At 39.3% G+C, this 214672-nt stretch carries 224 protein-coding genes, 1 rRNA gene, 1 pseudogene and 3 riboswitches; of the genes and pseudogenes, 165 read left to right on the top strand and 61 right to left on the bottom strand.

Annotated features, from left to right (window positions below; translation table 11 throughout):
- The first annotated feature begins 11 nt into the window (after positions 1 to 11).
- The 25 genes from rrf to M9R32_RS08245 all read left to right on the top strand — a co-directional run bounded on the left by rrf (position 12) and on the right by M9R32_RS08245 (position 20515).
- A 5S ribosomal RNA gene (gene rrf / locus M9R32_RS08365) occupies positions 12 to 127 on the top strand.
- Between the two features lie 634 nt (positions 128 to 761).
- On the top strand, positions 762 to 1304 hold the full coding sequence (locus M9R32_RS08360; protein WP_269926273.1) for a DUF2179 domain-containing protein: 543 nt from the start codon (positions 762 to 764) through the stop codon (positions 1302 to 1304).
- A complete protein-coding gene (locus M9R32_RS08355; protein ID WP_016429433.1) occupies positions 1301 to 1489 on the top strand; it encodes an NETI motif-containing protein in 189 nt (62 codons plus the stop codon). Before M9R32_RS08360 ends, M9R32_RS08355 begins: the two co-directional genes overlap by 4 nt.
- Positions 1490 to 1587: 98 nt before the next feature.
- Positions 1588 to 1688, top strand: a riboswitch (purine riboswitch).
- Between the two features lie 213 nt (positions 1689 to 1901).
- Entirely contained in the window at positions 1902 to 2390 is a 489-nt protein-coding gene (purE, locus tag M9R32_RS08350; protein ID WP_269926272.1) for a 5-(carboxyamino)imidazole ribonucleotide mutase, read from the top strand.
- On the top strand, positions 2387 to 3511 hold the full coding sequence (purK, locus tag M9R32_RS08345; RefSeq protein ID WP_269926271.1) for a 5-(carboxyamino)imidazole ribonucleotide synthase: 1125 nt from the start codon (positions 2387 to 2389) through the stop codon (positions 3509 to 3511). The genes purE and purK overlap by 4 nt, the downstream gene beginning before the upstream one ends.
- Before the next feature lie 12 nt (positions 3512 to 3523).
- Positions 3524 to 4819, top strand: a complete 1296-nt coding sequence (gene purB / locus M9R32_RS08340; RefSeq protein WP_269926270.1) for an adenylosuccinate lyase — start codon at positions 3524 to 3526, stop codon at positions 4817 to 4819.
- Between the two features lie 14 nt (positions 4820 to 4833).
- The gene (gene purC, locus M9R32_RS08335) at positions 4834 to 5550 is read left to right on the top strand and encodes a phosphoribosylaminoimidazolesuccinocarboxamide synthase (RefSeq protein ID WP_269926269.1); all 717 of its coding nucleotides are present in this window, start codon (positions 4834 to 4836) and stop codon (positions 5548 to 5550) included.
- The gene (purS, locus tag M9R32_RS08330; RefSeq protein WP_269926268.1) at positions 5547 to 5801 is read left to right on the top strand and encodes a phosphoribosylformylglycinamidine synthase subunit PurS; all 255 of its coding nucleotides are present in this window, start codon (positions 5547 to 5549) and stop codon (positions 5799 to 5801) included. The genes purC and purS overlap by 4 nt, the downstream gene beginning before the upstream one ends.
- Positions 5798 to 6484, top strand: a complete 687-nt coding sequence (gene purQ / locus M9R32_RS08325; RefSeq protein WP_269926267.1) for a phosphoribosylformylglycinamidine synthase subunit PurQ — start codon at positions 5798 to 5800, stop codon at positions 6482 to 6484. Before purS ends, purQ begins: the two co-directional genes overlap by 4 nt.
- Positions 6468 to 8699, top strand: coding sequence for a phosphoribosylformylglycinamidine synthase subunit PurL (gene purL / locus M9R32_RS08320; protein WP_269926266.1), 2232 nt, complete (start codon positions 6468 to 6470; stop codon positions 8697 to 8699). The genes purQ and purL overlap by 17 nt, the downstream gene beginning before the upstream one ends.
- Positions 8675 to 10096: an amidophosphoribosyltransferase gene (gene purF / locus M9R32_RS08315; RefSeq protein WP_269926265.1), complete on the top strand. Its 1422-nt coding sequence runs from the start codon at positions 8675 to 8677 to the stop codon at positions 10094 to 10096. The genes purL and purF overlap by 25 nt, the downstream gene beginning before the upstream one ends.
- 12 nt (positions 10097 to 10108) lie before the next feature.
- Positions 10109 to 11173 (top strand): phosphoribosylformylglycinamidine cyclo-ligase, encoded by a 1065-nt coding sequence (gene purM / locus M9R32_RS08310; RefSeq protein ID WP_269926264.1) that lies wholly within the window; start codon positions 10109 to 10111, stop codon positions 11171 to 11173.
- Positions 11163 to 11774: a phosphoribosylglycinamide formyltransferase gene (gene purN / locus M9R32_RS08305; RefSeq protein ID WP_269926263.1), complete on the top strand. Its 612-nt coding sequence runs from the start codon at positions 11163 to 11165 to the stop codon at positions 11772 to 11774. The genes purM and purN overlap by 11 nt, the downstream gene beginning before the upstream one ends.
- 31 nt (positions 11775 to 11805) lie before the next feature.
- On the top strand, positions 11806 to 13341 hold the full coding sequence (gene purH / locus M9R32_RS08300; protein ID WP_269926262.1) for a bifunctional phosphoribosylaminoimidazolecarboxamide formyltransferase/IMP cyclohydrolase: 1536 nt from the start codon (positions 11806 to 11808) through the stop codon (positions 13339 to 13341).
- Between the two features lie 15 nt (positions 13342 to 13356).
- Positions 13357 to 14613 (top strand): phosphoribosylamine--glycine ligase, encoded by a 1257-nt coding sequence (gene purD, locus M9R32_RS08295; protein WP_269926261.1) that lies wholly within the window; start codon positions 13357 to 13359, stop codon positions 14611 to 14613.
- 205 nt (positions 14614 to 14818) lie between these two features.
- A complete protein-coding gene (locus M9R32_RS08290) occupies positions 14819 to 15055 on the top strand; it encodes a hypothetical protein (protein ID WP_269926260.1) in 237 nt (78 codons plus the stop codon).
- A gap of 185 nt (positions 15056 to 15240) precedes the next feature.
- Positions 15241 to 16089 carry a hypothetical protein gene (locus M9R32_RS08285; RefSeq protein ID WP_269926259.1) on the top strand — a complete coding sequence of 283 codons (849 nt, stop codon included), beginning with the start codon at positions 15241 to 15243 and terminating at the stop codon, positions 16087 to 16089.
- Positions 16090 to 16169: 80 nt separating this feature from the next.
- Positions 16170 to 16538, top strand: coding sequence for a hypothetical protein (locus tag M9R32_RS08280; RefSeq protein ID WP_269926258.1), 369 nt, complete (start codon positions 16170 to 16172; stop codon positions 16536 to 16538).
- Between the two features lie 113 nt (positions 16539 to 16651).
- Positions 16652 to 16843 (top strand): hypothetical protein, encoded by a 192-nt coding sequence (locus tag M9R32_RS08275; RefSeq protein WP_269926257.1) that lies wholly within the window; start codon positions 16652 to 16654, stop codon positions 16841 to 16843.
- 489 nt (positions 16844 to 17332) lie between these two features.
- Positions 17333 to 17734 (top strand): hypothetical protein, encoded by a 402-nt coding sequence (locus M9R32_RS08270; protein WP_269926256.1) that lies wholly within the window; start codon positions 17333 to 17335, stop codon positions 17732 to 17734.
- A gap of 13 nt (positions 17735 to 17747) precedes the next feature.
- The gene (locus tag M9R32_RS08265; protein ID WP_269926255.1) at positions 17748 to 18335 is read left to right on the top strand and encodes a histidine phosphatase family protein; all 588 of its coding nucleotides are present in this window, start codon (positions 17748 to 17750) and stop codon (positions 18333 to 18335) included.
- A 92-nt stretch (positions 18336 to 18427) separates the two neighbouring features.
- Entirely contained in the window at positions 18428 to 18814 is a 387-nt protein-coding gene (locus M9R32_RS08260) for a hypothetical protein (RefSeq protein ID WP_269926254.1), read from the top strand.
- A 484-nt stretch (positions 18815 to 19298) separates the two neighbouring features.
- A complete protein-coding gene (locus M9R32_RS08255) occupies positions 19299 to 19589 on the top strand; it encodes a hypothetical protein (RefSeq protein WP_269926253.1) in 291 nt (96 codons plus the stop codon).
- A 211-nt stretch (positions 19590 to 19800) separates the two neighbouring features.
- On the top strand, positions 19801 to 20280 hold the full coding sequence (locus tag M9R32_RS08250; protein WP_269926252.1) for a DUF2975 domain-containing protein: 480 nt from the start codon (positions 19801 to 19803) through the stop codon (positions 20278 to 20280).
- Between the two features lie 10 nt (positions 20281 to 20290).
- Positions 20291 to 20515 carry a helix-turn-helix domain-containing protein gene (locus tag M9R32_RS08245; protein WP_269926251.1) on the top strand — a complete coding sequence of 75 codons (225 nt, stop codon included), beginning with the start codon at positions 20291 to 20293 and terminating at the stop codon, positions 20513 to 20515.
- Positions 20516 to 20684: 169 nt separating this feature from the next.
- On the opposite strand, the gene M9R32_RS08240 is transcribed toward M9R32_RS08245, so the two are convergent.
- The 4 genes from M9R32_RS08240 to M9R32_RS08225 all read right to left on the bottom strand — a co-directional run bounded on the left by M9R32_RS08240 (position 20685) and on the right by M9R32_RS08225 (position 23721).
- Positions 20685 to 22196 carry an N-acetylmuramoyl-L-alanine amidase gene (locus M9R32_RS08240; protein WP_269926250.1) on the bottom strand — a complete coding sequence of 504 codons (1512 nt, stop codon included), beginning with the start codon at positions 22194 to 22196 and terminating at the stop codon, positions 20685 to 20687.
- 289 nt (positions 22197 to 22485) lie between these two features.
- Positions 22486 to 22905: a hypothetical protein gene (locus M9R32_RS08235; protein WP_269926249.1), complete on the bottom strand. Its 420-nt coding sequence runs from the start codon at positions 22903 to 22905 to the stop codon at positions 22486 to 22488.
- 37 nt (positions 22906 to 22942) lie between these two features.
- Positions 22943 to 23110 (bottom strand): DUF4083 family protein, encoded by a 168-nt coding sequence (locus M9R32_RS08230; RefSeq protein WP_418936238.1) that lies wholly within the window; start codon positions 23108 to 23110, stop codon positions 22943 to 22945.
- A 251-nt stretch (positions 23111 to 23361) separates the two neighbouring features.
- Positions 23362 to 23721, bottom strand: coding sequence for a YgaP-like transmembrane domain (locus M9R32_RS08225; protein WP_269926247.1), 360 nt, complete (start codon positions 23719 to 23721; stop codon positions 23362 to 23364).
- 116 nt (positions 23722 to 23837) lie between these two features.
- On the opposite strand from M9R32_RS08225, the gene M9R32_RS08220 reads away from it, so the two are divergent.
- From M9R32_RS08220 to M9R32_RS08170, 11 genes are all read left to right on the top strand, one after another.
- Entirely contained in the window at positions 23838 to 25571 is a 1734-nt protein-coding gene (locus M9R32_RS08220) for an adenine deaminase C-terminal domain-containing protein (protein ID WP_269926246.1), read from the top strand.
- A gap of 13 nt (positions 25572 to 25584) precedes the next feature.
- Entirely contained in the window at positions 25585 to 26652 is a 1068-nt protein-coding gene (locus M9R32_RS08215) for a DUF3048 domain-containing protein (RefSeq protein ID WP_269926245.1), read from the top strand.
- 102 nt (positions 26653 to 26754) lie between these two features.
- Complete coding sequence (locus M9R32_RS08210; RefSeq protein ID WP_269926244.1) at positions 26755 to 27090, top strand: YerC/YecD family TrpR-related protein; 336 nt, start codon at positions 26755 to 26757, stop codon at positions 27088 to 27090.
- A gap of 210 nt (positions 27091 to 27300) precedes the next feature.
- Positions 27301 to 27993, top strand: a complete 693-nt coding sequence (pcrB, locus tag M9R32_RS08205; protein WP_269926243.1) for a heptaprenylglyceryl phosphate synthase — start codon at positions 27301 to 27303, stop codon at positions 27991 to 27993.
- 57 nt (positions 27994 to 28050) lie between these two features.
- Positions 28051 to 30282 (top strand): DNA helicase PcrA, encoded by a 2232-nt coding sequence (gene pcrA, locus M9R32_RS08200; RefSeq protein ID WP_269926242.1) that lies wholly within the window; start codon positions 28051 to 28053, stop codon positions 30280 to 30282.
- A 44-nt stretch (positions 30283 to 30326) separates the two neighbouring features.
- Positions 30327 to 32333, top strand: coding sequence for an NAD-dependent DNA ligase LigA (ligA, locus tag M9R32_RS08195; protein ID WP_269926241.1), 2007 nt, complete (start codon positions 30327 to 30329; stop codon positions 32331 to 32333).
- Between the two features lie 16 nt (positions 32334 to 32349).
- Positions 32350 to 33483: a CamS family sex pheromone protein gene (locus M9R32_RS08190; protein ID WP_269926240.1), complete on the top strand. Its 1134-nt coding sequence runs from the start codon at positions 32350 to 32352 to the stop codon at positions 33481 to 33483.
- A gap of 162 nt (positions 33484 to 33645) precedes the next feature.
- Positions 33646 to 33936 (top strand): Asp-tRNA(Asn)/Glu-tRNA(Gln) amidotransferase subunit GatC, encoded by a 291-nt coding sequence (gatC, locus tag M9R32_RS08185; protein WP_016429411.1) that lies wholly within the window; start codon positions 33646 to 33648, stop codon positions 33934 to 33936.
- 24 nt (positions 33937 to 33960) lie between these two features.
- Positions 33961 to 35430: an Asp-tRNA(Asn)/Glu-tRNA(Gln) amidotransferase subunit GatA gene (gene gatA, locus M9R32_RS08180; protein ID WP_269926239.1), complete on the top strand. Its 1470-nt coding sequence runs from the start codon at positions 33961 to 33963 to the stop codon at positions 35428 to 35430.
- Positions 35427 to 36857: an Asp-tRNA(Asn)/Glu-tRNA(Gln) amidotransferase subunit GatB gene (gene gatB / locus M9R32_RS08175; protein WP_269926238.1), complete on the top strand. Its 1431-nt coding sequence runs from the start codon at positions 35427 to 35429 to the stop codon at positions 36855 to 36857. Before gatA ends, gatB begins: the two co-directional genes overlap by 4 nt.
- A 343-nt stretch (positions 36858 to 37200) precedes the next feature.
- Positions 37201 to 38040 (top strand): hypothetical protein, encoded by an 840-nt coding sequence (locus M9R32_RS08170; RefSeq protein WP_269926237.1) that lies wholly within the window; start codon positions 37201 to 37203, stop codon positions 38038 to 38040.
- Between the two features lie 217 nt (positions 38041 to 38257).
- On the opposite strand, the gene M9R32_RS08165 is transcribed toward M9R32_RS08170, so the two are convergent.
- Positions 38258 to 38668 carry a hypothetical protein gene (locus tag M9R32_RS08165; protein ID WP_269926236.1) on the bottom strand — a complete coding sequence of 137 codons (411 nt, stop codon included), beginning with the start codon at positions 38666 to 38668 and terminating at the stop codon, positions 38258 to 38260.
- A 90-nt stretch (positions 38669 to 38758) separates the two neighbouring features.
- The gene (locus tag M9R32_RS08160) at positions 38759 to 40087 is read right to left on the bottom strand and encodes a TrkH family potassium uptake protein (protein ID WP_269926235.1); all 1329 of its coding nucleotides are present in this window, start codon (positions 40085 to 40087) and stop codon (positions 38759 to 38761) included.
- A gap of 129 nt (positions 40088 to 40216) precedes the next feature.
- Between M9R32_RS08160 and M9R32_RS08155 the strand changes: the two genes are divergently transcribed.
- Together M9R32_RS08155 and M9R32_RS08150 are read left to right on the top strand one after the other, a co-directional pair.
- The gene (locus M9R32_RS08155; RefSeq protein ID WP_269926234.1) at positions 40217 to 40786 is read left to right on the top strand and encodes a thioredoxin family protein; all 570 of its coding nucleotides are present in this window, start codon (positions 40217 to 40219) and stop codon (positions 40784 to 40786) included.
- Positions 40787 to 40929: 143 nt separating this feature from the next.
- On the top strand, positions 40930 to 41841 hold the full coding sequence (locus tag M9R32_RS08150) for a diacylglycerol kinase (RefSeq protein WP_269926233.1): 912 nt from the start codon (positions 40930 to 40932) through the stop codon (positions 41839 to 41841).
- 168 nt (positions 41842 to 42009) lie between these two features.
- On the opposite strand, the gene M9R32_RS08145 is transcribed toward M9R32_RS08150, so the two are convergent.
- Positions 42010 to 42435: an NUDIX hydrolase gene (locus tag M9R32_RS08145; RefSeq protein ID WP_269926232.1), complete on the bottom strand. Its 426-nt coding sequence runs from the start codon at positions 42433 to 42435 to the stop codon at positions 42010 to 42012.
- 289 nt (positions 42436 to 42724) lie between these two features.
- Here M9R32_RS08145 and M9R32_RS08140 point away from each other — a divergent pair, with 289 nt between their 5' ends.
- From M9R32_RS08140 to M9R32_RS08120, 6 genes are all read left to right on the top strand, one after another.
- The gene (locus M9R32_RS08140) at positions 42725 to 44071 is read left to right on the top strand and encodes a cytochrome ubiquinol oxidase subunit I (protein ID WP_269926231.1); all 1347 of its coding nucleotides are present in this window, start codon (positions 42725 to 42727) and stop codon (positions 44069 to 44071) included.
- Between the two features lie 2 nt (positions 44072 to 44073).
- Complete coding sequence (locus tag M9R32_RS08135; protein WP_269926281.1) at positions 44074 to 45099, top strand: cytochrome d ubiquinol oxidase subunit II; 1026 nt, start codon at positions 44074 to 44076, stop codon at positions 45097 to 45099.
- Positions 45100 to 45113: 14 nt separating this feature from the next.
- Complete coding sequence (cydS, locus tag M9R32_RS16090) at positions 45114 to 45224, top strand: cytochrome bd oxidase small subunit CydS family protein (protein WP_418936237.1); 111 nt, start codon at positions 45114 to 45116, stop codon at positions 45222 to 45224.
- Positions 45225 to 45459: 235 nt separating this feature from the next.
- A complete protein-coding gene (locus tag M9R32_RS08130; RefSeq protein ID WP_269926230.1) occupies positions 45460 to 46479 on the top strand; it encodes an STAS domain-containing protein in 1020 nt (339 codons plus the stop codon).
- Positions 46480 to 46817: 338 nt separating this feature from the next.
- Positions 46818 to 47219: a sporulation protein gene (locus M9R32_RS08125; RefSeq protein ID WP_269926229.1), complete on the top strand. Its 402-nt coding sequence runs from the start codon at positions 46818 to 46820 to the stop codon at positions 47217 to 47219.
- 53 nt (positions 47220 to 47272) lie between these two features.
- Positions 47273 to 48058, top strand: coding sequence for a TerC family protein (locus tag M9R32_RS08120; RefSeq protein WP_269926228.1), 786 nt, complete (start codon positions 47273 to 47275; stop codon positions 48056 to 48058).
- A 37-nt stretch (positions 48059 to 48095) separates the two neighbouring features.
- Here the strand turns inward: M9R32_RS08120 and M9R32_RS08115 are convergent, their stop codons facing one another.
- Positions 48096 to 48614 carry a DinB family protein gene (locus M9R32_RS08115; RefSeq protein ID WP_269926227.1) on the bottom strand — a complete coding sequence of 173 codons (519 nt, stop codon included), beginning with the start codon at positions 48612 to 48614 and terminating at the stop codon, positions 48096 to 48098.
- Positions 48615 to 48822: 208 nt separating this feature from the next.
- Between M9R32_RS08115 and M9R32_RS08110 the strand changes: the two genes are divergently transcribed.
- A complete protein-coding gene (locus M9R32_RS08110; protein ID WP_269926226.1) occupies positions 48823 to 49575 on the top strand; it encodes a hypothetical protein in 753 nt (250 codons plus the stop codon).
- A gap of 63 nt (positions 49576 to 49638) precedes the next feature.
- Here the strand turns inward: M9R32_RS08110 and M9R32_RS08105 are convergent, their stop codons facing one another.
- Both M9R32_RS08105 and M9R32_RS08100 read right to left on the bottom strand, forming a co-directional pair.
- A complete protein-coding gene (locus M9R32_RS08105; RefSeq protein ID WP_269926225.1) occupies positions 49639 to 50454 on the bottom strand; it encodes an MBL fold metallo-hydrolase in 816 nt (271 codons plus the stop codon).
- Positions 50451 to 51434 carry a quinone oxidoreductase family protein gene (locus M9R32_RS08100; RefSeq protein ID WP_269926224.1) on the bottom strand — a complete coding sequence of 328 codons (984 nt, stop codon included), beginning with the start codon at positions 51432 to 51434 and terminating at the stop codon, positions 50451 to 50453. Before M9R32_RS08100 ends, M9R32_RS08105 begins: the two co-directional genes overlap by 4 nt.
- Before the next feature lie 142 nt (positions 51435 to 51576).
- Here M9R32_RS08100 and M9R32_RS08095 point away from each other — a divergent pair, with 142 nt between their 5' ends.
- The 3 genes from M9R32_RS08095 to M9R32_RS08085 all read left to right on the top strand — a co-directional run bounded on the left by M9R32_RS08095 (position 51577) and on the right by M9R32_RS08085 (position 53115).
- Positions 51577 to 51873, top strand: coding sequence for a DUF3221 domain-containing protein (locus M9R32_RS08095; RefSeq protein WP_269926223.1), 297 nt, complete (start codon positions 51577 to 51579; stop codon positions 51871 to 51873).
- Between the two features lie 81 nt (positions 51874 to 51954).
- On the top strand, positions 51955 to 52395 hold the full coding sequence (locus tag M9R32_RS08090) for an SRPBCC family protein (protein ID WP_269926222.1): 441 nt from the start codon (positions 51955 to 51957) through the stop codon (positions 52393 to 52395).
- Between the two features lie 30 nt (positions 52396 to 52425).
- Positions 52426 to 53115, top strand: coding sequence for an aspartate/glutamate racemase family protein (locus tag M9R32_RS08085; protein WP_269926221.1), 690 nt, complete (start codon positions 52426 to 52428; stop codon positions 53113 to 53115).
- A gap of 171 nt (positions 53116 to 53286) precedes the next feature.
- On the opposite strand, the gene M9R32_RS08080 is transcribed toward M9R32_RS08085, so the two are convergent.
- Both M9R32_RS08080 and M9R32_RS08075 read right to left on the bottom strand, forming a co-directional pair.
- On the bottom strand, positions 53287 to 53700 hold the full coding sequence (locus M9R32_RS08080) for a VOC family protein (protein ID WP_269926220.1): 414 nt from the start codon (positions 53698 to 53700) through the stop codon (positions 53287 to 53289).
- 32 nt (positions 53701 to 53732) lie between these two features.
- Entirely contained in the window at positions 53733 to 54206 is a 474-nt protein-coding gene (locus M9R32_RS08075) for an SRPBCC family protein (RefSeq protein WP_269926219.1), read from the bottom strand.
- A 290-nt stretch (positions 54207 to 54496) separates the two neighbouring features.
- On the opposite strand from M9R32_RS08075, the gene M9R32_RS08070 reads away from it, so the two are divergent.
- The 5 genes from M9R32_RS08070 to M9R32_RS08050 all read left to right on the top strand — a co-directional run bounded on the left by M9R32_RS08070 (position 54497) and on the right by M9R32_RS08050 (position 59044).
- Positions 54497 to 54715: a hypothetical protein gene (locus tag M9R32_RS08070; RefSeq protein WP_269926218.1), complete on the top strand. Its 219-nt coding sequence runs from the start codon at positions 54497 to 54499 to the stop codon at positions 54713 to 54715.
- A gap of 108 nt (positions 54716 to 54823) precedes the next feature.
- Complete coding sequence (rlmD, locus tag M9R32_RS08065; protein ID WP_269926217.1) at positions 54824 to 56191, top strand: 23S rRNA (uracil(1939)-C(5))-methyltransferase RlmD; 1368 nt, start codon at positions 54824 to 54826, stop codon at positions 56189 to 56191.
- A 253-nt stretch (positions 56192 to 56444) separates the two neighbouring features.
- On the top strand, positions 56445 to 57185 hold the full coding sequence (locus M9R32_RS08060) for a hypothetical protein (RefSeq protein ID WP_269926216.1): 741 nt from the start codon (positions 56445 to 56447) through the stop codon (positions 57183 to 57185).
- Positions 57186 to 57568: 383 nt separating this feature from the next.
- A complete protein-coding gene (locus tag M9R32_RS08055) occupies positions 57569 to 58552 on the top strand; it encodes a tRNA dihydrouridine synthase (RefSeq protein WP_269926215.1) in 984 nt (327 codons plus the stop codon).
- Between the two features lie 36 nt (positions 58553 to 58588).
- On the top strand, positions 58589 to 59044 hold the full coding sequence (locus M9R32_RS08050; RefSeq protein ID WP_269926214.1) for a hypothetical protein: 456 nt from the start codon (positions 58589 to 58591) through the stop codon (positions 59042 to 59044).
- Between the two features lie 171 nt (positions 59045 to 59215).
- Here M9R32_RS08050 and M9R32_RS08045 read toward each other — a convergent pair whose 3' ends face one another.
- Positions 59216 to 59905, bottom strand: a complete 690-nt coding sequence (locus M9R32_RS08045) for a hypothetical protein (protein WP_269926213.1) — start codon at positions 59903 to 59905, stop codon at positions 59216 to 59218.
- Between the two features lie 151 nt (positions 59906 to 60056).
- Between M9R32_RS08045 and M9R32_RS08040 the strand changes: the two genes are divergently transcribed.
- Positions 60057 to 60452, top strand: coding sequence for a VOC family protein (locus M9R32_RS08040; RefSeq protein WP_269926212.1), 396 nt, complete (start codon positions 60057 to 60059; stop codon positions 60450 to 60452).
- A 159-nt stretch (positions 60453 to 60611) separates the two neighbouring features.
- On the opposite strand, the gene M9R32_RS08035 is transcribed toward M9R32_RS08040, so the two are convergent.
- The 4 genes from M9R32_RS08035 to M9R32_RS08020 all read right to left on the bottom strand — a co-directional run bounded on the left by M9R32_RS08035 (position 60612) and on the right by M9R32_RS08020 (position 65108).
- Positions 60612 to 62558 carry an FtsX-like permease family protein gene (locus M9R32_RS08035; protein WP_269926211.1) on the bottom strand — a complete coding sequence of 649 codons (1947 nt, stop codon included), beginning with the start codon at positions 62556 to 62558 and terminating at the stop codon, positions 60612 to 60614.
- Entirely contained in the window at positions 62548 to 63309 is a 762-nt protein-coding gene (locus M9R32_RS08030; RefSeq protein WP_269926210.1) for an ABC transporter ATP-binding protein, read from the bottom strand. Before M9R32_RS08030 ends, M9R32_RS08035 begins: the two co-directional genes overlap by 11 nt.
- Positions 63310 to 63415: 106 nt before the next feature.
- The gene (locus M9R32_RS08025; RefSeq protein ID WP_269926209.1) at positions 63416 to 64420 is read right to left on the bottom strand and encodes a sensor histidine kinase; all 1005 of its coding nucleotides are present in this window, start codon (positions 64418 to 64420) and stop codon (positions 63416 to 63418) included.
- Positions 64410 to 65108 (bottom strand): response regulator transcription factor, encoded by a 699-nt coding sequence (locus M9R32_RS08020; protein WP_269926208.1) that lies wholly within the window; start codon positions 65106 to 65108, stop codon positions 64410 to 64412. Before M9R32_RS08020 ends, M9R32_RS08025 begins: the two co-directional genes overlap by 11 nt.
- A gap of 205 nt (positions 65109 to 65313) precedes the next feature.
- Between M9R32_RS08020 and M9R32_RS08015 the strand changes: the two genes are divergently transcribed.
- A complete protein-coding gene (locus M9R32_RS08015) occupies positions 65314 to 65490 on the top strand; it encodes a hypothetical protein (protein ID WP_269926207.1) in 177 nt (58 codons plus the stop codon).
- A gap of 213 nt (positions 65491 to 65703) precedes the next feature.
- On the opposite strand, the gene ptsG is transcribed toward M9R32_RS08015, so the two are convergent.
- Both ptsG and glcT read right to left on the bottom strand, forming a co-directional pair.
- Positions 65704 to 67770 carry a glucose-specific PTS transporter subunit IIBC gene (ptsG, locus tag M9R32_RS08010; RefSeq protein WP_269926206.1) on the bottom strand — a complete coding sequence of 689 codons (2067 nt, stop codon included), beginning with the start codon at positions 67768 to 67770 and terminating at the stop codon, positions 65704 to 65706.
- Between the two features lie 203 nt (positions 67771 to 67973).
- On the bottom strand, positions 67974 to 68816 hold the full coding sequence (glcT, locus tag M9R32_RS08005; protein WP_269926205.1) for a glucose PTS transporter transcription antiterminator GlcT: 843 nt from the start codon (positions 68814 to 68816) through the stop codon (positions 67974 to 67976).
- Between the two features lie 281 nt (positions 68817 to 69097).
- Between glcT and M9R32_RS08000 the strand changes: the two genes are divergently transcribed.
- The 8 genes from M9R32_RS08000 to M9R32_RS07965 all read left to right on the top strand — a co-directional run bounded on the left by M9R32_RS08000 (position 69098) and on the right by M9R32_RS07965 (position 81261).
- Entirely contained in the window at positions 69098 to 69979 is an 882-nt protein-coding gene (locus M9R32_RS08000) for an HAD family hydrolase (RefSeq protein ID WP_269926204.1), read from the top strand.
- Positions 69980 to 70370: 391 nt separating this feature from the next.
- On the top strand, positions 70371 to 71513 hold the full coding sequence (locus M9R32_RS07995) for a hypothetical protein (protein WP_269926203.1): 1143 nt from the start codon (positions 70371 to 70373) through the stop codon (positions 71511 to 71513).
- Between the two features lie 565 nt (positions 71514 to 72078).
- A riboswitch (cobalamin riboswitch) is annotated at positions 72079 to 72265 on the bottom strand.
- Between the two features lie 70 nt (positions 72266 to 72335).
- Entirely contained in the window at positions 72336 to 73157 is an 822-nt protein-coding gene (locus M9R32_RS07990) for a hypothetical protein (protein ID WP_269926202.1), read from the top strand.
- 389 nt (positions 73158 to 73546) lie between these two features.
- The gene (locus M9R32_RS07985) at positions 73547 to 75493 is read left to right on the top strand and encodes an ATP-dependent nuclease (protein WP_269926201.1); all 1947 of its coding nucleotides are present in this window, start codon (positions 73547 to 73549) and stop codon (positions 75491 to 75493) included.
- A complete protein-coding gene (locus M9R32_RS07980; RefSeq protein WP_269926200.1) occupies positions 75490 to 77400 on the top strand; it encodes a UvrD-helicase domain-containing protein in 1911 nt (636 codons plus the stop codon). The genes M9R32_RS07985 and M9R32_RS07980 overlap by 4 nt, the downstream gene beginning before the upstream one ends.
- A gap of 1153 nt (positions 77401 to 78553) precedes the next feature.
- Positions 78554 to 79255 carry a hypothetical protein gene (locus M9R32_RS07975; protein ID WP_269926199.1) on the top strand — a complete coding sequence of 234 codons (702 nt, stop codon included), beginning with the start codon at positions 78554 to 78556 and terminating at the stop codon, positions 79253 to 79255.
- 1 nt (position 79256) lies between these two features.
- Positions 79257 to 80003, top strand: coding sequence for a hypothetical protein (locus tag M9R32_RS07970; protein ID WP_269926198.1), 747 nt, complete (start codon positions 79257 to 79259; stop codon positions 80001 to 80003).
- A gap of 280 nt (positions 80004 to 80283) precedes the next feature.
- Entirely contained in the window at positions 80284 to 81261 is a 978-nt protein-coding gene (locus tag M9R32_RS07965; protein ID WP_269926197.1) for an LCP family protein, read from the top strand.
- A gap of 188 nt (positions 81262 to 81449) precedes the next feature.
- On the opposite strand, the gene M9R32_RS07960 is transcribed toward M9R32_RS07965, so the two are convergent.
- A complete protein-coding gene (locus tag M9R32_RS07960; RefSeq protein WP_269926196.1) occupies positions 81450 to 82925 on the bottom strand; it encodes a protein adenylyltransferase SelO in 1476 nt (491 codons plus the stop codon).
- A gap of 301 nt (positions 82926 to 83226) precedes the next feature.
- Between M9R32_RS07960 and M9R32_RS07955 the strand changes: the two genes are divergently transcribed.
- The 6 genes from M9R32_RS07955 to M9R32_RS07930 all read left to right on the top strand — a co-directional run bounded on the left by M9R32_RS07955 (position 83227) and on the right by M9R32_RS07930 (position 90118).
- Positions 83227 to 86385 (top strand): DEAD/DEAH box helicase, encoded by a 3159-nt coding sequence (locus tag M9R32_RS07955; protein ID WP_269926195.1) that lies wholly within the window; start codon positions 83227 to 83229, stop codon positions 86383 to 86385.
- A gap of 367 nt (positions 86386 to 86752) precedes the next feature.
- Positions 86753 to 87490, top strand: coding sequence for a hypothetical protein (locus M9R32_RS07950; RefSeq protein WP_269926194.1), 738 nt, complete (start codon positions 86753 to 86755; stop codon positions 87488 to 87490).
- A gap of 33 nt (positions 87491 to 87523) precedes the next feature.
- Positions 87524 to 88048 (top strand): DinB family protein, encoded by a 525-nt coding sequence (locus M9R32_RS07945; RefSeq protein WP_269926193.1) that lies wholly within the window; start codon positions 87524 to 87526, stop codon positions 88046 to 88048.
- 114 nt (positions 88049 to 88162) lie between these two features.
- Positions 88163 to 88915 carry a hypothetical protein gene (locus M9R32_RS07940; protein ID WP_269926192.1) on the top strand — a complete coding sequence of 251 codons (753 nt, stop codon included), beginning with the start codon at positions 88163 to 88165 and terminating at the stop codon, positions 88913 to 88915.
- Positions 88916 to 88939: 24 nt separating this feature from the next.
- Positions 88940 to 89338 (top strand): DUF6508 domain-containing protein, encoded by a 399-nt coding sequence (locus tag M9R32_RS07935; protein WP_269926191.1) that lies wholly within the window; start codon positions 88940 to 88942, stop codon positions 89336 to 89338.
- A 165-nt stretch (positions 89339 to 89503) separates the two neighbouring features.
- Entirely contained in the window at positions 89504 to 90118 is a 615-nt protein-coding gene (locus tag M9R32_RS07930) for an NUDIX hydrolase (RefSeq protein WP_269926190.1), read from the top strand.
- A gap of 58 nt (positions 90119 to 90176) precedes the next feature.
- On the opposite strand, the gene M9R32_RS07925 is transcribed toward M9R32_RS07930, so the two are convergent.
- On the bottom strand, positions 90177 to 90671 hold the full coding sequence (locus M9R32_RS07925) for a lactoylglutathione lyase family protein (RefSeq protein WP_269926189.1): 495 nt from the start codon (positions 90669 to 90671) through the stop codon (positions 90177 to 90179).
- Positions 90672 to 90808: 137 nt separating this feature from the next.
- On the opposite strand from M9R32_RS07925, the gene M9R32_RS07920 reads away from it, so the two are divergent.
- Positions 90809 to 91150, top strand: a complete 342-nt coding sequence (locus tag M9R32_RS07920; RefSeq protein ID WP_269926188.1) for a winged helix-turn-helix transcriptional regulator — start codon at positions 90809 to 90811, stop codon at positions 91148 to 91150.
- Between the two features lie 291 nt (positions 91151 to 91441).
- Positions 91442 to 93409, top strand: coding sequence for a phospholipase D-like domain-containing protein (locus M9R32_RS07915; RefSeq protein ID WP_269926187.1), 1968 nt, complete (start codon positions 91442 to 91444; stop codon positions 93407 to 93409).
- A 154-nt stretch (positions 93410 to 93563) separates the two neighbouring features.
- Here the strand turns inward: M9R32_RS07915 and M9R32_RS07910 are convergent, their stop codons facing one another.
- Positions 93564 to 94160 carry a hypothetical protein gene (locus tag M9R32_RS07910; RefSeq protein ID WP_269926186.1) on the bottom strand — a complete coding sequence of 199 codons (597 nt, stop codon included), beginning with the start codon at positions 94158 to 94160 and terminating at the stop codon, positions 93564 to 93566.
- Positions 94161 to 94360: 200 nt separating this feature from the next.
- Here M9R32_RS07910 and M9R32_RS07905 point away from each other — a divergent pair.
- Both M9R32_RS07905 and M9R32_RS07900 read left to right on the top strand, forming a co-directional pair.
- Positions 94361 to 94684: pseudogene (locus M9R32_RS07905) on the top strand (VOC family protein); the annotation flags it as partial.
- A 354-nt stretch (positions 94685 to 95038) separates the two neighbouring features.
- Entirely contained in the window at positions 95039 to 95413 is a 375-nt protein-coding gene (locus M9R32_RS07900) for a VOC family protein (RefSeq protein WP_269926280.1), read from the top strand.
- Between the two features lie 50 nt (positions 95414 to 95463).
- Here M9R32_RS07900 and M9R32_RS07895 read toward each other — a convergent pair whose 3' ends face one another.
- Entirely contained in the window at positions 95464 to 96054 is a 591-nt protein-coding gene (locus tag M9R32_RS07895; RefSeq protein WP_269926279.1) for a vWA domain-containing protein, read from the bottom strand.
- 90 nt (positions 96055 to 96144) lie between these two features.
- On the opposite strand from M9R32_RS07895, the gene M9R32_RS07890 reads away from it, so the two are divergent.
- Both M9R32_RS07890 and M9R32_RS07885 read left to right on the top strand, forming a co-directional pair.
- The gene (locus M9R32_RS07890; protein ID WP_269926185.1) at positions 96145 to 96639 is read left to right on the top strand and encodes a hypothetical protein; all 495 of its coding nucleotides are present in this window, start codon (positions 96145 to 96147) and stop codon (positions 96637 to 96639) included.
- Positions 96640 to 96714: 75 nt separating this feature from the next.
- Positions 96715 to 97230, top strand: a complete 516-nt coding sequence (locus M9R32_RS07885) for a hypothetical protein (protein ID WP_269926184.1) — start codon at positions 96715 to 96717, stop codon at positions 97228 to 97230.
- 218 nt (positions 97231 to 97448) lie between these two features.
- Here the strand turns inward: M9R32_RS07885 and M9R32_RS07880 are convergent, their stop codons facing one another.
- Positions 97449 to 97910, bottom strand: a complete 462-nt coding sequence (locus M9R32_RS07880) for a GNAT family N-acetyltransferase (RefSeq protein WP_269926183.1) — start codon at positions 97908 to 97910, stop codon at positions 97449 to 97451.
- Positions 97911 to 98086: 176 nt separating this feature from the next.
- Between M9R32_RS07880 and M9R32_RS07875 the strand changes: the two genes are divergently transcribed.
- Together M9R32_RS07875 and M9R32_RS07870 are read left to right on the top strand one after the other, a co-directional pair.
- Complete coding sequence (locus M9R32_RS07875) at positions 98087 to 99376, top strand: MFS transporter (RefSeq protein WP_269926182.1); 1290 nt, start codon at positions 98087 to 98089, stop codon at positions 99374 to 99376.
- A 134-nt stretch (positions 99377 to 99510) separates the two neighbouring features.
- The gene (locus M9R32_RS07870) at positions 99511 to 99843 is read left to right on the top strand and encodes a hypothetical protein (protein WP_269926278.1); all 333 of its coding nucleotides are present in this window, start codon (positions 99511 to 99513) and stop codon (positions 99841 to 99843) included.
- Positions 99844 to 99901: 58 nt separating this feature from the next.
- Here M9R32_RS07870 and M9R32_RS07865 read toward each other — a convergent pair whose 3' ends face one another.
- Positions 99902 to 100459: an MEDS domain-containing protein gene (locus tag M9R32_RS07865; RefSeq protein ID WP_269926181.1), complete on the bottom strand. Its 558-nt coding sequence runs from the start codon at positions 100457 to 100459 to the stop codon at positions 99902 to 99904.
- 271 nt (positions 100460 to 100730) lie between these two features.
- On the opposite strand from M9R32_RS07865, the gene M9R32_RS07860 reads away from it, so the two are divergent.
- The 12 genes from M9R32_RS07860 to M9R32_RS07805 all read left to right on the top strand — a co-directional run bounded on the left by M9R32_RS07860 (position 100731) and on the right by M9R32_RS07805 (position 108616).
- Entirely contained in the window at positions 100731 to 102200 is a 1470-nt protein-coding gene (locus tag M9R32_RS07860) for an amidase family protein (RefSeq protein ID WP_269926180.1), read from the top strand.
- A 39-nt stretch (positions 102201 to 102239) separates the two neighbouring features.
- Positions 102240 to 102920 (top strand): HAD family hydrolase, encoded by a 681-nt coding sequence (locus M9R32_RS07855; protein WP_269926179.1) that lies wholly within the window; start codon positions 102240 to 102242, stop codon positions 102918 to 102920.
- A gap of 38 nt (positions 102921 to 102958) precedes the next feature.
- On the top strand, positions 102959 to 103312 hold the full coding sequence (locus M9R32_RS07850) for a VOC family protein (RefSeq protein WP_269926178.1): 354 nt from the start codon (positions 102959 to 102961) through the stop codon (positions 103310 to 103312).
- Between the two features lie 24 nt (positions 103313 to 103336).
- The gene (locus M9R32_RS07845; protein WP_269926177.1) at positions 103337 to 103765 is read left to right on the top strand and encodes a GNAT family N-acetyltransferase; all 429 of its coding nucleotides are present in this window, start codon (positions 103337 to 103339) and stop codon (positions 103763 to 103765) included.
- 35 nt (positions 103766 to 103800) lie between these two features.
- A complete protein-coding gene (locus tag M9R32_RS07840; RefSeq protein WP_269926176.1) occupies positions 103801 to 104508 on the top strand; it encodes an HAD family hydrolase in 708 nt (235 codons plus the stop codon).
- 48 nt (positions 104509 to 104556) lie between these two features.
- Positions 104557 to 104919 carry a cupin domain-containing protein gene (locus M9R32_RS07835; protein WP_269926175.1) on the top strand — a complete coding sequence of 121 codons (363 nt, stop codon included), beginning with the start codon at positions 104557 to 104559 and terminating at the stop codon, positions 104917 to 104919.
- A 49-nt stretch (positions 104920 to 104968) separates the two neighbouring features.
- Positions 104969 to 105406, top strand: a complete 438-nt coding sequence (locus tag M9R32_RS07830) for a GNAT family N-acetyltransferase (RefSeq protein WP_269926174.1) — start codon at positions 104969 to 104971, stop codon at positions 105404 to 105406.
- Between the two features lie 42 nt (positions 105407 to 105448).
- Complete coding sequence (locus M9R32_RS07825; protein WP_269926173.1) at positions 105449 to 106066, top strand: NUDIX hydrolase; 618 nt, start codon at positions 105449 to 105451, stop codon at positions 106064 to 106066.
- A gap of 99 nt (positions 106067 to 106165) precedes the next feature.
- On the top strand, positions 106166 to 106759 hold the full coding sequence (locus M9R32_RS07820; protein ID WP_269926172.1) for a kinase: 594 nt from the start codon (positions 106166 to 106168) through the stop codon (positions 106757 to 106759).
- A gap of 91 nt (positions 106760 to 106850) precedes the next feature.
- Positions 106851 to 107624 (top strand): alpha/beta fold hydrolase, encoded by a 774-nt coding sequence (locus tag M9R32_RS07815; RefSeq protein WP_269926171.1) that lies wholly within the window; start codon positions 106851 to 106853, stop codon positions 107622 to 107624.
- Positions 107625 to 107647: 23 nt separating this feature from the next.
- Positions 107648 to 108070 (top strand): NUDIX hydrolase, encoded by a 423-nt coding sequence (locus tag M9R32_RS07810; RefSeq protein WP_269926170.1) that lies wholly within the window; start codon positions 107648 to 107650, stop codon positions 108068 to 108070.
- 6 nt (positions 108071 to 108076) lie between these two features.
- A complete protein-coding gene (locus tag M9R32_RS07805) occupies positions 108077 to 108616 on the top strand; it encodes a 2'-5' RNA ligase family protein (protein WP_269926169.1) in 540 nt (179 codons plus the stop codon).
- Positions 108617 to 108696: 80 nt separating this feature from the next.
- Here M9R32_RS07805 and cysK read toward each other — a convergent pair whose 3' ends face one another.
- Together cysK and M9R32_RS07795 are read right to left on the bottom strand one after the other, a co-directional pair.
- Entirely contained in the window at positions 108697 to 109614 is a 918-nt protein-coding gene (cysK, locus tag M9R32_RS07800; RefSeq protein WP_269926168.1) for a cysteine synthase A, read from the bottom strand.
- A gap of 138 nt (positions 109615 to 109752) precedes the next feature.
- The gene (locus M9R32_RS07795) at positions 109753 to 110460 is read right to left on the bottom strand and encodes a hypothetical protein (protein ID WP_269926167.1); all 708 of its coding nucleotides are present in this window, start codon (positions 110458 to 110460) and stop codon (positions 109753 to 109755) included.
- A gap of 219 nt (positions 110461 to 110679) precedes the next feature.
- On the opposite strand from M9R32_RS07795, the gene M9R32_RS07790 reads away from it, so the two are divergent.
- The 12 genes from M9R32_RS07790 to M9R32_RS07735 all read left to right on the top strand — a co-directional run bounded on the left by M9R32_RS07790 (position 110680) and on the right by M9R32_RS07735 (position 120218).
- The gene (locus M9R32_RS07790; protein ID WP_269926166.1) at positions 110680 to 111930 is read left to right on the top strand and encodes an erythromycin esterase family protein; all 1251 of its coding nucleotides are present in this window, start codon (positions 110680 to 110682) and stop codon (positions 111928 to 111930) included.
- Between the two features lie 190 nt (positions 111931 to 112120).
- On the top strand, positions 112121 to 113104 hold the full coding sequence (locus M9R32_RS07785; protein WP_269926165.1) for a c-type cytochrome: 984 nt from the start codon (positions 112121 to 112123) through the stop codon (positions 113102 to 113104).
- Between the two features lie 554 nt (positions 113105 to 113658).
- On the top strand, positions 113659 to 114201 hold the full coding sequence (locus M9R32_RS07780; RefSeq protein ID WP_269926164.1) for an AAA family ATPase: 543 nt from the start codon (positions 113659 to 113661) through the stop codon (positions 114199 to 114201).
- Between the two features lie 333 nt (positions 114202 to 114534).
- Positions 114535 to 115461: a patatin-like phospholipase family protein gene (locus M9R32_RS07775; RefSeq protein ID WP_269926277.1), complete on the top strand. Its 927-nt coding sequence runs from the start codon at positions 114535 to 114537 to the stop codon at positions 115459 to 115461.
- A 172-nt stretch (positions 115462 to 115633) separates the two neighbouring features.
- Entirely contained in the window at positions 115634 to 116074 is a 441-nt protein-coding gene (locus M9R32_RS07770; protein ID WP_269926163.1) for a MarR family winged helix-turn-helix transcriptional regulator, read from the top strand.
- 43 nt (positions 116075 to 116117) lie between these two features.
- Positions 116118 to 116753: a nitroreductase family protein gene (locus M9R32_RS07765; protein WP_269926162.1), complete on the top strand. Its 636-nt coding sequence runs from the start codon at positions 116118 to 116120 to the stop codon at positions 116751 to 116753.
- 37 nt (positions 116754 to 116790) lie between these two features.
- Positions 116791 to 117087, top strand: a complete 297-nt coding sequence (locus M9R32_RS07760; RefSeq protein WP_269926161.1) for a putative quinol monooxygenase — start codon at positions 116791 to 116793, stop codon at positions 117085 to 117087.
- Positions 117088 to 117258: 171 nt separating this feature from the next.
- Positions 117259 to 117708: a hypothetical protein gene (locus M9R32_RS07755; RefSeq protein WP_269926160.1), complete on the top strand. Its 450-nt coding sequence runs from the start codon at positions 117259 to 117261 to the stop codon at positions 117706 to 117708.
- A gap of 4 nt (positions 117709 to 117712) precedes the next feature.
- Entirely contained in the window at positions 117713 to 118273 is a 561-nt protein-coding gene (locus M9R32_RS07750; protein ID WP_269926159.1) for a GNAT family N-acetyltransferase, read from the top strand.
- 161 nt (positions 118274 to 118434) lie between these two features.
- On the top strand, positions 118435 to 118923 hold the full coding sequence (locus M9R32_RS07745) for a GNAT family N-acetyltransferase (protein WP_269926158.1): 489 nt from the start codon (positions 118435 to 118437) through the stop codon (positions 118921 to 118923).
- 181 nt (positions 118924 to 119104) lie between these two features.
- Complete coding sequence (locus tag M9R32_RS07740; RefSeq protein ID WP_269926157.1) at positions 119105 to 119887, top strand: SurA N-terminal domain-containing protein; 783 nt, start codon at positions 119105 to 119107, stop codon at positions 119885 to 119887.
- Positions 119888 to 119984: 97 nt separating this feature from the next.
- Positions 119985 to 120218 carry a hypothetical protein gene (locus M9R32_RS07735; protein ID WP_269926156.1) on the top strand — a complete coding sequence of 78 codons (234 nt, stop codon included), beginning with the start codon at positions 119985 to 119987 and terminating at the stop codon, positions 120216 to 120218.
- 36 nt (positions 120219 to 120254) lie between these two features.
- On the opposite strand, the gene M9R32_RS07730 is transcribed toward M9R32_RS07735, so the two are convergent.
- Both M9R32_RS07730 and M9R32_RS07725 read right to left on the bottom strand, forming a co-directional pair.
- On the bottom strand, positions 120255 to 120800 hold the full coding sequence (locus M9R32_RS07730; protein WP_269926155.1) for a YdhK family protein: 546 nt from the start codon (positions 120798 to 120800) through the stop codon (positions 120255 to 120257).
- A gap of 304 nt (positions 120801 to 121104) precedes the next feature.
- Positions 121105 to 121617, bottom strand: a complete 513-nt coding sequence (locus M9R32_RS07725; RefSeq protein ID WP_269926154.1) for a DUF3231 family protein — start codon at positions 121615 to 121617, stop codon at positions 121105 to 121107.
- A 515-nt stretch (positions 121618 to 122132) separates the two neighbouring features.
- Here M9R32_RS07725 and M9R32_RS07720 point away from each other — a divergent pair.
- Positions 122133 to 122975 carry an STAS domain-containing protein gene (locus M9R32_RS07720; protein WP_269926153.1) on the top strand — a complete coding sequence of 281 codons (843 nt, stop codon included), beginning with the start codon at positions 122133 to 122135 and terminating at the stop codon, positions 122973 to 122975.
- Positions 122976 to 123072: 97 nt separating this feature from the next.
- Here M9R32_RS07720 and M9R32_RS07715 read toward each other — a convergent pair whose 3' ends face one another.
- The gene (locus M9R32_RS07715; protein ID WP_269926152.1) at positions 123073 to 123279 is read right to left on the bottom strand and encodes a hypothetical protein; all 207 of its coding nucleotides are present in this window, start codon (positions 123277 to 123279) and stop codon (positions 123073 to 123075) included.
- A 519-nt stretch (positions 123280 to 123798) separates the two neighbouring features.
- Positions 123799 to 124776 carry a vanadium-dependent haloperoxidase gene (locus tag M9R32_RS07710; RefSeq protein WP_269926151.1) on the bottom strand — a complete coding sequence of 326 codons (978 nt, stop codon included), beginning with the start codon at positions 124774 to 124776 and terminating at the stop codon, positions 123799 to 123801.
- 228 nt (positions 124777 to 125004) lie between these two features.
- Here M9R32_RS07710 and M9R32_RS07705 point away from each other — a divergent pair, with 228 nt between their 5' ends.
- From M9R32_RS07705 to M9R32_RS07685, 5 genes are all read left to right on the top strand, one after another.
- Positions 125005 to 126900: a PrkA family serine protein kinase gene (locus M9R32_RS07705; protein WP_269926150.1), complete on the top strand. Its 1896-nt coding sequence runs from the start codon at positions 125005 to 125007 to the stop codon at positions 126898 to 126900.
- Between the two features lie 142 nt (positions 126901 to 127042).
- Entirely contained in the window at positions 127043 to 128206 is a 1164-nt protein-coding gene (yhbH, locus tag M9R32_RS07700; protein ID WP_269926149.1) for a sporulation protein YhbH, read from the top strand.
- 54 nt (positions 128207 to 128260) lie between these two features.
- Positions 128261 to 129655 (top strand): SpoVR family protein, encoded by a 1395-nt coding sequence (locus M9R32_RS07695; RefSeq protein WP_269926148.1) that lies wholly within the window; start codon positions 128261 to 128263, stop codon positions 129653 to 129655.
- A 152-nt stretch (positions 129656 to 129807) separates the two neighbouring features.
- On the top strand, positions 129808 to 130167 hold the full coding sequence (locus M9R32_RS07690) for a hypothetical protein (protein ID WP_269926147.1): 360 nt from the start codon (positions 129808 to 129810) through the stop codon (positions 130165 to 130167).
- Between the two features lie 67 nt (positions 130168 to 130234).
- Positions 130235 to 130552, top strand: a complete 318-nt coding sequence (locus M9R32_RS07685; RefSeq protein WP_269926276.1) for a hypothetical protein — start codon at positions 130235 to 130237, stop codon at positions 130550 to 130552.
- Positions 130553 to 130630: 78 nt separating this feature from the next.
- Here the strand turns inward: M9R32_RS07685 and sda are convergent, their stop codons facing one another.
- Positions 130631 to 130753, bottom strand: a complete 123-nt coding sequence (gene sda / locus M9R32_RS07680; protein ID WP_269926146.1) for a sporulation histidine kinase inhibitor Sda — start codon at positions 130751 to 130753, stop codon at positions 130631 to 130633.
- A 325-nt stretch (positions 130754 to 131078) separates the two neighbouring features.
- Here sda and M9R32_RS07675 point away from each other — a divergent pair, with 325 nt between their 5' ends.
- On the top strand, positions 131079 to 131615 hold the full coding sequence (locus M9R32_RS07675; protein WP_269926145.1) for a GNAT family N-acetyltransferase: 537 nt from the start codon (positions 131079 to 131081) through the stop codon (positions 131613 to 131615).
- 501 nt (positions 131616 to 132116) lie between these two features.
- On the opposite strand, the gene M9R32_RS07670 is transcribed toward M9R32_RS07675, so the two are convergent.
- The gene (locus M9R32_RS07670; RefSeq protein ID WP_269926144.1) at positions 132117 to 132569 is read right to left on the bottom strand and encodes a GDYXXLXY domain-containing protein; all 453 of its coding nucleotides are present in this window, start codon (positions 132567 to 132569) and stop codon (positions 132117 to 132119) included.
- Positions 132566 to 133735 carry a DUF2157 domain-containing protein gene (locus M9R32_RS07665; protein ID WP_269926143.1) on the bottom strand — a complete coding sequence of 390 codons (1170 nt, stop codon included), beginning with the start codon at positions 133733 to 133735 and terminating at the stop codon, positions 132566 to 132568. Before M9R32_RS07665 ends, M9R32_RS07670 begins: the two co-directional genes overlap by 4 nt.
- 216 nt (positions 133736 to 133951) lie before the next feature.
- Here M9R32_RS07665 and M9R32_RS07660 point away from each other — a divergent pair, with 216 nt between their 5' ends.
- Positions 133952 to 134473 carry a DUF2243 domain-containing protein gene (locus tag M9R32_RS07660; RefSeq protein ID WP_269926142.1) on the top strand — a complete coding sequence of 174 codons (522 nt, stop codon included), beginning with the start codon at positions 133952 to 133954 and terminating at the stop codon, positions 134471 to 134473.
- Positions 134448 to 135254: a cytochrome c oxidase assembly protein gene (locus M9R32_RS07655; protein WP_269926141.1), complete on the top strand. Its 807-nt coding sequence runs from the start codon at positions 134448 to 134450 to the stop codon at positions 135252 to 135254. The genes M9R32_RS07660 and M9R32_RS07655 overlap by 26 nt, the downstream gene beginning before the upstream one ends.
- 53 nt (positions 135255 to 135307) lie before the next feature.
- On the opposite strand, the gene M9R32_RS07650 is transcribed toward M9R32_RS07655, so the two are convergent.
- Positions 135308 to 135535, bottom strand: coding sequence for a hypothetical protein (locus tag M9R32_RS07650; RefSeq protein ID WP_269926140.1), 228 nt, complete (start codon positions 135533 to 135535; stop codon positions 135308 to 135310).
- Positions 135536 to 135919: 384 nt separating this feature from the next.
- On the opposite strand from M9R32_RS07650, the gene M9R32_RS07645 reads away from it, so the two are divergent.
- A complete protein-coding gene (locus M9R32_RS07645; protein WP_269926139.1) occupies positions 135920 to 136645 on the top strand; it encodes a gamma-glutamyl-gamma-aminobutyrate hydrolase family protein in 726 nt (241 codons plus the stop codon).
- Positions 136646 to 136674: 29 nt separating this feature from the next.
- Here M9R32_RS07645 and M9R32_RS07640 read toward each other — a convergent pair whose 3' ends face one another.
- Positions 136675 to 137676, bottom strand: coding sequence for a peptidoglycan DD-metalloendopeptidase family protein (locus M9R32_RS07640; protein ID WP_269926138.1), 1002 nt, complete (start codon positions 137674 to 137676; stop codon positions 136675 to 136677).
- A 239-nt stretch (positions 137677 to 137915) separates the two neighbouring features.
- On the opposite strand from M9R32_RS07640, the gene M9R32_RS07635 reads away from it, so the two are divergent.
- The gene (locus M9R32_RS07635; RefSeq protein WP_269926137.1) at positions 137916 to 139244 is read left to right on the top strand and encodes a D-serine ammonia-lyase; all 1329 of its coding nucleotides are present in this window, start codon (positions 137916 to 137918) and stop codon (positions 139242 to 139244) included.
- Positions 139245 to 139348: 104 nt separating this feature from the next.
- Here the strand turns inward: M9R32_RS07635 and M9R32_RS07630 are convergent, their stop codons facing one another.
- Positions 139349 to 140251 (bottom strand): aldo/keto reductase, encoded by a 903-nt coding sequence (locus M9R32_RS07630; protein WP_269926136.1) that lies wholly within the window; start codon positions 140249 to 140251, stop codon positions 139349 to 139351.
- 144 nt (positions 140252 to 140395) lie between these two features.
- Between M9R32_RS07630 and M9R32_RS07625 the strand changes: the two genes are divergently transcribed.
- The 10 genes from M9R32_RS07625 (at position 140396) to M9R32_RS07580 (ending at position 149216) form a co-directional block, all read left to right on the top strand.
- Complete coding sequence (locus M9R32_RS07625; protein ID WP_269926135.1) at positions 140396 to 140611, top strand: small, acid-soluble spore protein tlp; 216 nt, start codon at positions 140396 to 140398, stop codon at positions 140609 to 140611.
- A 159-nt stretch (positions 140612 to 140770) separates the two neighbouring features.
- Positions 140771 to 140962, top strand: coding sequence for a hypothetical protein (locus tag M9R32_RS07620; protein ID WP_269926134.1), 192 nt, complete (start codon positions 140771 to 140773; stop codon positions 140960 to 140962).
- A 566-nt stretch (positions 140963 to 141528) separates the two neighbouring features.
- Positions 141529 to 143481 carry a GTP-binding protein gene (locus M9R32_RS07615; protein WP_269926133.1) on the top strand — a complete coding sequence of 651 codons (1953 nt, stop codon included), beginning with the start codon at positions 141529 to 141531 and terminating at the stop codon, positions 143479 to 143481.
- Positions 143482 to 143502: 21 nt separating this feature from the next.
- Complete coding sequence (locus M9R32_RS07610) at positions 143503 to 144111, top strand: class I SAM-dependent methyltransferase (RefSeq protein WP_269926132.1); 609 nt, start codon at positions 143503 to 143505, stop codon at positions 144109 to 144111.
- Between the two features lie 123 nt (positions 144112 to 144234).
- Entirely contained in the window at positions 144235 to 144519 is a 285-nt protein-coding gene (locus M9R32_RS07605; protein WP_269926131.1) for a hypothetical protein, read from the top strand.
- 175 nt (positions 144520 to 144694) lie between these two features.
- Entirely contained in the window at positions 144695 to 145918 is a 1224-nt protein-coding gene (locus M9R32_RS07600; protein ID WP_269926130.1) for a dicarboxylate/amino acid:cation symporter, read from the top strand.
- Between the two features lie 180 nt (positions 145919 to 146098).
- The gene (locus M9R32_RS07595; RefSeq protein WP_269926129.1) at positions 146099 to 146863 is read left to right on the top strand and encodes a GTP cyclohydrolase II; all 765 of its coding nucleotides are present in this window, start codon (positions 146099 to 146101) and stop codon (positions 146861 to 146863) included.
- Positions 146856 to 147950 (top strand): bifunctional diaminohydroxyphosphoribosylaminopyrimidine deaminase/5-amino-6-(5-phosphoribosylamino)uracil reductase RibD, encoded by a 1095-nt coding sequence (gene ribD, locus M9R32_RS07590; protein WP_269926128.1) that lies wholly within the window; start codon positions 146856 to 146858, stop codon positions 147948 to 147950. Before M9R32_RS07595 ends, ribD begins: the two co-directional genes overlap by 8 nt.
- A gap of 23 nt (positions 147951 to 147973) precedes the next feature.
- Entirely contained in the window at positions 147974 to 148543 is a 570-nt protein-coding gene (locus M9R32_RS07585; protein ID WP_269926127.1) for a 5' nucleotidase, NT5C type, read from the top strand.
- Positions 148544 to 148775: 232 nt separating this feature from the next.
- Positions 148776 to 149216, top strand: a complete 441-nt coding sequence (locus M9R32_RS07580; RefSeq protein WP_269926126.1) for a HEAT repeat domain-containing protein — start codon at positions 148776 to 148778, stop codon at positions 149214 to 149216.
- A gap of 45 nt (positions 149217 to 149261) precedes the next feature.
- Here the strand turns inward: M9R32_RS07580 and M9R32_RS07575 are convergent, their stop codons facing one another.
- Entirely contained in the window at positions 149262 to 150185 is a 924-nt protein-coding gene (locus tag M9R32_RS07575) for a S66 peptidase family protein (RefSeq protein ID WP_269926125.1), read from the bottom strand.
- Between the two features lie 161 nt (positions 150186 to 150346).
- On the opposite strand from M9R32_RS07575, the gene M9R32_RS07570 reads away from it, so the two are divergent.
- From M9R32_RS07570 to M9R32_RS07555, 4 genes are all read left to right on the top strand, one after another.
- Entirely contained in the window at positions 150347 to 151543 is a 1197-nt protein-coding gene (locus M9R32_RS07570; RefSeq protein WP_269926124.1) for a class I SAM-dependent rRNA methyltransferase, read from the top strand.
- A gap of 148 nt (positions 151544 to 151691) precedes the next feature.
- Positions 151692 to 152810 (top strand): diguanylate cyclase, encoded by a 1119-nt coding sequence (locus M9R32_RS07565; RefSeq protein ID WP_269926123.1) that lies wholly within the window; start codon positions 151692 to 151694, stop codon positions 152808 to 152810.
- Positions 152811 to 153125: 315 nt separating this feature from the next.
- Positions 153126 to 154250, top strand: a complete 1125-nt coding sequence (locus M9R32_RS07560) for a sensor histidine kinase (RefSeq protein WP_269926122.1) — start codon at positions 153126 to 153128, stop codon at positions 154248 to 154250.
- Between the two features lie 137 nt (positions 154251 to 154387).
- Positions 154388 to 155665 carry an S-layer homology domain-containing protein gene (locus M9R32_RS07555; protein WP_269926121.1) on the top strand — a complete coding sequence of 426 codons (1278 nt, stop codon included), beginning with the start codon at positions 154388 to 154390 and terminating at the stop codon, positions 155663 to 155665.
- A 72-nt stretch (positions 155666 to 155737) separates the two neighbouring features.
- Here the strand turns inward: M9R32_RS07555 and M9R32_RS07550 are convergent, their stop codons facing one another.
- Positions 155738 to 156868: a CAP domain-containing protein gene (locus M9R32_RS07550; protein ID WP_269926120.1), complete on the bottom strand. Its 1131-nt coding sequence runs from the start codon at positions 156866 to 156868 to the stop codon at positions 155738 to 155740.
- A gap of 191 nt (positions 156869 to 157059) precedes the next feature.
- On the opposite strand from M9R32_RS07550, the gene M9R32_RS07545 reads away from it, so the two are divergent.
- From M9R32_RS07545 to M9R32_RS07510, 8 genes are all read left to right on the top strand, one after another.
- A complete protein-coding gene (locus M9R32_RS07545) occupies positions 157060 to 157620 on the top strand; it encodes a VanZ family protein (RefSeq protein ID WP_269926119.1) in 561 nt (186 codons plus the stop codon).
- Positions 157621 to 157669: 49 nt separating this feature from the next.
- Positions 157670 to 157822 carry a Fur-regulated basic protein FbpA gene (gene fbpA, locus M9R32_RS07540; protein ID WP_269926118.1) on the top strand — a complete coding sequence of 51 codons (153 nt, stop codon included), beginning with the start codon at positions 157670 to 157672 and terminating at the stop codon, positions 157820 to 157822.
- A gap of 194 nt (positions 157823 to 158016) precedes the next feature.
- On the top strand, positions 158017 to 159468 hold the full coding sequence (locus M9R32_RS07535) for an amidase family protein (RefSeq protein WP_269926117.1): 1452 nt from the start codon (positions 158017 to 158019) through the stop codon (positions 159466 to 159468).
- Positions 159469 to 159526: 58 nt separating this feature from the next.
- Positions 159527 to 160747 carry a carboxylate--amine ligase gene (locus M9R32_RS07530; protein WP_269926116.1) on the top strand — a complete coding sequence of 407 codons (1221 nt, stop codon included), beginning with the start codon at positions 159527 to 159529 and terminating at the stop codon, positions 160745 to 160747.
- A gap of 3 nt (positions 160748 to 160750) precedes the next feature.
- On the top strand, positions 160751 to 161452 hold the full coding sequence (cuyB, locus tag M9R32_RS07525) for a cysteate racemase (RefSeq protein WP_269926115.1): 702 nt from the start codon (positions 160751 to 160753) through the stop codon (positions 161450 to 161452).
- Between the two features lie 128 nt (positions 161453 to 161580).
- Entirely contained in the window at positions 161581 to 162732 is a 1152-nt protein-coding gene (locus M9R32_RS07520; protein ID WP_269926114.1) for a DEAD/DEAH box helicase, read from the top strand.
- Complete coding sequence (locus M9R32_RS07515) at positions 162729 to 163958, top strand: aminopeptidase (protein ID WP_269926113.1); 1230 nt, start codon at positions 162729 to 162731, stop codon at positions 163956 to 163958. Before M9R32_RS07520 ends, M9R32_RS07515 begins: the two co-directional genes overlap by 4 nt.
- Positions 163959 to 163967: 9 nt before the next feature.
- Positions 163968 to 164867, top strand: coding sequence for an SGNH/GDSL hydrolase family protein (locus M9R32_RS07510; RefSeq protein ID WP_269926112.1), 900 nt, complete (start codon positions 163968 to 163970; stop codon positions 164865 to 164867).
- 36 nt (positions 164868 to 164903) lie between these two features.
- Here M9R32_RS07510 and M9R32_RS07505 read toward each other — a convergent pair whose 3' ends face one another.
- From M9R32_RS07505 to M9R32_RS07495, 3 genes are all read right to left on the bottom strand, one after another.
- Positions 164904 to 165029: a hypothetical protein gene (locus M9R32_RS07505; protein ID WP_269926111.1), complete on the bottom strand. Its 126-nt coding sequence runs from the start codon at positions 165027 to 165029 to the stop codon at positions 164904 to 164906.
- A 61-nt stretch (positions 165030 to 165090) separates the two neighbouring features.
- Entirely contained in the window at positions 165091 to 165444 is a 354-nt protein-coding gene (locus M9R32_RS07500; protein ID WP_269926110.1) for a magnetosome magnetite crystal formation protein family, read from the bottom strand.
- Between the two features lie 56 nt (positions 165445 to 165500).
- Positions 165501 to 166571 (bottom strand): M20 family metallopeptidase, encoded by a 1071-nt coding sequence (locus M9R32_RS07495; protein WP_269926109.1) that lies wholly within the window; start codon positions 166569 to 166571, stop codon positions 165501 to 165503.
- A 135-nt stretch (positions 166572 to 166706) separates the two neighbouring features.
- Positions 166707 to 166811, top strand: a riboswitch (TPP riboswitch).
- A 97-nt stretch (positions 166812 to 166908) separates the two neighbouring features.
- On the opposite strand from M9R32_RS07495, the gene thiT reads away from it, so the two are divergent.
- Together thiT and map are read left to right on the top strand one after the other, a co-directional pair.
- On the top strand, positions 166909 to 167478 hold the full coding sequence (gene thiT, locus M9R32_RS07490; protein ID WP_269926108.1) for an energy-coupled thiamine transporter ThiT: 570 nt from the start codon (positions 166909 to 166911) through the stop codon (positions 167476 to 167478).
- A gap of 303 nt (positions 167479 to 167781) precedes the next feature.
- Positions 167782 to 168531 (top strand): type I methionyl aminopeptidase, encoded by a 750-nt coding sequence (gene map / locus M9R32_RS07485; RefSeq protein ID WP_269926107.1) that lies wholly within the window; start codon positions 167782 to 167784, stop codon positions 168529 to 168531.
- Positions 168532 to 168550: 19 nt separating this feature from the next.
- Here map and M9R32_RS07480 read toward each other — a convergent pair whose 3' ends face one another.
- A complete protein-coding gene (locus M9R32_RS07480) occupies positions 168551 to 169282 on the bottom strand; it encodes a TspO/MBR family protein (RefSeq protein ID WP_269926106.1) in 732 nt (243 codons plus the stop codon).
- Positions 169283 to 169416: 134 nt separating this feature from the next.
- Between M9R32_RS07480 and M9R32_RS07475 the strand changes: the two genes are divergently transcribed.
- From M9R32_RS07475 to M9R32_RS07460, 4 genes are all read left to right on the top strand, one after another.
- On the top strand, positions 169417 to 170166 hold the full coding sequence (locus tag M9R32_RS07475; RefSeq protein WP_269926275.1) for a polyphosphate kinase 2 family protein: 750 nt from the start codon (positions 169417 to 169419) through the stop codon (positions 170164 to 170166).
- Between the two features lie 52 nt (positions 170167 to 170218).
- Positions 170219 to 172021 (top strand): M3 family oligoendopeptidase, encoded by a 1803-nt coding sequence (locus tag M9R32_RS07470; RefSeq protein WP_269926105.1) that lies wholly within the window; start codon positions 170219 to 170221, stop codon positions 172019 to 172021.
- Between the two features lie 6 nt (positions 172022 to 172027).
- Positions 172028 to 172573 carry a GNAT family N-acetyltransferase gene (locus M9R32_RS07465; protein WP_269926104.1) on the top strand — a complete coding sequence of 182 codons (546 nt, stop codon included), beginning with the start codon at positions 172028 to 172030 and terminating at the stop codon, positions 172571 to 172573.
- Between the two features lie 183 nt (positions 172574 to 172756).
- Positions 172757 to 173179: a DUF4395 domain-containing protein gene (locus tag M9R32_RS07460; RefSeq protein ID WP_269926103.1), complete on the top strand. Its 423-nt coding sequence runs from the start codon at positions 172757 to 172759 to the stop codon at positions 173177 to 173179.
- Positions 173180 to 173242: 63 nt separating this feature from the next.
- On the opposite strand, the gene M9R32_RS07455 is transcribed toward M9R32_RS07460, so the two are convergent.
- Both M9R32_RS07455 and M9R32_RS07450 read right to left on the bottom strand, forming a co-directional pair.
- Positions 173243 to 173644, bottom strand: coding sequence for a hypothetical protein (locus M9R32_RS07455; protein WP_269926102.1), 402 nt, complete (start codon positions 173642 to 173644; stop codon positions 173243 to 173245).
- A 200-nt stretch (positions 173645 to 173844) separates the two neighbouring features.
- Entirely contained in the window at positions 173845 to 174393 is a 549-nt protein-coding gene (locus M9R32_RS07450; protein WP_269926101.1) for a beta-class carbonic anhydrase, read from the bottom strand.
- Positions 174394 to 174565: 172 nt separating this feature from the next.
- Here M9R32_RS07450 and M9R32_RS07445 point away from each other — a divergent pair, with 172 nt between their 5' ends.
- Positions 174566 to 175714 (top strand): nitric oxide synthase oxygenase, encoded by a 1149-nt coding sequence (locus M9R32_RS07445; protein WP_269926100.1) that lies wholly within the window; start codon positions 174566 to 174568, stop codon positions 175712 to 175714.
- Here M9R32_RS07445 and mreBH read toward each other — a convergent pair whose 3' ends face one another.
- From mreBH to M9R32_RS07430, 3 genes are all read right to left on the bottom strand, one after another.
- Positions 175715 to 176722 (bottom strand): rod-share determining protein MreBH, encoded by a 1008-nt coding sequence (mreBH, locus tag M9R32_RS07440; RefSeq protein ID WP_269926099.1) that lies wholly within the window; start codon positions 176720 to 176722, stop codon positions 175715 to 175717.
- A gap of 247 nt (positions 176723 to 176969) precedes the next feature.
- A complete protein-coding gene (locus tag M9R32_RS07435; RefSeq protein ID WP_269926098.1) occupies positions 176970 to 177110 on the bottom strand; it encodes a hypothetical protein in 141 nt (46 codons plus the stop codon).
- Between the two features lie 102 nt (positions 177111 to 177212).
- Complete coding sequence (locus M9R32_RS07430) at positions 177213 to 178445, bottom strand: aminopeptidase (RefSeq protein ID WP_269926097.1); 1233 nt, start codon at positions 178443 to 178445, stop codon at positions 177213 to 177215.
- A 196-nt stretch (positions 178446 to 178641) separates the two neighbouring features.
- On the opposite strand from M9R32_RS07430, the gene M9R32_RS07425 reads away from it, so the two are divergent.
- The 3 genes from M9R32_RS07425 to M9R32_RS07415 all read left to right on the top strand — a co-directional run bounded on the left by M9R32_RS07425 (position 178642) and on the right by M9R32_RS07415 (position 181721).
- Positions 178642 to 179232, top strand: coding sequence for an acetylglutamate kinase (locus tag M9R32_RS07425; RefSeq protein ID WP_269926096.1), 591 nt, complete (start codon positions 178642 to 178644; stop codon positions 179230 to 179232).
- 109 nt (positions 179233 to 179341) lie between these two features.
- Entirely contained in the window at positions 179342 to 180649 is a 1308-nt protein-coding gene (locus M9R32_RS07420; protein ID WP_269926095.1) for an FAD-dependent oxidoreductase, read from the top strand.
- Between the two features lie 73 nt (positions 180650 to 180722).
- Entirely contained in the window at positions 180723 to 181721 is a 999-nt protein-coding gene (locus M9R32_RS07415) for a class I SAM-dependent methyltransferase (protein WP_269926094.1), read from the top strand.
- 58 nt (positions 181722 to 181779) lie between these two features.
- Here M9R32_RS07415 and M9R32_RS07410 read toward each other — a convergent pair whose 3' ends face one another.
- On the bottom strand, positions 181780 to 182001 hold the full coding sequence (locus M9R32_RS07410; RefSeq protein ID WP_269926093.1) for a DUF1128 domain-containing protein: 222 nt from the start codon (positions 181999 to 182001) through the stop codon (positions 181780 to 181782).
- Positions 182002 to 182146: 145 nt separating this feature from the next.
- Between M9R32_RS07410 and M9R32_RS07405 the strand changes: the two genes are divergently transcribed.
- Complete coding sequence (locus M9R32_RS07405) at positions 182147 to 182560, top strand: YtxH domain-containing protein (RefSeq protein WP_269926092.1); 414 nt, start codon at positions 182147 to 182149, stop codon at positions 182558 to 182560.
- Between the two features lie 16 nt (positions 182561 to 182576).
- Positions 182577 to 183554 carry a YihY/virulence factor BrkB family protein gene (locus M9R32_RS07400; protein ID WP_269926091.1) on the top strand — a complete coding sequence of 326 codons (978 nt, stop codon included), beginning with the start codon at positions 182577 to 182579 and terminating at the stop codon, positions 183552 to 183554.
- A gap of 13 nt (positions 183555 to 183567) precedes the next feature.
- Here the strand turns inward: M9R32_RS07400 and M9R32_RS07395 are convergent, their stop codons facing one another.
- The 4 genes from M9R32_RS07395 to M9R32_RS07380 all read right to left on the bottom strand — a co-directional run bounded on the left by M9R32_RS07395 (position 183568) and on the right by M9R32_RS07380 (position 188355).
- The gene (locus M9R32_RS07395) at positions 183568 to 185442 is read right to left on the bottom strand and encodes a heavy metal translocating P-type ATPase (RefSeq protein ID WP_269926274.1); all 1875 of its coding nucleotides are present in this window, start codon (positions 185440 to 185442) and stop codon (positions 183568 to 183570) included.
- A gap of 185 nt (positions 185443 to 185627) precedes the next feature.
- Complete coding sequence (locus M9R32_RS07390; protein ID WP_269926090.1) at positions 185628 to 187169, bottom strand: fumarate hydratase; 1542 nt, start codon at positions 187167 to 187169, stop codon at positions 185628 to 185630.
- A 286-nt stretch (positions 187170 to 187455) separates the two neighbouring features.
- Entirely contained in the window at positions 187456 to 187641 is a 186-nt protein-coding gene (locus tag M9R32_RS07385) for an SE1561 family protein (protein ID WP_016429246.1), read from the bottom strand.
- 330 nt (positions 187642 to 187971) lie between these two features.
- A complete protein-coding gene (locus M9R32_RS07380) occupies positions 187972 to 188355 on the bottom strand; it encodes an OsmC family protein (protein ID WP_269926089.1) in 384 nt (127 codons plus the stop codon).
- Between the two features lie 83 nt (positions 188356 to 188438).
- Here M9R32_RS07380 and M9R32_RS07375 point away from each other — a divergent pair, with 83 nt between their 5' ends.
- Positions 188439 to 189617 (top strand): MFS transporter, encoded by a 1179-nt coding sequence (locus M9R32_RS07375; RefSeq protein ID WP_269926088.1) that lies wholly within the window; start codon positions 188439 to 188441, stop codon positions 189615 to 189617.
- 36 nt (positions 189618 to 189653) lie between these two features.
- Here M9R32_RS07375 and ypfJ read toward each other — a convergent pair whose 3' ends face one another.
- The 4 genes from ypfJ to M9R32_RS07355 all read right to left on the bottom strand — a co-directional run bounded on the left by ypfJ (position 189654) and on the right by M9R32_RS07355 (position 194031).
- Entirely contained in the window at positions 189654 to 190502 is an 849-nt protein-coding gene (gene ypfJ / locus M9R32_RS07370; protein ID WP_269926087.1) for a KPN_02809 family neutral zinc metallopeptidase, read from the bottom strand.
- A gap of 352 nt (positions 190503 to 190854) precedes the next feature.
- Positions 190855 to 192228, bottom strand: a complete 1374-nt coding sequence (gene rlmD, locus M9R32_RS07365; RefSeq protein WP_269926086.1) for a 23S rRNA (uracil(1939)-C(5))-methyltransferase RlmD — start codon at positions 192226 to 192228, stop codon at positions 190855 to 190857.
- 51 nt (positions 192229 to 192279) lie between these two features.
- Complete coding sequence (gene pdaA, locus M9R32_RS07360) at positions 192280 to 193083, bottom strand: delta-lactam-biosynthetic de-N-acetylase (RefSeq protein WP_269926085.1); 804 nt, start codon at positions 193081 to 193083, stop codon at positions 192280 to 192282.
- 48 nt (positions 193084 to 193131) lie between these two features.
- Entirely contained in the window at positions 193132 to 194031 is a 900-nt protein-coding gene (locus M9R32_RS07355) for a TIGR01777 family oxidoreductase (protein ID WP_269926084.1), read from the bottom strand.
- 114 nt (positions 194032 to 194145) lie between these two features.
- Here M9R32_RS07355 and recX point away from each other — a divergent pair, with 114 nt between their 5' ends.
- The 3 genes from recX to M9R32_RS07340 are packed head-to-tail and all read left to right on the top strand — an operon-like array spanning position 194146 to position 195551.
- Entirely contained in the window at positions 194146 to 194958 is an 813-nt protein-coding gene (gene recX, locus M9R32_RS07350) for a recombination regulator RecX (protein WP_269926083.1), read from the top strand.
- On the top strand, positions 194948 to 195280 hold the full coding sequence (locus M9R32_RS07345; protein WP_269926082.1) for a YfhH family protein: 333 nt from the start codon (positions 194948 to 194950) through the stop codon (positions 195278 to 195280). The genes recX and M9R32_RS07345 overlap by 11 nt, the downstream gene beginning before the upstream one ends.
- 1 nt (position 195281) lies before the next feature.
- Complete coding sequence (locus tag M9R32_RS07340) at positions 195282 to 195551, top strand: YfhJ family protein (RefSeq protein ID WP_269926081.1); 270 nt, start codon at positions 195282 to 195284, stop codon at positions 195549 to 195551.
- Between the two features lie 439 nt (positions 195552 to 195990).
- Here M9R32_RS07340 and M9R32_RS07335 read toward each other — a convergent pair whose 3' ends face one another.
- Entirely contained in the window at positions 195991 to 196971 is a 981-nt protein-coding gene (locus M9R32_RS07335; protein ID WP_269926080.1) for a metal-dependent hydrolase, read from the bottom strand.
- A gap of 162 nt (positions 196972 to 197133) precedes the next feature.
- Here M9R32_RS07335 and mutY point away from each other — a divergent pair, with 162 nt between their 5' ends.
- The 10 genes from mutY (at position 197134) to M9R32_RS07285 (ending at position 207526) form a co-directional block, all read left to right on the top strand.
- Positions 197134 to 198195 (top strand): A/G-specific adenine glycosylase, encoded by a 1062-nt coding sequence (gene mutY / locus M9R32_RS07330; protein WP_269926079.1) that lies wholly within the window; start codon positions 197134 to 197136, stop codon positions 198193 to 198195.
- A gap of 2 nt (positions 198196 to 198197) precedes the next feature.
- On the top strand, positions 198198 to 198944 hold the full coding sequence (gene fabL, locus M9R32_RS07325) for an enoyl-[acyl-carrier-protein] reductase FabL (protein ID WP_269926078.1): 747 nt from the start codon (positions 198198 to 198200) through the stop codon (positions 198942 to 198944).
- A 67-nt stretch (positions 198945 to 199011) separates the two neighbouring features.
- Positions 199012 to 199233: a gamma-type small acid-soluble spore protein gene (locus M9R32_RS07320; protein ID WP_269926077.1), complete on the top strand. Its 222-nt coding sequence runs from the start codon at positions 199012 to 199014 to the stop codon at positions 199231 to 199233.
- A 142-nt stretch (positions 199234 to 199375) separates the two neighbouring features.
- Positions 199376 to 199921 (top strand): nucleoside tri-diphosphate phosphatase, encoded by a 546-nt coding sequence (gene ntdP, locus M9R32_RS07315; RefSeq protein ID WP_269926076.1) that lies wholly within the window; start codon positions 199376 to 199378, stop codon positions 199919 to 199921.
- Positions 199922 to 199974: 53 nt separating this feature from the next.
- Entirely contained in the window at positions 199975 to 201726 is a 1752-nt protein-coding gene (locus M9R32_RS07310; RefSeq protein ID WP_269926075.1) for an ABC transporter ATP-binding protein, read from the top strand.
- 175 nt (positions 201727 to 201901) lie between these two features.
- Positions 201902 to 202921, top strand: a complete 1020-nt coding sequence (locus M9R32_RS07305) for an ABC transporter ATP-binding protein (RefSeq protein ID WP_269926074.1) — start codon at positions 201902 to 201904, stop codon at positions 202919 to 202921.
- Entirely contained in the window at positions 202896 to 203879 is a 984-nt protein-coding gene (locus M9R32_RS07300) for an ABC transporter ATP-binding protein (protein WP_269926073.1), read from the top strand. The genes M9R32_RS07305 and M9R32_RS07300 overlap by 26 nt, the downstream gene beginning before the upstream one ends.
- A 27-nt stretch (positions 203880 to 203906) precedes the next feature.
- Entirely contained in the window at positions 203907 to 205508 is a 1602-nt protein-coding gene (locus M9R32_RS07295; protein ID WP_269926072.1) for an ABC transporter substrate-binding protein, read from the top strand.
- A 102-nt stretch (positions 205509 to 205610) separates the two neighbouring features.
- Positions 205611 to 206615, top strand: coding sequence for an ABC transporter permease (locus M9R32_RS07290; RefSeq protein ID WP_269926071.1), 1005 nt, complete (start codon positions 205611 to 205613; stop codon positions 206613 to 206615).
- A gap of 17 nt (positions 206616 to 206632) precedes the next feature.
- A complete protein-coding gene (locus M9R32_RS07285; RefSeq protein ID WP_269926070.1) occupies positions 206633 to 207526 on the top strand; it encodes an ABC transporter permease in 894 nt (297 codons plus the stop codon).
- Positions 207527 to 207740: 214 nt separating this feature from the next.
- Here the strand turns inward: M9R32_RS07285 and M9R32_RS07280 are convergent, their stop codons facing one another.
- Both M9R32_RS07280 and M9R32_RS07275 read right to left on the bottom strand, forming a co-directional pair.
- The gene (locus M9R32_RS07280) at positions 207741 to 208820 is read right to left on the bottom strand and encodes an FUSC family protein (protein WP_269926069.1); all 1080 of its coding nucleotides are present in this window, start codon (positions 208818 to 208820) and stop codon (positions 207741 to 207743) included.
- A gap of 57 nt (positions 208821 to 208877) precedes the next feature.
- The gene (locus M9R32_RS07275) at positions 208878 to 210164 is read right to left on the bottom strand and encodes a glutamate-1-semialdehyde 2,1-aminomutase (RefSeq protein ID WP_269926068.1); all 1287 of its coding nucleotides are present in this window, start codon (positions 210162 to 210164) and stop codon (positions 208878 to 208880) included.
- 126 nt (positions 210165 to 210290) lie between these two features.
- Between M9R32_RS07275 and bcp the strand changes: the two genes are divergently transcribed.
- The 4 genes from bcp (at position 210291) to perR (ending at position 212815) form a co-directional block, all read left to right on the top strand.
- Entirely contained in the window at positions 210291 to 210770 is a 480-nt protein-coding gene (gene bcp / locus M9R32_RS07270; protein WP_269926067.1) for a thioredoxin-dependent thiol peroxidase, read from the top strand.
- The gene (locus M9R32_RS07265; RefSeq protein WP_269926066.1) at positions 210767 to 211714 is read left to right on the top strand and encodes a D-2-hydroxyacid dehydrogenase; all 948 of its coding nucleotides are present in this window, start codon (positions 210767 to 210769) and stop codon (positions 211712 to 211714) included. Before bcp ends, M9R32_RS07265 begins: the two co-directional genes overlap by 4 nt.
- 1 nt (position 211715) lies before the next feature.
- A complete protein-coding gene (locus M9R32_RS07260; RefSeq protein ID WP_269926065.1) occupies positions 211716 to 212267 on the top strand; it encodes a cob(I)yrinic acid a,c-diamide adenosyltransferase in 552 nt (183 codons plus the stop codon).
- Positions 212268 to 212371: 104 nt separating this feature from the next.
- Complete coding sequence (gene perR / locus M9R32_RS07255) at positions 212372 to 212815, top strand: peroxide-responsive transcriptional repressor PerR (RefSeq protein WP_269926064.1); 444 nt, start codon at positions 212372 to 212374, stop codon at positions 212813 to 212815.
- 82 nt (positions 212816 to 212897) lie between these two features.
- Here perR and M9R32_RS07250 read toward each other — a convergent pair whose 3' ends face one another.
- A complete protein-coding gene (locus M9R32_RS07250; RefSeq protein ID WP_269926063.1) occupies positions 212898 to 213245 on the bottom strand; it encodes a YgzB family protein in 348 nt (115 codons plus the stop codon).
- A gap of 128 nt (positions 213246 to 213373) precedes the next feature.
- Here M9R32_RS07250 and M9R32_RS07245 point away from each other — a divergent pair, with 128 nt between their 5' ends.
- Positions 213374 to 214264: a nucleotidyltransferase-like protein gene (locus M9R32_RS07245; RefSeq protein ID WP_269926062.1), complete on the top strand. Its 891-nt coding sequence runs from the start codon at positions 213374 to 213376 to the stop codon at positions 214262 to 214264.
- The last annotated feature ends 408 nt before the right edge of the window (positions 214265 to 214672 follow it).

The raw sequence follows: 214672 nt of genomic DNA, 5'->3' as shown, positions 1-214672 counted from the left end.
ACTCAAAAAAGTCTAGTGATAATGGCAAAGAGGTCACACCCGTTCCCATACCGAACACGGAAGTTAAGCTCTTTAGCGCCGATGGTAGTTGGGGGTTTCCCCCTGTGAGAGTAGGACGTCGCTAGGCAAAGTAAAAAACCGGTACCTTTCGGGGTATCGGTTTTTTTGTGTTCTTTTTTAAGGGTTTGAACAGGAGCGTAGCGGAAAAAAACCATTAAGAGTCTTATGCTAGCGATGTTTTGAACCCGAAGCCCAAATGGGAGCCATTCCACTGACGTTGCATGGCTCTTTTCTGTTGGAGAGGGATTCTTTAGAGCAATTCGATCAATTGGACGTCAGTTGATTCAGCAAGTGAACTTACGAGTGAGACGGATTTGAGCGATAAAGTGGCTTATATGAGCGATAAATCCTCCGAGTGAGCGACAAATCTCCTGTATGAGCGATAAAAACCGTCATATGAGCGATAAAAATAAGAAAGCAACTTTCACAATCAAAACCTTGTTTCATGCGCCAACTTAACTTGCCTTATAAGACAACACAATATAATCTATTCACCAGTTTGACTAAGTACTTTCTAAATCTATTTAATAAATTCCTCCCTAATATCAAACCTCCCACTACATAGTAACCTTGATGGTGAGACAAACTACGTAATACATAATTAACTTTACAATTTACGGAAATACAGCAAATCCCTTGTATTATGTAGGTTTCTCCAATAAGATAGGGGCTTAAAGTTTTTCTTAGAAGGGAAGTCTAAAATGAGTACTGAAGCCCTAATGATGGTCTTAATTATATTTAGTATAAATATTGTCTATGTGTCGTTTTTTACAGTGCGCATGATTATGACGCTGAAAGGCTATCGCTATTTCGCCGCGTTTATCAGCACAATTGAAGTGGTCATTTATGTTGTCGGACTTGGTCTGGTATTAGACAACTTGAATGAAATCCAAAACCTTGTAGCGTATGCAGTTGGTTATGGAACAGGCGTCATCGTTGGTACGAAAATTGAAGAGAAGATGGCCCTTGGTTACATTACGGTAAATGTGATTACGACGGAAGAGAATCGCGTATTACCCCGACTTTTGCGTGATAAAGGGTATGGTGTTACGGATTGGGAAGCGAATGGTCTTGAAGGAAACCGTAAAGCCATGCAGATTCTAACTCCACGAAAATATGAATTGAAACTGTATGCAACGATTAAAGAGCTTGATCCAAAAGCCTTCATTATTGCGTATGAGCCGAAAACAATTCATGGCGGATTCTGGGTGAAGACTGTTAGGAAAGGAAAGCTATTTAAATGAAGAAAAAGACGGTTTGGTTTGAAGTGGCAGAGAATGAAACGATTGATGATTGTCTGAAACGGATGCAGACGGAAGGCTATATGCCAACCGGCCGAAGAGAAGAGCCTATGTTCCAGGAAGTGAATGGAGAAATCGTTCCTATTCGCCAAATCATTCAATTTAAAGGTACTTACATCTCTGAATAACCATAAAATAGGCTAAAAACCGAACGATATTGTTTTCTGAAAATTTATCGTTCGCATTTAAGCGTTGACGCAAGCTCCGCCTCTTGATAAAATGTGAATATAGGAACAACGATACTCCCCATATATGCTAAAGAATTGGCTTTAGCGTCTCTACCAGGTCACCGTAAATGACCGGACTATGCGGGAAAGCAACTTTTGGATGTATGAATGAAGGAAGTGAGTCTGCATATGTATATGTCAGCTATTCATGACCCAATTTCTATAAAGTCCTCAAGTAAACTGCTTTTCATGCATAATGAGCAGTTTATTTGAGGACTTTTTACTTTTATCAACAAAAAGATTTTTATGTTAGGTTGGAGCGCACACGAAATGAAACAGCGCTTTAAGCTTTTCAATAAAGGAGCGATTTCAGATGAATGCAAAAATCGGCGTGATCATGGGAAGCTCAAGTGATTGGGAAACAATGAAACATACATGTGACATATTAGATGAACTGCAAGTCCCTTATGAAAAAAAAGTAGTATCAGCTCACAGGACGCCAGACTTAATGTTTGAGTATTCTGCCTCAGCAAGAACAAGAGGCATTCAGGTGATTATTGCTGGTGCTGGTGGAGCAGCGCATTTACCAGGTATGGTTGCGTCGAAAACGACGTTACCGGTTATCGGTGTTCCAATTCAATCCAAAGCATTGAATGGCCTTGATTCATTATTATCGATTGTACAAATGCCAGGCGGTGTTCCTGTTGCAACCGTAGCAATCGGCAAAGCAGGTGCAACGAACGCAGGGTTGTTAGCAGCACAAATGCTGGCAATGACCGATCAAACGCTGGCACATAATCTCGACTTGAGACGTGAAGCAACGAAGGAAAAAGTATTTGAAAGCAACGGTGACCTCATATGATGAAAACCATTTCTCCGGGGCAAACGATTGGAATTATTGGTGGGGGTCAATTAGGACGCATGATGGCTTTGGCAGCCAAAGAAGCCGGATTTAAAATTGCCGTACTCGACCCAGCGATGGAATCGCCTTGTGGTCAAATCGCAGACATCCAAATCGTTGCACCATATAACGATCAATCCGCACTGGAAGAACTTGCAGATGTAAGTGATGTCATTACGTACGAATTTGAAAATATTGATTATGAAGGACTTAAGAGATTAGCAGAATACGCTTATCTTCCTCAAGGGGCAGAACTTGTCCGCATTACACAAAATCGGATTACCGAAAAAGCGGAGATTCGCCAGGCGGGTGTACCGGTTGCAAACTATATTGTTGCGACAAGTATTGTAGAATTGAAAGCGTGTATAGCTGAAGTCGGTTTCCCTTGTATCGTTAAAACGGCTTACGGCGGTTATGATGGCAAAGGTCAAGTGAAGCTTGAGTCACACGCAGATTTAATGCTAGCTGCACCATTATTCGATTATGGAGCATGTGTTGCAGAAGCGTACGTGCCATTCGTTAAAGAAATTTCAGTTATCGTACAGCGTAATGGCAACGGGGAAACCTATTGTTTGCCTGTCGGTGAAAATATTCATAAAGATCATATTTTACACGAAACGATTGTCCCAGCTCGTGTATCTGAAGCGATTCTGACACAAGCTACAGAAGCGGCAGAACAAATTGCGGATCATCTACAGTTAATCGGTACATTGGCAGTTGAAATGTTTGTGCTGAAAGATGACTCGATTGTGATTAATGAGTTGGCACCACGTCCTCATAACTCAGGACACTATTCAATAGAAGGCAGTACGATTTCGCAGTTCCATCAGCATGTGCGTGCCATTTGCGGGTGGCCTTTACGTAAGCCGGTGCTACATCAACCGACGGTCATGGTCAATGTGCTTGGAGAACACGTCGTTCCCTTATCAAACGCGATTTCCAAATACCCAGACTGGTCCATTCATCTATACGGCAAAGAAGAAGCAAAAACAAAACGTAAAATGGGGCATGTGACCATTTTGACAAACGACTTAAATCAAACACTACAAGAAATCGAGCATTCCGGCATTTGGTCGGAATAGAAGGAGAACTTTATGATTGAACGTTATACTCGCCCTGAAATGGGAGCAATTTGGACAGAACAAAATAAATACCAAGCATGGTTGGAAGTTGAGATTTTAGCATGTGAAGCATGGGCTGAACTTGGCGATATTCCGAAAGAAGATGTAGCAAAAATTCGTGCAAATGCTTCATTTGATATCAACCGTATCCTTGAAATTGAAGAAGAAACACGTCACGATGTCGTAGCTTTCACACGTGCGGTTTCCGAAACATTAGGGGATGAGCGTAAATGGGTTCATTACGGCCTTACATCAACAGACGTTGTGGACACAGCGCTCTCTTACATCATCAAGCAAGCGAATGAAATCCTTCGTAAAGACTTGAACAATTTCGTTGAGATCTTGGCGAATAAAGCAAAAGAACATAAATTCACAGTCATGATGGGACGTACGCATGGCGTGCACGCTGAGCCAACGACTTTCGGCTTGAAATTGGCATTATGGCATGAAGAAATGAAACGTAACGTTGAGCGTTTTGAAGCGGCTGCGAAATCAATTGAAACAGGCAAAATGTCTGGTGCAGTTGGTACTTATGCAAACATCGATCCTTTTGTAGAGAAATATGTATGTGAAAATCTAGGCATTACGGCATCACCGATTTCAACGCAAACATTGCAACGTGACCGCCATGCGCAATACATGAGCACCATTGCTTTGATTGCGACGTCTGTAGAGAAGTTTGCAACCGAAATTCGTGGACTGCAAAAATCAGAAACTCGTGAAGTGGAAGAATCATTTGCAAAAGGTCAAAAAGGATCTTCAGCTATGCCACATAAACGTAACCCGATCGGTTCTGAAAACATGACGGGACTGGCACGTCTGATTCGCGGATATATGTTAACTGCTTATGAAAATGTTTCTTTATGGCATGAACGCGATATTTCACATTCTTCAGCTGAACGCGTCATTTTACCGGATGCAACGATTGCTTTAAATTACATGCTGAACCGTTTCGGTAACATCGTGAAAAACTTAACGGTATTCCCAGAGAATATGAAACGCAATATGGATAGTACACTTGGATTGATTTATTCTCAACGTGTCCTTCTTGCGTTAATCGACAAAGGAATGGCTCGTGAAGAAGCGTACGATACAGTGCAACCTTGTGCGATGGAAGCATGGGAAAACCAAATTGCTTTCCGTGGGGTTGTTGAACAGAACGAAACGATTACTTCACAACTGTCCAAAGAAGAATTGGATGATTGCTTTGACTATAACTACCATATCCAACATGTCGACATGATTTTCGAGCGTCTCGGACTAAACTAATCGGGGGAATTCACGTGGAAAAAGGTCAGCTTTTGTATGAAGGTAAGGCGAAACGATTATATACAACAGACAAAGAAGATATTCTTTTTGTGGAATACAAAGATAGTGCAACTGCATTTAACGGAGAAAAGAAAGCCGAAATTGCAGGTAAAGGTACGTTGAATAACCGAATCACCTCTTTACTGTTTGAAAAATTAAAAGCTGCAGGCATTGATTCTCATTTCGTTGAGCAATTATCCGATCATGAGCAATTAGTGAAAAAAGTTGACATCATTCCGATTGAAGTCGTCGTTCGTCAGGTCGCAGCGGGCAGTCTAGCTAAGCGCCTCGGACTAGAAGAAGGAGTAGAACTCGCGCGTCCAATCGTCGAGTTCTACTTTAAAGACGACGAACTTGGCGATCCACTTATTACAGAAGAACATATTGAGATTTTGAACATTGCTTCACAAGAAGAAGTTCTAGCTCTTTATGAAAAGGGTTTACAAGTTAATGAGGTTCTGTCTCAATTCTTCAAAGAAATCGGTGTTATTTTAGTAGATTTCAAATTGGAGTTTGGTCGTGACAATAAAGGAAATGTGTTGCTTGCAGATGAAATTTCACCTGATACGTGCCGCTTATGGGACGAAAAAACAAAACAAAAGCTGGACAAAGACGTGTTCCGCAGAGATTTAGGACAATTAACAGATGCATACGAAATCATACTATCCCGCCTAGGAGGAATCACACAATGAAAAAAGTAAAAATCTATGTAACGTTACGTGAAAGTGTACTAGACCCACAAGGTTCAGCAGTAATGGGCGCTCTTCATACCATGGGCTATAACGAAGTAGCGGATGTTCGCATTGGCAAGTACTTAGAAGTTCAAGTGGATGATTCTGAAAGAGAACTAGACGTGGTAGTTAAAGAGATGTGTGAAAAACTATTAACGAATACAGTGATTGAAGATTATCGGTACGATGTCGAGGAGGCTGTCAGCAAATGAAGTTTGCAGTCCTCGTATTCCCCGGATCCAACTGTGATTTAGATATGTATCATGCGATTAAAGATGAGCTTGGCGAAGAAGCTGAATATGTTTGGCACGATACAAAAGATTTAAGTGGTTATGATGGCATTCTGTTGCCTGGTGGATTCTCTTATGGAGATTACTTGCGTTGTGGGGCAATTGCTCAATTTTCTAACGTTATGAGCGAAGTGAAAAAAGCGGCTGATGCTGGTAAACCGGTTCTTGGTATTTGTAATGGATTCCAGATATTAACCGAAGCTGGCCTGCTTCCAGGTGCTTTACTTCGCAATAAAAACTTGAAGTTCATGTGTCGCACAGTGGAACTAACCGTTGTTAATAACAACACCATGTTTACAGCTGAATATGCGAAAGATCAAGTCATTCAAGTTCCGATTGCACATGGGGAAGGAAACTATACATGTGATGAAGAAACACTTGCGTCATTGAAAGCGAACAATCAAATTGTTTTCACGTATACGAATGATAATCCTAACGGCAGTGTGGAAGATATCGCAGGGATTATCAACGAACGTGGTAATGTCTTAGGGATGATGCCACATCCAGAACGTGCGGTGCACGAACTGATTGGTGGAACGGACGGACTAGCGTTATTCAAATCTATCGTTAAACAGTGGAGGGAATCTCATGTCAGTCATGCTTGAACCAAATCCTCAGCAAATTAAAGAACAGAAACTATATGCTCAAATGGGTTTATCAGATTCAGAGTTTGAGATGGTCGAGAACATATTAGGACGTCAACCGAACTATACGGAAACAGGCTTGTTTTCAGTCATGTGGTCGGAACACTGTTCATATAAAAATTCGAAACCGATTTTACGTAAGTTCCCAACGACTGGTCCTCGTGTCCTTCAAGGTCCTGGTGAAGGGGCTGGAATCGTCGATATCGGAGATGGCCAGGCAGTTGTGTTCAAAATGGAATCACATAATCATCCATCTGCCATTGAACCTTTCCAAGGAGCGGCAACTGGTGTTGGCGGAATCATCCGAGATGTATTCTCGATGGGAGCACGTCCGATTGCGATGCTTAACTCATTACGTTTTGGGGAATTAACTAGCCCTCGTGTTCGTTATTTGTTTGAAGAAGTGGTAGCGGGAATTGCAGGCTACGGGAACTGTATCGGCATTCCGACTGTTGGTGGCGAAGTTCAGTTTGACGACTGTTACGCAGGAAATCCATTGGTTAACGCCATGTGTGTAGGCTTGATCAATCATGAAGATATTCAAAAAGGTGTTGCTTCAGGTGTCGGCAATACGGTGATGTATGTAGGGGCCAAAACAGGTCGTGACGGTATTCATGGCGCGACATTTGCATCGGAAGAATTAAGTGAAACTTCTGAAGAAAAGCGTCCGGCTGTTCAAGTGGGCGATCCATTCATGGAAAAACTATTACTTGAAGCGTGTCTAGAACTTGTAAAATCAGATGCACTTGTCGGGATTCAAGACATGGGTGCGGCAGGATTAACTTCTTCATCAGCTGAAATGGCTTCTAAAGCCGGTTTCGGAGTAGAAATGAATCTTGATTTGATTCCTCAGCGTGAATCAGGAATGACGGCTTACGAAATGATGTTGTCTGAATCACAGGAACGTATGTTGATCGTCGTGAAAAAAGGACGTGAAGCGGAAATCGTTGAGCTCTTTGAAAAATACGATTTGGATGCCGTCGCTGTCGGTCATGTAACGGACGATAAAATGCTTCGTTTACTTCATAAAGGTGAAGTTGTGGCAGACGTCCCGGCAGATGCTTTGGCTGAAGAAGCACCGGTTTATCATAAACCTTCAAGCGTGCCAGCTTATTACACGGAATATCAAGCAATGGAAAATGTAGAACCTCAAGTGGCTGATTATAAAGAAACATTGATCAATTTATTGAAACAACCAACCATTGCTTCAAAAGAATGGGTTTATGATCAATACGACTATCAAGTGCGCACGAGTACAGTAGTAACGCCAGGTTCGGATGCAGCGGTCGTGCGAGTTCGTGGCACGAACAAAGGACTTGCGATGACGACAGACTGTAATTCACGCTACATTTATCTGGATCCGGAAACTGGTGGGAAGATCGCCGTGGCGGAAGCTGCACGTAACGTAGTTTGTTCCGGTGCAAAACCACTGGCAATTACGGATTGCTTAAACTTCGGTAATCCAGAAAAGCCAGAGATTTTCTGGCAATTGGAGAAGTCGGCTGATGGGATGGCTGCAGCGTGTTTAGCACTTGAGTCCCCTGTTATCGGCGGGAACGTATCTCTTTACAACGAGCGCAGTGGCGTGGCTGTTTATCCAACACCTACAATCGGCTTAGTTGGCTTAGTTGAAGATTTATCACATGTAACGACACAAGACGTAAAAGATGCAGGTGACCTGGTTTATCTCATCGGTAAAACGCTGACTGAATTCGGCGGCAGTGAACTTCAAAAAATGGTGGAAGGCCGAATCTTTGGTCAAGCACCTTCAATTGATTTACAAGTGGAAGTGGCTCGACAAAACGCACTTCTTCAAGCGATTCAAGCTGGCGTCGTAGCTTCGGCTCACGATATTGCTGAAGGTGGCTTTGCCGTGGCATTGGCTGAGAAAACGTTTGGTGCTAAAAACCTTGGTGTGGATGTAACGATTTCAGGTTCGGCGATCACAGCGTTATTCAGTGAATCACAATCTCGCTTCATCGTAACCGTTAAACCACAACATGCGGCAGCGTTCGAAGAAATCATAACAGATGCAGTAAACATTGGAACGGTTACATCAGATACGTCCGTCATCATTCGAAATGAAAATGGCGAAGAGTGGGTGTCAGGTTCTGTTGAAGAATTCCGATCTGCTTGGAAAGGAGCAATTCCATGCTTGCTGAACTCAGAGGCTTAAACGAAGAGTGTGGCGTTTTTGGAATTTGGGGAGACCCGAATGCAGCGCAAATCGCATATTATGGATTGCATGCACTTCAACACCGTGGCCAGGAAGGAGCGGGGATTGTCGTAACGGACGGTCATTCGCTTCAAGCGGTCAAAGGGGAAGGGCTAGTCAATGAAGTATTCAGTGCAGGCAAGCTCGATCATTTGCAAGGCTATGGTGCGGTAGGCCATGTACGGTATGCAACTGCAGGAGGCGGCGGGATTGAAAACGTCCAGCCTCTGTTATTCCGCTCGACGACCGGCAGTTTGGCGATTGCACACAACGGTAATCTCGTGAATGCGAACCATTTAAAACAACATTTAGAGCGTCAAGGAAGTATTTTTCAGACTTCTTCAGATACAGAAGTATTGGCGCATTTAATTAAAAAAAGTGGCTATTCATCGTTTGAAAAACGCGCGAAGAATGCTTTATCACTGCTTAAAGGTGCCTTTGCCTTCGTCATGATGACGGAAGACGAAATGATTGTTGCTAACGATCCGAACGGGTTGCGTCCATTGTCTTTAGGTAAACTGGGTGATGCGTGGGTTGTTGCTTCGGAAACATGTGCATTCGATATTATCGGTGCCGAAGTAGTACGCTCCGTTGAACCAGGTGAGTTTTTGATTATCAATAACGACGGTTTGCGTGTGGAACGATTTGCATTCCCTGCAAAACGCGCGATTTGTACAATGGAGTACGTTTACTTCTCACGTCCCGATTCGGATATTGATGGCATAAATATTCATACGGCTCGTAAACGCTTAGGAAAAGAATTGGCGAAAGAAGTACAAATTGATGCAGATGTCGTAACAGGTGTACCTGACTCCAGTATTTCGGCAGCGATTGGTTTTTCAGAAACTACGGGAATTCCGTATGAATTAGGGTTAATCAAAAACCGGTATGTCGGTCGTACTTTCATTCAGCCTTCACAGGACTTACGTGAACGTGGTGTGAAAATGAAATTGTCCCCAGTTCGCCAAGTAGTAAACGGCAAGCGTGTCGTGATGGTCGATGATTCCATTGTCCGCGGAACAACATCAAGACGTATTGTCACGATGTTAAAAGAAGCGGGCGCAACGGAAGTACATGTTGTGATCAGTTCACCGCCAATTAAAAATCCATGTTTCTACGGAATCGATACGAGTTCTAGTGAAGAACTGATTGCTTCCAGCAATAGCATTGAAGAAATAAGAGAATTGATTGGGGCAGATTCACTGACATTCCTTTCGGTTGAAGGAATGGTTCGTGCAATCGGCCGAACGGATGAAGGGCCTGAAGCTGGCCATTGTCTGGCTTGCTTTACAGGGAATTATCCAACTGAAATATACGGAGATACGATATTACCGCATCAAAAAGAATTGGTTCGCTAGGAGGCGGCAGGGATGTCAAAGGCATATGAACAAGCTGGCGTAAATATTGAAGCGGGTTACGAAGCTGTAAAACGAATGAAGTCTCATGTGGATCGTACAGCTCGCAAAGGCATTATGGGTGCATTCGGTGGTTTTGGTGGCATGTTTGACTTGTCGTCACTCGATTATAAAGAACCGGTATTGATTTCAGGTACGGACGGCGTCGGAACCAAATTGAAATTGGCATTTATGACCGATACACATGATACAATCGGGATCGATTGCGTGGCAATGTGTGTCAATGACATCGTGGCGCAGGGTGCTGAACCTTTATTTTTCTTAGACTACCTTGCTGTCGGTCAAGCAAAGCCTGAAAAAATTGAGCAAATTGTCAAAGGTGTGGCAGATGGTTGCGTACAAGCTGGAGCTGCACTAATCGGTGGGGAAACGGCAGAGATGCCAGGTCTTTATGAAGAAGATGAATACGATGTGGCAGGGTTTGCCGTAGGGGTAGCCGAGAAATCGAAAATTGTAACTGGTGAAAAAATCCAAGCAGGTGACGTGCTCGTTGGACTGGCATCTAGTGGCATCCATTCAAATGGTTTTTCACTCGTGCGTAAAATTGTCTTTGCGGATCAAGGGTATGAAATGGATTCGTATGTTGCAGGCTACGAACACTTAGGCCGTATCGGGAAAGCCTTATTGAAACCAACAAAAATTTATACCAAACCGGTTCTTGCTCTTCATGAAGCGTTGGACATCCACGGCATGGCCCATGTAACAGGTGGAGGTTTTTATGAAAATCTACCTCGCATGATGCCTGCAGGTCTTGGTGTTGAAATTAAACTCGGTTCATGGCCTGTATTGCCGGTGTTTTCAATGTTGAAAGAAAAAGGGTCACTGGAAGACCGTGATTTGTATAATGTTTTCAATATGGGCATTGGTTTCGTCCTTGCACTTCCTGAAGAGCAAGCGAATCAAGCCATTCGACTGGCTGTGGAAAACGGTGAAAATGCATATGTTATTGGTCGAGTCGTAACAGGCGAAGGCGTTCAATTTAAAGGAAACCATGACGGGAGCCTGAATAATGAACAGTAAGCCAAAGGTGGCGATTTTTGCTTCCGGCAGTGGAAGTAATTTTCAAGTCATCACGGACGCAGCAAGTGCTGGCGAGTTACATGCCGATATTGTGGCGGTTGTTACAGATAAGCCACAAGCCTTTGTCGTGGAACGAGCTAAAACAGCTGGTGTTGCCGTAGTGGCTCTTCGCCCGTCAGATTTTGCGTCAAAAGTTGACTATGAAGAAGCTATTTTGCAGGAACTGAAACAGCTCGAGGTAGAATGGTTGGTGCTGGCTGGTTACATGCGGTTAATCGGCGATACGTTGCTGACTGCCTATGCCAATCGCATCGTCAATATTCATCCTTCACTGCTGCCTTCATTTCCAGGCAAAGATGCGATCGGGCAAGCCTTGGCACATGGCGTCAAGGTAACTGGTGTGACCGTGCATTATGTGGATGCAGGAATGGACACTGGTCCCATCCTTTCGCAACAAGCGGTCGAAGTTGTAGAAGGAAACCGTGAACAAACAGAACATCGCATTCATGCAGTCGAACATGAGCTTTATACGAAAACGTTACAGCAATTATGGATGCCCACAGCAAGTGCGTCACAAGGGCGATTAAATAAAAAACTTTAACACTGCTTTTTCCAACTAGGAGGATTTTTTCATGACAAAACGTACGCTTATCAGTGTATCAGATAAATCAGGAATTCTTGAATTTGCAAAAGAACTAGAGGCATTAGGATATGAAATCTTATCAACTGGTGGGACGAAGGCGTATTTACAGGAAAATGGCGTAGCCATTACACCGGTCGATCAAGTAACGGGATTCCCTGAAATATTAGGTGGCCGCGTAAAAACGCTTAATCCGATGATTCACGGCGGTCTTCTTGCCAAGCATGACGATGCCGATCATCAAGCACAAATGAATGAACATGGCATCCAGCCAATCGAAGTGGTCTGTGTTAACTTATATCCATTCCGAGAAACGATTTCAAAACCAGATGTGACTGCTGACGATGCGATTGAGAATATTGATATCGGTGGACCGGCAATGTTGCGTGCGTCTGCGAAAAATCATGCCTATGTAACTGTCATCACGGATGCAACGGACTATCCTGCGGTTTTGGAAGAATTGAAAGCAGCTGGCAAAACGACACTCGAAACACGACGTCGTCTCGCAGCAAAAGTTTTCCGTCATACAGCTTCTTATGATGCTTATATTTCCGGTTATTTAACGGATCTTGCAGGTGAAGAATTCCCTGAGCAAGTAACATTTACATATGAATTGAAACAACCGTTGCGCTACGGAGAAAATCCACATCAGAAAGCTGCGTTTTATCAACGTGCACTGGGATCGGATTTCTCCATTGCTTCTGCGCAGCAATTACATGGGAAAGAGCTTTCCTACAACAATATTCAGGATGCCAACGCAGCCATTCAAATCGTTAAGGAATTTGAGTTACCAGCTGCAGTCGCAGTAAAGCATATGAATCCATGTGGTGTTGGTATCGGTGAAACGATTGCCGAAGCATTTGCGAAAGCGTACGAAGCTGACAGCATGTCCATTTTTGGAGGCATCGTGGCGTTAAATCGTGAAGTGGATGGCCAAACGGCGGAACAACTTTCAGGAATCTTCCTTGAAATCATATTGGCTCCTTCATTCTCTGAAAAGGCTTTGGAGATTTTGACGAAGAAGAAAAATATTCGACTGTTGACGATTCCATTTGAACAGAACAAAAAGGACAAATGGAACACCGTTTCAATCGAAGGCGGCTTGTTGATGCAAGAACCGGATGCACATGGATTTGCACAGGCGGACGTCCGTGTTGTAACGGATCGTGAACCAACGGAGGAAGAGTGGGCTGCACTGAAGCTTGGCTGGAGTGTTGTTAAACACGTGAAATCCAATGCGATTGTTGTCACAGATGCTCAAATGACGCTTGGCGTCGGAGCTGGGCAAATGAATCGTGTCGGTGCTGCGAAGATTGCATTAGAACAAGCGGCAGAAAAAGCACAAGGTGCATCACTTGCTTCAGATGCCTTTTTCCCAATGAATGATACCGTTGAAGCGGCTGCGAAAGCAGGCATTACAGCTATTATTCAACCAGGTGGATCGGTGAAAGATGAAGATTCAATTGCCAAAGCCAATGAATATGGAATTGCGATGGTCTTCACTGGAGTTCGTCATTTCAAACACTAAGAGGAGGAAATTTGAATGAAAGTACTCGTTATTGGTAGTGGTGGGCGTGAACACGCCATTGTACGTCAATTCAAAAACTCTCCATCTGTAACGGAAGTGTTTGTAGCTCCTGGCAATGATGGCATGAGAAATGATGCAACATGTGTGGCAATTGAAGCACTTGAATTTGATATGTTGGTTGCATTCGTTCAGGAAAATGCCATCGACCTGACGTTTGTCGGACCTGAACAACCACTTGCTGCAGGCATCGTTGACCGTTTCGAAGCGGAAGGGTTGCGTATTTTCGGACCTACGAAAGCGGCAGCACAAATCGAAGGTAGTAAAAGCTTTGCCAAGGAATTGATGAAGAAATATGGCATTCCTACAGCGGCTTATGAAACGTTCACGGATGTCAAAGAAGCCAAAGCGTATATTGAAAAAATGGGTGCACCAATTGTTGTGAAAGCAGATGGACTTGCTGCAGGTAAAGGTGTAGTCGTTGCCATGACCGTCAAAGAAGCCATTAATTCTGTGGAAGACATGATTGGCAACCAAAAGTTCGGGGACTCATCGTCTCGTGTGGTCATTGAGGAATTCCTTGATGGAGAAGAATTCTCTTATATGTCATTTGTTCATAAAGGACAGATTTACCCAATGGTCATCGCCCAGGATCACAAGCGTGCATATGACGGTGACCGTGGACCGAATACTGGCGGGATGGGCGCTTATTCACCTGTGCCTCACATTTCGGAACATGTCGTTCAGGAGGCATTCGAAGCGATTGTCGCACCTACTGTAGAAGCAATGGCAACGGAAGGAACACCATTTACCGGTATACTATACGCTGGCTTGATTTTGACTGAAGATGGACCGAAAGTGATTGAATTTAATGCACGTTTCGGTGATCCGGAAACACAAGTCGTGCTGCCGCGTATGGCTTCGGATTTTGGTGAATTCATGAATGCACTTCTTGATGAAAAACCATTTGAATTGAAATGGTCGAATGAAGAAATGCTAGGGGTAGTAGTTGCAGCAGATGGTTATCCCGAAACAGTTGAAAAGGGAGATAGATTGCCCGATTTAACAAAACTGAATGAAGATGTGCAAGTATTTCATGCTGGCACCAAAGAAGTGAATGAACGCTTCGTTGGCAATGGAGGCCGAGTGATTCTCGTCGCAGCAAAATCAGATTCACTGGCGGATGCTCAAAAACAAGTGTATAACGCGTTAGCTGAGTTGAAATGGGATGGATTTTTCTATCGAAACGACATCGGCTGGCGTGCGTTAAAATAATATGAAAAGGTTGTCCTCTAACGATTAGAGGACAACCTTTTTTGCATTTAGCAAGGTGATTAATTTTTAAGAATAGGATATCGAATTGGATATTTATGTTAAAATTAATTTAAGAGTGTGAAGATTCTATATAATTAATAGTGCAGGTAAATGGAAGAAGAACTTGAACATTTATAGAGAAGTAACAACCAAGGTGGTGGAATTAGTGAAAAATGGTCGTGATGGTGGATTTAATTATTGGAAGTTGAGTTATAGAAAGAAATTCATCCGAACTTTGTGGATGATTCCTGTTGCTATATTTTTATCCATCCAAATGATTGTAATGGATATCCAGTCAAATTTTAGCGTGTTTTTATTTGTACTTTTTATAGTTACCTTTATAGTTCAATTAATTTATACGTATATTAAGTGGAAAAGTGAAACACAAATCAATGTTCGTTAAGTGAACAGAGCGGTACTTCTATATTATTCAAAGACACTTTTCGCTTACGAGTGCTTGAGTTGAAGAACAATGAGCTGCTAAAGTTGCTCGCTTTTCATTTTTAACTCATGCTGCGGGTTAGTTATATATTAAACCTGTTAATCAGTAAGGAAATTTATTTAATCTACTGATCTAAGGAGAGTATTATGAAAATTATTGATACAGTATCTTATTTTATTCGCAACTATGAACCTACTATTAGTTTTTTAAGAACATACTACAGTCAATATCCAGATATTTTTAAAGAATATTTTTCTTACCATTGTAAAGACACGGAAGAGAGACATAATCAATCACTTAGAAAATATCAGGAATATTTTCAAACCATAAAGCAAGTTCATAAAAATATAGTGCCTATTATAAAAGAAATAAATGAAGAATATTATAAGTTGTATCAGATTTCATTTCCTATTGAAGTAAGTTTGATTGTTGGTGGATTTGGTTCAAATGCATATACTTATCGACAAGTAATTCCAAACATAACATTTTCGTTAGAAAAATTATCTCCAGAACCTGACCATTTAAGAGTGATCGTTGCACACGAGTTCGGTCACGCAGCACATAACATTCTTTCTGATAGAGCTGGAATTGATTGGACCCAAGTTCAGTGGAATAGCCCTCTTACTTGGCTTAATCAAGAAGGTGCAGCCACACATTTTTCACGTAGAACAGTAGCAAATTTACATCCTTCTATATATTTTTCATATGACGATGATGGATATGAGTGGTTAACGTTTTCAGAATCGAATAAAAAAGAAATCAAACGAGCATTTGCAGAAGATTATTTAAATTTAACAGCTGAATTATTATTTCGAGAGTGGTTTTCAATAAATGGAGGGGGAAAGTTTGGCTATAGCAGATTGGGATACTTTATAGGAGATATGTTTTTCCAAAATCAGATTAGAAAATTAGGCGAAATTAATGCCGTCACTGCTTGGAAGGATAAAGAATTTGAATCAAACGTTAAACTTTGGTTAGTTCAAGACTCCATATAGGAACCGGTGCAGTTTAAGTCGAAAAGGTTGAAACCACTTTTATGGAAGAACGTAAAATACATAAGATGAGGGGGGAAATGATGAAGAAATTAAATTTAGCACTAATGTTAGTTATGCTTTTTGCAATTACAGTGTTATTAGCTTATGATTTTTTTCCGACGTTCGACTACTTAATAATGATTCCAAAACCATTGCTGATTACTTTGATAATTATTATTGTGTTAGCAAGTATTTTTTCTAATCGAATCCAAAAAGAGGACTCGCAAGAGGTGTTACGTTATCAAATCATTAACTTACTATATCTATTTATGTTAGTCGTTTTATTTACTATTTTGGGTGGATCTTCACAAATAGGGATTACTTTAAGAAACCCACTAGTATGGATTGTCATCGCTATAAGTGTTTTTGAGATATTCCAACAACAGAAAAAATTGAAGTTAGTGAATTAAATGTTCTACTGGTGCATTCCTTAAGATGAGTAGAGCATTTTTTTTTTTTTTTGAAATAAATGGGGCAGTGTAATTCAAAGGTTTTGAAGAAACATTTAATAGGGGGAAAGAATTTGGAATCTATTTTACTTTGGATTGTTGGTTTAATTATTTTGTACGTAATTATTTATCTTGCAGTCAAGGATGCCATTGATAAGTCAGAGGTAGGTAAAATATTAATAAAAAAGTATGGAATTAAAGAAGAGATAGTAACGATAAGTAATGAAGATATTGAAAAGGAATTAGAAGACGATGAAAGAAGATAAAATTCCTCATATATGAACTTTCTTTAGCTAACTGGGTTTTTTTTAAGATCGTAGTTCTGTAAACAGCTTTTTTCAGTTGGACTTATGGGGAGGTTAGTTGTAGAAGTAGTTGTTTTTGGGATGAGTATCGAAATCGGAATGAGGGATTCAATGTTAGTTAAAGGTTATACTGTCAGTTTTCCTGAATTTTATTGGGTGTTATTAATTCTTATATTCTTAGGGATAAGTTAATATAATATTTTTTTTGATTGGCAATTGCAATATTATGGTGTAAACGAAGTCGAGGATTTTGGAAGATATGTATTTGTTATAGTTTTAAGTATTTGCCAAAGTTTTATTTACATTTTGCTGATTAGGCTTGCAGTGTCTTTATTGAAATATTTATTTAAAAACAAAGAGCAGAAATCTTCGTCATAATGAATTTTTATCTCCTACGAACGTGGCAGGATAGTTGTGAAAATAGGTTAGAAATAAGGAGGATTAATTACTTTGAATTACAATCTTCTCCCTTTAATACTTATCGCACTATTGTTGTGTGGATGTTCAAAAACTACTTCTATTAACTTTCCTGAAAAACTGGATGTTCCAGATGAAGGAGAATATACCGTCTTCTATATAGATGATTTTTCTGTAACGATCAATCAAGAAATAACCGATGAAATGCTTCCTACATTTCTAAAATCAGAGCCACCTCATAAAATGTCAACACTGATACCCATTGAACTACAAGATTTCAACCAATTATATGGCGCTCAATTCAATATAAATAAGACTCCTTACTATATCTTTTTAGATTCTGAAGAAAATATTTTCCAAACAAATGACATAAATAAAGCCAAGGAATTTTTTAAAGAAAATATTGAAGAAGGAAAAATAAGAGAAACTTATTGAGAGGGGAAATGTATTGAGTACAGTTGTGTATATGGTTAGACACGGTGAGTCGCCAAAAGAGGGAAATGAGAGAACAAGAGAATTAACCGAAAAAGGTTATCTAGCTGCTCAACGAATTACTGATATATTGAAAGATGAAAAAATTGATGCAGTTGTTTCGAGCCCATACATTCGTTCAATATTGACTGTTGAAAAGTTAGCTCAACAATTAGGTAAAGAAGTTTTAGTCTTTGAGGATTTAAAGGAAAAGATATTTTCTTCTGAAAACAAAAGATTGGCTGATAAGGAATTGAATACAATTTTAGAAAAGTCGTTTTTCGATTCGAATTTTTCCTTAAAAGGAGGAGAATCGAATGCTGATTGTCAAAAAAGAGCTATAAAAGTTTTAAAAGAACTTTTAGATACATTGAGAAATAAAAAAGTAGTGATCGGAACTCACGGGGCAATTATGACTTTGATGATGGGATATTTCGATAGCACCTATGACTTGAATTTCTTACATAGCACATCAAAACCTGATATTTATAGAATGGAATTCAATGAACAGGAATTACTAAACGTTCAAAGAATATGGGGTTTAAGTATTAGCGTTAACCAATAAAAATTAATGCTGCTTATTAAAAAGAGCTTTAGTTAAAGATTATAGGGTTGCATATGGAAGAACATGAAAATGATAGTTAGGGGGTTGAGAAAGTGAGGAATTCAGCAAAATTAAAAATTCTGGTAGGGATATTGACGATTTTTACAGGTTTGCTTTATGTATTAGGCATATTTGGTCCAACAGAGTCAATAGTTGATACTTGGGGTCTTTTAGCAATTATTCTTGGAGGAATGGTCGTTTACTTTGGGATAAACAAGAATAAAGTATCGGCCAATGTTGAAATGGTTTTAGTCTTTCTCCTAATGTTAATACAAGTTCCTGCAATAATTTTATGGTTTACCTTTAACGGTAGTGGTATATCAGATGGAACACCGCCAAGTAATTTTGTAGCTCATTGGATGTTTGCATCACCTCATTTGGTTATCGCTTTAATCGGTATTCTTGTAATCGCTTCTTTAATTAAGAGAAATACAATTTGATTTTTATTCAACAAGTCTTTTATCTTCTTTAACTAACCGGTGCTTCATTTCAGATGGAGGATGTGAAATAGTGGATGATTCAATTAGTTACGTTATGGTCGCATTTATAATAATAGGTACAACATATAGTTTAGTAAGACAAATCCAACACATTTTGATTATCCAAAATGTAAAAGCTAATTACAAAAGGTCATTATTTGCTTATTATCTAGCGTGTGGATCACTATTTGGATTTCTCATTTCGTATATTTTAAACATACTAGTTGCAATTCAACTTATTCAATCCAATCTAGTTAAAAGCGACACTACCGCATTAAGTTGTTTTTTATTTATTATGATTTATATAATCACTAAGTGGCTAGTCATTCCCAGAATTCATAAACAGCACAAATTGTTAAAGGAATAACAGGATGATTTATTTTCTAACTTCATTGAACTCACCAGGAGGTTAGTCGAATAAGAATCCCAAGGGGGCTTGATGATAATGAATAAGGTGAAAAAGAGGTATATCATTAGTGCTTTTCTTGTTCTTCTTATTGTTTTATTCATAGCTACAAACCCAACTAAACAGGAATACCTTCAGTTTAATGATTGGGAAGAAAAACCATCAAGTATTCATGTTCAAATTGAAAGAATTAACTTTTATGTGTTTTCAACGTACACACCAGTAGTCGCTCATGAACATGGGATGACTCATTTAGGTGTATTTGGTAACTTCTATCAGATTTCAGATGGTCAATTTGATTATCCCTGGTGGTTGGATTTTTTCAACTAATAGCCAAAACCAATAAGCTTAGAAAGATAAGCAGCTGAATAATTGATCTTTAAAAGCATTTCTTTGTCGTCAGAAATGTTTTTTTCTTTGTCGAAAATTAAAAGCATCTTTAAATAACATCAAACATACAATTGAAAACGACATATTTTTATCGCAAAACGATAAAAGTTGTGGTAAAATCAATTTAAAAATAATAAGTGAGGAGCTTTTTATGAAACGGGAAACACTCTTTTTAAAGGTTGTTATTTTTCTGATGGTCATTCCGGTTTTGGCTGTGTGTATTTTTGTATTGCCTGAGCTGTCAAGTTTTGTAGCAGAGATCATGCCAAAGTTCGCTTATTTGCAATATCCCTTTTTAATCGCCATGTTTGCGACGGCTGTAACGTATATTGTTGCATTGTATCAGGCTTTAAGGCTTTTAAATTATATTGATAAGAACATCGCTTTCTCGGAATTATCGGTAAAGGCTTTAAAGAACATAAAATATTGTGGAATCACAATCAGCAGCTTGTATCTGGTGTGCATGCCAATCTTGTTTTATATGGCGGAAGTAGATGACGCCCCAGGTCTCGCAGGAATCGGATTGGTCACAATGTTTGGTTCAATTGTGATTGCAGTGTTCGCAGCTGTTCTTCAAAAGCTATTAAAAAATGCTATCGATATAAAATCAGAAAACGATTTAACGGTCTGAGGTGAAAACAATGGCGATAATAATCAATATTGATGTGATGCTGGCTAAAAGGAAAATGAGCGTAACCGAACTTTCGGAGCGGGTTGGAATCACAATGGCTAACCTTTCTATATTGAAAAATGGAAAGGCAAAAGCGATTCGATTATCAACTTTAGAAGCTATTTGTAAAGCTTTAGACTGTCAGCCTGGTGATATTTTAGAATACAAGGGTGACGAAGACATTTTGGATTCGTGATAAAAAAGTACATTTAAATAAATGCGCTTGGAGCAACATGCCCAGGCGCATTTTTCTATACAACATCTCTTAAAATGGGTGACATACTGCTGACGGGAAGAATGCCCCCATGCTTACAACGGTCCATAAAAAATGCTCAAAATGTTGTTACACATTTTGAGCTTGTCTATTAATGTATTCTATTACTTGGTGCAGCACCAAATTGTTCATAAAGAGCGAGTACATCCTGTCGACCATCAAAATGATAGAAGTAATCCAAAGTCGCTAGGAATAAAGCTTTCCCCATTTTTTCACGTTCTACTTCACTTTGAATATAGGCAATATCCTTAGAACTATCGATGAAGCCCACTTCCACTAAAGCAGCTGGCATCGTGTTTGCACGAATAACGTCGAAACCTTTATTTTTCACTCCACGATCTGTTAAGTTCCAGGCTTCTAGTATCCGATTTTGCATATAAATTGCCAGTGCACGAGATTGTTTTTCATACGGATTTGTTGCAGCAGTTCTAGCGTAATAGTAGGTTTCTTGTCCATTTGCTATGCCATTAAACGCATTGGCATGAACACTGACAAAAACATCGCCTTTATTTTTAGCTGCAAAATCTACTCTGAAATCTCTTGTTACAAAGTAATCATCCGTTCGTGTCATGAAAGTTTTTATTGGTGTCTGAGCAAAATAGGAGTTCATATGTCTAGAAATGTTCAGCACGACATTTTTTTCAAGGAATCCATTACCCGGAGCTCCTGGATCTGTTCCTCCATGACCAGGATCAATAATCACGACTAAGTCCGAAAGGGTATTCGGTGAATCAACTGGAGGTGTTGGTACCGGTACAGGAACTGGTTCAGGTTCGGGTTCAGGTGCCGGTGTAACTGGTGGCTGGATATCTAAAGGCTTGTCCATTTGAATAAAGGAACTGTGAACGTATCCAACTATTTCTCCGACTTTTATGACTGACCAATCACCAATTGAATATGAATATTGCACTTCTTGTCCGCTGTGAAGCTTTTGTATCCAAGGATATAAAGTGTTGGGACCTGTCCTAAAGTATAAATTATTCGTATTCACATACATGGTTTGGTCGAACGTTTCAGTTTGAGTTGTTCGGAAATCCGTATTAATGCCTCGAGCTAAAAATACCGCAAAGTCTCCACGTTTTATTGTAAGGTCTGATCCAAACAAACCGTCGGCCATTCCTTGAGCGATTCCTTTATCCATCAATGTAGAACTTGCGCTTGCTACACTTACGGTGTTCCCACCATATTTAAATGCACGATTCATTAGAACGGCCATCTGCCCACGAGTTAATGTTTCATAAGGACGGAAAGTTCCGTTTGGATACCCAGAGATAATGCCTCTTTCCACCATTTGTTTTATGTACCCCGATGCAAAATTACTTGAAGGAACATCAGCAAATTTAGTGGCAACTTTTTCTCCATTCATCCCTAAAGCACGACCGATCATTGCAGCAGCTTCACCGCGAGTCACTTGCTTATCTGGAACAAATTGAGTGGAAGAAACCCCACTAGCAATTTTTCCTTGTACAAGATAGTAGATTTCTTCCTGTGCCCTATGTGTCGTTCCAACATCTGAAAACATCGTGTTTGCTGATGTTGACTTTAAAGGTGTAAAAATCGACACCAATAAAAGTAATGATAGTAAACCAATCAATTTTTTCACTAATTTACCTCCAGTACTATGTATTACCAATAATTTTAATACAAAAATTCTAGAGTATGAATGATTCTTTAGGTCTATGTTTTGTAACAATTTCCATATTTATGTAGAAATATAGTGATTTTAGTTTAATTCTGTCTCAATAAACACAATAAGATTGCCCAATCGTCTGGACAATCTTTTCCATTTTATTTAGTTAGAATTCTTTTTCGATCATTTGGTCACACCGAATAGGGAAGCGTACAGCCGTGGATACCAAATAAAGATTTGTCATTATTAAATTTGCAGAGCGTTATTTTTTGTGAAAAAATTCCCCTGAATCTGGATTGAAAATCAGTTCATATTCAGAACCATCTGAGTCTGTCACTCGAAAAGTATAAAACCATTTCGATGCGAATGGAGCAAATGCATGGTTTTCCATTGGTGTATTATGCATCTGTTCAATCTGCACGATTCCCGAATCCGATTCCATGATTGTTTGTTCGGCACGAGACAAAGTATAACTCGGTAAAACAAGGTAGACAGCTATACCAATCAAAACAATGGGAGCTACTCGGAAATACCAATGCGAAGATTTCACATGCCTCAAGCTAGATACAGTGACCATTATTACTATCAATGGAATAAGTATGTTCATGATGTTGTTAAACAAAAAATGATTAATAAGCAATAAAGGTGTAATCAGTGCAAATGAAACGACAATGCCATACATTCTACTTTTGTGTACAAGAAATTGACATCTCTCATTGTTAGACACTTTTATTCAATTCAAGTAAATCTATGATTTTATCAAGTTTCTTATCAATCTCCAACAAACGAGTTTTTTTAACTGTAGAATTAATTAGGATTCTTCGAATGAAAAAAGTAAAAGAGAGTACAAAAATCACACTTAGACCAATAATTACGCCCATATACATGATTAAACCAAAACTCATCCGCCATGCCCCCATATGCAAATAATTTTCTTATATTGTAACATATTGGAAATGTTTGAAACTTTAATTAGAGGTTCTATTCATATAAAAAAGGCAGTCCCAAAATTTTTTGGGACTGTCTTTTACTTAATTTATTGTTCAACCCCAGTTAAACAGTTAGTTACCCCAATTAACGCAAGAGTTACCCCAGTTATCCAAGACCTTACCCCAGATAACACCACACCACAATCAAATCAAGTCGTAACCGACATGCCTTTTCCAGCGAGATCCTTCATCATATTACCTACTCCAGCACCGGTTCCGGATGTCGCGTGTCCTGTCATACCTGCACCCGCGAAATCCTTCATTAGTTTTCCGATTTCCGGCGCAGTACCGGTTTGGCCCGTCATTCCTTGTTGTTGCATCATGGCTTTCAATGGACAGAATTTCACTGTTCCTTCTGCAGCTTTCATGGCACCAAGCGCAACCATCATGCGTCCTTTGTTGCAGTGAGGGTTGCGAGCGAGTTTAGCTGTCCCATAAGCGAGCATACTAAGTCCTAGTGAAAGTCTTGCCAGTGCGTTGCGTGTGCTTATGTTTTGTGTTTGTGACATTTCCGTGTTTCCTCCTATCTGAATTTTCGAAAAAGTGTTCATGCCGTCTATATTTTCCAAAGTTGGTATGCTAGTATAAAAAAATGATACCCGTACGTGGAAGGAGAGTGGATACTATGCAACACCCGTTGTGGAAAATTGGGGAAATACGTCACCAATTGAGCATGATTGATGGAAAAACAAGCCCTGATAAAATTATTGTGAATGCGACATACTTACATAGCGTGCTGAAGAAATGGGTGGAAGGCAACATTTGGATTGCCAAAGACCGCATTGTGTATGCAGGTCCAAACATGCCCGCACAGACGACTGATGCAGAAATAATTGATGCAAGTGGACAGGTGATTGTGCCTGGATATATCGAACCTCATGTTCACCCATTTCAACTTTATCATCCCCAAACATTTGCTGATTATGCAGCACAATTAGGCACGACTACATTTCTATCAGACAATCTCATACTCTTTCTTTTATTAGAAAACGAGAAAGCGTTTACAATATTGGATCAATTGAATAAACTTCCGTTTTCATTTTACTGGTGGGCTCGATTTGATTCCCAAACAGAGCTTGAAAATGAAGATGAACTGTTCACCACGAAATCGATTGGTGAATGGTTGGACCGTCCAGAAGTTCTTATGGGCGGCGAATTGACAGCGTGGCCACGATTGCTTGCAGGTGATGACCAAATGCTGTATTGGTTGCAAACGGCAAAATCAAAAGGCAAAAAAATGGAAGCCCATTTACCTGGTGCATCAGATAAAACATTGGCGCGCATGCGTTTGCTAGGGTGCGACGGTGACCACGAAGCCATGACGTTAGAAGAAGTGGAAAGACGTTTGTTGCACGGTTACGCCGTGACGTTGCGACATTCATCCATTCGACCTGATCTTCCTCATTTATTAAAAGAAATTGTGGATAAAGGATTGGATGTTTTTGATCATTTAATGATGACAACTGACGGTTCAACACCGTCCTTCCATATTGACGGTGTGATGGATAAATGCATTCAAGTTGCACTCGATGCAGGAGTGAAACCAATTGATGCCTATCAGATGGCTTCCTATAATGTTGCGCGTTATTACAACATGACCAGTCTGCATGGCTTTATTGCCACAGGTAGATTAGCTTCATTAAACTTCCTTGAAAACGAACGCAATCCAGTTCCGGTCAGCGTGCTGTCTAAAGGGGAATGGCTCAAGAAGGATGGCAAGCAAGTTCAGGAGTTGCCTAAAATTGATTGGTCCGTTCTAGGTGAACTGGATTTAACGTTCGATTTAGATGATGGAGATTTCCAATTCTCGATGCCTTTTGGAATTGAAATGGTTAATGATGTCATCACAAAACCTTATAGCGTTTCGGTTTATGCTGGGGATAGTAGCTTAAGTTCCGATCATGACGAAAGTTATTTAATGTTAGTTGACCGAGATGGCAAGTGGCGAGTGAATACGATGATCAAAGGTTTTGCGAATTCCGTGCAGGGCTTTGCATCGTCTTACTCGAATACAGGAGATATTATCCTCATCGGAAAGAACCATCAGGATATGCTAGTAGCTTTCAATGAAATGAAAAAGATGAAAGGCGGCATCGTGCTTGCTGAGCAAGGTGAAGTCATTGCACATATACCACTGGCAATCGGTGGAGGATTATCGAATGAAAAAGTGGAAGATTTAATTGAGCGGGAATTGACACTGAAGAAAGCATTAAGTGATCGAGGGTATACACATGGGGATGCGATTTATACGTTGTTATTTTTGCAATCGACACATTTACCATATGTCCGAATTACACAACGCGGCATTTATGATGTCATGAAAAAGTCTGTGTTATTCCCTTCATTCATGAGATCTTAGGGGGTTCAGGGAAATGAAGAATTTGCTGTTCATGATGGTGTTACTGCTGATGATTACAGGCTGTTCAAAAGACAAAGAAGAAACAGTCGACGCAGAAGACCCAATTGTTGATGAAACGACAGATGAGAATCCATCGGAAGACGACGAAGATGAAGTTGATGAAGTGGTAACCTTACCTTATGCCGCACCTTTTACAGGTGAGCGTTCCGAAGAAGAATTCACGAAACGTCCTGTGTTGGTCACAATCAATAATCATCCGAAAGCAAGACCACAATCGGGACTGGCGAGTGCTGATATTGTGTATGAAATGGTAGCGGAAGGAAGCGTGACACGTCTGCTTGCTTTATATCAAAGCGAATTGCCGGATCGAATTGGACCGGTCCGAAGTGCACGTGATTACTTTATTGAAATTGCATCTGGCCTTGACGCCTTTTATGTTGCTCATGGCTATAGCCCGGAAGCGCGCCTCATGTTAACAACAGGTTACGTGGACAACATTAATGGAATGCAATATGACGGCACATTGTTTTTCCGTTCCCGAGATCGAGTTGCACCACATAATTCTTACATTTCAGGAGAACATGTCATTGCTGGAATGGACAAAGTGGAAGCTCGACAGGAAATCGAAAAAGTTCCGAGCCTGGCATTCTATGATTTAGAAGAAGAAGTACCTCTGAGTGCCCTTGCATCAACGATTGATGTTCGCTACGGCGGGAGTGAAGACTTCCACCATGTGTATTCATATGATACACTTACTCAACAATACTCTCGTTCTTCTGGAGGGGTTGTAACGATTGATCGAGAGACTGACGAAGAGATTCGTTTAGCCAATGTAATGTTTTTTGAAATGGCCCATCAGACAATTGATGCCGCAGGAAGACAACAACTTGATTTAACATCGGGTGGCAAAGGCTACTTATTCCAAGCAGGTATGATGAAAGAAATCGAATGGCAACAAATAGATGGCGTGCTCGTCCCATTGGAAAATGGCGAACCTGCTAAACTAGTTCCAGGAAAAAGCTGGATTCATTTTGTCAAAACAAACCCTGGTATCGACCAAATGGTTACTTTTACGCCGTAAGAATAAAAGCGTTTCTTAAGCCTCGAGATGGACATAGCAGAATTTAAATATAGGAAGTATTTTAATAGTAGTTAAAAAAGCTTCAAAAAGGAGGTAACAATTATGCAAGTAGATAAAATACGCGGTCATCAAACGGACCAGTTATTTAAAGCTGTTTTAGAATTGAAAGACATGGAAGAATGCTATCGATTTTTTGATGATTTATGTACCATAAGCGAAATCCAATCGTTATCTCAACGATTTGAAGTGGCACATTTATTACGACTGAAGAAAACATATGAAACGATTAAAAATGAAACAGGTGCCAGCACGGCAACTATTTCTCGTGTGCGTCGTTGTTTCGATTATGGAAACGATACATATGATGAAATGCTCGGCAGGTTATATCCTGACGAAAAACCTTTCCAATTTCCTAAGTACGGGAATTCAAACGAATAAATTACCGAAGGGACCACTCACATCCGAGAGTAGTCCTTTTTTGTTTGGGAAAAATGGGTGAATCCGATTAAAACGGGGTTCATGCCGATAAAATAGAGTTTCATGCCGATTAAACGCAAGACATCCAAACAATTGCCTGCTCACACTCTTCGAATAGAAGGGTTTTTTGTTATACTAGATAGATGAATACAAACAGATAGGTGGGAGCCGATGATGTATCAGGCATGGCGTCACGTTTTTAAATTAGATCCTGCAAAGGAAATAGCTGAGGATGCGCTAAAGCAGGTGTGTGAATCTGGAACGGATGCAATCCTGATCGGTGGAACAGATGGCGTAACACTTGAACTGGTTCTGGATTTACTCATACGAGTCAGACAATATAAAATTCCGGTTGCACTGGAGATTTCCAATATAGACTCCGTTATACCCGGATTTGATTTTTATTTCATTCCTTCCGTGTTGAACAGTACAAAAACCGCATGGGTCAAGGATTTGCATATCGAAGCCATCAAGGAATTCGGAGATTATATGGACTGGAATGAACTAGTTCCAGAAGGTTATTGCATTTTAAATGCAGATTGCAAGGCGGCGCGTGCAACGGATGCACAGACATCGTTATCGAGGGATGAAGTAATTGCCCATGCGAGGCTGGCAGAACACTTTTTCAGATTGCCGATATTCTACGTGGAATATAGCGGCGTTTATGGAGACCCGAATATGGTACAAGCAGCGAAAAACGTTTTGACGAACACACGTCTTTTTTATGGCGGTGGTATTACATCGGCAAAACAGGCGACTGAAATGGCTATGATTGCGGACACAATCGTAGTAGGCAACCATCTCTATGACAATTTAAATGAAGCACTCGAAACGGTGAAAGCTGTTCATGCAGTGACACTTTGACAATTAACATAAGCGGTTTATAATTGAAGAACAAATGTTCGTGAAGGACGGTGCATAATGGAATTAATCGTAAAGAATTTATTAAACGGGATGAATCCCGAACAAGAAAAAGCAGTAAAAGCAACAGAAGGTCCTTTGCTGATTATGGCAGGAGCGGGCTCAGGAAAGACGCGAGTTTTAACGCACAGAATCGCTTATTTAGTGGTGGAGAAAGAAGTCTATCCATCAAAAATTTTAGCGATTACGTTTACAAATAAAGCAGCAAGAGAAATGCGCGAGCGTATCGATGGTCTACTTGGAAACGGAACGGGAGAGCGTATGTGGGTTTCGACCTTCCACTCGATGTGTGTGCGTATTTTACGTCGCGATATCGATCGAATCGGTTATTCGAAAAGCTTCTCCATTTTGGATACGACTGAGCAATTGACGGTCATTAAACGTATTTTGAAAGACCAGAACATCGACCCTAAAAAATATGATCCCCGTTCCATGTTAAATGCGATCAGCTCAGCGAAAAACGAATGCATTGACGCCGAAACATTTGCAAGCCAAATGAATCAATTCAATCCGTTTGAGAAGACAGCATCGGAAGTCTACACTGCGTACGACAAGCGTCTACGTAAAAATCAATCCCTCGATTTTGATGATCTGATTATGACAACTTTAACACTCTTCAAACGTGTGCCGGATGTGTTGGAGTTTTATCAAAACAAATTCCATTACATTCATGTCGATGAGTATCAAGATACGAACAAAGCCCAATACGAGCTCGTCCAAATGTTGGCGAAGAAATTCAATAATTTGTGCGTCGTAGGGGACTCTGATCAGTCGATATACAGATGGCGTGGAGCGGACATTCAAAACATCATGTCTTTTGAAAAAGATTATCCGAATGCACAGGTCATCATGCTTGAGCAAAACTATCGTTCAACGAAACGAATCCTGAAAGCGGCAAATGACGTCATTCAAAACAATACAGGGCGTTATCCGAAAGAGCTTCGCACGGACAATGGCTCTGGAGAAGCAATCAATGTATATAAAGCTTATGACGAACAGCAGGAAGCACAGTTTGTCGTCAAAACAATTCAGGAATTAATGGAAAAAGACAATCGCCGACTAGATGATTTTGCTATTCTGTATCGTACGAATGCCCAGTCCCGTGTGATGGAGGAAGTGTTGGTCAAATCCAATATTACCTACACAATCGTTGGGGGCACGAAGTTCTACGATCGCAAAGAGATTAAAGACTTGCTGTCGTATTTACGTTTGATTGCCAACAATGAAGATGATTTAGCATTGGCACGAATCATTAATGAGCCGAAACGTAACATTGGGGCGACCTCTTTTGAACGTATGGCTAGATTTGCGATTGAACAGGACCGTTCCATTTTTGATGCACTTCGCGAAGTGGACTTTATGGGATTGCCTGCACGTGCAGCAAACGAAGCGGCAAAATTCCACCAGATGATGGATGGGTTCAGCCAAATGCAGGAATTCCTTTCTGTCACGGAGCTTGTCGAGCAAGTGCTGGATAAAACCGGCTACCGTAATATGCTGCGTAACGAAAAAACCATTGAATCGGAAAGCCGTCTTGAGAATATTGAAGAGTTTTTATCTGTAACGAAAGCGTTTGAAGAACGCAGTGAAGATAAAACCCTCGTGTCATTCCTGACGGATTTAGCATTGATTTCTGATTTAGATAAGCTAGATAACGATGAAGATGTATCAAAAGGAAAAGTAGTCCTGATGACGATGCACGCAGCTAAAGGACTCGAGTTCCCGGTCGTATTTATCATTGGGATGGAAGAAAACGTCTTCCCTCATTCCCGTTCGATCGGTGACAATGACGAAATGGAAGAAGAACGTCGCTTAGCATACGTAGGCATTACGCGAGCTGAACAACGTTTGTATTTAACATGCGCGCAATCGCGTACATTGTTTGGTCGTAGTGGCTATAACAACCCATCGCGATTTATTGCGGAAATTTCAGAGGACATTTTGGAACACGTGACATTGAAACAATCGGCAGGTACTGGTAGAAGCCAAACAACCCGCCGCGCTGTTGCAAATACGACACGTCCAGCAGTTGAGCGTCCTGCATATAAAGCTTCAGGCGGGGACAAGCTTGGGTGGAATACGGGCGACAAAGCCGTTCATAAAAAGTGGGGCGAAGGAACAGTTGTCAGCGTACGAGGTGAAGGCGAAAATACGGAAATCGATATTGCATTCCCGAGCCCAACCGGTATTAAACGATTACTGGCGAAGTTTGCACCAGTTGAAAAAGTATAGGTATTTCATGACGAAACATTTAGATCGAGCGGAGGAACGATTCAATGGATAAAGTACAATTGGAAGAACGTGTGAAAGAACTCAATCAGCTTTTGCATGATACGGGCTATGCCTATTATGTGCTGGATCAGCCGCTCGTGCCTGATGCAGTTTATGACCAATATTTGCAGGAACTCATTGCCATTGAAAGTGAATTTCCTGACTTGATTTATCCTGATTCACCGACTCAACGTGTGGGTGGAACAATCCTTGAAGGATTCAAGAAAGTATCCCATACGTATCCGATGCTCAGTCTTTCGAATGCTTTTGGCCGTGAGGATCTGGACGATTTCGACCGTCGCATCCGTGCAAGTATAGGAGACGAGTTTTCGTACGTATGTGAATTAAAAATAGATGGCTTGGCCATTTCACTCAGCTATGAAAATGGTGTCTTCGTCCGAGGGGCCACTCGTGGTGATGGGCGTGTAGGGGAAGACATTACGGAGAATTTAAAAACGATCCGTTCCATTCCATTACGCTTGAAAAAACCACTTACGATTGAAGTGCGTGGTGAAGCTTACATGCCCAAAAAATCCTTTACTGCATTAAATGAAACGCGTGTGGCAAACGAAGAAGAAAAGTTTGCGAATCCACGAAATGCGGCTGCAGGCTCATTGCGACAACTTGACCCAAAAATCGCCGCAAGTCGTAACCTAGCCATTTTCGTATACGGTATTGGTGGGGACGGGGAGGCTTATCAACTGGATAGTCATGCCCAGGCGCTAGATTACCTGGATGAACTAGGTTTTCAGACGAACAAAGAAAGACAGACTTGCCAATCGATTGATGAAGTACAAGCCTATATCGAGAAATGGACCGCCGAGCGTCCAAACCTGCCATATGAAATTGATGGAATCGTCATCAAAGTGAATCGCTATGTCCACCAACAGGATTTAGGCTTTACCGCGAAAAGTCCTCGTTGGGCAACTGCTTACAAGTTCCCGGCAGAAGAAGTTGTAACAACTTTGCTCGACATTGAATTGACAGTTGGACGTACTGGTGCCTTAACACCGACTGCGATACTCGAGCCGGTACAAGTAGCGGGAACGACAGTAGGGCGCGCATCTTTACATAACGAAGATTTGATTCGTGAAAAAGATATTCGAATTGGCGACACCGTCATTATCCGTAAAGCGGGTGACATCATTCCTGAAGTGGTGGCCGTGGTTCTTGAAGCGCGTAAAGAAGAGTTGCCTGCGTTTAACATGCCGACACATTGCCCTGTTTGTGAAAGTGAGCTCGTACGTATTGAAGGGGAAGTCGCACTGCGTTGTGTCAATCCTCAATGCCCTGCTCAAATTACAGAAGGACTCATTCATTTTGTATCGCGAAACGCGATGAACATTGATGGACTCGGTGAAAAAGTAGTGGAGCAATTGTTCCGTGAAGGACTGATTCATGACGTGTCTGATTTGTTTACACTGACCAAAGATCAGTTGATTCAACTAGATCGAATGGGTGAGAAATCTGCAACAAATTTGGTTGCGGCCATTGAAGCTTCCAAGCAGAATTCCATGGAGCGCGTATTGTTTGGTTTGGGAATTCGCCATGTTGGTGAAAAAGCGGCCAGAATTCTGTCGGAAGAGTTCGGAGATATGAAGTCACTTTCTGAAGCAACTCCTGAGCAACTGACGGCGGTACATGAGATTGGCGATAAAATGGCAGATTCAGTTGTCAGTTACTTTGATAACGAAGAAGTGCAGGAATTAATAACGAGACTTGAACAACTCGGTGTGAACTTATCTTATACAGGGAAAAAAGTAGATTTTTCCAACATGGATCATGTATTCACAGGGAAAACCGTCGTATTAACTGGGAAATTGGAACAATTGACACGACAAGAAGCAAAAGAGAAAATAGAACAGGTAGGCGGAACCGTCTCCGGAAGTGTCAGTAAAAAAACAGACATCGTCATCGCAGGTGAAGATGCTGGTTCCAAACTCGACAAAGCCCGTACTTTGGGCATTCCGGTATGGGATGAAAACCGTCTGATTGAAGAATTAAAAGAGTGAAGGAGTCCTTCCGATAATGAAACGAAAAAGCTGGATTCCAGCAGTAATTTCTTTAGCCTTACTTACAGGATGTATCCCGAGTAAGGATACAAAAGTCATAACAGAAACCGAAAAAAGTGAAGAAGCGGCTACGATCATTCCGAGTATGCAAATTTCGGAACAATACTATCGTACACTCTTGCCATATCAAGAAAGCGTGAGTCGAGGATTGGTCGTCTCAAATATCTACTCCAAGTATGATGTGAAAGAAGTAGAAAGCGGACTTCTGCGATTGTCGCAACGGACGTTTTCACCAGACGACTACTTTTTCCAAGAAGGTCAAATGCTTGATGGGGAAGTGCTCAGCTCCTGGTTGGCTAGAAGTTCTCAAGTAAAAGAAGGGCTAAATCCAAGTCGTCCGAAAGGAAACATGACAGCGGAGTTAGCCAAAAAAGCACCTATTTATTTGGCTCATATAGTGGAGCAAAACTATTTAGTTAAATCGGGTGAAAATGAAGTCAAACTGGGTGGCGTATCCATCGGGCTTGCCATGAATTCTACCTATTACTATCAAAAAGAAGACTTCGGTGCGACATATGAAGAACCTATTCCTCAAGCAGTCATTGAACAACAAGGGAAAAAGATGGCGAATGAAATCGTTAAACGTATGCGTGCCATTGAAGGGTTACAGTCAGTTCCTATTACGGTGGGCTTATTCAGACAAGAAAGCCGCAATTCCATCGTACCAGGCACATACTTTGCCACTGGTGTAGTTGGTGAAGGAAAGGGTTCGGTTGCTGATTGGACAGGCGTTAACGAAGAATATGTGCTGTTCCCTCAACCCGTTTCTGAAGAAAAGTACCGTGAAGTGGGACAATCGTTCAATAACTTCAAACAAGATGTGGAAGAGTATTTCTCGAATTTCACAAGTATTGTCGGTACCGGGTTCTATCAGGAAGACCGCATTAAAAAATTAACCATCGATATTCCGATACAGTTTTATGGTACGGCTGAAATCATTGGCTTTACACAATACATGACGGGACTGGTGATGGAACATTTCCCGGCGTCCATGCATGTGGAGGTCAGTGTCACGTCAATTAATGGTCCTGAAGCATTGGTGATAAAAGAAGCGGACGAGAAAGAGCCTTACGTCCATATTTATGACTAGAAAAGCTCGACGCTGACGCTTGTAATTCATCATTTGGAATTTTGAAATGACACTTTAGCAAAACCATTGTAAAACCTAGGGACAGCTTGATGCTGTCTCTATTCTTTTAGTGTGAAAAATGATATGATACTCGGTATGATTGTGAATTCGGAGGTGTACAAAATGGCGAATATATCAAAAGAAGAAGTAAAGCACGTAGCACATTTAGCACGTCTTGCCATTACAGATGAAGAAGCTGAAATGTTTGCAGGCCAACTTGCGGCAATTACTAATTTTGCTGAGCAGTTAAATGAACTGGATACAACAAATGTTGTACCTACTACACATGTCTTACCGTTAGTGAACGTATTGCGTGAAGACAAGGCAGTCCCTGGACTTGACCGTGAAAAAATGATGAAAAATGTTCGTGAGCAAGAAGCGGGCCAAGTAAAAGTACCATCAATCTTAGACTGATTTTGACGTAAGGAGGGACTATCCATGACATTATTCAACTACTCAGCAAGCGAACTGCAAGAAATGATACATAATAAAGAACTATCAATTGCAGATTTGACAGCTGAAGCATATACACGTATCGAAGCTTTAGACGAAGACGTAAAAGCGTTTTTAGCTCTAAATAAAGAACAAGCAATGGCGCAAGCAAAAGAAATGGACGAAGTGCCTGCATCTGAACGTGGACCGTTATTCGGAATGCCTATCGGTGTAAAAGACAACATCGTAACTGAAGGCCTCGAAACAACTTGTTCTTCAAAAATCCTTCAAGGCTTCAACCCGATTTACGATGCGACAGTTGTTCGTAAACTTCGTGAAGCGGGCATGATTACAATCGGTAAACTGAACATGGACGAATTCGCAATGGGTTCTTCAACAGAAAACTCAGCTTATAAAATCACACGCAATCCGTGGGATCTTGACCGTGTACCTGGAGGTTCTTCAGGTGGTTCAGCAGCATCAGTTGCTGCTGGTGAAGTACCGTTTTCTTTAGGATCTGATACAGGTGGTTCAATCCGTCAACCGGCATCATTCTGTGGTGTTGTTGGGATGAAACCAACTTACGGACGAGTATCTCGTTTCGGATTGGTCGCTTTCGCATCATCTCTTGACCAAATCGGACCGATTACACGCAATGTTAAAGACAATGCGTTGTTGCTTGAAGCAATCTCAGGTGTGGACGAAAACGATACAACGTCTGCAAACGTAGATGTACCAAGCTTTGTTGAATCCTTGACGGGTGACGTTAAAGGTCTTCGCATCGGTGTTCCTAAAGAGTATTTAGGAGACGGTGTCGGCGAAGCTGCCAAACAATCAGTGCTCGATGCATTGAAAGTGTTGGAATCACTTGGCGCAACTTGGGAAGAAGTATCACTACCTCACTCTAAGTATGGCTTAGCAACTTACTACTTACTGGCTTCATCTGAAGCATCTTCAAACTTGGCTCGTTTTGACGGGATCCGTTATGGTTTCCGTGCAGAAAACGTAGAATCTTTAATGGATTTATACAAAGAAACACGTGCGCAAGGTTTTGGAGACGAAGTAAAACGCCGTATCATGCTTGGAACATTCGCATTGAGCGCAGGTTCTTACGATGCTTACTACAAAAAAGCACAACAAGTGCGTACATTAATCAAACAAGATTTCGATCAAGTGTTTGAAAACTACGATGTCATCATCGGACCAACTACGCCAACACCGGCATTTAAAGTTGGCGAGAAAAATGATGATCCATTGACGATGTATGCAAATGATATTTTAACCATCCCTGTAAACTTAGCAGGCGTACCAGGAATCTCTGTACCATGCGGATTCTCTGAAGGAATGCCACTAGGCTTACAAATTATCGGGAAACACTTTGATGAAGCAACGATTTATCGTGTAGCTCATGCTTACGAGCAAGCAACAAGCTTCCACAAAGAAACTCCTCAACTATGGGAGGGAGCAAAATCATGAACTTTGAAACAGTCATTGGTTTAGAAATTCACGTTGAGTTGAAAACAGATTCAAAAATGTTTTCACCTTCACCTGCCCACTTTGGTGCAGAGCCAAATACAAATACACATGTAATCGACCTTGGATATCCAGGCGTTTTACCTGTTGTCAATAAACGCGCAATCGATTTCGGAATGAAAGCTGCGATGGCACTAAACTGTGAAATCGCGACACATACGAAATTCGACCGCAAGAACTACTTCTATCCGGATAATCCGAAAGCGTACCAAATCTCTCAATTCGACCAGCCAATCGGTGAACATGGCTGGGTTGAAATTGAAGTGGATGGCTACAAAAAACGTATCGGGATTACTCGTTTGCACTTGGAAGAAGATGCCGGGAAACTGTCACATACGGATAAAGGGTACTCACTGGTTGATTACAACCGTCAAGGTACACCATTAATCGAAATCGTTTCAGAACCAGATATCCGCACACCAGCTGAAGCGTATGCATACTTGGAAAAAGTAAAGTCAATCATCCAGTACACAGGCGTTTCCGATTGTAAAATGGAAGAAGGCTCACTACGTTGTGATGCCAACATTTCACTTCGTCCATACGGCCAAGAACAATTTGGTACAAAAGCTGAATTGAAAAACTTGAACTCATTCAACTATGTTCGTCGTGGCTTAGAGCATGAACAAGTTCGCCAAGCTGAAGTGTTGCTTTCAGGTGGAGAAATCCTGCAAGAAACTCGTCGTTTTGATGAATCTACAGGTAAGACATTGTTGATGCGTGTTAAAGAAGGATCAGACGATTACCGTTACTTCCCGGAACCAGACTTAGTCGATTTAGTGATTGACCAAGAATGGATGGACCGTGTACGTGCGGAAATTCCTGAACTTCCGGATGCTCGTAAACAACGTTATGTTGAAGAGTTAGGCTTGCCATCATACGATGCAATGGTCTTGACGTTAACGAAAGAAATGTCCGATTTCTTTGAAGCAACGATTGCTCTTGGTGCGGATACGAAACTTGCATCGAACTGGATGATGGGTGAAGTATCAGCTTACTTAAACGTCGATCAAAAAGAATTACACGATACAAAGCTTACGCCAGAAGGTTTGGCTGGCATGATCAAACTAATCAGCGACGGTACGATTTCTTCGAAAATCGCGAAAAAAGTTTTCAAAGAGCTTGCTGATAACGGTGGAACTGCTGAACAAGTCGTGAAAGAAAAAGGCTTAGTTCAAATTTCCGACGAAGGTGCACTTCGTGACATCGTTACTCAAATCTTGGATGCAAATGCGCAATCAATCGAAGACTTCAAAAACGGGAAAGACCGTGCAATCGGCTTCCTAGTTGGTCAAATCATGAAAGCAACAAAAGGACAAGCGAACCCACCGTTGGTTAACAAAATCCTACAAGATGAAATTTCAAAACGATAATACGAAAGCGACTCCGTGGAAACGGAGTCGCTTTTTTTGTGAATTGATGGGTGAGCGGATGCTCAGTCTGAGTTTTGGGCTTTGACGTTTGAAAAATAGCGAGTGACGTCTGAAAAATCTGGGTCTACGTCTGAAAAATTAACCATGACGTCTGAAAACAATTCGTTTAAGCCATAACCTAATATAAAACCCGTAATTGATTCTCTACAAACTGGAGAAAAAGTATCAATTAACTTTCTTAAAAACTATGTCCAATAGACCTATGGTAAATTATAGAAAAATTGGTTTAGGCCACTTCAAAATAGTAAATAGACTAGTACTACAAACTTGGAGGGAAAAATTAATGAAAAATATTATGCTGTTTACGATTCTGATTGGTTTAGGTTTTACAGGGGGATCGCTTTTCCCAGATATTATGGCTGATGCGGAAAATTCAAAAGCTGAAGAAAAAGGAAATTGCAATTGTGGCTGTGGACCAACTGAAGTCAAAGTGATGATGGTACCAACTGGAAGTGATATGACATTGACGACTGGATTAATCGAAGCAATTTCAAACGATAGTGATAACACGCTTACGCAAGAAGAACTTGTAACAATCATTAATCAAGTGCAAAAAGAATACACGCAAACAACAGAACAATCTGCGGTAAAAGGCATTTCAACTGGTAGCCCATCAGATGAAGGCGGCACAACGGTTAGCTCATATGAAAAAATAATTAATAGTTTCCTTTCAGGTAACTTAACAACTACGACAGACACTCAAAAAGAAACTGAGACGATCGTTAATCAATCAGAATCTGTATCTGGAACAAGCAGCATCATCTTAAATGAAGAGACAACGGAAACAACAAATACTAAAAAGACCAAAAATAATAATGGATTAGGTAATGGCTCTGAAGAGGCAGATGGAACAAGCAGCGACGTTAAAGGAATTGACCCTTCAAATCCAGGAAACGGACAAAAAAATTCTAACACTTCAACCAAAACAGAAGTAAAATCAACAACTACTACAAATGGAAAAACAAATGTTAGTAAATCAAAAGAGAAAAAAGAAAAAGAAAAAAATAACAACGGTTTAGGAAATGGTTCAGAACCTGCCGATGGAACAAGCACTGATATTAAAGGAGAAGATCCTTCAAATCCAGGTAACGGTGGTTCAAAAAATAATGCCGGTAACAAGTAATTTTGAAGTAATGTAAAACAGTGCAATTCCAAATAGAATTACACTGTTTTAACTACATAGAATTACACAAGAGGCTAGGTAGCGACTCCGATAGACGGAGTCGCTTTTCCAATGGATTTAGGCACTATCTCAATAGTAGATTGCTTTCAAAATCAGTCACTACCCACCTGTTTCAATCAAAAATTAAATCGATTAGACATCTTAATGAGTTATCTATTTAATATAACTTCTTCTGAAGAACAGCCAGCTTCCTAAAATTCTTATCATAACTTTGTCGTTCGAGAAGATTGCTTAGCCAATACTTTGCTCGATCGTCATCGCCACTTTTGATGAAAGTTTCTATGGCCTGCTTAAAGGGACTGCGATAGGAAAAAGGCTTGTCCATCACCAGTTTAAAACCTAGGTGATAACAATCGGAGGCTATTCGGTAGTTCTTCATTTTTGAATGAAGAATCCCTAAATAGATGTAACCGCTGGATTTTTCTTCAATTGAAAACTGGGGCTGAACGACTGCTTGTTCCATTGTGTCAATGGCTTTCTGTTTCAGGAATATATAAAAGTAGGAATTGGCTTTATAAACATAGTCTTCATAAGTTTTTAATGGTTTCAGTAATGCGATTAAAAACATAGGTACACCTCATTTTTTAGCTGTTGGATTTAGCATACCCATTAAAGGATATTAAAAGCCTTCCGATTTTTCGCGGAAGGCTTTAAGTGGTCATCCAGTATATACTTGATCATATGGATAACGATAATTTACTTTTTTAGGTTTCATTAATAAGAAGAATAAAGTTAGTGGACCAATTCGTCCAACAAACATGACCATAGATAATAATACTTCGCCTAAATCTGACAGTTGGGCGGTGATGCCCATGGACAAACCGACCGTCCCAAATGCCGACACAACCTCGAACGCGAGAGGCAGGAATGGAATCTTTTCTGTAACGGTTAACATGAAAATAAAAGTCATGACCAACAGTAAACCAATGGTCGTAATCGCGAGAGAACGAATGACTGTATCGATACGAACAGAGCGACCGAACAATTCCGGTTCGCCACGTTGTCGCAGAAAAGCCATTGTTGCTAGTATAACAACCATAAATGTCGTCAATTTAATACCTGAAGCTGTTGATGCACTCCCTGCACCAATAAACATGAGAATCATGGTAAACAGGATTGTAGGATCTTCCAATTTACTGAAATCCACTGTATTGAATCCGGCAGTTCGAGGTGTCACCCCTTGGAAGTACGATGTCATGATCTTCTCATACAAAGGCATTGGACCTAAAGAGCCGGGATTGCCGTACTCCAACAAGAAAAACGTAAGAGTGGCGATTACATTAATAATGACTGTACCGATAATCATCATTTTCGTGTGTAGAGACCATTCTCTGAAGGACTTCTTCTGATGAATGTCGATGACCACCGTAAAACCAAGTCCACCTAAGATAAATAAAGAGGACAATACGAGATTAACAATGGGATCTCCCGAGAATCCGATCAAGTTATCCGGGAATAATGCGAACCCGGCATTGTTGAAAGCAGAAATAACATGAAAGACACTTAGGTACAGTGCTTCTGAAAATCCGAATCTTGGAATCCAGTGGAGCGTCATAATCGCAGTCGCAATGACCTGAACCGTTAAAACAAATGTCAAAATCAACTTTACTAATTTGACGATGCCCCCAACGGAGTTTTGATTGAAAGACTCTTGCAAATAGATCCGGTTTTGTAGCCCAACTCTTTTACCAAGTACTATGAGTAACGCAACGGCAAATGTCATCAAGCCGATTCCACCGCATTGGATCAGGAACATGAGCACTCCTTCACCAAACCAGGTTAAGGTGGAGGCAGGATCAAAAACGCTGAGTCCCGTAACGGTTGTCGCTGATGTCGCAACAAATAAAGCATCTGTCCATGAAATCGGAGTGGTCGTCGCAAAAGGAAGCTTCAAACAAAGCGTTCCCAACAGAATTAAAAACAAGAAACTTCCCGCAATTAACAAGGGAGGTGATAATAAAAATTTTTTCTTTTTCCTTGGACGCATAATGGCACTTCCTATTTGGTAAGTCTGAAAATAATAATTAACTCTATGCTTCTTTATTTCGACTGTCAACAAAAATTTGATTGATTTCTTTAAACTCAGTACACTGATGGGAGAGGAGGAGATTCATCCATGAAAACTGAACAACAATACTTTGAGGAAGCTATTTCTTTGAATGAATATATGGAGAAAATGGAGTCTCATAAAGACAACAGCTTTGAAATTTATGAACAATTCCATGTCCCTCAAGACGATGAATTTATTGCTTTGTTAAAAGATAAATCACCACATATTCTAGGTATTACGGAAGATTGGTGCGGAGATGCGATGCTCAATAACCCGATTCTGCGTCGTGTTGCGGAAGCAGCAAATATCGATGTCCGAGTCGTTTACCGGGACCAGACTTTGGATTTAATAGACCGTTATTTAATAAACGGTGGCCGATCGATTCCTGTTTACTTATTACTTGATCAGGATGGAAAAGTCATTGCAAAATGGGGTCCGCGAGCACCAAAACTTCAGGAATATGTGATGGAGCTTCGTAAAGAACTGCCGGCATCTGATGATCCTACTTTTAAGGACAAGCAAAAAGCATTCATTGATAAAATCACGGCTGAATATATCTCTACACCAGAATACTGGTTGTGGGTATACGAAGACATTCGAAAAGAATTTACTGCAGCCTTGCAAAAACAGTCATAATTGTTCTAATGCAGGCATTCGTATATAATAGAGAAATCAAGCCGAGGCATATGTCCGGCTTCTTTTCGTGGCGGGGAACTTTTTATGTCGCGGATAAGTCCTAACTAGTGACGAAAATGTAAAGCAGGAAGAAGGAAATGTGTATGAAACGTGCACGCATTATTTACAATCCGACATCTGGCCGTGAGTTATTCAGAAAACACTTGCCTGAGGTTTTAGAAAAATTAGAGAAGGCTGGGTACGAAACATCGTGCCACGCAACGACGTGTGAAGGTGACGCAGTTGAAGCAGCTAAATATGCAGTTGAACGAGGGTTTGACCTGGTCATCGCAGCAGGTGGGGACGGCACACTAAATGAAGTAGTAGCCGGAATCAGTAAGTTTGAAAAACGCCCTAAAGTCGGCCTAATCCCTATGGGAACGACCAATGATTTTGCGCGAGCACTGCGCATTCCACGTGATATCGATAAAGCCGTAAACATTATTTTGGCAGATGAATCGATTCCTGTGGACGTTGGTGTAGTCAACGATCGATACTTCATCAATATCGCTGGTGGCGGGAAAATGACTGAGTTGACCTATGATGTGCCAAGTAAGTTGAAGACAGTCCTTGGTCAATTGGCTTACTACCTAAAAGGCATTGAAATGTTGCCATCGATTCGTGCTTCTCGTGTTCGTATTGAATACGATGGGGAAGTCTTCGATGATGAAGCCATGATGTTCCTGGTCGGACTGACCAATTCAGTCGGCGGTTTTGAAAAACTCGCACCGAACTCAAGCATCAATGATGGGAAATTCACATTATTGATTTTGAAAAAATGTAACATTGCCGAATTCATTCGATTGGCGACACTTGCAATCGGTGGGAATCACTTAGACGATCCACTCGTAATTTATAAAAAAGCGAGTCATATCAATGTGACTGCCGAAGACCATGTCCAGTTGAACCTGGATGGTGAATATGGAGGGAACGTACCCGCTGTATTTGAAAACTTGCACCGACATATCGAAGTGTTCGTTCCAATGAATGACATTCGTGAACAAGATCGTCCATAACATACTGAAAGAGCATTTCCGGGAATTCCAGGAAATGCTCTTTTTTACATCTCAATTGTAAAAATGGGGGTTCACGTAGGAAAAAACGTAATCGACGTAGGAAAAAAACGAGTTCACGTAGGAAAAATCATGGTTCACGTAGGAATCATCGATTTTACCCATTCCGTACTATAGCAATTCCAACGCTTCATCCTGTTCACCAGCTAGTTTCGGTAACGTTCCGAGGGGTTCCCAGCGGAATTGGAAGGTCATGCCATTGTCCAGACCGTCGCTGACCACAAGGTGGTCCCAATTTTGTCGGTCGCCTTCATATCCAAGGTGGAAGAAGTTCCGTTCATACGCCGTGTCTTTTCCATTTGGGTAGTAGTTGTACTTATGGATTTTTCCGAGGAATGAAAGATTGTCCCGCTGTATGCCGGTTTCTTCAGTAATTTCCCGGTATAAAGCGTCAATTAGCATTTCGTCTTCTTCGATTGTGCCTCCTGGAACTTGTAAGCCTGCTTCCGGCTGATCTTTCTGCTCGAAAACGAGTAACTCCAAATTCGGTTCCTGTCCTTTTGTAATGTAGGCCAACACTTTACGCTTCGTTTTCATCGCATTCACCTCTAAAATTAAGTATGATTTACTAAGAATACAAAATACTCGGAACTTTCGCAATATAATTGTGTAATAGTATTCACATTTCTTTCACATGGACGTGACAAAATGGATACATCCATTGATTTTGAAGAGGTTCAAATGGGGTATGATAGGAAGTAGGGAAGGTGACGACATGTATAAAAACCAAGAGAAAAAATTGATTTGGCTTGCGTTCATTGTGGCAGCCATCATGCTGTTGTCAATACTAGGTCGGATTTTCGGAAGTTAATAGGAGGGAATATAAATGGGGAATGAAGAAGCAGTATTCTTTAGTCGCGTACTAACTGAACTTACGCTATCGTTTCATATTATTTATGCAACCATTGGGGTCGGCATTCCGCTCATGATTATGATTGCCCAGTGGGTGGGAATCAGGAAAAACGATGAACATTACATTTTGCTTGCAAGACGTTGGGCACGTGGTTTCGTCATAACAGTTGCTGTGGGTGTTGTGACAGGAACAGCCATTGGACTCCAACTATCACTATTGTGGCCAAACTTTATGGAACTTGCAGGTAATGTGATAGCCTTGCCGTTATTCATGGAAACTTTCGCATTTTTCTTTGAAGCTATCTTCTTAGGAATTTACTTATATACTTGGGACCGATTTGAAAATCAAAAGAAACATTTATTATTGCTGATACCGGTTGCTATCGGTGCATCATTCTCGGCGGTATTCATTACCATCGTTAATGCATTCATGAACGCACCACAAGGGTTTGATCTGGTAAACGGTGAGCTAATCAATATCAATCCGATTCTAGCGATGTTCAACCCGGCGATGCCAACAAAAGTCGCGCACGTAGTCGTGACGGCTTACATGACATCTGCATTCGTACTGGCTTCCATTGCGGCATTCCGTTTATTGAAGGGATCAAATCATGTTTATCATAAGAAAGCATTATTCCTAACGCTGAAACTTGGGTTGATTTTCTCCATTGCAGCAGCAATCATCGGCGATTTCTCTGGTAAATATTTAGCAGAGTATCAGCCTGAAAAGTTGGCTGCAGCGGAATGGCATTTTGAAACAGAAGAAAATGCCTCACTGATTATGTACGGAATTTTGGAAGACGGAGAAGTGAAGTATGCAATTGAAATTCCATATGCACTTAGTGTGTTGGCACATGGGGATCCATTTGCAGAAGTAATCGGTTTGGATCAATTCTCTGAAGATGAAATTCCACCATTATATATTCATTACTTGTTCGATTTAATGGTGAGCATCGGCATGGGATTGACGTTCTTATCCGGGCTGTATGTGTTTGCCACTTGGCGTAGATGGTCATTTGTTCAGACGAAATGGTTCCGCTGGTTGCTTGTGGCAGGAGGTCCACTGGCCATGCTTGCCATTGAAGCGGGTTGGTGGATGGCAGAAGTCGGCCGTCAACCGTGGATTTTGAGAGGCATTATGCGTACGGAAGACGCTGCGACAACGAGCGGTCAAGTAGACATCATGCTTGTACTGTTTGCCGGTCTTTATTTGATTCTTGGAGTTGGTAGTGTGGTCGTACTTCGCCGTATGTTCAGAAAAAATCCAGTTGAACAGGAAATCGAAGATCGACGTAAAGAACAGGAAGGTGATTTCTCATGACATTGACACTTGAAATCATCGGGATTTCCGTTCTTTGGATGTTCCTATTCGGTTATGTCATCGTAGCATCCATTGATTTTGGAGCAGGATTTTTCAATGCCTATAACACGCTGACACGCAGAGAACATATTTTAACGAACATCATTCAACGTTATTTATCGCCTGTATGGGAAGTGACCAATGTCTTTCTCGTCTTCTTCTTCGTTGGCGTCATCGGCTTCTTCCCGAAAACAGCCTTCTATTATGGGACGACGTTATTGGTGCCTGCAAGTATCGCCATTATTTTGCTGGCGTTACGCGGTTCCTACTATGCATTCGCAACATATGGCACGAACGGACACAAAGGGTATACGTTCATGTACGGCATTACAGGTCTGTTCATTCCGGCATCTCTTTCAACCGTGTTGACCATATCTGAAGGTGGCTTTATTTCCATGGTCAAAGGGAATCCTGTGCTGGATTACTGGGAACTGTTCTCCAGTCCATTGACCTGGAGCATCGTCGTGTTAAGTTTGGTAGCGGTGCTTTATATTTCCGCTGTATTCCTAACATGGTACGCAAACAAAGCTGGAGATCACTCTGCAACAGAACTGCTTCGAAAATATGCGTTGATTTGGGCAATCCCAACAATGATTACGGCTTCAGGCATTATTTTCGAGCTTCGCGGTCATAATCCAGAACATTATGCGCGCATCCTCGATTTATGGTGGGTGTTCGGCATTTCATTCCTGATGTTTGTCGGAACGGTATGGCTGATCTGGAAGCGAAAAAACTACGGGTTGGCTTTTGGTTTACTGGCTGCACAGTTTGCTTTGGCATTCTTCGGATACGGAGTATCCCATTATCCGTACCTGTTGTATCCATACTTGACGATTTACGATAGCTTCACGAACGAAGCAATGGCCATAGCCTTAATTGTGGCTTTCATTGCGGGTCTAGGGTTATTGCTTCCATCCTTGTATCTATTGCTGAGATTGTTCCTGTTCAATAAAGACTACGTACGTGGGAATAAAGATAATCACGCCTAAAGGAGGCCAATCATATGACGGATTTCATGATTTTTTATGCACCTTTTATCGTTCTAATCGGTGCCATCATTACTGCCTTTTGGTTCGCTCCTAAGGACGGACCCGTTCGGAAAAATAATAAATAATAAAGGTGGGGGCTGTCCAAAATGTCATGAAAAATGACTTTAGAGGACAGCCCCGCTTTTTTTGCCTTGTTATATTCATTCAAAGAACTTTTTCTCCGTAACATTTAACAATTGTACAACGTTATTATTTTACTGGGGATATATCCCTATTTTTTTCGCTACACTTTATGATTACAGAACTGGTATGATGAGATAAGTTAAAGAGAAGGATACAAGAGTGAAGGAGGGGATTTACTTGAATGAGCGTTCGAGCATCAACATTGGTGGTCTAGAGTTTGGATGGGATATTGAAAAAGGTCAGTTTATCTTTGAAGGTGAAGAATCGGTATTGTTCTGGATTTCTTCAGCCATGAAAGAGTTTTTCGATACGATTGAAGAAATCTCTGGAGAAGAAGCATCTAATCTCGTCTTCGAGACGACTGGATTCAGACAAGGCTTGGTCGTAGGGAAATATTTCGAGACCATTAAAGAAGTCGGTATAGAAGAAGCAGTCGAACTTATCACCAATACATATGCAACTGCTGGTTGGGGCAGGATGACCATAAAGGATTTGGATCTTGAAAAGAAGACACTTGTTGCGGAATTGAAAGATAGCTGGGAATATAAAATCAATATTGCACAAGGGAAGGCAACTGGTGGACATTTCCTTCCAGCTCATTATGCTGGGATTTTCACAGGACTTTTCAGTCAGAACATGTGGTATAAAGTAGTTCATCACCAAATCGAAGGTCATGAAACGACAGTCGTTGAGTATTTCCCATCAGAGATTTCGATTACCCGTAATATTCACGAGCTCTCAAGGAAAAAGGAATCAACTCAAATTGCTCAATTAAATGTTCTTGTAGATGAAAAGACAAAGGAACTACAAAAACTGGTTGATACTTTATCATCTCCTATCATTCCTGTGTTGGACGGAATCGTTGTTGTTCCGTTGATCGGGCAATTTGATGAGATGCGAACTGAAAAACTGATTGTTAAAACGTTGAGCAGTCTACCTTCACATAAGGCTGAATATTTATTACTCGACTTAACTGGATTGGATCGTGATATTACGCCATTTACGACCAATCTCATCGATAAAATGGTTTCTGCTGCTTCTTTGATTGGAACAAAAACGATTTTAGTGGGCATTTCTTCTGAACTGGCCATATCCATTTCAAATGCTGTAGAAGACTTCTCAAAGTTCAACTGTTTCCAAACCTTGCAACACGGCATTTATTATGCCCTCGGCCAATCAGGCAGACAAATCATTTAAGTCCCGATTTGGACAAGTCTTTACGTGTTTTAATGGTTAACTCGGAAGATTTGTTGACAATATACCTATAAATAGAATATATTATTAGTAATTAGTTGAATCGTAACTCCTAAAGGGGAGTAGCTTTTACAGCAAGGTCGTCATTTCGGAGGTATTAAAATCTCCCGGCCTTGTTGGCAACGACTTCGTTGTTAGCAAGACCTTTACCAATCTTGGTAAAGGTCTTTTATTTTTTCAAAAACCTTTGCCGTTTCCGGTAAAGGTTTTTTTATTTTCATTTTGGAAACGGACCAATCGAGATGGAGCCTCTCAACTAACTAAAAAACAGGAGGATCTACATGATACTGAGGAAATACATGGCGTTAATTGGGATAGGTTCGGCAAAGATTGATTTAATTTTAGAGAAAGATATTTACAGGCCTGGTGAACTTGTAAAGGGATATTTCTTGCTCAAAGGTGGCACAATCGAACAACAACTGAAACGAATCGAATGTGATTTGGTGGTGACCACGGACAATGATGAAGTGAAAGATGAAAGAGTAATTGATTCCATCACTATTTTCACCTCAAAGCTGATTGAATCAGATGCTACTAACCAAGTTCCTTTCACATTCAGATTGCCAAAATCCATGCATCCAGCATTTAATGCATCTTATCGATTTAAGTCGCGACTCTCGTTCAAACAAGGAGTCGAAAGCTTGGATCATGATGCTATACAAATACTTGCTGAATCTGTTTAACTTTCTGATTTGAAGAGATTAGACAAAACTTAAACTAAAAGGAGGAAATCGAAATGGATTTTTCAATCTTGATGGAATATGGATGGGTATTATTATTGCTGATAGGACTTGAAGGCTTGCTTGCTGCGGATAACGCACTTGTTCTTGCTATTATGGTTAAGCATTTACCGGAAGCTGAAAGAAGAAAGGCTTTATTTTACGGACTTGCAGGAGCATTCGTGTTCCGTTTCGCTTCATTATTTATCATTTCGTTTCTGGTCGATGTGTGGCAAGTGCAGGCAATCGGAGCACTTTACCTGTTATTCATTGCCATTAATCATATCGTTCGGAAGTTGTACTTTAGTAACAAAGGCGACGATAAAGAAAAAAAGGAAAAGAAAAAAGCAGGTTTCTGGGGAACGGTATTCAAAGTGGAATTGGCAGACATTGCATTCGCAGTTGACTCCATTTTAGCAGCAGTAGCTTTGGCTATGACACTTCCGAACACCAACCTTCCAGAGATTGGCGGTATGGACGGCGGTAAGTTCTTGGTCATTTTCGCAGGAGGACTCATTGGCTTGATTATCATGCGTTTCGCAGCCAACTTCTTCGTCAAGTTGCTTCATTCAAAACCGGGATTAGAAATCGCAGCGTTCGCCATTGTTGGCTGGGTTGGTGTAAAACTTGCAGTCCTAACTTTGGGTCATCCAGACGTCGGCGTCATTTCATATGAGTTTGCACATTCCACACAATGGAAGCTAATCTTCTACTCCGTGTTGATCGCCATTGCAGCGGCAGGCTGGTTCTTGACGAAGGAAAAGAAGGTAGAAGAATCAGAAGAAGAGAATCTGCCTCTATAACGCAAAAAGCTGCTCCGAGTGGGGCAGCTTTTGCTATTTAATTCGTTAAATATTTTTCTTTCAAAATGTTCACATGATGAAGTTCATGACCTGCAATAATATAAGCCAGTGCACGAGCGGAGATTTCATGTTTACTTGCGACACCTTTTCTCAGAAATGCGTCTTCATTCAAGCCATTGATTAAATGAATGGTTGCATAGCGAACGGCTTTCAATTCTTCAAGTAGATTCTGGAGAGAACGGGAATGGAAAGAAGCTTCCCGTACATATTGTTCGTCATCGTAATTAGCCAATGGCGTTCTGTCTCCTCTGGCTATTCGCAATAATCTATAACTCATCACTCGTTCCGTGTCCGTGATATGGCCAATGACTTCTTTCACTGTCCACTTGTTATCGGCATAGCGAAAATTTGCCTGAGCTTCATCGAGATCGGAAAGCAGTGCAAGTAAGTCCTCCATCTGTGTGTTCAAGATATCTTTCAGTAATCCATCAGGCACCAGACCGATATACGTTTCGTAATAAGCTGGATATTCGTCAGGTAGAGGTTTTTTAATCATCGTTAAACTCCTTTATTGATACATAGATTTTCGAACGTCTTTAGGTGTAATGGCATTTAACAATCGATGCGATATAAGTTAATTAATTCATATTCTTTGTACCATATTCACTATTTACAGGGAAAGTGGGGTACCTTAAAAGAATTGAAACCACATTTTTAGTATGATGAGTGATAGAGAACTAGTTGAAAGCAAAGGTGGATATGATATGGAAAATAAATATACAGCAACGGTTATGAGAGCTATCGGCATCGAAGATTATAACGTGATAAATGAAATGCCAAAAACAGAAGTAATGGATCTTTACATAAAATCATTCGGAACTGCAGTAAATGGGAAAGAAGTACGTGAAGTAGTACAAGCTGTTTTTGGAATTGATTTGAATTTCATTTCAGAAAAAAACTACGGCAATCACTTGTCGCAGTATCAAATGGCAGTAATGGAAAGTCTGCGTCGTTCCTTAAATGTACCTACTGACTCTACGGAAGTGGATGCTCAAATCATGGCGATGCCAAAAAATGAAGTAATGGATCGGTACATTGACATTCATGGTGGCGCTCTAAGTGGAGCTGAAACTAGAGTATTAATCAATCAGATTTTCGGAGTGAATCTCGATGGTATTTCTGGTTTGGAGCATTCCGGAATTTCCATTCGTTCGAAAGGACAATGGATTCTACCAGCAGACAAGAAGCTATTCATTGTCTCTTCCAGTCTCGATGATGTAGAGCTATATGTATCCCTAACAGAGTATTTTGAAGAAACTACAGGTTCCAATCAACTGCCAGATTCTTTGAAGAAACAATTATCACAGATTGGATTTACATACGATGTGGAAATGAATCATTGCATCTATCGCAATCCTTCCAATGAATCTGTTCCGGATGCACTTAAAGGCCAGGTAATGGGTGTTGTATTAGGAACCATCCAATCCATGAAACAACAAGACGATAACAAGAACTGATCTTTATTATAAATGAAAAAACCGCCTGGATATGTATACGATCCATGCGGTTTTCTTATGTGTTTAAGTATGTTCTGCTCTAATAATTTCTACGTTCTTCAGATGGCATTCTTTCGTGAAGTTTGATTGGAAAGGCATCTCTTTTTCCAATACCACAATAGCTTCTGTATCCTCGCTTTTCACTGCCCCAATTAATCTATCAAGATAATCTTGAGACAAACCAATTCTCTTTTTCATTTCATCTTCTTGGTCAGTTGGTTGTCCATGCCCGGGAACTAATACGTTAATTTTATGCGTGTCCAAAACCAAACGAGCTTTTTGAAGTGTCTCCAAGTATGCATTAGCACTATCAAATAAATAGGGAAGCTCAAAATCTGAAAGATAGTCCCCTGTTATCCAAATTCCTGACGGCTCGATGACCGTAAACAATCCATCATGCGTGTGTCCAGGAGATAAATAAAAGGTCAGGATTGTACCGCCAACAATAAGTTGCTGACCATCCTTTTCGATAACCAAATCAAGTGTAGGGAATTCAATTGGGTAAGGTCTTTCCACATAATATTCATTGTCAAACTGCTGGATTAAGTCGAGCTTATACTGTTTTCTCGGATGTTCCTGCATCCCTTTGCTGCCAATCACTTTGGCATCAGGGAAGGCGTGGTATCCGATAATGTGGTCAAAATCGCCATGTGTGAAAAGTAAATACAATTCTTTGCCATTGCGTTTACTTGCCACAAACTCCTGGATTTCCTGAATTTCAAGAGGGAGCCAAGTGGGATCGACAACTAAAATCAAGTCGTCGGTCTCTACAACGGAGCTCGTTGTCTTCCATAGGGCACTTTGAAAAACGGTCAATCCATCTTTTTGAAATAGTATCATTCTGTCTCTCCGTTCGCAGGAATCAATAAGATCTTCCCGGTGCTTTGACGGCTTTCCAAGTAACGATGGGCTTCCTGTCCTTCATGCAAAGCAAAAGTCGTCGGCTTCGCTACCTGTACTTTGCCTTCTTCCATCCAACGGAACAAGTCGCCTGAACGAGCCACACGTTCTTCTCTGGACGTAAGGACATTCCATAAGTCTCCGCCTGTCAGTGTTTTCGATGTATCCATTAACATACGTGGATCCACCGAAACCGGATCCCCACCAGCCATGCCATAGAAGACAACGGTTCCGCCGATTCGAGTCGCGGCAAAACTGTCCATCAACGTAGAACCAACTGATTCATAGACAACATCGACACCTTTGCCGTTCGTTTCATTAAGAACTGCAGACTTCCAGTCATCTTTATAAAGGAAAACAGCATCCGCACCAGCTTCTTGAGCTGCCACGGCTTTTTCTTGTGAAGATGTCAATCCAAATACTTTTCCACCAAGTAACTTGGCAATCTGGATAAGCAACTGTCCGACACCACCGGCTGCTGCATGCACTAGCACGATATCGTTCTGTTTTATTGCATAACTATCCTTCGTCAAATAGTGAGCTGTTAATCCTTGCAACAATACGGAAGATGCTTCTTCAAAGGAAATGGTTTCCGGCAGGGGAATGGCTTTATCATGAGGAACGGCCACCAGCTCAGCATTGGCAAATGGGACATCTGCAAATGCCAGTCGGTCGCCAATTTGAATGTTTTGAATATCTGCTCCTACTTGTTCCACGATACCTGCGCCTTCATAGCCCAGAATATATGGCGGTTTCCCCTCTAAATGATAGTTTCCCTTTCTTCTATAGACGTCGGCAAAGTTCAAGCCGATTGCTTTCATGCGGATTAATACTTCATTGGAACCGATTACCGGGTCAGGCATATCACCGTATTCCAATACTTCAGGTCCGCCAAATGTATGATATATAAGTGCTTTCATCGTAAAACCTCCATTATGTACGCGAGATAATTCTCCTTCCTTTCATTCTAACTCCTTTTACTTAAAACCTAAAACGAGAGTTACTGGAACATTTAACCAGGTTAACCGTCTAATTCTGAAACGAAGTAAGGGGCTAATCAATATGAAAAGAATGTTGTTTTTGATCGGAATACTATGCGCCTTGCTGATGGGGTGTACTGCTGAAGAAGATGAAATGAAAGGCGGGGCTCAAATCATCGGCACGGTTACGGATATAAGATCAGGCAGTATTTTAGTTGAAGAGGAAGATTCTGAACTAGTTTGGGTGAAGGTACCAGAAGAAGATTTTATAAGTAATTATGAAGTGGGCCAAGAAGTTTTTGTTTGGACAATTGGTGAATTAATGGAATCGGATCCACCTCAAACGATTGCATTGCAAATACATGTGGTGAATGAATAATTCAAGTTTCCTAATTAAAGGTGTTGGACAACCGATATTGAATATATAGGAATGACGTAATGTTAAAGGGGATACGGAAATATGGCTATTCAAGTACATACGAAATTTAAAATAATGAAACCAGCACATGAAGTGTTTAATGCTTTCATTGAGCCAGAGCTAATGTCTAATTTTTGGTTTTCGTCAGCTTCTGAAAAAATGGCAGAGGGCAAGACCATTACTTGGAGATATGAAGAATACAATGCAGAAGTCGAATTAACCGTAGTGGAAATTCTAGAAGATCAGAAAATCGTCTTTAAGTGGGGACCAGCAGAGGAAGAACACACGGTGACCATTACGCTGAATGAACTGAATGAAACGACCACAATCATTGAAGTGAACGAAACAGGGTGGAATGAAAATGATCCAGATTTAATAAATAACTTATTAGGGAACAAAGAGGGTTGGGTGTATATGCTGACCTGTTTAAAAGGATATTTGGAAAATGGCAGCACGAATCTGCGAGCAGCAATCGTGTTCTAATTTCGATTCAGCCGTGATGGGGGAATGTAGATGAAAACGATTGGTCTAATAGGTGGCATGAGCTGGGAATCGACAGCTAAGTATTACCAGCTAATCAATCAGGAAGTAAAGAAGCAATTAGGCGGATTACATTCCGCAAAGTGCATTTTGTATAGTGTGGACTTTGCCGAGACGCAACGTTTTCAAGCGGAAGGTGAATGGGAAAAAGCTGGCCGTTTATTAGGTGATGCGGCACTGTCTTTGGAAAAAGCGGGAGCAGATTTTATTATCATCTGTACCAATACGATGCACAAAGTCATTACACACATCGAAGAAAAGATCTGCATTCCGGTTTTACATATTGCGGACGCCACAGCAAATCAAATTGTAAAGTCTGAAGTACGGACCATCGGGTTACTCGGAACCAAATATACGATGGAACAAGACTTTTATAAATCGCGCATTGAATCGAATGGAATGAAGGTTTTGGTGCCAAATAGTGAAGATCGAGAAGAGATAAATAGAGTGATTTTTGAAGAGTTGTGTCTAGGGGATATTCAGCAATCATCAAGGGAGTCCTATCAAAAAGTCATTCAGAAATTGGTCGATGATGGAGCGGAAGGCATAATCTTGGGGTGTACAGAAATTGGATTGTTAGTAAGACCCGAAGACGCGGAAGTACCTTTATTTGATACGACGGTGATACATGCTCTGGAAGCCGTTAAGAAAGCATTAGAATAGGGGGTTAAAAAATGAGTGTCATTCTTACAGTTTTCATCCTATCTTTTAGCTTAATTGGATTCATTTTATTCTCACTTTTAATAGTAGAATTATTAAAAAAGGTAATCTTGCGAAGCAGACATTCTAAGAGATAAAGACGAAGGGGGCTTCCTATAATGGAAACCCCTTCAATCATGTATTAATCGGAAGACTCAATTGCCACGAAACACCGAACCGGTCGTTAATCCACCCATATTTTGTACTGAACGGATAGGCTCCTAGGGGCATTAACACTTCGCCATCCTGAGATAACTTCTCGAAGGCTTGCTCCACTTCTTCTTCTGAGTCACATGTCACAAATAATGAAATCGCAGGTGTGAATGTAAAAGCATGCTGAACATTACTGTCAATCGCCATGAACTCTTGCCCTTTAATAGAGAACGTGGCATGCATGACCGAACCTTCTTTGCCACCTTGGTTTGCTTCATAACGAGTGATGTTAATGATTTCAGACTCATCAAATAGTGACGTATACGTTTTGATTGCTTCTTCAGCATTTCCCTCAAACATTAAAAATGAATGGATTTTTTGTTTTGCCTGTCCCATGCAATCACTCCTTTTTCGTATCTACTATTAGTTTACAATGAAACCAACCGAACCCCAAGTGAATCGGAAATCCCTTTTGCACCTTCATTCATCACTTGGTTATGATTCCATACGAAGGCAGGTCGAAGGAGGGGAGCCAATGTATTCATCCACTTTTTATTGGAATTCACGTTCCATATACATTGCACATGAGTAATTGAACCTTTCTGAGACAGCTTCCAAATTCCGCTGCCTTCTAACTCGCCGAATGCTTTTATCTCCAGGTAGGTCGGGCTGTTAACTTTCACGACTTCGGATTCGAAAGAAAGTTGATATGGTAACTTGGTGTGGAAAAATAGTTTAAAACGATCTCCAACGCCAATCTTAACTGAACTTTCTCCAATTCTTTTGGAATCCAAACCCTTCCACCAATCTCCATAGTTGAACTCATTAATGAGTCCCCAAATCTGTTCGATGTCTGCTTCAAACTGCCAGTTGGTTTCGAAATGATACTGTTTTATTGGCATGTCATTGATTCCTCCACAATTAAATATGATCGAACCCCATTTAAACGGCTGGTTACCCCGATTAATCGCACGGCAACCCCTTTTAACTATTTGGTTACCCCGATTAAACATGTCCTTACCCCATTTAACTATCCAGGACCCATTAGACGTTCATTGTTTATTTGGATATATACCCCTCTTTACCCCGTTTTAAGAACTTCTTTCGAAAATGAACGGCCGATTTGTGTTCTCCAGAGTGACTACACATTCATTTGCCAAACTTCATAAGGTAATTAAAAGGAGTGATATGTATGAACTGGCAACATAAAATCATGCACTTAATTGGTCAGCCGATTGGTATTTCTTTTATAAATGGTCAAGGAACTTCCGGTATATTATGCAATGCAGATGGCGAGGAACTTTATATAATGGAGTACTTGTATCAAGCGCAGTTTGCGATTAAGCATTATGAATATCATACGATTCGGGACATCAATCCATTTCCACCTTGCCAACAGCCTTTGTATTAGGATAGGTCCCGTATGAAACATGTAATGTGAATAGAAAAAGGGTTAAGCCATTCTGCTTTTTTCATGCCTTCATGCTACAATAAAAGCAATTGAAATGGAGGAAGTTGAATGTCTTTACCAGTACAAAAAAACGACCGAATTACGGTTCATATAGAAGATCTGACGCATGACGGAGCGGGAGTCGCTAAAGTAAATGGCTACCCGTTATTTATTGTTGGCGCATTGCCAGGAGAAATGGCTGAAGTCCATGTCCTGAAAACCTTGAAATCATATGGCTTTGCCAAATTAATTGAAGTTATCAAACCATCTGAACACCGTGTTGCACCACCTTGTCATGTATTTGACCAATGCGGCGGCTGCCAGGTTCAGCACTTATCTTACGAAGGACAGCTTCTGTGGAAACAGCAAATGGTGAAAAACGCAATGACCCGCATTGGCAAACTTCCTGACGTACCAGTCCTACCGGTAAAAGGAATGGACAACCCTTGGCGTTACCGCAACAAATCCCAAATTCCATTCGGATTGCAAGACGGCCGAGTGGTCGGTGGGTTCTATCAAACCCGTTCACATGAAATTGCCGACACAGATATCTGTATCATCCAGACAGAAGAAGCAGATGACATCCTGCGTGAATTGAAGAAAGAACTCGGCAACCTTGGCATCATGCCATATGACGAAAAATCTCACCAAGGCATGTTGCGACATGTTGTTGTACGCAAAGGCCGAGCAACTGGTGAAATCATGGTAGTGCTCATCACAAAGAAAAAGAAATTCAAGGAAAAAGACGAAGCAGTAGCAGCAATCAAACGCATTCTGCCACAAGTCACTTCCATCGTTCAAAACGTAAACGAAGAAAAGACAAACGTGATCTTTGGCGACAAGACGATTACCCTTTGGGGCAAAGATGTGATTGAAGATTTGATTGGGGACGTACGATTTGAAATCTCAGCGCGTTCGTTCTATCAAGTGAACCCAGAACAAACGGAAGTCCTGTACCAACAAGCATTGGATTACGCACAGCTGACAGGTGGAGAAACCGTCATCGATGCCTACTGCGGAATCGGAACCATCTCATTGTTCCTTGCTAAACAAGCGAAGCAAGTGCTAGGGGTGGAAATCGTGCCACAAGCAATCGAAGACGCCAAACGTAATGCTGAAATCAATGGCTTTACGAATACCTACTTTGAAGCAGGTCCTGCAGAAGTCGTCATCCCAAACTGGTACAAAGAAGGAAAAACGGCAGATGTTCTAGTAGTCGATCCGCCACGTAAAGGGTGCGACGAAGCATTATTACAGACGATTTTAGAACAAAAACCAAAGCGTGTAGTTTATGTATCCTGTAACCCAGGTACCCTGGCAAGAGATTTGCGCATATTAGAAGATGGTGGGTATGTTACGCAAGAAGTACAGCCAGTTGATATGTTCCCGCAGACGACGCATTGTGAAGCAGTCGCATGGTTGGAGCTTAAAAAGTAAAGATTTATTCATGGGGCTGTCCTAAAAGTCATAGAAAATGACTTTTAAGGGCAGCCCTCTTTATATATAAAAATGACACTGTAGATTTCCGTCACCTGCGGACGCTTTCCACTAGTTCAACTTAACATGATTGTTTTTGACACAGCGGCGCAAAAATCAAACCAATAAATCTGTGAATGAGGAATAACTCATTTTAATTTAACCAATTGCATACATCTTAGTGACGGAATAATAATTTTAGGAGGTCGACACGTTGAACAATTATTTCGATGAATACAATAGTCCTCATAGTACTTATATACTTGATAAACAAATAGGAGATGTAAATGGCGACGAAATACCGGATACGGTTTATTTAGTAGGTGAGAAGACAGAAAACCCCTTTTATGAAAATATAAAAGTGATCGTACAGGACGGCAGGACAATGCAGTGGTATGTTATTCCTTTGTATGCAAAATACAGTATGGCTTATACTCCGTGGCTGACTCTTGTCAACTTCACTAACTCCAATACAAAGGAGATTATGGTAAATCTCCCTGTAGGAGGAAGCGGGGCACTAACCTATTACTATGTCATTTCATTTTTTAATAACAATGCAGAATATATACTTGGCCCCAATCAATTTATGGCCCTTTCAGAAACCTTGGGTTTTAAAGTTATTTATATGGATAATTATAGAGTACTTGTTAAAAGTGAAAAACTGGATCAATCCTATACATTGGATGTAAGTGCCAGAAAAGAAGTTTATGAGGGAACAGTTTATGACAAAGACGGCAAGCTCATCGAACCCCGTGAAGGATTTGTAATTGAGTTCCCCCATCTAAACCCTATAAAAATTGACGGAACTGTGCCATATAAGCTGGAGGCGCAGCATGATATAGCTGGAACGTCACATGCTGACCAGCTTGGATATATCATATTATACTGGAAATATACTGGGCAAAATAAATCCTGGGTTTTAGATCCTGAAATGTTTTTTGTTATGCTTGAGTAAATGAGTATCTAATAGTTGTCTTAAAGAAACAGCAGTGGAGATATTTTGTTGGACAAACAAAACACATCGGTTGCTTGGTTGGAATTGAAGAAATAATTCAAAAGGAAGTCCCGAATCATAGATGGATTCGAGGACTTCCTTTGCGTTAATGATAAATCTTAGTATACTGATGCTAAAGTTCCCGTAGCATTTCTTAAAATGTCCCATTCAGGACCGATTTTTGTTAAAATAAACATTTCTAATCATTACAATAGATATCCATGTGTACTTGTTTTTGTTGAAAAGTTATTAAGTGTTATAAGATTAAGTGTTATAAGTGAAATAGAAGTGGAACAATTGGTATAGTTTGAAGTTGTATTCATCGGAGAGGAATTGAGTTTGAAATGAAAGAAAATTTTTGGCGTGATTTACCACGACCATTTTTTGTACTTGCACCAATGGAAGATGTCACGGATGTTGTTTTTCGCCATGTAGTTAGTGCAGCAGGTAAACCGGATGTGTTTTTTACTGAGTTTGCTAACACGGAGAGTTATTGTCACCCAGAAGGTAATCAGAGTGTGCGTGGACGTTTGATTTTTACAGAAGATGAACAACCAGTGGTTGCTCATATATGGGGGGACAAGCCTGAATATTTTCGGGAAATGAGTATCGGAATGGCGAAACTGGGCTTTAAGGGTGTGGATATCAATATGGGCTGTCCTGTTCCTAATGTAGCAACCAGAGGGAAAGGAAGCGGCCTTATTCTCCGTCCAGAAGTTGCAGCAGAGATCATACAAGCAGCAAAAGCGGGAGGATTGCCTGTTAGTGTAAAGACAAGACTTGGATACACGGAGATAGAAGAGTGGAAAGAATGGCTAAAACATATATTGCAACAAGACATTGCGAATCTTTCAATCCATCTGCGTACAAGACAAGAAATGAGTCAAGTAGATGCTCATTGGGAGCTGATTCCGGAAATCAAGAAACTTCGTGATGCGATAGCACCAGATACACTTTTGACGATTAATGGTGATATTCCTGACCGTCAAACTGGGCTTCAGCTTGCTGAAAAATACGGGATTGATGGTGTTATGATTGGGCGAGGTATTTTTAAAAATCCTTTTGCTTTTGAAAAAGAGCCAAAAGAGCATAGCAGTAAAGAATACCTTGATCTTTTAAGACTGCAGCTAGATCTTCAAGATCAATATGCAGAAGTACTGCCACGTTCAATCTCAGGTCTACATCGCTTTTTCAAAATTTATGTCAAAGGATTCCGTGGTGCTGGAGAATTAAGAAACCAATTGATGAACACGAAATCAACAGATGAAGTGCGTGCCTTGCTTGATAACTTTGAAAAGAATGTCGACGAGAAAAGTGAAATAATGTAACTCTAAAAAGTTAGAGAAAAAAAGGGTGAAGTTATTTTGAATACAGATTATAAATGTGATGTTGTCATAAATTTTACGAATGGTGATGTTGTTATCGTTGTTTCAGGAAATGGACAAACATTTAGCTTTAGGTCTGGTTTAGGTTTTATGGCGTTACCTGAATTCTTCCTCGCCCTTACAAATTTATATAAAAGAGAAACGAATAAATCTAAACTGGATTACCACGGAAATTATGACTATTACTATTTCTCAAGCGATGGTACTTATCTTCAAGTTGAACGCATAAGTCCATTTACAGATGAAACCTTTTATTTTATTTTTAATCTAAAACAGTATATGATGGCCGTAGATAAAGGATTTTCTAAATACCTTCAACACGTTCAAAGGGAAAAATTATTACCAGCATATAAAGAGGAAGATGAAATAATAAATCCACTTGGGAATACTGTCATCAAATTTTATAACGATTTCTCATCTGTAATAAATAATTAAATCATGACCGGAGTTGAGATCAATTGCTATATTGATATCTCAACTCTTTTTTATTTTAAATTTAAGATGATTTTATAAGTGCAAAATTAAGTGACAGTTGTAACGTAAATCAATATAAAGACAAAAAACACCACCCGTAGGCAGTGCTGGACAATACTATTTTTAATCTCCTCAGTTTTCTCTAACTTTCTCTCTTAATCCACCGTCATCGCGAATTGAAAACTTTCCGATTTTCCCTACCTCTGAAAGAATAGCATTCCCACTGATATTATGCTTTGAAACTTCCCCGGTATGATTTGTATATTCTACCTGAAGGCTAAAGTCATAATGTTTGGGTGTATTCTCATTTTCGCTTTGAGTGATTTCCATATCACTGACTTTCATTGCATAACGAGTTTCTCCGTTATAGTATTCTTTGCTATTAAAATAAAGCTGTAAGTGTTTATCGAAAGCCATGCTGGTTGGAATAAGTCTCTCGAATAGATGGTCCGTATAGTAAGACTTATACGATTTACTGACTAACTCCTCGTAGGCAAGCCATTCAGGCGAATCTGCTGGAAACTCGAAGCCGACCGCATCATCTGGCAAACTTTGTTCTATTTCATCACTTTTTTTATCAATGTCTTTTTGGATCTGGATATATGTTTCATTGGGAGCTGTAAATTCCGATTCAAGAACAGCACGAACTGCTTCTTTGTTCTTCTCATCATCTTCACTAACCGCCTGTTTTTCCTTCACATCTTCCGTAACGACTATTTCTCCCTGATTATCAAGTTTTTCTTGTGAGCAACCCACAAACAGTAAACACGATAGCATCAAGAAAAAGATGCTTCTTATTTTTTTGAATTGATTGTAATGCATACGAATCCCCCCTTTATTAACATACGAACCAATTAGTGGAAAGTTTCAATTTAAGTCAACTTAGCTTGTTAGTAAGAAAAGGAACATGGACAATAGATAGAGAATACTTACATAGTGGAATATGTATGCAACAACCAAATAGGAGGTCACTATGGGAAGATTAGTTCATTTCGAAATTCATGTGAATGATATGGAACAGGCAAAGAAGTTTTATGGCGAGGTATTTGGATGGTCGTTTCAAGATTATAGTGAATATGCAGGGATGCCTTATTTTGGAGCGGTGACGGGAGATGAAAGTGAACCTGGTATCAACGGCGCTCTAATGCAGCGTCAAAGTGCACCGCCAGAACCTGGCCAAGCTTTAAATGGATTTGCTTGTACAATGGGCGTGGAGAATTACGATGAAACGGAAGCGAAAATTCTAGAAAATGGCGGCAAGGTTGCAATGTCCAAATATGCTCTGCCTGGAATGGCTTGGCAAGGATACTATATTGATACCGAAGGAAATATTTTTGGCATTCATCAACCCGATGTGAACGCAAAATAATAGCACGAATAGTTCCTAACTGGCTTCTTTACAAGTCGGAAAGATGGGTAAATAAAAATCCAACATAAAAAACTGGAGTCCGAACCTGGGCTCCAGTTTTTTGTACTAAATATTTTTAGTCAGTAGGGTAGTACGCTACCTGATGCTACTCCGCTACTATTAAAGAGCATCCTTAATAACCTTCTTGGAATACAGAACTGACAATAGTCCAAAGATCGAATACAAGGCTGTGTAAATTCCCATTATGATAAACATTGGTGCCCATAGCTCGGTCCCAAACAAGAACCAGCCTGACTGCACCGCAAAGTAACTATGTGCAAGTCCGACGATTAATGGAATACCGAAATTGAACAGCTGTTTCAAACGGATACCTTTCAGCAAATCGCTTTGCGTGAAACCAAGTTTTCGCAGAATGGTATAGCTCGGTTTTTCTTCATCACTTTCGCCCATCTGCTTGAAGTACAGGATACAGCCGGATGTAATCAGGAAAGTGAGTCCGAGGAAGCCGACAATAAACATGGCAAGCCCCATTGTATTTTTCTGCTTATTGCTGATATCAAGCCTTGAATCGTATTCAAAATGCCCAGTCAATCCACTCTCCGCAAACAGTTCATTCGCACGAACGATTTCCTTTTCATCCACGATGTCGATACCGATATAAAGTATGGATTTATTTCGTGTATCCAAATCCACATCACGTTTCAACCGTTCAAATACAGTGTCATCAACTACTGCAATCGGGAGTCCACCATTTGTAAAATACCAGGAGACGACGAAGTCCTTCTCCAGACCGATAAATTTTTGTGAGATACGTTCTGTTTTGCCAATCAGCTCAATTTTTCCTGAGTCCTTAATTTCGATGACCCGCTGGAGGAAATTGCTAGTTCCTGTGAAGACTGTTTCATCTGCGGCAACATCAATATTTTTAACACTCTTGTCGCTAACGACAGGAAGCAACATAGCTGAAGCACTATTTTGAATCTCCGGCAGTTCAGACTCCATTATAACTGAAACATCTATCATCATATCGATGACGTCAATTGTGGTTTCACGGTACTTAATGCCATTCTCCTCAAGTGCGTTCTTGAATTTATCAGCAGCCTTTGTATCTGTCAGCGAAAAGTGAGCGGGAGAATAGTCCGTAGCTACCTTTTCGGCAGAATAGTAAGAGATATAGCTCAAGCACAGCAAGCCAATAGCCAGTGCCGAAACGGTTGTGATGATTGTCAGCAGCAAGGCGTTCGATTTCAGGCGGAACTGGATGGAGGACAGGGATAGCACTTCATGGACGGCTAAATGACCGTCTTTTTTCTTGCGGATGATATTGGCAAGGAAGCTGATAGAACCTTTATAAAACAGGTACGTACCGATAATGACAGATGCGAGCGTGTAAACCATCGCGATGAGCAGGCCAGTCAACCCTGAAAAGTCACCCTCGAATAATCTGGATGAAACGAAGTAGCCAGATGTGATTAAAAACAGACCGGCAATGCCTATGCCGATTTCAAGCTTAGATGTTTTCTTTACATTGTGTTCAGTTGAGGAAGTCAAACTGAACAGTGATAGAATGCTTTGTTTTCGGATGAACAGAAAATTCATTACCAGGATCAAGAGAAAAATTACAACGAAGACAATTAATGTTTGGACGAAAGCCTTTGATGAAAACTGAAGGGTGGCAGCTGTATCCACTGCGGTCACCTTAAATAATATCATCAGGATCAGTTTTGAAAAAGAAAAACCGATAAAAATACCCACTACAATGGAGCTAAAATATAGAATCGAATTCTCAATGCTTAAAATGCGAAATATTTTCGATTTATTCATGCCGATCAATTGGAATAAGCCAATTTCCCGGCTACGTCGTTTGATGAAAATTGTATTGGCATATAGTACGAATATCGTGACAATTGCTACTAGCAGGATAGAGGCTGCCCGAATGGATGCTCCACCTTTGACGGAACCTTTCTTTGCATCCATTGCCGGATCGTATTGAAGTGTGACGAATGAGAAATACAGGGCGACACTAAAAACGAGCGCAAATACATACAGGTAATAATTTTTAAGATTCTTTTTCAGGTTGCGGAAGATGAGAATATTAATGTTCATTCTGCACGCCTCCCAGCACACCTTGCGTTTTAATGATATCTTCGAAGAATGTTTTCCTCGATTGATTCCCTTTATGAAGTTGTGTATACACCTGACCGTCCTTGATGAAAATCACTCGGCTACAGAAGCTCGCTGCAGTAGGGTCATGTGTTACCATGGCGATTGTCGCAAGGCGCTGACGGTTCAATTCGCTAAGTTTGTTGAGCAAATCGGAAGCAGATTTTGAATCAAGTGCACCTGTCGGCTCATCCGCGAAAATGATGCTCGGTTCATGGATAAAAGCCCGTGCAGCAGATGTTCGCTGTTTCTGCCCGCCTGATATTTCGTTCGGGTATTTATGCGCGATATCCAATATGCCTAGTTCACGAGCCAATGCAGAGAACTTGTCTTCAGCTTCTTGTTTTGGCAATTTAGTAATCGATAAGGGCAGTAGTATATTCTCTTTAACGGTCAGGGTGTCAAGCAGATTGTACTCCTGGAAAATGAAACCGAGATGGTATTTACGGAATTCAGCCAGCTGCTTCTCCTTCATTTGGGTCATTTCACTGCCATTGATCTGGATAATGCCTTCGCTTACATGATCGATGGTGGAAAGGACATTGAGCAAGGTCGTCTTGCCGGAACCAGATGCACCCATAATGCTGACGAATTCACCTTTTTGAATACTGATATCGATACCTTTCAAAACTTCTTGTCTATTTAACTTGCTACCGTAGCTTTTGCGGATTTTCGTTGCTTCCAATATGTTCATATGCCCGTACTCCTTTTGTTTTGTTGTGATGTGTTCATTATAAAAAGGAATGGCAGGTTAATCCTGCGATTGGCCGAACAAAAAACAAAAGCAGGTGACACTTTTGTCACATGCCTTGTAAGTTCACAAATTCATTTTGTTTTGGGAAACAAAGGGTGGCAGTAGTCCCTTTTCCAATCAGAGAGTCCACATCAATTTTAAGGAGAAGAGGGGATGCCGCTTTTTTCGCCAAGTAGAGACCGATGCCAGTCGAGGCCTGCTCCCGGTGATCGGTAGTCGACGTAAAACCTTTATCAAAGATTCTTGGAAGGTCCTTTTGATCAATCCCTCTTCCCATATCTGTCACGTCAAGACAGATTTGTCCTTCTTTTTCATAACTCTTGATGAAGATATCGCTTTTCTCACTATATTTGATGGCATTGGTCAAAAGCTGTCGGAGAATGAAGGACAGCCACTTGGCGTCACTCAACACATCCGTACGGTTGAGCTGAATGTCAAAACCAATTCCTTTTTGAATACACCACGATTGCATCGTCTTAATTTCATTGAAAACAATCGATTCGAGTTGAATCTGTTCGATATAAAGATCGTTCTCGATGACGGTCAGCCGTTTTTGGTGTAGTTGCTGGTCCAAAAGCAAGTGAATCCGCAGCCATTCTTGGTTCAGCTGAGCTTTCAACGTGACGTTTTCGACGCGTCCGATCATCAATTGCATGGCAGTTAACGGAGTCTTCACTTCGTGTATCCAGGCTAGAAGATCGTCTTTTTCCTGCTCCAGTTGAATGCGGTTTTCTGACAGCTCCGATTTCAAAAGCTTAGTTTGCTCCGTGATGCTGTGCACGACAATCGTTTCAAAAGGGCTGATTGGTTCGGCGACTTCCGAAAGGTCGAGGCTACTTTCCCAATCTTCAAGACTTCTGTAAAATCTCGTTTCCCTAAAATAACGGAAGCATAGAAAGACGGCAAAAAGAAGGGAGGACAAGAAAGTAACATAAAGCATGGAGCCGAAAGGGATGGTTGCGTCAATATAGGCAATGAAAAGGCTCATCCCTTGGAATGCAAAGAAAAGGAGAATCCAGCTGATTCGTTCGATTAGAAAGTTACGAATCATAATTCTTCTCCTCATCGAGTGCCAAATAGCCCTGTCCGACTTTTGTTTGTATGTATTGTCCAAGTCCGATTTCATCAAGACGCTTGCGCAGTCGATTGACATTAACCGTCAGCGTATTATCGCTGATGAAGCGCTTGTCGTCCCAAAGGCGGTTCATCAAATCATCTCTGCTCACAATCTTGTTTTTCTGATGGATAAGAAGTCGCAGGATGAAGCTTTCATTCTTTGTCAGTTCAACGGAACCCAATTCATTTGAAACCATATTTTGTTCAAAATCAAGTGTAGCTCCACACCATTTTCGCTGGCTACTTGGTTCACTATTATAGTTATAGGTACGACGAAGAATCGCCTGGATCTTTGCAATCAAGATCTCGAAATGAAAAGGTTTTTGAACAAAATCATCCGCCCCGAGCTGCATCGACATGACCATGTCCGTAGGATGGTCTCGGGAGGAGAGGAAGATAATCGGAACGTTCGATTGCGATCGAATCATTCGGCACCAATGGAAGCCATCAAATTTAGGCAATTGAATATCGATGATAACAAGATCCGGCTTTACAGAAATGAATTCTTCCATGACATGACTGAAATTACTGATGCCAGCAACGTCAAATGACCACTGTGAAAGCCTGTCCTGGATTTCGTCAAACAAGGAACTATCATCTTCAATCAACAATAATTTAAACAAGAAAATCACCACTCAGCTGTTTAGTCTTACCTAAAGTGTATAGCAAATTATGTCAGTTTGCGAATTGAAAATATACAGCTTAGCGATGATACTAGAATGTGTACAAAGCCTTTCGTAACTCTTTATATTAGCAATAGATAACGACATTGAGATTCCTATATCCTATAATGGTAAAAAGAGAATATATTTAAAAGGGGAACTAATTATGGGAAATGTACAAAATACTTTTGGACTAAATAATTTCAAAACGATAAAAGAAAATTCGAAGTCAGTAGAATTCAAGCATATTGTAAGTGAAGAAGTTGTTTATTTACTTCCAAATAGAGAGATTACGATTGTTCTTAATCCGAAAACGGTCGAAGGTAAGGAAAATCTTGAATAGAAATCTCATGCATTGCTTCACAATACTTCTTTCAGTCAATTCCCTAAGAAAATCAATACCGGTAAAGAATCTATTAGTTACGGATATGCCTATAAATTTCAATCAGATGATGAATTAAATACATTCCTACATGAGTTAAATAATAACTAAAATAAACCCCAGGCACCTGCGATAATACGCTGGTACCTGGGGTTTTAAAGTTACTTACATATTTCAGTTGTTCCCATCAGTAATCTCAACAATATCTTGCTCATTCGCATTCACATTGCCAGATTTTTTGATGTTTACCGTTTGTCCTGCTGCCAAATTCGTAAAGACGATTGGTGTGATAATAGATGGAGCGTTCTTTTCAACGTGATCCAAATCTACTTCCATTAAAATCTGGCCTTGCTCTACAAGGTCACCTTGTTCAATCTTCGAAGTAAATCCTTCACCTTTAAGTTTAACGGTATCAATCCCGAAGTGAATCAAGATTTCTGTGCCGTTATCTGCTACCAGACCAATTGCGTGCTTGGTAGGGAAGACTGTTACCACTTTACCGTTAACAGGCGAAACAACTTGACCATTAGAAGGTCGAATCGCAAATCCGTCTCCAACCATTTTTCCAGAGAATACTTGGTCTGGAACGTCAGTAATCGGTAAGATTTCTCCTGCAAGTGGACTACTGAACTCAAATGCATTTGAGTGATCAGTTGAAACTTCTGCATTGTTCACTTCAACCGTTTTCGGCGTCTCTTCTTGTTTGCGTGGCGCTTTGCCATTCATGATGTCTTGCATTTGTCCGCGCAAACTGTCTGAAACTGGTCCGAAAATCGCTTGGATGTTGTTGCCGACTTCCATAACTCCGGAAGCCCCAAGTTTTTTCAATCTATTTTTATCGACATTAGCTTTATCATTTACGCTTACACGTAGACGTGTGATACATGCATCCAGGTGGTTAATGTTTTCTTTTCCACCCATTGCTGCAAGAATCTCATAAGGAAGATCCCCGACTACTTCACCGTCTTTATCGTCAGCATCGTCTTCTTCACGACCTGGTGTCATCAAGTTGAACTTCTTGATCGCAAAACGGAAACCGAAGTAGTAAATGACAGAGAAGACAAGTCCTACAACAATAACCCAGAACCATTCAGTTCTGCCAGGCATAACGCCGAATAGTAGGAAGTCAATCAAACCACCGGAGAAAGTCATTCCTATTTTAACGTCTAGCAAGTGCATCGTCATAAACGATAGTCCTGCGAAAACCGCATGGATACCGAATAATACTGGTGCAACAAATAAGAAAGAGAATTCAAGTGGTTCCGTGATACCTGTTAGGAACGAAGTAAGAGCACCTGAAGCCATGATCCCACCGACAAGTTTTTTCTTCTCAGGACGAGCCGTATGGTAAATAGCAAGTGCCGCTGCCGGAAGACCGAACATCATGAACGGGAATTTACCTGTCATGAAGGTACCAGCTGTGAACTCTGTGCCATCTTGAAGTTGTGCAAAGAAAATTCGTTGGTCGCCACGGAAAATATCTCCCGCTGCATTCGTATATGTTCCAAATTCAAACCAAAATGGTGAATAGAAAATATGGTGCAACCCGAATGGGATTAATGAACGTTCGACTAACCCGAATACGAAAGCCGCTAGTGTGCGGTTTGTTTCCAACATGAAATGAGATAAAGCATTCAAACCACTTTGAGCAAATGGCCAAACCATAAACATCACAATACCAAGTAGAACCGCCGAGAAAGCGGTAACAATTGGGACAAAACGTTTCCCTGCAAAGAAGCCAAGAAACTGCGGCAATTGAATGTTAAAGAACTTATTGTACAAAAATGCGGCTAATACACCGACGATAATACCGCCGAATACACCCGTTTGTAGAGTGGGAGTACCTAAAACGGTGGCATAGGCAGGAGATTCAGTGACCATCTCTGGCGTAATATTGCCAATTGCTTTCATGGTAACATTCATAATCAAGTAACCAATAATCGCGGCGAGACCAGCTACACCGTCACCACCGGCAAGACCAATCGCCACCCCAACAGCAAATAGCAAGGGCAGATTATCAAACACAACTCCACCGGCCTGGGCCATGATGAACAATAACTTTTGAATCCAGTCAGCACCCATAAATGGCACTGCTTCAATAAAGGAATCCTGTGCAAAGCTTGTACCAAAGGCAAGCAAAATACCTGCTGCAGGCAAAAGGGCTACCGGAAGCATCAAGGCTTTTCCGACCTTTTGCATAACGCCAAATAAATTAGTGGATCGAGCAGATTTAGTAGACATCGAAAATTCCTCCTTTTTAATGTAATGAAGATGCAATAATGTAAATTCTGCTAATGAAAGGACACAAATAATCACTAACCACAAAATAAAAAGGCATGAGTAGAAAAGACAAGGTTAAAAAGGGGGGAGAAGTTCCCCACAGAAATAACCTGTAAATCTTTTCATACTCATGCCTGATCGAATCAGTAACACGTATGGTTGACTTATGATTTATTTATTAAACGTTGCAGATGAATCGTCAAATATAAGACTTCAGCTTCATCTACTGGTTTATTTAATTGATTTTGCATCACTTTTATTAGCTTCCACGCAAGATTATAGCACACCGGGTATTCTTTTTTCAACAATTCCTCAAGCTTACTCTCTTTTTCAATCGGATTTCCTTTATGAGCACGGTCGATAGCCCGGTGCAAATGCTGAATCAAACGATGATAATCGACATCGTCCTTTTCCAGCTGAATGGACAGGTTATCTTCGATGATTCCAACCAGTTTTGTAATAAGAAGATTATAACGATTGATGTCACGCAAAGATTTGTCCGTCACCGCACTATGAATATGAAGCGCAATAAAACCGATTTCTCCTTCAGGGAAAACAAGTTCCATCCGTTCTTCCACTTTTTTTACGACGCCTTTAGCTACTTGATATTCTTTTGGATACAAGGCCTCAATTTCATATAGAAATGGATTGGAGAATTGCATATCTTTTTTCGCACGGCTGATCGCAAATGCAAGGTGGTCGGTTAACGCGACATGAATATGCTCATTTAAATCTTTATCCATTTGTTCTTCTATATAAAGAAGCAGTTCCTGGATAAAGGTAATGAGGTTTTCTTCAATATGAGGGAGCAGGTTGACGTATTGCTCTTTTTCCTTTTCATCCTTCAGCAAAAACGTTTTATCCGCCTTATCAAAAGAGATGTCATCTCCTTTTTTTCGATCGAAACCAATACCCTTTCCAATCAATACAACTTCTTTGAACGTATCATGATGGGCAATGACCACATTATTATTCAACACTTTTTCTATCGTCAGTATCTGTTTCATATCAGCCTCCATCCGCCGTCTGGTCTTTTTTCTGCCAGATGGACTTGTACAAACAGACAATTTTTCTATCGTCAATCAGTTACATACACTTCTTTAACCTTCATTATATTCAAGATAGAACATGAATCATACTTGGAAGTTGTTGAAAAATAGAACCTACCTGCTGTTCCTTCTATTATACAGGAACACATTCAAGAGCAGAGGTAAATTCATTGAGTTTGGAAAAACCGAAGCGTATACTAGCTGAATGAATTCGATTTACATCATTAGGAGGAAGCGAATTGTTAAAACCAAAAGCGATTTTTTTAGACATGGACGGAACCATCTTAAATCATCATAACAAGGTAAGTATTCACACGAAAGAAATCATAGATGACCTGCGAAAAGAAGGAATCTTCGTTTTTATTGCGACTGGGAGAAATGCAGCGGAAATAAAAGAGATGTTGCCTGAAGGATTTGAAGTAGACGCGATGATTACAGCGAACGGCATGGCTGGATACATCGGAGAAGAAGTCGTATTCGAACATTCACTATCACGTGAACTAGTAGAAACCATCATCGAGAAAGCACGAGAAAACAAAGTGTATTACGAACTTTTCCCATACGGCCATTCTCGAATGGTCTTAGAGCAGGATAAAGAATATGTATTAGAGGAAATAAGAGAACCAAAGCCTGAATCCGTTGAAATCAATGAATGGATTTCACGCCAAAAAGCAATTAAAGAAGAAATTGCATGGACGGAAGAAATCACAGGAACGCATTTCTCAAAGTTCTATTTTTTCGCAAGAACGAAAGAAGCAATCAATAGCTGGAAAATGGAACTGGAACAATTACAGAAAGAAATGGATTTCACAATGACGCCTTCATCTCCTCACAATGCAGAAGTCATGGTCGCAAACGTCAGCAAAGCATCAGGCATCAAACAAATGCTAGAGCGATTTAACTTAACAGGCTGTGAAACATTAGCCATTGGTGACAGTGACAACGACCTGAAAATGTTCGAGTTTGTCAGTCACGCAGTGGCTATGAAAAATGCACCTGATCACATTAAAGCGGTTGTGGATGATGTAACAGAATTTACTTGTGATGAAGATGGGGTTTACCGTTATCTTAAGACGAATATTTTGGGTTTGAAGATTTGTCGTAAAATGTTCGGTAATTAACGATGGATATGTTACATTATGAAACTATTAATGGACGCATGCCCATGCTACAAAAGAGTAGATAGTTTATAATTATTAACTAGAAAAGGCCTTTTGATTTTTAAAGGCCTTTTCATTATAGATTTATTTCTTTTGAGAAATATGTTTACCTTTTGGCACTGGGATTTTAGCAAAGGCTTTTTGGTAATAAGGATAATCTGTGAGGATAACTGATAATACTTCCTTAAGGTTAATAGAATGAAAAAGGGCTAATAGCTTAATGACTGTATTAGGAAATAAGTTCCGACAAGTAGATAGTATCTTAATACTAAATATTTATTTAAATAATAAAATTTAAAGGACAAGAGATGTTATAATTTGGATGGCAAATATTATTGTTGGAGGGTATTGGGTGGATTTTGAAAACTTTGACTTAGCTGAGATAGCAACTTACTTATCGCTAATTATAGCTATAATATTTTTTATCTATCAAGAATTTTCTAAGGCAAGAAACAAAACTAAAGAAACATTAAGGCTTAAAGATGAATTTATAAATATGATTATTAGAAATCATATAAATAGTAACTTGGAAATTGCTCAAGTTGATTTTGATATAGTAATATCTGGCTTTGAAAAATTAAAATCATGTAAACTAATATATTCAAAAAAAGATTTTTTAGAAATGATTTATGCTAAGGTCTCAGATAATGAACATATAGAGTCTCGAATACGCATAAATATTTTAAAGCAAACTAAAGCAGTTTTAACTGATGTTAGTTTAGAAGAAAATGAAAATAAAGTGAATTCCAGTAAATTTTATATGCTATTTGCAACATTTGGTGCAAGTTCAATTTCATTGATTTTAATGATAATAGCTTCTGGACTAGTTATTAAAGAAGATATCCTACCGGATAATCCTTTAATGATTGTGACAATAATATCAATCTTTACAATTATCTTCTTGAAGGCCCAGCCTATTTTAGATAAGATTCTTGAACTACTATTTTTTGACAAAGAGGATAAAAAGTTTGAATCCGGAGAATCTGACAATATAGAATCCGTTGAAAAGCTTTTTAAAGAGAACATAGAGAATGAAATTGAACATATTACGGAAAGTGGAAGAGATAAAAAAGAAGACATACCTAAAGGTGCAAAGAATAATACAGACAAGAAACCTCACAAAGATGATGTATCAATGATATCAATTAATGATTACATGAAAGATGGAACAAAACTCTTACGAATTTCAGAGTTACGAATGATGCTAGATTATAAAATGGCAGAATATTTTAATTGCTATTTTGAAAGTAAAAAAGTAGAAAAAATTAAGCCTACTTCTTTTATAAAAACACTATCAATGTTAGATTCAGAAAAGGTATTTGCAGAGAATGAAGTAAGTGCTTTTAAAAGATTGTACACTTATGCTAATAGAATAATGCAATCGGGAAAAAATCAAAATTCCAATAAAGATTTTGATGAATTCATAGAAATTTTAGAAGGTTCGATATTATTTTTAGACCAAAAGATTGAAACGATAAAAAAAATTGATGCATAGAATGGTTAAGGTTCAAGTACGTATTTAGTTTCTAAAGTCTTTGAGTAATAATTTACTTAGAGGCTTTTTTGTATGTAAAGATAATTGCAGAGGAGAGCGTCTCATATTTATTGATTTCGCAATACCAAGTGTGATGTTAAGGTCTATGAATCACCGAAGTACTTTGGCTGGAATGATCTTCGTAGAATCACGCACTCCAAAAGAACAGAGATACTTTGACAGAGATACTTTTACTTTAAAGATTCTCTCATTGAGGGGATAAATTAAGATGTTAAAGAAAAAACTACTTTTCATATTTATTGTCATGGCCAATTACTGGTCTTTAGGATGATCCTTTTCCGATAAAAAAATTGATTAAGAAAATCAATCACATCTTCCCGCAAGAATATGTTAAAGACATTCCGGATATCATCGCGCCTTTGGATTGAGTTATCAGGCTTATAGTTATTCCGATAATGCCGAAAATAAAAATCTTAAGAGCCAGATCTATCGCAGAAATATCATCTAAATATCCCCTTTCTAGATTTAAATTAAAAAAGTATTCCAACCCATTCGGGCGGAGTGATAAACATACTAAGTGTGGGCAGGTCTCCTGGCTTGAGCATTATCTTCCTGCTAGCCCACCTGTATATACATTTATCCACACTCACAGTTGCTGGAACCGCTTCGGCCTTGAACCGAATTCTCTTTTAATATCATAGTTGTTATTAATGTTTTCTTGATTTGAATAAGCCTATGTTATTTTTTGTTTTTTAATAATTGAAACTATATTAAAACTTTTTTCGTATAAGAAATTATAGAAAGAAGGGAGGTAGGGGTATAGTGAACGAAATGTTGAAGGGTATTGGCGCATTAATAGCAATACTAGTAGCGTTAGGTGGATTATTTAACGCTTTTTTTAGCACATTTTCATATGATTCATTCGATATAAAGTTGATGCCACGCAATAAAAGCTCAATTGTTAGAATTAAGAAAACCATAAGTACGTTCATAATTGTTATTCCTTTATTTATTTTTGCGGCGTATGTAAATGCATTTGCTTTTTATTCTTATAAGTTTATGGTAACTCTTTTGTATTCTCTGCTTTTAATTTTAATGTTAGTTTACATAATTAGCTTCATTTTATCTGGCTTGGAATGGTTATTAAAAAAACTCTTAAATCAAAAACTAATTAATGGTGCAATTCAAGCAATCGTGAAAAAGGTTGATTATTTATTTCGAGTAAATATTAAATTGAAAGATTATGTAGTCCTTTTACTATTATTTGTGCTATTAACTATTATGGCTGGGCATCACCTAACAAATATTCCGTCGAGTCCATACTTGGAAATACAAAACCTCATAGAAGCTGTAAAGGTATTAATGACTATGAGCATGCTTATTTTAGTTCTGTTAGTACCTATTTTTATTCGGAAAAAATCTGTTGAAGAATATACATACTTAATAGATATTATTACGGTACAAGATTTAATTAATGAATTAGGTGATGAATATCCTTTAAATTTAGATTATTTTTTAAACGAAACAGTATCTGTTTTTTCGTCAAAAAATCGAGTGTATAAAGTGATAAAAAGATTAAATGTAGATACTATTCAATATGAGGTATATAAAAAAAGCAAGAGGTGGAATATGAATCAAGTGTAAAATAACCCTCTGTCTTTACGAATAGTTTTTACTTAGTCAGAACAATAGAGCTGCCTATAATTAGGCAGTTTTTTCTAATTGAGTATATTATGTCAAATGAGGTTTGGCTAAGGGTAAGTTGATGAAAGGGGTATTAACACGCAAAGAATTGAGATTAAGTTAAATCACAAGGGATAAATGGATTAGATCCTCTGTAACTAATATTAAGTTTAATATATATCCAATTTAATAAGAAAGTGTAAATTAATTATTACTAATACCGCATATTTCATGAACTTTTACCTTTCGATATACAATAGTTTCCAGTTTTAGTATATTTAATATAGCTCTTAAATAATTTGAACATAAGAATAATCTTTTATAATTTTTACGAAAGAAAGGGTTTATTTATGTATTTAGCAAATCTCACTTTATGGAATTTTAGAAAATACGGCACTACATTTAACGGCGATGGTTCACATTCTCCCGGTCTCTCTCTAAGATTCAACTCCAAACTAAATCTTTTGGTGGGTGAAAACGATGCAGGCAAAACCGGGATAATCAGTGCAATTAAGATGGTTTTGAATACACATAGTAATGATTTCCGTAGACCTGACACAGAGGATTTCTATTTAGAACCAGGGAAAGAGGAACATTGTCGATGCACTGAATTTAAGATTGAGTGCACTTTCAAAGATTTATCTAATATGGAAGCGAAAAATTTTCTAGAGTGGCTAAGTTTTGAAGAAAATGATACTGGAGACATTACATATTATTTAAAGTTAACTTTTATTGCCAATAGAGAAGGAAGAAATATTACTTATGATTTGAGAGTTGGTACACATGAAGGAGGTTCTCAAATAAACGGAAAGGCACGTGATCTATTAAAGACCACTTTTCTTAAGCCTCTAAGGGATTCTGAAAGTGAATTAACATCCAGACGAAATTCTAGACTTTCTCAGATTCTTTACAATCATGGTGCCTTCAGCAACGAAGACGACCATGAATTAATAAGAATTATTAAAGAGGCAAATAAATCTATAAGTAACTATTTTCAAGGTGTCGACTTAACAGGCAATCCCATTACCGATAGTAATGGAAAAGAATTATTAGAAGAATTAAACACCTATTTAAGTAGTTTTTCCAGAGAAGGAAACCTCCTTGTATCAAACTTTAATATTGCCGATACAAAATTAAAATCGATTTTAGAAAAACTTAGTCTTCACCTCTTTAGTACTAACTCCGGTTTAGGTTCACAAAATTTATTGTTTATTGCGACCGAGTTATTATTGCTTAAAAGAGATGATTTTACTGGTCTTAAATTGGCATTGATTGAAGAAATAGAGGCACACCTACACCCGCAGTCTCAAGCATTGCTAATTGAATATCTTGAGGCAACATGTAACGATTCGAATATCCAAATGATTTTAACCACTCATAGTCCTAATCTTGCTTCCAAAGTGAGTATTGAAAATATAATTATTTGTAAAAACAACGGTGTATTCAATATGTCGGCTGAAGACACAGAGTTAAGAAAAGGAGATTATGCGTTTCTGCAACGCTTTTTAGATGTAACTAAATCTAATATGTTTTTTGCTAATGGAGTTATCATGGTTGAGGGTGATGCTGAAAATATATTAATTCCTGTTATAGCAAAGATAATTGGTGTTCCTCTGTCTAAACATGGCATATCTATTACGAATGTGGGAAGTACAGCCTTTTTGAGATACTCTGGTATCTTTCTAAGAAAAGAAGAGCATCATAGTATGGGTGTTCGAGTTGCCTGTATTACAGATTTAGACGTTGTACCTGTACTAAATAATTCAAAAAATTATATTCTTCAGCCTGAGCATCAATCCTTAATAAACTGTTTGAAGCAAATAAAAGAAAAGAAATTTGAAGGAGACAAAACATATAATAAGCAGCGAAAAGAAGCTTTATACAGTAATAGAGATGTTAAGTGTTATGTATCTAAAAGTTGGACGCTCGAATACTGCATAGCACTTAGCCATTTTAGAGAAGAGTTCTTTAAAGCAGTTAAGTATGCTGAATTCATCCAAAACAGTGAAAAACACGGATTAACAGAAGTGAAAATGGAAAAAGGCAATGAATTTATAAAAGTAGAATTGGAAAAATGGGATACTGAAAAACGAAGTAACGAGGAAATTGCATATTATATTTATAATGACTACATGCTTAATAAGAAAATTTCAAAAGCAATTGTTGCACAGTGTTTTGGAAATCTTCTTGCTAAAATGGATCCCCAAGTTGCTGAAAAAAGGATTACGGGAGATGAAAACCTAAGATACTTAGTGAATGCAATAAAATATGCAGCAGGGTTAGGTGAAGATGAGTGAAAATTACCATATCCGATGATGATATTAACCAAGCAGAAAACTTGTTTTTGCCTCAAGGCAAAAAGTTTAACGAAGAAAATTTAAAGATAATAAAAAGTTTAGAATCAAAAGATATTATTGCGTGCCCAGGAAGTGGAAAAACCACAACATTGTTAGCAAAAATTTTTGTAATTAGTAACCATTTCCCACTTCAAAATAATCAGGGGATTTGTGTCATAACACATACTAATGTTGCCATAGATGAAATTAAAGAGCGACTTGGAACAGAAAGTAATAAGTTATTTGAGTACCCGAATTTTTTTGGTACTATCCAATCTTTTGTTAACCAATTTTTGGCTATACCATATTTTCAAAATACATATGGGAAAAATGTAGTTTCAATTGATGATGATATTTATAACAAAGAAATGATTAAAGAATTCTACAGCATGAGTCGTGTATTAAGGTTTGGATTAGAAAAAAAATTCAATACCAGAGATCTTCTTATTGAAGGTATTACAAATCTAAGGTTTTGCTTGGATAGTGATCTGCTTGTAAATAGATACACTGGACAGCCTTTGTACAAACAAGGTAAAACTCTTGAAGCCTTAAAGGATATAAAGAAAAAAATTATGGAAAAAGGGATTTTATGTTACGACGATGCCTATTGGTTAGCTCAAAAATACTTACAAAAATGCGAAGTTCCGCTTCAAGAAATTTTTTCAAATAGATTTAAATTTTTATTTATAGATGAAATGCAAGATACCTCTAGACTCCAATGTGAATATTTGAACAGAATCTTTGATAAAGAAAAAGTTATTGTCCAAAGATTTGGTGATCCAAACCAATCAATTTATGAAGACTCAACTAAATCAAGCTGGGAATTTTGGGATGAACCTTTAAGGATTACAAATAGTAAGAGAAATTCACCGATTATTTCTAAAATGCTTTCTCATTTTGAGATAGCCGATTCGGGTATGAATGGCAATAATGATATAGACATTATCACCCCTAAAATTTTGATTTTCAGAGAATCAAACATTAACTGTGTTCTGCCGAAGTTTGGACAATTAATAGCTGAGAATAAATTAAATTTAAATCCTCATTGCACATTTAAAGCTGTGGGGAGAATTGGTAAGAAAAATGAAAATGGTAGATTGAATATTACTAGTTACTTTCCAGAATACAGCAGGAAAGTTACCGATACAAAGTCTAAGCTGTATCTTACTGATTTTTTAAGTAAGGAAAAAATAGACCCTAATAATAATAAAGATGTTGATGAGTATAAAAATTCTATTCTTAACGCTCTTATCAGACTACTTTGGATAGCCCAAATTAAAAAGGATACTAGTAACTATTTCACTAAAAAGAGTTTATTAGAAAAAATTGAACAAGAAAATCCATCTGTCTTTCTCGAGTTAGAAGAGAATTTGTTCACTTGGTGTTTAAAGATAAGAAGGGGAGAAGATATAACACAAGAATTTATTAATCAGAGTAACAAAATACTTTCGACAATATATAATCATAATGATTTTGAAATTTTCGAAAAATTTTATAAAGAAATGGGAACGGAAACGAAGACTAAACAAGTGTTAAATTCCCCTAATATTTTTAATTATCCCATTTCAGAAGTTGAAAAATTGCAAATTCACCTTAACACAGTGGCAGGAGTTAAAGGTGAAACACATACAGCTACCTTGTTTTTAGAAACTTGTTATTATACAGATGACGTTAGAACTCTTATAGACTACTTTAAAGGACAAAACAAAAAGTCGAAAATAGGAAAACGAGAAATATCTGCTTTAAAACATACATACGTGGCTATGTCCAGACCTACACATTTGCTATGTATAGCGGCACAAAAATCTTCAATCGACGGACATGAAAAAGAGCTAAAATTGGCAGGTTGGGAATTGATTGAATTATAGTTTACAGATCAAACTAAAACTAAAGTCGGAACTATTACTGATTTAAAATATTTTATATCTACAAAAAGTTAATACCTGGTAGAAATTTATTCTTTAAGCTTAAAGACAGCTTAGCAAACTTAGTGAGCTGTCTAATTTTACAAGAATTTTTGGGCATACAGATATTAAGCTGTAAGATTGTTTGACTGGATGAATGATTTAAAAGAAATATAATATCCCTCTTTATTAATCGTATAATTGAGTTTCTTCTATTATCTATAATGATTCTTCGTACTCTCTCACTAGTTTATAAAAGGTTGTCTTTTTTACACCGATTACATCCATTGTTTTCACTGCTGTTAACTCATTTGATTTCCATCGAGCATACGTTTATTTAAACTCCTCAGTAATCTTATTCCTTTGCTGTCTATATACTCTTCCATGTTGCAATGCTAGATCAATCCCTTCACGCTGCCGTTTTCGAATTCTCTCTCGTTCCTCTTCTGTCATCCATGAAATAAGTAGTAATACAAGATTCGCAATGAATGTACCATTGGGTAGTGTAGAGTAAGGGCATGCCCAGTACAACAAATATCAGCATAGATGTTTTTGTTATGTCGTTCCATTCTTACATAATCTCTTCTTTGTTCCTGCCAAATCGATCCAGCGAGTGAATATAAAGCATATCACTTATCCAGATGATACGTTTAAGAAATTGATATTGAGCCCTCTTGAAGTCTTTCCACTTTATTAATTGTACTAACACGATTTAGAGCGATTTATTTTTTCTTGGGCTGTGCTTTAATAAATTTAAGTTAAATTAAACGAAGAAGTTAGAGAAAATACGGACCATGGTCGTGCCAGATATCTCAAGAAAGGCTTCTGACTCGAGGACGCTTGATTCAAGGATGTCAAAGGTTGCATTTGTAAGAATAACAAGTATTGAATGGTTTCTTTGATAATGTATAAACGCATTCCACTTTAGCTATCATCGCTCCTTTTAATACTTCATAAGAAACACTCATACTGTTAATCAAAACAGAAGCAAGAAACAGATGTGTGGAAAGAGAAAATATTGGAAGGTTATTCAGTTTGTTTGTCGAAATTAATAAGATGCAAACGAGAATTATGAGCTTGAAACGAAACAATCATTGCAATAAGGAGAATGATTTGCTTGGAGAACACCAATGTAGTGGAAGTGAGTGTGACGATATTAGCATGGTGCGTCATTGCATGGATAGCCTATCGTCTGTATAACAGGCAAGCAGATAAACCGAAGATTTGGAAAGTGCTAGTTGTCATGCTGGTCGGGTTGTTTTCGTTTTTAATCAATATTGAAATTTTCGGTATGTTGATGAGAATATCAATTTTGCCTCTTGGTGTATGGATTTTATATGCCTATTTTAGAAAAAAGAATGAGGAGTGGCAGATTTACCGACCATTTGCCTGGCTTGGTTTTGTAGCCAACTTTATCATTCTCGCTTTTGCGCTGCTTGCGGTTCCCATTTTTCAGTTCATGTATCCAAGCGAACCTTCAACATTTCTTTCGAACATTAACGATGCATCTATTATTCCCATTCACCCTGGAGTAAGGCCTCAGGAAATGGATAAAGAAAATGCTTTGGCAACCCTCCTTGATTTCAGTGAAGAACCGATTCATAGCGAAGTCTGGTATCGCGAAGCGGATTTAGAAGCGGATTCAACCAACACACAAGAAAAGTTTCCTTACCAACTTATCGGAGTCATCCCAAAATGGGGCAGTGGACTGATCTCTGTTGTTTATATTGAAGAAGATGGAAAAGGGCTTTTGATATCCACTCCAAAAGAACAACATTATTTTCGCTTTAAACACTCTCTGATTGAGGGGGTAAATTAAGGTGTCAAAGAAAAAACTACTTATCATATTAAGTATCTTGGCCATATTGCTGATCTTCAGTTTGATATATTGGATTACTTCTATTAATCCGAGTTCCTTTCCGGACAAGGAAGAATTGATGGAGGAAATCAATCACATTTTCCCTCCAGCGAATGTAAAAGAGATTCAGGATACCATCGTGCTGGATGAAAAACATGTATTTGTTCCGTTTATATCGGAAGAGAACAATTATGGAGTCAGTCATTGGGTTTGGGAACAAAGAAAATGGGAACTAGCGAGAGTCAATACAGGAGGTGAACCACATTCATGGCGTATTGAGAATGAAGATTTATCCACTACGCACTTGGTGTGGAACATCTCACCTGAAATACCCATTGAAAAGCTGAAGTTCTATTTGATAAAAGATCGGTCATTCCACATTACGGATGGCATCGACTACTATGATCCAGGTGTGCAGCTCGAGGAAATCGTTGAACTCTCGGACACATCATACGGTGCCATGCCATTGCCAGATAGTTGGTCATCCATCTTGGCTTCCTATACAAAGTTGGAGACGGCTAGACAACCAGATATATTCAGTAATTTCTTTATAGAACAATATATGTATTTGGGCTGGATGGCCTATGACTATTCCGGCAAAGTGCTTCCCACTGTTAATGCCTTGAATGGAAGTGGCTTTACTGGTGGGGATGAACACATTGAGCATATCAGGTTACTGGATAAGTTAGAGATTGAAGCAGCGGACTAACAATTCAAGTAATGGAATAAAGCCTGTCATCGACTGAAGTGTTTCATACTTCAGTCAATGACAGGCTTCTTTTATTGTTGAATGAGTTTTTACAAGTTACAAGTGCCATAATATGTTCCATACTATCCTTTTGTCTATTTAGTAATAATAATATGCAAATTATTTTGAATATTGGAACTTAAGTGTCACGTAAAACGTACTAATTAAGATATTGTTTACTAGATTCAATTCAATAATGTCATAGCTTTAGTAAAAGGATACGAACTAAAGGAGATTTCTAATGACTCGTAAAGAAATGAAAGAGCAAAAGTTAAAATCTAAAAAGTCCCTTATTATCAAGATATCAGTTCTACTAGTAGCAGGAATTCTTATTAGTGGTTCCGCATATGGATTTTATTTAGTGAAAAAAGCTGAGACTGCTGCAGAAAAATCTTATGAAGCTGTTGAAAACCGCGATGGTTCTGTTCTCCGAAACAGTGAAGTTACGCCACTTGAAGATAATGTATCTATTCTATTTATTGGAGTCGACGATAGTGAAACGCGTAATCAAGGAACAAATGAAAGTCGGTCAGATGCATTAATGTTAGCAACCTTAAACAATAAAGAAAAAACCGTGAAATTAGTCAGCATCCCACGTGATTCATTTGTTTACATCCCTGAAATTGGCTATGAAGATAAAATCAATCATGCCCTTTTCAAAGGTGGAGTAAAGGCGACAATTGAAACTGTTGAGAATCTACTAGAAGTCCCGGTTGATTATTATGTACGAATGAATTTCAATGCATTCATTGATGTCGTGGATGCTTTTGAGGGTATTAATGTCAATGTACCGTACGATCGGTTAGAGAAAGATGAAGAAGATCAATACACGATTAAATTAAAAAAAGGATTTCAAAAACTTGATGGGCGAGAAGCACTTGCATTGGCACGGACAAGAAAGCTAGACAATGATATTGAACGTGGGAAAAGGCAACAAGAAATCCTATCCGCCATTGTAAAAAAAGCCTCTTCAGCCTCTTCATTTACGAAGTATGGGAATGTAATTGATGCAGTTGGTGACAATATGAAAACGGATATGACATTTGATGAAATGAAATCATTTTTATCCTATATAAAAGATGGAATGCCTCAAGTAGATACAATGACTCTAAGTGGTTATGATGACACAACAACTAACACCTATTTTTGGAGACTGGATCAAGAGGTATTATCGGAAACGCAAAACCTACTTAAAGACCATCTGAAATTGGAACCTTAGATGGGCATTCGCAAAACTTCATATTTAACGGTTTGTTTTGATACAGGGGAGTAAGTATGGAGATTTGAATGGGCATTTAATCTTTTGTTACAAGCTAAAATGGGTGGCACTTTTTCCTCGAAAATGCACAGGTACAAATGAAAGAAAAGGTGCCACCCACTGTAATACAATTACGATGAGTTTAAATATCAAGTACCACAATAAGTTCGATAAGACTGATCTATTTCTGCCGGCACTGTACAGAAATCCATCTGTTCTTGTGTATGCGCATAAGGTTTCGAAAGAACTTCAAGCAGCTTCTCCATCACGCTATAATCTCCATTTTCCACAGCGGATTCTAGTGCTACTTCTACCCGGTGGTTGCGAGGGATTATTGCAGGATTGCTGTTTCGCATTAACTGCAGAGTGTCGTCTTTTGATTCCTGCTGTCTTTTTAGTCTTGCTTGCCACAGCTCATTCCACAGCTTAAATTCTTCGCTGTTAAACAGTGCCGTCTCTTCCAACTTATCTAAAGTGAGTGCACGAAACGTATTTGTATAATCCGCACTATGATTCTGCATCATATTTAGGAGATCCTCAATAAGTTTTTCATCCTCTTTCTCTTCATTAAAAATCCCGAGTTTTGCTCTCATTCCCGCATACCAGTTCTCGTGATAGAACTTATTAAATTCTCCAATTGCCTCTGTTGCCATTTTAATCGCCTCATTCTGATCATCATCCAGAAGCGGCAAAAGTGTTTCTGCAAATCGTGCGAGATTCCACCCACCAATATAAGGCTGATTTCCGTATGCATAGCGACCTTGATAGTCAATAGAGCTGAATACCGTTGCTGGATTATATGCATCCATAAATGCACATGGGCCATAGTCGATAGTTTCACCGCTGATGGTCATGTTGTCGGTGTTCATGACTCCATGGATAAAGCCAACGAGTTGCCATTTAGCGATCAATTCAGCCTGACGTTTGATGACTTCCTGAAGTAGTGATAGATATCGATTTTCATCATCTGCAATATGAGGATAATGGCGCTCGATTGTATAGTCCGCCAGCGTCCGGACGTCTTCAATTGTCCCAAAATTTGCAGCGTACTGAAAGGTACCAACACGCAAATGACTGGCAGCGACACGGGTAAGAATAGCACCAGGCAGTTCGGTTTCGCGGATGATGGACTCACCTGTGGTCACTACTGCTAAGCTTCGGGTAGTGGGTATGCCAAGTGCATGCATAGCTTCGCTGATGATGTATTCTCGCAACATTGGTCCAAGTGCCGCTCGACCGTCGCCATTACGTGAATAGGGGGTAGGACCCGAACCCTTGAGCTGAATATCAAACCGGTCACCTGAAGGGGGAATTTGTTCGCCAATCAGAAGTGCACGGCCGTCTCCCAACATATTAAAATTGCCGAATTGATGGCCAGCATACGCTTGAGCTAGCGGGATTGATCCTTCAGGAATGCTATTGCCAGCAAGCACTGCTACTCCGTCTTTACTTTTTAATTCCACGTTATTCAAACCAAGATTTGTTGCCAAAGTATCATTAAAGATTACTAACTCCGGTGAGGGCACAGCATTTGGAGTGATTTTCGTGAAAAATGATTTAGGGAGTCGTGCATAACTGTTGTCTAAGTTCCATCCGGTTTCTAACATTGGTTTTTCCTCTGTCATCAAATCACCTTTTCTTCTACAGTCTTTTGTATTTTTTCATTCACATATTATATTTTTCGATTTACTTCCTATATAAAACATCTCATTTAATGTTACCTTCTTCCAATTAATTATACCCTTCTTACATATAGATAGCGTCCTTTAAGCATTTTCCAAGTGTGTACAAATCTCAGAAACATGTGGACTAAAAGCAGTGGAATACGACATCGAATGGTAGGATGCTTGTAACGAAAACCTCAGTTCGAGATAATAGGGAAAATACCTTGACGTTTCAACCAAGAGTTTCAGGAAGGATCACCCTATGAATTTTTCATTAAATGAGTCAAAAATAAAAAGTCTGTGCGGAATGGTCGCTTATAAAAAAGGTCGAGCCTTACACCAAGCAGGGAAAGTCTTTCTCAAGCCCGATACAGAGGACGATTTATCCATTAAGGCTACTGTCGAAGGTAGAGACATGTTTGAGGTAAGCGTGAGACAAACACAAGATGGGAAAATTCTGGCTTCTTGCAGTTGTCCGCCTGTTGGATTCGTAACGACCTACTGCCATCATATTGCAGGTGTTCTTTTGGCGATCGATGAAAACCAACAGCGGGAAAATCCCATGACTGCCAAAATGCTTGGTTTATTTACTCAACAAACTCCAAGACCAAGAGGCAAGCGGCTTCATTTTGATAAGCGTCAGGTTCTCCAAGTGGAATTTAACTGTAGCCCTGTGTTTCTCGGGAAAGCAGGCTATGTATTGGGAATACAAATAAAAGCCGGTACTGAAAGATTGGCTAGTATCGTAAACGTGAGAGAATTCTTGACGAAGGTGGAGCAAGGAGATTCATATGAATGTGCTCCCGATTTTTTATATAGTCCGGACATCTATAGTTTTGACAAAGAAACAGAAGAAGTCATTCTTTTCTTAATGAAAAGCCAGCGAATTGCAGAAAGTTTGGATTCTACTAAAGAAACATTGGTCATATCCGCTTCCGATTGGGAGCAATTACTGCCTTTATTGCTGAAAGCTCCTTCAGTAAAGGTGACCCATGCTGGTAGGACGGTTGACGGTCTCCATTTAAAGAAAGAATTGCCTTTGTCTTTTCGATTTGACGAAGCCCGTTCAGGTGGCTATCAACTCGAGGTTGACGGAATAGATGAGATTCTCGTGTTAAAAGCTTACGATACTGCATTTTCTAGTGGGGCATTCATACAAATGTCCACAGAAGATATCATCCGTCTGGCCGAACTAAAAGAGCTGATTGAAGGGTCACAAAAGCGGCTGCTCATTTCTTCTGCTCAAATGAATCATTTTATGGAAACGGTCATCCCTGGATTGGAGCGACTAGGGAAAGTACAGATTGCAGATTCGATTACTGAACGCTGGGTGGAAACGCCACTTAGCGCAAGATTGTATTTGGACCGAATTAAACATCGGTTGGTAGCTGGGCTTGAGTTCCATTACGGACATCTGGTCATCAATCCATGCGAAGAAACGGAAGATGAGTTCCGTCACTATCCGGGCGTTCGAAGACAGCGCAATAAAGAACTAGAGATCATAAAATTAATTCAAGACAGTTCTTTTAATCAGACGGATGGCGGTTTTTACATGCACGACGAAGAATCGGAATATCATTTTCTGTTTCATGTCGTTCCGGAAATAGAGAAACTCGTACAGATTTATGCCACCACTGCGGTGAAACTACGGGTACAAAAAGCGTATGCGGGTCCAAAAATCAAAGTGGAAATTGGGGAGAGAACGGATTGGCTCTCTTTCCGTTTTGACCTCCAAGGGATACCCGAATCAGAAATCAAGAAAATCCTGAAGTCTCTCGAAGAAAAGCGAAAGTATTACCGAATTCCTAACGGGACATTAATGTCGCTCGAAACAAAGGAATTCTTGGCATTGAATGATTTCCTGCGAGACTTAGGAATTCCGGCAGATAATTTCGATGAGGAAGGTATTCGTGTCCCTTTGATTCAAGGAATGCATCTGGTTGAGGCTCTTGAAGAAGGTCGGCTAGTGGATCCAGGGAAAACATTTGCCAAGCTCATGAAAAATTTACATCGTCCTGATGTTTTGCATAGCGAAGTGCCGCAGAGTTTAGAGAACGTGCTCCGTGATTACCAAAAAGTCGGATTCAGCTGGTTCAAGTTGCTGGCCAAATATAAATTTGGAGGCATTCTGGCTGACGATATGGGGCTTGGTAAAACCCTACAAAGTATTGCCTTCATTTTATCAGTGCTTCCGGATATTCGTGCCCGAAAGTTGCCGGTCTTGATTGTCGCACCTTCATCTCTGGTTTATAACTGGTTGAATGAACTGAAGAAATTTGCTCCAGATATACAGGCGGGAATTATAGATGGCAATAAAGCCAAAAGAGCGTCTTTATTAAAAGAAAGTGCGGGACTTGACGTCATCATCACATCGTACCCGGTGTTACGTATGGATCGAGCGCTTTACCATGATAAACGCTTTCATACTTTGTTTTTAGACGAAGCGCAGGCATTTAAAAACCCTGTTACCCTGACGGCAAAAGCAGTCAAAGTGATTCAGGCCGAATATCGTTTCGCCCTGACAGGGACACCAATCGAAAATTCATTGGATGAATTATGGTCGATTTTCTCAGTCGTCTTTCCAGAACTGCTGCCGAATCGAAGACTGTATAGTGAAATGAGACGGGCAGATATAGCCAAACGAGTACGCCCGTTCATTTTACGTAGGTTGAAAAAAGAGGTCTTGAAGGAACTGCCTGATAAAATCGAAATCATTCAGTTATCCGAATTGCATAAAGAGCAGAAGAAGTTGTATGCCGCTTATTTAGCGGAATTGAAGCAAGATGCTTTAAAGCATTTGAACAAAGACAGCTTTAGAAAAAATCGCATCAAAATTTTAGCCGGATTGACGCGGCTTCGCCAACTATGCTGCCATCCTGCATTATTTGTTGAAGGCTATGATGGCGGGTCGGCGAAATTTGATCAATTGATGGAAATTGTGGAGGAATGCCGGGTATCAGGAAGACGCGTATTGGTCTTTTCCCAGTTTACACAAATGCTCGGGATTATCGCGCAGCGACTGAGTGAAAGTGGACAACCTTATTTTTATTTAGATGGCAAAACCCCTCCTATGGACCGTGTAGATTTATGCAACCGGTTCAATGAAGGCGAAGGAGATTTATTTCTTATTTCCTTAAAAGCCGGCGGTACTGGTTTGAATCTGACAGGTGCAGATACGGTGATCCTGTATGATCTTTGGTGGAATCCAGCAGTCGAGCAACAAGCTGCTGACCGGGCCTATCGCATGGGGCAGAAAAACGAAGTGCAGGTCATCCGCTTAGTCGCGAAAGGAACGATTGAAGAGAAAATCACCGAACTTCAAATGAAAAAACAAAACCTGATTGACGAAGTCATCCAGGCAGGCGAAGAACCATTAAAGGCGATGACAGAAGAAGATATCCGTGAAATATTAAGGGTATAAAAAGTTAAAAATTATGTAAAGAAGCGAGCGAAATTCAATTTTCGGTCGCTTCAACTTTTTCTAGGATGTGGAATCTTGCTATGGGTGGCACTTTATCGCCAAAAATGCCCAGGTACAAACAAAGGAAAAGGTGCCACCTATAGCGATAACGGGTTCTGTTTTAAGTACAGTTTTCCCGTGTTACTAAAAAACAACTTAAAATGTATAACTAATTACACCTCAATTTTGATGCTTTTTTCATTGAGTTTTCAACGGAATAAATAATGTTACAAAGTATTCTAATGATTAAAGGGTGTTTTGTGAAAATAAGGTAAAATACAAAAGATAGAGCGCTTACTGTTGAAAAAACTTAGTGAGTTAGGAGTGGTTGGTTCTGAAGAAATATATTGGCTTTCTTTCTGTCTGTTTAATTTCAGTATTGTTGTTAATAGGATGTAACAAAGATCAGGTTATTGGGTTTGATGAGACTATTAAGACTGATATGAAACAGCTTTCTAGGGTGGATGTTCAACAGATAAATTCAGATGGAAGTTTCGACGATGTAACAACTATTGGAGATAAAGATTCTGTTGATTTGCTTAGACAAATATTTGTGCAAATTGAATGGGAACAAGATAAAAAAGTAACGATGTCTAGAAGAGAAGATGTAAAAGCAAATTTATTTTTCAACTGGGATAAAAATATGCCAGAGAGAATTTTTGAATACTCCATTTGGTTTGAAACAGGAGGAAATGCAACCATTACTGTCAGCGATGAAAATGCCTATGGAAGACTAGATAGAGAAAATGCCCAAACTTTAAGCGATTTGATTTCAATATCACCTTTACCATTAACAGAAATCATCACTGAAGAACCTTTAATTATCGGTTATATCGTAGAGATTAATGAAGAAAAACAAGTAATTGCTATTGTAGAAAACATAACAAAAAAAGAAGCCATAGACTGGAAAGACAGTAAAAGCCTTGATGTCCACTGGTTGTCTTCAAATGGAACGAAGTTTGAGGGGAAATTGGTAAAAGGTAACAAGGTAGCTGTTTGGAAGTATGAAGATGGATCAGAGAAAACCGGAGAAATAGCTAAACGCATCATACTCTTAGAAAAATAAGAAATACACTATCTAAAAAGGGAGGCTATCATCATGAAGTTTCAGATTGATGAGGCAATTGAAATACTCGAACGTACAACAAAAGTACTTAGTAATTTGCTCTGTGGTTTATCGAATTCATGGACCGCTTGTGACGAAGGAGAAGCTACTTGGAGTGCATTTGATGTAATTGGTCACCTGATTGAAGGGGAAAAATATAATTGGATTCCACGAATAGAAACAATTATTTCAAAAGGAGAAACAGAAACCTTCCCTGTATTTGACCGCTTTAGTCAACTGCACCAAAACTCAGAGAAAACAATGGAACAATTACTTAGTGAGTTTACAGAACTGCGTTTAAATAGCCTAGAAAGGTTAAGCAATTTAGTTAATGCTCATACAGATCTAGAACAAACGGGTTTACATCCGGAATTCGGAAGTGTGAAACTCAGAGAACAACTATCAACTTGGGTTGCACATGATCTTGATCACATATCCCAAATTGCAAGAGTGATGGCGAAACGGTATAAAGAAGATGTGGGACCTTGGAAGGCTTATCTGCGCATCTTGAATCAATAACAATGGAAAAGATACTTAGTTATTTAAAAACAAAGGAATCCAACAACTAAGCGAAAAGCTGGATTTTTAATTGTCTTGACTATATAAATAAGCAAAATAAAAGGGGAGACATCCATGAGCATTGCAGATTATTCGAAATTCCAAATCTACAAAAACCTAATCCAGTCTCTACCTATGCCTTTAGAGAATGAAGCATTAATCAATGACCAGTTTTTCCTGGAAAAAGACGAGAAGAAAAAACTCGAAATTTATTATGCTCCATTTGAATATGTAAACGTAAATGCCAAAGTTGTGATCGTTGGGATTACTCCCGGGTTACATCAAATGAAGAAATCCTACTCGACGGTGTTGAATGTGATGGATCAGCCCTTATCGGATGAAGAGGTTCTGCATGAAGTGAAGAAAAAATCAAGCTTTGAAGGACCGATGCGGAAAAATCTGATTCACATGCTAGATGAACTTGCTTTGAACAATTATTTGGGGTTATCATCTTCAAGCGAACTTTTCGATAAAGCGAGTCATTTGGTTCAAACGATGTCGGTATTGCCTTATCCTGTATTTTATAACGGGAAAAACTACAATGGGTCTACGCCCAATATTCTTAAAACAGAAGTCCTTAAACGCCACATTCTTGACTACACGGCTGGTGAGCTTAACAAGTTAAATGATGCTCTCATTATTCCACTCGGAGTGAATGTTTCGAAGGTAATCGAGTATCTTGCTGAGTGTGGCTATATCAATAAAGAGTCGATCTTAACTGGCTTTCCTCATCCATCCGGAGGAAATGGTCACCGACATAAGCAATTTGCCGCCCATAAGGAAGACATGCAACGAAAACTAAAGGATTATTTTGGTGAGCATCAATAGCTATACGGGGGACGGGGGACTTTAATGTTAGGGAATAACTATGAGAATTTATTCGGTTACATAAAGTATTTTGAAAATGACAACCTAGAGTTTTATAAATGGCAATCGACTAAACGTGAAGATGGTGTCATTACGATGTCGTATCCTGTTTACGATAAGAAATTACGTGAATTTATTCAAGACGTATATGACAGTGGCATCATGTTGAATGATTATCAAAGCTTAGTAAGCAGTGACATCAGCACTGGTGATGATGCAATTATTTTAATAAATAATACAGATAACTCTGAAAAGTTAAGGGCTTTGCTAACATACTTTGTTCGTCAGGAAAGATTTAGTGAAGGTTCTTGGGCTGAAGCTGCTAATAAGCGAATTTTCCTTTCTATATTACTCAAGTTAAAGAGTATGGGAGAGGAATGCTGATAACTAAAGTAGAAATCAATCAACTAAGAAAGAAGTTGGATTTTTTTATTTAGGACTACGAATTCGTGAAATTTGCACGTGCAATCGTGGCATCTCATTTCATTAATCACACCATTTTCATGATACGATAGGAATAGATAAAACAATGAAGTGGGGGGAGATTCAATGTTTCTGGAAAAGATTAAAAATGGGTTGAATCATAATCAACCTCTATTTATTGGCGAGGAGACCGCGATGCGTGCGGCAGTTCTGATTCCACTTGTTCAAGTGGATGGAGAATGGCATGTTCTTTTTGAGGTACGTTCCCTGACGATGAGAAAACAACCAGGGGATATCAGTTTTCCTGGTGGACGAATCGATTTAACAGACGCATCTCCGATGGACGCAGCCATTCGGGAAACGCACGAGGAGCTGGGAATTGATACTTCAAACATCCACGTCCTGGGGCAGATGAGTGTGTTCATTCCAACGTCTTCTTTAGTTGTCTACCCATTTGTGGCGACAATTGATAACCATCATATACATTCTCTCAATAAAGATGAAGTGGAAGAAATCTTCACAATTCCGGTCAATTGGCTGTTGGAGCACAAGCCATACGTGCATATGGTTCCTGTTCAACCCATGCCACAAAATGATTTCCCATATGATAAAATCGCGAACGGCACTGAGTACCAATGGAGATCTCGGGTGATTGAGGAATGGTTTTATGATTACGAGCAGTATACTATTTGGGGTTTGACTGCGAGGATTTTAAAGCATTTTATTGAAACGATTAGATAGAAGAGTGTGAATTAAAACGAGCGATGATCAAGTCATCGCTCGTTTCTTTTCTGCTGTATCAGTAAGCACCTTTTGAGTAAGTAACTTCATAGCTATGGCTATATACTTCAAAGATGATGCCGAACGGATCTTCGACGTAACACATTCTATACGGTTTTTCGTTCGGATAATATTCGCGTATTGGCATTCGCTGTTTGCCGCCAGCTTCCACGATTTTGTTCACCATGCCTTCAATATCTGGATCCTGGATACTGAAGTGGAAAACCCCACTCTTCCAGTATTCAAAGTTATTTTCCGGTTTTTCACTTTTGGCAAACTCGAATAATTCGATGCCGATTCCGTCAGACGTGACCATATGAGCAATCTTGAAAGTTTTCCAGCCTTCTCCGAATACATCGATGCACATTTGACCGATTGCTGTTTCTCTTTCTTCCAAAACCTCCGATGGTTCCATAACGATATACCAACCCATGACCTCGTGATAAAATGTAACGGCTGCTTCCAAATTGGGTACAGATAATCCAATGTGTGAAAATGCGCGTGGATACGTCATTATTAATTCTCTCCTATATGTTAATATAATTGTTTTCTTTACGATGACTAGTATACGAAGTGCTTTTTGTTTTCACAATACGGCACTATTTTGTGCGTTAGGCACGAAAACCATACGAATGAATAAAGGAGGACAACATGAGCAAAGTCAAAAAGGAGTACGATTGCGCGTTGGTTTTGACAATCGATTTAATCGGGGGCAAATGGAAGCTCATTATTCTGTGGTATTTAATCAGTGGGGCGAAACGTTTTGGCGAATTGAAAAAATCAATCCCGAGCATCACGCAAAAAATGCTCACTGAGCAGTTAAGGGAGCTTGAAGAACGAGCGATTATCTCGAGAAAAGTCTACGCCACGGCTCCACCGAAAGTAGAATATGCAATGACTGACTTCGGCACCAGCCTGATTCCATTAATCAATGGTCTCTGTACGTGGACGGAAGAATATGCGAAAGAAAATGATATAACACTACATGAATAAGAAAAGCCAAGTTGGATGATGACCAACTTGGCTTTTTTGCATTGTGGGTGGCACTTTTATGCCCAAAACGCACAGGTACCGAAAGGGGAAAAGGTGCCACCCATACTACGATGAGCAGGGAATAAGACACTCCCCATCTCCTACTAAGTTAATAACAAATTTTTAAAATATAAGATTTTGAAGGGTTTAATTAACAAATAATTAAAAACAAAGGATCATGTGAATAGTTCTTCCTTACAGGTAAAATTAACTTGTTTGAAAAAACAAATATTTGTTAAAAAGGGAGATCTGATGAAAAAAATCGTTAGAATTATTGCATCTGTAGGTTTAATGTTAGCTTTACTAATCCCAACGGTATCGCCGGAAAAGATTGCTCAGGCTGCTACGACCGGGGAAATTGTCATTAATGAAATCGCATGGATGGGAACAACCGTCGATTATAATGATGAATGGATCGAGCTTTACAATAATTCAAGTGCTTCCATATCTTTGAATGGGTGGACATTGGCTACTGCTGATGGAACTCCGGCTATTTCTTTAACAGGAACCATTCCTGCAAATGGCTACTTTATTCTTGAAAGAACAGATGATGCAACGATTTCTGAAGTCTCTGCTAACCAGATTTATAGTGGGGTCATGGGTAATACTGGTGAGAATTTTATCTTAAAAGATGCCAGCGGAGCTGTTATTGATCAAGTTGATGCTTGGCATAGTGGTGACAATACCGCAAAAGCGACAATGGAAAGAATTGACCCATTGGCGGCAGGCACAGACGGTACCAATTGGCGTACATCCACAGACACTTACATAGAAGGAATAGGGACTCCTGGAAAAATTAATTCCAAAGAAGCTCAAAATGGAGCCTGCGCTGATACAGCCGAACATTTAAACCAGGTTTCTAATGCTGCTGATGCCATTAATGTTTACTTTAATAAATGTGCACTTGATCAATATGCTTCAGTTAATAATGAAGCCAATTACAATGTGAATCTTGAAAACCGATTGATTGAACGAATTAACGGAGCGCAAACGAGTATTGATTTTGCAACTTATGAAATCAATCTTCCGAAAGTAGTGGATGCACTCCTATTGAAAGCGTCCCAAGGCGTTGATGTTCGAGTCATTGCAGATTCAAAAGATGCGACAGACCCAAGTTACATTGAACGTTTTGAAGAAATGAGACTTTATATAGAAAAAATGGTCCGAGGAAAAGACATGGTCATCGGAACAGCTGATGATGTAACGGTTCTCTCGGAATCACCGATGCTGGCCGTCGAAGATTCAACAAAACGCGGAAGCCATGGACTACCTTCGTCACCAAACGATTTCCCTAAAAAAAATATTATGGTAGGAAGTACTGAAATGACAGGGTACTTATTTGTAGAAGGTGAACAAAAGACTGACGGCAGCTATTACTCTCCTTCAACCCAAATGCATAATAAATTCGCTATTATCGATGACAAATGGGTATTTACCGGTAGTTGGAATTTCACTGTTACAGGTCTTTACGGATCAGATGAAAATATGGCTAATGGTGTTCTTGATGGCAACCAACAACATGTAGTAGAAGTAAACTCTCCTGATATGGCTCAAATTTATGAAACAGAGTTCAATGAAATGTGGGGCACTAATACATTGACTCCCGATCTTCAGATTTCCAATTTTAGCTCACGAAAAATTGATAATACTACTCATCAAGTTACAGTTGGTGGTAAAAACATCGAAGTGTATTTCTCACCTGGTGACAATGCAGTTGCTAGAATGGTCGATCTGATTAAAACAGAAGCGGATTATAAAACCTACTTCACCATATTTGCTTGGAGTAGTCAGGAACTTGTAGATGAATTGAAAAACAAGTGGGAAGGTTCTTATGAAGACCAGCAAGGAACTCTAACCGGGTTCGATGTAAAAGGTGTGTTTGACAGCAGCTTCTGGACCCAATGGTGGTCAGCAAGTATCGAAATGACTGGCCAAACCGTAACAGGAAGTGTCAACAATCCAAATACACGCTGGGCAAATCCCGCACCGGTTTACAAAGATGCTGAATCTCGCAAGCTGCACAGCAAAACGATGATTGTTGATGCCGATACAGATAGCGATCCAACGGTCATTGTGGGTTCTACTAATTGGAGTACAAACGGTGAAGACATCAATGATGAGAATTTACTTATCATTCATGATCAAGCGATTACGAATCAATTCTTACAGGAATTCAATGCACGTTATTCACTGGCGGGCGGTACGATTAACACGCCTTAAAAATAGTAACTGGAAAATAGGAAGTAGCCGAGTTTGTTTCTTCGGCTACTTTTTTATATGCATGTAAATTCGCTTTGCAGATTTTCTTGAAAACTAACTTGCATAAAAAATGAGCGATGACTTAGTCACCGCTCATTTTTTCACTCTATAGGAACTACTGAACGTATCGTAATTCTACAGAAACAATATAAACTTGCTCATAGTTAGTGGCTTTCTTCAAATCTTCTTTAGTTTCAATGTTTTGTAAAATGGACATTTCGTCTGAACTAGAGTAAGCAATAGAATAGATTATTTTTCTTTCTCCAATCACCAATGCCCCTAATTCGATTCCGCCAGATGTGGATCCTAAATTCATTCTTTCCCGTTCATCTGTAGGTTGAGGAAAAGCAACTGATGACATACCTGACTCATTCATGATGGAAGTGATCCAATTATCCTCGTTCTTATTGACTTGTTGGAGAACAGCAAGTCTTAAACTGTCTTGATTTTCTACAATCCGATCTGTCAATTCTGTAATTTGACGGACAAACTTCCCTTTTTCATAATAGTCGATTGTCACAACAATTTCTTTTGCCGCTTCATTCTTCAATTCCAGATCATAGACCATGGAATGTTGACTGGAAAGAGAAAGCAGATTCTCTTCGAAATTGGTCAATTCAGAACGCTTAATTTCAGCATCTCCACTTTTTGATTCCCCTGAACAAGCGCTTAACAGGAATACCATGAGAATGCCAAGTGTTAAATACTTCATTCCAATCCCGCCTTTTATAAAATCATCCTCAATGCGTGCATGTTAATATACGTTACCAAATACTTCCTTATAACAATACTAAACCATGATTACAACTCCATTTCAAGCTGTCCTCATCCAAAAGCAGTAGCATTCTTTCATCCTTATGTACATATGGTTTGGGGTAAGTGATTTTGTACAATACATTTGAGGTGTTGAGAATGAAGATTCTAAAAATCGTGTTGGAAACCGTGAACATTCACGAAATGAAAAAGTTTTATACGGAAACTTTGGAGATGCCGATTGTTCGGGAAAAGCAAAGTTTCTTTACCGTAAGAGCCGGACATTCACTTATTACATTCCAGCAAACCAACAGTGTTGAGGCTCCTTTTTACCATTTTGCATTAAAAACGAGTCTTTCTTTTTATGATTATATGTTTAAGAAACTAAGTGATTTGAAAGTGAACATCTTACCGAATTCTGATGGGGAATTGAGTGGCTATTGGAAAGGGAAACAAGTGTACTTTACAGATCCGGATGGGAATATTGTGGAGATCCTGGAGCGGGAAATTCCTGAGAGTGACGAGCAATCGGGATGGGTTGATGTTTGTGAAGTCGGGCTTCCTTCGGACAACGTTGAGGACATGAGTAAATTCTTATCATCGATTAAGAATATAAATCGACCTGAATCAGATATCTTTAGGTTTTATGGTGATGAAACCGGGAATTTTGTTTTGGTCAAAGAAGGCCGGCATTGGTATCCGACAGATCGACCTGCTACGATTCATCCAATCATAGTCGAAGTTGAAGGGGATCAATATCAAGAATTAAAACATCCAATTTTGCCGATTACAGTAAAGGTGAAAAAACCATGGTCAAGTACACTTCCTGTAGTACAAATGAGAATCGCAAGACCGACAGATCAACTAGATAAGGTGATTGACTTTTATGAAGCAGGCCTGGGGCTAAAGAGGGTCGGGGAGTTTTGGGACCATGACGGATATGACGGGGTGATGTTCGGGCTGCCCGACAAGAATTATCACTTGGAGTTTACGAGTCATGTATCAGGTACACCATGCCCAGCACCAACTAAAGACAATTTACTTGTTCTTTATTTACCGAATTGGGAAGTCATTACCGATGTTGCGAACAGATTAGAGAAGATGGGATACCCAGAGGTTGAAGCGGAAAATCCTTATTGGGGAGACGATAGTATTACCATTGAAGATCCAGATGGATGGCGTGTTGTCCTATTTTGTTCGACTGGGTTGTAGCTTTTAATAGAGAAAGGAGCGATGACGGTTGTCATCGCTCTATTTATGAATTATCGCTTTCTTCTCATCGATACATTTTCGTTCACCATAGAATACATGGCTTCTACACCTACTTCAGATGCTACAAAATCGTATGCATTTTCTGCATGGATGCCCAAGCTGCTTGCTTCCTTTGCTGCATCCATGTTGGCTCCGATGAAAATGAACTCCCATTTATGTTTCTCTTCCTTAAGCGAAATTAGCTTTTTCACTTTTTCATGCGTAAATTCACGGCTTGCATTTTCCATTCCGTCTGTTGTGATGACGAAAATGACTTTCCCCGGTTTAAGCTCTTCAGATGTTTTTGTCAATCTGCGGTCGACATCCAAAATAGTCTTTCCGACTGCATCCAGCAAAGCAGTTGAACCACGTACATAATAATCTTCCTGTGTTAGCTTTGCACCAGCTGCATTAATACCGTTCCACAGAATTTCATATTCGTTGTCAAATAGGACAGTCGTTAGTGATACTTCACCATCAAGTTCACATTGCTTTTCAATAAACGAGTTAAACCCACCAATTGTATCTTTTTCAAGTCCAGACATCGAGCCACTTCGGTCAAGCAGAAAAATAATTTCTGTACGATTGTTAATCAAAGTCATCATCCTCTTTCATTTGTTGGTAAGATAATCATAACCAGTATTTAAAATGATTTGGTCGCCTGCAAAGCGACATTTTAGGAGGCGGATGTTTTGCTCAATCCACAAATTTTAAATGACATAGAAGTGTACATTCAAAACCACTTACATAACGAGACATTAAACTACAAACTGGAAGCTCCAATGGATATGGAATACATGCGACAATCTGAAAGTATCACCATCGATTTGGAAGACTATATAAACAATCACCGGAAGCCCACATTAAACCAAGTGTTATTTCGTTTGATTGATGATTCAGGTGAAAGTGATGTCGACATTTACAAAAAAGCGGGAATCGATCGGAAGCTATTTTCGAAGATACGCTCCAATCCTGATTATCGTCCAAGTAAAAACACCACCATTGCGCTTGCTTTGGCGTTACAGCTGGATATTGGTGACACGGAAGAGCTTTTAAGTGCAGCGGGCTACTCGTTATCGGACAGCAACGTCTTCGATTTGGTCATCCAATATTGTCTAGAACATCACATCCACGACATTTATTCAGTCAATGTAGCGTTAGATCACTTCAATCAAAAATGTTTGTAAGGATAATTGCAGAAGTGATATCAGCGTCTTTCATTTCATAGCATAAGGAAATAAAATTCGGAGGTGGGTGTCCATATGTACGATCCAACCATTTTTGAGAACTTAAAAGTGGCAATTGAAAATCAGGTGTACGACCTGGATAATCTGGAGCGCATAATCGATATCACGAACCGGGACGATCGGATGGATTTTTCCGTGATGGCTAGGGATTTTGCTATTGAGTTTACGCTTGTCGATCATGATAACGTCACAGCGGAAATTGTGTTGAAAGCATCTTTGGAAGATCTGGCAGCGGAGATTTTGGAGAAGCCTGACGCGAATCCTGGTTGTTTCTTGATCTTAAGATTTTACAAGCAGGTTCAAAATGTAACGGAACAGTGCAAGAACATTGAACTAGCACTAAACGGTATATGGGAGGAAGACGTTTACATTACCCAAACGCTGAGTTTCGTGTATGGTCATGAATCATCTAGTTATATGAACATGATTGAAGTGGTATTTAACCATAAAATCAATGAGGATCATATAAGTGAAATTCCGGAATTTCTTGATCATGTGTTGGAAACGTTGGTTGTGTTGAACGATATTTAGCTGTTAAGGACGCGGGACTTGATTTTGTACAACCTGGAGAGTGATTCTGTCAACCTGGAATAGCAAAGCTTCAACCTGTAGAGGGATTCTGTCTACCTGGATAGCCAAAGCTTCAACCTGGAATGACAAACTGTCTAGCTGGTCACGAAATCAATCGAAAGCGAATAATAGTTAAACACAAAAAGCAGTTAGGAGTAGCTACTCCTAACTGCTTTTCTCTATGCTTCACCATTTCTTGCTTTCATCCAAATCCATCTTGAATTACAGGTCGTACGCAGACTCTCATCTTTGATAAATCCTACTCCAGAATAGCATTTTAGAGCACGGCTATTCTCTGGCTCGATTCTTAAATAAATCCATGGATAAGGAAATGCCATGCACTCTTTTTGCAACATCCGCACAAGTTGTTTGCCGATTCCTTGGTTGCGATAGGAAGGGTGAACAATCAAGTGAGCCAGTTCCAAGTCCCTTTCTTCAACATCTTCCCAAATTTCCCCATAGGCTACCGGTTGGTCTTCCTTCAATAAGATGTAGCCAAATTGGTCAGAAGCTTCATGCCAGCTACGATACATGTCAGCAGAATAAACTTCTTCTCCAGTCGTATAAAAACAATCCGTATCATTTTGTAACCAACCAGCGATTAACGGTTCATCCGATAGTGTGGCACGTATTAATTTCATTACAGTTAGCTCCTTAGCAAGAGGTTGTTACTGTGTACAGTTAGTTAAATTATAAACGATAGCTGTTCGAATAATGAATTTCTATTTCACGTGGGAAAGCATATAATTATTCTGATAAACAAATACAAGATTTATAAACTTACTAGAGATGCTTCTTAAGAAATGAGGACTTTGCAATGTCACAAAAACCTGATGAATCAGGCTTAAATCAACCGGAGCGGATAAAAAGTTATATTGATTCTCCTGAAAAGCAACAACAGCTTTATAGACGAACTTTATGGATTGTAGTCATTTCACAAATATTTGGAGGGGCGGGTCTTGCAGCAGGTATAACCGTCGGTGCACTTCTCGCACAGGATATGCTCGGAACGGATCGTTTTGCAGGAGTTCCGGTCGCCTTGTTTACACTTGGTTCAGCTGGTGCAGCTCTTATAGTAGGGAGGCTTTCTCAACGATTCGGTCGACGTTTTGGACTGGCAACAGGCTTCTTAACCGGTGGAATTGGTGCTGTCGGCGTCGTGATGGCAGCTTTAACGAACAGCATCTTCCTGTTATTTATTTCATTACTTATCTACGGCTTTGGTACTGCGACCAACTTGCAGGCACGTTATGCAGGAACGGACTTGGCAAGTGCCAAACAACGTGGCAAGGCAATTAGTATTGCGATGGTTTCTACCACATTCGGTGCTGTTGCAGGTCCGAACTTAGTGGATGTTATGGGCAGTTTTGCGACTTCCATTGGGGTGCCGGCTCTTGCAGGGCCATTCATTTTAGCAGCCGCTGCTTTTATCGTTGCCGGATTAGTCTTACTCTTATTCCTACGTCCAGATCCGCTTATCGTGGCGAAAGCCATTGCAGAAGATCAGAAAATGAACGAATCTTCGGATCACATTTCACCTGAACCCGTACTTAATAATCGAGGCATTATTTTGGGGGCAACCGTTATGGTGATCACCCAGATGGTCATGGTTGCCATAATGACGATGTCAACAGTACATATGAAGCATCATGGACATGGAGCGGGTGATGTAGGCATGGTTATCGGCTTTCATATCGCTGCTATGTATTTGCCGTCTTTGGTTACTGGAGTTCTTGTAGATAAAGTGGGGCGTATGGGAATCACCATTGCAGCTGGTGTTACGTTGATGGCTGCAGGAATTGTGGCAGCATTCGCTCCTGTAGATTCGTTATCTGGAATCATCCTGGCACTGATTCTTCTTGGACTAGGTTGGAATTTTGGATTAATTAGTGGAACTGCACTCATCGTTGATTCCACAGATCAAACCACTCGTGCGAAGACACAAGGGAAGGTAGATGTGTTAGTAGCTTTAGCTGGAGCAACAGGTGGCGGATTTTCTGGCATGTTATTCGCACAGACTAGTTACGCCACACTTTCTTTAGGAGGGGGCTTCCTGTCATTGTTGCTCATACCTGTTGTAATCTGGTCACGTAAAACAACCAAATAAGATTAAAAGGAGGTCAATTCGTATATGAATTGACCTCCTTTTGTTTATTGAAATTTTGTCTGAAAGGTAATGTAAATTTATGTTAAAATTAATTAAATGAAAATTTAGTCTTCAGGGAGTGAAGCGGTGTGCCAATGGAAGAGGAAACAATGGGAATGTTAATCGGTGGGTTTTCAATTGTAATGGGTCTCTCGTTTATTGTGGTATTGTGGCTCATATTTTCAAAAGAACGTAAGTCTTTTAAAGTTGCATATGCATGGGTACTAGGGTTCTTCGTGTTTTTCAGTTTGGCAATAAGCCAAGCTTTACAGACACTCCGCTTTGATATGAACCATCCGATGGCCTCTGAAGAAATTTCTCTTCGGCTCGGCATTACAGGAGTTTTATGGGCAATCAGTATGTTGTTTTTATTAGTGGGATTAAGCAAGTTTTCTTCTACAATGAAGAAAACACTTGAAACAACATAAAAAGACAGGAGCCATTTTAGCACCTGTCTTTTATTCAATATATCTTTCTTTAACTATCTTATCTTTCATATAGCGGCGAAAGGGATAATGTTTCATCATTCATTATATATTCATGACGTAATTCTAGAACCGAAGCCAGATTTGGAGACAGATGAGTAGAAGAATAGGCGCATACTGAAAGCAATCTTCTTTCTGTAACAAAGGCATCTGCCGTCGATTCAAACTCTTTAAGTAACTCAACATCCGGCTCAGAAGAAGCCCATTCAACGTGAGCCCAAGTTCGAATTGTCGTATTAGTTTCTGTTAACTGCTCAAGATCTTGTTGGAAATGATTCAAAATGGACTGTGTATTAAAATCTCCATTCGATAAGTAATATTCAAAGTTATTCACTAATCGGATTGAAGATTGCTGTTCTTCGCTAAATAGCATATTAATCACAGTTCTTACTTTGGGGAGATTTCTCATATTCTCGATAATTAGAATATGCTGTTTACCTTCAATCCCTGATCGTATGAAAGAAATCAAGTTATTCAAGTAAGCTTCTTCCTCTTGAAACTCATAAAAAACATGACCTACGGTAATTTTCTCAAGTTCTGATTTGTAAAGTGCGTCCATAATTCACCTCTATGAAATTTAAGGAACACAATATCTCAGCTGCATTTCTTTAAAACAGAAATGCTCAAGATAAGTCTAAAAGACCCCTAATTAGTTTGGATTTTAATCACAAGTATAACACGTGAATACAAATGGACATAGGAATTAGTTATTTGGGAATCTTGTGTTAGAAGTCAACAGCTATATAAATGTGGCATTTAGGGGCGTTGAAAACCTTATGATAAATAGATTAATAGTTTGCAAAAATTACATAGATTAAGAGGAGAAATATATGGAAATTAAGTTTCACGAATTTTTAAAAGAAGAATTAACAATTTATGAGATACAAGAAGCTTTAGAAGTTGGTGAAATAACTTCAAAAGAGCTGATTATGTATTATCTATACCAAATAGCAAAATTTGACCAGGATGGTCCAAAATTAAATTCTATTCTTGAGATAAATCCAGATGCAATTTTTATTGCGGAAGCATTGGATATCGAAAGAAAAGCAAAGGGAACGAGGGGGCCTTTACATGGTATACCTGTGGTTCTTAAGGATAACATTGAAACGAAAGATTCTATGCACACGAGTGCCGGGACACTTGCATTAGAAGGTAATGTTGCGAGTGAAGACGCATTTCTTGTTCAAAAACTCCGGGATGCAGGTGCCGTCATTCTAGGTAAATCAAATATGACAGAACTGGCAAATGGCATGTCGAATGAAATGTGGGCAGGTTATAGTTCCAGGGGCGGGCAAGTATTAAATCCTTATGGTGATGCAGACCTTTTTGTCGGTGGATCAAGCTCCGGATCGGCTGTTTCGGTGGCGGCTAATTTCACGGTATTGTCTGTTGGGACTGAGACAGATGCTTCCATTTTGAGTCCTGCGATACAAAACTCAGTCGTGGGAATCAAACCGACAGTGGGTTTAATCAGTCGCACTGGAATCATTCCCTTTACCTATTCACAGGACACAGCGGGACCTTTTGCAAGAACGGTTACAGATGCTGCACTTCTTTTGGGTGCGTTAACAGGTGTCGATAAAAGTGATCCAGCTACTTATAAAAGTGAAGGTATTTCACTAGAGGATTATACGAGATTTTTGGATGCCGATGCGTTAATTGGTGCTCGAATCGGCGTATTTAATAAAGCTTCTGATGAGTATTATGAATCGGGAGAATATGATGAAAAACTGTTTAATCATGCGATTCAAACCATACGTGATGCAGGCGGGGAAGTCTTAGAGAATATTGAAATGCCTTCTTTCAATAGGGAATGGAGTTGGGGCGTACCTATTTATGAAATGAAGCATAGCTTAGGTAATTATCTATCCCAGCTACCGTCCTATGTCCCGGTTCATTCATTCTCAGAATTAATCCAATTCAATAAACAGCATGAACAAAGGGCATTAAAATATGGTCAGGAAAAGTTGGAATATCGAGAGACTTTACCGAACACTTTAAGAAACCCTGAGTATTTAAATGCAAAGTTGGAAGATTTGTATTTCTCTCAGGACATGGGGATTGATTTTACGTTAAAAAAATATAACCTAGATGCAATCATTTTTCCTTCATACATAGGTTCAACAATATGTGCAAAAGCGGGGTATCCATCAATTGCTCTACCTGCTGGATACATGGAAAGTGGAAGACCATTTGGTATCACTTTTGCTGGTACTGCATTTAGTGAAGGAATCCTGATCAAACTTTCTTATGCTTTTGAACAAGCTACAAAACATAGAATTCCTCCTAAATTAAATTAGAGTAAGACACAGGATACAAATTTGAAAGGGAGTTTAATTATGGTCAAATACAAAATAATTTTGTTTGATTTGGACGGAACACTTTCAGATCCAAAAATAGGTATTACCAAATCAGTTCAATATGCATTACAAAAAATGGGCATTATTGAGACGGATCTTAATAAGCTTGTTTGTTTTATTGGTCCACCACTACAAACTTCATTTGCTGAGAATTACAATTTCAATATAGAAAATACAAAAATAGCCATTGATTTTTATAGGGAAAGATTTAAAGAAAAAGGAATGTTTGAAAATAATCTGTATCCATCCATTCCAACTCTGTTGAAGTCACTGAAAGAACTAGGTTTTACTCTAGTAGTTGCGACATCAAAACCAACGGTATTCTCTGAACAAATACTCAATTATTTTAATATCGACGAATATTTTGATCTTGTTGTCGGAAGTAATCTTGATGGAACCCGAGCAGCAAAAACTGAAATTATTCAATACATACTTGATCAATATGACGAACATGAGCTGGAAGATTTTATTATGATTGGTGACCGAGAGCACGATATTATCGGGGCAAATAATAATGGAATTGACTCTATTGGTGTAGCCTATGGATATGGAACTTCTCAAGAACTAAGTCATTCCAATCCTACGTATATGGTCAAAAGTGTGGAACAGTTAAAAGAGATATTGATGGAACCAAGTAAAAAAGAAATAACAAATTTTTAGATTAGGGTACTAATGAAAATAACTGTGGAGGTTTTCTAATGAAAAGTCCTATTTTAAATCAAATCGGCACGGTTTTTATTCCTGTAAGTAACATAGAACAAGCTCGGGATTGGTATTGTGACATTCTAGGTTTACCAGCAGATGGGGATATCCAGTTCGGTCATATTTATGTCATACCTTTGAATGGTACTGGGATTGTTTTGGATAGCAAAATCTTCTCAGAAGATAAAATTATTAAAACACCTTTGTTCCATCTCAATACACTCAATATCGAAGAAGCATATCAGTACATGAAGGAAAAACAGGTTGATTTAATAACAGAAATCGAACATGATCACTATTTTAATTTTCAAGATCCTGATGGAAATCATTTAATGATATGTAAGTGCTAATAAACAGTTTAAAAGGAGAAAAAAATGAGTTATCACATCACAAGAGAAAACAATAATGAGCAAAAAGAGTATGTGAATAATCAGCTATTTTACTATAACTTAGCTCATTTCCCAGAGGATTTAAGAGGCCGATATGAACAAATAAGTTTATTTCTTAAAGATGAAAATGGTCTTGTTCGCGGCGGGTTATTAGGCGAAGTGTGTTGGAACTGGTTAGAGATTCACACATTAATGGTAGATGAAGATATTCGGGAATTTGGATATGGTTCTAAGCTTTTGTCAGAGATCGAGCAGATCGCATTAGAGAAAAAATGCGATTTTATAAAGGTAGATACCTTAAGTTTTCAAGCGCTAGATTTCTATGAAAAAAATGGCTATCAAGTATTCGGAAGTATTGATAATGTGGGCAGAGAATTCAAGCATTATTATTTAAAAAAGGATTTGCACTATTAAAGTAGGAGCTATTAGTTTTGGAAAGGTGAGGTCAAATGATTAAAGCAGTCTTATTTGACTTAGATGGTACATTATTAGACCGGAATCGATCAGTAGAAGACTTTATTGGCGACCAATATGAGCGATTGAATAAATGGTTAGGTCATATTCCCAAAAAACTTTATATGACTAGATTTATTGAGTTAGATAGCCGTGGCTATGTTTGGAAAGATAAAGTATATCAACAGTTAGTCACCGAATTTCAGCTTACTGGGATCGACTGGCCGTATTTACTTGAAGACTATAAAAGTGAATTCAAGAATCATTGTATTCCATTTCCTAATCTCCACCACATGTTCGGAGAATTAAAAAGCAACAACCTTGTTTTAGGCATCATTACAAATGGATATGGTCAGTTTCAGATGAATAATATCAAAGCATTAGGTATTGAAGCATATTTCGAAACCCTCTTAGTATCTGAATGGGAAGGAATTAGAAAACCTGACCCTCAAATATTTATGAGAGCCTTGAATCAACTTAATGTGACCCCAGATCAAAGTGTATTTGTCGGTGATCATCCAGAAAATGATGTGAAAGCAGCCAAAAATGCAGGAATGAAATGTATGTGGAAAAGAGATTCTCAGTGGGATCAAGTCGAAGCGGATTTCATAGTAACTGATTTGGCAGATGTAGCTTCTACCATTATTGATATAAACAGAGAAGCAGCTTTGCGATCGTGCATTGAGAGATTAAGTAAGAATTAATAGTGTTCATTATTTTGTGAATGAAATATATCTAAAGCGAGGTCCCTTATGGAGTTTTATACATTTAACAAAGAAAGTGGTAAGCAGATTTCAAAATTCAATTCGGATTTTATTATGTCTCGTATTATTCAAACTGATAAGGCAACTAATATTGGATGTATGCATTTAGATAAGAACGGAATTGTAGGGTATCACCAAGCCGTTGTACCACAACTCTTATTGATTTTATCTGGAGAAGGTACTGTTCGTAATGACCAAGAAGAATACATAAAAGTCCAGGCTGGAGAAGCAGTGTTTTGGGAGAAGGATGAGTGGCACGAAACGAAAACAACTGAAGGATTAACGGCCATTGTCATTGAAAGTTTCGAATTAAATCCCTCTTTATTTATGCCAGTACAGAAAGAGATTTAGTATTGTAACCGATGTTGTACATTGAGCAAAAGATGGGTGGTATATAAAAATGAGAATTCAAAAAGCAACATTAAATGAGCTTGATTTGCTAACCGAACTATTTGATTTATACAGGTTATTCTATGAACAGAAATCTGATCTTGAAGGAGCAAGAGAATTTTTAAGAGAAAGAATGATTAACGAAGAGTCAGTAGTATTTATTGCATTTCATGAGAATAATCCCGTTGGTTTCGTTCAGCTTTATCCAACATTCTCTTCAGTAAGTATGCAGCGGTCATGGATTTTAAATGATTTATATGTGAAAGAAAATGCTCGTAAAAAAGGGTTTGCTGAGAAATTAATAATGAAGGCAATTCATTTTGCAGAGGAAAAAGGTGCAAAAGGAGTTTCTCTTGAGACAGGTAAGGAAAACATTACCGCACAAAGACTGTACGAGAAAATTGGATTTATAAAAGAGTCAAATAGTTTTTACTACTTTTCAATTTAGTTATATACCCATCGGATTTAGAAAAAAATGGAGGTAACTGTAATGGAATATAAGTGGCTTGAATGGGCGAAACAACTTCAATCCATTGCACAAGTGGGATTGAGTTATTCAAATGATGTGTATGACTTGGAACGATTTGAATTAATTAGGCAAATAAGCATTGAAATGATGTCAGTTCAAACTGGAATGGATAAGGAAAATATTAAAGACTTATTTGCAAATGAAACGGGTTACGCTACCCCAAAAGTGGATATCAGGGCGGTTATTTTTAAAGATAATAAGATATTAATGGTACGAGAGAAGCTGGATGGAGATTGGTCATTGCCAGGTGGTTGGGCTGACATTGGGTTGTCTCCAAGTGAAGTGGCAATCAAAGAAGTAAAAGAAGAATCAGGATTTGACGTGAAAGCTACTAAGTTGTTGGCTGTTCTTGATAAGAAGTGCCATCCCCATCCCCCATCTCCTTTTCATGTTTATAAAATTTTTATTCAATGTGAAATAATTGGTGGCCAACCAGTAAAGGGGATAGAAACCACTGCTGTTGAATTCTTTTCTGAAAACGAAATACCGCCACTATCAATAGCTCGAAATACGAAAACACAAATTGAGATGGCTTTTAAGAATCTAACAAATACCAAAGAATTTGTCTATCTTGATTAAGTCGAAAAGGGCTGAATTAATTTGTTTGAAAATAGGCTACTATTCCTAATCAAAAAAATAAAATGCATGTTAAAGGTTAATTTTAGGGGTTGGAACTGAATGGAAGATTGCATACTTTCAAGTTTGAACGAAATTCCAAATGTTAAGGAAGGTCAAAGGTTTATTCTTGGAATTGATTGTTTAAGTCGTTCTGGAAAAACAACTTTTGTAAAAAAATTTGAACAGCATTTCCAAGAAAAAGATATACCATTGTGCATTTTACATATTGATGACTACATTGTTGTGAGAAATCAACGTTATAACACTGGCCGTGAAGAGTGGTACGAATATTACCATCTGCAATGGGATACGGAGTGGCTAAAAGATCACTTGTTCAAAAAACTTAAATCGTCCAGGGAACTACATTTACTTACATATGATTATTCATCCGATACACAAAAATCACAAGTCGTTAGATTACCTGAAACATGTCTAATTATCATTGAAGGTGTATTCCTACAACGGAAAGCGTGGAGAAGTTTTTACGATTATATGATTTACTTGGATTGTCCGAGAGAGAAAAGATTTAATCGTGAAAGTGAAACAACACAGATGAATATCGAGAAATTTAGAACTCGATATTGGAAAGCAGAAGACTATTATTTGAAGACTGAATTTCCTAAGAAACAAGCAGATATGGTATTCCAAAATTAATTTTGGGCATGAGTGAAAATCGGAGAGCTGCTAAAACAGCTCTTTTTTCTTATCATCAGGAAAGAAACTTTAACAAAGTGAGGTACACCTATTGAAACTAACGAAATATACAGTGGAAACATCTAAAGGAAAGCTACAATACAATATTTGCGAAAACGGCAAACCAAATATTGTGTTGATTAATGGTGGTTCAGGACCAATCGAAGGTTGGATGAAAGTGCTACCGGAAATTTCGGAGTCATCATCTGTATTTTCTTATAATCGCTTTGGAGTTAGTGGTAGTGATAAGCCCCAAGAGGCACAAGATGGACGTACGATTATTAAAACTCTTCGCGAAGCTTTAACAATCGTGGGATTTGAACCTCCATTTTTATTAGTTGGGCATTCCTTAGGTGGATTATATGCAAATTTGTATGCTCGACTTTATCCAGAAGAGATATCGGGAGTAGTCTTTTTAGAATCCAGCCACCCGAAAGATTTAAGTCTAAATCAATATCAAGGTAAGTCCGTACGAGCAATCAATAAAATGTTTACACTGTTTGATTCCTTGTCCTCACATAAACAATTCAATGAAGTTCATTTTGTGAATGAAACTGTGGATCAAATTCAACAAATAGATGCTTTCCCCGAAATACCTGTATTTGTCGTTACGGGTGGAAAAGAAAATCGAATGATGCCAGAGGTTATTCGGAAAAAACGACTGGCGAATCAACTAGAACTACTGACACTGTCTAAAAATAGTAAACACATTATAGCGAGAAAAAGCGGACATTTCCCCCAATTATCAGAGCCCACAGTCGTCATTGAAGCGATTAAAGATTGTGTAAAACAAATACAAACGAACACACGAAATTATATTAAGTAGTGTGCGAAAGTCGGTGGGATATTTTGAGAGACAGAGCAGGAGTAATTTTAGTAGAAAACAATCACGTTGCGCTGATTAAAAGAATTAGGAACGATTCTGTTTATTATGTTTTCCCTGGTGGTGGAATTGACGAGGGAGAAGATCCTAAAACAGCGGCAAAAAGAGAAGCCTTTGAGGAATTAGGTGTAACAGTAAATATTAGTGAGTGTGTTTCAAAGGTTGAGTTTAACGGTACACAATACTTTTTCTTAGCTGAAATTTTTGACGGAACTTTTGGCACAGGACAGGGTGAAGAATACACCGGTGTAAATAGTGATAGAGGTACATATTTGCCAACATGGATTGATATTGAAAACCTATCCAACCTTGACGTTAAGCCTAGAGAAGTAGCTATAAAAGTCCAGTCCATCTTTAATAACAGCACAGACTATTTTTTTAGGGAGTGATATATATTGCAATATTTTATTGGGATTGTACCTTCAGATGAATACAAAATAAAACTAATAGAATTTCAGCAGAGATGGGAAAATAACCGAATAACAGATGTTGTCGAACCACATATCACGCTGAAGGCGCAAGGTGGATTATCATTAGATGAAGAGTGGTTAGGTAAAGTTAGAGAAGTATGTCATAACTTTAAACCCTTTCAAATAACACTGGATCAACCAATGTTCTTCGGTGATGACATTCTTTATTTAAGTGCAAATTCAAAAGAATTGTTGGAATTACATAAAAGTATTGTTCATGAAGTTTCTCCTTCCAAGGACTTAATTAAAAAGTATTTTGAACTCGATGACTTTGTGCCACATATGACTATAGGGAAAACAACTTATGGTTTATCAAAGTTGGAACTTATAGACATGAAAGAATTAGCAGAGAAAGAACTTAGTCCTTTTCCAACTTTCGATGTTAGATTTGTAAGGGTTTATCAAGAGAGTGAAACAAATAAATATATAAAGTATTTAGACATACCTTTAAATTGTTCAAATTAACCCTTTACAAGTTTAATAGGATACAAAAGAAAAGCTCAGTCCCAAATGGACCGAGCTTTTCTGCGATTTCAGTGAAATTTTTAATCAAACAAATTCATACTCAAGTAACGTTCTCCAGTATCCGGCGCAATGCACAGCACTTTTTTGCCTTTGCCTAAACGTTTAGCGATGTCGATAGCTGCGAATACGGCAGCACCGGCAGAAGGTCCAACAAAAACGCCTTCTTCGCGTGCCAGTTTTTTAAACATATCAATTGCTTCGTCATCTTCGATTTGCATAATTTCATCGTAAACTTCTGTATTCAAAATATCGGGTATAAATCCTGGGCTTGTCCCGACCAACTTGTGCTTACCTGGTTGCCCACCAGACAATACGGGCGATCCTTTTGGTTCAACAACGATGACATACAAACCGGGTAGATTTTCTTTCAACGTTTCGCCTGTACCTGTGATGGTTCCACCTGTGCCTGCTGTTGCCACGAAAGCATCCAGTTCACCATTCATTTGGTCCAGGATTTCCAATGCAGTAGTTGTCCGGTGGATATCCGGATTTGCTGTATTTTCGAATTGTTGCGGAATAAAACTGTTCGGAATTTCATTTTTTAATTCCAGTGCTTTTTTAATGGCACCAGGCATTTTTTCTTCGTTTGGCGTCAATACGACCTCGGCACCGAACGCTTTTAAAAGGTTGATGCGTTCCTGAGTAGCATTATCCGGAAGCACCAAAATAGCCTTGTAGCCTTTAGCCGCAGCCACCATCGCAAGGCCGATTCCGGTATTGCCGCTAGTTGGCTCAATAATCGTCGCTCCAGCGTGAATCAACCCTTGTTCTTCTGCAAGTTTGATCATATTGTTGGCCGCACGGTCTTTAACACTTTTGGTTGGATTGAACATTTCCAGCTTTACATAGACGTCTGCTGCTCCTTCTGGAACAATTCTATTTAACTTGACGACAGGGGTATCCCCAATCAAATCGGTTATATTATTAACAGGTTTCATATATATAACAACCTTCCACTAAGTAATACTTTCATCCTTCTATTGTAGTACATACAAGGCAACACGGGCTATTAAGAGGATTTATTGCAAATTAAAACAGGTAACGGAAAGAATCTCACCGATACCTGTTCATGAAGTTCAAAGCTCTTTATATTCAGTCATTTTGTCCATATGGCTCGCAATCATGGCAATCATCGTACTAGCCTCTTCTTTAGAAAAAGTAAAGATGCTTTCGTCTTTATGGAGCTCATCATCAATCCAATATCGGTTGACCCTCTTTAGAACACCGTGTCCCGTATCTCCAACTAGTCCAAACTGATAAGTGATTTCTACTTCATCTTCTATATGGAAGGCTGTGACTTCAGGAGATTCCCATTCAACGCCAGGCTCTTCGGAATATGAATCATAGTCATCATGTACAATTTCATCTATATAATACTCTGCACCGTCTTCATATTCATCTGTTACATAAGTTTCTTCCAAGACATAGTCATCTTCATCATCTAGTTCATCCACATAAAATGCTTCACTATCTCCGTTCATAAAAGAATGGAAGCTTTCGTGAACGGCGTCAATAACATCTTCAATATCAGAGAGTATGATTCTTGCCTGCATTTCGAATTCAAAATCGAAAGTTTCAATGTAAAATTCTTCGTTATGTGGATCAAAGAGGAGGGTGCAGAAAAACTCCCGGTCGTCATCTTCGGTCTCGACGAAAAATTCAATTCTCGGATGTTTGGCACTTTGATCAATCGTCATTTGACCGACTTTATCATATTCATCACAAAGTGAATTCAGATGATCCTGAAGCTCAGCAGTTACTCGGTTAAACCATTCCATCGACATGCGATACCCGCCCCTTTAAATAAATTCTTCATTCAATTTTTTATCTTTTCCTATTTCATGAATTTGTTACATGCCATTTATATCCATTTTTTAAAAGGAATGAATTTTTGAGAATAAAGCTTAGGAAACAGGGGAATTTAGAATATAAATATAGGAAGTTAAAGAGCATTAATAGATAGCAGAAAAAAACGTAAACTCAACTGGAAATGGAGTGTTTCGATGAGTTCCCTAGAGCAATCCATTAAAAAATATGCCAGGCCTTTTGAAACTGAAAAAGATTTATCTACTATTATAGAGGCAATCGGGGATGCCAAAATCGTTCTGTTGGGAGAAGCAAGTCATGGTACTTCCGAGTTTTATTCCGTCCGAGCGGAACTATCAAAAAGATTGGTTTTGGAAAAAGGATTCACGTTGATTGCCGTAGAAGGTGATTGGCCATCAAGCCAGCAAGTTAATCATTACATTAAAGGCTATTCTGAAGGAAAAGAAGATGTTTTAGACGTGTTAAAAGCATTCAATCGTTGGCCAACTTGGATGTGGGCAAATGAGGAAATGGCAGACTTTATACTATGGCTTAAGGAACACAATGTGAAAAGTGAAGAAAGTCAGCGGGTAGGTTTTTACGGAATAGATGTCTACAGTTTGTGGGAATCACTGGACGAAGTCATCACTTATTTAAGCAAGACAAATCCAGGAAGTGCGGATTTGGAATTGGCCAAAAAAGCTTTTGCTTGTTTTGAACCTTTCAACCGTCATCCTGAAACGTATGCCATGTCTTCCATCAACATTTCCGAAGCTTGTGTAGATGAAGTGTCGAAGCTTCTGAAATCAATCAGAGCTCATGAAGACAATTATAATCATGTTCAGGAAGCCGATTTGAACTTGAAAATCAATGCAATGGTAGCGCAAAATGCTGAAGAATATTACCGGGCTATGGTCTGTAGTGATGACATCTCCTGGAATGTCCGAGATGAACATATGGTCGAAGTGATTAATGAAGTCATGGATTATAATGGACACGACGCAAAAATCATCGTTTGGGAACACAACACCCATATCGGGGATGCTTCAGCCACGGATATGGAAGCGGCTGGCATGGTGAACGTAGGGCAGATTCTCCGTCTGCAGAACAGAAAAGAAAATGTTTACTCTGTGGGGTTTGGAACATATAAAGGAACAGTGATCGCAGCGGAACAGTGGGCAGAGCCATTTAAAATAATGAAAGTACCCGTTGCCATGAAAGATTCATGGGAACACGCCATGCACGCGGCCGGAGACTTCAATCAGTTGTTGATTTTTGATGATGATAATCGCCATTTATTTGATAATTGGATTGGTCATCGGGCAATTGGCGTGGTCTACAATCCTGAGTTTGAAGCGTATGGGAACTATGTTCCATCAAAAATGGGGAGTCGTTATGATGCTTTCATTTATCTGGATGAAACGAAAGCACTGACACCAATTGAATAGCACATTAATCATAGACGACCGTGTTACTTTCGGTCGTTTATTTTTTTGTAGTAGGGCACCTTTCTAGTTATCTAGTATTTAAGAATTAATTTTTCTTATATAAAGATTTGATTTATACCGGAATGGGTATAAGTGTTGAAATAACAGGAATGATTTAAAGATGAATTAATTGAAGGAGGGAGTGCAAAGAATGAGTAGAGGATATTCTTTAGTAATCGGAATCTTATTTATATTATCCCTTATTTTTATTGTCGTTTTAGGTGATAGACTCGGCGAAGAAATAGAAAGGGCAGATCGCAACATGACGCAAAATGCGCAAAATAATGCCTCAAGTAAAGAAGCATTAACAGTTGCTTACAATCCGCCATCACTTGAAAATGTTCCGGACGGTCCTCAAGGTGAAGCGATTTTAAGAGGTCATGAATTGGTTAACGATACGTCTAAAGTATTACGACAGGATGCTGCATCAGCTGAAGATGGTCAAAAACGTATAAATGAACTTTCATGCTCCAGTTGTCACGCCGGTGCAGGGTTAGAGGAAGATTCCTCACCATTGGTAGGAGTAGCAGCAAAGTATCCAAATTTCATTGCACGTTCAGGCGATATCGTGACATTGGAAGAACGCATTAATGGATGTATGGTTAGAAGTATGAACGGCGAGGCCTTTGTTGAAGATGACGAAGATCTTGATGCAATGATTGCGTATTTCAAGTATATTTCAGAAGGAATTCCAGTTGGCGCTGAGCTTCCGTGGCTCGCTCAAAATGAAATGAAAGAAGTTCCAACACCGGATGTAGCTGCTGGAGAAGAGAAATTTCAACAATCTTGTATATCCTGTCATGCACAGGACGGCTCAGGTACGGGTGCATTAACAGGACCAGCTTTATGGGGTGACGGTTCATTTAATGACGGAGCAGGGCTAGCCCGTATGTCAAAAATGGCTGGTTATATTCAGAACAACATGCCAAAAGGACAAGAGAAATCATTGACGGATCAAGAGGCAAGTAACTTGGCAGCCTTTATTCTCTCCCAAGATAGACCAGAATTTAAGAAACATGAAGGGGATTGGCCAGGTGGAGGAAAGCCAAAAGATTTGATGACGAAAGACCTCCGTCAACAAGTAAAAGATGGCACTATTAAATGGGATGAAGTTCTAAGTAAAAGTGCTAAATAATAACATCTAAGCTTTGTGCACCGCATTTGCGGTGTTTTTTTTGTTTCCTGAAGTCGTGGTAAATGGTAAAATGTAACAAAAAATTGGAATTGCTCGTCTAATCTTAAAAGGAGGGATTTCAGTTGAAATACAAACGTGTTCAATTTGTTTTAGCTTTACTAATTGTGATTGCCACGCTGACAGGATGTTCGTTACGAAAGTACTGAACCGGAAACAGTAACAGTAACAGTCACAGTAAACCCTGATGCGAATGAAATACTTAAGCTTAATCCTGATGCGGATATCTTTCAATGGGAAGATGTTATTTACAGCACAAATATTGAGTGGGTAGAAAAACTTGAATTAACGAAGGACGAACAAATTGGTGAGATTACAAAAAACTCAACCAATCCCGATGATTTTATAAACGGTACAGCAAATACATTGCCAGTCGGGACCAAAATATTTTCTGTAAAAGAAACAGGTGGCTACCTACTTGTCGAATACAATCAACAACTTAAGAAATATATGAAGCTTGTAGAAGGCTGAAACCAGTGGAAAGGAAGAGTGCACGAATGATTATCATGATAAATGGAGCGTTTGGAGTGGGGAAAACAACCGTTTCCAATGAACTTCAGAAAGAAGTCGAAAATAGTATGATCTTTGATCCAGAAGAGATCGGGAGTTTATTAGGCAAAATTCTTCCAGTAGATGTTATGGCTCTTGAAGCAAAAACAGGAGATTTTCAGGATTTGGAGTTATGGAAACAATTAACCGTTACCGTAGCTGGGCACATAATTGAACAATATAAAGTGAACTTGATTGTTCCAATGACCATTCGGAAAGTCGAATATTTTAATTACATTTTTAATGGATTAAATAAGATTGATGAACAAACGTATCATTTTTGTTTAACAGCAAAAGAGGGAACGATATTCAATAGACTTAAGGGACGAGGCGAGGAAGAAGGAAATTGGTGCTTCCAACAAACATCGAAATGCCTGAAAGCTTTTAAAGAACATGATTTTGGGGAGTACATCAATACGGAGAACGTTCCTGTACATACGATAGTTCAAACGATAACGGAAAAACTTAAAACAGTAGAAGCTGTTAAATAGATGAAGACTTTTGTGCCTCCTATCTGCATTATTCCTGATGGGAGGTGTCTTGAATTTGAATACTTTTCTCCGAAGGAATTAGGAGATATTTGGTTAGTTGCCCCTATCACGGGGAAAGTTGCCCCTATAACAACAATAGTTGCCCCAATATCTCGAAAAGTTGCCCCATTACATCAAACGAAAACATGAATGAAGCCTTCCAAACCTAGCGAGGAAGGCTTTTCACTTCATTTAATATGCTTTTGCCCAATAAAGTCATTGTCGAATTAAGTTCTAAATCGACATCTTTCTTATTACATTGAAACAACGACAAAATGAGGGAGAGCGTTGACAATGATAATTGACGGGGTCTTTTCAGGTGGTGGTTTGAAGGATTTCGCATTGGTTGGGGCTTTTCAGGTGTTGGAGGAGAAAGGGTATCGTTTTGATCGAGTTGCGGGAACGAGCGCAGGGGCCATACTTGCCTGTTTCATTGCAGCAGGGTATTCAGCAAAGGAAATTGAGATTATGCTAGATGAGCAGGATTTTAAGGCCCTACTCGATCCAAGAAGGACCATTATTCCGTTGCCCATTATGAAATGGTTCTCTCTTTACTCGAAGATGGGGCTTTACCAAGGCAAGGCACTGGAAGATTGGTTTTTAAAGAAGCTTGCAGCAAAAGGTGTCTATACATTTGGTGATTTACCACCTGACTCTTTGAAAGTTATTGCTTCAGATTTATCGAACGGCAAAATCATGGTACTACCTGATGACTTACCCAACTATGGGATATCCCCAGAAACTTTTCCACTTGCACGTGCTTTACGAATGAGTTGCGGGATTCCGTTCTTCTTTGAACCTGTAAAATTGAAAGTAGGGTATGGGGATACGATCATTGTGGATGGTGGGGTGCTGAGCAATTTCCCGATGTGGTTATTCGAGAATCGGGACCAGAGCAGAAAACGTCCATTACTCGGTTTGAAAATAGCACGAGGGCATAATGGATCGCAAGCTCATAAAATGAACAATGGTCTGCAATTGTTTGAAGCACTCTTTTCTACGATGCAAAATGCACATGATGAAAAATACATTTCGCGAAAACACGAAAAAGACATTATCTTCATTCCTGTGGACGATGTGAGTGCCACCCAGTTTGATTTAGATGATGAAAGTAAAAAAGCATTGATTGAGAGTGGACGCCTTAGCACTGAGAAATTCCTGAAGACTTGGACACCTAACAACACGGGACAGCAAACTTTCCAGATGACGAACCGGCTTTAGTTTAAAGTGATGATAAAAATAGGTTATCGGAAGCCTCCATTTTACATTGGAGGTTTCTTTTTATGGATGGAAACTAAATTCTAAACTTATTAGTTGATATTTTTATGGAAGTAGATTATATTAGTTGACGGGTCAATGATTGACCTATCAATTATCGAAAGTGGTGGATACAATGTCCAACTCATGTTCCGACGAGGGAAAAATCGTCTATCGACTGTATGAGATAAGTAAACAAACTAGCCCAAAGTTTGAGCGATGTACAGGCATCAGTCAATCCCGGTTGGATTTGTTGACCAAACTGTTCGAAGTGGATGAAATCAGTCAGACCGAGCTACAAAAAGAAGTGAACATAGATCATGCTGCTGTAACGAGGCATTTAAAGCAACTCGAAGAAAAGGGAATGGTGACACGACGCAAGAATCCCGCCGATAATCGTTTTATGTTTGTTCGTCTTACTGATGAGGGACGTACAAGTATCTCAGCTTACCAAGACGAGAAACAGCGATTCATTTCGAAAGTTTTGAATGGATTCAATGAAGAGGAACGTTCTTTGCTTCTAAATATGCTTACTCGAATTCAGGACAATGTCTCAAATATTGATCCAAACGATTAGTAGCATTGCAATAAACTAAGTGAAACTTAAAGGAGAATGAAAAATGAACAAAACACTTATTAATGATTTTAATGAAATCGTAACAGGACGCCGTTCCATCCGAAATTATGATCCTGCAGTTAAAATCAGTCGTGAAGAAATGACTGAAATATTAACAACAGCCACGCTTGCCCCTTCATCCGTTAATCTCCAACCTTGGCGTTTTGTAGTTATCGACAGCCCTGAAGGCAAAGCGACATTGGCTCCATTGGCCAAATTCAATCAGAACCAAGTGGCAACTTCTGCCGCAATGATTGCCGTTTTTGCAGATATGAACAGTATCGACTATGCTGACGAGATTTACGGAAAAGCTGTTGAACAAGGTCTGATGCCGGCTGAAGTCAGAGATGCACAATTGCCAGCGATTAAAGGTTTGGTGTCTACCCTGTCACCGGAACAATTGAAGGAAATGAACTTGATTGACGCCGGTTTAGTATCGATGCAACTGATGCTCGCAGCTAGAGCTCACGGTTATGACACGAATCCTATCGGAGGATATGAGAAGGATCAAATTGCTGAAGCTTTTGGAATGGATAAAGAGCGTTACTACCCCGTTATGCTTATTTCAATTGGAAAAGCGATAGATAAAGGGTATCAATCTGTCCGTCTACCTGTGGATGCCATCACAGAATGGAAATAAAAATCACCCAAACTAAGTAGAGAAAAGGACGAATACAATGATACTTATTCACGCTGGATTTCAAGTACAAGCAGACAAAGAACAATCATTTTTAGAGGAAATACGCACACTGATTACGGCTTCACGAACTGAAAATGGCAATGTTTCATATGACTTAATGAAAGATACAGAAAAAGACCACGTATACACGATGGTCGAAGTATGGCAGGATATGAATTCTGTTGAAAATCAAAACAAGAGTGATCACTTCACTTCATTTGTAAGTAAAGCTTCTCAATATTTAGCTGCACCTTTGAGTATGAAAATTTACGAAGGTAATGAGAGAATCCAATAATAGAATGACGTTAAGACACTTCCACTGATTTTGGAGGTGTCTTTTTTTGTTTTCGCTTTCCCGGTGAAGCGTCAAAAGAGGGATTTTATTTATAAGAGAAGAAGTTACTCTTAAAAGAGTTCCTAATTATGTGATTAAATGGTTGAGAGATTTATAAAAGTAGGTGTAAGCATGCTGGAGATTAAACTAGCAAAATGGGTATTAGAAGTCGATCTTATAAAGACACGAGAATTTTATAGCAAAGATTTTGAGATTTGTGATTGTCTAAACTGTACAAACTTTTTGGAGTCAATCAAAAATTTAGATGCTTCGGTAGCATCTGTATTTAAAAGCCTAGGAATTGATCCGATGAAACCTGGACATCTATCGGATTTTTCGACATTGGAAGAAGGTATGCATGAATACATGGGGAGTTATCACTTCGTTGGCAAGGTGTTAGAGGGAGAGTTGTGCACCAAGGAAAATTGGAACGCTTCTAATACAGTTCAACTAAAAAACTTTACAATTGGTTTTTCTGATGACTTGGAGTTTTTGCCAAATGAATTCCCACAACCGGTTGTTCAGTTAGAGTTTGTTGCTTTAATGCCATGGACACAAGGGAAAATAAATGAAAGTAGGTGAGTACATGATAAATTTTTACGGAACGCCAACGTTGGAAACCGACCGTTTGATTCTTAGGAGACTAGTTATTGAAGATGTACAGAGCTTCTTTACCAATTGGATGTCTGATGAACGGGTTACGGACAATCTCATAAAAGGAGCACATAAATCCATCTCGGAGTCAGTCGAGAGGGTCACGAATATAGTCAATGAATATGAGGATCAAGAATTTTGTTACTGGGGCATTGAATTAAAAGCAACTGGCGATCTTATCGGTGCAATCGATTTTTATCATTTCGATCTCACTACGGAAAATTGTGAAGTAGGATTTACACTCGGTTACGAGTGGTGGAATCAGGGATATGGCACAGAAGCGTTGAAAGCTGTTATGGAATTTGGATTCAGGCATATGAATATTCATAAGATAGCTGCAGCACATAACATTGATAACCCCGCATCCGGAAAGATCATGCAAAAAGTTGGAATGAAACAAGAAGGATTGATTAGGCATATGATTCGTAATGCGAAAAATCAATACAAAGACTGTGCTGTATACGGAATTTTTCAAGAAGAATATTTAGTTTAAATGATGAAAAGGAACTGAGAGAATGTTCATGTCTAATTGAATAAAGAAAGTTAAAAATGTAGAACCAGGAGTTGCTAAGACAACTCTTTTTTTGATTTGACAGATTTCAAAAATAAATGAGTTGTGCAAGGAAATGACAACGTTTGATGGGAGAATTACATATGAACCAAGTGCGTCTGGAAAGAGCAACCATAAAAGATGCCGAAGCTCTTTTTGATATGCAGGTAAAAGCATTTACACCACTTATGGAAAAGTATCAGGACTACACTATTAATCCTGCGAACGAAAAAATTGAACGCGTTATTACTCGGTTAACTAATCCTAATGGTGTGTTTTTTAAAATTTTGCTGGACACCAAATTTGTAGGAGCCATATGTGTTTTTTGGAAAGAAGATGTTCAGTTTTGGATAAGTCCTATGTTTATCCTTCCGGAATATCAAGGCCAGGGTATAGCGAAAAAAGCAATACTTCTAGCTGAAGAAAGATTCCCACATGCGGTTAGCTGGGAACTGGCAACAATCCTGGAGGAAACACGTAACTGTCATCTCTATGAAAAAATGGGATATGTCCAAACTGGAGAAAAACGAAGAATTAATGGACTCACTACGCTTGTCTTCTATAAAAAGGTTCTGGGACTAAATATTAATTGAATGAAATCAAAAATAACATTAATCTTCATGCCAAACCTATTTATGGTCCACATATGACAAGGAGTTAACAATTTGATGACATGAAGGGGTATTGGTTTAACTTTTCATGAATGTCCGTTAAGATGCAATCTATGCGTGGGTATAAACGCGTAGGTTAGAATCGAAAGGGGTTTATATGAGAATGAATATGAAAAAATTATTATTACCTATAGCAGCAGGGGCATTAGCTTTAAGTTTATCTGCTTGTAATGACGAAGATAAAGCAACAAAGGAAGAAAAACCACAAGAAGAAACGAAGCAGGAAGCGGCGAAAGCACCAACTGAAAAAGATCAGGCAGCAGCTGCTAAAGAAATGCAGGAGAAAATGGCTGAGCAGGAAGTAGACGAGAGCAAAGTAGTTGCAGTCGTTAATGATGAAGAATTAAAAGGTGACCAATATAATGCGGCGTTGGCTTCCATCCAAGGTCAAATGCAACAGTCAGGTCAAGACCCAAGTAGTAAAGAAGCTGCAGAGAAAGTAAAAACACAAGTACTGGATTCTCTTGTAGGTCAAACGTTGATTTTACAAAAAGCGAAGGAAGCGAAAATTACAGCTTCTGAAAAAGAAATTGATGAAAGATATAAGTCTTTTGAAGAGCAATACGGTGGAGAAGAAGCGATGAATAAAGCGCTGGAAGCACAAAGTATGGACTCGAAGATGTTGAAAGATCAAATTGCTGAATCAATTCTTTTTGAAAAATATCAAGATAAAGTTGTACCTGCTAAAGAAGTAACAGAAAAAGAAATTAAAGATTATTACGATCAAGCTGCATCACAGGCAAAAGCAGCAGGACAAGAGCTTCCTCCACTTGAAGAAGCAAAAGAGGAAATCAAAGGAATTCTTCAACAACAACAGCAACAAGAACTACTGGCTAAACATGTTGAAGAGTTAAAAGCTGACGCTAAGATCGAATTGAAAATATAATATTAAGTCTCAAAGCCTCCCATTAATTTAATTAATAGGGAGGCTTTTGCATGGGTATACTTAGACAATCCAAATAAATAGCGGGAGTTTAACAATCATGAAAGAATTCAAAATTACTTATTTTTTTGACGAAGAGCATTATATTCGCCGATTTATCCATGTGGAATCCATGGAAATAGCGGAAGAGTTGATACAAAGTGAAAGGGATCAATATATATCCTTTCGTGATAGCAGAGATATTTATCATGAGCTCCATACGCGAAATGTCCGAGTGGTCCAACTTTCGGAGTATCACCGTATCGATAAAAGCAAAAAAAGAGAGAAACGATGACTAAGTCGCCTTTTCTCTCTTTTAATTTAGGGGTAATTATTTTGTAGAAAGTTCACTTTCAGTTACCCATTTATGATTCTTCACTTCTTCACCGTTTTCAGTAGACGTGTAATCTACCATATAGACAGTTGTTTGTTCAGCTGAGTCGATGACTGCGGTTGCGCCTTTCATGCCTTCCATATGGTCTGCCTCAACAATTACTTCATCACCAGCTTCATAAGGATTAGCACCAGGGTCTTTTATTTCCTCATGAATGATCCATTTATGATCTTCCACTTTTTCTCCACCAGTAGTAGGTGTGTAGGAAATTGTGTAAACAGTCGTATCGTAAGCTCCTACAATTGTTGCTTCGGCATCTTTCATGCCTTTCATATGATCTGTCGTAATTGTTGCTTTGCTACCAACTTCAAACGTAGGATTTGTTGCTTCTTTTAAGCCTTCAGGTACTTCACCAGAACTTGAATGAGAGCCGCCATGATTCATTTCTTCATGATTGGCTTCCTTGTCGTTGCTTGTCTCATTTCCACAACCACTTAATACCATCAATGCCGCAGCACTTAAATAGAGAAGTTTCTTTTTCATTGGTACTTACACCTCTTCATTTTGTATTTGTTAAAGGTAGTATACCCTATTGGGGTATGTATTGAAAAGCAATTAGGCAGATACTATGTAAGATCTCGATTTATACAGGTCATAAAGTGATCACAAAATAACCAGGTAGACAGAATTGAGTTACAGGTAGACAGTTCCACATTCTAGGTTGCACAAAACTCAATAATGCTTTAAATGTTTCACATGCGGAATCTTCTGAGTTTCTATTGTTATTAAATAGCCCTTGAATCACTCATTGAGTATTCAAGGGCTAAAATGTAATTAGCTTTAATTATTAGTGGGCTGCGACAGGTGATACATTTAGTGGAGGAGGAATCAACCAAGCTTTTTCTTTGTTCATTCTCAACAATTTTGCACCAAATTGTACTTTGTTTGAATGGAACTTGCCGAACATCATCCCAATATCTTCACGTATGGCTTGGCCAATTATCATACTGCATCCCACAAGCCCTTGGGCTGCATTTACAGATAGGATTGCACTAATTTCAGGATCCGTGATTCGTGCACCAACAGGAATTTCGTCCGCTGTTGCGATTGGACGATCAGGCAAGGCAGGGGGGATTGCAATACCATTGGCTTTCAATAATTCTGATGCTTCCTGATTTTCTTCCTTCATTGCTTTAACTGCATCTTCAAGCATGCTTCCCAGGTCTCTGTCCCCAACATGATTAATAAACGCTTGGTACAAACTGATTAACCCATTGTTGGTTGCAATATAAGACCAGACTCCAAATACTTCACCTTCATGCAAAGGTTCATTTTTAGGATTACCACTTAAAATACCCAATCACTATTCCTCCTCATGTCTTAAACATTCTCCTTGGAGCGGAGAAAATTACATGTGTATTATGTGTGTTACATGAAATGCTATTCATGCTTTGTTTGCGAAAATAATATAGCTTCATGCCAAGTAACTTCATTATTAAAGATGCATCAGAAACAGGTAAACCTGTGCAACAACCACTTGATTACCATTTCGAAGAAGATGAGAACACATATAATATCAGTGATTAGGCTGTAAATACTACTAAACGTTCATACTTCTATGATGCGAAAACGAAAACATTATATGTTTCAGTTCCTGTAGAAGAGAAGAAAACAGTTAAGGTAAAATAATCATATGAAAGAGGCTAACTTAGCGGTTAGTCTCTTTTTTTATATGCAAAACTTAAAACTATCAAAATTAATATCTACTAAAATTTTACGAAATACTAAAAATCCGATATTATAAGTAATAATTTAACATTCAGAAAATATAGATTTTAGATCTAAACTACTTCACATAAAGGAGTTATACTCAAGATGTCTACATTCGCATTGTTGAACTATCTTAAAGAACAGGCAGATCAAATTACGGAAGATTGGTTAAATGCCAGAGCAACCGAACCAGGTTCTTTCTATTCTTGTGAAACTTCACCGGATGTGGAAAGACTATTGAGAAAGCAACATAAACAAACCGTTCAGTTATTGATATCGAGCTTATATCAGGATGAAACTGAATTTCTGGAAAAGCTAGAGGATTGGGCGCAAACTGTCGCAATGTCGCGAGTGGAAAACAGAATAGCAATACATGTCGTAGTAGAATTTCTTGGGAAAACGAGAGCACTCTTTTGGCAATATATTCATCGATTTATCCATGATACGAATGTAGATGTGGATAAAAACAGTGTAGCTGAATGGAGCGAAATGCTACATTCGGGATTTGATAAGATGATTGTCAAGTTCACGGAATATTACCATGCCTTCAACGAGACGCGATTGTCTGAACATCAAGCCTTGATTAAGTTATTGGAAATTCCACTCATCAAGATTTGTGATAAAGTTTCCGTACTACCGTTAATTGGTGTCATTAACTCTGAACGTGGGCTGTCTTTATTGAATGATATTCCATTAAAGTGCAGTGAGAACAAGGTAGAAAGTTTAATCATCGATCTTTCTGGTGTAATCCAAATCGAAGAAGCTGTCGCATTTCAGTTGACTCAACTAGTCCAAGTCTTTAACTTGATGGGCATTGAAAGTTATATTTCTGGTATTCGGCCAGAAGTTGCAAGAAATGCCATCAGCTTTGGGAGAGATTTTCACACTATCACTAAAATTTCATCCGTTCAAGAAGTCATTGGAAAGCATACCGAGGTTAAAGTTTAAGGATATTAGGAATTGCCATTCAGTTGAATAAAATAGGACACCTCCAATTAGCTACTTAATTGGAGGTGTCTTTCCGTCTATTCAATTTCACGATACCTTAAGATTTGTAAGATTTTTCTCGTTCACTTTTTTTACGATGATTCGATGTCATTGGCTCATGTTTAGGTTTCAGCAGGAATCCCTGTTCCACTAACTCCATTGAAATCTCTTCTCTTGGTGAAGTCGCATTAAAATCTTTCTTCTTCGGTGTTTGAGACAAGGGACTAGTAAAGTTAATTGCTCCTTTATGGTTGTCACTTCCCATCAAAAAACCTCCTTAAAATATCGTTCCTTCTTAAGATGGTTTTTAAAGACAGATTCATTCTTCAAATTTTAAAAAATATGTCATGTAGAGAAAATTTGTTTATTAAAAATTAATGTTCGATACTTAGAAACTTTTGTCCATTCACATCACATTTCTGTCCATTAACTCCAAATAACCTGTCTATGACCTATGACAACACTCTAATTAAAAAAGGGTCGTCAAATAATTCAATTTTTGTCACCTTTTTTTATGACTTAACCTTTCTCTCAAAAGCTAATGGAGGATATTTATTATTAAATGATTGTAGTGGAAGGCGGCGACTCCAGCGGGAAAAGCGTGTTCAGGTGAGACCCCGCAGGCGCTTGCGCCGAGGAGACTCACGAACCGCCCGCGGAAAGCGTCCGACTGTAACGGATTGTTCATGAGCCTTTAATAGGCAAAGATGGCTGCTCTCAAGTGTCATATGAAAAGGCTTTTGGGATAGCTTCTTACAAATTGAATTGTTAAATTGTCGTTAAACTAAAAATGCCATGGTGACCTGCGAGGAAGGATATGTTTTTGATGAGATTTCTGATCATCGTTAGATTCTATTGATTCGATTGATTCTATCGATGATTCTATGGACTCTATAGACTCCATTAATTCTTTAGATTCTTTCGCATTTTTTGTTCTTAACCGAGACGTACAATCATCTTTAAAATCAAAAGGAATAATCTGCTTATAATCTTCCGTTATAATATTGGCGTTTCGGTATTCTCGATAAGGATGATCAATGGACTGACCATCTTCATTTTTCTGTGTCTTCAAGTGATCAACGATCATGTTTCCAATATATCTCCCTAAATTCAATCCCTCGCTGTTATCCGCTTCAAAATGAACCCCTGCATATAAACGGCTGTACGCATCATCGAAAGCGATTTTGCGTAACTTCTTTGCTTCCATTGGGAAGAAATAGCTTAACACTACTTCTGCACAGCCAGACATGCTGGCGTGGCCAGATGGATAGGAAGGAAATCTCGGCGTACAAATAACCGTTTCCAACTCTTCGTCAAATTGATTTGGTCTGGCAACATCCCATTTATACTTCAATTCCCATACGACAATCATGGTGTCATTTATAGCCATTTGTACCGCAGCTAGTATTCTGCAGGCATGGACAGGACTGACACCATACGTATCTACTAGTCGGTCAATGATGGGAGTCCATTGTTTAGTAGGGGCACCTGTTCCATAATAAATGGCCAATTGTTCCTGATTGTGTGTCAGGTGGTTGAGCGTACGTTGAACGATCTTTAATTCTTTTTCAAAATCAATTGCACTGGGCTTTTTGATTGGGAATTGCATGATTGTGCCATCTGGATTTAGGAAGTTCTTATCTTTATCTCTTTTTAAATAGTTCAAAGACCATGATCCTGCAGATGGCGAAACAGGATTTACCGGTAGTTTCTTTTCACCTGCGTAAGGTACTTCGGACCAACGTAAATAATTTTTCTTCACTATTTCAGCTCCACTCAATTATTCTTTTAACCAATGTATGAGAGGAACATCATGAGTGTGTTTTCAAGGCTATACACAACCTGAAAAGGTGAGAAGAATTACATTCATGAATGAATTTTTTATTTGAAAGTTCTTTAAGCAGAATGCGTCAATTGTGAAAAGTCCCGGTTATCAGAAGTTGTCTCATTTCATACTATGAATAAATCAAACCCTGACTGGAGGGAAAAAATGGATATTCTGAATAAGGTGAAGAGCTTCCGAGAAGAAGAAAACAGCCTGAAGTGGGAAGGCACATTTGCTGAATACTTGGCCATTGTAAAAGAAAGACCAGAAGTTGCCCAATCGGCTCATTCACGTGTTTATAATATGATCAAAAGCCATGGGTTGACGGAAAAGAATGGTCATAAACTGTACCATTTTTTTGGTGAAGAAATATTTGGACTTGAAACATCCATTGAACGACTTGTGGAAGAGTACTTTCACCCAGCTGCAAAAAGATTGGATGTTCGCAAACGCATTTTATTATTGATGGGTCCTGTCAGTGGGGGGAAATCTACGATTGTGACGTTGTTGAAACGTGGCTTTGAAAAATATTCAAAAACCGATGAAGGTGCGGTTTACGCGATAAAAGGTTGTCCGATGCATGAAGATCCACTTCACCTCATTCCCCACGAATTACGTGATGAATTTTTTGAAGAGTATGGTGTCCGTATCGAAGGGAGCCTATCTCCTTTAAATACGATGCGTCTGGAGAAAGAATACAATGGACGTCTGGAAGATGTAATGGTGGAGCGTATCTTCTTCTCCGAAGACAGACGAGTAGGGATTGGGACATATACTCCATCAGATCCAAAATCACAGGATATTGCCGATTTAACGGGAAGCATTGATTTTTCAACAATTGCCGAATTCGGGGCTGAATCAGATCCACGTGCCTACAGATTTGACGGGGAACTGAATAAAGCGAACCGCGGAATGATGGAATTCCAGGAGATGTTGAAACTCGATGAAAAGTTCCTTTGGTTATTGTTATCTTTAACCCAGGAAGGAAACTTCAAGGCGGGAAGGTTTGCGTTAATCAGTGCGGATGAACTCATCGTCGCGCATACAAACGAAACCGAGTATGCTTCGTTTATATCGAATAAAAAGAATGAAGCACTGCATTCCCGAATTATTGTCATGCCAATTCCGTATAACCTGAAAGTGAGTCAGGAAGAACGGATTTATGAAAAAATGATCAGGGAAAGCGATATGACCCATATTCATATAGCTCCTCAGGCTTTGCGCGCTGCCGCCATTTTTTCTGTATTAACTAGATTGGAACCGCCTAAAAAGCAAGGCATTGATTTAGTGAAGAAAATGCGTCTCTATGACGGGGAAAATGTAGAAGGCTTCAATCAAATTGATGTGGAGGAACTGCAGAAGGAATATCCGAATGAGGGCATGAACGGGATTGATCCTCGTTACGTGATTAACCGCATATCTTCAGCCATTATCCGCAAAGAAGTCCCATCAATTAATGCGCTGGATGTTTTACGTGCATTGAAAGATGGTCTGGACCAACATGCTTCCATTACTCAGGAAGATCGTGAGAAATACATGAATTATATTTCCATTGCTAGAAGGGAATATGATGAAATCGCTAAGAAAGAAATTCAGAAAGCCTTTGTTTATTCCTATGAAGAGTCAGCCATCACATTGATGGATAATTACTTGGACAATGTAGAAGCCTACTGCAATAAAAATAAAATAAGAGATACATTGACTGGCGAAGAAATGAATCCAGACGAAAAACTGATGCGTTCGATTGAAGAACAAATTGGGATCTCTGAAAATGCGAAAAAAGCGTTCAGGGAAGAAATCCTAATTCGTCTTTCTGCCTACGCAAGAAAAGGTAAACGCTTTGAATACAACTCGCATGAGCGATTACGTGAAGCCATTCAGAAGAAACTATTTGCAGATTTAAAAGATGTGGTGAAAATTACAACATCGTCTAAAACCCCTGATGAATCACAGCTTAAAAAGATAAATGAAGTAGTTGCAAGACTGATTGATGAACATGGCTATAACTCAATTTCAGCCAATGAATTATTGCGTTATGTGGGAAGCCTGCTCAATCGATAAGGAGATGTACATGTGAAAAAAACAAGACGAATCTGAAGAATTCGTCTTGTTTTTTTCTTACCCTCTGAAGTCAATAACTTGTTCGCCAACGCATATGATAATGAAATTAAAAACTTTTAAAACTGGATGGGTGTGGGTGCAATTGAACGAAAAACCAAATAGTCGTTTTGTCATCTCACAGGAAGACTGGTCGCTCCATCGAAAAGGTTATCAAGATCAACAACGGCATATGGATAAAGTCAAAGAAGCCATCAAAAACAATTTGCCGGATTTAATCAGTGAGGAAAGCATCGTCATGTCAAACGGTCGGGATGTCATCAAAATTCCGATTCGCTCATTGGATGAATACAAAATTCGCTACAATTATGACAAGTCTAAACATGTGGGGCAAGGCAATGGTGATAGCCAGGTAGGAGATATCGTCGCCCGTGGTTCTGGGGAAGGGAAGCCTGCGTCAGGGCAAGGAAAACAAGCAGGGGATCAAGCCGGTAAGGATTACTATGAAGTGGAAATTACCATGGAAGAGCTCGAAAGTGCTCTTTTTAATGAACTTGAGTTACCAAATTTAAAGCAAAAAGAACAAGCTCAAATTACCAAAGAGAAAATAGAATTCAATGATATCCGTAAAAAAGGGCTCATGGGCAATATCGATAAAAAACGCACCATTTTAACAGCCATCAAACGCAACGCTGCGAATGGAAAAGCGGAAATTTCACCAATCCATAATGAAGATTTACGATTCAAAACGTGGAATGACGAAATAAAACCAGAATCTAAAGCTGTTGTTCTTGCGATGATGGATACGAGTGCATCCATGGGACCATTTGAAAAATATGTGGCTCGCAGCTTTTTTTTCTGGATGACCAAATTTCTACGAACCAAATACGAAACGGTCGAGATTGAATTTATCGCCCATCATACAGAAGCAAAAGTGGTTACGGAAGAAAACTTTTTTAATAAAGGTGAGAGTGGAGGCACCATTTGTTCATCTGCCTATCAAAAAGCGCTAGAACTGATTGAACAAAAATATCATCCTTCACGATTTAACATTTACCCGGTCCATTTTTCAGACGGTGAAAACATGTCAAACGATAATGAAAGATGCTTAAAATTGGTTAATGAACTGATGACTGTTTCGAGCATGTTTGGGTATGGAGAAGTCAATCCAAATAATCGGTATTCTACTTTAATGTCCACCTATAAAAAAATTTCAAATCAAAAATTCCGCCATTATATATTGAGAGAAAAACATGATGTCTATAAAGCACTAAAAAGCTTTTTCCAAAAAGAAACAACTTCCGTTTGAATTGGTTCATGCCTGGCACTTGTCATTGAATAAACCATCGGAGGGATTCAATAGATGGAAACAGATGCTCTTCATCGGGCAATTGATGAAATTACGGAAATTGCAGCTGGATTTGGCCTGGATACGTATCCGATGCGTTATGAAATATGTCCTGCCGATATTATTTACACGTTTGGTGCATACGGAATGCCCACTCGATTCAGCCACTGGAGCTTTGGGAAACAGTTTCATAAAATGAAGTTGCAATACGACTTAGGGTTAAGCCAAATCTATGAGCTGGTTATTAATTCAAATCCTTGTTATGCGTTTCTGCTCAATACAAACAGTCTCATTCAAAATAAATTGATTATTGCCCATGTTCTTGCCCATTGTGATTTCTTTAAAAACAATGTCCGCTTTTCAAATACTAAGCGTGACATGGTCGAAAGCATGACGGCAACAGCCGAACGGATTGCCAATTATGAAATGATTTATGGAAAAGTTGAAGTTGAACGCTTTTTGGATGCCGCGATGGCCATACAGGAGCATGTGGACCCTTCCATCATCAGACATAAATTACTCGACTACGAGACTGAGGAAGAAAAAGAATTCATCCGGAAGACCCCTTACGATGACTTGTGGAACTTAGATAGAAAATCGAGTAACCAATTACTCATTGAAAAAAGAAAAAAATTCCCCCCATCCCCTGAAAAAGATCTTCTATTATTTATCCAGGAGTACAGCCGCGAGCTGGAAGAATGGCAACGGGATATCTTGACCATGATGCGGGAAGAAATGCTCTATTTCTGGCCGCAACTGGAGACAAAAATTATGAATGAAGGCTGGGCGAGCTATTGGCACCAGCGAATCTTAAGGGAAATGGATCTGACACCAGCTGAAACCATCGAATTCGCATCTTTGAATGCAGGTGTAGTCCAGCCTTCTAAAACGAGTATCAATCCATATTATCTTGGATTAAAGATCTTTGAGGATATTGAAAAGCGATACAATCATCCAACAGATAAAATGAAGAAGCTCGGTGTCAAAGAAAATTCGGGCAGGGAAAAAATGTTTGAAGTAAGAGAAATAGAATCGGACATTTCATTCATACGGAATTATTTGACGAAAGAGTTAGTGAAGCAGGAAGATCTTTATTTGTTTGAAAAGAAGAACGGAAACTATCACATTACTGACAAAGACTACGAGCAGGTGCGTGACCAACTGGTATCGATGAGGGTCAATGGAAGCTTTCCTTATATCGTGGTCGAGGATGGGGATTACTCGAGAAATGGCGAACTTTATTTAAAACATGGCTATGAAGGGACGGAACTGGATCCTCCTTATTTAGAACATGTCCTGCCATACATTTATCAGTTGTGGGGACGATCAGTTTATCTGGAAACATATGTCGAAAACAAACCGATTGTTTATGCATATGACGGTAAAAAGGTAACGCGTCGCATATTATGATGGAACGAATTCCAGCATCTTAAAGATGTTGGAATTTTGTTTGGATAAAAACTGCTGGCAAAGACGTTTATGGCAAACATAATTTGTTCTGTGGAAGGAAAATCCAATCCTATTACAGAATAGAACATAGACCGATACAAGGAGGATTTTAAGTGAGTAAACATTTTTTGTCTCTTGCCATTATTATACTCAGTCTGTCACTGCTTTTCTGCGGATATCAGATCAGTAAGGATGCTGCGAATAATGATGAGAAAAAGACAACCACTGTTTTGAACGTTGAGAAAGGGTTATGGACAATAGAAGAAACAGCACAATATCTTAGTCTGCCTGTCGATCAACTCCGTTCCATTGTCAGTTCAAATGATTTTGAACGTGCTAATTTGTCGGGAAGCTACGATACATATCGATTCATTCCTTACATCGAGATTAAAGGTGAAAAATATTTCAACAAAATCCAGGTGGATGAATGGATAAAGTACAACTCACTGAACTGGACTGAAGTTGCTTTGTAGAAGTCATCTAAAATCGTGATCGGCGAGTTAAGTTAGAAATCTTATAAAAGGAAGGGAGGTGTTTACACTGTCCACATCTAAAGTGTTGAAATGGGTCTCTGGCGGTCTTGAAGCATTATTGGGAATTCCTATTTTAGGAGCAACCATTGTCATCGGATTTTTATGGATTCCGTTAGCCATTATGTTAGCCTTACACATCGTTACCTTCGTTCTGACAAAAAAAGATGGCGGCACGACCACGGGGAGTATTCTTGGGATCATCACTTCTTGTATAGCGTGGATTCCTTTCGTGGGAATGATTATGCACATTCTTTCTGCCATTTTCCTGATGGTCGATGCTGCAAAACCGGATCATCAATTAAAAAACAATATTGAAATTATCTAATATAAAAGGAATCGAACAGCTGATGAGCTGTTCGATTCCTTTTTAAATTTATGGATAAAAAGCCTAAGAAGTCGAGTGTCAGAGTTGTAAAGACCGTCGGCGAATTTCAGTTTCCAACAAGTAGATAAATTCGGGACATAACTTCAATTCTTTTGCCTTAACGTACGATTCAATTAACAATTCAGAAGACAGTTTACTCATAAATGAATTCACCTCCAATGTGCAAATTTAATAGAGTTGTTAAAAAATTGGTAGAAATCTTTGATGTATTCTTAATCTATCAGATAGTTTTGTTCGGAACAAGCGTTCTCTTATCCACAGTTATCGGTGGATTAATTGTGATTAACTTGTTGATAGACCACAAGAATGTATACTTACCACACGGGAAAATGTGTATAAAGTTATCCACAACAACGAAAAAGTGAGAAATTTGTCGAAAAGTTTTTTTGGAAATATTACCTTGGAAGGAATTTCAAGAAAAGAAAACGAATAACTCTATTAGAAGATCGTTATGGAGGTAACAAACTTGATATATAAAGATGGATACATAAAAGTTCGCGAACTGAGGGAAGAGGATAATCACTTATTGGCAAAATGGCTTTCGGATCCTGAAGTCCTTCAATATTATGAAGGCAGGGACAATCCTTTTGACCTGGAAAAAGTAAATGAGAAATTTTATAACTGCGATGAAAATGAAATGAAATGTATGATTGTATTTGATTCAGTGGAAATTGGCTACATTCAGTTTTATAAACTGGATGAAGAGACAAGAAATCATTATGGGTATATTGATTCGACCGATAAGATATATGGAATGGATCAGTTTATTGGGGAAACAAACTATTGGAATAAAGGCGTGGGAACAGATGTTGTGAAATCCATGGTAACGTTTTTGATTAAGCAAAAACATGCCGATCTTGTAGTCATGGACCCTCAGACATGGAATGAGCGAGCCATACGTTGTTATGAAAAATGCGGATTCAAGAAGGCTGCTCTATTGCCTAAAAACGAACTGCATGAAGGTGAGTATCGAGATTGCTGGCTTATTGAATATCGAAGGTAACAAAAAAGGCAAAAGCATTTAACTTTTGCCGTCATACTAATGAAGAAAGAATATCAATAAATACAACATCATAGAAATACACGGATTTTTTGCACTCTATCTAAAAAGAAGGTGGCTGGCTTTTTCTTTCGCTTTCCGCGGACGAAACGCCAGCCTCCTCGGCTCTGCCTGCGGGGTCTAGCTTGTTCCGTTTTTTCCGCAGGAGTCTTCAGAAATAGCCAACCACCTGCCCACTTAAATAGTTTGAAGAGAAAAACTGACAGAAGTGATTACTGTTGATTGGAGTGGAGGCGGCGACTTCAGCGGGAACAGCACGAGCTGAAGGCCCCGCAAGAACGTAGTGATGAGGAGACTGAAGCCGTGCCCGCGAAACGCGTCCGCCGCAACGGAAATCAACATTTTCCGGTATTTGCACTTTTTCAAGAGTATGCAGTTATATTCATTCATTAAATTGTTTCTCTAAAGTCTAACGGCAAAAGCATTTAGCTTTTGCCGTTTTTTCTAATTCTGTTCTGGTCTTTTCTCTAAAAACGTTGGGCGGATAGCACCCCATGGAGCAACAACAAGCGTCAATGCCAAATCCTTTGCTTCCTCTAAACCTGGACCTGTGCCTTGTTCCACATAATACTGTTCAAGCTGTGACGTCGTAATCTGACCACCATAATTTGTTCCTTGTATAGCTCCCCAGAAAGGTTCGCTATCTATACGATCAATTCTGGCATAACCATCATCGCCTTCTTTTAATGAGAAAAATATATCGCCTCCCGGGGCTGAATCGGAAGGTTTTAAATCAGGATATTTCAACAGCACATACTCGCCGTAAAAAGGATCATACGGGTCGTATGGTTCGGCTCGCAAAACATATTCTTCTCCGAACCATGAAGTGGCGAAGAAACTCAAAGCAATTAAGATAATCATCAGTGTCTGTAAGGCTGGGATTAAAAAGGATTTCATGACGAGACACCTGCTTTCTTTTTGTTAATTCTCCAGGCGATACCGGACAATGCAAAAAGTAAAAGTGCTCCGATAAGGAAAAATAGGGATACATCCATTCTTCCCCAAGCATAAATGAAATACAGGACAAACTGGACAAGAATGAAAAATACAAAGCCGGGTGCAAGCGATCTGTCTTTACGATGCTCATTCACTAAATAGGTTAATGCGACGACTTCGGCTAAAATGGCGAGACCGATTGCCGAGGTGTCATAAAGCAGAATTCCGACTAGACCAAGTGAAGAAATCCAGGCTATTTTCTTGAAGCGAATATAATAGAAGCCGAGAATGACTAATCCAGCAATGGATAGAGCGATTGATTCAACTACATTCATCTTGATGAATGAGAGTTGGGTTTCGCCCAACACAGCTAAATAAACGAGAAGTTGCAGTCCACCGATAATCATGTAGAAAGGCCGTGCAATCCGTTCTTTCTCGGGGAAAGAAAGAGTGAAAGCGACAACCGCAAATAATGTCCAAATTGGCCAGAGAACATTCTCATATTCAACGACTGGCCAAAGTGCGAGACCTGCGCCAAAAAGGAGAATCCAACTAAACGAAATCGAGATGCCCGTTCTACTGAAGTAAAACCACACTACTGAAACAACAAGGAATGCTCCCCATTGGAACCACCCCAAATTTTCACCAGAAGTAAATAACACTTGAAGTCCAAACATAAATGCGACAATCGCATAAGGAAATTGACGCCAATACCAATAATGCCCAAGTGCGGCAATGAAGATGGCCCAAGGTAAATATGAATTAAAAAGGGAAAAATGAAATGTTTGAACCGTTACAACGATACTTGCTGCAAACATAGCCAGCCCAATCAGACGGAATAAAATGGGATGACCGATTTTTTTCGTTTCAGAAAAATGTCCTAGAATGTAAAACAGCCACATTACAGACAGGACTAATGTAATTCTTAAAACATCAGGCATCTCTTGCCAATTGGCTGCAATGAAACTGAACACGGCAAGGGAAAAGAAAATCAGTCCAATGATCATAAGCAGTGGAAGTTTCAATGGTTTAGGTTGCTTACTCTCGAATGCAAGAATCTTCTCGACTGTTGATTCGTCGATCAATCCTTCATCTTGCCAACTGTGCAGTTTATGCTTCAGTTCCACGTCGTCATCTCCTTCATCTATTTTTCTTTCATTATAGCCTCTTCCTATCTGTATAGACATAGGGTCTTATGGTAAATAAACTCATCCTCATGTTGGTAATTTCTATGTATAAAAATAGCGTGATTTTTGAAGACTGATTATTCAGGAGTATTTGGGGTAAATAGGCTACATTTAAAGGAATTAGATTAAATAGAAGAAAAGAAAAGGAGGGATAATATGGTTAAAGATAACCAGAAATTCACCAATCAACATCGTTTTAATTACGAAAGACGAAATGTCTGGACAGGTGTGCTGTTCGGACTCGGAGTGGTTGCTTTTATCGATGAGACTGTGTTCCATCAATTACTTCATTGGCACCATTTCTATGACAAGTCTACTACTGATATCGGACTTGTATCTGATGGATTATTTCATGCTTTCAGTTGGTTCGCTACAATCGGATCGTCGTTTATGTTGGCAGACCTACATCGCCGACATGCGTTTTGGTTCAAGAAGTGGTTAGGTGGCATATTCATTGGTGGAGGTGCTTTCCAATTGTATGATGGAACCATACAGCACAAGGTTATGAATCTGCACCAGATTCGCTACGGTGTTGATATACTACCATATGATGCGATTTGGAATGTCCTTGCTTTAGCCATGATTATTGTCGGATTTATACTCCTTCGTGGATCTAAAGGAGAGGAGCGGGATACAGAAAAGAGAGGACTGAATGTACATGGTCCATCCGCATCATGATGGCAACGAGCTGATCGGGCAAATCTTATTGACACTGCCATTTGTACTCGCTTTATTCTTATATGTATATGCAGTGATATTGACACAGCGTCGATATCAGAAACAATGGCCAATATATAGAATCGTGTTTTGGTTTACAGGCATCATTTGTACGGCAGTTTCAGTGATTGGTCCATTGGCACAACTTGCAGTCGTTGATTTCAGGGCACATATGGTGACACATCTGCTGCTGGGTATGCTTGCACCTTTATTGCTCGTACTGGCTACTCCCATGACCCTTATCCTTCGTACATTGCCCGTGAGTAAAGCACGTATGGTTACCAGGATACTAAAGAGTCGGCCTTTGCGAATTCTGAGCAATCCATTGGTAGCGGCATTGCTGAATGTCGGAGGACTTTGGTTATTGTACACGACAGATTTATATATGTTGATGCATCAGAATCTTGCGGTTCATATACTGGTGCACATGCATGTATTTTTGATTGGCTATTTATTCACCATATCCATTATTTATATCGATTTAACACCACATCGGACGAGTTTCATTTTCCGTTCCGTTGTCCTATTGATGGCACTGGCTGGACACGCTATTCTGTCGAAATATATTTATGCAAATCCGCCGGCAGGAATTATTAAATCACAAGCGGAAATTGGCGGTATGCTAATGTATTACGGTGGAGATGCCATTGAAATTTTGCTAATTGTTATTCTTTGTTATCAATGGTTCAAATCCACAAAACCTCGTGAAGGATTGCTTCAAAAACAAATAATTAGTCAGTAAAACACCTCTACTCCATGACAGACTGCATGGAATAGAGGTGTTTGTTTACGTGTTTAGTTTGGATGGATCTCTTCATTTGCTGAAGGGTCCAAAGTTACTTTCCGTGCAGGATCATTAATGACTTGTTTGTTTAACTCATCAATCATCTGTGCATCAACCAACTTCATATCCTCATGCATATCAAATAGGCTGACTTTATCCGTCATTACAGCATCAGGACTGTCCATATAAGGACCTTTTGCCAACTCGCGATCTTCTTCGGTAAACACTTTTTTCTTCATGTATTATCATCCTTTCAACTATTTGTTAAAGGTGGCAGAGCTCACTCTTATCTTGTGCAGTTAATTGAATGACTATGTATGTAGATGAGGATTAACCAATTGACACTTTTCCAACGATTTTTTAATTTTGTCCAACGAAATCTTCATTTCCTCCAACAAACTCCACATAAATGCTCTTGAAGTTTTAAAGCAGAATTAGGTGCTAGTAAAGAGTCCTTGCAATAGCTTCTCCGAAAATGGTGCAGATTTCATGTCTTTATATAAGAACAAGCCTAATTGTTTTCATAACACGTCTTTAAAGCCTTCTTTGTGCATATGAAAAACTATAGTCCGTTCGTTTAAAAAGCATGGACTAAATTTCGAATGAAAATAAGGTGACAGATCATGAAACCGATTATTGGAATTAGTTCGTTTGTGGAATACGATGGGGATGAATACTCTGTATCCATGGCCAATGCCCATGCCCTTTTGCAGGCAGGGGGAATGCCAGTAATGCTGCCGCATTTAGAGAAAAAGACAGATATAGATGAGATGGCGCAATTTTTAGATGGTCTTTATCTTACGGGAGGTTATGACATTGACCCTACACTTTTTGGAGAAGAACCGCATCCGAAGCTTGGGGTAGTCGATCCTGCCAGAGACATTTTTGAATTAGCTCTTGTTCGAAAATTTTTAACACTAAACAAGCCGATTTTGGGTGTCTGTCGAGGGTGCCAGTCGATAAATATCGCCATCGGGGGAGATGTGTATCAAGATATTGGTGCTCAAATGAAAGAAGATTATTTGCAACATCAGCAACGAGCCCCTAAGTCACATGGCTCTCATTTTGTAGATGTAACAGTTGGTTCTTTATTACATCAAGTCACGGGGCAAAAACGGTTGAAGGTGAACAGTCGTCATCATCAAGCAAATCGTAATGTACCATTTCCATTACGAGTCAGCGGAAGTGCAAGTGACGGAGTAATTGAAGCTATCGAAAGTGAAGTTCATTCTTTCGTGCTTGGTGTTCAGTGGCATCCTGAGAATATGTTTTTTGGTGGAGATGAATCTTCGAGGAAAATTTTCAGTGCATTTATAGAAGCATGTAATAAAAATCAACACCCCCAATAAAAGAAGTTTTTACTGAGGGAGTCACATGTTTATTTTTTACGTTTGGCTTCCCTTGCTTCTCGTTCCCATATTTTTAAGTGAGGATACGGATCAAATGCCCACTCGGTTCGCCCGTTATATTTATACATCCCATAATGTAGATGCGGTGGGAATCGACCAGAGGTTCCTTGTTTTCCATATCCTGAACTGCCCACATATCCAATGACTGTACCAAGTTCCACGATATCGCCTTTTTGTATTCCTTCATTAAAATAAGCTAAATGAGCATAGTAGTGATAGGTATTTTGTATATCACGAATACCTACACGCCAGCCGCCAAATTGGTTCCAACCCAGTTCTTCGATAATTCCGTAAGAGGTCGATTTAACAGGAACTCCATAACCGGCAAATAAATCGGTTCCTTCATGAATGCGCCGGCCACCCCATCCTCGGTTTGCTCCCCAAGTTCCTTTATAACTGTAATTGTGAGTCAGCGGAATAGGGAAAACATGTTCACCTAAATCGAGGGTATTAAAGTGTTTATATAAAGTGGCAATCGTCAGTATTTGATTGACGGTTTTTTCACTTTTGTAGTATTCCCATATGGCCAACTTAAAGTCATCTTCGGTTTGCCCGTAACTGGCTAAATAAGAAGACATCGTAAAGAGCACATCCACATTATCTTCTGGATTTGCCATGCCATCTGCATTTCCATCAAGTCCTTGTCCTCCAAAAAATGCAATTGATTCGGGAGAGGTGTCTTCCTTATCAGGATTGAGGGTTCCTGCCCAATAATCGTCTGAGAATTGTATGGCAATCGGGCCTTCTTTTTTCGGAATATCTTTGCGTACTTGCTGAATATTGCGTTCAAATTGATCCACGGCGGCTAGATAATACCAGGGCACAAAAGTGTTTTCAAATTGTAAATAATAAGACATCCGCTCATCCAAAACGTCCACTTTCTTCGGTGGCTGCTCTTTTGCATCAACGACAGAGAAGAAAAGAAAGCACAATGTAAGTGCATATAGCGTAAAAGCAAATAATTGTCGCACCAAATAAACCTCCTTAGTGAATCATTCTTTAGAATATCCCAATCCGAAAAAATCATAAGTAGTAAACTCGACCATTTATATGGAATGCGAGTGATGAGAACCACAGGTGAAAATGGAAAGACAATCGATTTTTGCACATACTATTGATCAATAGTGGAGATAATCGTCTTATGACATGTATGATGGAAATAATTGAGATAAGTTTCGAAACAACTTCTCTGAGAGAAAGGGTGAAGAATATGATTTTTGAACAATCAGAGTTAGATAATTGGGTTCAAAAATATCCACTTTTGGATAACATCATTCAATTGGAACCAGTCGTTTGGTTAAATCCTAATTTGCAAAAAATGAACGAAATTTCTTCATTGCCAGTTACGAAAGCTGACATGGAGAATGCTGCTGAACTATGGCAACGATTTGCTCCGTACTTAGCAAAAGTTTTTCCTGAAACGAAGAAGACAAATGGCATCATCGAGTCGCCTTTAAGAAAAATCGAGAAAATGAAAAATGAGCTGAATACGAAATATGATTCCAAAATAAACGGGGAACTGTTTTTAAAATGCGACAACGAACTTCCTATTGCTGGGTCCATAAAGGCACGTGGCGGTGTATATGAAGTTCTTTATTATGCTGAAAAGTTGGCATTGGAAGCGGGAATGGTCAACAAAGATGATGATTACTCGGTCTTTGCCAGTGAAGAATTTAAAAAGTTTTTTAGCCAATACTCAATTGGTGTTGGATCGACAGGAAATCTGGGATTAAGTATAGGTATTATTGGCGCAAAATTAGGTTTTCATGTTTCCGTATACATGTCTTCTGACGCCAAACAATGGAAGAAAGATTTATTGCTTGCAAAAGGGGCGACAGTCCATGAATTTAAAGGGGATTTTGGAGAGGCAATCTTTGCAGGAAGACAGCAAACAAAAGATAATTCGAATGGCTATTTTGTCGATGATGAAGATTCCAAGCATTTATTTCTTGGCTATAGTGTTGCTGCCATCCGATTGGAAAAACAACTTCAAGAACAAAACGTGCTTGTAGACAAAGATCATCCTCTATTTGTGTATTTACCATGCGGTGTTGGTGGTTCACCCGGAGGAATAGCGTTCGGTCTTAAACAAATCTTTGGTGATAATGTACATTGTTTCTTTGTAGAACCTACACATTCCCCAGCAGTATTAGTGGGGCTGTTGACAGGCGAAAAAGAAAAAGTGTGTGTGCAGAATTTCGGTATCGACAACTTGACCGAAGGAGATGGGCTGGCTGTAGGAAGACCCTCCTGCTTCGCATCTTCTATCAGTGAAAAACTTGTCAGCGGGATATATACAATGGAAGACGATGAGTTATTTAAATTATTAGCCTTGTTAGCTGATAGTGAAGGGATTCACTTAGAACCTTCAGCCACTTCAGGCTTAATCGGACCAGGACAAATCTTAGCTTCTGAGTATGTGAAAGAAAAAAATCTAAATACTTCTCAAGCCACACATATTGTTTGGGCGACAGGGGGAGCACTTGTACCGAAAGAAGATATGAAAAGGTTTTATGAAAAAGGGCAAAGCTTGCTATAAAATCTACACAATGCAAATACAAAGATACCCCAAGCAGTTCTATGACTACTCGGGGTATCTTGCTCTAGTATATTGCGATGGATAATAGATTATGAATGCGAAATCTAGGCAATTTCTCTTTCCATCGCTACCTGTAAAATATCAAACCACTGATCCCTTGATAAAGTTAAATTCAGCGCTCTTATAGCCGACTCGATACGTGACATCTTGCCTGAGCCTACTATTGGCATAATATGTGCTGGGTGGCTAAGTACCCATGCATAAAGCACTTCGTCAATGCCCTGAGCACCAACTTCTATTGCGATTTCTTCAAGCTTACTACGCAACTTTATCGTCTTCTCATCTTCAGACTTGAAGATTTCTCCTCCAGCCAGCGGAGACCAAGCCATAGGTGCTATGCGTTCTTCCTGGCATAAATCGAGCGTTCCATCCTCAAAATTCTCCAGTTGGTATGCGGATAGTTCAATTTGATTGGTGACAAGCGGGAAATCTAAATAGGATTGGAGCATTTTATATTGTGATCGTTTAAAGTTAGAAACCCCGAAATGACGGACTTTGCCTTCATTTTTCAGTTGAGTAAAGGCTTCTGCCACTTCTGCCGGGTTCATATATGGATCAGGACGATGAATAAGCAGGACGTCGATATAATCGGTTTGAAAGTTTGTCAGTGATTGATTGACTGATGCCAAGATATGTTCCTTACTCGTGTCGTAAGATTTGACGCGATGATCTGGACGATTATCAGAAACGAGCTTAATTCCGCATTTCGTGACAAGTTCCATTTGCTCTCGAAGTTCCGGCTTTAAAGCAAGGGCATCCCCGAACATTTTTTCACATGTATAATTCCCATAAATATCGGCATGATCAAAAGTTGTAATGCCTGCTTTCAAACATTCCTCAATAAGTTCCAAAACTTCTTCGTTCGTCATATTCCATTCGGAAAGACGCCATAATCCATGAATGATTCTTGAAAAAGATAAATCTTCTGTTAGCTCTACACGTTGCATAATCAAGCTCCTCTATTTACTATTTTCTAAATCATAGCATAAAAGCAGTTTTAGATTAGCTGCCACGAATTCTGTGGATAAGCTGCTTAAAGTTGGAGAAGCTAACTGTTGTAAGATTTATTAAATCAAAAGGAGGAACCGTACATGCCAAGACCATTGCCAAATGATTCAGCAGATAACAAAGAAAGACTTAACAAAACCATAGACAATATGGAAGCTGCAGAAGAAGCAATGTCGTTCGCCGAAGGAAAAGAACTTGCCGCAATCAAGGAGAAAAACGAGCGACGCAAAGAAGCAATTGACGGTTTAAGAAAAGAAATTATCGAAGAAGGCAAATCGCGAATTAATGGGTACATCTAAAAAAGAAAAGCTCACTAAAGATGGAGACTTATGGTTCTCCGTCTTTTTTAATGAACATTTGTTGGAAACCACCTGAAAAATACTTTGCTTAAGATTTATTGAGTAAAAACTCCGTTTTGAGAGAACATAACAGAAATCGAAAATGGAGGTGTCTCATAAATGACAAACAATCAGAACAAACCCGGTTCATTTACCCAATCTGGAACCGATATTGAAGAGGTAAAACGAAATAACGCCAATTCAGGACTTACTTTTAATGAAGTTAAGCAATTGATTGCAAAAACAGTTGGAAGTGAACAAGCTGAATTCGGCAGTGAACCAAATTTTCAGGACCAACAAAAGAAAAAATAACATATGATGGACAAGCAGGTGCCCTTTTAGGGTATCTGCTTTTTCTTCTTAACAAAAGAATCAAGCAGGGAGGGACGTTCTAGGCTACGTATATTAGTCCCAGTAAACAGCCTAGGGTGTCTAGCTTCCTTCTTTTTTCCGAAGGGTTTTTCAGAAATAGACAACATCTGCCTTTTTAAATACTTCTAGAGACATATATACAGAATTGATTCTGTTGATTGGATTGGAGGCGGCGAAAACAAGACTGCTCCTGCGGTTACTCGTCGCAAAGAAATTGGCAGACCAATTTCTTTTCAGCGGGAACAGCACGAGCTGAAGGCCCCGCTGGAACTAAAGGAACGAAGACTAAGTGCGCCACATCGTGTGGCAACGTCTTCGTGACCAACATCCTGTTGGCCCGAGGAGACTGAAGCCGTGCCCGCGAAACGCGTCCGCCGCAAAGGAAATCAACATACTCTTGAATACGCTCTTTTGTTTGTCATCAGCCTTTAACAGATATCTTTTAGGGTATCTGCTTTTATCTTTTGTAAATTGTAAGATAGAATTGATGTAAGTGAGGTGGCGTGATGAATAACACAATTGGGGTCTTTGCCCATGTGGATGCTGGGAAAACAACATTTTCTGAGCAGATTCTTTATCATACGAAAAGTATTAAGCAAAGAGGACGTGTGGATCATAAAGACGCTTTCCTCGATAGCCATGAAATAGAAAGACAAAGAGGCATTACAGTATTCGCAGATCAAGCTACTTTTACATATAAAGGTTCAACGTATTACTTGATTGATAATCCAGGACATGTAGATTTTTCTCCTGAGATGGAACGTTCTGTTCAAGTAATGGATTATGCCATTGTTATTTTAAGTGCCGTTGAAGGAATCGAAGGCCATACAGCGACAATCTGGCAACTACTTCGAACACATAATGTTCCCACCTTTTTCTTTATCAACAAAATTGATCGCACGGGAGCAGATATAAATAATGTGTTACAAGAAATTCACCAGGATTTTTCTTCGGACGCAATCTATTTAACCGGAGCTTTTCATGAAGATGAAATGACAGAAGAATTGATTGAATTTATTGCGGAACGCAATGAAAAACTTTTGGAACACTATATGGAAAAAGGGTATGAGAAGGATTTATGGCTCGAGACAATGAAGGACTTAATTAAGGATAATAAAGTCTTTCCTTGTACCAGTGGATCAGCGTTACAGGATATCGGTGTAATCGAATTCTTAGAGACCTTTCATCATTTGACTGAAACGCATTATTCAAACGATGAAGCCTTTTCGGGAAGAGTATATAAAGTGAGGCATGACGAAAAAGGAACGCGAATTACTTTTATCAAAGCGTTAAGCGGAAACTTGAGTATAAGAGATGAAATTAACTATGGTACTAAAGATCAAGTTATGACGGAAAAAATTACACAAATACGAGTGTACAATGGACATAAATTCAAAACGGTGGAGCATATCCAAGCGGGGGAACTATTTGCGGTGGCTGGATTATCTCATGCTGTCACAGGCGATGGATTAGGAACTTTATCTGAGAAAGCTGAATATGAAATGGTGCCGACATTGAAATCTAAAGTCGTGATCCCACCAACAATTCATATAAAAGATGCATTGAAGTATTTTCAGCTCCTGGACATCGAAGATCCTTCTTTAAATGTATTGTGGGAAGAACGCATCCAGGAAATTCACATCCATGTGATGGGTGCCATTCAACTGGAAATACTGAAACAATTGATTTTAGAAAGATTTCATTTAGAAGTTGATTTTGAAGAACCCCAAATTCTTTATAAAGAAACCATTGATTCAACGGTTATAGGTTATGGACATTTCGAACCTTTGAAGCATTATGCCGAAGTTCATTTGAAAATAGAGCCTGCAGGGAGAAACAGCGGCATTACATTTGATAATGTCTGTCATGCAAATGACTTGTCAATTGGAAATCAAAACTTGGTCAAGCATCACCTATTGGAAAAAGCACACAACGGCTTGTTGACCGGTTTCCCATTGACGGACTTAAAAGTGACATTACTGACTGGACGAGCCGACAATATGCATACATCTGGCGGTGACTTTCGGGAGGCTACAATCAGAGCCTTACGACAGGGATTGGAAAAAGCAAAAAATCTTCTGTTGGAGCCCTACTATCACTTCAGAATTAAAGTGGACTTGGATCAGATGGGCAAAGTTCTGTCCGATATTCAAATGGCACATGGAAGCTTTGATTCACCAAAAACAGAAGGCAATAAGGCAATCTTGACGGGCACAGTACCGGTTGCCACATTTATGAATTACGCTGCTGAGTTGGCTTCTTTCACGCAAGGAAAAGGTGTGTTGAACCTGGTATTCGGTGGGTATGAAAGGTGTCATAACGAAGAAGAAGTGATTCGTAGAATTGCTTACAATAAAGAGGCAGATCCAGAGTATAGTTCGTCTTCAATTTTCTGTGCGAAAGGTAAAGGCTACACTGTACCGTGGGAGCGGGCAGAGGAAGAAATGCATTGTCTGTAATGCAGGGATAGGGGGTTGGTCATGACCGAGAAAGAAATGGATAAAATGCTTCGGATTAAAACAGCAGGAACACTCGAATTATTGAATCAATCCGTGCATTATAATCGGTACGAAGCTACGCCTTATGCTGCTTTTGAAGAACTTTTCAGACACTATGAATTAACCAAGAGTGATCGGGTAGTAGATGTAGGATGTGGCAAAGGACGTCTTTCATTCTACATTCACTATCATTTTCAAGTACCATCAATAGGGATTGAAATGAGTGGTAGACTTTATCAAGATGCACTTGAAAACTTACAAAACTACGATAAAAACGGAAAGAAAACGGCTGGAATCATTATCTTTGAAAGATGTCTTGCACAAGAATATGAAATTGACTCGCGAGACAATGTGTTTTATTTCTTTAATCCATTTTCAGTCCAGATTTTTATGAAGGTTGTTGAGAATATTCTTGTATCGGTCGATAAGTATAAACGTTCTATAGAATTGATTCTTTACTATCCAACGACAGCCTATATTCAGTTTCTTGAATCAAGGACGACATTCGAATTTAAGAAAGAAATACGCGTACCAGAACTTTATGAACAGAATGACAACGAACGATTCATGATTTTCCATCTCCCTGGATGAATCCGATTCGATAAAGTAGACCACAATACTATGGAAATAACTAAAAGAAGACTTTGAAGTGATATCGTTTATCGCATTCAAACAATTTTCATTAGCAAAACCCTAAGAAAAGAGGCATAAAATATGACATTAATCAAAGAACTAGATGGTGCACAAGTAATCAAGCAGACGCAAAATGACGGAACACAGAAATTGAGTACAATGTATTTTGAGGAAAAGGATGGCACTACGATTGAAATACAAATTACCGCTTTAGCTATTACTAAGTATGAAGAAGAAAGTGGCTATTATGTATTTATGTGTGATAGCGAATGGAATGTTCAGGATGATCAGCAACTCGAATCAGTTGAGGAAGCCATTGCCTGGGCGGAGAAAAATTTTGATGTAACTGAAAAGGACTGGATCTAGTTCGAATTGAAACCTACTTTTCTTTCAATATAGGTTTACTTTCAATGAAAAAAGTAAATACTACTGTATAAAAACTTTATTGAATAGACGAACATTTTTGAATAGAAGCAACTTATAAATCACTTGATAATAAGTTTACGTTCTAAAGTTTGTCAGCAGAAAGAGGGATTTGAGCATGAACTTATCAGTGAAAATTATTATAGCCTTAGTTTTGGGTGCGCTTACAGGAATTTTATTGAATATTTTTGCCCCAGAGCTGTTTCCTGAGATTGATAAATATGTGTTAACTCCAGTTGGGAAAATCTTCATTAGCCTGATCACGATGCTCGTTGTGCCAATCGTATTCATTTCAATTGCTTTAGGTACTGCGGGTTTAGGAGATCCAAAGAAGCTTGGGCGAATTGGTTTAAAAACAATTGGTTACTTTTTAGTTACTACATCAATTGCCATCATTATTGGGTTAGGTTTAGCCTATCTTTTTGAACCGGGCAATGCCGGAACATTTAATACAGCGGATTTAGAATATAAGAGTGAAAAAGCTCCACCAGTGTCGGATACATTGTTAAATATCATTCCGACAAATCCGATTCAATCATTTGCGGAAGCAAATATGCTTCAAATCATTGTATTTGCAATATTTATCGGTTTCGCACTAACCATGCTTGGTTCGAAAGTGGATAAAGTTCAGGAATTACTTGAGCAAGGAAATGAAATCATGATGTACTTAGTTAACCTTGTGATGAAGTTTGCGCCATATGGTACCTTTGCGCTTCTTGCATCAGCCATTGGTCAGCAAGGTTTTGACGCTATAAAAGCAATGAGTCTTTATATGGTTGTCGTATTACTAGCCCTTGTTGTTCATGCAATCGTGACGTATGGTTCATCTATTTTGTTCATTGCGAAAAGAAATCCGATCCAGTTCTTTAAAGGATTTGCACCAGCTATGGGTGTCGCTTTCAGTACATCCAGCAGTAATGCAACACTACCAGTTTCAATGAACGTTGCTCAAAAAAATCTTGGTGTTCCCAAAACTATTTCAAGTTTCGTTCAACCACTTGGTGCTACTATTAATATGGATGGAACGGCAATTATGCAAGGTGTAGCAACCATTTTCATCGCACAAGTATATGATGTTCAATTAACTTGGACTGCCCTGCTTGTTGTAGTTCTTACTGCAGTACTTGCAAGTGTTGGAACAGCAGGCGTACCTGGTGTGGGATTAATCATGTTGGCAATGGTATTAAGCTCAGTTAACTTACCTGTAGAAGGTATTGCGCTAATTATCGGGATTGACCGCTTGCTTGATATGGCAAGAACTGCTGTTAATATTACAGGAGACGCAGCCTGTGCAGTGGTAGTAGCGGAAACGGAAGAACGTGCTGGAAGAGCACATGCTTAATTAATAATAGTGATCGAAGAGTTGGTTCAGAGATGAACCAACTCTTTTTTGTTTGTCTTTCAAAAACGTTTTATTATACAAATAGACACTTTGCTTACTTGACAATTAAGAGTTACGAAAATATAATTACTTACATAAAGTAACTGATATATAGATAGTTTGAAAAAGGGGGAAAAAAGAATGAACGATATTCAACTAGTTTCTAAAGAAGCTCTTCCAGTATTAAAAGATAAAATTAAGTTAATCAAAAAAGATGAGGGTGCCATCTATTTAGTTGGCCCTATTCGTCTACCTGTAAATTTATATGGAGAAACGTTCATATTTCAATGGTACTGTTGGTTGAATAGCAACCAAGAACACGAAGATTTTCAACAAATCATCGACAATTTATCTTCTGCCAATCTTGCCGAATATCAACAATCAAGCGTCCTAGTCTATGGGGATTTTGAAAATGATGAAGATGCCCTAATTAGAATGCACTCCATTTGTCACACTGGTGATATTTTTGGCAGCAAAAGATGTGATTGCGGATTTCAATTAAAACAATCCATGCAAATGATTGTCGATCATGGTTCGGGAGCATTGTTTTATTTAGCCAATCATGAAGGTAGAGGAATTGGCTTATTCAGCAAAGCCATGGCTTATATTCTTCAGGAAAATGGCTACGACACAGTGGAAGCGAACGAAAGCCTAGGTTTTGTAGATGATTCCCGAAATTATGATGATGCCATCCAAGTACTCAAAGCATTGCGTTCTAAACCCGTTACTTTGTTGACAAATAATCCGAAAAAACTCACAGCATTGATTGATGCCGGTATGCCTATTTCAGGTCGTACACCTTTATGGGGAGATATTTCCGAATTCAATGAAGCTTATTTGCAAACGAAGATCAAACGCTCGGGACATTTAGAAATCGAGAATGAAGGGACTTGTCCGAATGACTAATCATGAATTTTATATGGATTTGGCCATTAATAATGCAAGGGCAATGAAGGGCCAAACAGATCCGAATCCACTGGTTGGTTCTGTCATTGTAAATGACAATCGAATTGTTGGCGTCGGAGCTCATTTGAAAACTGGCGAGCCTCATGCAGAAATTCATGCACTGCGAATGGCAGGCGAAAAGGCGAGGGGTGGAACCATTTATGTGACACTCGAACCTTGCTCCCACCACGGGCGTACGGGTCCCTGTGCTGTGGCAATTGTGGAAGCCGGCTTGATGAAAGTGGTTATTGCAACGCTCGATCCGAATCCGATGGTCTCCGGACGTGGTGTAAAAATTCTTGAAGATGCAGGCATTGAAGTAATTGTTGGTATTAAAGAAGAAGCATCAAGGAAAATGAATGAAGTATTCAATAAGTTTATCGTCGAAAATCGACCTTTCGTCACTTTAAAAGCTGGCATTACTTTAGATGGAAAAATTGCTACACACTCTTCTGATAGCAAATGGATTACTTCTGAAGAAGCAAGAAGTGATGTCCATAAACTGCGAAATGAAAACATGGCTATCTTAGTTGGAGTGAATACGGTCATAGCGGACAACCCAGAACTAACAACGAGAATTCCAAATGGTCGCAATCCAATTCGAATTATTTTGGATTCAACATTGAAAATTCCATTGGAGAGCAAGGTTGTAACAGACAAACTGTCGGAAACCTGGATCTTTACCAGTGCGAATTATGATGAAGACAAGAAAAAAGACCTTGAGAAAATGGGTATTTCGGTATTTTCTACATCAGGTTCAAAACATGTAAACCCGATTGAAGTTATGAACTTATTAGGGGAAAAAGGGATTTCATCCGTATTGATTGAAGGTGGCGGAACGATCAATGCTGCTTTTTTAGAAAACAAACTAATCGATAAAGCCATTATTTATATTGCACCGAAATTAATCGGGGGTCATCTTGCTCCTACTTTCTTGGAAGGTTCGGGATTTGACAAAATGGCCGATGCTGTTGAGTTAATTGATACTGATTTTATAAAAATCGGGAAAGATTTTAAATTTACCGGTTATCCAGAATATAAAATTTGAAACTGAAAATTGAGGGATTCCTAATGAAATTTGGCTTTGATATAGATGATACACTCATCAAATTAAGAGAACATGCTTTTCATATTTACAATAAAAACTTGAAACAAAATGTCCCCATCGACGTTTTTCATGAACTAACGAGAGTGGAAATACATGAACCTTTCGGATTGGATGCACAACAGGGTGCTGACATGTGGAATCGTTCCTTGGAAGAAATTTATTATACTGCCTGTCCACCATATCCAGGTGCTGTCGAAGCATTGGTAGAACTGGCTAACAAAGGACATGAAATTTATTATATAACTGCCAGACCAAGAGAACATGGTGAACGCACGAAAAAATGGATGATTGAACAAGGATTTCCTGTTCAAGAAGACCGATTCTTTTGCGGCATGAAGGATCAGGAGAAAGTCGAAATCATTCAATCATTGCAACTCGACTATTATTTTGATGATAAGCCAGATGTTTTAAATACACTTAGTTCAGAACAGCTCAAAGCTTTTGTCATGAATCAATCCTACAACCAGCATTTGACCATTCCGAGAATCGTAGACTGGTCGGAATTGCCGAAGATTATCGAAAATATTGATTAGAAAAAACGATGAATATCACTTTAATTCATCTCTATTTGTGAAACTGTGTATGTGAGTCTTCAGAAAATGGTACAATACTAGGTATAGGAAATTCTTTAGGATGCTTGAATGTTTTTTATCCACTATGGCTTCATATACAATGATAAGCAAATTTGAATTTTTCGATAATAAATCAATGAGAAAACATCAGCTGAAAATTGCTGGGTTTTTTTATTAAAGGAGATAGATACACATGACTAACAAAGTACAAAATGATCTACCAGAAAATTACGATGAACTGAAAAAGGAAGCGAACCGCACATCTAGTTGGAGAGCGCGTTTTGATGCAGTTGAAGAATTAGGTCAGTACAAGCACAGTAAAGTGATTGATGTTCTTACAAACCGCATGAATAACGATCCTGTATTTAAAGTACAAGAGGCAGCATACAGACAACTTAAAAATCTCGGTGAAGATGTAGAACAACCGAAGCAAACAAAATTCGATATCATTAAAGGAACATCTAAAATTTTGTTGCGCATTAAAAAGAGTTTGCCTGCTGATCATTCATACGAAGAGTTCAAAGAGAAATTGAAAAAAATGAGACTCGATGTATTTGATGCGTACGAAGGTGAAAAAGGCGGAGAGTTCGATAAGTGGCTTGAAACTGAATGGTCTTCCCTTTTGAAAAAATAAATACAACAAACCGATTGCAATCATATGCAATCGGTTTTTTTACACTTATGGACTTACAACGGGTTCAAGTACGGTTAGTTTACGTTCAATTGTGTTCATCCTTACGCTTGCTCCAAGCGGTATAGCTGCCTTGAAACGTCCATGTGCAGTGGCTACATTACTTAATAATGGTTTCCCTAAAGGAACTAAAAAATCATCGATAAGTTCATTGTATGTCACTCCGTAAGCTGGTTCGCAATTTGTACATTCTCCCATTATTATGCCGATGCAGTCATCGAATTTTCCGGCTATTTTTAAATGACTCAAATAGCGGTAGACGGTATTAATCGGCTCATGTGTATCTTCGAGACACAGAATCTTTCCTTCAGTATTAATCTCAAAAGAAGTGCCCAATGTGTCCACAAACGAAGTCAGATTGCCGCCTACAATCGGACCAGTGACATCTCCAGACACTTTGTTTACGAACGGAATCTCTGGGGGGTTCACAATTTCCCATGGCGCTGTTAAAGCTGAAGTGGCGGCGAAATATTGATTGAAATTATATTGTGGGGTACGAGTGTTGAAATCAAGCAACAATAAACTTTGAAAAGTAATTAAATCTGAATACTCATAAAGAGCGTTCAGTAAAATCGTTATGTCACTATATCCAGAAATAATTTTAGGATTTTGCTTGATGACATTAAAGTCCAGCAAAGGGAGAATGCCTGCAACTCCAACTCCTCCTCTGGTAGGTAGGATGCAGTTAACGGCTTTATTTTCAAACATCTTCATCAAATCCGCAGCGCGTTCTTCGGCAGTCCCTGCGAGGAAACCAGTAGAATCATATACATGATCTCCAACAATCACGTTGAAACCCATATTCTTTAATGTGGCAATACCTTCATCAATTATCTGGGCACTTAATGGGCTCCCTAAGGTTACAACGCCTATCGTATCACCCATTTTCAGTTGTGGAGGTTTTATGGCCAATATTACTCAGCTCCTTCCAATACACAAATATTCCTCTAATATATGGTTCAACTAATAAAGAAAGTACAGAAAAGATAAGCAAATTCAACATAAACAGGCTGATATATGATTTTCACCAGAAACAGATGTAAACTAAAGAAAACTATTGATAGGGTGATTTTATGAAACAAAATATAAAGCTAAAAGTGAAATCTTCATTTGCTAAAAATATGAAAGCTGGTTATCCGCTCATAACGGAAGACGCGATTATGAATATGAAGGATGTAAAAGAGGAAGGGGCAATCATCGAGCTTTTTGATGATCAGCAAAGATTTCTTGGCAAAGGTTATTATGGCAAACAAAATAAAGGGCGAGGATGGATACTGAGCCGGAATCAAAATGAAACCTTCGATGTATCATTTTTTGAACAGAAATTAAAAACGGCCATCGAACATCGTACGTCATTATTCCAGGACGAGAGAACGACTGCATTCCGTCTATTTAATGGCGAAGGTGATGGTATTGGCGGTTTTACCATTGATTATTATGATGGATATTATGTCATCAGTTGGTACAGCGAAGGCGTTTACCAGTTTAAGAATGAAGTGATTCAGGCATTATCCAATTTGGTCGACGTAAAAGGGCTATATGAAAAGAAACGCTTTGCATCTCAAGGGACGTATATGGAAGATGAAGATTTTATTTCGGGAGAAAAGGCTCCTGAACCATTGCTTGTAAAAGAAAATGACATAAATTTTGCCGTGTATTTAAACGATGGCGCTATGGTTGGTATCTTCTTGGATCAACGTGATGTACGTAAAACAATTCGTAATAAGTATTCAAAAGGGAAAAATGTCTTAAATACTTTTTCTTATACTGGTGCCTTTTCTGTGGCAGCTGCGCTTGGTGGAGCCGTGAAAACGACGAGCGTCGATCTTGCAAATCGTAGTAAAAGCAAAACGATAGAACAGTTCAGTGTGAATGGAATTGATTTTGAAGCCCAAGACATTATTGTAGAAGACGTTTTTCATTATTTTAAATATGCCGTTCGAAAAGAATTGAAATTTGATTTGGTGATTTTAGATCCTCCAAGCTTTGCCCGTTCGAAAAAGCATACATTCAGCGCTGGAAAAGATTATACAGATTTGCTTATGCAGGCAATTGCCATCACAGAGAAAAACGGTATAATTGTCGCCTCTACAAATTGCAGTACATTTGGTATGACAAAATTTAAAGGCTTTATTGAAAAAGCGTTTAAACAAACAGGTGGGAAATATAAAATTCGGGAAGAATTTTCTCTTCCGAAAGATTTTAAAACCATCGAAGAATTTAAAGAAGGCGACTATTTAAAAGTTGTATTTATTGAAAAACAAGCGTAATGCAATCTATAGGATTATCGACTTGAATATTAATGACTATAAAATGTTTGGAAATATAACAATTGTGATAAATAAGTCATATAAATAACAATTCGATTTGTATTTTCAATAAAGTTAAGTAAATGATTTGCAGATAGGGGGGATAGACATGCTGTATATCAAGGAATACTTGGTCAATTTTTCAGTTTTAATCACAATTATTTATTTAGCTGGTTTTTTATATAAACAGTTCTTAGTAAATTCCAGCCAAAAATTGATTGCGTTCAGCCTCGTTATGATTGCGATTTTAGCGGGTTGGTGCTCCATGTTCTTTGGTATTCATTTAAATGATTCGGTCATTTTTGATTTGCGGTTTATTCCCATTATTATTGCCACCATGTATGCGCGTAACCCTTTCTATATTTTGCTTGTTGGAGTGGGGATTGGATTGGCAAGGTTTTCTTTCGGAGTCACTGAAGCTGCCACCGCAGGCTTTATAACACTTCTGATTCTTTCAGGAGTCGGAATGATTCTTTCATGGACGACTCGATCTTGGAGCGTTTATTCAAAAATGTTTTTAGTCGTGTTCTCATTAAATTTTGTGAATACAGGTTCTATCGGTTATTTAGGCGTGATACCCCTTTCTGAATATTTACAAGTCATATTACCTTCTTCCTTACCCATTAATATTTTACTGAGCTTTTTCATTTTATGGATTGTGAAAGATTTAAGTGATGAGTATGTATATAAAACTCAGCTAATAAATTCTGCTAGGAAAGATCCATTGACACAGCTCTATAACCGACGTGCCTTTATGCATTATTATGAATTGTATACAACGAAGAAAAAGGATGTATTCCCTCTTTCGGTGGCGTTTATTGATATTGATCATTTCAAAAATGTGAACGATGCATACGGACATATTGTTGGAGATGTCGTTCTTCAAAAGGTAAGCAGTTTGATTAAAAATAATCTTAGAAGTATCGATATTATCTCAAGATACGGGGGAGAAGAGTTCGTCGTCATATTACCTTTTTGCAATGAAGAAGATGCTCGGCAAATAATGGAGCGAATACGTTATACGACAGAAACTCATCCGATTGTAGTAGAAGATTTAAATATCAATATTACATTATCTGTTGGAATTGCAACTTCGCCAGTAATCGAGGCGAAGAAATTGCTTGAAGAAGCTGATAGTGCACTTTATGCAGCGAAAGAGAATGGTCGAAACCAAGTAGAATCTGCAAAAAAGGATAATATCGTGTCTTCCATGGTTGCATATAATTAAATATAGCTGAATTGAAACGCTTGAAAGGTTAGTCTTTTCAGGCGTTTTTATATGCATAAAATTCGTAATGAAGCAGTCAATAATCTATAAAAGTTAAATAATTCAGATTTTATTAAATAATCAATAAAAATAGGTTGTTATTAATTTTTAGTACAGATAATATTTATTTATTAACATAATGGAAGAGGTAAAACTGTGGAATTCCTGACCGTACATTTTCTGTTTAATCTATCTCTATTGATTGTTTTCCTATTTTTTTGTGTATTGTGGTCTGAGAAATCAGATGAAAAGTATATGTACCGGGAAACAGCTACATTGTATTTTATCGTTTCTTTGGTGTTATGTTTTGTGTTTTCATACCGCTTAACCGAGGATATGTTATTAGATTTGCGAATTGTCCCTTTTTTGATAGGGGGGCTCTATATGGGGATAAGTCCGCTATTGGGTCTAGTGCTAATTATTATTCGGGGATTTTATGGAATTGATATTGGATTCTATCTAGCCTTTTTATTTTACGGGATATTCAGTTGGTTAATATGGTACATCTCTCCTTGGTTTTTGAGACTGTCATCTAAATGCAGAATACTTTTTTCTGTAGGAATGACTTTTTTGATAAGTTTGCTTTTTTTAATGGGTATTGAAATTCTTTCTCCACCCATACATACTTTAGATTTTTGGTTTGCTTATCTTTTTGTGCCGCCACTTGGCGTTGCCATGATTTCTTATATCATCGAGTGTATTAGAGGAAATATTCTTCTTCGTCAAAGTTTGGTAAAAGCAGAGAAATTGGAGGCTGTTGAACAGATGGGTGCCGCCATTTCACATGAGATTCGTAATCCACTGACGTCTGCTATGGGTTTTGTACAGCTTTTGGAAGATGATCAACTTGATTTGGATAAGAGAAATCAATATCTCGCCATCTTAAAAGAGGAGTTACAATCAGCCGAAAATGTCATAAAGGATTATTTAACATTCTCTAAACCGACAATTGAATGCGTCGAAGTATTTCAAGTGGAAGAAGAGCTTAATCAAATACTGAAATTATTGCAACCGTCCGCAAATTGGAACTCAGTAAAAGTGGTAAGTGACTATAATTCTTTAAATTATATACAAGGTGATTGTCAAAAATTTCATCAATGTTTTGTCAATGTTATCAAAAATGCGATTGAATCAATGCCAAATGGAGGCACGTTATCGGTTTCCTCGCAATCAAATTCTACTCATGTGACCATTAAGATTCAGGATACAGGAGTGGGAATGACGAAAGAACAAATTGAACGTCTAGGTGAGCCTTATTATTCAACGAAAGGTGATAAAGGGACGGGCCTAGGAGTAATGGTTGCAAATAGTATTGTCAAGGCAATGAATGGAACGATTCAAGTTAAAAGTAAAGTGGGAGCAGGAACAATATTTACATTTAATTTTCAATTGTATACGTAATGTAATTCAATTGGTCCACAAGTCGCTGCACATAAAATTTCTGGGATTATTCTATTTATCTCAAGTAAATGATGAATATCGTATCATTCCTTTTCATAGAGTTGATGGATGCAACCGAAATGGAGAGTGACGAGTGGATGAGGAATTGGAAAAGAAAAAGTGCTAGTGTAGCAGTATTATTTGTACTTTTATTGGCGTTTCTAGTACCAAACGCTGCAGCAAACACGGACTTAGTTCGTTATTTGGCATTGGGAGATTCCCTGGCAGCTGGAGTAACCCCAACCAAAGGGATTGATAAAGGATACGCAGATTATGCGGCTGGTTATTTGCAAGGGGAAAAGATGTTAGAGAGTTTTACCAAAGATTTTTCAATGCCTGGTGATCGAACGGATGAATTACTGACGAAATTAACGACAAGTGCCCAATTACAAGCAGCCGTACAAAAAGCCAATACAATTACGATTTCAGCAGGAGCAAATGATTTATTAAAAGAATCCAAGGTGGACCCTGTTAAAAAAGTCTTAATTATTGACGAAACGAAAGTGCCGGCGACTTTGCAAAAAACAGCTTTGAACTACACATTGATTTTACAGACAATCAATAAATTGAATCCAGATGCAAAAGTGTATGTTGTGGGTTATTATTTCCCATTCCCGTATATAGCAGACGAGCAAAAACCTAAGTTAATTCAATTAACGCAGACGTTGAACAAAACCATTGAGCTAGCATCTGTTGCTCAAGGAGCTAAGTTTGTATCAATTTATGAAAAGTTTGGAAATGATCCAAAGAAATACTTACCGAACCCACTAGACATTCATCCGAATGCTGAAGGGTATAAAGTGATAAGCGAAGCATTGCTTGCAAGTTTTGCGGAGGCACAAGTAGCGGCAAAAGACGTTCCTGCAGGCCACTGGGCTGAAAAAGAACTAAAATTACTACTTGCCAGCAAAGTTTTCAAACTGGACGATCAAGGCAATGTTTACCCGGATAGAGCCATTACAAGAGCTGAAGTAGCGAACATTTTGTTTGGATTACTACCTATGACAACATCGGTGCCAGCGGATCCGGGATACGAAGATGTGCCTGTTACGCATCCATCCTATATGGCAATTGCTAAGTTGACAGAGGCTGGCATATTTGCGAAAAGCACATCTTTCAATCCTGATGCACCTTTAACTCGAGTACAGCTTGCTAAAGTCGTTTCTTTAGCTTTTGATTTAGAAGGAGACGGCACAACACCAGTCTATAAAGATATTAATGAAAAGTATTGGGCGACACCATACATTAGTGCCATGGCATCCAACAAAATCATGCATGGATACAGCAACGGAACTTTTGGTTTACACAAAGAAACAAATCGCGCACAATTTGCCGTCATTTTATTCCGGATTCAAGCGCAATTAACAGCTCAATAAAATAAAATGGTCGTTCCCGGGTTTAAGGGAACGACCATTTTTCATTTAAATATTGGGTAAATAAAGAGGAATTTATGGTGTATAAAAATTCTCAGTGTAGTAGGGCTGATTCTCTTCGTTAAACGCTACGCCAACTCCAAGCAATTGAAAGTCGCTTTTTAAAAGATTTTTGCGATGGCCGATTGAATTCATCAATCCTTCATGAGCAAAAATACTACTGGACTGACCATAAGCTAAATTTTCTCCAGCTACAGAATAATTAATGTTATCCATCGTCATGCGGTCAAACGGAGATTGTCCAGCTAAATTTGTATGACTGAAATAATTTTGTTCCGCCATATCAAGACTGTGTTTATAAGCCGTTACTCTTACTTTAGACTCCCATTTCAAAGGTGGTACACTATGATGGACACGTGCAGCATTTGTCAGATCAAATAATTGGAATTCAAAACCTTTTTGTAATTCCTCACTTGTGTTACCGTATAAAGCTCCTTTTTGATTTTCCATATTTTCCGAAATAATTTGAATGGCTGTGACAGTGTTTTTTTCATGAACGTCATAAAAAACAGTGACATAAACATTTTCAATTAAATAGGTATCCATCTCTCCATCAGAATTCAAAAGGTATCGGACGTTGCCTTTTTGAATGTATTGGATTGGTTTCCCTAAAGCTTGATGAACGACAGATTTTGGACTGTTCAACTTGAAACCGTAGGATGACGCAATCAAGTCGTTATTCGTAAATAACCCGTTTACTTGTTGACCTTCATCGAACGAAACCATTAAAAAGTTTTGATAGTCTGTATGATAGGTATGCCATTCGGTGCCATATTCGTTTTTAGTTATCCGCTTTGCTTTGCCGAGTTCAGCATTAACAATTTTCATGTTATCCCCAATTTGTATGTTGTGGACGGAGAATAAACCTTCGGTAGGAGTCGCCAAAGCCGGTTTTTCTACTTCATTGACAGGCGCATACTTTGTTTCGCCGGCTTCCATAGTCAACCTTACAGGTATGGTAGCAACCTTCTTAGATAAATCATCGATAATGGGCTGCTCTTTTAAATATTCGAATCCTTGAATTACTTGTGCATCAATCTGATCTAAAAATGATACATCTACAAAGCCACTGACTGGTTTTTCCCATAGTGGACTTGTTAAATATGCTGCAAAAAGTAAAGTGAGGATTAATTTAATGTAGCCCAAATTTTGTTCCACCCTTATCGTCAAATTGTATTCTCGTAACTGGAAAATACTTGTTATTTGACAGTATATCCAGCGAACCCTGGATGAATACGTGATAAGTAGCTGTTTCTTTAAAACAATATGAAAATGTAGTGTAAAGCATTAGAATAATAGTATTACAAGAAAGATATGGGTGTATGATGGAATCGATTATGAGATATATACAAGACATGGGCTTTTATATGGTATTGATATTACCAGTCATACTAGTGGTCCGTATCATTCAAATAAAAAGGAATCATAAACAAGTTGTACTCATACGGGAATGTGGAATTGTTCTGTTTTTCATGTTCTTGGCGGGGTTGTTGTCCCAGACAATTTTACCTTCAATGAGCAATCACAGCGGGGAAATGCACTTTGTAAATGGAGATCATCAAGCCATTAACCTGGAACCATTCCGTGTCTTGGTTGAAACGTATAATGCCATTAAATATCTGAACTTGTGGCAACCGTTTTTTATCAATTTTATTGGTAATATTGTTATGTTTCTTCCTATTGGCTTTTTTCTACCGTTGTTATGGAAGAAATTCAATCGTGCCTGGAAAGTAATCGCGGCAGGATTCCTTCTGTCATTAGCCATTGAAATTTTACAGCTACCCCAAATGCGAAGCAGTGACGTAGATGATTTATGGTTAAATTCATTGGGGACGGCCATTGGCTATATATTGTTTAAAAGTTCTCCAAATTTATTAAAGAAATGGTTTAAGATTTAGAGCCCTGGGTATATATTGTATGAGTCTAGAAATTAAGGAGTTTGACAGTATGATCCCACCAGTAGAAACAAAAATGGACGGTAAGAAAATGACCGTTATAGATGATTTAGTGGAACATGGCGTATTTAAAGTTGAAGGAAGACAATTATATGAACTATCCCTATATGAATTATTAAAAGAACATATGGAAAAAGCAGAGTAATAATGTGTCAGAGTCGCAGGAGCAATCCTGTTACTCTGGCTCTTTTTGTATACGGGATAGTGAATTTTTTTCATAAAACAGATATAAAGTGACATTTAAATTAATTATGGAAGAATGCTATAATTTTAGATTGAAGCGAAAAATAACTGATAGATTAAGGTGTCGGAAAACGAAATCTTTTGGGAGGTTTTTTCATGAATCAAGCGAAGCGTAAAAAACGAATAAAAGATTGGCTCGATGAGGCGACGATTGCAGATATGCAAGAAAAAATGTCATGCAACGAAATCACATCAGAAGATCTTGTTTTCATGTATTTAGAAGTTATTGCTGAAAAAAATCCAAATTTAAATGCAATCCTTGAAGTGAATACAAAAGCTCTTCAGATTGCCCAAGCACTGGATGATGAACGTGCTGAAAAAGGACCACGTTCCATGTTGCATGGAATTCCGATTTTAATAAAAGATAATATTGAAACAGGAGACAACTTACATACAAGTGCAGGTTCTTTGTCACTCGCGAACCATTATGCGATGAAAGATGCGACGATCGTGCAGAAATTACGCGATGCCGGCGCAGTTATTTTAGGGAAAACCAATATGACGGAATGGGCAAATTTCATGTCTGACCACATGACAAATGGATTTAGCTCACGCGGAGGCCTGGTGAAAAATCCATACGGTCCTTTTGACGTGGGAGGCTCCAGTTCTGGTTCAGCTTCAGCAGTTGCTTCAAATTGTGCGGCTGCAGCCATTGGCACAGAAACGTCTGGTTCCATTTTAAATCCTGCTGCACAAAACGGACTGGTCGGATTGAAACCGACAGTCGGTAGCATAAGCAGGGCGGGAATTATTCCTTTATCTCATACGCAGGATACTGCAGGACCAATGACTCGCACGGTCGAAGATGCCCTTCATATTTTTACAGAGATCATCGGAGAAGACAGATTGGATCCCATCACACGGAAAAGTCGTCATTTAGAAGATGTTGAATGGGACAAGTGTCTCGATTTAACAGGATTGGCTGGAAAAAGAATTGGTATTGTCAGATCAATATTCGAAAATGAAATATCTTCTGAGTTGGCAGAGATGTTTGAACAGAAAATCGCCGTTTTGAGAGAATTGGGCGCTGAAGTTATTGACGGTGTGGAACTGGGATGCAAAGAGGATGATTTGGGGTACGCTGTACTTACACATGAATTTAAAGCGGATTTGAATGGCTACTTGGCCAATACTCATCCTTCTAATCCAATCCGTTCGCTTGCCGACGTTATTCAATTCAATAACGAGCATCCGGAAGAAACCCTTCAATTCGGTCAGGTTCTACTCGAAAAATCTCAATTGACTTCAGGAACACTGACAGAAAAAGCTTATATTGAAGCGTTAGAACGCAATCGGTATTTGGCTGGTGAAATTGCATTGAGTAAATCATTAGATGACTTGGAACTTGATGCTTTAGTCTTTCCGCAAGATCATGGATGCAGTATAGGGGCTGCCGCAGGTACTCCTTCTATCACAGTTCCGGCTGGTTTTTCCAAAGCAGGAGAACCATTTGGCATCACTTTTTCAGGCAGAGCTTGGAGTGAGCCAATGCTTATCACGATGGCATATGCATTTGAACAAAAAGTAAATGCTCGGAGAAAACCGTAATTCACGGTACAATATAAACACAAACTATGTTTTTTTGGAAAAGAGAGTTGATATCACAATGACAACAAATTCATTTTTACCTATATTACTTGGTTCTGATATGAATGCTTATGGAATGGCACGAGCTTTTCACGAAGCTTATGGATTGAAGCCGCTAGTCCTTGGACGCATGAACTTATCAGCAACACAAGATAGCAAAATCCTGGATTTTCAGGTAATTCCACGCTTAAATGAACAGGACGTATTCGTACCTGCGCTTATTAAAGTAGCGGGTGAACATGCCGATAAAAAGCTATTGCTTCTTGCATGTGGCGATGATTACGCAAAATTAATTATTAAAAATAAAGAGCAGTTGCTTCCTTATTTTGCAGTGCCGTACATTGATGAAAAATTAATGGATCGCATCGTACTAAAAGAAAATTTCTATAACATTTGCGAGCAGTACGGATTTGCTTATCCAAAAACGTCACTTTGCACATATGAAACAAAGGATTCGTTTACGATTGACTTTATGTACCCGATTATCATTAAAGCATCAAACTCAGTAGCGTACTGGAACTGTTCATTCCCTGGAAAGAAAAAAGTGTTTGTCGCTCACGATGAAGCAGAAAAGAATGCCATTATCGAAGCAATATACAGTTCATCTTACAAAGATAATTTAACCATCCAGGAATTCATACCTGGCGATGATTCCTACATGCGCGTATTGAACGCATACGTTGGGAAAGACGGTAAAGTAAAACTCATGTCACTTGGGAATCCAATCCTGGAAGAACATTCTCCGGAAGGAATCGGAAGCTATGCGGCAATCATCAATACGTTTGATGAAGCATTGCTTGACCGAGTTCGTGTATTCCTCGAAGATATCGGCTACACTGGCTTTGCGAATTTTGATATGAAGCTTGATTTACGGGATGGGGAATACAAACTGTTCGAAATTAACTTGCGAAATGGCCGCAGTAGTTACTATGTAACGGCAAGTGGACATAATTTGATGAAATACGTGGCAGACGATCATATGCTTAATATTCCACAAACCTTAACATATGCGAAGGACAAGCATTTATGGATGATTATCCCTAAAGGCGTGTTGTTCAAATATGCTCAAAACGAGCAGTTGAAACAAGAAGCTAAAGAGTTAATTGCCGAAGGTAAAGTAACGAATCACTTATTTTACAAAGAAGATTATAATCCGAAACGTTGGGCTAAATTGACGCTGAATAATTTAAATTACTACCGCAAATATAAAAAATACTTCAACAACAAAGGTTTGTCATAAGTTATGAAGACGAAAATATTAGGCATCATTGGAGGGGTGGGTCCCCTGGCTACGATGTTGCTTGGAGAAATGATTGTTAAACGCACGAAAGCGAAAACAGATCAACAGCATGTCAACATGGTGATTACCAATAACACAGCTATACCTGACCGTACAACCTATATTTTAGACCGTTCGAAAGCTAACCCGGTGCCTGTGATGATTTCAGATGCTTTGAAACTGAAATCGATTGGCGCCGAAGTATTAGCCATTCCGTGCAATACTGCGCACTCTTTTTATAAAGAAATTCAACAAGGAGCAGGCATTCCTGTTTTACACATGATTAACGAGACCGCAAAACGTGCGGCTCAAATTGGTGCGAAAAAAGTAGGGATTCTTGCAACTACGGGAACATTGACAGCATCCGTTTACCAACTGGCTTGTAAAGACGCTGGCATACAACCGGTTGTACCGGATGAGGAAACTCAGAAGTTGGTCATGTCAGTTATATACGATGACGTCAAAGCAGGGCAACCTGTCGATTTCCTAAAGTGGCAGCAAATTATTAACCAAATGAATGAACTTGGATGCGATCATTTAATACTTGGCTGTACAGAGTTGTCAATTGTTAAAAAAGAACTGAATCTTGATGACAAATATATTGATTCATTAATGGTATTAGCGGAAAGTGCCATACTTTCATGCGGCTACGAATTGAATGATTAACCTATCACTGTCTCTTCATTGAGACGGTGTTTTTTTATGGGAAAAAACGACTGAATATATCTGTAAAAGGCTGAATATAGCGATTTGTGGTACACTAGGAGCATGTATTTATAAAGGTGGAATAACCCATGACATTTATCGAAAACTTAAAACCAGAACTTCAAAATAAATGGAAATTTGAATATGAAATGCCTGTCCAATCTCAATTAATCCCTCATATGCTTGAAGGAAAAGATGTAGTAGCACAATCGCCAACAGGTTCAGGGAAAACATTGGCTTATGTATTGCCGATACTGAATCAAGTGGATGGTGCTATTCAAAAAACACAAGCGCTCATCGTTGCCCCTTCGCAGGAACTATCTATGCAAATTGTAGAAGTATTACGTGAGTGGACTGCTGACACCGACATTACTGTAGCTCAACTAATTGGAGGAGCAAATATGGCTCGTCAGTTAGAGAAATTAAAGAAAAAGCCAACAATTGTCGTAGGCACACCAGGACGTTTAAATGAATTAGTCAAATCAAAGAAACTTAAACTGCATGATATACGACATATTATATTAGACGAAGGCGATCAGCTATTGGCCCGTGAGCATCGTGGAATCGTCAAGTCACTTATCGATGGTTCGAACCATGACAGACAAATCGTAGTCGTTTCAGCAACAATTACTGAAGAAATCGAGCTGGTTGCAAGTCGTATGATGAAAGAACCGATTCGCATCCATGTCACTCATGAAGAACTCCCTGCGCAAGGAAAAGTAGTGCACGCCTTTGTCAAAGTAGAAGAGCGCGACAAAACTGATTTATTGCGCCGCCTGGCACACCTAGAAGGCATGCGCGGACTAGCATTTGTTAATAATTTAGATCAATTATTGATGAAAGAAACGAAACTGAAATTCCGTGATGCAAAAATCGTTGCCCTGCATTCAGATATGAAAAAAGAAGAACGCAAGCAAGCACTTGCATCATTCCGTAAAGGTGAAGTAAGTATTCTAATTGCAACGGACATTGCAGCACGTGGTCTTGATATTGAAGGATTGACTCATGTCATTCATGTCGACGTTCCGCATGCAATTGAACCTTACTTGCACCGTTCAGGCAGAACAGGCCGTGCAGGTGCTGACGGGGAAGTACTGTCTTTATTAACTTACAAAGATGAAAAGAATTTTAAAAAATGGACGAAAGAATTGCCATCAAAACCCGTACAAAAAGTATGGGATCAAGGCCAATTGATTGAAGGGTCCTCAAAAACGGTGCAACAAAGGGGGAAAAAGAAATGACATTTGAAGAGAAATTAGCCGAATATGCAGATTTGGCTATTCGCGTAGGAATCAATGTCCAACCTGGTCAATATGTATTAATTAATACAACGACTGATACCCTTGATTTTACGCGATTGGTAGTAAAGAAAGCTTATGAAGCGGGAGCCAAACGAGTCCATGTGAATTTTTCGGATGGACCGACAAACCGTGCTTTTTATGACTTGGCACCAGAATCTGAAATGCACGAATTTCCTGCATGGATGGTCACGCAACGGGAAGAATTGATTGATCAGCAAGGTTCTTTGTTATGGATTGATGCTGAAGATCCTGATTTGTTGGCTGGCGTACCTGCAAAACGTATTTCTGATCAACAAAAAGTAGCAGGCCGTGCATTGGAAAAATATCGCGCATCTGTTATGTCAGATAAAATTGCTTGGTCTATCGTAGCGATTCCTTCTGAAATGTGGGCAGCAAAAGTATTCCCTGATTTGCCAAAAGAAGAACAGCTACCTACTTTATGGGAAACTATTTTTAAAACGGTGCGTATTGGCGAAGGAACTGCTGTTGATCAGTGGAAAACGCATATCCGTAATTTGGAATCACGTGCTACAGCCTTAAATGAAAAGAGTTTCAAGAAAATCATCTACAAAGCTCCAGGCACTGATTTGACGATAGAATTGCCAGATAAACATATTTGGATGACGGGAGCCAGCAGAACACCTAACAGAACGGCGTTTATTGCCAATATGCCGACTGAAGAAGTGTATACAGCTCCACTGAAATTCGGAGTAAACGGCTATGTCCGAAATACGAAACCACTCGCTTATCAAGGTAATATCATCGATGGATTTACGTTAACGTTTGAGAATGGAAAAATCATCAAAGCGCATGCAGAAGTCGGGAATGACTTGTTGCAACAACTTATTCAAAATGACGAAGGCTCAGCTTATCTAGGGGAGCTGGCATTAGTTCCACACGAATCGCCAATTTCATCTTCAGGGATTTTATTCTATAACACACTGTTTGATGAAAACGCGTCAAACCATTTAGCAATCGGTGAAGCCTATCCAACTTGTGTCGAAGGTGCACGCGACCTAGAAGAAGCACAACTTCGTGCTTTAGGGTTAAATACATCCATCACGCATGAAGATTTCATGATTGGCAGTGCAGAGATGGACATTGATGGAGAACGCGAAGATGGAACAATCGAACCTATATTCCGCAAAGGCAACTGGGCATTTTAAGGTGAGATCATGAAAAATTCAAAATGGTCTTTTGTGTTGTTCAGCCTGGTGTTATTTTTAGTGCCTTTACAGACAAGTGCACAAGTATTTGGTCCAGTTTCATATGTAGCTCTCGGGGACTCTCTGGCTGCTGGTCAAACCCCAACCCGTGAGATTGATACGGGTTACAGTGACTTAATTGCTCTAGAAATCGCGCGAAATCAACCTTTGGCTTTCTACTCCAAAGATTTAGCGTTTCCTGGCTTTACGACTGCTGATGTGCTGAAGCGAGTCCAATCGAAAGAAGCGAAACCTTTGTTGCAAAATGCGAATGTCATCACGATATCTGCAGGAGCAAATGATCTTTTAAGATTAATAAAATCAGATGCAAAGTCTGGTTCACTGTCATTTCAGCAAATCCCGGCCGATTATTCATTGAACAGTGTCCGAAAGAATATGAAGACTATACTTACTGAGCTGAAAAAGACTGCACCAAAAGCTGAAATATATATCATGGGTTATTATTTTGCCTACCCGCACGCCCGTGACTCACAAAAAGTCGGCACGGCGAAACAACTAACAAAACTAAATGAAATTTTGGCGAAAGAAGCAAAAGAAGCTGGTGTGAATTTTGTGTCAGTAGATGCGGCTTTCGGAGATGATGCAATCGGTAAAGTTCCTAATCCGGCAGATGTACATCCCAATGCTGAAGGATACAGAGCAATGGCTAATAGTTTTTTCAATGTCTACGCAAAAGGTGGCATGCAGGTGACATCGGGTGAGATTCCTCCGGCAAATCCGCTGACATTTGAAGAAATTATGCAAGATCGTCAAGGGGCATTAGAAGAGGGAGATCAATCTGCCACTTTGCCATCTTCTTATATTGATGAAGAATTTATAGCAGTGACCGAAATAAAACCCATCATATAAAAAAAGTTGGAACTCAGATTAATGAGTTCCAACTTTTTATTTGCGTGGAAATGTAGTTGTTGATGTTGTTGAGTTTTTTCTTGAATCCATTACTTTTTTCACGATTGGAATAATGATTGGTGCAAACTTTACAGCTGTCTTAATTAAGCTACCGATTCTCATGTATATCGCTCCTGTCAGTGTTGTATACTCTTTTAATTCCCGTATGGAGCCCAAGGTAAACCTATTGCAGTACTTTAATTCCCTGGATGATATTCCAGATTAGTACAATAAGAGACAGAATACCGTACACAATCATGAACAAGAATGGCAGTCCGGCAGTAAAGAAATTAAATGATGTGCTTGGATTCATAGTACCATCAACGGTCGTGCTGAACATGGCAACGGAACCAATCATCAAAACAATGAAACCAACAATGCCGAGCGCTACCGGAATCAAATGAGATAGGAGGGAACGTTTTGCATGATACTTAACCTCTACTGTCGGTGATATGAAATAAACGATTAATGGCAATAAGAATGGAGCGAATAAAATACTAAAATAACATAATGCGGATAAAATACGCTGATTATCCATACATACTCCTCCTTCAAACTTCTTACCATTAATACGTTACAAGCTTATTGATGGTTTCAAACCAATGCGTGTTTCGTTAAAATATCTGCATATTGTTCAACGGAGGATATTAACACGTACTCACCTGGTCCGTGCCAGTCATCACCGCTTGGACCGAACTCAATTGCTCCTGCACCCGTTTTCGCATAGTAACGCGTATCGGCCGCACCATGCTGTCCAAACAATACAGCATCTTTTTGTGTAACTTCCGCAGTAACGCCGGCAAGTGATTGCACAAATGCATTATCTTCAGTTGTTGTAATTGCCGGAGTTTTGCCGCCCGGTTTAACGATATTAGCAGGATTGATTGATTGTGCAAGTTCAGTCATTTGCTCAATAATCTCTTCCCATTTTTGACCTGGAACAAAGCGTATATCGTAAGCAACATCACATTGATCAGGGACCATATTGTATCGGTCACCTGCTTGAATTTTTGCCAAGTTTATAGAAGGATATTCGTAATAAGGGTTGCTCACTTTTGTAAAAGGCAAGGTTTTTAACTGCTCATTGAATTTGTAGGCCGCTTCAATCGCATTCGTGCCTTCCCAGGGGCGGGAACCGTGAGCTGCTTTTCCGAATAGTGTTACATTCGCGTGAAGGATGCCTTTAGATTGAACACTTAATTTCAGATGAGTAGGTTCTCCACAAATAACGAAATCACCGGTTCGTCCGATTTCTACAAGGTGTCCAGATGTTTTTCTGCCTCCCGTTTCTTCATCAGTAACAATATGCAAAACAATACGTTGCTTCAGCTGTTCTCTAGCTGAATAGATACGACGGAACGCTTCCATCATGGCAGCTACGCCAGCTTTCATATCTGCGGAACCACGACCATATAGGCGATCTCCTTCTATAATCGGATTGAATTGTTCGATTTTTCCAGGTACGACATCAACATGTCCATTCCATACGATGGTTGTTGGACCTTGTCCGATTTCTGCGTGAATCATCAATCGTCCTTCATTCTCTAATACTTCATGTGTTATTTCATGACTATCCAGCCATTTTGAACAGAATCGAAGTGCGTCGTTTGCACCTTCCTCAGTATCACTTTTAATCGCCACTAGATTTTTCAATAATTCGATCATACTCTTCACTTCCTTAATAAATTTTGTATTTTCAGTATACAGACCACTGTTCTAAAAGTCACAGAACTAGCGAATGCCTCTTGCTTCTCTTTCCCTCTTTAGTTACAATTAACCCGTAATATCAAAATTAGATGTATTTACCACAAGGGGAGCCTGTAATGGCTGAGAGTGAGCGAGGAACGTTCTAACCCTTTGAACCTGTAAGTTAATGCTTGCGCAGGGATGTGGATAGAAACCGACTTCAACGATGTCAGGCTCTGTCCTTGATATCGTTTTTTTATGGTTTTTTTCACCCTGACATGCGATTAGCAGTACATCGCAAAAAGGAGGAAGAAAGATGAATCGAAGTAAATTGTTATTATTAATTGAAGTGGCTATTTTTGCAGGAATCGGATTGGTGTTGGATATGCTTTCTATTAACCTATGGTTTCAGGGAGGATCCATTAGTCTTGTCATGGTGCCAATCGTATTAATGTCTATTCGATGGGGGCTAGTGGGAGGTTTGAGCACGGGTCTGATTATTGGAATCCTTCAAATTTTAGCGGGAAGAGCTTATATTTTATATCCTGCCCAAGGTTTCCTGGATTATTTTATTGCGTTCACAGTTGTTGGCTTAGCAGCGCTTGTCAGACATAAAGTATTACAAGCAAGAAATGAGCAGCGAAAAGGAAAAATGATTACTTATATCGTATTAGGAGCTGTTTTTGGAGGGCTCTTCCGTCTCATTACACACGTAATTGCAGGAGTTATTTTCTTTTCTGAAGCTGCAGAAGGCAAGAATGTTTGGATTTATTCGCTGGTTTATAACGGCGGTTATATGATTCCTTCGATTATTTTGACAGCAATTGTGTGCTCCATCATTTTCGTTGCTGCACCTCGTCTTATTGAACATCGCAATAACGTTTGATTTAAAGATATCTCTTTGTCGGTCTGAATCCTTTAGGTTGGTAAGACTGGGTTTAAGTGGACAGAAACTGTTTGCGAATGGAAGAAAAGAGCTTTGAATAGACGAAAACAAAGTCTGAGTGGACAAAAATTAAAAACCCTGCATGTGTAGTCACTTAAACAATCGATTAGCTTAACTTATCTTCAGCGCATACTTTACAAGAGGTTTTCCAAATGTTCAGAATGATTTTGGCAAATGGGAAAGCATCTTTTCTTGTGGTATAGTATGGGGTAGATAATTTGAGGAAGAAAGGGTTTTACGAATATGATTGCAAAAACTACTGAAGACTTTGAGTCGTTTAAAATTATAGGTCGCATCGTGGCCGAGATTCGCGATAAAATGCGAGCTGCAACAAAACCTGGTGTGACTACAAAAGAACTTGATGAAATCGCTGGTCATATGTTTAAAGAAAAAGGGGCTATCTCAGGTCCTAAAGGGGAATACGATTTCCCAGGGTACACATGTATCAGTGTAAATGAAGAAGTCGCACACGGTATTCCTGGTTCTCGTGTCATTAAAGATGGAGACCTTGTCAACATTGACGTTTCCGGATCATTTAATGGTTATTTTGCAGACACAGGGATTTCTTTTGTAGTGGGTGAAGGCCATGCTAAGAAAGAAAAGTTATGTGAAGTGGCAGAAACCGCATTTAACCGTGCGATGTTGAAAGTGAAAGCTGGCGCTCGTTTGAATCAAATCGGTAAAGCCGTAGAACGCGAAGCGAAGCAAAACGGTTTTACGGTCATTATGAACTTAACGGGTCACGGTATCGGAAAATCATTGCATGAAGCTCCTCAGCATATTTTGAACTACTTTGATGCATGGGAACCTACTATATTAAAAGAAGGTATGGTTTTAGCGGTAGAGCCTTTCATCTCGGAAAAAGCGGAACATATCGTGGAGTCTGGTGATGGTTGGACTTTCTTGACACCGGATAAATCACTGGTTGCACAGATTGAGCATACAGTCATCGTCACAAAAGATGCCCCAATTCTTATTACTAAAATCGATTAATCATACAAAAGACCAACTGCTACGAACGAGCAGTTGGTCTTTTTTTGATGAATAGGATGCCAGCCAGCATGAAAGCACTCAAGAATAGTGCTGCTGTTGAAACTAGTAATTCTTCGAAGCCATTTCGTACAGCAATTCCGATAAATGCCCAAATGAAGACTAATACATACGCGATATCGAAATGGTGGAAACGAATATGTAGTGCCAATGCAGTTCCGATAGTCATCATGATAACAGCCCAGAGTGGGTCACTCAAACCCCAGCCATTCCACTGATATACAGTTAAGACATAACTAATATTCGCAATCGTTGCAACACTGATCCACCCTAGATAAATAGATATTGGCAGTCGGCCAGTAAGGCGGTTATCTGAAACCGGATACGTACTGTATAGTAAAATTAATGTTACCAGGAAGGCAATCATCACAACGACCGTTAATAAGAAATATTCATAATGCCATAAAAAAATCCAGGCTATATTCAGAATGCAGCTGATGATAAATAGATTTGACTGCTTAATATAGGAAGCGTCAATTTCTTTACTCTTTTTCCACATGCCTACCAACCAAATGATCAACAATACATATATGACAGACCAAATCGAAAATACATAGCCTGCTGGTGTAAATAAGACCGGAAGACGATTGGAAATCTCACCAGTCGTTTGATTATTAAGGGGTAGGATATTTGCCAGTGCATTAATAGCAATCACACCAATTAGTGCGATGACCATAAGTGCGAAACGAACCACAGCGTACACCTCCTATTCAATAGTATAACGTCATAACTAAGCAACAACAAATGTCAATTTACCAAAACTTTCTGTAAAATGAAGATTAAAAGATTGGAGGGCTCTGCGTGGATGTTCAATTGGACGAGTTGAGTATGAATCAACGATATGAGAACAAGAAAGAGTATAAGAAAGAATTAAAACAGCTCCAATACGACATGTTAAACGTTCAACAACATTTATTCAACCAAAAAGTGGGACTGGTTCTGGTATTTGAAGGCATGGATGCAGCTGGTAAAGGGGGGGCCATTAAAAGGTTAACTGAAAGATTAGATCCACGTGGATTAATGGTTCACGCAATTTCAGCCCCACAAACCCATGAGCAAAGATACCATTATCTTCAACGGTTTTGGCGTAAGCTTCCGCAACATGGACAAATCGGAATTTTTGATCGTTCGTGGTATGGTCGCGTACTAGTTGAACGAATCGAAGGTTTTGCTAAAAAGCCAGAGTGGGAAAGAGCTTTCAAAGAAATTAAAGACTTTGAACGGACTCTTACAGACGAATCGTACATTGTAGTGAAATGTTGGTTACACATCACGAAAGAAGAACAATTGGATCGTTTTGAGGAACGCCGTAACGATCCCTACAAGCAATGGAAATTGACAGATGAAGATTGGCGCAATCGTGAAAAATGGTCAAATTATGTAATTGCCGCAGAAGAAATGTTCAAACAAACACATACGGAAAACGCTCCTTGGATTATTGTAGAAGCTAATGATAAGAAATATGCACGAACGGCTGTTTTAAAAAGCATTCTGGAACATATTATGCAAGTATGCAAAGAAAAAGGCATACCCGTTGCGAAACTGAATAACGATGTTTCGCAAGGCGAAGAAGCATGATATAATAGCGTAGTATTTTCGGAAAATTTAGAAAGACATGGGGGAAAAGATATTGACTACAAAGACGTACTCTGAAGTTTGGGATTTGGACGTATTTTTTAAAGGGGGAAGCTCCTCTCCGGAACTTCGAGAACATTTGAATGCTTTAACTGCAAAATTAGATGCCTTTGAAAAAACATTATCTACATTTGAAGTGCCAACTGGTGAATCAGACGCTGCTAAGATTTCTTCTATTATTGAAGAAACAAAACAAGTGGCTGAGAATTTATCACAAGCTGGAGCAGTTGTCGGCTGTTATCTCGCTCAAGATACGACTGATAAACAAGCGAACTTATTACAAGGAGAAATTGGCTCTTTAGGTGCTCGCTTTTCGTCATCCATGCTCGTTGTCCAACAACAATTATCAAAAACTGAAGAGACTCTCTGGACTTCTTTAATGAATGATGAGCAATTGAAAGAATTTGCTTTCGTATTAAATGAATGGCGTGATGAAGCAAAGGAATTGCTTTCTGAAAAAGAAGAAGACATGATTACCGCTCTTGGGGTAGACGGTTATCATGGATGGGGTCAGCTTTACGATTTATTGGTTGGTGACGTGAAAGTTCGTGTAACAGTGGACGGAGAAGAAAAAGAGTTCTCTGTAGGACAAGCGAGTAACTTAAGCTCTCATCCAGATGCAAAAGTCCGAAAAGAATCATTCGAAGCTCTTGAACAAGCATGGACAGCCAAAGAAGAGTTCTTTGCCAAAACATTGAACCATATGGCTGGATTCCGCTTGGCAGTATACAAAAAACGCGGCTGGGATTCAATCTTAAAAGAACCTTTGCAAATGAATCGCATGAAACAACAAACATTGGATGCAATGTGGGGCGCAATCACTGCACATAAAGCTCCTTTTGTTGAGTATTTAAAGCGTAAAGCTGAGCTTGTCGGAGCAGATGCCATGCATTGGTACGACTTAGATGCACCAGTGACAGAATCGACTCAGAAAGTTTCGTATCAGCAAGGGGCGGAATTTATTCTAAAACACTTCGGTAAATTTGGTCCGGAGCTTGAGAAGTTTTCCCGCCAAGCCTTTGAAGATGAGTGGATTGAAGCAGAAGATCGTCCGAATAAACGACCTGGTGGATTCTGTACCGGAATGCCTATGTCACAACAATCACGTATTTTCATGACGTACAGTGGCACAATGTCCAACGTTGCCACATTGGCACATGAACTTGGTCATGCTTTCCATTCATATGCACTTCGTCCTGTCCATTGGATGAATCGTCAATATGCAATGGGTGTAGCTGAAACAGCTTCCACATTTGCTGAAATGATTGTAGCCGATGCTGCCGTTAAAGAAGCGACTACAGCAGATGAAAAATTGGCATTGCTTGAAGATAAGATCCAACGCAGTGTAGCGTTCTTTATGAACATCCATGCACGCTTCCTATTTGAAACTCGTTTTTATGATGAGCGTAAAAAAGGAATTGTTTCGGCAGCGCGTTTAAATACATTGATGGAAGAAGCACAACGTGAAGCATTTGGAGATGGCTTGGGTGAAGTGCATCCACATTTCTGGGCTTCTAAATTGCATTTCTATATTACTCGTGTGCCGTTCTATAACTTCCCATACACATTCGGTTATTTATTCAGCTTGAGTATTTATGCGAAAGCTATTGAAGAAGGCAGCAGTTTTGAAGAAAAGTATATTGCACTACTTCAAGATACAGCTATTATGTCGGTTGAAGATTTAGCAATGAAGCATTTAGGTGAAGATATCACTCAACATGCGTTCTGGGAAAAAGGCATAGCACTTTGTATTAAAGATGTGGAAGAGTTTCTGTCGTTAACTTCATCTAAAGGGTGATTTTCAATGATTTTACTGGAAGGCCATACTTGCTTTTTACGAACATTAGATGAAAGAGATGCAGCAGAACTTACGAATCTTGTTTTCAAAAATCGACATTATTGGTCCATTTATGAACCGAGACATCAAGAGTCTTATTTCACAGTAGCTGTTCAAAGGGAAAAAATATTAGAATCAATGCACCATATGAAAAATCAACGTGAATTCAGTTTTGGGATTTATGATAGATATTCGAAGGAACTGATTGGCCATATTTCCATGTACAGTATTAAACGGCTACCATTTTCAAGTGCATTTATCGGATATTCAATCGATGAATTGAATGTGGGGAAAGGCGTTGCAACTGAGGCTGTCCAGCTTCTAGTGAAGTATGGAATGGAAGTAGTAGGGCTCCACCGGATTGAAGCGTATGTATCGCCGCGAAACGTCGGTTCAATACGTGTCTTGGAAAAAGCAAACATGCAAAGAGAAGGATTGCTCCGACAGCTATTATTTATTAATGGAGAGTGGGAAGATCATTACATCTATGCGGTTTTGGAAAATGATTATTGAAAAGGTAAGGCCGCTTGGCGGAAATGGCGTAAAATGATGAATGGCTGGTTTCTCAATTGAGAAACCAGTTTTTTTATGTCGATTTCCCGGGAAATATAGGATAGATTAGGCTGAAATGTTTACATATTTTTAAATCCGTCATATACTATGAATATAAATCCAATAAGAATAGTAGGTTTTAAAATGAGAACAATTCCGAAGCCTCTTGTGCTAGCAAATCAATGGACAATTGCATTATCAGTTGTCATTTCACTTATAACTCAATCGGCGTGGATATTATTCATTCCTTTAGTTTCTTGCCTTTTAAGTTTATTTACAGGATTCAATCCTGTTTTAGCTTTAGTAAAACAATTTTTATCAAAATCACCTGATCAATATGAACAAGAAGATTATGAACAACTTCAATTTAACCAATGGATGGCTGTAGGGTTTTTATTGGTGGCAACAATTAGTTTCTTTATGAATTGGAGTGTTTTGTTTAACATTGCGACCGTCATGGTAGGAATAGCGGCATTGGTAGCTATTATGGGATTTTGTATCGGGTGTTTCATACGCTTCCAATATCAGCAGTGGAATTATCGTCGCAAGAAATCAGCAGCACAATAATAAGAGCTCAGCATTTGTAACAAAAAAAGTCTGCCAATTCGCTTTGCATTGGCAGACTTTTTTTTATAACTCTTGATCTGTAAGAAATCTTACTTCGTCGTTACTTTTTAGCGTGCGAGGACCGATCTTCTGAAGCAGCATTTTAAAGTCATCACCCGTGACAGTATAAGTGTCTCCATCGACCTCGACTTGATAATTTTCTACTATTAATAAACCTGATTCGGTTTCTTCCAGTTTATTCGGTTCCATCCAAGGTTTAATATCTAAAGAATTGAATTTAATTTCAAGAGTTTCATCAATAAAGCTTAAAGTATTTTCACGATTCGATTCTTCATAAAAAATAATATTCTGTAAATCATCTACTTCTGCCTTGTATATTTCATTATCAGCCGCTTGACCAAATGAACAAGCCCCTAGAACTAAAGACAGACTTGAGAATAAAAGTATTTTATTTATCTTCTTCATGAAATACGCCTCCAATTTAATTCGTCAGTTATAATACGGAATAAATTGGAAATGGTTTCAAATATTTGATCAGTTTCAGGATAAGAATAATTAAATATGAACAGTAAAAGAACTGCAAATTCATATGTGAATTTGCAGTTCTTTTGTGTTGTGTTAAATAATTGATAAATTTTATACTTCCAGCATTGGGCTAGTGCATCTTATTCCACCAGCGTAAGTCTGCCGGTTGCGGGATCAATGACTAAGCCGTGAACAGGAACATCTTTAACCATTAACGGGTGATTACGGACCATATCCACGCTATGTTTAACACTTTCACTCACATCTTCAAATCCACGTAGCCATTCGTCCAGTTCCACACCGGAATAGCTAAGCATATCGATGGTTTCCCGAGAAATTCCCCGATCAATCATTTTTTGCAGCATGACTTCCGGCTTGATTGCACTCATTCCGCAATCGTAATGGCCGATTATGTAGATTTCTTCCGCCTGCAATTCATACACAGCTACTAGCAAACTGCGCATGATGCCGCCGAATGGATGGTTAATGATTGCGCCAGCACTTTTTACAATTTTCACGTCGCCGTTTTTAAAATTCATTGCCTTAGGTAATAATTCAAATAACCGGGCATCCATACATGTTAAAATCACTATTTTTTTGTCAGGAAATTTGGTTGTAATGAATTCTTCGTATTGTTTTTCAGCTACGAACTTTTCGTTAAAAGAGAGAATTTCGTTCAATAAAGTCATGGGTCTGTTCCTCCTTAATTATTCCCTTTCTTATTGTAGATGATTTTGATATGGTTTAGCCACTTTTATGACACATTCTATAGAAACAAGGAGATGTGTACCGTTTATCTTTTGAGTGGGACATAACTATTTACTACACTATAAGTATAAAGAAACATAAAGGATGAAATATATGAACCTATCATTGCTGAATGAAGCAGCCAAATTCCTTGTTCAGTATGGGGAGGAAAATGGGCTTTCAAAGGATACAATATCTGATCGACAACGGTGTGTCTCAAAGGAAATCAAATCGACTGGCACATATACACATACATTAGAAGAAATAACTTTTGGTGCAAAACTTGCTTGGCGAAATAGTACCAAATGTATTGGAAGGCTATTTTGGGAAACTCTCGATGTGTTTGATGCAAGGCATGTGGAATCACCAGATGAAGTAGCGCATTATCTTCATCAACATATCAAGCACGCAACAAATGCAGGGAAAATTCGTTCAACAATTACCGTTTTCCCGCCACTTAAACAGAATGAACCACAAAAAGTGCAATTGTGGAGTCCTCAATTGATTCGTTATGCAGGATATACATTAGACAATCATAAGGTCATTGGTGACCCTGCTTGTATTGAATTAACAAAGATTGCTCAAAAGATGGGTTGGAAAGGTGAAGGGGGTCCGTACGATTTGTTGCCTGTCATTTTTCAGTGGAAAGATGAGGTTCCAATCATGGTACCAATTACGAAAGAAGAGATTCTTGAAGTACAAATTGACCATCCCGTTCATCAAAACTGGGGTCCGTTAAATCTTAAATGGTATGCGGTGCCAATTATTTCTGATCGCTATCTTGAAATAGGCGGTTTACGTTATCCAGCGCCTTTTAATGGCTGGTATATGGAGACAGAGATTGCAGCAAGAAATTTTGTGGATTCTTACCGATACAACCGCTTGAGGGATGTTGCGGAACATTTGGGACTTGATACATCAAGTACTACAACGTTTTGGAGGGATAAAGCGCTTGTAGAACTCCAACACGCAGTGTACGCATCGTTTAAACAAGCAGGTGTACAGATTGTCGACCATTATACAGCTGCACAGCAGTTTCAAACGTTTCGTGATAAAGAAGAAAAACAACAAAGAGAAGTAAAAGGGGATTGGACTTGGCTTATTCCACCGGTTTCACCGGCCTTGACTCCGATATTTCATCAAGGAATTGTGAACGAAGAATTGACGCCGAATTTCTTTAAGCAAAAAAGATCGTCTTTATATAAAAAAATGAGTGAGATGACAGTATCATCTCACTCACACGGTTGCCCCTATCATTCTTGATTACCGGGCAACTTTTTGTATTTTATCCATCATAACCAATGAGCGACCAGTACCAATTGCAACAGACTCAAGTGGTTGAGGGGCAATATGAACAGGTACGGAAATCTCGTTAGATAACCATTCTTGCATACCTTTCAATAGGGCACCGCCACCTGTTAAAACAACACCTTGATCAACAATGTCGCCAGATAGTTCTGGTGGGCAGCTTTCAAGAGTTGCGCGAATTGCTTCTAAAATGGAAAGTAATGATTCTTTTAGAGTCTCTTGAACTTCTACCGAACTGATAGAAATAGTTTTTGGAAGACCTGTCATAACATCACGACCACGTACTTCCATCGTTTCCACTGTATGCGGAATCAAAGCGTAGCCTACTTCCATTTTAATTCTTTCTGCTGTGCGTTCACCAATCAACACATTGAATTGTTTACGGACAAAATGAATAATATCTTCGTCCATACGGTCTCCGGCAACTTTTACAGTGTTTGAGGATACGACGCCACCAAATGAAATAATTCCCACTTCAGTAGTACCGCCACCTATATCAACAATGACACTTGCAATCGGTTCACTAACAGGTAAATCCGCACCAATAGCGGCTGCTACAGGTTCCTCAATCAAATGCACTTCTTTCGCTCCACTGTTTTTCACAGCATCATGAATTGCGCGACGTTCTACAGAAGTTGCGCCAGAAGGTGTACAAACCATAACGTTTGGTTTGCGAACAGAGCTTCCCATTTTTTTACCTACTTTTTTCATTACCATACGTAACATATCAGTTGTTACATCAAAGTCAGCAATAACCCCATCTTTCAATGGGCGAATAACTGTAATGGAACCTGGAGTTTTCCCTATCATACTTTTAGCTTCTTCACCAAAAGCAACAACTTGTCTAGTTTTTGTATCCACCGCTACTACCGATGGTTCATTTAAAATTATGCCTTTATTTTTTGTATATACAAGGATATTAGCTGTTCCTAAATCAATCCCTAAATCAATACCTGAAAACATGCAGATTCCTCCTTAAAACGGTTTGCTTCCTTAGTATAGAGGATTTTAGTGTAGATGCCATGTGGTACTTAATGGGAGTTATCATTTGTTGCAGTGATTCATGGGACAAAAGGAGGGGGAAGGGGGCTATAAATAAGCATCAAGTTGCGGATTGTCACGCTGTTGTTATAACGGTGTAGTGGAAATGTAAACAAAATGTTAAATCATAACAAAAAGCAATTGTCCGAGGACAATTGCTTTTATATGATTAATATTTTGTATCTGGTTTAGGATCGATTACTTCTGCATCATGAGAAACTAATGCTCTACCCAAGAAATGCATAACGAATTGACCAGTAATAGCGATGATAATCATGAAGCCAACTACAGTTATTATCCCGATAGTCATAAGAACTCTCCTTTCTACTAACCTATTTTATTCAATAGTTATCAGTATACAGGAGGAAAGAGCATACTTGAAGGCATTTTCACGATTGTCGAAAATTGTTCATTAAATTGCCCAGTTACCCGCACGGAATACTGGTTCACGTGTACCATCTTCTAAAATTCCATCGATGTCCATTTTGTCAGAACCAATCATGAAGTCAACGTGTGTAATGCTTTGGTTTAAGCCGTTCTCCGCAAGTTCTTCTTGAGACATTTTTTTGCCGCCTTCAAGACAGAATGCATAAGCGCTTCCGATTGCAAGATGGTTTGATGCATTTTCATCATAAAGAGTGTTGTAGAAAAGTAATCCAGATTCAGAGATAGGGGAGTGGTGAGGAACTAAAGCCACTTCACCTAAATACTTCGCTCCTTCATCCGTGTCCACCAATTGTTGTAATACTTCTTGGCCTTCAGCCGCTTCCACTTTCACAATACGTCCTTTTTCAAACGTGATTTTGAAATCGTCGATGATATTGCCGCCGTAACTTAAAGGTTTAGAGCTTGAAACAACACCATCAACACCAGTTTTCAAAGGCACTGTAAATACTTCTTCAGTTGGCATATTTGCCATAAATGCATCGCCTTTTTCGTTAATGCTTCCAGCCCCACACCACAAATGGCCTTTAGGAAGTTCAATTGTAAGATCTGTTCCAGGAGCTGTGTAATGCAACTTGTGATATTTTTTCTCATTTAAATAATCAACTTTTTCATGAAGAGTCTCATCATGTTTTGTCCAAGCTTCGATAGGAGATTCAACATCTGCACGTACTGCTTTGAAAATTGCTTCCCATAAAGCTGAAACTTGTTCTTCTTCTGCAACTTCAGGAAACACTTTTGCAGCCCATGCTTTAGAAGGTGCTGCAACTACAGTCCAGCTGATTTTATCCGATTGAACGTATTGACGATATTTCGTAAGCGCTGTTCCAGCCGCTTTTTGGAATGCGGCAATACGAGAAGATTCAATCCCTTTTAGTAAATCAGGACTAGAAGACATAACGTTCATAAATGCAGCGCCTTGATCTGCTAGTTGCTCACGTTCTTGAACTTTCCATGCTGGGAATTCCTCAAAAGATGCACTTGGAGCCATTTCAAATTTTGTGCGAGTAATGACGTCATCTGACCAGTCCACATATACTTGCTTAGCTCCTACTTCATAAGCAGTTTTCGTCAATAAACGTACAAATTCTGGATTGTCAATTGATGCTGCAATGTACAAGCTTTGTCCAGGTTGAATGTTAACGCCAACTTTGACAGCTAACTCTGCATACTTCTTTAATTTCTCATTAAATGATGTCATTTGAATTTCTCCTTTGAGATACAGTCTGCTTCTATAGTAGCAATATTCGAAGCAGTAAATCAATTGCAATTTTCGTGAGACGAAAGAATGTTGCGATTTTTTTAAAACTTCGGTTTGCAATATCTATATCTTTAATTCGGGAACTTCAATCGCCTTTCTCGAATACCTTAAATAGAAAACAATGGGAGGTAATGAAATGTATCAGAATTTCAATCCATATGTTGCCCAAGTCAACCCTTGTCTAAGCCGTGCAGAATTGGAATTGCGTAATACGATGCGTTTACTATGGTCGCAGCATGTTTATTGGACAAGAGCGGCCGTCATCGCTTTGATTAATGATTCACCTGATCTCGATATAGTGCTGGCAAGATTGTTGCGTAACGCTCCAGAGATGGGAGAGGCACTTGTTCCTTTTTACGGAAAGGAAGCGGGAGACCGGTATGGAGAGTTAATAAAAGAACATTTGGTCATTGCAGCGGATTTGGTGAAAGCGGCCAAGGCAGGGGATACGAAAAAATTTGAAGCCATTGATAAAAAATGGTACGCCAATGCGGACGATATATCTGAGTTTTTGAGCATGATTAGTCCGTTTATTTCAAAACAGGATATGCAGGAAATGATGTATAAGCATTTGGAGTTGTTGAAAACGGAAACGACTTATTTGATTCAAAAGAATCATACAGCTTCAATTAATACGTTCGACCTCGTTGAATTACAGGCACTTCATATGGCAGATGAAATTTCGGAAGCAATCGTCAGTCAGTTATCCTGCACTCCTTATTATTAATATTTGATAAGTAAAAGGACACCGTTCAATATCGAATGGTGTTTTTTTGTATACTCAAAAGTTTTGCCTATCATTATTAGAGGAACTTAATAGGAAGGAGGGGATTCGCATGAAGACGGATGTTTTTATTACGGGTGGAGGCATTGGCGGGTTAACACTTGCCTTAAAGCTAGTGCGAGCTGGCATTGATGTTGTAATGGTTGAAAAATTACCAGGTAAACAACCTGTTTATAAAGGGGAATTGCTGCAACCCAAAAGTATGCAAATTTTTGATGGATTGCTGGTTTATGACGAAGTTGCCTCGAATGCCCAGATTATTGAAGTTCTCGATTTAATTGAACTGTCGAAATCATTGAAAGTAAAAGAACAATCGTTTATGGATTACACCGTCATCCCCGGTAAATATAATGCAGCGTACATGATTCACCATGAAGTATTAAAGAAAATCATACGGCAGGAAGCAGAGAAATATCCGAATTTCCATTATTTCAATGGGGCCTCATGTAAAGAAATTGATGTCACGACAGCTACCGTTCAAAAAGGCAAAGAACAATTTAAAGTGGAAGCGGATTTTTTTATAGGTGCAGAAGGTAGAGCTTCGGTCACACGCCAGGCAATGGGAATAAAAGTAGAGCCAATAAAATATAATCATCACTTTATAACGGTCACTTTCCCAAGACCTGCAAACTTTGTAGGGGGGCAAATATTTTCAAGCTACAATCGGTTTTTAGGGCTATTTCCTTTACCTGACGATCAGGTGCGGTCCGTCTACTTAATACCGGCGGGAGATTATAAGAAAATTAGAGAAAAGCCAATCGATCATTTTCATAAATTGTATACAGAACTTGCACCGTCCATTGATGGCTATGTTCAAAAGCTCGAAGACTGGTCGAAAATTCAGTTGATGATTCCCATCATGTATCATGTGGATTCTTATGTGAAAGGCAATAAAGCCATTATTGGTGACGCTGCACATGCGGTTCATCCCATGGCAGGTGAAGGCATGAATATGGCTATTCAGGATGCAGATATTTTAGGAGAACTGTTGGTGGATATGTACAAGACTTCTTCATTAAATCCATCGAATCTGAAGCACTACCAAAATGTTCGGATGGAACGCGCAGAATATCTGATCCAATTAAGTCATTTATCCGCCTTGGCCTATTCATTTCCTTTTCAGCCAGTCAGTTGGCTTCGAAGTAAAACGTTCGAACGGATGGAAGAAGACCCTGTCCTGCATTTCAAGCAAATGCTAAATGTTTCTGGTCTTGGGATGTGGAAAGAATCTGTTCGTGACCGCTTTATTCAAGGGGGCGTGATACCGACCAGAAAAAAAGAGTTGCCAAGTGAGAAAAAGGAAATGAAGCTATTTTCGGCGGAAGATGATTATCCTTGGAAATGGAAAGGACTGTCGTAGCACATCGAAAGGTTTATAGGTAAAAACGAAGGTGTATGTAAATAAGAGAGATAAAAATGGGGAGGTATATACGATGATTGATGTGATGAAGATGTTTAAAGCACGTTTGTGGATGAAAAGAAATGTCCCATTTTTATATTCCTGGCATGCATATGTAGGGTATGAACTTGATTTATTTAAAGCATTCGAACGAGGCGTGACGGCTGCCGATGTTGCAGATGCTTATCAAGTTGATGAGCCATTGCTTAATCAATGGGTAAATGTCGGCGTTTCGATTGGTCATTTAAAGCCATTAAGCCGCAACCGATACAAAACCGGTCCGATGTGGAAACTTCCACGACCTAAAGACGAATCTTCTTCGGGAGTTATTTTAAAAGAAATGATGGAATTACATATACCTAGTTTGCTTACGTATCCAGAGATGATGCGCAAGAAGACACGCAATCATTTTGATGAAGAAAAGCATGCAGACACAGTGGCCCAAACGAGTCGTTTACTGGAAGTTATTGCGTTGCCGAAAATTGCGAAACTCCTTAAAGATCATGACACACAAGACGTGCTGGATATTGGATGTGGAGAAGGTGGTTACATAAAACGTTTAGCTGAACGTTTTCCGAATTCCAGTTTCAAGGGCATTGAAGTGAGTGATTCAGTTGCTAAAACAGCACAGAATTTAACGGCTTCACTCGACAATGTATCCATTGAACAAGGTGATTTTTGGGAATATGAACCGACTCAAAAGTATGACTTAATATTAATGAACAATATCATTCATTATATCCCACCAGTAAAACGACAGGAGCTATTTGACCGTCTGACTGAGTGGTTGAATGACGATGGCGTGTTATCCGTTATTACACCGATTTCAGGTGGCCAGGAAAGTCCGCCATTTGTCGCGGCATTCAATAGTTTCTTCCATTCATTTGAAAACTTGCATCCTTTACCACAAAAAGAGCAGTTGGAAGAATGGGGAACTGAAGCAAAATTAACTTCATTTGGCATCCAGACTGTCATCAAAGAAGGAAGCTGGTATGCTGTTCAATACAAAAAAACCTCTAGTCAACAAGACTAGAGGTTTCATGTTATTCGGCTCTAGTGGGAAGAGCATTATTAATTTAGTCGTTTATCAATTATTTACGTAATGATCCCAATTCAGATGCGATGGCTTGCATTTCGCTTGGGCTGAATGTATCACGCTTCATGACCATTGTGTACAAATAGTGTAAATCTTCATATTGTGAGTCATCAAAATGCTCAGATTTCATAGCATCCACGTTAACCATACGAAGTTTTTCTTTTATTTGTTCAATCATGTATTCCACATTTTCTTGTGATGGTTGAGTCAAGTTCATTCGGGATTCCTGCCTTTCAAACAATATGGTTAATCATTTCACGGGACCGAAAGATTGTCAAATCCAATTCATTAGTTGTTTTAATGCGGAGAGAGTTGGGTATATTAAAGCACAATGATTATTACTACTTAGGAGGTTATTTATAATGATGAATGAAAGTAAATTATTTAAAGGCATGGTTGTTGGAGCATTGGCAGGAGCGGGAATGAGTTTACTTGATCGTGCGACACGTGAAGATGTTAAATATAAGTTGAAAACAGTATCTTCCGACGTGAAATATTACTCGAAGAACCGTGAAGACCTTAGAATGAAATTACAGGAAACAGCCGATAAACTACAAACGGTTTACAATCAGTTTTCCCAAGATGCTCAATATTTATCAGGTAAAGTGGAAGAGCTGAAAACGTTGACACCACAAGTGAAAACGTTGGTTGTTGATACGAAAGAAGCTTTTGAACATTCTAAAGAAGAATACAAAACGATTGTAAAAGACGAAGAAGATGAATTTACGATGCCAGTATTACCTGAGCATGTGTACGAAGAGAAAAAATTCTCTTAAGAAAAGGAATGATGGCATGGCTAACGAAGATCAACCAATTCAACCTAGAGGTAGTCAACCAACCCGATCATCATCAAGTTTTTTAAGTAAGTTGAAATTAATGCAGTTCAAAAAGAAAAACAAAGAACCTAAACATCCTTTTGATGTCACAACATCAAAAGGATTCTTTCAAGAGTTGTTGGCACGCATTCAGCATGTCGATGTAACAGCTCTTGGCGCACAATTGGCTTTCTTCTTTTTACTAGCGCTATTTCCTTTAATGATTTTCCTGGTGACATTACTGCCGTATTTAAATCTACAAGAGGACCAACTTTTTCATATTTTGCGTACTTATGCCCCAGACGATGTGTACAAACTGATTGATGGTACCTTAGATGAAGTGCTTAGCGACCGAAATGGTGGCTTGTTATCAATCGGGATTCTAGCAACTATTTGGTCAGCTTCAAACGGTATGAACGCACTAATCAAGTCGCTGAATCGTTCATATGATCTTGAAGAAACGAGACCTTTCTTTATTGCAAGAGCGATATCCGTTATATTCACTTTGTTACTTATTATGTTATTTGTTGTAGCACTTGTTTTACCGATTTTTGGCGAACAAATAGGTACGTTTATATTCTCGTATCTTGGCTATGAACAAGGATTCTTGACTGTCTGGAATAATATTAGATGGACCATTCCACCTGTCATGATATTTGTTGTATTCATGCTTCTATATTGGATTGCACCAAACCGCAAGTTGTATTTGAAGAGTGTCATACCTGGCGCAATCTTTGCTACGCTAGGATGGATAATCGTGTCACTGGCTTTCTCTTTCTATGTTAGTAGTTTTGCAAATTATTCTGCTACCTATGGAAGTATCGGTGGAATTATCGTTTTAATGATGTGGCTCTATTTCTCCGGAACTATTTTAATGGTTGGTGGACAAATAAATGCGGTGATGCAGGAAAGAAAAGAAAAATTAGCAATGAAAAAAGCAGGAGCTGTCGTTTAGACGCTCCTGCTTTTTATATGTTTCGATTCAGTAGACGCAAACTATTTAGAATCACAAGAATCGTACTGCCTTCGTGTCCAATGACACCTAACGGTAAATTGATGACTTGAAAGAAATTGCTGATGATCAAGATGAAAATAACAGTAATTGAGAAAAAGACATTTTGCTTAACAATGCGATTCATTTTACGCGACAACTGAATCGCATAATTGATCCGAGCCAATTCATTCTTCATCAGTACAACATCTGCAGTTTCCAGCGCTACGTCGGTTCCTTCGCCCATAGCAATACCAGTCGTGGCAGTTGCTAATGCGGGGGCGTCATTAATGCCGTCGCCAACCATTCCGACATTCCCGTATTTTGAGAGGAGTTCTTTCAGATGAGTTACTTTTGTTTCAGGCAAACATTCAGCAATATAGTGATCCACTCCTGCATCATCTGCAATCACTTTGGCAGTACGTTCATTGTCGCCCGTCAGCATGATGGTATAAACGCCTGATTCACGTAATAATGTGATGGCTTCCTTCGCTTCCAACCGAACTTGGTCTCTTAATGCTGCGACTGCGATGATTCCTTCGTCATCAGCAGCAAACACGACGGTCTTCCCTTGGTCGGCCAAGATGGAGGATATGCCATCGTGAAATTCTTTCGATGCCTCGGTGCCGACGAAACTCGGTTTTCCAACCTTCCATTTCTTTGAGCCGACCGTTGCTTCTATACCCCAACCGGGCACATCCTTCATATTCGGAATAGGAGTTGTAACGATTCCCTTATCTAAAGCAAATTTCGTAATTGCCTGTGCAAGTGGGTGTGTTGATTGTGATTCAATACTTGCCCAAGTCGTAAGGACTGAAATGTCATCCATTCCATCCCGGACAATAAAATCGGTGACTTCGGGTTTTCCTTGCGTAAGTGTCCCCGTTTTATCAAGCGCAATTGCTTTCATAGAACCGATATTTTCTAAATGCACGCCGCCTTTAAATAACAATCCATTTTTCGCACCGTTGGAAATGGCCGAAAGAGTTGCTGGCATAATTGATGCAACGAGTGCACATGGGGAGGCCACGACAAGCAGTACCATAGCCCGGTAAATCGTCGTTGTCCAATCCCAGTCAAATAGAAAGTGGGGAAGAAACATCATAATTCCCACAGATATCAGAACGATTTTTACGTATCTTCCCTCAAACTTCTCAATAAATTGCTGAGCTGGTGATTTTTCGCTCTGTGCCGACTGTACAAGTTCAATAATTTTTTGGACGAGCGATTCACTGCTTGATTTGTTCATTTCAATTGTCAACACACCATCTAAATTAACGGTACCGGCATATAAATGATCGCCTGACTGTTTCGATACAGGAATGGATTCTCCACTGATTGCGGCTTCGTCAACCGAAGAATTTCCATTAATGATTATACTGTCTACGGGAATTCGTTCACCCGGTTTAACAAGTAGTCGGTTTCCAATTCGCAAGTCTTTGACAGCAACCCGCTTTGATTGACCGTTTGCATCCATAAGCCATGCTTCTTCAGGCTGTAACTTCATTAATGCAGATAATTCGCGTTTGCTTTTATTCATCGTGTACGTTTCCAAAGCGCCGCTTAATGCGAAAATGAAAATAAGGACAGCGCCTTCGGTCCAATAGCCAATAATAGATGAGCCAATTGCGGCAAAAATCATCAGTAACTCAACGTTCAATTCTTTCTGGCGAACGGTGTGTAAAACGCCTTCCTTTGCCTTTGCATACCCGCCAATTAAAAAGGCGATTAAATACAAAGCAATGGATAGGGAGCTTTCCTCACCTTTACCAACAAACCAAGCGATTACAATCAATACGCCAGATAAAAGTGCTGCAATTAATTCGGCATGTGGCTTGATCCGACTGAGCATTGTCGAAGAAATATTGTGTTCGATTGCTTCCAATTTGCACCCCTCCTGATAATGAAAATCAATATCACAGTCCCTAAAATGTACGAAAAGCTGGCACTCCCATAGGGAATACCAGCATTTATTAGAATTTTTATTAATTTATAATCATTATAACATAGAGGTTTTTAAACAGGCAATCAATTAAATTATTTGTATACAGGGTCGCTGTATTGAGCTAATTTTTCAAGAGAAGATTTATCTACATCAGCATGTAAGCTATTACCATGAGAATCCATCGTTACAACTGCTGTGAAGTCTTCTACGCGTAAATGCCACATAGCTTCAGGAATCCCGAATTGCATTAAATCTACGCCTTCTACGTCTTTTATACAATCCGCATAGTATTGAGCCGCTCCACCGATGGCATTAAGATATACGCCACCGTGTTCATTAAGCGCTTCAAGCGTTTTAGGACCCATACCACCTTTACCCATAACCGCGCGAATGCCGAATTTTTTCATGATATCGCCTTGGTAAGGCTCTTCACGAATAGAAGTAGTCGGACCAGCCGCTTTAATATGCCATTTGCCTTCGTCGTCTTTCAAAACAACCGGACCACAGTGATAGATAATCTGGCCATTCAAGTCGAGTGGAGCATCATTTTCAGATAAATATTTATGGATGGCGTCACGGCCTGTATACATCATGCCGCTGATTTTTACGACATCGCCGACTTTTAACTGGCGAATTTCTTCTTCACTGATAGGAGCACGCAATTCCACAATACGAGAAGCTGCTTCTTCAGCAGACTGGTCTGCACCTTGGTCCTTGAATTCAACTTTTTCGCCTTCTTGGTATTGCCATTCATTGATTTCACCAGTTGAAGGGTTAATGTTGATTGCTAGACGACGGTAAGCCCAACAGTTGTAAGCTACGGAAACAAAGAAACTCGCAGGGATACGGTGCATGACACCAATCTTACAACCTAGTAAAGTAGCTTCTCCACCAAAGCCCATCGTGCCAATGCCAAGCGTATTGGCTTTTTCTACAATGTATTCCTCAAGTTCAGCCAGTTGAGCGTTAGGATTCACGTCATCTACAGAGCGGAATAATTGTTCTTTCGCTAAATCATAACCAGAAGAACGGTCGCCGCCGATTCCGACACCAATGAATCCTGCTGAACATCCTTGACCTTGTGCTTGATAAACCGAGTGAAGAATACATTTGCGAATGCCATCCAAATCACGTCCAGCTTTGCCGATTCCCTCAAGTTGAGCAGGAAGGCTGTACTGAATGTTTTTATTTTCACATCCGCCACCTTTAAGGATAAGCTTCATTTCAATGTAATCTTTTTCCCATTGCTCAAACTTTACAACTGGCACACCTTCGCCCAAGTTATCGCCACTGTTTTCCCCGGTCAATGAATCTACTGCATTGGGACGTAGTTTCCCATTTTTCGTAGCGGTTACCATGGCACGTTTGATTGCCGCTTTTATTTCAAGTTGGTTAACGCCGATTGGTGTTTTGATTTTAAAAGTAGGCAACCCAGTATCCTGACAGATGGGGGAGACGTTATCGTCCGCCATTTGAATATTGTTGGTAATTGTATCTAAACTCATCGCAGCGCGAGTGCCTGCATTTTCTGCTTCTTTTGCTTTACGGACTGCACGACGAACATCTTTCGGTAAATTTGTCGACGTTTCAGTAATCAAATCATATATGCTTTTTTCCAATGTTTCTAAATACATATGTGTAGACCCCTCTCATACATTGCTTAGTCATAATTCCATTTTTCATTATACTCTTTTCGGTTGGCTAAAAAAAGGAGTGGGTATCGTTTGGAAAGGAGGGGATTAAACACTGGACGGAAATTGTTTCTGTCTGGACGGAAAATTCGTGTGAATGGACGAAAATCGTTTCTGACTGGACGAAAACTGATTCTAAATGGACGAAAAACGGTGACGCCTAAAGTAAAGTGGCTTCCTGACAGGAAATAAAAAAGAGAGTACCTATAATTAGGCACTCTCCGTGAAATCATTCAGGACGGTTTTTGAATTGTTCCATCTTTTCTTCTAAGTCGTCCATCATCGCAATCAAGCGATCAATATCTTCAAGTTCAGTCGTTTCTGGTTCAATTGAATCTAATACTTCTAAGAATATGTGAAGACGTTCTTTTAAGTATGTGACTTGTTGGTCTTTGTTAGAAATTGACTTGCCCATGTGAGCCACCTCGCTTTACACATACATCGTAGCCCATATGCCATGAATTTTCAACTGTCAGTGGGACTTAAGAAATATTTTAATATTTAATGTATTTTGAATATTTACAAAAGTGAAATAACATGTTAAAGTTAACTTACTTCAACAAGAGAGGGGAGGGCCGAAGTGAATAGTCGAAACCAATCAATCAGTTAGAAGGAGGGGGTTCGAACATTTCACCGGCACAATAGCCGTGAATCGATATATGGATACTCAATTAGATAATAGTGATATTTAGAAGGCTCAGCCAATCATCTGTTCGCAGATCATCGACTGAGCCTTTGACATTGTCTAAATAAGTTCAAACGTTTCCACGACTTCGATTGATTGGTCAACAGAACGAACCATTGAACAATTTTTCTTTGTCAGATTCATTGCTTTTTCCACTTTTGTTTCTTCAAGTTGATCGCCTCTCAATTTGAAGTGGATGTGCACTTTTTCAAGACGACTTGCTTCCTCAGGGTTGCGTAACACTTCCAATACTTCGATTTCCATATCCTCAATCGGCATGCGCATTTTCTCGCACACTTTTCGCAGGACGCCTCCACTACAACCTACAAGGGAAGATACCAATAATTGATATGGTCTGAATCCTTTTGTTTCATCACCCGAGATCGTTAATTTACCAAACTCCAACTCTGTCTCTAAACCGTGTTCTGTCATCACATATTTCAACGCTAATCCCTCCTATATGATAGAATTGTACCGAAACTTGGTTGAAATGAACATGATTTCAACCCGTACGCAGGAGGTCCTTCATGAATCAGTTTACAGCTTTAGAAAAAAGAAGATTTTGGATATTAGTAGTCATTGTTTCGATATCAGGCTTTTCCCAAGGAATGTTGCTACCACTCATATCCGTCATTTTCGAACAAGATGGACTTTCTTCTTCATTAAACGGCTTGAATGCAACCGGTTTATATATCGGAACGCTTTTGATTTCTCCTTTTATGGAACAGCCGCTTCGTAAATTTGGTTACAAGCCAGTTATCATGGTCGGTGGAATGTTAGTTTTTGTGTCGTTGCTATTATTTCCATTATGGAAAAGTGTGATTTTCTGGTTTATTCTTCGATTGTTCATTGGAATAGGGGACCATGCACTCCATTTTTCGACTCAAACATGGATCACCAGCTTTTCACCCCAGCAGCGGTTAGGGCGTAATATCGCATTGTACGGTTTGTCATTTGGGATTGGTTTTGCGGCAGGTCCATTATTTTTACCGCTTGTCTCAATATACGAAGGCTTGCCGTTTATCATATCAGGGATTTTATGTATGGCAGCATGGTCACTAGTCTTTTTCATTGATAATGATTTTCCTGGTCATATGCATGAAACCTCTACCATGCGAGGGACATGGGCACGCTTTGGCGCAACGATTGGATTTGCGTGGGTAGCTTTTATTCCTCCGTTCAGTTACGGCTTTTTGGAGTCCAGTTTGCATGCGATTTTCCCTGTATACGCACTTCGCAGTGATGTTAACGTATCCATGGTTTCCATCATATTAGCTGCGTTTTCGACGGGAGGGATTCTGTCCCAGTTACCTCTAGGGGCTCTGAGTGATCGTATCGGTAGAAAGAAAGTGGTGTTACTTTCGTTATTTGGTGGCGCATTTTCCTTTAGTTTAGCAGCGATTTTAGAAAATAATGTTTGGACACTTATCGGTGCATTTTTACTTGCAGGATTATTCGTCGGCTCCACATTTTCTCTTGGAATTTCTTACATGGCTGATTTGACGCCGAAAGCTTTATTGCCGACAGGGAATTTATTATGTGGCATTTTCTTTAGTATTGGGAGTTTAACTGGACCATTTTTGGGCGGAGTGTTTCTCGAATACTTTGAAGGCTTCAGCTTTTTATGGCTCATTGCCTTATTTTTAATGACGTTAAGTTTATTAAGTTTACTAAAAACGAAAAAACAGCCTGTCCAATCGATTTGATATCGAAGGGATAGGCTGTTTGAGTTTGAGAGGCCTTTATAGATCTTTTGCTTTAAACGTGTCACCGTCTTCAATTGTTCCTGCTTCATATCCTTTTTTGAACCATCTCATGCGTTGCTCTGAAGTACCATGCGTAAAACTTTCTGGGACTACATAACCTTGCGTTTTCTTCTGAATATTATCATCGCCAACTGCACTTGCTGCAGTAATTGCTTCTTCGATATCTCCAACTTCTAGATATCCTTCGCCTTCTGCGTAATGGGCGAAAACGCCAGCATAATAATCTGCTTGCAACTCAAGTCGAATTAAATATTGATTGAACTCTTCTTCGCTCATTTTATTGCGCAGTGCCATTACTTCTTTGTTTGTGCCTAAAAGGGTCTGAACGTGGTGACCTACTTCATGGGCAACAACGTAAGCCATAGCAAAGTCACCAGGAGCTTGGAATTTCTTATTCAATTCTTCATAAAAGCTTAAATCAATGTAAAGTTTATAATCTCCCGGACAATAAAATGGTCCAACGGATGAGCCAGCTGCTCCACAAGCGGATTGGACTTGACCGTTATATAGAACCATAACTGGCTCCTGGTATTCAGTACCGGCTTCTTTGAAAAGCTCGCTCCAGACAGTTTCGGTATCTGCCAGCACTACTGAAACGAAGTCTGCCAGTTCTTTTTCCTGTTCGGTTTCTTCGTAAGTTCCAGCTTGGTTTGTATCGGTTCCCTGGATACTATTCAGAATGTCTCCAGGACCACCGCCACCTAATAAAGTCATAATAATAACAATAACAAGACCAATTCCACCGCCGGCAATTCCTATTCCACCGGCACCCATTCCTCTGCGATCTTCAACGTTCGCACTTTGCCCTCGACCTCTCCACTTCATAGCAATTCCTCCATCTATCCAATTTAGCTTTTTTCTTTTGCATAACTTATTGTCTTTATTCCCTAGAATGAAAAATAATAATCCTTCATTTTGAACAAAAAGAAAAAGCACGCTCGAGTGAGCATGCTTTAATAAATTTTCAACCAATAGGTCATCTGCGAAATCTTGAGAAGGTGTATTTTTAGGAGGAGTTACTGCAAATCAGAGATAACTATATGCAGTCCCAGTTATCTTTACCGAAACCCCAATTAAATTACTTGGAACCCCAGTTATTTTCACTGGAACCCCAATTAAACGCTTTCCAACCCCATTTAAAACTGCTTCAACCCCAAATAACCTGTTCTATTACAAGTTATTTTCGCTCCAACAAAGTAACGCTCTCGATTTGAGCCGTTTGAGGGAACATATCGACAGGCTGGATGTAAACAATATTGTAAACCTTACGTAATTCGCTTAAATCTTTTGCTAACGTAGATGGATTACATGACGTGTAAACAAATCTCTTTGGTCGCACATTTAAAATCGTGTGCAACAAACTGTCAGCTAAGCCAGTACGAGGTGGGTCCACAGTCAGAACATCAGGGGAAAACCCTTCACGACTCCATGTGGCAAGCCATTCTTCAGCAGTGCCGGTTTCGTATGTTGCATGAGTGAATCCATGTTTCTCTGCGTTTTTCTTAGCGTCGTAAATACTATCCGCAATGATATCCATTCCTCGGACTTCTTTTGCTTGATCGGCTAACCATAAGCCAATTGTTCCTACACCACAGTAAGCGTCAACAACGGTTTCTTGACCTGTTAATGCTGCTGCAAATTTAATTTCATTATATAAACGAACGGTTTGAGCCGGGTTCAATTGGAAGAATGCACGGGCTGATAAATCAAATGAAAGTTCACCTAATTCTTCGTGCAGTGTTTTTTTGCCATGAAGAACTATCGTACGTTCGCCAAAGATTAAAGATGTTTGTTTCGGATTGACATTTTGGACAATCGAAACAATGGCGGGATCGATGGCTGCCAATTTATCGATGAGTAGTTGGCGCTTCGGCAATTCAGCAAGTGTAGTTACAAGCACTAACTGAATTTCCCCAGTTTTAATACCGGTCCTCACTACGATGGTACGCACAAGACCATTACCAGTTTCGCTGTCGTAAATCGGTATTTTAAGCTTCTCGAGAATTCGTTTTACTGCATTCGTAACAAGCGTTGTATGTGGATGTTGTACGATACATTCATCGATATCGAGTAATTGATGTGTCCCTTCTGCAAAAAGACCAGCTTTCACTCGCTTGCCATCTTTACGCACCTGGAATTGACTCTTGTTTCGATAGTGCCATGGATTTTCCATACCGATAGTCGGTCGGACTTCAATATCGTTGGCTATGTCTTTGACGTAACGTTCAAGTGACTGAACAATCATGTCACGTTTTTCTTTCAGTTGTTGTTCATAAGTCATATGTTGTAATTGGCACCCGCCACAAGCTTCATAAACAGGGCAGGGTGGTTCTTGACGATGAGGTGAGGCTTTGCGGATTTTTAGAATAACCGCTTCAGCAAAATTGCGCTTGACTACCTGTACTTGAGCGGTCACTTCTTCTCCTGGAAGAGCCCCTTTAACGAAGACGACATTGCGCTTATAATAGCCAATGCCTTCTCCATTAATGCCAAGGCGTTTGATGGTCAGCGGGAATTTTTGGCCGACTTCGATAATGTTTTGTTGAGACAAATGGTTTCACGTCCTTTACTACTGGTTTCTACAGTATATAGGACTGACGGGTTAATGAAAAGACAACGGGAATTCAGTTGCTTCATTGACTAATGCGTCTAATGATGAGAATGTATAGCCTTTTGCTTTTGCGTCACGAATAAAATCAGGTAATGCCGCTGCATTATCTGGCGACACTGTATGCATCAATATGATGGCACCAGGATGAAGTTGATTCATCAAATGGTTATAAGCATATTCTTTACCTTGTGGACGATCTGCGTACCAATCAACAAACGCGACTGACCAGAACATATGGCGATAGCCGAGCTCATTTCCATATGCAAGTAATTTTTCACTGAAAACCCCTTCAGGTGGGCGAGCAAAGCGTGTTTTCTTGACCCCTGTTTTTTCTTCGAGAATTTGATCAAATTTTTCCCATTCTTCTTTCATTCGTGCTTCAGATAAATTGGCCATATTCGGGTGACCATATGAATGGTTGCCGATTTCATGGCCTTCTTTCACCATGCGTTTTACTAGGTCCGTAGCGCTTTCTACATAATGACCTGTCAGAAAGAATGTGGCAGGTGCTTTTTCTTTTTTCAAAGTATCAAGGATAGAAGCGGTGTAGCCATTCTCAAAGCCATTGTCGAATGTCAGGTATAGGATTTTTTCGTCGGGAGAACCTTTGTAATAAGCCCCATATTTTTTTAGGAGTTCATCAAATGCACTTCCAGCTTGCGCTTGTTTTTCTTGTTTTGATTTTTGGAATCCCCAATATAGAGATTCTGCATCTACCTGAAATGGATTCAATAAGATGCCCAAAGTCAATATTGCACATGAGGCAATGATGCCTACTGTATGTTTCCATATCATAAAAAACGCAACCTTTCTTTTCAGATAGGTTGCGTTGTCTCAATAATCTTATGCATAGATATTTTCAAGAGCACGCTGTAGATCAGGATGGGTGAATTTAAATCCATGTGTAAGCAACTTATCAGGAATGACTCTTTGTCCTTCCAATACAAGTTGACTCTTATCCCCAAGTGCAAGCTTCAATGCAATTGAAGGTACTGGAATCCAATGAGGTCGATGCAATACTTTCCCCAAAATCTCGCCAAAATCATTCATTTGTTTTGGATCGGGTGCAGTTAAATTGAATGGACCTGTAAAATCTTCGTTTTCAATGACATATAGAATTGCTTTGGCGACGTCTGCGACATGTACCCAAGAAACCCATTGCTCTCCTGTTCCAACTTTTCCGCCAACACCCATTTTATAAGGCAATGCCATGAGAGGAAGAGCACCTTGATCTTTTCCAAGGACAATGCCGAACCGTCCTGCAGCCACACGTGTTCCCAATTGTTCCGCCTCATTTGCTTTACTCTCCCAGTCCTCAACTGTTTTCGCGAGGAAATCCGACCCGCGAGCGGAAGAGTGTTCCGTATATGTTGCTTGTTCGGAAGGAGGATAAATGCCGATTGCGCTTGCATTCACCAAGACGGAAGGTTTGGTTGACACTGCTTTCAAAATACGTAGAACTTCATCCGTTGCTTTCATTCTGCTATCATATATTTTTTGTTTTTGTTCCGGCGTCCAACGTCCTTCATTAATGGATGCACCAGCTAAATTGATCCATGCATCCATTCCATCTAAATGTTCTTCCGGTTTGGCCCCATCTGCAAGCCATTTAATCATATGTACCGAGCCATCCGATTTCTTATCTGAACGCGTCAAAATATACACTTCATGACCTTTGTCAGTTAGTTGCTTCGTAATTTCCTGCCCGACAAATCCACTTCCTCCAGTAATCGCTACTTTCATTTATGATTCCTCCTTCATATAACCTGTTAGATGTATAATACCCTTTCTTCCATAAGTGTACGCAAATGAATGTGCCTCTAATAACGTGTATACTTGAACAATGAGGTGAGTTAAGTGTCAGTAATTACGAAGATAATGCGCCAAAAAAATAATCCTGAACGATATAATATTTATTTAGAGGAAAAATACGCTTTTGCAGTGGATGAATCTCTGCTAATCAAATACCAATTGTCGAAAGGCAAAGTGCTGGAAGATTGGGAAAGAGATGAAATCGTTTATGACGACGAAGTCCGGAAAGCCTTTAATAAAGCCCTTCATTTTCTAAGTTTCCGCATGCGCAGTGAACATGAAGTGAAAAAGAAGCTACTTGATGCTGAATACGGAGAAGCCGTTGTTTTGGAAGCCATTCAAAAATTGTACCAATTAGATTTCTTAAACGACGAATCTTTTTCGAAGGCATTACTTGAAACGCAAAAGAAAACAGGCAAAAAAGGTCCTCGCGCGATTCAACAGGAACTGAAGAAAAAAGGAATTGATAAATCCCTTCAGGAAGAAGTGCTTGAAACGTATACGGAGGAAGACCAAGCTAAAATTGCGCAAGGACTAGCAGAAAAAATTGCCAATCAGCATTCTTCCAAAACACCAAGGCAAGTGAAGCAAAAAATTCAAGACACCTTATTGCGTAAGGGCTATTCATATGCCATTATAAGCAAAGCAATTGAAGATATAGAATTTGAAACAGAACCCGAAGAATGGGAAGAAATGATTGCCGATCAGGGAGATAAAATCTGGCGCAAATTTTCTTCAAAATATACCGGATTTGATCGCAAACGCAGAGTGAAGCAAGCCTTGTATGTAAAAGGTTTCCCTGCAGAACAAATTGAAATGTTTATTGAAAAAAAGGAGCTCGAAGAAGATGGTAACTGAAAAAAAATATAGTCAAATGACTGAGCAGGAGTTACGCCAAGCCATTGCCAATTTATTGGAACAGGCACGAAAGGCAAGTCAACTTGGTCATGTAAATGAATATGCCGTACTGGAGCGAAAAGCCATTATGGCTCAGGCATATTTAGTAGATTCATCGTCGATTGTACCTGGAGAAATGTACCGTATTGAAGGAGATCCAGGCGTATTTTTCCATGTGGATTATTTAAAAGGCCGTTTTGCCTGGGGTTACCGACTTGGTGGGGAGAAATTTACTGAAGCTTTGCCGATCTCCATGTTGAAACCATTGAAGGAGGGAAAATAATATGCAACAGCAAATCGAACAATTAGTACAGGAACTTGCGGCAAAGAATGAGTCGCTGTCTGTCGCGAAAGCACGTGTTTGGATTGAATTATTATGGTCAGATTTTGAGTCATCTTATGCAAAAGCGGGCTATGATTACAAAGGATCTGAAGTAACCGAAAAAGTAATCCGTCAATGGATTGAAAGCTATGGCGAACGAATTCATGAGTTTGCAGGGAATAATCCGAAGTATTCCCATTTGCTAAAAGTAGACGACGACTCTATACAATAAGAAAAGTACACGACAGAGGTTAGTCCGTAGACAAACAATAAAATAAGCAGAAATTAACTGTATTTTATTTAAAGAGAGTATTAAGAAAATATTGATTTCCTTTGCGGCGGACGCGTTTCGCGGGCACGGCTTCAGTCTCCTCATCACTTCGTTCTTGCGGGGCCTTCAGCTCGTGCTGTTCCCGCTGAAGTCGCCGCCTCCACTCCAATCAACAGAAATCGTTTCTATCAGCGTGGTCCTACAAACTTATTAAGCAGGCAGATGGTTGGCTATTTCTGAAGACTCCTGCGGAAAAACGGAACAAGCTAGACCCCGCAGGCCGAGCCGAGGAGGCTAGCGTTTCGTCCGCGGAAAGCGAAAGAAATAGCCGACCATGTTCTTTTGCTATAGAGTGCAAAAGATAAGAAAAAAGTACACGACAGAAGGTGTCGTGTACTTTTTAGTCTGAAATGAAATCTAATTTCTTGTGGAGTTTTTCTTCGCTGAATATCCAACCGGTGTACGAATTGACGATTTGTAATTCTTCATTTAAATGGGCAACTGCAACAAATGGATAGTAGTCATTGCTTCGGTAGCGCAAATCAATGAGACGTACTTCGTGAATGTGATCATGATCAGTGATTTCCCATCGATAAATAGGAGAAAACGATATGAAAGCTTGTAAATTCTTGTCTTTGAGAGCAGCTTTTACAAGCGGAGAATCTGGAATCGTTTTACGATCAAAACGGTCGTAGATATTAATTGAACGTCCATATGCTCTTCCTACATAGTGATGCGTTTTAGAAATGGCTGCAATACGCCATTGGAAAAAACGGATAGTTGGAGCGATAATGATTTCTTCCGCTGTCGGAATTGTATTTTTGACCGCGTGTCTAACGGCGTGCTGTACTGCGAATCGTAGTAAATAATAAACAAATACGATTGCATACAATATGAGCATTGTGTAGACGGGATTAGCTCCGAATGCCCAGAACATCAAGGCGAACACATGTAGACCAAAAATAATGGGATCAAACGTATTGATTACGCCAAGGGCTACCCATTTATTGGAGAACGGGCGAAGCGCTTGAGTTCCATATGAATTGAAAATATCGACGAAAACGTGCAAAAAGACGGCTAGAAATGTCCATAACCATAAATGGAGAAAATCTGCACCAGGCATGATTAAATGAATGACACCCGAAATTGCGAGTGGCCATAATAATACAGCCGGAATTGAATGGGTAATGCCACGATGGTGGCGAATATATACCGCATTATTTCTTAATTTTAAAACTGTATCCACGTCAGGCGCTTGAGATCCGATAATTGTCCCGGCAATCACAGCTGTAGCAGTCATTGAATGATTAGCGACCACTGGGTCAATCATGGCTAGTCCACCTAACGCGATCCCCATGACAACATGAGTACCTGTATCCAACTGTATCCACTCCTTTGAACGGAGACTGCCCGAATAATTTTGTTCATCATAAGATATTTTTGATAAAATAACAACGGTTAGACTTCCGAGATTCCTTGCATTCTACAATTTGGTATACCCGAAATGCGGAGCATGTAATCAACAAGAATGTAGGTGAAAAGTATGAATGAATTTAACAAAATTGAATTTCGTAAATCGTTAATCGACTGGTATTTAGAAGAAAAAAGAAATCTCCCTTGGAGGGAAACATCCGATCCCTATAAAATATGGGTTTCAGAAATCATGCTTCAACAAACAAGAGTGGATACGGTCATCCCATACTACAATCGTTTTATTGAAGCTTTTCCTACAATTGAAGACTTGGCGAATGCCGATGAAGAAAAATTATTGAAGCAGTGGGAAGGTCTTGGCTATTATTCCCGTGTTCGAAATCTGCAAGCAGGCGTAAGGGAAGTGGTTGAGACTTATAATAGTGTCGTGCCATCCACAAGAGATGAGATATCTACACTGAAAGGTGTTGGACCATATACTGCTGGTGCAATATTGAGTATTGCTTACGGGCGACCTGAACATGCCGTTGATGGAAATGTCATGCGTGTACTTTCACGGGTACTTTTAATTAAAGAAGATATAGCAAAACCGAAAACGAGAAAAACATTTGAACATGCAGTTTCTGAAATCATTGACCCGCTGGATCCATCGTCGTTTAACCAGGGCTTGATGGAACTCGGTGCTACAATCTGTACCCCAACTTCCCCAAAGTGTCTGTTGTGTCCTGTTCGGGAAAATTGTGCTGCTTTTTATGCAGGTGAACAAAATGACTTGCCAATAAAGACGAAAAACAAAAAAACGAAAGCACAACATTATGATGTTTATATTGCCCAAAATGATCGCAAACAATTTCTGATGGAAAAAAGACTTGAAACAGGTCTGTTGGCGAACATGTGGCAATTCCCAATGGTTGAACAAATCATCAAAGATGAAGAGACTGTTCCACTATTGCAGAGTCGTTATGGGCTACATTTTACAAAAGAAATGGATTTAGGTTCTTTCAAACATGTCTTTTCTCATTTAACATGGGAGATGAATAGTTTCTCTGGACATGGAGTTGAAACAAGTGTACCGGAAACTTGTAAGTGGTTAACAATAGAAGAAATTAAAGAAGTTCCGATGCCAGTCCCGATGTTGAAAATCTGGCAGGCATATATGGAGAGGGGAAAATGACAATGACAGCAAACAAAGTGGCACTCGTAACAGGAAGCAGCCGAGGACTTGGAAAAGCACTTGCGATTGAACTAGCAAAAAACGGATATGATATCGTTGTAAACTATGCACGCAGTAAAACAGCAGCACTTGAAACTGTGAAAGAAATAGAAGCACTAGGGCAGAAAGCACTTCTTGTACGCGCAAACGTAGGTGATGTAGAAAAATTAAAAGCAATGTTTGAAACAATTCGTGAAGAATTTGGTCGTCTGGACGTATTCGTAAGCAATGCCGCTTCAGGTGTGCTTCGACCAGTAATGGAATTGGAAGAATCTCATTGGGACTGGACGATGAATATTAATGCGAAAGCAATGCTTTTCGGTGCTCAGGAAGCAGCGAAATTGATGGATCGTGGCGGCAAAATCGTAGGAATTAGCTCATTGGGCTCCATTCGTTATTTAGAAAACTATACGACTGTCGGTGTATCCAAAGCTGCGATTGAATCGATTACACGTTACTTAGCAGTTGAACTTGCGGCAAAAGGAATTGCAGTGAATACCGTATCTGGTGGAGCGCTTGATACAGATGCGTTAAAACATTTCCCAAATCGTGAAGAATTATTGGATGACGCAAGAAAAAATACACCTGCAGGACGCATGGTTGAAATCGAAGATATGGTCAAGACAGCCATGTTCTTAATTTCTGATGGTTCGGATATGATTCGCGGACAAACCATCATTGTAGATGGCGGACGATCAATCGTCATGTAAAAAAGTTTTTTTGTAAGCATAAGTTTTCCCTAATTGCACACATTAATGAGCATGGAGGTGAAAATTCATGCCAAACAAAAACAACAACCAACCAACTAACGCTGCAGAAGTACGTCGTCAAAATCAACAATCTGCACAAAAAATGACAGGTACACAAGGTAACTACCGTACAGAGTTCGCTTCTGAAACTGATGTAAACGAAGTGATCCAACGCAATCAACAATCTGCTCAGAAGAAAAATAATGCTTCTGGTCCACAAGCAAACCGCAACAATAATTCAACTAAATAATAAGTACTTCACCACCTATCAGCGAGGGCTTTATGCCTTCGCTGATTTTTTTTGCTACAGTTTTTGTAAATTGGTTGTTATAATGAGTACACAATGCAAGATTATATATATATTGTGCTTTGACGAAAAGGTGGGCTTATCCATGTCAATACCAGCAGAAGGAGAAACGATTCAGATCCACAGCTACAAGCATAACGGCAAAATCCACCGCGTCTGGCAAGAAACAATGGTTCTGAAAGGGACAAGGAATATTGTCATTGGCGCGAACGAACGAACGCTCGTAACCGAGTCAGACGGTCGTACTTGGTTAACTCGGGAACCATCGATTTGTTATTTCCATGCTGAACACTGGTTCAATATCATTTGTATGTTGCGCGAAGATGGTGTGTACTATTACTGTAACATCAGTTCACCATTCGTTTACGATAACCAATCTTTAAAATACATTGATTACGATTTAGATGTTAAAGTCTTCCCAGATATGACGTATACCATTTTGGACGAAGATGAATTTGAAGATCATAAACAACAAATGAATTATCCTGAAGTTATTGATACGATATTACATCGTAATGTGGAAAAACTAATTAGCTGGATTAAACAACGCAAAGGACCATTTGCACCGGATTTTATCGAGGTGTGGACAAACCGTTACCTATTTCACAAGCAACTTAGAATACGTGAGTAAATGATGCCTGTTGAATCCCAACAGGTTTTTCATTTGGAAAGGAAAGTGAACGGATGAGTAGTACGAAAAGATACATGAAGTTTGTTAAACCATATACGTGGCAAATTGTTCTCACAGTTGCCATTGGAGTCGTGAAATTTGCGATTCCATTATTTATACCGTTACTAATTAAAATCGTCATTGACGATATCGTTACTGTTGATACAATGTCGGATGCCGAAAAAACCCGTCAATTATTTTATTGGCTAGGTGGAACGGCGCTCGTTTTCTTTATTGTCAGACCGCCGATTGAGTATTACCGCCAGTACTATGCTCAATTAGTCAGTAACAAAATTTTGTACGACATCAGACAAGAGCTATATGGTCACTTACAACGCCTGAGTTTACGGTTTTATTCGAACACTCGCGTGGGAGAGGTCATTTCTCGTGTAATCAATGATGTAGAACAAACCAAAAACTTTGTGATGATCGGTTTAATGAACTTATGGCTAGATCTAGCAACAATTTTGATTGCTGTAGCAATTATGCTCACAATGGATGTTCCGTTAACTCTGGTAACATTATTAGCGTTCCCGTTTTATGCGTTCAGTGTAAAATACTTCTTCGGGCGTCTGAGAGATTTAACTAAAAAAAGATCACAGGCACTTGCAGGTGTTCAAAGTTACTTGCATGAACGTGTCCAAGGCATGAGTATCATTAAAAGCTTTGCACTCGAAAAACATGAGCAACAAATTTTTGATAAAGCAAATGGCGAGTTTCTAGAAAAGGCTGTTGATCATACGAAATGGAATGCCAAAGCTTTTGCTGTCGTTAATACCATTACGGATGTAGCACCTCTTTTAGTTATCGCCTACGCAGGATATCAAGTTATTCATGGGAATTTAACTGTCGGAACGATGGTTGCATTTATCGCGTATATTGAACGTCTATATAATCCATTGCGACGACTGGTTAGTTCTTCAACTACTTTGACACAAGCGTTTGCATCGATGGACCGTGTGTTTGAACTCATGGATGAAAAATATGATATTCAAGATGGACCAAATGCTAAAAATATGCCGGCAATTAAAGGGAAACTGCAGTTTGACCATGTTTCTTTCAGATACGAAGAAGAAAATAATCTCGTATTGAATAATATGAATTTCACGGTGGAACCAGGTCAAACAGCCGCTTTTGTAGGTATGAGTGGGGGAGGGAAATCAACAATTATTAGTATGATTCCCCGTTTTTATGACACAACAAGCGGATCAGTGAAAATAGACGACCTAGATATTAGAGATGTAAAAATTCATTCGTTACGCGAACAGATTGGAATAGTTTTGCAAGATAATATTCTGTTCAGTGATTCGGTGAAAGCAAATATACTTATGGGTCGCCCAGACGCTTCGGATGACGAAGTAATTGAAGCGGCAAAAGCTGCGAATGCTCATGACTTTATCGTTTCGTTGCCGGAAGGGTATGAGACGAAAGTCGGGGAACGTGGAGTTAAGTTGTCTGGTGGTCAAAAACAACGTGTCGCCATTGCCCGCGTGTTCTTGAAAAATCCTCCGATTTTAGTTTTGGACGAAGCAACTTCTGCTCTAGATTTAGAGAGTGAATCCTTGATACAAGACTCTTTAGAACGATTGGCACATAACCGTACGACGATTATTGTCGCCCATCGTTTATCTACCATCACACATGCTGATCAAATCTTTGTTATTGATCATGGAGAGCTTAAAGAACAAGGAACTCATGAAGAACTGATGCAAACTAAAGGAATATATTACAACTTATTTCAAGTTCAACAACTGGATATAGACTAGAAAGGTTCTCCTGAAAAGGAGAACCTTTTTTTATGAAAATAATAGAAGTATGACTTATAAAATAAGTATTGCAATTATAATTATTGTTTGTATAATATAGAACATATCGAATTTTCTGAAACAATGATACTAGTAAACTATTTCATTTCGTATGCTAGGAAAAAGGAGGGACATCATGAGTGAACGTAAAGCGATTCTTCAAGTAAAAGGTCTTCAAACATCCTTTTTCACAGATGACGGAGTAATACCCGCAGTAGACAATATTGATTTTTCCGTTCATGAAGGAGAAGTACTCGGTATTGTAGGGGAATCTGGTTGTGGGAAAAGTGTTACATCATTATCCATAATGGGGTTAGTACCGAGCCCGCCAGGAAAAATTACTGGTGGTAAAATTCTTTTCGGAGACAAGGAATTAACTAAACTAAGTGATAAAGAAATGCGGAATGTACGAGGCAACGACGTAGCCATGATTTTCCAAGAGCCGATGACATCTTTGAATCCTCTATTTACGATAGGAAATCAATTGATGGAAGCTATTCTTATTCATAAAAAAGGCTGGTCGAAAAAACAGGCAAGTGCTCGTGCTGTTGAAATGCTGACGCTAGTAGGTCTTCCACGTGCAGACGAATTGATGAAAGAGTATCCCCATCAATTATCAGGAGGAATGAGGCAGCGGGTCATGATTGCCATGGCACTCGTATGCGATCCAAAAGTATTAATCGCAGATGAACCAACAACTGCACTTGATGTAACCATTCAAGCTCAAATCCTGGCATTGATGAAAGACTTGAATGAACGATTGAACACAGCCGTTCTGTTAATCACACATGATCTCGGTGTTGTTGCAGAGACTTGTGAAAGAGTGGTTGTCATGTACGCTGGCCAAATTGTTGAAGAAGGTCCAGTTCAAACGATTTTCAAAGACCCACAACATCCATATACAAAAGGATTATTACAATCCGTACCCGATATGCGTTATAAAAAACAACGTTTATATTCGATACCTGGTAATGTACCAAAACCAGGTTCCGTAAATACAGGTTGTCGCTTTGCTGCACGATGCGAATTTGCATTCGACAAGTGCCTGACACAGAATCCAGATTTGTATCAAACTGCAACTGTACACAAGACAAGATGCTTCTTGTACGAAGATCAGGAGGTATCCACTCATGACAGAACCCTTGTTGAAAGTTGAAGGACTTAAAAAGTATTTTCCCATTCGTAAAGGATTACTCAGTCGAGTATCTGGGCATGTAAAAGCGGTTGACGATGTATCGTTCTATGTCAATAAAGGCGAAACTCTTGGAATCGTGGGCGAGTCAGGTTGTGGAAAATCTACTACTGGCCGCATGCTTATGAGATTGCTAGAACCGTCAGAAGGAAAAGTTGTTTTTGATGGTAAGGAACTGACGAGTATTTCAAGTGATGATATGCGAAAGGCGCGCCGGGAAATTCAAATGGTTTTCCAGGATCCATATGCTTCATTAAATCCTAGACATACCATTGAGAAGATCTTGGAGGAGCCTTTGATTGTTCATGGAATCGGTGATGCCAAAACGCGCAAAAAGAAAGTTCATGATTTTCTTGAGATTGTCGGGTTAAGCAGCTACCATGCGAAACGTTATCCTCATCAATTCAGCGGAGGACAACGTCAGCGTATCGGCATTGCCAGAGCACTGATGACAAACCCTAAACTAATTATTGCGGATGAGCCTGTTTCAGCGCTCGACGTGTCCATTCAGGCACAAGTGCTGAACTTGATGCAGGATTTACAAAAAGAATTAAATCTTACTTATATATTTATTGCGCATGATCTAGGGGTTGTTCGTCATATAAGTGATCGAGTAGGGGTTATGTATCTCGGCAAAATGGTCGAGATTGCGGAAAGTGAGTTGCTATATGATAAGCCACTTCACCCATATACACAGGCATTATTGTCTGCTGTACCGGTTCCGGATCCGAACTTTGTACGGGAGCAGATCCTTATTAAAGGAGATATTCCTAGTCCTTCAAATCCTCCATCGGGATGTACATTCCATACCCGCTGTCCTTTTAAAATGGATGTGTGTACAAAAATCGTACCAAAGTTAGAAGAAGTTGAACCAGGTCATTCTGTTGCCTGCCACCTATACGGTGAACATGCGCAACAATGATATAAAAAACAATATGGAGGGGTCAATTTGAGTAAGAAGAAACTGTGGTCACTCGCTTTATTAACAATGCTAGTCCTCTCAACAATTTTAGCGGGCTGTCAATCTGATTCATCAGATGGCAACGGCGAAAATAACGGAGAGCCGAAGATTTTAGTATTTGGTCGTGGTGGGGATTCTGTATCTCTAGATCCGGCAACAGTAACTGATGGTGAATCTTTTAAAGTAACACAAAACATCTTTGAAACACTTGTTAACTTTGGTAAACAAGATACAGAAATCAACCCAGGTCTAGCTAAAAAATGGGAACCTTCAGAAGATGGTTTGACTTATACATTCGAACTTGAAGAAGGCATCAAGTTCCATGATGGCACTGACTTCAATGCTGAAGCTGTAGTAGCTAACTTTGAGCGTTGGGCAAATGGTTCAGGTGAAGATTTCTATTACTATTCTTCAATGTTCGGTGGTTACAAAGGTGACGAAGGACATGTCATCGAGTCTGTAACTGCAGATGGAGATTACAAAGTTGTGTTCAAATTGAAACGTCCACAAGCGCCTTTCCTTAAAAACTTAGCGATGAGCCCGTTTGGTATTGCGAGCCCTAAAGCATTTGAAGAACAAGGCGAAAAATTCGGTGATAACCCAGTAGGTACTGGACCATTCAAATTTGTCGAGTGGAAACGCAATGATTCAATCACAATTGAAAAGAACGAAGACTACTGGGTTAAGGACCTTCCTAAACTTGATAAAGTAGTATTCAAAGCAATTCCAGATAACTCAGCTCGTTTGAACGCTTTAAACACAGGTGAAATCGATTTGGCTGATGGTGTAAACCCAGCTGATGGTAAATCTGTTGAAGGTAATTCAGAATTGCAATTATTCGAACGTCCATCAATGAACGTTGGTTACTTAGGTTTGACAAGCACTCGTCCTCCTTTCGATAAAGTGGAAGTGCGTCAAGCAATCAACCATGCAATTGACAAACAAGCGATCGTAGATGCATTCTTCGAAGGTCGTGCAGAAGTAGCGAAAAACCCAATGCCTCCAGTAATCAGTGGCTATAATGACGACATTCCAGGTTATGATTTCGATCCTGCGAAAGCAAAAGCATTATTGGCTGAAGCTGGTTTAGCAGAAGGTTTTGAAATGGAACTATGGGCAATGCCTGTACCACGTCCATATATGCCAGACGGCCAAAAAGTGGCTGAAGTTATCCAATCGAACTTAGCTGATGTTGGAATCAAAGCGAAAATCGTTACATTCGAGTGGGCAACTTACTTGGAAAAAGCTCGTAACGGAGAAGCGGATGCATTCATGTTAGGTTGGACTGGTGATAATGGTGATGCGGATAACTTCCTATACGTATTACTTGATAAAGACAATATCGGAAGCAATAACTATTCATACTATAGCAACGACGAATTACACGACATCCTAATTGAAGCACAATCAGAAGTTGATGAAGACAAGCGTAATGAACTTTACGGTCAAGCTCAAGAAATCATTTTCGAAGACGCTCCGTGGGTACCGCTTGCTCACTCTACTCCACTTCTTGCAGGTAAAGCGAATTTGGTAGGTTTCAAACCACATCCGACTGGTTCTGATAAGTTAGCAGAAGTAGACTTCAAGTAAGAGACTGACTGATGGGGAGAAGTCTACGTGATTTCTCCCCATTTTATTTACAAGCAAAATTGAAATGAGTTACATATCGCATCAGATGGAGAGGTGAAGACAATGCTTCACTATATCGGGAGAAGACTATTGCAATTAATCCCAGTTTTGCTGGGCATGACGTTTGTCGTTTTTATGATTATTCGTGCCATTCCTGGGGACCCAGCACAAGTAATTTTGGGTCAACAAGCGACGAAAGAAGCGATTGAGGCATTACGAGCAAAGCTCGGATTAGACAATCCGTGGTATGTCCAATATTTTGATTATTTAGGTGGATTGTTAAAAGGTGATCTTGGAGAATCTTTACGAACAACTACACCAGTATCTGAAGAAATTTGGCCGTATCTAGCTGCCACATTTGAATTATCTCTGTTTGCAGTTCTTATAGCAGTTATTGTCGGAGTCAATGCAGGCATCATCTCTGCCTGGTTCCAAAACTCATGGTTTGACTATACAGCCATGATCTTAGCGTTAGTTGGCGTGTCTATGCCAATTTTCTGGCTAGGTTTGATGATGCAATATATTTTCGGCATCGAGCTTGGGATTCTTCCAACGACAGGCCGAGAGGAAGTAAGGAATCCGATCGATTCAATGACCAATTTGTATGTACTGGATACCATTCTTCAAGGACGCTTTGATCAATTAGGCATTGTTTTGAAACATCTGGTCTTACCAGGGCTAGCCCTTGCGACAATTCCGATGGCAATCATTGCCCGTATGACTCGTTCCAGCATGCTTGATGTGATGAGATCAGATTATGTTCGTACTGCACGTGCGAAAGGTCAAAAAATGTTCTGGGTTGTGTACAAGCATGCATTGAAAAATGCCATTATCCCAGTATTGACAATTATCGGTCTTCAAATGGGATTACTGCTTGGCGGTGCCATTTTAACGGAATCCATTTTCGCATGGCCAGGAGTTGGACGTTATATTTACGAAGCAATCAATTTCCGCGACTACCCAGTTATCCAATCAGGGATTCTTGTTGTGGCATTTATCTTCGTAATGATTAACTTGTTCATTGATATTCTTTACAGTTTGATTGATCCACGAATTAAATACGATTAAGAAGGAGGAATCTCATTATGGTCGGATTCGCGCCTAAACCATCAGATGTAGTAGCACAACAAGATAAAGTAGCGGGCCCTTGGCATGAAGCTTGGCGAAGCTTTAAGAAAAGTAAAGTCGCCGTAGTCGGAGCTGGGATTGTTCTCTTCTTTATCATCGTGGCATTCATAGGACCCTGGATAGCACCACAAGGCATAAATGAGCAAAATCTACCCAATCGATTACAGGCACCATCTTTTGATCATTGGTTCGGAACAGATGATATGGGTCGAGATATATTATCCCGCATTATCCATGGTGCACGTATTTCATTATGGGTTGGGTTCTTTTCGGTAATCGGTTCAGTGATTGCAGGGAGTATTTTAGGGATTGTTGCAGGTTATTACGGTAAGTGGGTAGATGCGATTATTTCCCGCATTTTCGATATCATGCTGGCATTTCCAAGTATCTTACTAGCAATCGCTGTCGTATCGGTATTGGGACCATCCTTGCAAAATGCATTGATTGCCATTGCCATCATTAACATTCCGAACTTCGGTCGATTGATTCGATCCAAAGTTTTGAGTATTAAGGAAGAGGAGTATATCACTTCGGCTAAAGCAATCGGCATGCAGGATATCCGAATATTATTCTCGCATATTTTACCGAATTCAATGGCACCTGTTATCGTGCAAGGTACACTTGCCATAGCAACGGCCATTATTGAAGCGGCAGCACTTGGTTTCCTTGGTCTTGGCGCAGAAGCTCCAGCTCCGGAGTGGGGCAAAATGCTAGCTGATTCCAAAATGTATTTAATCAACGCTCCTTGGACCATGATTTTCCCAGGTATCGCCATTATGCTTACGGTACTGGGATTCAATTTAATGGGAGATGGATTGCGGGATGCATTGGATCCACGCATGAAGAGCTAATAGATGGAGAAGAAGTCATTCCTTTTATAAGGAATGGCTTTTTTTATGGGGTTTTTGTTGGCGGAACGATAGTTTGTTGGACAATTTGGAGGTTTCGTCTGACGAAAGAGGGTTTTAGTTGAACAATTATAGATTTTAGTTGTAAAAGGGAAAAAATGTAAATAATGCATAAGAAAAAGCAGTCATCTCAATAGGTGAGATGACTGCCATTAATTTAGAATTCATCTTCAAGTTCCACTTTAATTTCTTCTCCGTGGTAATTCTGGTGAGAAATAATAAGCGTATCCAAGTGTTCCAATTGTTCTTCATAATCCAATATGGCAGACAGTACATGAAGTAAATGATAGGAAGAGAAAGATTCTTCTGTGTTGGAAAGTGCAATTTCTCTCGCGAATATTTCCATTACTTCATGACGTTGGAGCAATGCTTCACTTCCGCTTAAAAAGGAATGTTCAGGTTTTAATTTACCTGTGTATTTTAAATGAAGCTGTTCGTGATATGTCAGTAAGAAGTCCAGTCGTTCTTGAATCATCTGACGGAATTGATCCGGGAGATTCGCCAGTTCATTTTCATGTAAATGAAGTCGTTTCAGCACATCCCAACTTTTATTGGCTGCTGAAATCATTTGACGATACACCACAAGTTTACGGGCTTTCGCACGTTTTTCATTTCGGAAGTAGCTTCGTTCTTCTTTATAAAACAAATAAAACTGATCTACTTTTATCAAACGTTCGCGTAGTTTTTCAAGTGACTGCTTCGTCGCCGTATGTTCGGAAGCCTGGCGTTCGGCTAACCGTGTCCATCTGATTAACTCATCTGTTGTTGAATGAATCGCCTGAAACAACTTAGTTTCATACTTCGGAGGCATAAAGACCAAGTTCACGACAAATGCAGCCAATACACCAACGACAATCGTCGCAAACCTGATTAGAGCAAAGGTGATGAAATCATCGCTCTGTACTTCCATAATCGCAATGATTGTTACAAGTGCCAATGAAATGGATTTCTCCAACTTTAATTTCAGCATGATGGCAATTGTGATAACTGCAGCCAGACCTACTGCCACATAATGGTGTCCAAAAATTAGAGCAAAAATTACGGCTATACCAGCACCGATCAGATTTGATTGAATTTGTTCAATAATCGTTAAATAGGATCGGTAAATGGAAGGTTGAATGGCAAATATCGCTGCGATTCCCGCAAATACGGGTGACGGTAAATGCATTAAATCAGCCAAGAACAGCGCAAACACGATTGCAACTCCCGTTTTAACGATTCGTGCACCAAGTTTCATAGATGTGGTATGTCCTTTCTAATTTCTTTAGACATTCCTTCTAAAAGAAATCGTTTATTAAAGTTTTGAAAATGCATAATCAACCGCTTTTAGTGATTGTTCAACATCTTCTTCTGTGTGGGCGGTCGTTAAGAACCAAGCCTCATACTTAGAAGGAGCCAAGTTGATTCCTTGTTCCAGCATCAGTTTGAAGAATCGACCGAAAATCTCACCATCTGTTGCTTCGGCTTGTTCGTAATTCTCTACTTTCACATCCGTGAAGTAAATTGTCAATGCACCCATTAAACGATTGATTGTGATTGTCACGTTATGTTTAGCAGCAGCTTTCAAAATACCTTCTTCCAAAAGTGCACCCAAACGATCCATTTCTTCATATATACCCGGCTGCTTCAATACTTCCAAACAAGCAATTCCAGATAATATAGACGCAGGATTTCCGGCCATAGTTCCCGCTTGATAAGCAGGGCCGAGTGGTGCGACTTGCTCCATAATTTCTTTTCGTCCGCCGTAAGCTCCGATTGGCAAGCCGCCTCCGATGATTTTCCCGAGAGCAGTCAGGTCAGGTGTTAAGCCTAATAAATCTTGAGCTCCGCCGTAGTGGAAACGGAATGCTGTAATGACTTCATCATATACAATAAGTGCACCTTTTTGTTTGGCGATATCATGTACAAGAGGTAAGAAGCCTTCCTTTGGTTCAACAATGCCGAAATTTCCTACAATAGGTTCCACTAAGATACAGGCAATTTCGTTACCCCATTTGTCCATGGCTTCCTTGAAAGCTTCTGGATCATTAAAAGGGATTGTGATGACTTCTTTCGCAATTGATTTAGGAACACCAGCTGAATCAGGGGTACCCAGTGTAGCAGGTCCCGATCCGGCAGCAACAAGCACCAAATCCGAATGTCCATGGTAGCAACCAGCAAATTTCATAATTTTAGTACGCCCTGTATATGCACGAGATACACGAATCGTCGTCATGACAGCTTCTGTTCCCGAATTCACAAAACGCACTTTATCCATTCCAGGCATCGCTTCTTTCAGCATTTTGGCAAATTTCACTTCATGAGGGGTAGGCGTACCATATAGTAACCCGTTTTCGGCTGCCTTTGTAATAGCTTGCGTAATGTGCGGATGGGCATGCCCAGTGATGATTGGCCCGTAAGCTGCCAGATAGTCAATGTACTTATTTCCATCCACATCCCAAAAGTATGCTCCCTGTGCTCTTTCCATTACCGTTGGAGAACCGCCACCTACTGCTTTGTACGAACGAGATGGGCTGTTAACACCACCAACGATATGTTGTAATGCTTCTTCATGTAGTGCTTCTGATTTTGTTCTATTCATATATATCCTCCGTTCCATTTCTACCATCCTTAATAATAGACAAAAAGGACGTAGAACGCCAAGAAAATTGAAAGTGCAGTCATTCTTAGGTACGATAAAATAAATAGTAAAGTGGAGGGAATGTTCATGACAACACTTGAAGGATTGCAAGCACCAGATTTCACATTGAGAAATGAAAAAGGGGAAGAAGTCTCACTACATCAGTTCGCTGGAAAAGAATATGTACTGCTTTACTTTTATCCGAAAGACGCTACTCCAGGATGCACGACTGAAGCGTGTGACTTCAGAGATATGCACGAATCCTTCCGAGATCTGAATGCCGTCATTTTAGGCGTAAGCCCGGACGGTGAACGTGCGCATACGAAATTCATTGAAAAACATGGTCTGCCTTTTTCATTATTGATTGATGAGGACCACGCTGTTTCTGAAGCATATGGCGTATGGGTTCTCAAAAAAATGTATGGAAAAGAATATATGGGGATCGAGCGCTCCACTTTCCTAATTGACCCGACTGGAACTGTCATAAAAGAATGGAGAAAAGTAAAAGTGAAAGGACATGTGGAAGATGCTCTTGTAACTTTGCGTGAATTGGTGACCGCTCAATGACCAATGTACTTTTTACTTTCCCGGTTAAAGAATATTTAATAGAGGAATTACAAACGGAATTTCCTGAGGTGAAATTTACTTTTTCTTCAAGTAAAGATCAGGACGCACTAAAATCTGCTGAAGTCATTGTGACGTATGGCGAAGATATTTCTGTCGCTACATTAGATCAAGCGCTCGCGTTAAAATGGCTCATGATTGCTTCAGCAGGATTAGAAAAGATGCCACTGAGTGAAATCTTAAAACGAAACATTTTCGTTACGAATGTTAAAGGGATTCACAAGACACCAATGACTGAATCCGTAATGGCACATTTGCTCGCCATTAAACGTGCGTTGCCATGGATGTATAAACAACAGGAAAACAGTGAATGGAGTAAGCGTTCGGGATCAACTGAGCTTTTTGGAAGTACAGCGCTTATTATTGGTCCGGGTGCAATCGGCAGTGAGATTGGACGGTTACTGCAAGCATTTGGAGTCACGACAATAGGTTGTAATCGCTCCGGGAAAAATGCTGCTAACATGAATTCTATGATTACTTTTGACCAATTAAGTGACGTACTGCCAAAAGTAGATATCGTCATTTCAGTCTTACCGAGCACACCAGAAACAATAGGTCTACTTACATACGATCATTTTGTATTAATGAAGGAAGATGCAATTTTCATGAACTTTGGCCGTGGTGATTTAATAAAAGAAGAACAACTCATTCAGGCCATTCAGGAACGTCAAATTTCCTACGCTGTACTGGATGTTTTCGAAAATGAACCTCTTGATGAGAACCATCCATTTTGGAAAATGGAAGGAGTAATTGTTTCACCTCATGTTTCGAGCCATTCTTCTGAATATGTTCCACGAGCATTGAAGATTTTCCGTCACAACCTCCATGAATGGATTGAAGCGGGAACGAATTTTCAAAATGTCATAGACTTAGAAAAGGGGTACTAACATGAAAATCTACACAAAAACAGGCGACAAAGGCACAACTTCACTTATCTATGGTTCACGTGTTGCAAAGAATGATGCATTGGTAGAAGCATATGGTACGTGCGACGAAGCGAATTCCATGATTGGTCTTGCTATGAGTTATATTCAGAATGAATTTTTTGAAGAAAAAGAGGATGTTCAACGAGTTTTCCATCAAATTCAAACGACACTGTTTCATGTAGGTGCAGAACTCGCTACGCCTGCAGGGAAAGAAGTGAAATGGAAATTGGAAGAAACGGAAATCACGAAACTTGAAAATGTAATTGACGAATGGGATGCACATCTTCCTGCATTGCAAAACTTCATTTTGCCAAGCGGTCATCCTGCTGGGGCCACTCTTCATGTAGCCCGTACTATTGTGCGTCGTGCCGAGCGTGCTGCGGTAGGTATAGGGGAACAAGTATCACCTCTTGTATTGGCTTATTTAAACCGTTTATCCGATTTCTTGTTTGTAGCCGCACGCTTCATTAACATGCGACTGGGTCAAAAGGAAATCGGACTGCATGCAGAGTAATACCTTGATGTAATTGGTTTTTTGTTGACTTTTTCCTTACTTCTTTCTTATACTAATTGTAACCATTATAAAATAAGAATCTTTATGAAGTGAGGTGCATGGCGATGACTGAAATGCATTTACGTGACGCATTGGATAATTTGAAATCAACAGGAGTCAGAATTACGCCACAGCGTCATGCAATTTTAGAATTTCTCATTCAATCCATGATTCATCCAACAGCAGATGATATATATAGAGCGCTTGAAGGGAAATTCCCAAACATGAGCGTTGCCACGGTTTACAATAATCTTCGAGTTTTTAGAGAAGCCGGATTAGTAAAAGAATTAACGTATGGCGATTCGTCCAGTCGATTTGATTTCGTAACAAACGATCACTATCACATTATTTGTGATGATTGTGGCAAAATTGTTGATTTCCATTATCCAGGTTTAGATGAAGTGGAACATTTAGCTTCTCACGTTACTGGATTCAAAGTGAATTCCCATCGTATGGAGATTTACGGAACATGTCCGACCTGTGTAACACAAGCTTCTAAAGTTCAATAGTTAACAGTAAGAGCATTTCGGTGCTCTTTTTTTAGTTCAAAAAAAAGAGCCAACATTCTATAATGAATGTTAGCCTTGTCGGTTACGATCTTTTTCGGTTTAATTTTTCATCAAATTCCTGGCCTTCTAGAGTAGGATCCAATGTTAAAGGTTCTTTGCAATACATACACATATCAACACGACCTAAAACTTTGGTATACTTTCCGCAGTTAGGACAAACAACTTGAACTGCTTTTGTGGAAAGCATTCCAATCCATGCGTAAACTCCCGTACTGCCTAAAATGGCAAGCAGACCTAAGAACATAAATAATGTCATGACGATTTGATTTTCACGGAAGAAGATGCCGATATACATGATGACAAAACCAATGAAAATCAATGATAATGCAAACGAACGAATTCGGTTTATTTTATTTTTATAAGGTTTCATATTGTGTTCCTCCTCAATCATGTTTACTATACCATAATTGGTAGTGTAAATCGTTTGAAGGAATCTCACAACCTTTGTCGAAAAAAGAACATATACCATTTTGATTAATTTATGAGGGGGACTTCAAGTTGGAACAGATTCTGCGTCCTATTTATCAGGAAAGAGCGAGCCAACCAAATACGCTCGGCGTTATCTTAGTCGAGAAGAGAGAAAAAGTTAGTCAAATTACGGATACATTCGATACTATTCTTTTAATTTTAGCTAAAGACGCAACTCAACCTGTGTTTACGAAACATTATACGTTTAATGATAAAAAAGCAGCGATGCACATTGTAACTGAAAAGCAGTTACGAAAATGGTTATTGCTTGGTACTAATAGAAAGATTGTGGACTGGATTTTTTATGGCCGTGTCATGTTTGATCGGAACGAATTTGTCCATGAGTTAAAAACTGAGCTCAAAGAATTTCCTTTTTACGGCCGGAAAATTAAAATGGGCATTGAATTCGCAAAACTTTTGCGTCGTTATTTAGAAGGAAAAGTGTTTTTTGAACAAAAAAACTACATGGATGCGTACAATCATATTGTGGATTCATTGCACCACCTTGCACGTCTGGCAGTATTTGAGAACGGAATGCATCCTGAAGTAACCGTTTGGTCTCAGGTCAAAATAATTGAGCCATCCATTTATAAACTGTACGAAGAATTGCTGTCGAGTGAGGAACCAATTGATAAAAGGTTGGAACTACTATTTTTAGCAAGTGAGTTTATGATTCATTCAAGAACGAAAGATGGATCGCGTCATATATTAGAAGTTATGAGCCAAAAAGATCATTGGACTATACAGGATCTGCATGAACAAGAAGAGCTCAGAAACTATTCGGTGGACTTGGAAGTCTTTATTGAATTCCTTGTGGAGAAGGGCTACATCCACGTCGAACGTGTAGAAACGAAGAGCGATAAGATCTTCCACCGCTACTACAAAGTTGAACCAATTGATGAGGAAACATCACAGCAATAAGACGCTTGAAAAAGCGTCTTATTTTTTTCTTGACGTATGAACAGAAGCCTGTATATAATAGTAAACGTCGCTGAGCAACACGGCGAGAAACAAGATAAAAAAATAGATTTAAAAAGTGCTTGACTCTCACACTTTGCAGTGCTAAATTAGAGAAGTCGCCAAAACGAGTGACACCAAATGAACCTTGAAAACTGAACAGCAAAACGTCAACAAAATTCGTAACGAGCGTTTAACGCGAGAACGAATTTCTGCGATGGTCGCCTTGGCGATCGGAGCAACTAAAAGCGGAACACACTTCGGTGTGGGAAGCAAAACTTGAACTTAAACGTTCATTATAAACGTCATTAATTTGACGCCAGCAACAAAGTCGAGCTAATCGACTCACCTATTATGGAGAGTTTGATCCTG

It is taken from the genome of Paenisporosarcina quisquiliarum, assembly GCF_027563315.1.
GTDB classification, from domain to species: domain Bacteria; phylum Bacillota; class Bacilli; order Bacillales_A; family Planococcaceae; genus Paenisporosarcina; species Paenisporosarcina quisquiliarum.
This window is presented reverse-complemented; position numbering and strand designations above follow the sequence as displayed.

Excerpts from the sequence above, each read along its gene's own strand:
- M9R32_RS07415 (WP_269926094.1), top strand. The coding sequence starts at position 180,723 with ATGATTGATGTGATGAAGATGTTTAAAGCACGTTTGTGGATGAAAAGA.
- M9R32_RS08095 (WP_269926223.1), top strand. The coding sequence starts at position 51,577 with ATGAAAAGAATGTTGTTTTTGATCGGAATACTATGCGCCTTGCTGATG.
- M9R32_RS07670 (WP_269926144.1), bottom strand. The coding sequence starts at position 132,569 with ATGAAATCCTTTTTAATCCCAGCCTTACAGACACTGATGATTATCTTA.
- M9R32_RS08210 (WP_269926244.1), top strand. The coding sequence starts at position 26,755 with ATGCAAGTAGATAAAATACGCGGTCATCAAACGGACCAGTTATTTAAA.
- M9R32_RS07910 (WP_269926186.1), bottom strand. The coding sequence starts at position 94,160 with ATGAAGTATTTAACACTTGGCATTCTCATGGTATTCCTGTTAAGCGCT.
- M9R32_RS07740 (WP_269926157.1), top strand. The coding sequence starts at position 119,105 with ATGAATATGAAAAAATTATTATTACCTATAGCAGCAGGGGCATTAGCT.
- perR (WP_269926064.1), top strand. The coding sequence starts at position 212,372 with ATGACTGAAATGCATTTACGTGACGCATTGGATAATTTGAAATCAACA.
- M9R32_RS07790 (WP_269926166.1), top strand. The coding sequence starts at position 110,680 with ATGAGTTCCCTAGAGCAATCCATTAAAAAATATGCCAGGCCTTTTGAA.
- M9R32_RS08015 (WP_269926207.1), top strand. The coding sequence starts at position 65,314 with ATGGGAAATGTACAAAATACTTTTGGACTAAATAATTTCAAAACGATA.
- M9R32_RS07410 (WP_269926093.1), bottom strand. The coding sequence starts at position 182,001 with ATGAACTTGACTCAACCATCACAAGAAAATGTGGAATACATGATTGAA.
- cydS (WP_418936237.1), top strand. The coding sequence starts at position 45,114 with ATGACGGATTTCATGATTTTTTATGCACCTTTTATCGTTCTAATCGGT.
- M9R32_RS07375 (WP_269926088.1), top strand. The coding sequence starts at position 188,439 with ATGAATCAGTTTACAGCTTTAGAAAAAAGAAGATTTTGGATATTAGTA.
- M9R32_RS07605 (WP_269926131.1), top strand. The coding sequence starts at position 144,235 with ATGACATTAATCAAAGAACTAGATGGTGCACAAGTAATCAAGCAGACG.
- M9R32_RS07355 (WP_269926084.1), bottom strand. The coding sequence starts at position 194,031 with ATGAAAGTAGCGATTACTGGAGGAAGTGGATTTGTCGGGCAGGAAATT.
- M9R32_RS08140 (WP_269926231.1), top strand. The coding sequence starts at position 42,725 with ATGGGGAATGAAGAAGCAGTATTCTTTAGTCGCGTACTAACTGAACTT.
- M9R32_RS07705 (WP_269926150.1), top strand. The coding sequence starts at position 125,005 with ATGGATATTCTGAATAAGGTGAAGAGCTTCCGAGAAGAAGAAAACAGC.
- M9R32_RS07940 (WP_269926192.1), top strand. The coding sequence starts at position 88,163 with ATGAGCATTGCAGATTATTCGAAATTCCAAATCTACAAAAACCTAATC.
- M9R32_RS07825 (WP_269926173.1), top strand. The coding sequence starts at position 105,449 with ATGGAATATAAGTGGCTTGAATGGGCGAAACAACTTCAATCCATTGCA.
- M9R32_RS07760 (WP_269926161.1), top strand. The coding sequence starts at position 116,791 with ATGATACTTATTCACGCTGGATTTCAAGTACAAGCAGACAAAGAACAA.
- thiT (WP_269926108.1), top strand. The coding sequence starts at position 166,909 with ATGAATCGAAGTAAATTGTTATTATTAATTGAAGTGGCTATTTTTGCA.
- M9R32_RS08215 (WP_269926245.1), top strand. The coding sequence starts at position 25,585 with ATGAAGAATTTGCTGTTCATGATGGTGTTACTGCTGATGATTACAGGC.
- M9R32_RS07730 (WP_269926155.1), bottom strand. The coding sequence starts at position 120,800 with ATGAAAAAGAAACTTCTCTATTTAAGTGCTGCGGCATTGATGGTATTA.
- M9R32_RS08045 (WP_269926213.1), bottom strand. The coding sequence starts at position 59,905 with ATGCATTACAATCAATTCAAAAAAATAAGAAGCATCTTTTTCTTGATG.
- M9R32_RS07845 (WP_269926177.1), top strand. The coding sequence starts at position 103,337 with ATGAGTTATCACATCACAAGAGAAAACAATAATGAGCAAAAAGAGTAT.
- M9R32_RS07960 (WP_269926196.1), bottom strand. The coding sequence starts at position 82,925 with ATGACAGAGGAAAAACCAATGTTAGAAACCGGATGGAACTTAGACAAC.
- M9R32_RS08165 (WP_269926236.1), bottom strand. The coding sequence starts at position 38,668 with ATGTTTTTAATCGCATTACTGAAACCATTAAAAACTTATGAAGACTAT.
- purD (WP_269926261.1), top strand. The coding sequence starts at position 13,357 with ATGAAAGTACTCGTTATTGGTAGTGGTGGGCGTGAACACGCCATTGTA.
- M9R32_RS08360 (WP_269926273.1), top strand. The coding sequence starts at position 762 with ATGAGTACTGAAGCCCTAATGATGGTCTTAATTATATTTAGTATAAAT.
- pdaA (WP_269926085.1), bottom strand. The coding sequence starts at position 193,083 with ATGATATGGAAACATACAGTAGGCATCATTGCCTCATGTGCAATATTG.
- M9R32_RS07285 (WP_269926070.1), top strand. The coding sequence starts at position 206,633 with ATGGTCGGATTCGCGCCTAAACCATCAGATGTAGTAGCACAACAAGAT.
- glcT (WP_269926205.1), bottom strand. The coding sequence starts at position 68,816 with ATGAAACAGATACTGACGATAGAAAAAGTGTTGAATAATAATGTGGTC.
- M9R32_RS07795 (WP_269926167.1), bottom strand. The coding sequence starts at position 110,460 with ATGTCGATGGAATGGTTTAACCGAGTAACTGCTGAGCTTCAGGATCAT.
- M9R32_RS07645 (WP_269926139.1), top strand. The coding sequence starts at position 135,920 with ATGAAACCGATTATTGGAATTAGTTCGTTTGTGGAATACGATGGGGAT.
- M9R32_RS07520 (WP_269926114.1), top strand. The coding sequence starts at position 161,581 with ATGACATTTATCGAAAACTTAAAACCAGAACTTCAAAATAAATGGAAA.
- M9R32_RS07570 (WP_269926124.1), top strand. The coding sequence starts at position 150,347 with ATGAAACAAAATATAAAGCTAAAAGTGAAATCTTCATTTGCTAAAAAT.
- M9R32_RS07840 (WP_269926176.1), top strand. The coding sequence starts at position 103,801 with ATGATTAAAGCAGTCTTATTTGACTTAGATGGTACATTATTAGACCGG.
- M9R32_RS07615 (WP_269926133.1), top strand. The coding sequence starts at position 141,529 with ATGAATAACACAATTGGGGTCTTTGCCCATGTGGATGCTGGGAAAACA.
- M9R32_RS08040 (WP_269926212.1), top strand. The coding sequence starts at position 60,057 with ATGGGAAGATTAGTTCATTTCGAAATTCATGTGAATGATATGGAACAG.
- M9R32_RS07750 (WP_269926159.1), top strand. The coding sequence starts at position 117,713 with ATGATAAATTTTTACGGAACGCCAACGTTGGAAACCGACCGTTTGATT.
- M9R32_RS07450 (WP_269926101.1), bottom strand. The coding sequence starts at position 174,393 with ATGACTTTATTGAACGAAATTCTCTCTTTTAACGAAAAGTTCGTAGCT.
- M9R32_RS07770 (WP_269926163.1), top strand. The coding sequence starts at position 115,634 with ATGTCCAACTCATGTTCCGACGAGGGAAAAATCGTCTATCGACTGTAT.
- M9R32_RS08055 (WP_269926215.1), top strand. The coding sequence starts at position 57,569 with ATGAAAGAAAATTTTTGGCGTGATTTACCACGACCATTTTTTGTACTT.
- M9R32_RS08075 (WP_269926219.1), bottom strand. The coding sequence starts at position 54,206 with ATGCCAATAAAACAGTATCATTTCGAAACCAACTGGCAGTTTGAAGCA.
- M9R32_RS07775 (WP_269926277.1), top strand. The coding sequence starts at position 114,535 with ATGATAATTGACGGGGTCTTTTCAGGTGGTGGTTTGAAGGATTTCGCA.
- M9R32_RS08235 (WP_269926249.1), bottom strand. The coding sequence starts at position 22,905 with ATGTATGGCATTGTCGTTTCATTTGCACTGATTACACCTTTATTGCTT.
- M9R32_RS07880 (WP_269926183.1), bottom strand. The coding sequence starts at position 97,910 with ATGAAATTAATACGTGCCACACTATCGGATGAACCGTTAATCGCTGGT.
- M9R32_RS08170 (WP_269926237.1), top strand. The coding sequence starts at position 37,201 with ATGAAAAATATTATGCTGTTTACGATTCTGATTGGTTTAGGTTTTACA.
- M9R32_RS07585 (WP_269926127.1), top strand. The coding sequence starts at position 147,974 with ATGAAATTTGGCTTTGATATAGATGATACACTCATCAAATTAAGAGAA.
- ntdP (WP_269926076.1), top strand. The coding sequence starts at position 199,376 with ATGTCAATACCAGCAGAAGGAGAAACGATTCAGATCCACAGCTACAAG.
- M9R32_RS07955 (WP_269926195.1), top strand. The coding sequence starts at position 83,227 with ATGAATTTTTCATTAAATGAGTCAAAAATAAAAAGTCTGTGCGGAATG.
- M9R32_RS07390 (WP_269926090.1), bottom strand. The coding sequence starts at position 187,169 with ATGTATTTAGAAACATTGGAAAAAAGCATATATGATTTGATTACTGAA.
- purH (WP_269926262.1), top strand. The coding sequence starts at position 11,806 with ATGACAAAACGTACGCTTATCAGTGTATCAGATAAATCAGGAATTCTT.
- M9R32_RS07915 (WP_269926187.1), top strand. The coding sequence starts at position 91,442 with ATGAAAAAAATCGTTAGAATTATTGCATCTGTAGGTTTAATGTTAGCT.
- M9R32_RS07515 (WP_269926113.1), top strand. The coding sequence starts at position 162,729 with ATGACATTTGAAGAGAAATTAGCCGAATATGCAGATTTGGCTATTCGC.
- M9R32_RS08230 (WP_418936238.1), bottom strand. The coding sequence starts at position 23,110 with ATGTATATGGGCGTAATTATTGGTCTAAGTGTGATTTTTGTACTCTCT.
- M9R32_RS08025 (WP_269926209.1), bottom strand. The coding sequence starts at position 64,420 with ATGATTCGTAACTTTCTAATCGAACGAATCAGCTGGATTCTCCTTTTC.
- M9R32_RS07860 (WP_269926180.1), top strand. The coding sequence starts at position 100,731 with ATGGAAATTAAGTTTCACGAATTTTTAAAAGAAGAATTAACAATTTAT.
- M9R32_RS08285 (WP_269926259.1), top strand. The coding sequence starts at position 15,241 with ATGAAAATTATTGATACAGTATCTTATTTTATTCGCAACTATGAACCT.
- M9R32_RS07290 (WP_269926071.1), top strand. The coding sequence starts at position 205,611 with ATGCTTCACTATATCGGGAGAAGACTATTGCAATTAATCCCAGTTTTG.
- M9R32_RS07985 (WP_269926201.1), top strand. The coding sequence starts at position 73,547 with ATGTATTTAGCAAATCTCACTTTATGGAATTTTAGAAAATACGGCACT.
- M9R32_RS07965 (WP_269926197.1), top strand. The coding sequence starts at position 80,284 with ATGACTCGTAAAGAAATGAAAGAGCAAAAGTTAAAATCTAAAAAGTCC.
- purS (WP_269926268.1), top strand. The coding sequence starts at position 5,547 with ATGAAAAAAGTAAAAATCTATGTAACGTTACGTGAAAGTGTACTAGAC.
- M9R32_RS07895 (WP_269926279.1), bottom strand. The coding sequence starts at position 96,054 with ATGACTTTGATTAACAATCGTACAGAAATTATTTTTCTGCTTGACCGA.
- M9R32_RS07340 (WP_269926081.1), top strand. The coding sequence starts at position 195,282 with ATGCAACAGCAAATCGAACAATTAGTACAGGAACTTGCGGCAAAGAAT.
- M9R32_RS08070 (WP_269926218.1), top strand. The coding sequence starts at position 54,497 with ATGAACTGGCAACATAAAATCATGCACTTAATTGGTCAGCCGATTGGT.
- M9R32_RS07945 (WP_269926193.1), top strand. The coding sequence starts at position 87,524 with ATGAAGTTTCAGATTGATGAGGCAATTGAAATACTCGAACGTACAACA.
- M9R32_RS07695 (WP_269926148.1), top strand. The coding sequence starts at position 128,261 with ATGGAAACAGATGCTCTTCATCGGGCAATTGATGAAATTACGGAAATT.
- M9R32_RS07820 (WP_269926172.1), top strand. The coding sequence starts at position 106,166 with ATGGAAGATTGCATACTTTCAAGTTTGAACGAAATTCCAAATGTTAAG.
- M9R32_RS07850 (WP_269926178.1), top strand. The coding sequence starts at position 102,959 with ATGAAAAGTCCTATTTTAAATCAAATCGGCACGGTTTTTATTCCTGTA.
- M9R32_RS07545 (WP_269926119.1), top strand. The coding sequence starts at position 157,060 with ATGAGATATATACAAGACATGGGCTTTTATATGGTATTGATATTACCA.
- M9R32_RS07305 (WP_269926074.1), top strand. The coding sequence starts at position 201,902 with ATGAGTGAACGTAAAGCGATTCTTCAAGTAAAAGGTCTTCAAACATCC.
- M9R32_RS07300 (WP_269926073.1), top strand. The coding sequence starts at position 202,896 with ATGACAGAACCCTTGTTGAAAGTTGAAGGACTTAAAAAGTATTTTCCC.
- M9R32_RS07715 (WP_269926152.1), bottom strand. The coding sequence starts at position 123,279 with ATGGGAAGTGACAACCATAAAGGAGCAATTAACTTTACTAGTCCCTTG.
- M9R32_RS08125 (WP_269926229.1), top strand. The coding sequence starts at position 46,818 with ATGATACTGAGGAAATACATGGCGTTAATTGGGATAGGTTCGGCAAAG.
- M9R32_RS07885 (WP_269926184.1), top strand. The coding sequence starts at position 96,715 with ATGTACGATCCAACCATTTTTGAGAACTTAAAAGTGGCAATTGAAAAT.
- M9R32_RS07720 (WP_269926153.1), top strand. The coding sequence starts at position 122,133 with ATGTCTACATTCGCATTGTTGAACTATCTTAAAGAACAGGCAGATCAA.
- M9R32_RS08100 (WP_269926224.1), bottom strand. The coding sequence starts at position 51,434 with ATGAAAGCACTTATATATCATACATTTGGCGGACCTGAAGTATTGGAA.
- M9R32_RS07785 (WP_269926165.1), top strand. The coding sequence starts at position 112,121 with ATGAGTAGAGGATATTCTTTAGTAATCGGAATCTTATTTATATTATCC.
- ligA (WP_269926241.1), top strand. The coding sequence starts at position 30,327 with ATGGATAAAGTACAATTGGAAGAACGTGTGAAAGAACTCAATCAGCTT.
- ribD (WP_269926128.1), top strand. The coding sequence starts at position 146,856 with ATGACTAATCATGAATTTTATATGGATTTGGCCATTAATAATGCAAGG.
- M9R32_RS07920 (WP_269926188.1), top strand. The coding sequence starts at position 90,809 with ATGAGCAAAGTCAAAAAGGAGTACGATTGCGCGTTGGTTTTGACAATC.
- M9R32_RS07780 (WP_269926164.1), top strand. The coding sequence starts at position 113,659 with ATGATTATCATGATAAATGGAGCGTTTGGAGTGGGGAAAACAACCGTT.
- fbpA (WP_269926118.1), top strand. The coding sequence starts at position 157,670 with ATGATCCCACCAGTAGAAACAAAAATGGACGGTAAGAAAATGACCGTT.
- M9R32_RS08030 (WP_269926210.1), bottom strand. The coding sequence starts at position 63,309 with ATGAACATATTGGAAGCAACGAAAATCCGCAAAAGCTACGGTAGCAAG.
- M9R32_RS08355 (WP_016429433.1), top strand. The coding sequence starts at position 1,301 with ATGAAGAAAAAGACGGTTTGGTTTGAAGTGGCAGAGAATGAAACGATT.
- M9R32_RS08225 (WP_269926247.1), bottom strand. The coding sequence starts at position 23,721 with ATGTCACAAACACAAAACATAAGCACACGCAACGCACTGGCAAGACTT.
- M9R32_RS08090 (WP_269926222.1), top strand. The coding sequence starts at position 51,955 with ATGGCTATTCAAGTACATACGAAATTTAAAATAATGAAACCAGCACAT.
- purB (WP_269926270.1), top strand. The coding sequence starts at position 3,524 with ATGATTGAACGTTATACTCGCCCTGAAATGGGAGCAATTTGGACAGAA.
- mreBH (WP_269926099.1), bottom strand. The coding sequence starts at position 176,722 with ATGTTTTCAGGTATTGATTTAGGGATTGATTTAGGAACAGCTAATATC.
- M9R32_RS07925 (WP_269926189.1), bottom strand. The coding sequence starts at position 90,671 with ATGACGTATCCACGCGCATTTTCACACATTGGATTATCTGTACCCAAT.
- M9R32_RS07395 (WP_269926274.1), bottom strand. The coding sequence starts at position 185,442 with ATGCTCAGTCGGATCAAGCCACATGCCGAATTAATTGCAGCACTTTTA.
- M9R32_RS07495 (WP_269926109.1), bottom strand. The coding sequence starts at position 166,571 with ATGATCGAATTATTGAAAAATCTAGTGGCGATTAAAAGTGATACTGAG.
- purK (WP_269926271.1), top strand. The coding sequence starts at position 2,387 with ATGATGAAAACCATTTCTCCGGGGCAAACGATTGGAATTATTGGTGGG.
- M9R32_RS08085 (WP_269926221.1), top strand. The coding sequence starts at position 52,426 with ATGAAAACGATTGGTCTAATAGGTGGCATGAGCTGGGAATCGACAGCT.
- M9R32_RS07635 (WP_269926137.1), top strand. The coding sequence starts at position 137,916 with ATGATTTTTGAACAATCAGAGTTAGATAATTGGGTTCAAAAATATCCA.
- M9R32_RS07510 (WP_269926112.1), top strand. The coding sequence starts at position 163,968 with ATGAAAAATTCAAAATGGTCTTTTGTGTTGTTCAGCCTGGTGTTATTT.
- M9R32_RS08220 (WP_269926246.1), top strand. The coding sequence starts at position 23,838 with ATGCAACACCCGTTGTGGAAAATTGGGGAAATACGTCACCAATTGAGC.
- M9R32_RS08160 (WP_269926235.1), bottom strand. The coding sequence starts at position 40,087 with ATGCGTCCAAGGAAAAAGAAAAAATTTTTATTATCACCTCCCTTGTTA.
- M9R32_RS08280 (WP_269926258.1), top strand. The coding sequence starts at position 16,170 with ATGAAGAAATTAAATTTAGCACTAATGTTAGTTATGCTTTTTGCAATT.
- ypfJ (WP_269926087.1), bottom strand. The coding sequence starts at position 190,502 with ATGAAGTGGAGAGGTCGAGGGCAAAGTGCGAACGTTGAAGATCGCAGA.
- cysK (WP_269926168.1), bottom strand. The coding sequence starts at position 109,614 with ATGAAACCTGTTAATAATATAACCGATTTGATTGGGGATACCCCTGTC.
- M9R32_RS08245 (WP_269926251.1), top strand. The coding sequence starts at position 20,291 with ATGGCGATAATAATCAATATTGATGTGATGCTGGCTAAAAGGAAAATG.
- fabL (WP_269926078.1), top strand. The coding sequence starts at position 198,198 with ATGACAGCAAACAAAGTGGCACTCGTAACAGGAAGCAGCCGAGGACTT.
- M9R32_RS07275 (WP_269926068.1), bottom strand. The coding sequence starts at position 210,164 with ATGAATAGAACAAAATCAGAAGCACTACATGAAGAAGCATTACAACAT.
- M9R32_RS07630 (WP_269926136.1), bottom strand. The coding sequence starts at position 140,251 with ATGCAACGTGTAGAGCTAACAGAAGATTTATCTTTTTCAAGAATCATT.
- M9R32_RS07900 (WP_269926280.1), top strand. The coding sequence starts at position 95,039 with ATGAGAATCGCAAGACCGACAGATCAACTAGATAAGGTGATTGACTTT.
- pcrA (WP_269926242.1), top strand. The coding sequence starts at position 28,051 with ATGGAATTAATCGTAAAGAATTTATTAAACGGGATGAATCCCGAACAA.
- purQ (WP_269926267.1), top strand. The coding sequence starts at position 5,798 with ATGAAGTTTGCAGTCCTCGTATTCCCCGGATCCAACTGTGATTTAGAT.
- purE (WP_269926272.1), top strand. The coding sequence starts at position 1,902 with ATGAATGCAAAAATCGGCGTGATCATGGGAAGCTCAAGTGATTGGGAA.
- pcrB (WP_269926243.1), top strand. The coding sequence starts at position 27,301 with ATGATGTATCAGGCATGGCGTCACGTTTTTAAATTAGATCCTGCAAAG.
- M9R32_RS07655 (WP_269926141.1), top strand. The coding sequence starts at position 134,448 with ATGTACATGGTCCATCCGCATCATGATGGCAACGAGCTGATCGGGCAA.
- M9R32_RS07455 (WP_269926102.1), bottom strand. The coding sequence starts at position 173,644 with ATGAAGAAGATAAATAAAATACTTTTATTCTCAAGTCTGTCTTTAGTT.
- M9R32_RS07465 (WP_269926104.1), top strand. The coding sequence starts at position 172,028 with ATGATTTTACTGGAAGGCCATACTTGCTTTTTACGAACATTAGATGAA.
- M9R32_RS07735 (WP_269926156.1), top strand. The coding sequence starts at position 119,985 with ATGAAAGAATTCAAAATTACTTATTTTTTTGACGAAGAGCATTATATT.
- M9R32_RS08110 (WP_269926226.1), top strand. The coding sequence starts at position 48,823 with ATGGAAAATAAATATACAGCAACGGTTATGAGAGCTATCGGCATCGAA.
- purF (WP_269926265.1), top strand. The coding sequence starts at position 8,675 with ATGCTTGCTGAACTCAGAGGCTTAAACGAAGAGTGTGGCGTTTTTGGA.
- M9R32_RS07935 (WP_269926191.1), top strand. The coding sequence starts at position 88,940 with ATGTTAGGGAATAACTATGAGAATTTATTCGGTTACATAAAGTATTTT.
- M9R32_RS08145 (WP_269926232.1), bottom strand. The coding sequence starts at position 42,435 with ATGAAAACGAAGCGTAAAGTGTTGGCCTACATTACAAAAGGACAGGAA.
- M9R32_RS07460 (WP_269926103.1), top strand. The coding sequence starts at position 172,757 with ATGAGAACAATTCCGAAGCCTCTTGTGCTAGCAAATCAATGGACAATT.
- M9R32_RS07650 (WP_269926140.1), bottom strand. The coding sequence starts at position 135,535 with ATGAAGAAAAAAGTGTTTACCGAAGAAGATCGCGAGTTGGCAAAAGGT.
- M9R32_RS08105 (WP_269926225.1), bottom strand. The coding sequence starts at position 50,454 with ATGATACTATTTCAAAAAGATGGATTGACCGTTTTTCAAAGTGCCCTA.
- M9R32_RS07555 (WP_269926121.1), top strand. The coding sequence starts at position 154,388 with ATGAGGAATTGGAAAAGAAAAAGTGCTAGTGTAGCAGTATTATTTGTA.
- M9R32_RS07310 (WP_269926075.1), top strand. The coding sequence starts at position 199,975 with ATGAGTAGTACGAAAAGATACATGAAGTTTGTTAAACCATATACGTGG.
- M9R32_RS07280 (WP_269926069.1), bottom strand. The coding sequence starts at position 208,820 with ATGAAACTTGGTGCACGAATCGTTAAAACGGGAGTTGCAATCGTGTTT.
- M9R32_RS07745 (WP_269926158.1), top strand. The coding sequence starts at position 118,435 with ATGAACCAAGTGCGTCTGGAAAGAGCAACCATAAAAGATGCCGAAGCT.
- M9R32_RS07530 (WP_269926116.1), top strand. The coding sequence starts at position 159,527 with ATGACAACAAATTCATTTTTACCTATATTACTTGGTTCTGATATGAAT.
- M9R32_RS07930 (WP_269926190.1), top strand. The coding sequence starts at position 89,504 with ATGTTTCTGGAAAAGATTAAAAATGGGTTGAATCATAATCAACCTCTA.
- M9R32_RS07625 (WP_269926135.1), top strand. The coding sequence starts at position 140,396 with ATGCCAAGACCATTGCCAAATGATTCAGCAGATAACAAAGAAAGACTT.
- M9R32_RS07500 (WP_269926110.1), bottom strand. The coding sequence starts at position 165,444 with ATGGATAATCAGCGTATTTTATCCGCATTATGTTATTTTAGTATTTTA.
- ptsG (WP_269926206.1), bottom strand. The coding sequence starts at position 67,770 with ATGTCTACTAAATCTGCTCGATCCACTAATTTATTTGGCGTTATGCAA.
- M9R32_RS07875 (WP_269926182.1), top strand. The coding sequence starts at position 98,087 with ATGTCACAAAAACCTGATGAATCAGGCTTAAATCAACCGGAGCGGATA.
- M9R32_RS07265 (WP_269926066.1), top strand. The coding sequence starts at position 210,767 with ATGACCAATGTACTTTTTACTTTCCCGGTTAAAGAATATTTAATAGAG.
- M9R32_RS07250 (WP_269926063.1), bottom strand. The coding sequence starts at position 213,245 with ATGAAACCTTATAAAAATAAAATAAACCGAATTCGTTCGTTTGCATTA.
- M9R32_RS07855 (WP_269926179.1), top strand. The coding sequence starts at position 102,240 with ATGGTCAAATACAAAATAATTTTGTTTGATTTGGACGGAACACTTTCA.
- M9R32_RS07600 (WP_269926130.1), top strand. The coding sequence starts at position 144,695 with ATGAACTTATCAGTGAAAATTATTATAGCCTTAGTTTTGGGTGCGCTT.
- M9R32_RS07505 (WP_269926111.1), bottom strand. The coding sequence starts at position 165,029 with ATGAGAATCGGTAGCTTAATTAAGACAGCTGTAAAGTTTGCACCAATC.
- M9R32_RS07430 (WP_269926097.1), bottom strand. The coding sequence starts at position 178,445 with ATGACATCATTTAATGAGAAATTAAAGAAGTATGCAGAGTTAGCTGTC.
- M9R32_RS08155 (WP_269926234.1), top strand. The coding sequence starts at position 40,217 with ATGAAAACTGAACAACAATACTTTGAGGAAGCTATTTCTTTGAATGAA.
- M9R32_RS08035 (WP_269926211.1), bottom strand. The coding sequence starts at position 62,558 with ATGAACATTAATATTCTCATCTTCCGCAACCTGAAAAAGAATCTTAAA.
- M9R32_RS07755 (WP_269926160.1), top strand. The coding sequence starts at position 117,259 with ATGCTGGAGATTAAACTAGCAAAATGGGTATTAGAAGTCGATCTTATA.
- M9R32_RS07580 (WP_269926126.1), top strand. The coding sequence starts at position 148,776 with ATGACTAACAAAGTACAAAATGATCTACCAGAAAATTACGATGAACTG.
- M9R32_RS07595 (WP_269926129.1), top strand. The coding sequence starts at position 146,099 with ATGAACGATATTCAACTAGTTTCTAAAGAAGCTCTTCCAGTATTAAAA.
- gatA (WP_269926239.1), top strand. The coding sequence starts at position 33,961 with ATGACATTATTCAACTACTCAGCAAGCGAACTGCAAGAAATGATACAT.
- M9R32_RS07830 (WP_269926174.1), top strand. The coding sequence starts at position 104,969 with ATGAGAATTCAAAAAGCAACATTAAATGAGCTTGATTTGCTAACCGAA.
- gatC (WP_016429411.1), top strand. The coding sequence starts at position 33,646 with ATGGCGAATATATCAAAAGAAGAAGTAAAGCACGTAGCACATTTAGCA.
- M9R32_RS08255 (WP_269926253.1), top strand. The coding sequence starts at position 19,299 with ATGAATAAGGTGAAAAAGAGGTATATCATTAGTGCTTTTCTTGTTCTT.
- bcp (WP_269926067.1), top strand. The coding sequence starts at position 210,291 with ATGACAACACTTGAAGGATTGCAAGCACCAGATTTCACATTGAGAAAT.
- M9R32_RS08150 (WP_269926233.1), top strand. The coding sequence starts at position 40,930 with ATGAAACGTGCACGCATTATTTACAATCCGACATCTGGCCGTGAGTTA.
- M9R32_RS07420 (WP_269926095.1), top strand. The coding sequence starts at position 179,342 with ATGAAGACGGATGTTTTTATTACGGGTGGAGGCATTGGCGGGTTAACA.
- M9R32_RS07425 (WP_269926096.1), top strand. The coding sequence starts at position 178,642 with ATGTATCAGAATTTCAATCCATATGTTGCCCAAGTCAACCCTTGTCTA.
- mutY (WP_269926079.1), top strand. The coding sequence starts at position 197,134 with ATGAATGAATTTAACAAAATTGAATTTCGTAAATCGTTAATCGACTGG.
- M9R32_RS07405 (WP_269926092.1), top strand. The coding sequence starts at position 182,147 with ATGATGAATGAAAGTAAATTATTTAAAGGCATGGTTGTTGGAGCATTG.
- M9R32_RS08115 (WP_269926227.1), bottom strand. The coding sequence starts at position 48,614 with ATGATTAAAAAACCTCTACCTGACGAATATCCAGCTTATTACGAAACG.
- M9R32_RS08120 (WP_269926228.1), top strand. The coding sequence starts at position 47,273 with ATGGATTTTTCAATCTTGATGGAATATGGATGGGTATTATTATTGCTG.
- M9R32_RS07610 (WP_269926132.1), top strand. The coding sequence starts at position 143,503 with ATGACCGAGAAAGAAATGGATAAAATGCTTCGGATTAAAACAGCAGGA.
- map (WP_269926107.1), top strand. The coding sequence starts at position 167,782 with ATGATTGCAAAAACTACTGAAGACTTTGAGTCGTTTAAAATTATAGGT.
- M9R32_RS07565 (WP_269926123.1), top strand. The coding sequence starts at position 151,692 with ATGCTGTATATCAAGGAATACTTGGTCAATTTTTCAGTTTTAATCACA.
- sda (WP_269926146.1), bottom strand. The coding sequence starts at position 130,753 with ATGAGTAAACTGTCTTCTGAATTGTTAATTGAATCGTACGTTAAGGCA.
- rlmD (WP_269926217.1), top strand. The coding sequence starts at position 54,824 with ATGTCTTTACCAGTACAAAAAAACGACCGAATTACGGTTCATATAGAA.
- M9R32_RS07320 (WP_269926077.1), top strand. The coding sequence starts at position 199,012 with ATGCCAAACAAAAACAACAACCAACCAACTAACGCTGCAGAAGTACGT.
- purM (WP_269926264.1), top strand. The coding sequence starts at position 10,109 with ATGTCAAAGGCATATGAACAAGCTGGCGTAAATATTGAAGCGGGTTAC.
- M9R32_RS07445 (WP_269926100.1), top strand. The coding sequence starts at position 174,566 with ATGAACCTATCATTGCTGAATGAAGCAGCCAAATTCCTTGTTCAGTAT.
- M9R32_RS07385 (WP_016429246.1), bottom strand. The coding sequence starts at position 187,641 with ATGGGCAAGTCAATTTCTAACAAAGACCAACAAGTCACATACTTAAAA.
- M9R32_RS07535 (WP_269926117.1), top strand. The coding sequence starts at position 158,017 with ATGAATCAAGCGAAGCGTAAAAAACGAATAAAAGATTGGCTCGATGAG.
- M9R32_RS07870 (WP_269926278.1), top strand. The coding sequence starts at position 99,511 with ATGGAAGAGGAAACAATGGGAATGTTAATCGGTGGGTTTTCAATTGTA.
- purN (WP_269926263.1), top strand. The coding sequence starts at position 11,163 with ATGAACAGTAAGCCAAAGGTGGCGATTTTTGCTTCCGGCAGTGGAAGT.
- M9R32_RS08080 (WP_269926220.1), bottom strand. The coding sequence starts at position 53,700 with ATGGGACAGGCAAAACAAAAAATCCATTCATTTTTAATGTTTGAGGGA.
- M9R32_RS07400 (WP_269926091.1), top strand. The coding sequence starts at position 182,577 with ATGGCTAACGAAGATCAACCAATTCAACCTAGAGGTAGTCAACCAACC.
- M9R32_RS07620 (WP_269926134.1), top strand. The coding sequence starts at position 140,771 with ATGACAAACAATCAGAACAAACCCGGTTCATTTACCCAATCTGGAACC.
- purL (WP_269926266.1), top strand. The coding sequence starts at position 6,468 with ATGTCAGTCATGCTTGAACCAAATCCTCAGCAAATTAAAGAACAGAAA.
- M9R32_RS07765 (WP_269926162.1), top strand. The coding sequence starts at position 116,118 with ATGAACAAAACACTTATTAATGATTTTAATGAAATCGTAACAGGACGC.
- cuyB (WP_269926115.1), top strand. The coding sequence starts at position 160,751 with ATGAAGACGAAAATATTAGGCATCATTGGAGGGGTGGGTCCCCTGGCT.
- M9R32_RS07345 (WP_269926082.1), top strand. The coding sequence starts at position 194,948 with ATGGTAACTGAAAAAAAATATAGTCAAATGACTGAGCAGGAGTTACGC.
- M9R32_RS07435 (WP_269926098.1), bottom strand. The coding sequence starts at position 177,110 with ATGACTATCGGGATAATAACTGTAGTTGGCTTCATGATTATCATCGCT.
- M9R32_RS07660 (WP_269926142.1), top strand. The coding sequence starts at position 133,952 with ATGGTTAAAGATAACCAGAAATTCACCAATCAACATCGTTTTAATTAC.
- M9R32_RS07475 (WP_269926275.1), top strand. The coding sequence starts at position 169,417 with ATGAATCAACGATATGAGAACAAGAAAGAGTATAAGAAAGAATTAAAA.
- M9R32_RS07835 (WP_269926175.1), top strand. The coding sequence starts at position 104,557 with ATGGAGTTTTATACATTTAACAAAGAAAGTGGTAAGCAGATTTCAAAA.
- M9R32_RS07865 (WP_269926181.1), bottom strand. The coding sequence starts at position 100,459 with ATGGACGCACTTTACAAATCAGAACTTGAGAAAATTACCGTAGGTCAT.
- M9R32_RS08250 (WP_269926252.1), top strand. The coding sequence starts at position 19,801 with ATGAAACGGGAAACACTCTTTTTAAAGGTTGTTATTTTTCTGATGGTC.
- M9R32_RS08190 (WP_269926240.1), top strand. The coding sequence starts at position 32,350 with ATGAAACGAAAAAGCTGGATTCCAGCAGTAATTTCTTTAGCCTTACTT.
- M9R32_RS07260 (WP_269926065.1), top strand. The coding sequence starts at position 211,716 with ATGAAAATCTACACAAAAACAGGCGACAAAGGCACAACTTCACTTATC.
- gatB (WP_269926238.1), top strand. The coding sequence starts at position 35,427 with ATGAACTTTGAAACAGTCATTGGTTTAGAAATTCACGTTGAGTTGAAA.